Origin of the sequence: uncultured Agrobacterium sp., from assembly GCA_913777615.1 — a bacterium.
Taxonomy (GTDB): domain Bacteria; phylum Pseudomonadota; class Alphaproteobacteria; order Rhizobiales; family Rhizobiaceae; genus Agrobacterium.
This window is the reverse complement of sequence record CAJYTK010000001.1, coordinates 1-220,785: the sequence shown is the minus strand read 5'-3', so window position 1 is coordinate 220,785 and position 220,785 is coordinate 1. Positions and strand designations below refer to the sequence as shown.

Annotated in this window: 214 protein-coding genes, 2 tRNA genes, 1 other RNA gene and 3 pseudogenes; 119 read left to right on the top strand and 101 right to left on the bottom strand. The window is 58.5% G+C overall.

All coding sequences use genetic code 11. The annotated features are described in order from the left end of the window. Positions 1–257 precede the first annotated feature (257 nt). On the bottom strand, positions 258–1,298 hold the full coding sequence (locus QZ862_RS01100) for a bile acid:sodium symporter family protein (protein ID WP_296096904.1): 1,041 nt from the start codon (positions 1,296–1,298) through the stop codon (positions 258–260). Positions 1,299–1,497: 199 nt separating this feature from the next. Between QZ862_RS01100 and QZ862_RS01095 the strand changes: the two genes are divergently transcribed. Continuing rightward, entirely contained in the window at positions 1,498–2,358 is an 861-nt protein-coding gene (locus QZ862_RS01095) for a LysR substrate-binding domain-containing protein (protein ID WP_296096902.1), read from the top strand. Positions 2,359–2,376: 18 nt separating this feature from the next. Here the strand turns inward: QZ862_RS01095 and QZ862_RS01090 are convergent, their stop codons facing one another. Further along, on the bottom strand, positions 2,377–3,432 hold the full coding sequence (locus QZ862_RS01090) for a low specificity L-threonine aldolase (RefSeq protein ID WP_296096900.1): 1,056 nt from the start codon (positions 3,430–3,432) through the stop codon (positions 2,377–2,379). A gap of 374 nt (positions 3,433–3,806) precedes the next feature. On the opposite strand from QZ862_RS01090, the gene gltB reads away from it, so the two are divergent. After that, a complete protein-coding gene (gltB, locus tag QZ862_RS01085) occupies positions 3,807–8,546 on the top strand; it encodes a glutamate synthase large subunit (protein WP_296016588.1) in 4,740 nt (1,579 codons plus the stop codon). A gap of 183 nt (positions 8,547–8,729) precedes the next feature. Next, the gene (locus tag QZ862_RS01080; protein WP_288426212.1) at positions 8,730–10,187 is read left to right on the top strand and encodes a glutamate synthase subunit beta; all 1,458 of its coding nucleotides are present in this window, start codon (positions 8,730–8,732) and stop codon (positions 10,185–10,187) included. A 58-nt stretch (positions 10,188–10,245) separates the two neighbouring features. On the opposite strand, the gene QZ862_RS01075 is transcribed toward QZ862_RS01080, so the two are convergent. Then, on the bottom strand, positions 10,246–11,205 hold the full coding sequence (locus QZ862_RS01075; RefSeq protein WP_296096897.1) for a GlxA family transcriptional regulator: 960 nt from the start codon (positions 11,203–11,205) through the stop codon (positions 10,246–10,248). A gap of 83 nt (positions 11,206–11,288) precedes the next feature. Between QZ862_RS01075 and QZ862_RS01070 the strand changes: the two genes are divergently transcribed. Continuing rightward, entirely contained in the window at positions 11,289–11,954 is a 666-nt protein-coding gene (locus QZ862_RS01070; RefSeq protein ID WP_296096894.1) for a DJ-1/PfpI family protein, read from the top strand. Positions 11,955–12,035: 81 nt separating this feature from the next. Here the strand turns inward: QZ862_RS01070 and QZ862_RS01065 are convergent, their stop codons facing one another. From QZ862_RS01065 to QZ862_RS01055, 3 genes are all read right to left on the bottom strand, one after another. Next, on the bottom strand, positions 12,036–12,227 hold the full coding sequence (locus QZ862_RS01065; protein WP_296016598.1) for a hypothetical protein: 192 nt from the start codon (positions 12,225–12,227) through the stop codon (positions 12,036–12,038). Between the two features lie 154 nt (positions 12,228–12,381). After that, entirely contained in the window at positions 12,382–13,620 is a 1,239-nt protein-coding gene (locus tag QZ862_RS01060) for a DUF459 domain-containing protein (RefSeq protein ID WP_296096890.1), read from the bottom strand. A 66-nt stretch (positions 13,621–13,686) separates the two neighbouring features. Beyond that, complete coding sequence (locus QZ862_RS01055) at positions 13,687–14,910, bottom strand: lytic murein transglycosylase (protein WP_296016601.1); 1,224 nt, start codon at positions 14,908–14,910, stop codon at positions 13,687–13,689. A 200-nt stretch (positions 14,911–15,110) separates the two neighbouring features. Here QZ862_RS01055 and galU point away from each other — a divergent pair, with 200 nt between their 5' ends. Then, on the top strand, positions 15,111–16,001 hold the full coding sequence (gene galU / locus QZ862_RS01050) for a UTP--glucose-1-phosphate uridylyltransferase GalU (RefSeq protein WP_113180803.1): 891 nt from the start codon (positions 15,111–15,113) through the stop codon (positions 15,999–16,001). Between the two features lie 93 nt (positions 16,002–16,094). Here galU and QZ862_RS01045 read toward each other — a convergent pair whose 3' ends face one another. Continuing rightward, on the bottom strand, positions 16,095–17,636 hold the full coding sequence (locus tag QZ862_RS01045; RefSeq protein ID WP_296096889.1) for an outer membrane beta-barrel protein: 1,542 nt from the start codon (positions 17,634–17,636) through the stop codon (positions 16,095–16,097). Between the two features lie 152 nt (positions 17,637–17,788). On the opposite strand from QZ862_RS01045, the gene QZ862_RS01040 reads away from it, so the two are divergent. After that, the gene (locus tag QZ862_RS01040; RefSeq protein WP_296081076.1) at positions 17,789–18,784 is read left to right on the top strand and encodes a KpsF/GutQ family sugar-phosphate isomerase; all 996 of its coding nucleotides are present in this window, start codon (positions 17,789–17,791) and stop codon (positions 18,782–18,784) included. 48 nt (positions 18,785–18,832) lie between these two features. Here QZ862_RS01040 and QZ862_RS01035 read toward each other — a convergent pair whose 3' ends face one another. Beyond that, positions 18,833–19,705 carry a DMT family transporter gene (locus tag QZ862_RS01035; RefSeq protein WP_296077885.1) on the bottom strand — a complete coding sequence of 291 codons (873 nt, stop codon included), beginning with the start codon at positions 19,703–19,705 and terminating at the stop codon, positions 18,833–18,835. Between the two features lie 157 nt (positions 19,706–19,862). On the opposite strand from QZ862_RS01035, the gene QZ862_RS01030 reads away from it, so the two are divergent. After that, positions 19,863–20,459: a TetR/AcrR family transcriptional regulator gene (locus tag QZ862_RS01030; protein ID WP_296096886.1), complete on the top strand. Its 597-nt coding sequence runs from the start codon at positions 19,863–19,865 to the stop codon at positions 20,457–20,459. A gap of 65 nt (positions 20,460–20,524) precedes the next feature. Here QZ862_RS01030 and QZ862_RS01025 read toward each other — a convergent pair whose 3' ends face one another. The 6 genes from QZ862_RS01025 to QZ862_RS01000 form a co-directional block, all read right to left on the bottom strand. After that, the gene (locus QZ862_RS01025; protein WP_296096882.1) at positions 20,525–20,983 is read right to left on the bottom strand and encodes an NfeD family protein; all 459 of its coding nucleotides are present in this window, start codon (positions 20,981–20,983) and stop codon (positions 20,525–20,527) included. Position 20,984: 1 nt separating this feature from the next. Beyond that, complete coding sequence (locus QZ862_RS01020) at positions 20,985–22,040, bottom strand: SPFH domain-containing protein (protein WP_296016618.1); 1,056 nt, start codon at positions 22,038–22,040, stop codon at positions 20,985–20,987. Positions 22,041–22,083: 43 nt separating this feature from the next. Then, the gene (gene hemH, locus QZ862_RS01015) at positions 22,084–23,133 is read right to left on the bottom strand and encodes a ferrochelatase (RefSeq protein WP_296038383.1); all 1,050 of its coding nucleotides are present in this window, start codon (positions 23,131–23,133) and stop codon (positions 22,084–22,086) included. A gap of 199 nt (positions 23,134–23,332) precedes the next feature. Continuing rightward, positions 23,333–25,294: a 5'-nucleotidase C-terminal domain-containing protein gene (locus QZ862_RS01010; RefSeq protein ID WP_296096878.1), complete on the bottom strand. Its 1,962-nt coding sequence runs from the start codon at positions 25,292–25,294 to the stop codon at positions 23,333–23,335. 211 nt (positions 25,295–25,505) lie between these two features. Then, positions 25,506–25,874, bottom strand: a complete 369-nt coding sequence (gene omp10 / locus QZ862_RS01005) for an outer membrane lipoprotein Omp10 (RefSeq protein WP_296016625.1) — start codon at positions 25,872–25,874, stop codon at positions 25,506–25,508. A gap of 194 nt (positions 25,875–26,068) precedes the next feature. Next, positions 26,069–27,514: a homospermidine synthase gene (locus QZ862_RS01000; RefSeq protein ID WP_296016627.1), complete on the bottom strand. Its 1,446-nt coding sequence runs from the start codon at positions 27,512–27,514 to the stop codon at positions 26,069–26,071. Positions 27,515–27,753: 239 nt separating this feature from the next. On the opposite strand from QZ862_RS01000, the gene QZ862_RS00995 reads away from it, so the two are divergent. Then, the gene (locus tag QZ862_RS00995; RefSeq protein ID WP_296096914.1) at positions 27,754–28,662 is read left to right on the top strand and encodes a sensor domain-containing diguanylate cyclase; all 909 of its coding nucleotides are present in this window, start codon (positions 27,754–27,756) and stop codon (positions 28,660–28,662) included. 51 nt (positions 28,663–28,713) lie between these two features. Here QZ862_RS00995 and QZ862_RS00990 read toward each other — a convergent pair whose 3' ends face one another. Together QZ862_RS00990 and QZ862_RS00985 are read right to left on the bottom strand one after the other, a co-directional pair. Then, the gene (locus QZ862_RS00990; protein WP_296038420.1) at positions 28,714–29,349 is read right to left on the bottom strand and encodes an aminotransferase class IV family protein; all 636 of its coding nucleotides are present in this window, start codon (positions 29,347–29,349) and stop codon (positions 28,714–28,716) included. A 198-nt stretch (positions 29,350–29,547) separates the two neighbouring features. Then, complete coding sequence (locus tag QZ862_RS00985) at positions 29,548–31,398, bottom strand: M3 family oligoendopeptidase (protein ID WP_296096876.1); 1,851 nt, start codon at positions 31,396–31,398, stop codon at positions 29,548–29,550. A 170-nt stretch (positions 31,399–31,568) separates the two neighbouring features. On the opposite strand from QZ862_RS00985, the gene QZ862_RS00980 reads away from it, so the two are divergent. From QZ862_RS00980 to QZ862_RS00965, 4 genes are all read left to right on the top strand, one after another. Continuing rightward, positions 31,569–33,131, top strand: coding sequence for a sigma-54 dependent transcriptional regulator (locus tag QZ862_RS00980; RefSeq protein ID WP_296096874.1), 1,563 nt, complete (start codon positions 31,569–31,571; stop codon positions 33,129–33,131). Between the two features lie 258 nt (positions 33,132–33,389). Then, positions 33,390–35,219 carry a DUF882 domain-containing protein gene (locus QZ862_RS00975; protein WP_296096871.1) on the top strand — a complete coding sequence of 610 codons (1,830 nt, stop codon included), beginning with the start codon at positions 33,390–33,392 and terminating at the stop codon, positions 35,217–35,219. A 412-nt stretch (positions 35,220–35,631) separates the two neighbouring features. Next, positions 35,632–35,784 carry a hypothetical protein gene (locus QZ862_RS00970; RefSeq protein ID WP_296096869.1) on the top strand — a complete coding sequence of 51 codons (153 nt, stop codon included), beginning with the start codon at positions 35,632–35,634 and terminating at the stop codon, positions 35,782–35,784. An 18-nt stretch (positions 35,785–35,802) separates the two neighbouring features. After that, on the top strand, positions 35,803–37,599 hold the full coding sequence (locus tag QZ862_RS00965; protein WP_296096866.1) for a hypothetical protein: 1,797 nt from the start codon (positions 35,803–35,805) through the stop codon (positions 37,597–37,599). A gap of 391 nt (positions 37,600–37,990) precedes the next feature. Here QZ862_RS00965 and pyk read toward each other — a convergent pair whose 3' ends face one another. After that, on the bottom strand, positions 37,991–39,430 hold the full coding sequence (gene pyk, locus QZ862_RS00960; protein ID WP_296096865.1) for a pyruvate kinase: 1,440 nt from the start codon (positions 39,428–39,430) through the stop codon (positions 37,991–37,993). Further along, positions 39,430–39,912 (bottom strand): DUF1036 domain-containing protein, encoded by a 483-nt coding sequence (locus QZ862_RS00955; RefSeq protein ID WP_296016490.1) that lies wholly within the window; start codon positions 39,910–39,912, stop codon positions 39,430–39,432. The genes pyk and QZ862_RS00955 overlap by 1 nt, the downstream gene beginning before the upstream one ends. Before the next feature lie 206 nt (positions 39,913–40,118). On the opposite strand from QZ862_RS00955, the gene QZ862_RS00950 reads away from it, so the two are divergent. The 3 genes from QZ862_RS00950 (at position 40,119) to QZ862_RS00940 (ending at position 41,633) form a co-directional block, all read left to right on the top strand. Next, a complete protein-coding gene (locus QZ862_RS00950) occupies positions 40,119–40,907 on the top strand; it encodes an N-formylglutamate amidohydrolase (RefSeq protein WP_296096862.1) in 789 nt (262 codons plus the stop codon). Between the two features lie 14 nt (positions 40,908–40,921). Next, complete coding sequence (locus QZ862_RS00945; protein WP_296077868.1) at positions 40,922–41,227, top strand: DUF1244 domain-containing protein; 306 nt, start codon at positions 40,922–40,924, stop codon at positions 41,225–41,227. Between the two features lie 151 nt (positions 41,228–41,378). Next, positions 41,379–41,633 carry a DUF2312 domain-containing protein gene (locus QZ862_RS00940; RefSeq protein ID WP_296016498.1) on the top strand — a complete coding sequence of 85 codons (255 nt, stop codon included), beginning with the start codon at positions 41,379–41,381 and terminating at the stop codon, positions 41,631–41,633. A 353-nt stretch (positions 41,634–41,986) separates the two neighbouring features. Here the strand turns inward: QZ862_RS00940 and QZ862_RS00935 are convergent, their stop codons facing one another. From QZ862_RS00935 to QZ862_RS00915, 5 genes are all read right to left on the bottom strand, one after another. After that, positions 41,987–42,592, bottom strand: coding sequence for a hypothetical protein (locus QZ862_RS00935; protein WP_296096859.1), 606 nt, complete (start codon positions 42,590–42,592; stop codon positions 41,987–41,989). A gap of 100 nt (positions 42,593–42,692) precedes the next feature. Continuing rightward, positions 42,693–42,818: a type B 50S ribosomal protein L36 gene (ykgO, locus tag QZ862_RS00930; protein WP_003497670.1), complete on the bottom strand. Its 126-nt coding sequence runs from the start codon at positions 42,816–42,818 to the stop codon at positions 42,693–42,695. Positions 42,819–42,952: 134 nt separating this feature from the next. Continuing rightward, complete coding sequence (locus QZ862_RS00925) at positions 42,953–44,032, bottom strand: 5-(carboxyamino)imidazole ribonucleotide synthase (protein ID WP_296096857.1); 1,080 nt, start codon at positions 44,030–44,032, stop codon at positions 42,953–42,955. Continuing rightward, complete coding sequence (gene purE / locus QZ862_RS00920; protein WP_062439755.1) at positions 44,029–44,529, bottom strand: 5-(carboxyamino)imidazole ribonucleotide mutase; 501 nt, start codon at positions 44,527–44,529, stop codon at positions 44,029–44,031. The genes QZ862_RS00925 and purE overlap by 4 nt, the downstream gene beginning before the upstream one ends. Before the next feature lie 41 nt (positions 44,530–44,570). After that, positions 44,571–44,774: a DUF465 domain-containing protein gene (locus tag QZ862_RS00915; protein WP_296016511.1), complete on the bottom strand. Its 204-nt coding sequence runs from the start codon at positions 44,772–44,774 to the stop codon at positions 44,571–44,573. Between the two features lie 236 nt (positions 44,775–45,010). Between QZ862_RS00915 and QZ862_RS00910 the strand changes: the two genes are divergently transcribed. Continuing rightward, positions 45,011–45,187, top strand: coding sequence for a DUF465 domain-containing protein (locus QZ862_RS00910; RefSeq protein ID WP_296016512.1), 177 nt, complete (start codon positions 45,011–45,013; stop codon positions 45,185–45,187). A gap of 143 nt (positions 45,188–45,330) precedes the next feature. Here QZ862_RS00910 and QZ862_RS00905 read toward each other — a convergent pair whose 3' ends face one another. Next, positions 45,331–46,095, bottom strand: a complete 765-nt coding sequence (locus QZ862_RS00905) for a sulfite exporter TauE/SafE family protein (RefSeq protein ID WP_296016515.1) — start codon at positions 46,093–46,095, stop codon at positions 45,331–45,333. Positions 46,096–46,277: 182 nt separating this feature from the next. Here QZ862_RS00905 and QZ862_RS00900 point away from each other — a divergent pair, with 182 nt between their 5' ends. The 5 genes from QZ862_RS00900 to QZ862_RS00880 all read left to right on the top strand — a co-directional run bounded on the left by QZ862_RS00900 (position 46,278) and on the right by QZ862_RS00880 (position 51,670). Beyond that, positions 46,278–46,931 carry a thiamine phosphate synthase gene (locus QZ862_RS00900; RefSeq protein WP_296016517.1) on the top strand — a complete coding sequence of 218 codons (654 nt, stop codon included), beginning with the start codon at positions 46,278–46,280 and terminating at the stop codon, positions 46,929–46,931. A gap of 8 nt (positions 46,932–46,939) precedes the next feature. Next, a complete protein-coding gene (locus QZ862_RS00895; RefSeq protein ID WP_296096854.1) occupies positions 46,940–48,229 on the top strand; it encodes a tetratricopeptide repeat protein in 1,290 nt (429 codons plus the stop codon). 209 nt (positions 48,230–48,438) lie between these two features. Beyond that, positions 48,439–49,239 carry an inositol monophosphatase family protein gene (locus QZ862_RS00890; protein ID WP_296016524.1) on the top strand — a complete coding sequence of 267 codons (801 nt, stop codon included), beginning with the start codon at positions 48,439–48,441 and terminating at the stop codon, positions 49,237–49,239. Between the two features lie 371 nt (positions 49,240–49,610). Next, a complete protein-coding gene (locus QZ862_RS00885) occupies positions 49,611–50,636 on the top strand; it encodes a flagellar motor protein MotA (protein ID WP_296016528.1) in 1,026 nt (341 codons plus the stop codon). Between the two features lie 2 nt (positions 50,637–50,638). After that, positions 50,639–51,670, top strand: a complete 1,032-nt coding sequence (locus QZ862_RS00880) for a peptidoglycan -binding protein (RefSeq protein WP_296038398.1) — start codon at positions 50,639–50,641, stop codon at positions 51,668–51,670. 33 nt (positions 51,671–51,703) lie between these two features. Here QZ862_RS00880 and QZ862_RS00875 read toward each other — a convergent pair whose 3' ends face one another. Next, a complete protein-coding gene (locus QZ862_RS00875; protein ID WP_296096852.1) occupies positions 51,704–53,512 on the bottom strand; it encodes an ABC transporter transmembrane domain-containing protein in 1,809 nt (602 codons plus the stop codon). Between the two features lie 237 nt (positions 53,513–53,749). Between QZ862_RS00875 and rpmE the strand changes: the two genes are divergently transcribed. Further along, positions 53,750–53,971, top strand: coding sequence for a 50S ribosomal protein L31 (gene rpmE, locus QZ862_RS00870; RefSeq protein ID WP_093004267.1), 222 nt, complete (start codon positions 53,750–53,752; stop codon positions 53,969–53,971). Between the two features lie 2,124 nt (positions 53,972–56,095). Here the strand turns inward: rpmE and QZ862_RS00865 are convergent. The 3 genes from QZ862_RS00865 to QZ862_RS00855 form a co-directional block, all read right to left on the bottom strand. Beyond that, on the bottom strand, positions 56,096–56,608 hold the full coding sequence (locus QZ862_RS00865; RefSeq protein WP_296016545.1) for a DUF1465 family protein: 513 nt from the start codon (positions 56,606–56,608) through the stop codon (positions 56,096–56,098). A 352-nt stretch (positions 56,609–56,960) separates the two neighbouring features. Next, positions 56,961–57,158, bottom strand: coding sequence for a DUF1192 domain-containing protein (locus QZ862_RS00860; protein WP_296096850.1), 198 nt, complete (start codon positions 57,156–57,158; stop codon positions 56,961–56,963). Next, on the bottom strand, positions 57,155–58,438 hold the full coding sequence (locus tag QZ862_RS00855; RefSeq protein ID WP_296016549.1) for an MFS transporter: 1,284 nt from the start codon (positions 58,436–58,438) through the stop codon (positions 57,155–57,157). Before QZ862_RS00855 ends, QZ862_RS00860 begins: the two co-directional genes overlap by 4 nt. Before the next feature lie 250 nt (positions 58,439–58,688). Here QZ862_RS00855 and QZ862_RS00850 point away from each other — a divergent pair, with 250 nt between their 5' ends. Next, a complete protein-coding gene (locus QZ862_RS00850; protein WP_165457088.1) occupies positions 58,689–58,844 on the top strand; it encodes a hypothetical protein in 156 nt (51 codons plus the stop codon). Positions 58,845–58,957: 113 nt separating this feature from the next. Here QZ862_RS00850 and QZ862_RS00845 read toward each other — a convergent pair. The 7 genes and pseudogenes from QZ862_RS00845 to tkt form a co-directional block, all read right to left on the bottom strand. Beyond that, positions 58,958–59,248 (bottom strand): annotated as a pseudogene (locus tag QZ862_RS00845) (2TM domain-containing protein). 53 nt (positions 59,249–59,301) lie between these two features. Beyond that, positions 59,302–59,430: a helix-turn-helix transcriptional regulator gene (locus QZ862_RS00840; protein WP_296016552.1), complete on the bottom strand. Its 129-nt coding sequence runs from the start codon at positions 59,428–59,430 to the stop codon at positions 59,302–59,304. 213 nt (positions 59,431–59,643) lie between these two features. Beyond that, positions 59,644–60,669, bottom strand: a complete 1,026-nt coding sequence (locus QZ862_RS00835) for a class I fructose-bisphosphate aldolase (RefSeq protein WP_296096847.1) — start codon at positions 60,667–60,669, stop codon at positions 59,644–59,646. Between the two features lie 418 nt (positions 60,670–61,087). After that, positions 61,088–62,290 (bottom strand): phosphoglycerate kinase, encoded by a 1,203-nt coding sequence (locus QZ862_RS00830; RefSeq protein WP_296016560.1) that lies wholly within the window; start codon positions 62,288–62,290, stop codon positions 61,088–61,090. Between the two features lie 101 nt (positions 62,291–62,391). Further along, positions 62,392–64,209 (bottom strand): potassium/proton antiporter, encoded by a 1,818-nt coding sequence (locus tag QZ862_RS00825; RefSeq protein WP_296096844.1) that lies wholly within the window; start codon positions 64,207–64,209, stop codon positions 62,392–62,394. A 194-nt stretch (positions 64,210–64,403) separates the two neighbouring features. Further along, positions 64,404–65,414, bottom strand: coding sequence for a type I glyceraldehyde-3-phosphate dehydrogenase (gap, locus tag QZ862_RS00820; protein ID WP_296016563.1), 1,011 nt, complete (start codon positions 65,412–65,414; stop codon positions 64,404–64,406). A 139-nt stretch (positions 65,415–65,553) separates the two neighbouring features. Next, positions 65,554–67,536, bottom strand: a complete 1,983-nt coding sequence (gene tkt, locus QZ862_RS00815) for a transketolase (RefSeq protein WP_296016566.1) — start codon at positions 67,534–67,536, stop codon at positions 65,554–65,556. A gap of 365 nt (positions 67,537–67,901) precedes the next feature. Between tkt and QZ862_RS00810 the strand changes: the two genes are divergently transcribed. The 7 genes from QZ862_RS00810 (at position 67,902) to QZ862_RS00780 (ending at position 72,720) form a co-directional block, all read left to right on the top strand. After that, positions 67,902–68,174 carry a DUF4164 domain-containing protein gene (locus tag QZ862_RS00810; RefSeq protein ID WP_296016568.1) on the top strand — a complete coding sequence of 91 codons (273 nt, stop codon included), beginning with the start codon at positions 67,902–67,904 and terminating at the stop codon, positions 68,172–68,174. A gap of 13 nt (positions 68,175–68,187) precedes the next feature. Next, entirely contained in the window at positions 68,188–68,565 is a 378-nt protein-coding gene (locus tag QZ862_RS00805; RefSeq protein ID WP_062427933.1) for a cell division protein ZapA, read from the top strand. Between the two features lie 82 nt (positions 68,566–68,647). Further along, positions 68,648–68,805, top strand: a non-coding RNA gene (gene ssrS / locus QZ862_RS00800) — 6S RNA. 278 nt (positions 68,806–69,083) lie between these two features. Continuing rightward, on the top strand, positions 69,084–70,346 hold the full coding sequence (locus tag QZ862_RS00795; protein ID WP_363315090.1) for a hemolysin family protein: 1,263 nt from the start codon (positions 69,084–69,086) through the stop codon (positions 70,344–70,346). Next, positions 70,346–70,942, top strand: a complete 597-nt coding sequence (locus QZ862_RS00790; RefSeq protein WP_296083000.1) for a 5-formyltetrahydrofolate cyclo-ligase — start codon at positions 70,346–70,348, stop codon at positions 70,940–70,942. Before QZ862_RS00795 ends, QZ862_RS00790 begins: the two co-directional genes overlap by 1 nt. Then, positions 70,939–71,763: a TIGR00282 family metallophosphoesterase gene (locus tag QZ862_RS00785; protein WP_296016576.1), complete on the top strand. Its 825-nt coding sequence runs from the start codon at positions 70,939–70,941 to the stop codon at positions 71,761–71,763. Before QZ862_RS00790 ends, QZ862_RS00785 begins: the two co-directional genes overlap by 4 nt. 117 nt (positions 71,764–71,880) lie before the next feature. Further along, positions 71,881–72,720, top strand: coding sequence for an MBL fold metallo-hydrolase (locus QZ862_RS00780; RefSeq protein ID WP_296096842.1), 840 nt, complete (start codon positions 71,881–71,883; stop codon positions 72,718–72,720). Between the two features lie 102 nt (positions 72,721–72,822). Here QZ862_RS00780 and QZ862_RS00775 read toward each other — a convergent pair whose 3' ends face one another. Next, on the bottom strand, positions 72,823–73,326 hold the full coding sequence (locus QZ862_RS00775) for a pyridoxamine 5'-phosphate oxidase family protein (protein WP_296016580.1): 504 nt from the start codon (positions 73,324–73,326) through the stop codon (positions 72,823–72,825). A 204-nt stretch (positions 73,327–73,530) separates the two neighbouring features. Between QZ862_RS00775 and QZ862_RS00770 the strand changes: the two genes are divergently transcribed. Beyond that, positions 73,531–74,277 carry a YebC/PmpR family DNA-binding transcriptional regulator gene (locus tag QZ862_RS00770; RefSeq protein WP_296096839.1) on the top strand — a complete coding sequence of 249 codons (747 nt, stop codon included), beginning with the start codon at positions 73,531–73,533 and terminating at the stop codon, positions 74,275–74,277. A gap of 132 nt (positions 74,278–74,409) precedes the next feature. Here QZ862_RS00770 and QZ862_RS00765 read toward each other — a convergent pair whose 3' ends face one another. Continuing rightward, positions 74,410–75,411, bottom strand: a complete 1,002-nt coding sequence (locus QZ862_RS00765) for an LLM class flavin-dependent oxidoreductase (RefSeq protein ID WP_296096836.1) — start codon at positions 75,409–75,411, stop codon at positions 74,410–74,412. Between the two features lie 212 nt (positions 75,412–75,623). On the opposite strand from QZ862_RS00765, the gene ruvC reads away from it, so the two are divergent. The 20 genes from ruvC to glmM all read left to right on the top strand — a co-directional run bounded on the left by ruvC (position 75,624) and on the right by glmM (position 93,272). Next, positions 75,624–76,136, top strand: coding sequence for a crossover junction endodeoxyribonuclease RuvC (gene ruvC, locus QZ862_RS00760; RefSeq protein ID WP_296096834.1), 513 nt, complete (start codon positions 75,624–75,626; stop codon positions 76,134–76,136). Between the two features lie 50 nt (positions 76,137–76,186). Continuing rightward, positions 76,187–76,804, top strand: coding sequence for a Holliday junction branch migration protein RuvA (ruvA, locus tag QZ862_RS00755; RefSeq protein ID WP_111849624.1), 618 nt, complete (start codon positions 76,187–76,189; stop codon positions 76,802–76,804). A 75-nt stretch (positions 76,805–76,879) separates the two neighbouring features. Next, positions 76,880–77,161 carry an AbrB/MazE/SpoVT family DNA-binding domain-containing protein gene (locus tag QZ862_RS00750; protein ID WP_296078588.1) on the top strand — a complete coding sequence of 94 codons (282 nt, stop codon included), beginning with the start codon at positions 76,880–76,882 and terminating at the stop codon, positions 77,159–77,161. Continuing rightward, a complete protein-coding gene (locus QZ862_RS00745; protein WP_296096829.1) occupies positions 77,158–77,562 on the top strand; it encodes a type II toxin-antitoxin system VapC family toxin in 405 nt (134 codons plus the stop codon). The genes QZ862_RS00750 and QZ862_RS00745 overlap by 4 nt, the downstream gene beginning before the upstream one ends. After that, on the top strand, positions 77,559–78,599 hold the full coding sequence (gene ruvB, locus QZ862_RS00740; protein ID WP_062598848.1) for a Holliday junction branch migration DNA helicase RuvB: 1,041 nt from the start codon (positions 77,559–77,561) through the stop codon (positions 78,597–78,599). The genes QZ862_RS00745 and ruvB overlap by 4 nt, the downstream gene beginning before the upstream one ends. Positions 78,600–78,601: 2 nt before the next feature. Next, positions 78,602–79,495: a metallophosphoesterase gene (locus QZ862_RS00735; RefSeq protein ID WP_296096826.1), complete on the top strand. Its 894-nt coding sequence runs from the start codon at positions 78,602–78,604 to the stop codon at positions 79,493–79,495. 54 nt (positions 79,496–79,549) lie between these two features. Next, positions 79,550–79,768, top strand: a complete 219-nt coding sequence (locus QZ862_RS00730; RefSeq protein WP_296020594.1) for a DUF2945 domain-containing protein — start codon at positions 79,550–79,552, stop codon at positions 79,766–79,768. A gap of 86 nt (positions 79,769–79,854) precedes the next feature. After that, complete coding sequence (locus QZ862_RS00725) at positions 79,855–80,421, top strand: DinB family protein (RefSeq protein ID WP_296096823.1); 567 nt, start codon at positions 79,855–79,857, stop codon at positions 80,419–80,421. A 15-nt stretch (positions 80,422–80,436) separates the two neighbouring features. Further along, complete coding sequence (locus QZ862_RS00720) at positions 80,437–80,949, top strand: NUDIX hydrolase (protein WP_296096821.1); 513 nt, start codon at positions 80,437–80,439, stop codon at positions 80,947–80,949. After that, positions 80,946–81,470 (top strand): NUDIX domain-containing protein, encoded by a 525-nt coding sequence (locus QZ862_RS00715; protein WP_296096817.1) that lies wholly within the window; start codon positions 80,946–80,948, stop codon positions 81,468–81,470. The genes QZ862_RS00720 and QZ862_RS00715 overlap by 4 nt, the downstream gene beginning before the upstream one ends. Beyond that, positions 81,467–81,907: a tol-pal system-associated acyl-CoA thioesterase gene (gene ybgC / locus QZ862_RS00710; RefSeq protein WP_296096814.1), complete on the top strand. Its 441-nt coding sequence runs from the start codon at positions 81,467–81,469 to the stop codon at positions 81,905–81,907. The genes QZ862_RS00715 and ybgC overlap by 4 nt, the downstream gene beginning before the upstream one ends. A gap of 264 nt (positions 81,908–82,171) precedes the next feature. Beyond that, positions 82,172–82,891 (top strand): protein TolQ, encoded by a 720-nt coding sequence (gene tolQ / locus QZ862_RS00705; protein ID WP_296020583.1) that lies wholly within the window; start codon positions 82,172–82,174, stop codon positions 82,889–82,891. 34 nt (positions 82,892–82,925) lie between these two features. Beyond that, positions 82,926–83,387, top strand: coding sequence for a protein TolR (gene tolR / locus QZ862_RS00700; protein ID WP_062427953.1), 462 nt, complete (start codon positions 82,926–82,928; stop codon positions 83,385–83,387). An 8-nt stretch (positions 83,388–83,395) separates the two neighbouring features. Then, entirely contained in the window at positions 83,396–84,580 is a 1,185-nt protein-coding gene (locus QZ862_RS00695) for a hypothetical protein (protein ID WP_296020611.1), read from the top strand. Between the two features lie 74 nt (positions 84,581–84,654). Continuing rightward, on the top strand, positions 84,655–85,968 hold the full coding sequence (gene tolB, locus QZ862_RS00690) for a Tol-Pal system beta propeller repeat protein TolB (RefSeq protein WP_296020579.1): 1,314 nt from the start codon (positions 84,655–84,657) through the stop codon (positions 85,966–85,968). Positions 85,969–86,275: 307 nt separating this feature from the next. Then, positions 86,276–86,812, top strand: coding sequence for a peptidoglycan-associated lipoprotein Pal (gene pal, locus QZ862_RS00685; protein WP_296020577.1), 537 nt, complete (start codon positions 86,276–86,278; stop codon positions 86,810–86,812). 157 nt (positions 86,813–86,969) lie between these two features. Continuing rightward, on the top strand, positions 86,970–87,989 hold the full coding sequence (ybgF, locus tag QZ862_RS00680; protein ID WP_296096811.1) for a tol-pal system protein YbgF: 1,020 nt from the start codon (positions 86,970–86,972) through the stop codon (positions 87,987–87,989). 20 nt (positions 87,990–88,009) lie between these two features. Next, positions 88,010–89,362 (top strand): tRNA lysidine(34) synthetase TilS, encoded by a 1,353-nt coding sequence (gene tilS, locus QZ862_RS00675; RefSeq protein WP_296096808.1) that lies wholly within the window; start codon positions 88,010–88,012, stop codon positions 89,360–89,362. 160 nt (positions 89,363–89,522) lie between these two features. Continuing rightward, on the top strand, positions 89,523–91,469 hold the full coding sequence (gene ftsH, locus QZ862_RS00670; protein ID WP_296020570.1) for an ATP-dependent zinc metalloprotease FtsH: 1,947 nt from the start codon (positions 89,523–89,525) through the stop codon (positions 91,467–91,469). Positions 91,470–91,919: 450 nt separating this feature from the next. Further along, on the top strand, positions 91,920–93,272 hold the full coding sequence (gene glmM / locus QZ862_RS00665; RefSeq protein ID WP_296020568.1) for a phosphoglucosamine mutase: 1,353 nt from the start codon (positions 91,920–91,922) through the stop codon (positions 93,270–93,272). A 143-nt stretch (positions 93,273–93,415) separates the two neighbouring features. Here the strand turns inward: glmM and QZ862_RS00660 are convergent, their stop codons facing one another. Next, on the bottom strand, positions 93,416–95,362 hold the full coding sequence (locus QZ862_RS00660; protein WP_296096805.1) for an EAL domain-containing protein: 1,947 nt from the start codon (positions 95,360–95,362) through the stop codon (positions 93,416–93,418). Positions 95,363–95,795: 433 nt separating this feature from the next. Here QZ862_RS00660 and QZ862_RS00655 point away from each other — a divergent pair, with 433 nt between their 5' ends. The 7 genes from QZ862_RS00655 (at position 95,796) to QZ862_RS00625 (ending at position 104,081) form a co-directional block, all read left to right on the top strand. Next, complete coding sequence (locus QZ862_RS00655; protein ID WP_296036278.1) at positions 95,796–96,590, top strand: outer membrane protein; 795 nt, start codon at positions 95,796–95,798, stop codon at positions 96,588–96,590. Positions 96,591–96,798: 208 nt separating this feature from the next. Continuing rightward, positions 96,799–97,977, top strand: coding sequence for a phosphoserine transaminase (locus tag QZ862_RS00650; protein WP_296096803.1), 1,179 nt, complete (start codon positions 96,799–96,801; stop codon positions 97,975–97,977). A 78-nt stretch (positions 97,978–98,055) separates the two neighbouring features. After that, entirely contained in the window at positions 98,056–99,651 is a 1,596-nt protein-coding gene (serA, locus tag QZ862_RS00645; protein WP_296078579.1) for a phosphoglycerate dehydrogenase, read from the top strand. Positions 99,652–99,858: 207 nt separating this feature from the next. Next, positions 99,859–100,932, top strand: coding sequence for a Tim44 domain-containing protein (locus QZ862_RS00640; protein WP_296096800.1), 1,074 nt, complete (start codon positions 99,859–99,861; stop codon positions 100,930–100,932). Positions 100,933–101,296: 364 nt separating this feature from the next. Beyond that, entirely contained in the window at positions 101,297–102,484 is a 1,188-nt protein-coding gene (gene opgC, locus QZ862_RS00635) for an OpgC domain-containing protein (RefSeq protein ID WP_296020556.1), read from the top strand. 189 nt (positions 102,485–102,673) lie between these two features. Next, positions 102,674–103,870: a tRNA 2-thiouridine(34) synthase MnmA gene (gene mnmA, locus QZ862_RS00630; protein ID WP_296096797.1), complete on the top strand. Its 1,197-nt coding sequence runs from the start codon at positions 102,674–102,676 to the stop codon at positions 103,868–103,870. Between the two features lie 134 nt (positions 103,871–104,004). Continuing rightward, positions 104,005–104,081, top strand: a tRNA-Met gene (locus QZ862_RS00625). 324 nt (positions 104,082–104,405) lie between these two features. On the opposite strand, the gene QZ862_RS00620 is transcribed toward QZ862_RS00625, so the two are convergent. After that, positions 104,406–104,735, bottom strand: a complete 330-nt coding sequence (locus QZ862_RS00620) for a hypothetical protein (protein ID WP_296078338.1) — start codon at positions 104,733–104,735, stop codon at positions 104,406–104,408. Positions 104,736–104,873: 138 nt separating this feature from the next. Continuing rightward, positions 104,874–105,107, bottom strand: coding sequence for a hypothetical protein (locus QZ862_RS00615; RefSeq protein ID WP_296016670.1), 234 nt, complete (start codon positions 105,105–105,107; stop codon positions 104,874–104,876). A gap of 207 nt (positions 105,108–105,314) precedes the next feature. On the opposite strand from QZ862_RS00615, the gene QZ862_RS00610 reads away from it, so the two are divergent. Both QZ862_RS00610 and QZ862_RS00605 read left to right on the top strand, forming a co-directional pair. After that, positions 105,315–105,704 (top strand): hypothetical protein, encoded by a 390-nt coding sequence (locus QZ862_RS00610; RefSeq protein WP_296096795.1) that lies wholly within the window; start codon positions 105,315–105,317, stop codon positions 105,702–105,704. A 401-nt stretch (positions 105,705–106,105) separates the two neighbouring features. After that, positions 106,106–106,495 (top strand): PAS domain-containing protein, encoded by a 390-nt coding sequence (locus QZ862_RS00605; protein ID WP_296016675.1) that lies wholly within the window; start codon positions 106,106–106,108, stop codon positions 106,493–106,495. A gap of 72 nt (positions 106,496–106,567) precedes the next feature. Here the strand turns inward: QZ862_RS00605 and QZ862_RS00600 are convergent, their stop codons facing one another. The 7 genes from QZ862_RS00600 to QZ862_RS00570 form a co-directional block, all read right to left on the bottom strand. Beyond that, entirely contained in the window at positions 106,568–106,771 is a 204-nt protein-coding gene (locus QZ862_RS00600) for a CsbD family protein (protein WP_296016676.1), read from the bottom strand. Between the two features lie 541 nt (positions 106,772–107,312). Beyond that, positions 107,313–107,807, bottom strand: coding sequence for a DNA starvation/stationary phase protection protein Dps (gene dps / locus QZ862_RS00595; protein WP_296016686.1), 495 nt, complete (start codon positions 107,805–107,807; stop codon positions 107,313–107,315). Between the two features lie 122 nt (positions 107,808–107,929). After that, positions 107,930–108,190: a hypothetical protein gene (locus QZ862_RS00590; protein WP_296078333.1), complete on the bottom strand. Its 261-nt coding sequence runs from the start codon at positions 108,188–108,190 to the stop codon at positions 107,930–107,932. A 172-nt stretch (positions 108,191–108,362) separates the two neighbouring features. Further along, a complete protein-coding gene (locus tag QZ862_RS00585) occupies positions 108,363–109,880 on the bottom strand; it encodes a tripartite tricarboxylate transporter permease (protein WP_296016679.1) in 1,518 nt (505 codons plus the stop codon). A 95-nt stretch (positions 109,881–109,975) separates the two neighbouring features. Then, positions 109,976–110,470 (bottom strand): tripartite tricarboxylate transporter TctB family protein, encoded by a 495-nt coding sequence (locus QZ862_RS00580; RefSeq protein WP_296016680.1) that lies wholly within the window; start codon positions 110,468–110,470, stop codon positions 109,976–109,978. Further along, positions 110,467–111,411, bottom strand: coding sequence for a tripartite tricarboxylate transporter substrate binding protein (locus QZ862_RS00575; RefSeq protein ID WP_296016682.1), 945 nt, complete (start codon positions 111,409–111,411; stop codon positions 110,467–110,469). The genes QZ862_RS00580 and QZ862_RS00575 overlap by 4 nt, the downstream gene beginning before the upstream one ends. 322 nt (positions 111,412–111,733) lie before the next feature. Then, the gene (locus QZ862_RS00570) at positions 111,734–112,801 is read right to left on the bottom strand and encodes an ABC transporter substrate-binding protein (protein WP_296016684.1); all 1,068 of its coding nucleotides are present in this window, start codon (positions 112,799–112,801) and stop codon (positions 111,734–111,736) included. Between the two features lie 128 nt (positions 112,802–112,929). Between QZ862_RS00570 and QZ862_RS00565 the strand changes: the two genes are divergently transcribed. After that, complete coding sequence (locus tag QZ862_RS00565) at positions 112,930–113,610, top strand: response regulator transcription factor (protein ID WP_112358502.1); 681 nt, start codon at positions 112,930–112,932, stop codon at positions 113,608–113,610. Beyond that, entirely contained in the window at positions 113,607–114,980 is a 1,374-nt protein-coding gene (locus QZ862_RS00560) for a sensor histidine kinase (RefSeq protein WP_296085783.1), read from the top strand. Before QZ862_RS00565 ends, QZ862_RS00560 begins: the two co-directional genes overlap by 4 nt. A gap of 57 nt (positions 114,981–115,037) precedes the next feature. Here the strand turns inward: QZ862_RS00560 and QZ862_RS00555 are convergent, their stop codons facing one another. The 4 genes from QZ862_RS00555 to QZ862_RS00540 all read right to left on the bottom strand — a co-directional run bounded on the left by QZ862_RS00555 (position 115,038) and on the right by QZ862_RS00540 (position 117,505). Further along, positions 115,038–115,397, bottom strand: a complete 360-nt coding sequence (locus QZ862_RS00555) for a hypothetical protein (RefSeq protein ID WP_296020224.1) — start codon at positions 115,395–115,397, stop codon at positions 115,038–115,040. A gap of 100 nt (positions 115,398–115,497) precedes the next feature. Next, positions 115,498–116,382, bottom strand: coding sequence for a formyltetrahydrofolate deformylase (purU, locus tag QZ862_RS00550; protein ID WP_296020221.1), 885 nt, complete (start codon positions 116,380–116,382; stop codon positions 115,498–115,500). Between the two features lie 245 nt (positions 116,383–116,627). After that, complete coding sequence (hutX, locus tag QZ862_RS00545; RefSeq protein ID WP_296096792.1) at positions 116,628–117,161, bottom strand: heme utilization cystosolic carrier protein HutX; 534 nt, start codon at positions 117,159–117,161, stop codon at positions 116,628–116,630. Then, positions 117,158–117,505: an antibiotic biosynthesis monooxygenase gene (locus QZ862_RS00540; protein ID WP_296036309.1), complete on the bottom strand. Its 348-nt coding sequence runs from the start codon at positions 117,503–117,505 to the stop codon at positions 117,158–117,160. Before QZ862_RS00540 ends, hutX begins: the two co-directional genes overlap by 4 nt. A 184-nt stretch (positions 117,506–117,689) precedes the next feature. Here QZ862_RS00540 and QZ862_RS00535 point away from each other — a divergent pair, with 184 nt between their 5' ends. The 3 genes from QZ862_RS00535 to QZ862_RS00525 are packed head-to-tail and all read left to right on the top strand — an operon-like array spanning position 117,690 to position 120,441. Next, positions 117,690–118,577, top strand: coding sequence for an ABC transporter substrate-binding protein (locus tag QZ862_RS00535; RefSeq protein WP_296096789.1), 888 nt, complete (start codon positions 117,690–117,692; stop codon positions 118,575–118,577). Further along, positions 118,574–119,662, top strand: a complete 1,089-nt coding sequence (locus tag QZ862_RS00530; protein WP_296078325.1) for an iron ABC transporter permease — start codon at positions 118,574–118,576, stop codon at positions 119,660–119,662. The genes QZ862_RS00535 and QZ862_RS00530 overlap by 4 nt, the downstream gene beginning before the upstream one ends. Continuing rightward, positions 119,659–120,441, top strand: coding sequence for a heme ABC transporter ATP-binding protein (locus tag QZ862_RS00525; protein WP_296096786.1), 783 nt, complete (start codon positions 119,659–119,661; stop codon positions 120,439–120,441). Before QZ862_RS00530 ends, QZ862_RS00525 begins: the two co-directional genes overlap by 4 nt. Before the next feature lie 9 nt (positions 120,442–120,450). Here QZ862_RS00525 and QZ862_RS00520 read toward each other — a convergent pair whose 3' ends face one another. Beyond that, positions 120,451–120,816, bottom strand: coding sequence for a YbaN family protein (locus tag QZ862_RS00520; protein ID WP_296020202.1), 366 nt, complete (start codon positions 120,814–120,816; stop codon positions 120,451–120,453). Between the two features lie 250 nt (positions 120,817–121,066). Here QZ862_RS00520 and QZ862_RS00515 point away from each other — a divergent pair, with 250 nt between their 5' ends. From QZ862_RS00515 to QZ862_RS00500, 4 genes are all read left to right on the top strand, one after another. Continuing rightward, positions 121,067–121,462: a VOC family protein gene (locus QZ862_RS00515; RefSeq protein WP_296036324.1), complete on the top strand. Its 396-nt coding sequence runs from the start codon at positions 121,067–121,069 to the stop codon at positions 121,460–121,462. 24 nt (positions 121,463–121,486) lie between these two features. After that, positions 121,487–122,179, top strand: coding sequence for a uracil-DNA glycosylase (gene ung / locus QZ862_RS00510; RefSeq protein WP_296096783.1), 693 nt, complete (start codon positions 121,487–121,489; stop codon positions 122,177–122,179). Positions 122,180–122,323: 144 nt separating this feature from the next. Further along, positions 122,324–123,268 carry a VOC family protein gene (locus tag QZ862_RS00505; RefSeq protein WP_296020195.1) on the top strand — a complete coding sequence of 315 codons (945 nt, stop codon included), beginning with the start codon at positions 122,324–122,326 and terminating at the stop codon, positions 123,266–123,268. 68 nt (positions 123,269–123,336) lie between these two features. Next, positions 123,337–123,948 (top strand): alpha/beta hydrolase, encoded by a 612-nt coding sequence (locus QZ862_RS00500; protein WP_296096780.1) that lies wholly within the window; start codon positions 123,337–123,339, stop codon positions 123,946–123,948. Positions 123,949–123,989: 41 nt separating this feature from the next. On the opposite strand, the gene QZ862_RS00495 is transcribed toward QZ862_RS00500, so the two are convergent. The 3 genes from QZ862_RS00495 to QZ862_RS00485 all read right to left on the bottom strand — a co-directional run bounded on the left by QZ862_RS00495 (position 123,990) and on the right by QZ862_RS00485 (position 125,905). Next, on the bottom strand, positions 123,990–124,571 hold the full coding sequence (locus QZ862_RS00495) for a transglycosylase SLT domain-containing protein (protein ID WP_296020191.1): 582 nt from the start codon (positions 124,569–124,571) through the stop codon (positions 123,990–123,992). A gap of 103 nt (positions 124,572–124,674) precedes the next feature. After that, positions 124,675–125,529 (bottom strand): RNA methyltransferase, encoded by an 855-nt coding sequence (locus tag QZ862_RS00490; protein WP_296096778.1) that lies wholly within the window; start codon positions 125,527–125,529, stop codon positions 124,675–124,677. Beyond that, the gene (locus tag QZ862_RS00485; protein WP_296036333.1) at positions 125,519–125,905 is read right to left on the bottom strand and encodes a hypothetical protein; all 387 of its coding nucleotides are present in this window, start codon (positions 125,903–125,905) and stop codon (positions 125,519–125,521) included. Before QZ862_RS00485 ends, QZ862_RS00490 begins: the two co-directional genes overlap by 11 nt. Positions 125,906–125,944: 39 nt before the next feature. On the opposite strand from QZ862_RS00485, the gene QZ862_RS00480 reads away from it, so the two are divergent. Beyond that, positions 125,945–126,967 (top strand): RluA family pseudouridine synthase, encoded by a 1,023-nt coding sequence (locus QZ862_RS00480; RefSeq protein ID WP_296096775.1) that lies wholly within the window; start codon positions 125,945–125,947, stop codon positions 126,965–126,967. Positions 126,968–127,220: 253 nt separating this feature from the next. After that, a complete protein-coding gene (gene rpoH, locus QZ862_RS00475) occupies positions 127,221–128,123 on the top strand; it encodes an RNA polymerase sigma factor RpoH (protein WP_296020180.1) in 903 nt (300 codons plus the stop codon). 92 nt (positions 128,124–128,215) lie between these two features. Here rpoH and QZ862_RS00470 read toward each other — a convergent pair whose 3' ends face one another. Next, positions 128,216–130,672, bottom strand: a complete 2,457-nt coding sequence (locus QZ862_RS00470) for a hypothetical protein (protein ID WP_296096773.1) — start codon at positions 130,670–130,672, stop codon at positions 128,216–128,218. A 70-nt stretch (positions 130,673–130,742) separates the two neighbouring features. Next, on the bottom strand, positions 130,743–132,041 hold the full coding sequence (locus QZ862_RS00465) for an adenylosuccinate synthase (protein ID WP_296020174.1): 1,299 nt from the start codon (positions 132,039–132,041) through the stop codon (positions 130,743–130,745). Between the two features lie 219 nt (positions 132,042–132,260). Here QZ862_RS00465 and QZ862_RS00460 point away from each other — a divergent pair, with 219 nt between their 5' ends. Then, positions 132,261–133,148: a DMT family transporter gene (locus tag QZ862_RS00460; RefSeq protein WP_296085826.1), complete on the top strand. Its 888-nt coding sequence runs from the start codon at positions 132,261–132,263 to the stop codon at positions 133,146–133,148. Positions 133,149–133,202: 54 nt separating this feature from the next. Here QZ862_RS00460 and QZ862_RS00455 read toward each other — a convergent pair whose 3' ends face one another. From QZ862_RS00455 to QZ862_RS00445, 3 genes are all read right to left on the bottom strand, one after another. Beyond that, positions 133,203–133,442: a hypothetical protein gene (locus QZ862_RS00455; protein ID WP_296085809.1), complete on the bottom strand. Its 240-nt coding sequence runs from the start codon at positions 133,440–133,442 to the stop codon at positions 133,203–133,205. Between the two features lie 191 nt (positions 133,443–133,633). Then, the gene (locus QZ862_RS00450; RefSeq protein ID WP_296020168.1) at positions 133,634–134,746 is read right to left on the bottom strand and encodes a hypothetical protein; all 1,113 of its coding nucleotides are present in this window, start codon (positions 134,744–134,746) and stop codon (positions 133,634–133,636) included. A 163-nt stretch (positions 134,747–134,909) separates the two neighbouring features. Further along, positions 134,910–135,506 carry an EipA family protein gene (locus QZ862_RS00445; RefSeq protein WP_296096912.1) on the bottom strand — a complete coding sequence of 199 codons (597 nt, stop codon included), beginning with the start codon at positions 135,504–135,506 and terminating at the stop codon, positions 134,910–134,912. 147 nt (positions 135,507–135,653) lie between these two features. On the opposite strand from QZ862_RS00445, the gene chpT reads away from it, so the two are divergent. Beyond that, on the top strand, positions 135,654–136,313 hold the full coding sequence (chpT, locus tag QZ862_RS00440; protein WP_296077122.1) for a histidine phosphotransferase ChpT: 660 nt from the start codon (positions 135,654–135,656) through the stop codon (positions 136,311–136,313). A gap of 116 nt (positions 136,314–136,429) precedes the next feature. Here the strand turns inward: chpT and QZ862_RS00435 are convergent, their stop codons facing one another. Further along, on the bottom strand, positions 136,430–136,936 hold the full coding sequence (locus QZ862_RS00435) for a GNAT family N-acetyltransferase (RefSeq protein ID WP_296096770.1): 507 nt from the start codon (positions 136,934–136,936) through the stop codon (positions 136,430–136,432). Positions 136,937–137,149: 213 nt separating this feature from the next. After that, the gene (ctrA, locus tag QZ862_RS00430; RefSeq protein ID WP_113267004.1) at positions 137,150–137,854 is read right to left on the bottom strand and encodes a response regulator transcription factor CtrA; all 705 of its coding nucleotides are present in this window, start codon (positions 137,852–137,854) and stop codon (positions 137,150–137,152) included. A 447-nt stretch (positions 137,855–138,301) separates the two neighbouring features. On the opposite strand from ctrA, the gene QZ862_RS00425 reads away from it, so the two are divergent. After that, on the top strand, positions 138,302–138,652 hold the full coding sequence (locus QZ862_RS00425; protein WP_296020159.1) for a flagellar export protein FliJ: 351 nt from the start codon (positions 138,302–138,304) through the stop codon (positions 138,650–138,652). 453 nt (positions 138,653–139,105) lie between these two features. Here QZ862_RS00425 and QZ862_RS00420 read toward each other — a convergent pair whose 3' ends face one another. Further along, the gene (locus QZ862_RS00420) at positions 139,106–139,381 is read right to left on the bottom strand and encodes a DUF1153 domain-containing protein (RefSeq protein ID WP_062426213.1); all 276 of its coding nucleotides are present in this window, start codon (positions 139,379–139,381) and stop codon (positions 139,106–139,108) included. A gap of 239 nt (positions 139,382–139,620) precedes the next feature. After that, complete coding sequence (gene cysQ, locus QZ862_RS00415) at positions 139,621–140,397, bottom strand: 3'(2'),5'-bisphosphate nucleotidase CysQ (protein WP_296096768.1); 777 nt, start codon at positions 140,395–140,397, stop codon at positions 139,621–139,623. Between the two features lie 398 nt (positions 140,398–140,795). On the opposite strand from cysQ, the gene QZ862_RS00410 reads away from it, so the two are divergent. The 7 genes from QZ862_RS00410 to QZ862_RS00380 all read left to right on the top strand — a co-directional run bounded on the left by QZ862_RS00410 (position 140,796) and on the right by QZ862_RS00380 (position 147,033). Further along, on the top strand, positions 140,796–141,698 hold the full coding sequence (locus tag QZ862_RS00410; RefSeq protein ID WP_296020151.1) for a branched-chain amino acid ABC transporter permease: 903 nt from the start codon (positions 140,796–140,798) through the stop codon (positions 141,696–141,698). Between the two features lie 4 nt (positions 141,699–141,702). Further along, positions 141,703–143,097, top strand: coding sequence for a high-affinity branched-chain amino acid ABC transporter permease LivM (livM, locus tag QZ862_RS00405; protein WP_296020148.1), 1,395 nt, complete (start codon positions 141,703–141,705; stop codon positions 143,095–143,097). Beyond that, positions 143,097–143,963 (top strand): ABC transporter ATP-binding protein, encoded by an 867-nt coding sequence (locus QZ862_RS00400; protein WP_296020145.1) that lies wholly within the window; start codon positions 143,097–143,099, stop codon positions 143,961–143,963. The genes livM and QZ862_RS00400 overlap by 1 nt, the downstream gene beginning before the upstream one ends. Continuing rightward, a complete protein-coding gene (locus QZ862_RS00395; RefSeq protein ID WP_296020142.1) occupies positions 143,963–144,688 on the top strand; it encodes an ABC transporter ATP-binding protein in 726 nt (241 codons plus the stop codon). The genes QZ862_RS00400 and QZ862_RS00395 overlap by 1 nt, the downstream gene beginning before the upstream one ends. 254 nt (positions 144,689–144,942) lie before the next feature. Next, positions 144,943–145,296, top strand: coding sequence for a DUF6867 family protein (locus QZ862_RS00390; RefSeq protein WP_296096765.1), 354 nt, complete (start codon positions 144,943–144,945; stop codon positions 145,294–145,296). A 116-nt stretch (positions 145,297–145,412) separates the two neighbouring features. Further along, positions 145,413–146,531, top strand: a complete 1,119-nt coding sequence (locus QZ862_RS00385; RefSeq protein ID WP_296020137.1) for a branched-chain amino acid ABC transporter substrate-binding protein — start codon at positions 145,413–145,415, stop codon at positions 146,529–146,531. 265 nt (positions 146,532–146,796) lie between these two features. Next, the gene (locus QZ862_RS00380) at positions 146,797–147,033 is read left to right on the top strand and encodes a hypothetical protein (RefSeq protein WP_296020134.1); all 237 of its coding nucleotides are present in this window, start codon (positions 146,797–146,799) and stop codon (positions 147,031–147,033) included. Between the two features lie 183 nt (positions 147,034–147,216). Here QZ862_RS00380 and QZ862_RS00375 read toward each other — a convergent pair whose 3' ends face one another. The 4 genes from QZ862_RS00375 to QZ862_RS00360 form a co-directional block, all read right to left on the bottom strand. Continuing rightward, positions 147,217–147,741, bottom strand: coding sequence for an AAA family ATPase (locus QZ862_RS00375; RefSeq protein ID WP_296020131.1), 525 nt, complete (start codon positions 147,739–147,741; stop codon positions 147,217–147,219). 151 nt (positions 147,742–147,892) lie between these two features. Then, on the bottom strand, positions 147,893–148,804 hold the full coding sequence (locus tag QZ862_RS00370) for a response regulator (RefSeq protein WP_296096762.1): 912 nt from the start codon (positions 148,802–148,804) through the stop codon (positions 147,893–147,895). Next, complete coding sequence (locus QZ862_RS00365; protein WP_296096759.1) at positions 148,801–152,196, bottom strand: ATP-binding protein; 3,396 nt, start codon at positions 152,194–152,196, stop codon at positions 148,801–148,803. Before QZ862_RS00365 ends, QZ862_RS00370 begins: the two co-directional genes overlap by 4 nt. A gap of 217 nt (positions 152,197–152,413) precedes the next feature. After that, complete coding sequence (locus tag QZ862_RS00360; RefSeq protein ID WP_112359988.1) at positions 152,414–153,448, bottom strand: glutamine synthetase beta-grasp domain-containing protein; 1,035 nt, start codon at positions 153,446–153,448, stop codon at positions 152,414–152,416. A 500-nt stretch (positions 153,449–153,948) separates the two neighbouring features. Between QZ862_RS00360 and QZ862_RS00355 the strand changes: the two genes are divergently transcribed. The 17 genes from QZ862_RS00355 to ureG all read left to right on the top strand — a co-directional run bounded on the left by QZ862_RS00355 (position 153,949) and on the right by ureG (position 169,306). Next, positions 153,949–154,134: a DUF2735 domain-containing protein gene (locus tag QZ862_RS00355; protein ID WP_296020121.1), complete on the top strand. Its 186-nt coding sequence runs from the start codon at positions 153,949–153,951 to the stop codon at positions 154,132–154,134. Between the two features lie 204 nt (positions 154,135–154,338). Next, entirely contained in the window at positions 154,339–155,628 is a 1,290-nt protein-coding gene (gene urtA, locus QZ862_RS00350) for an urea ABC transporter substrate-binding protein (RefSeq protein WP_296020118.1), read from the top strand. Positions 155,629–155,885: 257 nt separating this feature from the next. Next, positions 155,886–157,493 (top strand): urea ABC transporter permease subunit UrtB, encoded by a 1,608-nt coding sequence (urtB, locus tag QZ862_RS00345; RefSeq protein ID WP_296096757.1) that lies wholly within the window; start codon positions 155,886–155,888, stop codon positions 157,491–157,493. After that, complete coding sequence (urtC, locus tag QZ862_RS00340; protein ID WP_296036369.1) at positions 157,490–158,659, top strand: urea ABC transporter permease subunit UrtC; 1,170 nt, start codon at positions 157,490–157,492, stop codon at positions 158,657–158,659. The genes urtB and urtC overlap by 4 nt, the downstream gene beginning before the upstream one ends. A 7-nt stretch (positions 158,660–158,666) precedes the next feature. Continuing rightward, the gene (gene urtD / locus QZ862_RS00335; RefSeq protein WP_296096755.1) at positions 158,667–159,428 is read left to right on the top strand and encodes an urea ABC transporter ATP-binding protein UrtD; all 762 of its coding nucleotides are present in this window, start codon (positions 158,667–158,669) and stop codon (positions 159,426–159,428) included. Between the two features lie 2 nt (positions 159,429–159,430). Next, a complete protein-coding gene (urtE, locus tag QZ862_RS00330) occupies positions 159,431–160,126 on the top strand; it encodes an urea ABC transporter ATP-binding subunit UrtE (RefSeq protein ID WP_296083954.1) in 696 nt (231 codons plus the stop codon). A gap of 243 nt (positions 160,127–160,369) precedes the next feature. Then, positions 160,370–161,587 carry a polyhydroxybutyrate depolymerase gene (locus tag QZ862_RS00325; RefSeq protein ID WP_296020104.1) on the top strand — a complete coding sequence of 406 codons (1,218 nt, stop codon included), beginning with the start codon at positions 160,370–160,372 and terminating at the stop codon, positions 161,585–161,587. Further along, entirely contained in the window at positions 161,515–162,345 is an 831-nt protein-coding gene (locus tag QZ862_RS00320; RefSeq protein WP_363315891.1) for an urease accessory protein UreD, read from the top strand. Before QZ862_RS00325 ends, QZ862_RS00320 begins: the two co-directional genes overlap by 73 nt. 118 nt (positions 162,346–162,463) lie before the next feature. Further along, a complete protein-coding gene (locus tag QZ862_RS00315; protein WP_062426232.1) occupies positions 162,464–162,766 on the top strand; it encodes an urease subunit gamma in 303 nt (100 codons plus the stop codon). 80 nt (positions 162,767–162,846) lie between these two features. Next, a complete protein-coding gene (locus QZ862_RS00310) occupies positions 162,847–163,152 on the top strand; it encodes an urease subunit beta (protein WP_296096752.1) in 306 nt (101 codons plus the stop codon). Next, positions 163,152–163,574, top strand: a complete 423-nt coding sequence (locus tag QZ862_RS00305) for a lysozyme inhibitor LprI family protein (RefSeq protein WP_296096749.1) — start codon at positions 163,152–163,154, stop codon at positions 163,572–163,574. The genes QZ862_RS00310 and QZ862_RS00305 overlap by 1 nt, the downstream gene beginning before the upstream one ends. Positions 163,575–163,596: 22 nt before the next feature. After that, complete coding sequence (locus tag QZ862_RS00300) at positions 163,597–164,223, top strand: Urease operon accessory protein (protein WP_296096747.1); 627 nt, start codon at positions 163,597–163,599, stop codon at positions 164,221–164,223. 4 nt (positions 164,224–164,227) lie between these two features. Beyond that, positions 164,228–165,937 (top strand): urease subunit alpha, encoded by a 1,710-nt coding sequence (gene ureC / locus QZ862_RS00295; RefSeq protein ID WP_296096744.1) that lies wholly within the window; start codon positions 164,228–164,230, stop codon positions 165,935–165,937. 559 nt (positions 165,938–166,496) lie between these two features. Beyond that, positions 166,497–167,333, top strand: coding sequence for a GGDEF domain-containing protein (locus QZ862_RS00290; protein WP_296035114.1), 837 nt, complete (start codon positions 166,497–166,499; stop codon positions 167,331–167,333). A 113-nt stretch (positions 167,334–167,446) separates the two neighbouring features. Beyond that, on the top strand, positions 167,447–167,938 hold the full coding sequence (gene ureE, locus QZ862_RS00285; protein ID WP_296079641.1) for an urease accessory protein UreE: 492 nt from the start codon (positions 167,447–167,449) through the stop codon (positions 167,936–167,938). A gap of 3 nt (positions 167,939–167,941) precedes the next feature. Next, positions 167,942–168,613, top strand: a complete 672-nt coding sequence (locus QZ862_RS00280; protein ID WP_296096741.1) for an urease accessory protein UreF — start codon at positions 167,942–167,944, stop codon at positions 168,611–168,613. An 81-nt stretch (positions 168,614–168,694) separates the two neighbouring features. Then, on the top strand, positions 168,695–169,306 hold the full coding sequence (ureG, locus tag QZ862_RS00275) for an urease accessory protein UreG (protein ID WP_296020079.1): 612 nt from the start codon (positions 168,695–168,697) through the stop codon (positions 169,304–169,306). A gap of 153 nt (positions 169,307–169,459) precedes the next feature. Here ureG and QZ862_RS00270 read toward each other — a convergent pair whose 3' ends face one another. The 3 genes from QZ862_RS00270 to QZ862_RS00260 all read right to left on the bottom strand — a co-directional run bounded on the left by QZ862_RS00270 (position 169,460) and on the right by QZ862_RS00260 (position 174,931). Next, complete coding sequence (locus QZ862_RS00270) at positions 169,460–170,143, bottom strand: cyclic nucleotide-binding domain-containing protein (RefSeq protein WP_296020077.1); 684 nt, start codon at positions 170,141–170,143, stop codon at positions 169,460–169,462. Positions 170,144–170,404: 261 nt separating this feature from the next. Next, positions 170,405–173,728, bottom strand: a complete 3,324-nt coding sequence (locus QZ862_RS00265) for an efflux RND transporter permease subunit (protein ID WP_296096740.1) — start codon at positions 173,726–173,728, stop codon at positions 170,405–170,407. Between the two features lie 15 nt (positions 173,729–173,743). After that, the gene (locus QZ862_RS00260; RefSeq protein WP_296020071.1) at positions 173,744–174,931 is read right to left on the bottom strand and encodes an efflux RND transporter periplasmic adaptor subunit; all 1,188 of its coding nucleotides are present in this window, start codon (positions 174,929–174,931) and stop codon (positions 173,744–173,746) included. Positions 174,932–175,390: 459 nt separating this feature from the next. Between QZ862_RS00260 and QZ862_RS00255 the strand changes: the two genes are divergently transcribed. Then, a complete protein-coding gene (locus QZ862_RS00255; protein WP_296096738.1) occupies positions 175,391–175,795 on the top strand; it encodes a DUF2325 domain-containing protein in 405 nt (134 codons plus the stop codon). Positions 175,796–175,938: 143 nt separating this feature from the next. Here the strand turns inward: QZ862_RS00255 and QZ862_RS00250 are convergent, their stop codons facing one another. The 6 genes from QZ862_RS00250 to QZ862_RS00225 form a co-directional block, all read right to left on the bottom strand. Further along, entirely contained in the window at positions 175,939–177,267 is a 1,329-nt protein-coding gene (locus QZ862_RS00250; RefSeq protein ID WP_296096735.1) for a GH1 family beta-glucosidase, read from the bottom strand. Between the two features lie 87 nt (positions 177,268–177,354). Further along, the gene (locus QZ862_RS00245; protein WP_296096732.1) at positions 177,355–178,878 is read right to left on the bottom strand and encodes an ABC transporter substrate-binding protein; all 1,524 of its coding nucleotides are present in this window, start codon (positions 178,876–178,878) and stop codon (positions 177,355–177,357) included. A 271-nt stretch (positions 178,879–179,149) separates the two neighbouring features. Continuing rightward, the gene (locus QZ862_RS00240) at positions 179,150–180,406 is read right to left on the bottom strand and encodes a DUF2254 domain-containing protein (protein ID WP_296096729.1); all 1,257 of its coding nucleotides are present in this window, start codon (positions 180,404–180,406) and stop codon (positions 179,150–179,152) included. A 144-nt stretch (positions 180,407–180,550) separates the two neighbouring features. After that, on the bottom strand, positions 180,551–180,919 hold the full coding sequence (locus tag QZ862_RS00235; RefSeq protein ID WP_296096727.1) for a DUF423 domain-containing protein: 369 nt from the start codon (positions 180,917–180,919) through the stop codon (positions 180,551–180,553). Then, the gene (locus QZ862_RS00230; RefSeq protein WP_296020057.1) at positions 180,916–181,317 is read right to left on the bottom strand and encodes a group II truncated hemoglobin; all 402 of its coding nucleotides are present in this window, start codon (positions 181,315–181,317) and stop codon (positions 180,916–180,918) included. The genes QZ862_RS00235 and QZ862_RS00230 overlap by 4 nt, the downstream gene beginning before the upstream one ends. 113 nt (positions 181,318–181,430) lie before the next feature. Further along, positions 181,431–182,846, bottom strand: a complete 1,416-nt coding sequence (locus QZ862_RS00225) for a phosphomannomutase (RefSeq protein WP_296096724.1) — start codon at positions 182,844–182,846, stop codon at positions 181,431–181,433. A 233-nt stretch (positions 182,847–183,079) separates the two neighbouring features. On the opposite strand from QZ862_RS00225, the gene QZ862_RS00220 reads away from it, so the two are divergent. Then, the gene (locus QZ862_RS00220) at positions 183,080–183,289 is read left to right on the top strand and encodes a hypothetical protein (RefSeq protein WP_296020052.1); all 210 of its coding nucleotides are present in this window, start codon (positions 183,080–183,082) and stop codon (positions 183,287–183,289) included. On the opposite strand, the gene QZ862_RS00215 is transcribed toward QZ862_RS00220, so the two are convergent. From QZ862_RS00215 to QZ862_RS00205, 3 genes are read right to left on the bottom strand one after another with little or no spacing between them, the layout of a single operon-like run. Further along, positions 183,262–183,816 (bottom strand): hypothetical protein, encoded by a 555-nt coding sequence (locus QZ862_RS00215; protein ID WP_296040724.1) that lies wholly within the window; start codon positions 183,814–183,816, stop codon positions 183,262–183,264. The genes QZ862_RS00220 and QZ862_RS00215 overlap by 28 nt on opposite strands. After that, on the bottom strand, positions 183,816–184,847 hold the full coding sequence (locus QZ862_RS00210) for a cyclopropane-fatty-acyl-phospholipid synthase family protein (protein ID WP_296096722.1): 1,032 nt from the start codon (positions 184,845–184,847) through the stop codon (positions 183,816–183,818). Before QZ862_RS00210 ends, QZ862_RS00215 begins: the two co-directional genes overlap by 1 nt. A gap of 1 nt (position 184,848) precedes the next feature. After that, positions 184,849–185,637 carry a DUF1295 domain-containing protein gene (locus tag QZ862_RS00205; protein ID WP_296040682.1) on the bottom strand — a complete coding sequence of 263 codons (789 nt, stop codon included), beginning with the start codon at positions 185,635–185,637 and terminating at the stop codon, positions 184,849–184,851. Between the two features lie 177 nt (positions 185,638–185,814). On the opposite strand from QZ862_RS00205, the gene QZ862_RS00200 reads away from it, so the two are divergent. From QZ862_RS00200 to arsK, 5 genes and pseudogenes are all read left to right on the top strand, one after another. Further along, a complete protein-coding gene (locus QZ862_RS00200; RefSeq protein WP_296079595.1) occupies positions 185,815–186,186 on the top strand; it encodes a DUF2147 domain-containing protein in 372 nt (123 codons plus the stop codon). A gap of 93 nt (positions 186,187–186,279) precedes the next feature. Continuing rightward, complete coding sequence (locus QZ862_RS00195; protein ID WP_296096718.1) at positions 186,280–186,696, top strand: DUF2177 family protein; 417 nt, start codon at positions 186,280–186,282, stop codon at positions 186,694–186,696. 118 nt (positions 186,697–186,814) lie between these two features. Then, positions 186,815–187,774 (top strand): alpha/beta hydrolase, encoded by a 960-nt coding sequence (locus QZ862_RS00190; protein ID WP_296096907.1) that lies wholly within the window; start codon positions 186,815–186,817, stop codon positions 187,772–187,774. 93 nt (positions 187,775–187,867) lie between these two features. After that, positions 187,868–188,226, top strand: a pseudogene (locus QZ862_RS00185) (metalloregulator ArsR/SmtB family transcription factor). Then, positions 188,213–189,403, top strand: coding sequence for an arsenite efflux MFS transporter ArsK (gene arsK, locus QZ862_RS00180; protein WP_296096717.1), 1,191 nt, complete (start codon positions 188,213–188,215; stop codon positions 189,401–189,403). The pseudogene QZ862_RS00185 and the gene arsK overlap by 14 nt, the downstream one beginning before the upstream one ends. Positions 189,404–189,425: 22 nt before the next feature. On the opposite strand, the gene arsH is transcribed toward arsK, so the two are convergent. The 10 genes from arsH to QZ862_RS00130 all read right to left on the bottom strand — a co-directional run bounded on the left by arsH (position 189,426) and on the right by QZ862_RS00130 (position 196,171). Continuing rightward, entirely contained in the window at positions 189,426–190,172 is a 747-nt protein-coding gene (arsH, locus tag QZ862_RS00175; RefSeq protein ID WP_296096713.1) for an arsenical resistance protein ArsH, read from the bottom strand. Then, positions 190,129–190,551, bottom strand: a complete 423-nt coding sequence (gene arsC / locus QZ862_RS00170; protein WP_296096710.1) for an arsenate reductase (glutaredoxin) — start codon at positions 190,549–190,551, stop codon at positions 190,129–190,131. The genes arsH and arsC overlap by 44 nt, the downstream gene beginning before the upstream one ends. 11 nt (positions 190,552–190,562) lie before the next feature. Then, positions 190,563–191,612, bottom strand: a complete 1,050-nt coding sequence (arsB, locus tag QZ862_RS00165; RefSeq protein WP_296096707.1) for an ACR3 family arsenite efflux transporter — start codon at positions 191,610–191,612, stop codon at positions 190,563–190,565. Continuing rightward, positions 191,612–191,983 (bottom strand): metalloregulator ArsR/SmtB family transcription factor, encoded by a 372-nt coding sequence (locus tag QZ862_RS00160; protein ID WP_296096704.1) that lies wholly within the window; start codon positions 191,981–191,983, stop codon positions 191,612–191,614. The genes arsB and QZ862_RS00160 overlap by 1 nt, the downstream gene beginning before the upstream one ends. An 82-nt stretch (positions 191,984–192,065) precedes the next feature. After that, on the bottom strand, positions 192,066–193,043 hold the full coding sequence (locus tag QZ862_RS00155; RefSeq protein WP_296079581.1) for an HWE histidine kinase domain-containing protein: 978 nt from the start codon (positions 193,041–193,043) through the stop codon (positions 192,066–192,068). Positions 193,044–193,155: 112 nt separating this feature from the next. Next, the gene (locus QZ862_RS00150) at positions 193,156–193,602 is read right to left on the bottom strand and encodes a YeeE/YedE family protein (RefSeq protein WP_296096698.1); all 447 of its coding nucleotides are present in this window, start codon (positions 193,600–193,602) and stop codon (positions 193,156–193,158) included. Further along, on the bottom strand, positions 193,599–194,009 hold the full coding sequence (locus QZ862_RS00145; RefSeq protein WP_296096697.1) for a YeeE/YedE family protein: 411 nt from the start codon (positions 194,007–194,009) through the stop codon (positions 193,599–193,601). Before QZ862_RS00145 ends, QZ862_RS00150 begins: the two co-directional genes overlap by 4 nt. Then, positions 194,006–194,344 carry a sulfite-sensing transcriptional repressor BigR gene (gene bigR, locus QZ862_RS00140; RefSeq protein ID WP_296020015.1) on the bottom strand — a complete coding sequence of 113 codons (339 nt, stop codon included), beginning with the start codon at positions 194,342–194,344 and terminating at the stop codon, positions 194,006–194,008. The genes QZ862_RS00145 and bigR overlap by 4 nt, the downstream gene beginning before the upstream one ends. Further along, positions 194,335–195,633, bottom strand: coding sequence for a bifunctional sulfur transferase/dioxygenase Blh (gene blh, locus QZ862_RS00135; protein WP_296096694.1), 1,299 nt, complete (start codon positions 195,631–195,633; stop codon positions 194,335–194,337). Before blh ends, bigR begins: the two co-directional genes overlap by 10 nt. Before the next feature lie 271 nt (positions 195,634–195,904). After that, a complete protein-coding gene (locus QZ862_RS00130) occupies positions 195,905–196,171 on the bottom strand; it encodes a hypothetical protein (protein ID WP_296020011.1) in 267 nt (88 codons plus the stop codon). Between the two features lie 398 nt (positions 196,172–196,569). On the opposite strand from QZ862_RS00130, the gene QZ862_RS00125 reads away from it, so the two are divergent. Together QZ862_RS00125 and QZ862_RS00120 are read left to right on the top strand one after the other, a co-directional pair. Next, a complete protein-coding gene (locus QZ862_RS00125) occupies positions 196,570–196,749 on the top strand; it encodes a hypothetical protein (RefSeq protein WP_296020008.1) in 180 nt (59 codons plus the stop codon). A 630-nt stretch (positions 196,750–197,379) separates the two neighbouring features. Further along, positions 197,380–198,510, top strand: a complete 1,131-nt coding sequence (locus tag QZ862_RS00120) for a hypothetical protein (RefSeq protein ID WP_296096691.1) — start codon at positions 197,380–197,382, stop codon at positions 198,508–198,510. Between the two features lie 177 nt (positions 198,511–198,687). Here the strand turns inward: QZ862_RS00120 and QZ862_RS00115 are convergent, their stop codons facing one another. From QZ862_RS00115 to QZ862_RS00105, 3 genes are all read right to left on the bottom strand, one after another. Further along, positions 198,688–199,518 carry a hypothetical protein gene (locus QZ862_RS00115; protein ID WP_296096689.1) on the bottom strand — a complete coding sequence of 277 codons (831 nt, stop codon included), beginning with the start codon at positions 199,516–199,518 and terminating at the stop codon, positions 198,688–198,690. A 348-nt stretch (positions 199,519–199,866) separates the two neighbouring features. Beyond that, a complete protein-coding gene (locus QZ862_RS00110; RefSeq protein WP_296096686.1) occupies positions 199,867–200,289 on the bottom strand; it encodes a response regulator in 423 nt (140 codons plus the stop codon). Positions 200,290–200,445: 156 nt separating this feature from the next. After that, positions 200,446–202,035, bottom strand: a complete 1,590-nt coding sequence (locus QZ862_RS00105) for a PAS domain-containing protein (RefSeq protein WP_296096683.1) — start codon at positions 202,033–202,035, stop codon at positions 200,446–200,448. 88 nt (positions 202,036–202,123) lie between these two features. On the opposite strand from QZ862_RS00105, the pseudogene QZ862_RS00100 reads away from it, so the two are divergent. Next, a pseudogene (locus QZ862_RS00100) lies at positions 202,124–202,219 on the top strand (VOC family protein); the annotation flags it as partial. A 364-nt stretch (positions 202,220–202,583) separates the two neighbouring features. Continuing rightward, positions 202,584–202,847, top strand: coding sequence for a PepSY domain-containing protein (locus QZ862_RS00095; protein ID WP_296040640.1), 264 nt, complete (start codon positions 202,584–202,586; stop codon positions 202,845–202,847). A 64-nt stretch (positions 202,848–202,911) separates the two neighbouring features. Here the strand turns inward: QZ862_RS00095 and QZ862_RS00090 are convergent, their stop codons facing one another. Both QZ862_RS00090 and QZ862_RS00085 read right to left on the bottom strand, forming a co-directional pair. After that, positions 202,912–203,553, bottom strand: a complete 642-nt coding sequence (locus QZ862_RS00090) for a hypothetical protein (RefSeq protein ID WP_296096680.1) — start codon at positions 203,551–203,553, stop codon at positions 202,912–202,914. Positions 203,554–203,590: 37 nt separating this feature from the next. Further along, positions 203,591–203,806, bottom strand: a complete 216-nt coding sequence (locus QZ862_RS00085) for a hypothetical protein (protein ID WP_296096678.1) — start codon at positions 203,804–203,806, stop codon at positions 203,591–203,593. Positions 203,807–204,218: 412 nt separating this feature from the next. On the opposite strand from QZ862_RS00085, the gene QZ862_RS00080 reads away from it, so the two are divergent. Further along, positions 204,219–204,908, top strand: coding sequence for a permease (locus QZ862_RS00080; RefSeq protein WP_296096675.1), 690 nt, complete (start codon positions 204,219–204,221; stop codon positions 204,906–204,908). A 144-nt stretch (positions 204,909–205,052) separates the two neighbouring features. Here the strand turns inward: QZ862_RS00080 and QZ862_RS00075 are convergent. Then, positions 205,053–205,129 (bottom strand) — tRNA-Arg (locus QZ862_RS00075). Positions 205,130–205,601: 472 nt separating this feature from the next. Here QZ862_RS00075 and QZ862_RS00070 point away from each other — a divergent pair. Then, complete coding sequence (locus QZ862_RS00070) at positions 205,602–206,123, top strand: MarR family winged helix-turn-helix transcriptional regulator (RefSeq protein ID WP_296096672.1); 522 nt, start codon at positions 205,602–205,604, stop codon at positions 206,121–206,123. 311 nt (positions 206,124–206,434) lie between these two features. Next, positions 206,435–206,662 carry a hypothetical protein gene (locus tag QZ862_RS00065; protein WP_296096669.1) on the top strand — a complete coding sequence of 76 codons (228 nt, stop codon included), beginning with the start codon at positions 206,435–206,437 and terminating at the stop codon, positions 206,660–206,662. A gap of 8 nt (positions 206,663–206,670) precedes the next feature. Here QZ862_RS00065 and QZ862_RS00060 read toward each other — a convergent pair whose 3' ends face one another. Both QZ862_RS00060 and QZ862_RS00055 read right to left on the bottom strand, forming a co-directional pair. Further along, entirely contained in the window at positions 206,671–207,165 is a 495-nt protein-coding gene (locus QZ862_RS00060) for a hypothetical protein (protein ID WP_296096668.1), read from the bottom strand. A 162-nt stretch (positions 207,166–207,327) separates the two neighbouring features. Further along, positions 207,328–208,314 carry a LysR family transcriptional regulator gene (locus QZ862_RS00055; protein WP_296019975.1) on the bottom strand — a complete coding sequence of 329 codons (987 nt, stop codon included), beginning with the start codon at positions 208,312–208,314 and terminating at the stop codon, positions 207,328–207,330. Between the two features lie 266 nt (positions 208,315–208,580). On the opposite strand from QZ862_RS00055, the gene chvE reads away from it, so the two are divergent. The 4 genes from chvE to araD1 all read left to right on the top strand — a co-directional run bounded on the left by chvE (position 208,581) and on the right by araD1 (position 213,563). Next, the gene (chvE, locus tag QZ862_RS00050) at positions 208,581–209,645 is read left to right on the top strand and encodes a multiple monosaccharide ABC transporter substrate-binding protein (protein ID WP_296019973.1); all 1,065 of its coding nucleotides are present in this window, start codon (positions 208,581–208,583) and stop codon (positions 209,643–209,645) included. A 90-nt stretch (positions 209,646–209,735) separates the two neighbouring features. Next, positions 209,736–211,271: a sugar ABC transporter ATP-binding protein GguA gene (gguA, locus tag QZ862_RS00045; protein ID WP_296040624.1), complete on the top strand. Its 1,536-nt coding sequence runs from the start codon at positions 209,736–209,738 to the stop codon at positions 211,269–211,271. Next, the gene (gene mmsB / locus QZ862_RS00040) at positions 211,271–212,467 is read left to right on the top strand and encodes a multiple monosaccharide ABC transporter permease (RefSeq protein ID WP_296096665.1); all 1,197 of its coding nucleotides are present in this window, start codon (positions 211,271–211,273) and stop codon (positions 212,465–212,467) included. The genes gguA and mmsB overlap by 1 nt, the downstream gene beginning before the upstream one ends. Positions 212,468–212,567: 100 nt before the next feature. After that, positions 212,568–213,563 carry an AraD1 family protein gene (gene araD1, locus QZ862_RS00035; RefSeq protein ID WP_296019966.1) on the top strand — a complete coding sequence of 332 codons (996 nt, stop codon included), beginning with the start codon at positions 212,568–212,570 and terminating at the stop codon, positions 213,561–213,563. A 102-nt stretch (positions 213,564–213,665) separates the two neighbouring features. Here the strand turns inward: araD1 and QZ862_RS00030 are convergent, their stop codons facing one another. Together QZ862_RS00030 and QZ862_RS00025 are read right to left on the bottom strand one after the other, a co-directional pair. Further along, positions 213,666–214,073: a VOC family protein gene (locus QZ862_RS00030; protein ID WP_296096663.1), complete on the bottom strand. Its 408-nt coding sequence runs from the start codon at positions 214,071–214,073 to the stop codon at positions 213,666–213,668. A 380-nt stretch (positions 214,074–214,453) separates the two neighbouring features. Then, entirely contained in the window at positions 214,454–215,116 is a 663-nt protein-coding gene (locus tag QZ862_RS00025) for a hypothetical protein (protein ID WP_296096660.1), read from the bottom strand. A gap of 569 nt (positions 215,117–215,685) precedes the next feature. Between QZ862_RS00025 and QZ862_RS00020 the strand changes: the two genes are divergently transcribed. Both QZ862_RS00020 and QZ862_RS00015 read left to right on the top strand, forming a co-directional pair. Next, positions 215,686–217,122: a PAS domain-containing protein gene (locus tag QZ862_RS00020; protein WP_296040613.1), complete on the top strand. Its 1,437-nt coding sequence runs from the start codon at positions 215,686–215,688 to the stop codon at positions 217,120–217,122. A gap of 215 nt (positions 217,123–217,337) precedes the next feature. Continuing rightward, entirely contained in the window at positions 217,338–218,417 is a 1,080-nt protein-coding gene (locus QZ862_RS00015; RefSeq protein ID WP_296096656.1) for a hypothetical protein, read from the top strand. 404 nt (positions 218,418–218,821) lie between these two features. Here QZ862_RS00015 and QZ862_RS00010 read toward each other — a convergent pair whose 3' ends face one another. Continuing rightward, positions 218,822–219,415: a class I SAM-dependent methyltransferase gene (locus QZ862_RS00010; RefSeq protein ID WP_296019951.1), complete on the bottom strand. Its 594-nt coding sequence runs from the start codon at positions 219,413–219,415 to the stop codon at positions 218,822–218,824. Positions 219,416–219,644: 229 nt separating this feature from the next. On the opposite strand from QZ862_RS00010, the gene QZ862_RS00005 reads away from it, so the two are divergent. Further along, complete coding sequence (locus QZ862_RS00005; RefSeq protein ID WP_363315890.1) at positions 219,645–220,559, top strand: MBL fold metallo-hydrolase; 915 nt, start codon at positions 219,645–219,647, stop codon at positions 220,557–220,559. The last annotated feature ends 226 nt before the right edge of the window (positions 220,560–220,785 follow it).

Sequence of the window (220,785 nt, the reverse complement as noted above, 5' to 3'; positions counted from 1 at the left end):
GTTAAATAGAAACGTTCTGCCGGAGCAGGTTTTCGTCAGGGCAAAGGCGATTGGCGAAGGGCATACCCAAAGGTACGGTCGAGCCGATCGCCTTTGAGCCTCGCGGAAAGATGACCGGCCCTTCGGGTTGGTTGAAACGGGCCACCTGCTTGCCCGGACGGCTTGGCCGTATGCGTTGGCTACGGCACACGCCGCCCGGACAATCAGTCGATCCCGTTTGAACCAACAGAACTGTTTCTATTTAACAGGGAAACGCTCTACGATGGCGTCTTGGCGGCGATGGCAGCGGCCTCGGGCGCGTCTGCCGCCGGTGCAGCAATCTTTGCAGCCTCCGCTTCCTTCGCCTTCTTGGCATAGCGCTGCGCAATCACGGCGCAGGCCATCAGCTGGATCTGGTGGAAGAGCATGATGGGCAGGACGATGGCGCCGATGCTTTGGCCGGCAAAGATGGCGCCAGCCATCGGCACGCCGCTTGCGAGGCTCTTCTTCGATCCGCAGAAGGTAATGGTGATCTCGTCTTCCTTCTTGAAGCCGAGCAAACGGCTGCCGAACATGGTGAAGCACAAAACAAGCGTCAGGAGCACGATGTTGATGCCGATGACCACGGCAATATCGCGCAGCGTAAACTGATGCCAGATGCCTTCCACGACGGCATCACTGAAGGCCAGGTAGACGACCATCAGGATCGAGCCGCGATCGACCGGGGCCAGAAGCGTCTTGCGGGCGCGTATCCAGTTGCCGATCCACGGTTGAAGAGCCTGACCGGCAATGAAGGGAAGCAGCAGCTGCAGGAAAATCTGGCCAAAGGCATCGAGCGAAAAGCCGCCGCCGTGGCCGCCGACGGTAAAGAGGAAGCCGACGAGCAAAGGCGTCAGGAACATGCCGAAAATATTGGAAGCCGAGGCTGCGCAGATCGCCGCCGGGACATTGCCGCCCGCCATGGAGGTGAAGGCAATCGAGGACTGCACTGTGGACGGCAGAACGCATAGAAACAGCACGCCCATATAGAGCGGCTGCGGCAGTATGCTGTCTGGAATGTAACCGAGCGCGATGCCGAATAGCGGGAAGATACCAAAGGTGACGAGAAGGATGACGAGGTGAAGCCGCCAGTGCAGCATGCCCGCCAGTACCACATCACGTGACAGACGTGCGCCATGCAGGAAGAAGAGTAGCGCAATGGCGCATTTCGTCGCGATGGAGAAATAATGTGCAGGCTCTCCGCTGATCGGCAGCAGCGACGCGAGGATGACGGTGGCGACCAGCATCAATGTGAAGCGGTCTGGCAGGAAGCGGCTCATGACGCGGCCTTTCTAGAACGTGGTGCGCAAGACGGCTTTTCGCCTTGCAATCGGGAAATCCGCCGAACCGGGCTCAAGCGCGAAAAGAGCGAAAGATCCCTCAGCGCCGCCAGCCAGCTTGCGGATTGTAATCGGCTGCACTATCGCTCATCATGAAATCAGATGCAAAAACTAACAGTTATCATGTTTTGAGATAGCCATGCTGAACCTGCAACATCTCGCCAGTTTCGTAACGCTGGAGCAGACGATGAGTTTCACCCAAGCCGCAGAGCGGTTGGGGATTGGCCAGTCGACAGTCAGCCAGCACATCCAACGCCTGGAAGCTTCACTCGGCCAGCAGCTGATCGCCCGCGATACGCATCGCGTGCGACTGACGCCGGAGGGCGAGGCGCTGTTAGGCTATGCGCGCAAGATGCTGGATCTCAACAACAAGGTCGCCACCCTCTTTGGTGAGAGCAGTCTGCGTGGTCGGCTGCGCCTTGGCGTCTCGGAGGATTTTGTCGCAAGCCGTCTCACCGTCATTCTGGAAGAGTTTACCAGGCTTTATCCGCTGGTCGATCTGGAGCTGACGGTCTCGCTTTCTGGCGTTCTCTATCAAATGCAGGACAATGGCGAGCTCGATGTCGTGCTGGCCAAACGCAGACTTGGCGATCAACTTGGCCATTTCCTTTATCGCGAGCCACTGGTGTGGCTCGCCAAGGATCCGGATGCGATCCTTGCGCGCAAAGAAGCGCTACCGCTCATCGCCTTTCCGCCGCCCAGCATCACGCGCAAAGCCGCGCAAGAAGCGCTCGATCGGGCAGGCGTTGCCTGGCGGATCGTCTGCACTTGCGGAAGTCTCAGTGGGCTGACGGCTGCCGCCCGCGCAGGCATGGGTGTTCTCGTCCAACCCCGCAGTATGGCGCCCTCTGACCTGCGTGAACTGCCTCACGGAAGTTTGCCATCGCTGGAGGACGTGGAGTTCGTGCTGCAGCCGCGCAAGGGCGCGGATGCAGAACTGGTGCGGGCGCTGTCATCGCTGGTCACGGCAAAGGGCATGGTGCCGGGCAGTTTTGCGTGAAAGCCCAGCAGCTTTTTCTTAAGCCCCGCCGCAAATCCGCAAAAAGGCGTCTACGTCGCTTTCCTCTGTTGCAAAGCTCGTCACGAGGCGGATGAGCTGTTCGTTCTCGCGGACCTCCTGCTGCATATCGTGTGGTGTTGGCCACTCGTAGAAGCTCGCTCCTGAGTCGCGGGCAGCCTTGGCGCTCTCCTTGTCCAGCACGACGAAGAGTTCGTTGGATTGGGTGGGCCAGGCAAGGCGGGCACTGTTGGAGGCGGAAAGACCCTCACGCAGGCGGTTGGCCATCGCGTTGGCGTGGGCGGCAAGCTCCAGCCACAGGTCATTGTGGAAATAGGCGTCGAATTGCGCAGCCATGAAGCGTGTCTTGGAGAAAAGCTGGGCGGAGCGCTTGCGAATGAAGGGCAGGTCCTCTGCCATTTTCGGATCCATGTAGACGATGGCTTCCGCGCACCAGCAGCCGTTCTTCGTCGCGCCGAAGGAGAGAATATCGACGCCGCGCTTCCAGGTCATTTCGGCAGGCGTCGTGTCGAGCGCGGTCAGCGCGTTGGCAAAGCGCGCGCCATCCATATGAAGAGGAACGCCGGCGCTCTTGGCAATCTCGGAGATCGCGGAAATCTCGTCGAGATCGTAGATCGTGCCCTGTTCGGTGGCTTGCGTCATCGTCACCAGCATCGGCTGGCCCTGGTGGATGGAGCCTGGCGGAAAGCGGTCGATGGCGGCTTTCAGGTTCTTCGGCACCATCTTGCCGTTTGGCCCTGCCACCGGCATCAGCCGCGAGGCGTTGGAGAAGTAGATCGGCGCGCCGCATTCATCCTCGATCACATGCGCTTCGGAATGGCAAAAGGCGATGCCGCCGGGACGCGCCACACTTGCAAGCGCCAGCGAGTTGGCAGCGGTGCCGGTGCCGACGAAGAAGACGGCGACCTCGCGCTCAAAAATCTCGTTGAACTTCTTCTCTATTGCCTTGTCCAGTTCGCTCGTGCCGTAAGCGGCAGCAAAGCGGGTGGATTCCTTCATCAAACGCTCGTTGATGGCCGGGTGGGCGCCAGCCCAGTTATCGGAGGCAAAAATCATCGTCAGCACTTTCAAGCAGGTTGCGGGCAGGAATGTCGCGCGGTTGATACGATCAGCGAGGATAGGTCCGAGGTTTTACGAGCATATTTCAGCCAAGGCAAATGCGGTAATGAAAGCAATCATTTCTGCGCCCCTGAGGAAGAAAATTACGCGATCCTTCATTTGGTTGAAATTTCACGTCATAAAGCGTGTCTATAAATTAACGGCATCCCCTTGCGGAAGGTGGGTGTTTCTGTCATTGTTCAGACAGAATTAAGACAGCAATGCTGTCCTAAATTGGAATGCGGAGACGGATTTGGCTTCTGAGATGAGGGCCGGATCGGCCTCCGCCTCTCTGCGTGACACCATGCAACGAGTTTGCAGGAGGGATGACAATGACCATACGGCTGGAAGGCGAAAACGCCCAGGCACTTCTAACGAATGACTGTCCGAGCAACGCTGCGGGGGCGTCGTCGCCTCGTGCGACGATCGGCGGTCTTCCGGCCAAGCAGGGTCTTTATGATCCACGCAATGAGCACGACGCCTGCGGCGTCGGCTTCGTTGCCCATATGAAGGGTCAGAAGTCGCACCAGATCGTCAAGGATGGTCTCTTCATTCTCGAAAACCTCACGCATCGCGGCGCCGTTGGCGCGGATCCGCTGATGGGAGATGGCGCGGGCATTCTCGTGCAAATCCCTGACCGCTTCTTCCGTGAGGAAATGGCCAAGCAGGGTGTGACGCTGCCGAAGGCTGGCGAATATGCCGTTGGCCACATCTTCTTTCCGCGCGATCCGGAACGCATTGAGCACTACAAGAAGGTTATCGTCGATGTGATCGGCGAAGAGGGCCAGCAGTTCCTCGGCTTCCGCGATGTGCCGGTCGACAATGCCTCGCTTTCGAAGGCTGCTGACATTGCTGCCACCGAGCCGCATCACGTGCAGGTCTTCATTGGTGCGGGCCGCGATGCCGCCACCAATGCCGAGTTCGAACGCCGTCTGTTCCTTATCCGCAAGGTTCTGTCCAACCGCATCTATGACGCCGGCGGCGGCAAGGAAGCGCAGGATTTCTATCCTGTGTCGCTTTCCTCCTCGACCATCGTCTATAAGGGCATGTTCCTAGCCTATCAGGTCGGCGCCTATTACAAGGACCTCTCCGACCCGCGCTTCGAAAGCGCCGTCGCGCTCGTTCACCAGCGCTTCTCCACCAACACCTTCCCGTCCTGGAAGCTCGCCCACCCGTACCGCATGGTTGCCCATAACGGCGAAATCAACACGCTGCGTGGCAACGTCAACTGGATGGCGGCGCGTCAGGCCTCTGTTTCCTCCGCTCTCTTCGGCGACGACATTTCCAAGCTCTGGCCGATCTCCTACGAAGGTCAGTCGGATACGGCCTGCTTTGACAACGCGCTGGAATTCCTGGTGCGCGGTGGCTACTCCATGGCCCATGCCGTCATGATGCTGATTCCGGAAGCATGGGCTGGCAATCAGTCCATGAGTGCCGAACGCAAGGCGTTCTACGAGTATCACGCGGCCCTGATGGAGCCATGGGATGGCCCGGCTGCTGTTGCCTTTACCGATGGCAAGCAGATCGGCGCGACGCTCGACCGTAACGGTCTGCGTCCAGCCCGTTACCTCGTCACCGATGACGACCGCATCATCATGGCATCCGAAGCTGGCACGCTGCCGGTGCCGGAAGAGCGCATCGTCAAGAAGTGGCGTCTGCAGCCCGGCAAGATGCTGCTGATCGACATGGAAAAGGGCGAAATCATCTCGGATGAAGACGTCAAGCATGAGCTTGCCGCCAAGCACCCGTACCGCAACTGGCTGGACCGCACCCAGCTGATCCTGGAAGACCTGAAGCCGGTTGAGCCGCGCGCGCTGCGTCGCGACGTATCGCTGCTCGATCGCCAGCAAGCCTTCGGTTACACCAGCGAAGACACCAAGCTTCTGATGTCTCCGATGGCGACCACCGGCCAGGAAGCCGTCGGCTCCATGGGCACCGATACGCCGATCTCGGCCATGTCGGAAAAGTCAAAGCTGCTTTACACCTACTTCAAGCAGAACTTCGCGCAGGTCACCAACCCGCCGATCGATCCGATCCGCGAAGAGCTGGTGATGAGCCTCGTCTCCTTTATCGGCCCGCGTCCGAACATTCTGGACCATGAAGGTGCGGCACGTGCCAAGCGTCTGGAAGTGCGCCAGCCGATCCTGACCAATGGCGATCTGGAAAAGATCCGCTCCATCGGCCACACGGAAGACCGCTTCGACACCAAGACGCTCGACTTCACCTATGATGTGGAGCGTGGCGCTGAAGGCATGCCGGACATGCTCGACCGTCTGTGCGAGCGGGCGGAATCTGCCGTGCGCGGCGGTTACAACATTATCGTCCTGTCCGACCGTCAGGTCGGTCCGGATCGCATTGCAATCCCGGCGCTGCTGGCAACCGCTGCCGTTCACCACCACCTGATCCGCAAGGGTCTGCGCACCTCGGTCGGTCTCGTCGTCGAAACCGGCGAGCCGCGCGAAATCCACCATTTCTGCCTGCTGGCCGGTTATGGAGCGGAAGCGATCAATCCCTATCTCGCCTTCGACACGCTGCTCGACATGCACAAGCATGGCGCGTTTCCGAAGGAAGTGTCGGACGACGAAGTGGTCTATCGCTACATCAAGGCGGTGGGTAAGGGTATTCTCAAGGTCATGTCCAAGATGGGCATTTCCACCTACCAGTCCTATTGCGGCGCGCAGATTTTCGACGCCATCGGCCTGTCGTCGGAATTCGTCGAGCAATACTTCTTCGGCACCGCCACCACCATCGAAGGCGTGGGCCTGAAGGAAATTGCCGAAGAAACCGTGGCACGCCACACGGCGGCTTTCGGCAAGGACCCGATCCTTGCGAACACGCTCGATATCGGTGGCGAATATGCCTATCGCATGCGCGGCGAAAGCCACGCCTGGAGCCCGGATTCGGTTGCCACCCTGCAGCATGCCGTGCGCGGCAACAGCCAGGAGCGTTACCGCGAATTCGCCGAGATGGTGAATGACAGCAACCTTCGCATGAACACCATTCGTGGCCTGTTCAAGATCAAGAGCGCCGAGCAGCTCGGTCGCAAGCCGATCTCAGTCGATGAGGTTGAGCCAGCCGTCGATATCGTCAAGCGCTTCTCCACCGGTGCCATGTCCTTCGGCTCGATCAGCCGTGAGGCGCATACCACGCTTGCGATTGCGATGAACCGCATCGGCGGCAAGTCCAACACGGGCGAAGGCGGCGAAGAGTCCGACCGTTACATGCCGCTTCTCAACGGCCAGCCGAACCCGGAACGCTCGGCCATCAAGCAGATCGCCTCTGGCCGCTTCGGTGTGACGACGGAATATCTCGTCAATGCCGACATGCTGCAAATCAAGGTCGCGCAGGGTGCCAAGCCCGGCGAGGGCGGTCAGTTGCCCGGCCACAAGGTGGATGCGACGGTTGCCAAGACCCGCCACTCCACGCCGGGTGTCGGCCTGATTTCGCCGCCGCCGCACCACGACATCTACTCGATCGAAGATCTGGCACAGCTGATCTACGACCTGAAGAACGTCAACCCGGAAGCCGACGTGTCCGTCAAGCTCGTCTCCGAAGTTGGTGTCGGCACGGTTGCTGCTGGTGTCGCAAAGGCGCGCGCCGACCATATCACTGTGTCCGGCTTCGATGGCGGCACGGGAGCGTCGCCGCTCACCTCGCTGAAGCATGCGGGTTCACCATGGGAAATCGGTCTTGCCGAAACCCAGCAGACGCTGGTGCTGAATGGTCTTCGTTCGCGCATCGCACTGCAGGTGGATGGCGGTCTGAAGACCGGCCGTGACGTCATTATCGGTGCGCTTCTGGGCGCCGACGAGTTCGGCTTCGCCACCGCGCCGCTGATTGCCGCTGGCTGCATCATGATGCGCAAGTGCCATCTCAACACCTGCCCCGTGGGCGTTGCCACGCAGGACCCGGTTCTGCGCAAGCGCTTCAAGGGTACGCCCGAACACGTCATCAACTACTTCTTCTTCGTTGCCGAAGAAGTGCGCGAAATCCTCGCTTCGCTTGGTGTTTCCAGGCTGGACGAGATCATCGGCGCTTCGGAGCTTCTCGAAAAGGATGAGATGCTGGCGCACTGGAAGGCACGCGGGCTCGATTTCAGCCGCATCTTCCACAAGGTGGAAGCACCGAAGGAAGCGACCTACTGGACCGAGCGCCAGAAGCACCCGATCGACGACATTCTCGACCGCAAGCTGATCGAGAAGTCCATGCCGTCGCTGGAAAACCGTGAGCCGGTGGTCTTCGAAGTACCGATCAAGAACGTCGACCGCTCCGCCGGTGCGATGCTGTCCGGCGCGCTTGCCAAGCGCTGGGGCCATAAGGGGCTGAAGGACGATACTATCCATGTGACGCTGCGCGGCACGGCTGGTCAGTCCTTCGGCGCATTCCTGGCACGCGGCATCACTTTTGATCTCGTGGGCGACGGCAACGATTATGTCGGCAAGGGTCTGTCTGGTGGTCGCATCATCGTGCGTCCGCCGGAAAATGCCCGCATCGTTGCGGAAAACTCGATCATCGTCGGCAATACCGTGCTTTACGGCGCGATCACCGGCGAATGCTACTTCCGCGGTGTGGCCGGCGAGCGTTTTGCCGTGCGCAACTCCGGTGCCATTGCCGTCGTCGAAGGCGTGGGCGACCATGGCTGCGAATATATGACAGGCGGCATCGTCGTGGTTCTGGGTGAAACCGGCCGCAACTTCGCAGCCGGCATGTCCGGTGGCGTGGCCTATGTTCTGGACGAGACCGGCGATTTCGCCAAGCGCTGCAACATGGCGATGGTCGAGCTGGAGCCGGTGCCGGAAGAAGACGACATGCTGGAAAAGCTGCACCATCACGGCGGCGACCTCATGCACAAGGGACGCGTGGACGTTTCCGAGGACATGACACGTCACGACGAGGAGCGCCTCTACCAGATGATCTCTAACCACTTCCACTACACCAACTCCACCCGCGCCAAGGATATCCTTGACCGCTGGAGCGAGTTCCGTCCGAAGTTCCGCAAGGTCATGCCGGTCGAGTACCGCCGTGCGCTTGAGGAAATGGAACGGCTGAAAATGGGGGTTGCGGCGGAGTAAATCCGCCGCGCGGCAATGGTTCATCGACTGATTTCGCTGCTCATCGCACTCGCCCCACCAGCGGCGACATGGGTAGCCAGCGGCGAAATCAGATTTGAGTTTATCGTGCTGGGAGCGATCATGGGCATCGCTTACTGGTACTGGGGTCCGAGCGGGACCCTGCTTTGATGTGAGGAAAGTAACATGGGCAAGGTTACAGGTTTTCTGGAGATAGATCGTCAGGTTGGCAAGTATCAGCCGGCGTCGGATCGTATTCGCCATTTCCGGGAATTCACCATTCCCATGTCGGATGCCGAAGTGCAGAAGCAGGCGGCGCGCTGCATGGACTGTGGCATTCCCTATTGCCACGGCCCGACCGGCTGCCCGGTGCATAACCAGATCCCAGACTGGAACGATCTGATCTATAACAACAATTGGGAGGAGGCGATCCGCAACCTCCATTCCACCAACAACTTCCCGGAATTCACCGGCCGTGTCTGTCCCGCCCCTTGCGAGGAAGCCTGCACGCTGAACCTGGAAGATGCACCAGTCGCCATCAAGACCGTGGAACAGGCGATTGCCGACAAGGCCTATGAGCTTGGCTTCATCGTGCCGAAGCCTGCCACCGTTCATACCGGCAAGAAGGTCGCGATCATCGGCTCGGGTCCGTCTGGTCTTGCCGCTGCCCAGCAGCTCGGCCGCGCCGGTCACGAGGTGCATGTCTATGAGCGCGAAACCAAGGCCGGTGGCCTGCTGCGCTACGGCATTCCCGATTTCAAGATGGAGAAGAACTTCATCGATCGCCGCGTCGAGCAGATCAAGGGCGAGGGCGTGACCTTCCATTATGGCGTCAATGTCGGTGTCGACATGACGGTTGAGCAGCTGATGGCTGAGCATGATGCCGTGCTTTATTGCGGCGGCTCGGAAACCCCGCGTCCGGCCGGTATCGGCGGCACGGAGTTCCATGGCGTTCACGATGCCATGCCCTATCTGGTGCAGCAGAACCGCCGCGTCGGCCGCGAAAATATCGACAGCGTCGGCTGGCCGGCCGATCCGATCCTGGCAGGCGGCAAGCATGTCGTCGTCGTCGGTGGTGGCGATACGGCGTCCGACTGCGTCGGCACGGCGTTCCGTCAGGGAGCTGTGAAGGTAACCCAGCTCGACATCCGCCCGATGCCGCCGGAAAAGGAAGACAAGCTCGCGGTCTGGCCTTACTGGGCCACCAAGATGCGCACCTCGTCCTCGCAGGCCGAGGGTGCCGCACGTGAGTTTCAGGTGGCGACGCTCGAATTCGTGGGTGACGAGGACGGCGTGCTGACCGGCGTAAAATGCTGCCAGGTGGATGAGCGCCGCAAGCCGATTGCTGGCACGGAATTCATCATCAAGGCCGATCTCGCCTTCATCGCCATCGGCTTCTCCGGTCCCTTCACTGACAGCGTTCTGAAGGAGTTGGACGGCAAGCTGACGCTCAACACCGACCGCCGTGGCTCCACCAACGTCGTTGCCAATGACCGCGACTACAAGACCTCGATCGACAAGCTCTGGGCCGCCGGCGACGTGCGCCGTGGCCAGTCGCTGGTGGTCTGGGCCATCCGCGAAGGCCGCCAGGCTGCGCGCGCCATCGACGAGGCGCTGATGGGAAGCTCGATTCTGCCGCGCTGAGTGGTTGTCGGATAATCCCTTGAAGATACGCCCGGGACGTCGTTCCGGGCGTTTTGCTTTATGCCGCCGCCATGAAGCGTTCGCGATAGGCCTGTGGGCTCACGCCGAAGCGGCGTTGGAACAGGCGGCGCAGGGTTTCTTCGCTGCCAAAACCGGCGCGGCGCGCAGCGCGCAAGACCGGCTGGGCCTGCTCCAGCAGACGCCTTGCGGTCTCCAGACGCATCTCCTCCAGCGCTTTAGCCGGTGTGACGCCGGTCTGTTCGCGATAGTGGCGGGAAAAGCTGCGCAGGCTCATCCCCGCTTTCTCGGCAAGATCGGCAAGCGACAGATCCTGCGTGATGTTTTCCATCATCCAGGCATGCAAGCCGTCGAAGCGACCGCTTTCATCCTGAAGCGTCAGGGCTGCGCTGAACTGCGACTGGCCGCCCGGGCGCTTTAGGAACACGACGAGCTGGCGCGCGACGGCCAGTGCCACCTCGCGCCCAAGGTCATTCTCCACCAATGCGAGAGCGAGGTCTATGCCTGCCGTCACGCCTGCAGAAGTCCAGATCGCTCCGTCCTGTATGAAGATCGGGTCCGGATCGAGACGGACCTTGGGAAAACGCTTTCGAAACTCGCCGCAGCGTTGCCAGTGCGTCACTGCCCGCCTGCCATCGAGGAGACCGGTGCTCGCCAGCAGAAAAGCGCCGCTGCACACAGACGCCGTGCGTCGCGCCGTTTTGGAGCGCTGCGCGATCCAACTGACAAGTTGTTGATCTTCACAGGCGCGATAGACGCCCCAGCCACCCGGAACGATCAACGTGTCCAGCGCTTCGCTGGCATGGGGTAGAGCAGATGTGCCGATCGTGAGCGCGGACGATGTGACGATGGGGGTCTGCGCACCGACGGCGACCGGCTGATAGTGCGCAGGTTTTCCCGCATTGACCAGCAAGTCGTTCGTCGAGGCAAAGACCTGCAAGGGTCCTGCTACGTCCAGCAGCTGGACATCCGGAAAGGCAAGAATTTCGATACGTCGCATGATTTTGGCCTGAAGCGTGGGATGAATGGCAATTACGCCAAGTCATGCGCGCCTATCATTCCCTCGTCAACAGGAGAGTTAACATGACCTACCGCTTCGGCTTTCTCATCTTTCCGAATATCCAGCAGCTCGATCTGACCGGTCCATATGAGGTCTTTGCGTCGGCGAGCAACAGCGAGGTCCATCTGGTGTGGAAGGACAAGAGCCCGGTTCGCTCCGTAACGGGGCTGAGCTTCACGCCGGATGTCGATTTCAGCGACAGCCCACAATTCGACGTGCTCTGTATTCCGGGCGGTAGTGGGGTCAATGCGCTTCTCGAGGACCAGGCAGTGCTCGGCTTCATTCGTAGCCAGGCTGAGAAGGCGCGCTACGTCACCTCCGTCTGCACCGGTTCGCTCGTGCTGGGTGCTGCCGGTCTGCTGAAGGGAAAGCGCGCTGCAACGCACTGGAATGCGATGGATTTTCTGCCGCATTTTGGCGCGACCCCAGTTTATGAACGCGTGGTCAAGGATGGCAATCTCATCACCGCTGGCGGCGTCACCTCCGGCATCGATTTCGGTCTGTCGCTCATCTGCGAATTGATGGGGGAGGAGGAAGCCAAGATCGTGCAATTGTCGCTGGAATACGCACCGGCGCCGCCGTTCAATTCCGGCACCCCTCAGGAAGCGTCATCCGATATCGTTGAAAAAGCCAAGGCCCGCATTGCCCGGTCGCGTCAGGAGCGGGAGAGGTTGCTCATCGCTCGATAAGCGGCTTCATAGGAAGCTTGGCACAATAAAAACGGCCCCCGTGCGTCCTGCGCGGGGGCCGTTTTCCCACATGCGTGGAAATCAGTGCTTGTTCTTGTGGCTCTGCTGGCCGGCCTTCATGTGCTGCTCGGACGAGCCACCCTGCTTGCCGCTGGTCTTGCTGTCCGATGCGGACTTGGACGATGCGCTGCGGGTTGCCTTGTCGTCGCTGTTCTTGTGCGACTGCTTGCCGGCTTTAACGTGTTGTTCGTGCGTGCCACCTTGATTGGCCATGACGGTATACTCCTCATATCCATCTTTTTTCAGCAAAGCCTCATGCCTTGCCGGGCGTGAACACAGCTTGAAGGGAGATCGTTCCGACTTTAATATTTCGTGATGAAAAACCGGCGAAAACGGGTAGCTGACTACCCGTTGCGCCACATAGCGTCTATTTCGCCGCCGTTTCGCCGGTCGCCGGCAGGCGGTAATCGTCCACGCGGCCAAGCGGCGCATCTTCCATCAGTCCGCGCTTCGTCAGCTTTTCGCGCGGCGTTTCGACCACGGAAAATTTGGCCGGAGCCGGTTTTCCACCAAGCAGAGTGTCACCACCGTCGAGATCCGGATCGGTCAGGCTGATCGGCTGGGTGCGAACCTGCTGGGCATCGATGCCGAGTGCCGGGAGCGAAGTCAGTGCGGGCAGGTTGCTGCCGTCCAGCGTTTTCAGATCGGGTTCTGCGCCATCGAGATGGCGGCGAACGAATTTCTCCACATAGAATGCGAGCTTCTGCTTGCCGGCCTGGGTCATGCCGATGCCGTCTGCCTCGCGCAGACGTGCCTGCTGGCCGTTCACATCATATCCCGTGGTCACGTATTTGCCGCCCTCATCCACGAAGCCGTCCCAGACATCGACGAACTCGCCGCCGAGCTTTTCGATATGGCTACGGTAAAGGCGGTTGAAGCCGACGAAATCCGCCGTCAGCGAGGGCGACTGGAAGGCGGGCAGACCCACCCACAGCACCGGCACCTGCTGGCGCTTGGCAAGTGTGATCAGAGCGTCGATGCGCTTCTCGTATTCCTTGAACCAGAGTTCGGTGCCGTATTTTTCCTTCGTGCCGCCGATATCCATCGCCTGACGGTCGTTGGAACCCATCATGATGACGATGGTGGCAGGCTTTGTGTCCTTGATGAATTGCGGAAGATTGGCGAACCAGTCGTAGTAATCCGAACGCACCAGGCCGGACGAGCCGTTGGCACGCACGTCGATGGCGATGCCTGCGGAGCTTTCGAAGGTGGAGACAAGCGCCTCGCCCATGGCGCCGGCTAGAAAATCACCGACGATGAGAACGCGTTTGGCGGTTTCCAGCTTCTCGACCGGCGCGGGCTTGGCGGTGCGCATCTGCACGACCGACGGCGTACTGCGCGGCGCCGATGGCCTTGTGACGGAACGGTTGGAGTTCTGGCGTGGCGGTGCAGCCTGGCGCCGCTGCTCGCGCCGCTCCGGCGAATAAAGACGATCATTATACTGATTGGGGCCGCCAAACAGCATTTCCATCAGCGTGCGGCGTTCGCGGTACTCCTGCGCAACCGCAGTTGCCGTCCAGGACGGCACGCTGAGCGTCACGACAAGAAGCGCGACACTGCCGCGCTTCACGGTCTTTGCAATGGGTCCTGCTTCTCTGGTGGTCATGGCGTGATGTTCCCGAGACGGTCCCATTGACTATATGCTAATATTGTTGGCCCGTCAGGACCATTATCAGTTACGCAGTGCTCTCAGGAGGGTCTGCGATGGCTCGCCATCATTTTGCAGGCCCATGCGCCTCTGAATGGCGCTGATCGCTGCCTTCGAGCCGGAGCCGAAATTGCCATCGATCTCGCCATCGTAATAGCCGAGCTCCTTCATACGTGTCTGAAGCTCGAACTTTTCCTTGATGTCCAGCGTGCCGTTCGGGCGCGGCCACTTCTGCTGCATGCCGCCATAACCGGCAATCTCGTCTGCCAGAAGGCCAACGGCAAGCGCATAGCTGTCCGACGCGTTGTAGCGCTTGATGGTGAAGAAGTTCTTGGTCATCAGGAAACCTGGACCATTCGAACCACCTTCAAGCTTCAGCGTCGCGCGATCCGATCCGCGCGGAAAACCCTTGCCGTTCGGGCGGAGGAAGCCGAGCTTCTGCCATTCGGCGAGCGACTTCGTCTGGTCCGCATAGCGTGCTCCGCCAGCAGGAACGGCTGTCTCATAGCCCCAGGTGCGGCCCGGCTCCCAGCCGTTCTTCGCCAGAAGGTTGGCAGCCGTTGCCAGCGCATCCGGCACGGAATGCCAGATGTCGCGCTTGCCGTTGCCATCCGCATCGACCGCATAGAGCAGATAGCTCGTCGGGATGAACTGGGTGTGGCCCATGGCGCCTGCCCATGAGCCGGTCAACTGCTTTGGCGTCACGTCACCCGACTGCAGGATTTTCAGTGCGGCAATCAGCTGTGTGCGGGCAAACTTGGCGCGCTTGGGATCGGAATAGGCAAGCGTTGCCAGTGCCTGGGGAATGTTGTGAAGGCGTTCGGGCTTTTCCAGCACCGCGCCGTAATTGGATTCCATCGACCAGATGGCGAGGATGACGTGCTTGTCGACACCGAAATTGCGCTCGATCCAGTTGAGCGTCGTGGCGTGCTTCATCTTCATCTCGCGACCGATGCGCACCGTATAGGGGTTCACGCGGCTGTCGAGATAATCCCAGATCTGGGTGGTGAATTCTGGCTGATAGGTCGCCTTACGCAACGCATCGGGATCAGGTTCGGAAACGCCTGCAAAGGCCTTCTGATAGGTCGCGCGCGAAATGCCTTCCTTGGCGGCTGTGGCATAGAACTGGTTGATCCATTGCTTGAAGCCCGCATCTGCATTTGCAGTGACGGGTGTCAGAGCAATGGTCAGGCCTGCGAGTGCTACGCAGCCAAATTTACGGACGCCGGAAAGGATCATCTTTTTCATCGTCAGTCTTTCGTTTCTCTCGAATGTCAGTTCGATTGCGAGACACGCATCGGGCTTCACGACGGGGTACCAGATTAAAGTCAACAAATTCTTTACCATTAACGATAGGTAACGTCACCCTTTGCAAAAACTTGCCACTTTTGTCATAACAAGTTCGTGTGCGTTACTTAAAAACCGTTGAAATCTCTCAGGAGGGATGTGTGGTAGAAAAGAAGAAGATTCGGAAAGCAGTGTTTCCCGTTGCAGGTCTTGGAACACGTTTCCTGCCGGCAACAAAAGCGGTTCCGAAGGAAATGCTCACGGTGGTCGACAAGCCAGTCATCCAATATGTGGTGGATGAGGCGGCTGAGGCCGGTATCGAGCACTTCGTGTTCGTCACCGGACGCGGCAAGGGCGTGATCGAGGACTACTTCGACATCCAGTTCGAGCTGGAGCAGATGCTGCGCGAGCGCAACAAGAATGCCGAATTGACCCTTCTGTCCAATATCCTGCCGAAAGCCGGCACCGCCAGCTTCACGCGGCAGCAGGTTCCGCTCGGTCTCGGCCACGCGGTATGGTGCGCACGCGACATCGTCGGCGATGAACCCTTCGCGGTTCTGCTGCCCGACATGATCATGACGGGTGACAACAAGTCCTGCCTCAAGGGCATGGTCGAGCTCTACGATCAGAGCGGCGGCAACGTTCTTGCGGTTGAAGAATGCGCACCGGAGCTTGCCCATCGTTACGGCATCGTAGCGCCCGGCGAAGAGATCGGTAACGGTTTTCGCATTACCGACATGGTGGAAAAGCCTGCCAAGGGCACGCAGCCGTCGAACTACTTCATCAACGGCCGTTACATTCTCCAGCCGGAAATCTTCACGCTGCTCGAAACGCAGGAACGTGGTGCCGGCAACGAGATCCAGCTGACGGACAGCATGCTGAAGCTTCTGAAGCAGCAGGACTTCACCGCTTATCCATTCCGCGGCGAAACCTACGACACCGGCGCAAAGGATGGCTTCATTCTGGCCAACCTGGCTTTTGCCCTGCAGCGCGAGGACATCCGCCCGCTGATCGAAGGCCCGCTGAAGGACATCATCGCCAAAATGGGCTGATCCGGTTGATCAAGTCACCCCGTCGCTTTCGGGCTCGACCCGGAAGCTCAGGGTGGCAAGCCTCAAGAATCCCGGCCTCGCGCCGGGATTTTTTTATCGCCTGAGCGTCAGGCCGGCGCCAATGCGCCAATCGCTTGTCTTGATGACGGGCGTGGTTTCGTAAGTCAGGTCGGTGGTGAAATCGAGATAGCGGTTGATCTTCCAGGTCAGGCCAGCGCCCACCGAATACTTGATTTGATTGTCGATGCTGTCTGTCTGGAAGTTGCGGTGTTCAAGCCCGGAGCTTAGCCGCGCCACGAGATCGTTTCGCAATTGCTGGATGACCGCAACCGTCAATTGACGCGTGACCCAACCGCCGCGCGCGCCGCCGGCAAAATCTTCTATGTCGGTCTTCAGGCCGAAATTGACATCCGTGCCGCGCATGGGGGACCAGGTGAGGGTGCCATCTGTGGTCAAGGCGTTGACCGATGCCAGACGGTTGTCGTCGTAATCGCGTCGCAGCAGGCCGACTGCCACTTCGCCGCGCCACTTTTCGCCGAGATCGATCTGCGTTCCGACCTTGGCGCCGTAGGAGGTGGAAGATCGCTGGTAACCGGTGCTGTCTGTCTTGTTGTCGTAGGTGCTCAAGGCGCCCGTCGCTTCGAGGAAGGGGACGAGCGCAGGCGACATTTCGTAGCCGACACGGCCGCGCAAGGCTACGCCGGACCGATCTCGGTCGGCAAGGCTGATCGACTGGCCATTGATGCCCTTGGCATCAGTATAGATGGCGCGGGAGAGATCGAGGGCTGCAAGCGCCTTGACCAGACCGATATTGCGCTCGATCGACCCGCCAGCTGTGAAGAGATGTTCGCCACCCTGGATCGATGCACCGGAAATGGCGTTCGGATCGCTGGTGTCCTCGCGGCTGAAGGCATAGCCCGCCTTAAGCCGGGCGGTTGTCTGGTCTGCCAGATCGAGCCGCAACTCCGCCTGCACGTTGGCGCTCGGGTTCTCCCCGGCACTGCCGCCGCTGATATTGCGCTCATAGACGCCTTCGCCTGAAACCGTCAAAGCGTGGCGCGACCAGTCGCTGGTCAGTGTGCCGCGAATCCCGGTTGCCAGATAGGTCCGGTTGGTGGAGGCCGCCGGAAACTTCTTGTTTTCATGGTTGATCGTCTGGCTGATCGATGGGCGCAGCGTCAGCGTCCCGATGCGGATTCCGGGTGCTGTACCATCATCGACGGTGGCTTTCTCGCCGCCATCCACCGTCGGCTCGAAGATGTTGTCGCGCCGGTCGGCTGGCTCTATCGCCTCATCCACCGGTTCGGGTATGGCGCTGCCGGGCTCTGTGCGCGCACCAATCACGCCATTCGGCGTTCGTTCAGGACGGGGCGTGGGAACAACGGTTGCGGCGGGCGTATCGGCATTCGTGCCGACTGGCTGACCGGACGCTGGATCGTTGGCATAAGGATCGGCGCTTTGAAGGCCGATCGGCAAGACCGGTGTGTTGCGGCCCGTGTTCTGACCGCTGTTCTGGCCGCTATTTGGCCCGCTTGTCTGGGCCTGCACAGGAAAGGACAGCCACAGGCAGGCGGGCAGAGCGACGGCTGCTCTGCGCAACGTCTTCAGACGCATCGCTCTGCTGTGACGGTTCATGCGTTTCACCCGGATTCGGTATGTTGGTTACTCAAAGGTAAAACCGCATGGTTAACATCTGGTTGATCACAGTTGATTGGAGGGCGCCAACCCAGACGCCAGCAGGATTTCGCCAATGGACAGGCAAAGGCGAAAAGAGTAACAGTCCGGCCATGACCACGAGATCTGCCGCCCTGACTGAAAACAATGCCATCGAGTCTGCGCTGAGAACCGTTTCGGTGGAGCGGAAAGGGCTTGCTGCCCTGGAAACGGCGCTGTCTGGCGATCTTGGCGAGGCCTTTGCCAGAGCCGTCGATGTGATCGGCAACATCACCGGCCGGCTGATCATTACCGGCGTCGGCAAGAGCGGCCATATCGGCGCCAAGCTTGCCGCGACCTTTGCCTCCACCGGAACGCCTGCCTTCTTCGTGCATGCAGCGGAAGCCAATCATGGCGATCTTGGCATGATTGGCGGCAATGATGCGGTGCTTGCGATTTCCAAGGGCGGCGAAAGTGCAGAGCTTCGCAGCATCATCAACTACACCCGCCGCTTCGCCATTCCGCTGATTGCGCTGACCTGCGCCAAGGCGGGATCGCTCGCCAAGGCGTCCGACATCGTTCTCCTGCTTCCGGATGAGGAAGAAGCCTGTCCGCATGGGCTTGCGCCCACGACATCCACCCTCATCCAGCTTGCGTTGGGCGATGCGCTCGCGATTGCCCTGCTTGAGGCACGCAAGTTCACCGCTGGCGATTTCCGCGTATTTCATCCGGGCGGCAAGCTCGGTGCGAGCCTGACGCTGGTCGGCGATATCATGCATACGGGCGAGCGCGTACCGCTCGTTGTCAAAGGCACGCCGATGGCAGATGCCATCCGTGTTCTGGCGCAGAAGCATTTCGGTTGTGTTGCGGTGCTGGATGAGAATGAACGTCTTTGCGGTATCGTCACGGAAGGCGACATGGCGCGCAATCTGACGCGCAATCTGGCTGAGCTGACGGTGGACGACATCATGACGCGCACGCCCAAGACGGTGAAGAAAGAGGTGCTTGCGACGGCGGCCTTGGCCACGCTCGAAAAGCACCATATCGGCGCGCTGATTGTGATCGATGAGGACAGCAGGCCGATTGGCCTCGTTCACTTCCACGATCTGCTCCGGATCGGTGTTGCCTAATCTCATCGTTGCAAGCGTGCTGCGATCGTTCAGATCCGCTGATACGCTTTAGCGCATCACGGGCTTGCGTGTGTTGCCATAGAGGGTAAGCAGGATGCCCGCCGTGACGATCAGGGTCGCTCCCACGACGGTGTGGATCGTAGGCACATCTCCAAACATCACGAAGCCGAGAATGCTGACCCATATGAGGCTTTGATATTCCAGCGGCGCCAGGACCGATGCCGGTGCAAAACGATATCCCTCGAAGAACAGCATTTGGGCGAGCAATATTTCGATGCCAAGGATCGCACACATGCCGATCTCGAACCAGTTTGCCGGCGTGGTCCAGTCCATCAGCAGGCCGCTGACCAGGCAGAAGACGCAGCCCGTTGTCAGCAACTGCGCCTGCGTGCTTTCCCGTGTCGCGGCCTTGCGGGTGTAAATCACCGCAAGAGCCCAGAAAATCCCGGAAGCAAAGGCAAGCAGGGTTGGAACAGGGTTGAGGGAACCCGTCGGATTGGCGGCGATGACGGTGCCGATCATTCCCAGGACGACCGCCGCCCAACTTGCTCTCCCGACCTCTTCGCCGAGAATCGGTATGGCGAGGAGGACGATGATGACCGGGGCTGCGGCATAAAGCGTTGTGACTTGCCCCAGAGGCATGAGCTTTGCGGCGGCAAAGAAACAAAAGGTGCAGGCGATTTGGAACAGCGCTCTGACCGCCGTCGCGCCCTTATAGGGGCTCCTGATAACTTCTCGGCATACGGAGGGCTTCATCATTATGGTGGCGAATACCATCACGATGCTGCGGATGAAGAGGAGTTGCCAGACGCCGAACAGGTTTCCCATCCACTTCATCGTGGCGTAATGGAGGGAGTACATCATGTAGCAGCCGCAAACCAGAACGATGCCCAGTGCCCTTTTTTCATGGGTTGTGATCACCGCGGGCCTCCCGGTTGATGTTTTCGCACATGCGAATACCGAAGTGCGGGATCACGTTTGCCTGGGGGGGCGGCTGTGAGGCTTTCATTTGACATTGACCGACCACATACCCCTTAATGCCTCAGTGTGAATTATATAGTAGACCGGTCGTCTAGTAATGGCTCGAGAGAATGCGACACGACACAAGCTTATTTGCGAAGGGCTGAAAGGCTTGATTGCGCATGGCTATGAAGGAGTGGGGATCGGGCCGATCCTGGCGAGCGTCGATGTGCCTAAAGGGTCCTTCTACCATTTCTTCAAAAGCAAGGACGATTTCGTCGGCGCCATCATCGAGTATTATGCAGAGATATGGGAAGCGCAGCGCAAGGACATCTTTGGAGATCAAAGGCTTAGCCCACTCCAACGGCTCGATGTCTATTTTGGGCTGCTCGAAAGTCAGCTTCGCGAGGAGCATCCATCAGGCGGGTGTCTGTTTGGTGCCCTCGGGCAGACTGTTTCAGGCCGAAGTTCCATGCTGCGGTCCAAGCTAGCGCAGGCCTTTCGTTCCTGGGAAAGCAGCATCGCGCGCCTTCTTGAAGAAGCAGAGGTCGCCGGTGAGCTGAGGGATGGCATCGATCCGCACATGGCTGCCGGAGAACTTGTCGACGCTTATGAAGGCGCAATCATCCGCGTAAAGCTCAACGACGATCTGAAGGCCTTCGCGCGTTTTCGAACACTGGCGCTTGCGAAACTGAGACAACCACGCGGACAGTGAGGCGATGCCATCGCCTGCGTCTCACCGTTTTGCGACACTTTAAAGCTTGAGGGCTGCGTCGACGCTTAAGCCTTCTCCACCGTTAATGTGCGACCATGGGCAGAGGCGATCCGGACCCGGGTGCCGGCCGGCTGATCCGCGCCCTGCACCGGCCACCATGTATCATCCAGACGAATACGACCGCGACCTTCGGTGATCGGCTCCTGGAGGGTCGCGGTGCGGCCGATGAGGCTTGCCTCGCGCTGGTTGAGGAATGGCTCGTCCGTTGCCGCGTGTTTGCGGTCATAGTAGCGGCGACCGGCAATGGCGAAGGCGACGGAGAGTGCGGCAAACAGTAGGAATTGGAGCTGCCAGTTCCAGAAGCCCATGTCCCACAGCGCCAGAGACAGCGCGCCGACCACCAGTGCAGCCGCGCCGATCCAGATCAGGAACACGCCCGGTGCCGCCAGTTCCGCCACCAGAAGGATGGCGGCCAGCACCCACCAGCTCCAGGGACCGAGATCGGCAACAAGTTTCTCGATCATGTCACTTGTCCGTCGGGGCAGCGAATGGGTTGGGCACGGTCACGTTGATTGTCTGGCCGCCCGGGCGGTTGGAGGGCGGAACGGAGGAACGGCTTGCCGGTCCGCGTGGAGCGGGCGGAGGTGTTGTTCCGTCATTGTCCTTGCCAAAAACCTCACGGGCAATGGCGCCAATGCCGCCGAGCGAGCCGATCAGCGACGAAGCTTCCATCGGCATCAGCACGATCTTGGAATTGGTCGCCTTGCCGATATCGGCAAGAGCCTCGGTATATTTCTGGGCGATGAAGTAGTTGATGGCGTGGATGTCGCCAGCGGCAATCGCCTCAGACACCATGCGCGTTGCGTTGGCTTCGGCTTCCGCCAGACGTTCGCGTGCCTCGGCGTCGCGGAAGGCGGCTTCGCGCTGGCCTTCGGCTTCCAGAATGGCCGATTGCTTGGCGCCCTCGGCGCGCAGGATCTGGGCGTTACGCGACCCTTCGGCTTCCAAAACCTGGGCGCGCTTTTCACGCTCGGCCTTCATCTGGCGGGCCATGGAGGTGACGAGATCCTTTGGCGGAGCAATGTCCTTGATTTCGATGCGCGTGACCTTGATGCCCCACGGACCGACGGCTTCATCGACGACGCGCAGCAGGCGATCATTGATGGCATCGCGGTTGGAGAGAAGCTCGTCGAGATCCATCGAACCCATGACCGAACGAATGTTGGTCATTGTCAGGTTCTGGATGGCGAATTCCAGATTGGCGATCTGGTAGGCAGCCTGGGCGGCGTTCAGCACCTGGTAGAAGGCCACCGCATCGGAAGACACGCTGGCATTGTCCTTGGTGATGACCTCCTGGGTCGGAATATCCAGTACCTGCTCCATCACATTCATGCGCGCGCCGATGCGCTCGATGAAGGGCGTGATGAGGTTAAGGCCGGGCTCCAGCGTGCGGGTGTAGCGCCCGAAGCGCTCTACCGTATAGCGGTATCCCTGCGGCACGGTCTTGATACCGGCAACGAGCGTCAGGATGACAAGAATGACCGCCGCTATGACAAAAATATCGAAACCGCTCAAATCCATTCCTGCTCTCCTGTTTCATCAACGAGGGGTAGCCGAGACTGGATCAGACCCAGCCCTGCAACTCCTTGCGTACAACTTTTTCGAGAACTCGCATACCATCGGCGCTGTCGTTGAGGCAAGGAATGTGGGTGAATTTCTCGCCGCCATGGTGCAGGAAGCTTTCGCCCGCTTCACCGGCAATTTCTTCCAGCGTCTCGAGACAATCGGAGACGAAGCCTGGATTCATCACCGCAATGCGCTTGACGCCTTCGCTTGCCAGCTTCTCCACCGTCTTGTCGGTATAGGGCTGCAACCACTCTTCCGGCCCAAAGCGAGACTGGAAGGTGATCATGAAGCGGTCTTTGTCCAGCCCGAGCTTTTCGCGCAGCAGGCGGCCGGTCTTCATGCACTGGCAGTGGTAGGGATCGCCCTTCTTGAAGTAGGATTGCGGAATACCGTGGAAGGATGCGATCAGCTTTTCCGGCTCCCAGTCCAGCGTTGCCAGATGGCTCTTCACCGAGTTTGCGAGCGCATCGATATAGGTTTCGTCATCGTGGTAAGGCGGCACGGTGCGCAGTGCGGGCTGCCAGCGCATTTTCATCAGGTGCTCGAAAGCCTTGTCGTTGACGGTCGCCGTGGTGGCCGCCGCATATTGCGGGTAAAGCGGGAAGAGCAGGATCTTCTCGCAACCCTGTTCTTTCAGGGCATCGATCTTGGAGGCGATGGACGGCTGGCCGTAGCGCATGCCCCAATCGACAACCACATTCGGAAGATCGGTCAGCGCCTGCGCCATCAGGTCGGACTGGTTGCGGGTATAGGTGCGCAGGTAGCTTTCGTTCTTCTCGTGGTTCCAGATCTCTTCATAGGCCTTGCCGACCTTTTGCGGGCGCTTGTTCAGCACGATGCCGTAAAGGATCGGGTACCAGAAGACACGCGACCATTCGATCACGCGCTTGTCGCTCAGAAACTCCGCAAGATAGCGGCGCATGGACTTGTAATCCGTGCCATCCGGCGTGCCGAGATTGACGAGAAGAACGCCAACCTTGCCGAAGGAAACCTTCGGATGGTCCTTGGGCAGGTGGCTTGCGGGGAAAGTGGTGATGTCTGCGGCCATTAACTTGTCCTGAACTCTCATGAATCGCGGAAGACTACGTCCGCGCGCGCATCGTGGATCAATCTTTAGACCATCAATCCCGTGATCTGAATTGATTTTTGACAAAGCCCACGCGGCATTTGAGCGCGTCGCTGCACCTGGGCATGAAAAAGCCGGTCCGCGACGCGAACCGGCTTCTCCTCATCAATTCCCGCGCAGATCAGTTGGCCGGAATGGTCAGTTCTTCACCGATCTCGATATGGTTCGGGCGACGCAGTTCGTTGGCTTCGGCGATCTTCTTCCAGTCGACGCCCTTGCCGTATTTCTCCTCTGCGATCTTCCACAGCGAGTCGCCCTTGGTGACGACGTATTTTGCCGCTGCGGTGGCGGCTGCCGGTGCGGATGGTGTTGTTGTGGAAGGAGCTGCTGGAGCCGTTGTGGCAGGGGCTGGTGTTGCCGGTGCCGCTGGGGCGGCCGGAGCAGGCGCTGCAGGAGCCTGAGCGGTGGTGGCCGGAGCGGGTGCAGCCGGTGCCGGTGCGGCAGGCTGCTTTGGCGGAGCGACGTAGTCGGCAGGGGTCGCGTCTACGATACGGCCATCGGTATAGGGTTTGTAAGGGCTGTGCGCGCCGATATAGGCGGCGACAGCATCTTCCAGGCTCGGTCCGAAGTCGTAAGGGTTGATTGCCTTGGTGGCGAAGGTTTTGAAGCCGTCGCCGCCGGTGCGGGTGTAGTTGTTGGTGACCACGCCGTAGGTCTTTTCAGGATCGAGCTTGACGAAGTTGTCGCCTTCCTTGACCTCGACGGAGACGATGCGGCTTCCAGCTGGCTTGGAGCGATCGAAGGTGTATTTCAGGCCGGACGCCTGAACGAAGCGCCCCGCGCCTTCCTCGATCTGGCTTGCGCCGTTTTCAAGTGCGGCCTGCAGGTCCGCACCCTTGATCTGGAAGGTAGCGATGGAATTCTGGAACGGCAGAACCGTCAGAACCTCGCCCATGGTTACCGGACCGGCGTCGATGGAGGCGCGAAGACCGCCACCGTTCTGGATGGCGATGGTGATGCCCTGATCCTTGACGCGGTCGAGCAGCGCATCGGCGACGAGGTTGCCCATGGAGCATTCCTTGACGCGGCAAACCTCGCGCGAACCGTCAATTGCAGCTTCGCTGACGCCGATCTCCTTCTTCTTCATTTCTTCCAGCGGCGCGGCCAGTTCCGCCACACGCTTGTTGAAACCTTCATCCTGCGCCACGGCGGCATCCAGCAGCTTCGGCGCGCCGGTTGCGGATTTCACCACGCCATTGTCATCGAAGGTGACGGAGAGATCGCCGAGATATTTGGAATAGGCATAGGCGGTGACGACAGGCACATCGACACCGGACGGGTTCTTGACGAGCGTCGGGTAGGGACCGGCAGCCTTCGGATCGGTGCTGGAAAGCAGCGTGTGGCTGTGGCCGCCGACGATCACGTCGATGCCATCCACTTCTCTGGCGATTTCCTGGTCGCGCACATAGCCGACGTGGGAGAGTAGCACGATCTTGTTGACGCCCTGATCCTGAAGTTCCTTCACCGCGCCCTTGAGGTAGGTGACTTCGTCTTCGAAGGAGACCTTGTCACCCGGCGAGGAGGTTTCGCCGGTGTCGGTGGCGAGAACGGACACCACGCCCACCTTCTGGCCGCCCATTTCCTTGACGACGTAGCCCTTGAACTTGTCCTTCAGTTCGGAGCCATCGGCAATCTTGGTATTGCCGGAAATGATCGGGAACTTGACGGCGTTGATCAGCTTCAGAAGTTCTGCCGGGCCGTCATCGAACTCATGGTTGCCGATCGCCATGGCGTCGAAGCCGATGCCGTTCATGAATTCGGCAACCGGTCCGCTTTTGTACTGCGTGTAGAACAGCGAGCCCTGAAACTGGTCGCCGGCATCGAGAACCAGAATATTGGCGTTCGGCCCAAGCTCGGCGCGGCGCGCATCGATCGCACCCTTCACGCGGGCGATACCACCGAAGCATTCCTTCTTTTCTGCGTCGGCAGCCGAGCAGGTGGAGTCTGATTTGTTGATGGGCTCGATGCGGGAGTGAAGATCGTTGATGTGCAGGATGTTGAGTTGATAATCGGCGAGCGCTGCGCCTGCCGAAAGAGCGACCACGGAGGCGGTCATCAGGCCAAATCTCAAAATCCTGTTCATCAGTCTCTCTCCTGTTGATGTCTTGCTTGCCGTGTCGGGCTGCACATCTCTTGCTAATTCAAGAGTGTGACAGCCATTCGAAGGCATGTTTCCATCTTGAGGCATCTGCTGCAAGTAGAATTGTTGGGGGAGAAGAGACAATAAAAAACGCGCGCTGCACGCGCGCGTTGAAATACCAAATCGGCTTTGCTTTGCGACCGGCGTTTAAGGCTCAGCCTTGGCGGTTCAGTGTAAACTGGCTGTTGCTGTCCGTGGTGCAGTTCAACTGGCCGGGCGAAATCAAGGCGCAATTGACGCGCGACTGGGTGTTGCGTACCAGCGAGGTCATGTTGATCTCATAAAGCGTTGGGGAGATCGCCACGTAGGTTCCCGATGCCAACAGCGTGTTGGTGTCGGACGAACGGGTGGAGAAAGAGCCGTTCTGGAAGGTGGAGACGATACCGTTACGGTCGATCCAGCGGCCATCCACTGCGGGGCGCTGGGAGATTGACGGCATGGGCCGCACAGGGCTGGAAGCCGGCGCACAAGAAGAAACGGCAATTGCAGCCAACAGCAAGGCAACACTTGTCTTGAAATACATCACTCTTTTCTCCTGCGATTCTTCAGCCGATGGTTAATGACGATGGCGCGAGTTCGGGTTTATTGCAAGCCAACGAGAGGCGATACTCACCAGTTCCTCGTTGGACTCACAAAAGCGCAAGCGTGGCAAAACTGCATCAATCGACAGCGTAAAGGGCTCAGGTTTCGCCTGAGCGCCTTCTTTTCGTTTGCGGCTCAGCGCACCAGAATGTTGCGGAACTGCCAGGGATCGTCCTTGTCGATATCGTCCGGGAAAAAGCCGGGGCGGCCGTCCAGCGGCGTCCAGTCCGTATAGTGTCCCTCTACAGGGCCGAGATAGGGTTTCTGGATTTCGAGGCAGCGGCGGTAATCCATTTCATCCGCCTCGACGATGCCCACTTGCGGGTTCTCCAACGCCCAGACCATGCCGGCCAGAACCGCGGAGCTGACCTGAAGGCCGGTGGCGTTCTGATTTGGAGCAAGCTTGCGCGCCTGTTCGAGCGTCAGGCGCGAGCCGTACCAATAGGCATTCTTCTCATGGCCATAGAGCAGCACGCCGAGTTCATCGGCGCCATCCACCAGTTCCTCTTCCGTCAGAACATGCTGCACGCTTTGAGCCTGTCCGCCATTGCCGAACATCTCGTAGAGAGACAGCACCGCGTCGTTGCAGGGGTGGTAGGCATAGTGGCAGGTGGGGCGGAAGGCGACTTTGCCATCCTCGTCGCGCACAGTGAAGTAATCGGCAATCGAGATCGCCTCGTTGTGGGTAACGAGCAGGCCATATTGCGCCCCGTGCGTCGGACACCAGGTGCGCACGCGGGTATCGGCACCGGGCTGTTCCAGAAAGATTGCGGCTTTCGATCCCTTTTTGTGCTTTCTGGCGTTCTTCGGCTTCCACTTTTCGTGGCTACCCCAGCCAAGCTCTGCGGGCTGCAGGCCTTCGGCGATGAAGCCTTCCACCGACCATGTGTTCCAGAAAGTGCCGAATGGTTTAGGCTCGCGGGCGCGCTGCGTGTCGCGCTCGGCCACATGCACGCCCTTGACGCCGAGTGTGTGCATCAGCTTCGCCCAGCCCTCGCGGTCGCCCGTTGCCGGCTCTTCGATTTCGAGCTTGAGATCTTTCGCCAGATTGACGAGCGCCTGCTTGACGAACCAAGACACCATGCCGGGATTGGCGCCGCAGGTGGAAACGGCGGTCTTACCGCCGGGGTGCTTCTTCCGCGCCTTCAACATGGTCTGTCGGAGGTGATAATTGGTGCGGGCGGAATTGTCTGCCTCTCCGTCGAAATAGAAGCCGGGCCAGGGCTCCACGACGGTATCGATATAAAGCATCCCATGTTTGCGGCACAGCTTCATCAGATCCACCGAGGAGGCATCGACCGATAGATTGACGCAGAAGCCCTGACCGTCGACGCCTTCTACCAGCGGGGTCATCACGTCCTTGTAGTTATCCTCGGTCAGATGGGTGCGGATATGACGGATGTTTCTCTCGGCCAGATAATCGGCGATGTCTTCGCGCGGATCGATGACCACCAGTTTCGTCCAGTCGAAGGTGAAATGCCGCTCGATCAAAGGAAGCGTGCCACGGCCGATGGAGCCGAAACCGATCATGATGATGGGGCCGGTGATGTCCCCGTAGATCGGGTATGCTGCTTCCGTCATTTACAATGTCCTTCCAAGACAGGTTTCGAACCAGATTATTCATTCGTATCAATAAAATACAACCACATGACGCGGATATGAAGCTTAACTTCATTCTCTCTTTACTATGGAGAATGACGCATCGTTTTTTGTAATCGTAATTTTGCCATGAGAGATATAATATCATGGCTATAAGCGCCCATGATGGACGCTGGCCGGATTTCAGGTGACGAATGTTCCGTCATGATCAGCAGACTTACATGGATAGTCTTCTGGAGCGCGTGTCAGCGCTGCAAGATTTTACCCCCGTCCTCATTGCACTTTACGACACGGAAGACCGCGTGCGCTACGCCAACCGCGCTTTTCGCGAAGCCTTTCATCTCTCCGAAGACAGCTTTCCCACATGGGTCGACATTATTCGGATGAACCATCGAGACCGTGTAGGGCTTATCATCAACACGAAGGATTTCGAAGCCTGGCTTTTGTCGGCGCAATCCCGGCGCGGCAAGCAGCCTTTTCGCGGTCTCGAACTCGACATGCATGACGGTCGCTGGATCTGGATGACGGAGACGGTGGAAACCGATGGCTGGATGCTGTGCGTGGGCAGCGATATTACCGCCCTTCGCCAGAATCAGCGCAGCCTGAGACAGGATCGCGACCTTGCCATGCGTGCGGCACAGACCGACGAGCTGACGGGAACCTCCAATCGACGTTTCGTTTTCGCCAAACTCGCCTGTCACGCCGAAGCCGTCGACAAGGAGATGGAAACGCCCTTCGGCATCTGCATCATCGACATCGATCTCTTCAAGGGGATCAACGACCGTTTCGGTCATCGCGGCGGTGACGCGGTGTTGCGCGATTTCGTCAAGCTGGCGCATTCCACCATTCGCCGCCCGGATTATTTCGGCAGGATCGGCGGCGAGGAATTCATGCTGGTGATGCCTCGCACGGGGCTCGATGAGTGCGTTTCGATTGTCCGGCGCATTCTGGAAAAGGTGGCAGAGACACGCCCCTTTGCCGATTACCCGGATTTTTCCTATAGCTGTTCTGCCGGCGTTGCGCTTTACAAGGCGGGTGAGGGCGCCAACGAACTCTACCACCGCGCTGACCGCGCGCTCTATCTTGCCAAGCAGAATGGCCGCGCACGTCTGGAATCGGTCGTCGAATAGCGTTTTAACACGCTGTAGCCGAAGATGCTGTGGGGATGACGCGCCGCAGGATCAGACCAGTTCAGCCGGAACCAGCCCATGCAGCGAATTCCCGACGAATATCTTACGACCTTGCAGATCTTCAGGCTTCAACGCCTGCCCGCGTGCCTTCCTCTCACGAATGAGGTCGGCGCGAAGCACGCCTGGCAAAATGCCGCTATCGAGCGGCGGAGTCAGCAATTGGCCATCCGGACCTTCGACGAAGAGGCTGGTGGCGGAGCCTTCGCAGATTTCGCCGCGCTCGTTGAGAAGCAGGACTTCGTCGGCTTCCTTGGGCGAAAATTCCGCGCGGGCGGCATCATAGGGCTCGCGGCGCGACGACTTGTGCCGGTAGAAGGTGTCGCTTGAATCCAGTCTGGTCTTTTGCGCTATCTTCAGCCGCCAGATAGCATCGGGGGCGACCGGAACGAAAGGCTCGGCTGCAATCTCCATCTCGCCCTTATAGTTCATCACCAACGCGACTTTCATCGGAACGTCGCCATTCACGGTCGTCTTCAGAGCGGAAGCCGGATCCTTCGGGGCGCGGAAACCCAGCGCATCGGCTGAACGCAGCAGGCGGCGCAGGTGTTGCTCCAGCCTCTGGAAGCCGCTTTGCGGCTCCCAGCGCAATGTTTCCCTCAAGGTCAAATCTGCGGGCTTGCGCTTCATGCTCATCGTCCGTCTTCAGCGGATGGCGATCATACCGATCGACCGGTCACGCTTGCGTTTATGTTATGCCGACTGTCGAGAGTGAGAGCCGCGTGGGCACCCTTGTGTGGCGCGTGTCTCGAACCTCGATTCCAATCAGGTATAAAAACCGGCGAAGCTTGTCCGAAATGGGAGCGTCGCCGGTTTTCGTCGCATAAATTACTTGGCCGCCTCGTCCAGCGCTTCCAGTTCGTCGATCAGGCCTTCGATCATCGACAGACCCTTGCTCCAGAAGGAGGGGTCTGCGGCGTCCAGCCCGAAGGGCTTCAGAAGCTCCGAATGGTGCTTGGTGCCGCCTGCCTTCAGAAGCTCGAAGTACTTTGCCTGGAAGCCCTCGTCGGCATTCTGGTAGACGGCGTAGAGCGAGTTCACCAGGCAGTCGCCAAAGGCATAGGCATAGACGTAAAAGGGCGAGTGAATGAAGTGGGGGATATAGGTCCACCAGGTCTCGTAGCCTTCAGAAATGCGGATGGCCGGTCCAAGGGTCTCTTCTTGCACCGAGAGCCACAATTGGCCGATCTGTTCGGAGGTAAGTTCACCTTCCTTGCGCGCGGTATGAACCTTTCGCTCGAACTCGTAGAAGGCGATCTGGCGAACCACGGTGTTGATCATGTCTTCCACCTTGCGCGCCAACATGGCCTTGCGCTCACGCGGATCGGTGGTGGCTTCCAAGAGCTTGCGGAAGGTCAGCATCTCGCCGAAGACGGATGCGGTTTCGGCGAGCGTCAGCGGCGTGGCGCACATCAAGGCACCCTGCTCACCGGCCAGAACCTGATGCACGCCATGGCCGAGTTCATGGGCAAGCGTCATCACATCACGCGGCTTGCCGAGGTAATTGACCAGAACGTAGGGGTGAGCGGATGGCACGGTCGGATGGGCGAAGGCACCCGGCGCCTTGCCTGGGCGGGCCGGTGCATCGATCCATTCCTCGTCGAAGAAGCGGCGGGCAATATCGGCCATTTCCGGAGCGAAGGCGCCATAGGCGGACAGCACCATGTCCTTGGCTTCACCCCAGGGGATAATGGCGTTGGAGGTATCCGGGAGCGGCGCGTTGCGATCCCAGTAGTTCATCTGCTCCATGCCAAGCCACTTGGCCTTCATCTTGTAATAGCGGTGCGACAGGCGGGGATAAGCGTCACGCACGGCAGCGGCCAGTGCATCCACGACCTCGCGTTCGACGCGGTTTGCCAAATGGCGGCTATCGGCAATGTCTTCGAACTTGCGCCAGCGATCGGAAATCTCCTTATCCTTGGCGAGCGTATTGGTGATCAGCGTGAAGACGCGCAGGTTGTCCTTGAAGGTGGCGCCGAGTGCTTCTGCCGCCTTGCGACGCGTCTCCGGGTCCGGCTCCTGCAGCATGTTGAGCGTGGGTTCCAGGGGCAAGCTTTCGCCGTCGATCTCGAAACGCAGATCGGTCATCGTCTCGTCGAAGAGGCGGTTGAAGGCCGCCGCACTCGTCATGGATTTTTCCAGGAATAGCTGCTCCAGGCTGTCATCCAACTGGTGCGGCTTGTCCTTGCGCAGGTCCACCAGCCACGGCTTGTAGTGAGCGGCAAGCGCATCCTTTTCGAACGCCGCGTCGATCAGCGCATCGTTGATGCGGTTCAGTTCCAGCGGGAAGAACAAGAGATGCGAGGCGATGTCGGTAAGCTTTGCCTGGGCATCGCCATAGAGCTTGCCATTGGCCGGGTTGGACGTATCGGAGAAGTAGGTGAGGCCGGCAAAGGAGCCGATGCGGCCGAGAATATCGTCCAGCGCCTCATATTCCTTCAGTGCCGCGCCGATGCCCTCATCGCCGGAACGGCTGGCAGCGGTTTCCAGCTTGCCCTTCCACTTCGTCTCGAATGCCCTGGCATCGGTCTGCGCCTTTTGCAGGTCACTCTTGTATTCGGCGGACTCTGCTGAGGGGTAAAGATCGGAAAGCTTCCAGACCGGCAGGTCGCCAAGGGCAGCGCTACCGCTTTCGGCAGGCGAGAGGGCCGGGCTTTGGATCGATGTCTTCAAGGTCATGAAACGCGTCCTTCTTGTCTTCGTAACGAAGCATATGGGTGCCTCTGTTTCCCGCGGCAATGCTTAAAATGCAAGCAATTCTCAAAACCCGATGTTCAAATCTGCCGTGTCAAAGTCGATCCAAAGGGCCTGCATGATGCGGGTCCATAAACCGGAAACCGGAGATCGAAATGACCACGCATGTTCTCATCGTCGATGATGATCCCGTTCAGCGCCGCGTCTTGAAGCAATCCGTTGAGAGCAGCGGCTATCGGTGCCTTGCGGCTGAAAGTGCGAAGGCGGCGTTCGAGCTTTTGAAGACGCGCGGCGGCGAGATCGGCGTCGTCATCATCGATCTGACGATGCGCGGCATGGATGCCCAGTCCTTCATCCGGGGAACGCATGATCTCGGCATGGCCGTTCCGGTGATCGTTGAAACCGGGCAGGGCGGTATCGATGTGGTCGTCGAGGCGATGCGTGTCGGGGCGGTCGATTTCGTCGTCAAGCCAGCCTCGCCGGAGCGCTTGGGCACGGCGATTGCGGGAGCGCTAAAATCCGGCGATCAGCCGACTGTGCGCTCGCTCAGACGCGCCCGCCACAGTGCGCTTGCCCTATCCGATATCGTTTCGGCAAGCCCGGCCATGACGCGGGTGGTGGATCTTTCGAAGCGCGCCAGCCATTCCACAATTCCTGTGGTGCTGGAAGGCGAAGCGGGGGTGGGCAAGGAAACGATCGCCCGCGCCATCCACGCCTCAAGCGACAGGGCGGCCAAACCCTTCGTCATCTTCAATTGCTCTGCGATTTCGCCGGAACTGGTGGACAGCACGCTATTCGGCGGCGAGACGCCTGATTTTCGCGAGAGCGGCGAGCGTCAGACCGGAAAATTCCTTGAGGCCGATGGCGGCACACTGTTCATCGATGAGATCGGCGATCTGCCGCTCGACGTGCAGGTGAAGCTTCTGCGCGCCGTTCAAAGCGCAGAGATCGAGCCTGCAGGTGGGATCAAGACGACAGCCAAGCGTCGCAAGGTTAACGTTCGGCTGATCTCGGCCACCGCAAAGAACCTGATCGAGGAGGTGAAGGAGGGTCGCTTCCGCGAAGATCTCTATTACCGTCTGAATGTCTTTCCCATCACCGTTCCGGCTCTTCGCCGCCGCAGGGAAGACATTCCTTTCCTGGCGCGCGCTTTTGCCGAGCGCTTCTCCATCGAGCAGAAACTGCCGCATGTCCTCGGTTTCAGCGCGTCTGCGCTGGCGTTGCTCACCGCCTATGATTGGCCGGGCAATACACGCCAGCTGGAGAACGCCGTCTTTCGTGCCGCCGTGATGGCGCAGGGTCACGAACTGCTGCCGAGCGATTTCGCTCAGATCGTCAAGCAGGTCACTGGTTTCGGAGAGGGCGAAGAAGACAGGCGTGATCTTCACGCAGAACGGCATGCGATCGTTGACCCGCCGAAGATCGTCGCGGTCGAGCCTCAAGCTGCACCCGCTTCGGTCCCGGCAGCTGAGGTCGAGGCTGAGGTGACGCATGACGGCGTCTTTCCGGGCGGCAGCCTGATTGCCAGCACCGATGAGACGGGCAACGTCCGCACCATTGCGCAAATCGAGGAGGAGCTGATCCGTTTTGCGCTGCGATTCTATCGTGGCCAGATGAGCCAGGTTGCCCGCAAACTCGGCATCGGGCGCTCCACTCTCTACCGAAAGTTGAAGGATTATGGCATTGATCCCGACGATCCGTTGCGTGATGCGGCGTGACTGCGAGTGCCGACGGCTAAATTAGCCGTTGGCATTTTTGTTAACTCCTGAGCAAGGATATTCCCTTACCCTTCATAAACCTCTTGTTAGTTGTCTGTTCACTATATAGAGGAAGGTTGTATGTGTGTGGCAAATTTGCCATCGTGTCACCGTAATTGAGGTTCAAGTGGGACAATGTGACAAATTGTCTGCCAGGCGGGGATCGAATTGCCATATCTGAATCGGAATAACGCGCATGCGACCAAGCCTGCGCGCGGCTTGATCAAAGATATATGCACGAAGCTGTCGGCACGCGCTGTCACTGTCGCGTGCCTTATGCTGGCCGCACTGCCTTTCTTCGCGCTTTCAGCGGCGCAGGCCTCTGCCGAGACACGCAGTCTCAAGCTCTATTATATCCACACCAAAGAAAAAGCCGTCATCACATTCAAGAGAAACGGCAAGTACGATCAAAAGGGCCTGCAGGAGCTTAACCGTTTCTTGCGCGACTGGCGCCGCAACCAGCCCACCAAGATGGATCCGCGCCTTTTCGACCTCGTTTGGGAAGTCTATCGTCGCTCCGGCGCAACCGACTATATCAACGTCGTTTCCGCTTTCCGCTCGCCAGAGACCAACGGCATGCTGCGTTCGCGCACCAAGGGTGTCGCCAAGCATAGCCAGCACACGCTCGGCAAGGCCATGGACTTCTTCATTCCCGGCGTGAAGCTCGCCCGTTTGCGTGAGATCGGCATGCAGATGCAGATCGGCGGCGTCGGCTTTTACCCGACCTCCGGCTCGCCTTTCGTGCATATGGATGTCGGCAACGTTCGCGCCTGGCCTCGCATGAGCCGCCAGGAGCTCGTTCGCATCTTCCCGAACGGCAACACCATTCACTTGCCTGCCGATGGCAAGCCGCTGCCGGGCTACGACCAGGCTCTGGCCGATTACAAGAAGCGCGTCAGCTCCTCTTCCATTCAGGTTGCCAGCACCGCTGGTTCTGGACCCGCCGCATCGTCTTCCGGCGGCAAGCGCAAGACGCTTCTCGCAGCGCTCTTTGGCGGTGGCGACGAGGACGAGGATTCCGAAGAAATCGCAACACCCGCAGCACCGGCTGGCCGCTCGCCTGCCCCTGCTGCTGTAGCGGAAGAGGCGGAAGAAGCTCCGGTTGCTGTTGCCTCGGCTGCGCCGGTTCCGAGTGCCGTCAACGCACCGCTTCCGACAGCACGCCCGGCCTTCCGCGGCGAAGAGGGTTCGAATGGCCTCGCGACGGCGCTTTATTCGCCGGGTCGCAGCGCCGCCCAGGATGCGCTTCAGGCCGCGACCACGCCGACACCGACAGCCGCACCGGCTGAACAGAAATTTGCCGATCTCGCAGAGGTCTCCGTTCCGGTTCCGACGCTTCTTGGACCACGCGGCATGCGCGGCGATGCTCAAGGTCCGGTCATGACCGCCTCGCTCGATCCTGAAAACGCTCCCGCCGATGCTCTGGTCGCTCATGTACCGGTTCCGGCCAACCGTCCGGCTGTCGCCGAAGCGTTGCTTGCCTCGGCAAGCACCGAACCGGAAGGACAGGACGACGAGGCTGACGCCCAAGCGTCGCTCTCTCCGACGGTGATCGCCGCGCTCGAACAGAGCGGACAGGATGCGCGCTCCGCCATTGCGACTGCCGGAATGCCGACAGCGGCACCATTCCCGGCATCGGCTTACGCTGCTCCGACGCCAAAGGAAGCTCCTCGCCAAGTGGCGAAGCTCGAACCGATGGTCGCTCCGAAGCAACAGACATTCGGTGACGAATTCGATCCGAAGCCTGCGGCTAACGCCAATAGCGGCCTGAATGCCGGTCTGCCGACCAAGGGCGGGCGCCCGAGCAAGCAGGATGCCGTCGTGTCGCAGCAGGCCATGGTCAGCGGTGGACGCCTGACACAGGAAGCGATTTCTGACTGGGCGCTTAGCCAGAACAAGGGTGCAACCGTTCGTGCGGTCAAGGCACCGCGTGTCAGCAACCGTATCCTTAGCCATGACATGTCGGCCTCTGCTGCCAATGCAAGCTTCCGCCAGGGCGCCAAGGCAATCGACTCCAGCCGCTTCAGTTCGCCAGTCAGAATGCCCTGAACCTAAGGCGAGCCCAGGCCTTGGAGTAAGGTCCGCGCAGACGCGTACTGCGGCGTAGAACAGCTGTGAAAAGATCATCAAAGCGTGTCGCGCGGATCGAAAAGATCGCGGCACGCTTTTTCCGTTGCGCACCCGATGCAGGATCGTTGCTACTGTTTCAATCTCATGTCTGCACACAGTCCGTATCTGAAGTCCGCGACACAAGGCTTGCGTGGAGCTGCCTGACGCGCTGAGGTCCACCTTGACGCCCATGCTCGGCGCTGTTAACCCTTCGTTAGTTGCTTTGGTCGTCGCGGCAAGAGTTGTGCGTTTATTGCCGCCTGCAACAGTGTTCACAGTTGGCGCAAAGGCAGTGGTCGGTTTGATCACAGCAGGCATGAAGCATTTTTCAATGCGCCGGTTCTGACGAGCCATGTCCCAGATAAATTCGCTGCTCGTGTTCGAGGTCGAGGTCGTGCCTGTAGGCGCCCTTGCGGCTGCCGTGTCCATCCGTTTTTTCCCGTCCATCGGCGGAGAACAGGCGTGTTCAGGCGACCACCGTGACATGAGCATGATCGATAAGTAATCGACGGTATTCGCGCTCATGACCATTATTGCCAATCTCGCCCCTCGGCAGATCGCCACGCTCTCCACCTCCGTCATTGCAGGCCTGTCCTCGGCCGATGTGGATCAGCTGAGTGCGGCCCAGATCAAGGCGCTGACGAGCGTCCAGATCGGTGCGCTCAATACGTCCGTTATTTCGAGCCTGTCTGCGAGCGAGGTCGGGGCGATCGCACCGAAGTCGATCACCGGCCTGACGCTTGGCCAATTGAGCGCGATTGGCACGGTGCAGCTGTCCGGCCTGACCGCCCAGCAGGTCGCCGCGCTCTACACGAGCCAGATGGAGGGCCTCTCCTCGTCCCAGATCGCGGCGCTGGATACCAGGCAAGTTGCGGCTTTGACCGGCGCCCAGCTCGCGACATTATCTTCGTCAGAACTGAACAGCTTCAGCGACGACGAACTGACCGTGATCAAGAAGGCCTCCATGTCCGGTCTTTCGACGGCTGCTCTTGCCGGCCTTTCCACGGCCAAGATTGCCGTATTGACCACGCAGCAGATCTCTTCTCTGACATCCGCACAGATGGGGGCATTGACGAGCGCGCAGTTTTCCGCGCTGACTGCGGAGCAGTTCGGCGCGCTGACACCGAAGCTTATCACCGGTCTATCGACTGCCGTCATCGCCGCACTGCCAACGGAAAAGCTTGCAGCACTGACCACCCGTCAGGTCGCGGCGCTGACGACAACGCAGTTCAATGCATTGAGCTCTGCGAGCATCGCAGCCCTTGGCGCCGCACAGGTGGCGGGATTGACTGCGGGGCAGGCGGCAACGCTGTCTGCCGCCGAACTCAACAGCTTCAGCGCAGACGAGATCGCCTCGATCAAGAAGAACGTGATTGCGTCGCTAAGCACCTCAACCATTGCGGAACTGTCAACCGGTCTCCTTTCGGCCTTCACGACCGGACAAATCGGAGCGTTGTCTTCTGCTCAGTTGCAGGCCCTCACCGTCGCCCAGCTCTCGGCGCTCAGCGGTGAACAGCTCGCATCCCTGAAGGGACCGCAGATCGCCAGCCTTTCGACCGCCACCATTGCCGGACTGGACGACGATACTCTGGCGAGCCTGACCTCACGGCAAATCGGTTCGCTGACCGCGGCACAGTTTCAGGCACTCAGCTCCGGCGACATTGCGTCGCTGAACGAGAGCCAGATTACCGGGCTTTCCGCGTTGCAGATGGCAACCTTCTCTGCGGAAGAGATCAACAGCTTCACCTCAGCGGAAATCGCCGCCTTGCAGAAGAGGGCGCTTCCCGGATTATCGACGGCGACCATCGCCGGGTTGTCCACCGGGCTTTTGACTGCGCTGACGACCAGCCAGATTTCGGCGCTGTCCACGGTGCAGATCAAGGCGTTGACCTCCCAGCAGCTCCAGGCGCTGACGCCTGCTCAATTTGCGGCTTTGTCGCCGCAGCAGGTCGCCGGTCTTTCCACCTCCGTCATTTCCAATCTGACGACACAAGTTCTGTCGGCCATGAGTACGAAGCAGATTGCGTCTCTGACGAGCGAGCAATTCGAAGCTCTCAGTTCCGGCAGCATCGAGGCGCTCACCCAAGCGCAGGTGGCTGCCCTGAATGCAAAACAACTGGCAACCCTTTCGGCAGCGGAACTGAACAGCTTCACCGCCGACGAGATCGCGTCCATCAAGAACGCTGCGCTCAAGGGGCTCAGCACGACATCGCTCAGCGGCATGGACTCCACCCACCTCTCAGCCTTTTCGGCAACGCAGCTTAGGTCGATGAGCACAGCGCAGGCCAATATCGTGATTGCAGCCTATCAGGAACATTGACCCGTTGATGCGTGGTCTTACCATGCGCGATCGTCGCCAGGACGTTTTTCAGTCTTGGGAACGCGTGAAGTGGGCTCTGATTTTTTAAACCGATGCACCGGGTTTGCCGGAAGCGAATTCGGTTCGGGCGGGTGTCGTCCCGCTGGGTAGCGCGTGGATATTCATCAAAAAAGCCAGCGTGTCGTGAGACGCGCTGGCTTTTTTGTTCGTTGCGGGCTCTCGGGCCTTGCCGAGATAGAAGCGGAAGGCTCGATCCTTGAGACGCTTGGCCTTTGGAACGAAAGAAGGGTAGGCCGAGCTTACCTCTCCGATACCTGTTCAAAGACAGAAGCGATCTTCGACGACAGCTTCCATCGCAAAAGCGTAGTCCCGCTTATCGCGGAATACGCTCTTAAACGCCGCTCTGGCCGTCCTGCCCGATATAGGCGATGCGAACCAGGTTGGTAGCGCCGGGCGTGCCGAGCGGAACACCGGCCGAGATGATGATGCGGTCGCCGGGCTTGCCGAAGCCTTCCGCCACGACGATGCGGCATGCGCGGTTGACCATGTCGTCGAGATCGCTCGCGTCGCTCGTGACCACACAGTGCAGGCCCCAGACGACAGAGAGACGGCGGGCCGTCTGGATGATCGGCGAGAGGGCGATGATCGGAACCTGCGGACGCTCGCGCGCAGCGCGAAGGCCGGTGGTGCCGGACGAGGTGTAGGTGACGATTGCGGAAAGACGCAGCGTTTCGGCAATCTGGCGGGCAGCAAGCGAAATGGCGTCCGCGCCGGTTGCTTCCGGCTGGGCGCGCTGCGCGTAGATGATGTTGGAATAGTGCGGATCCTGTTCCACGGTGCTGGCGATGGAGGCCATGGTGGAGACGGCTTCGACCGGGTAATCGCCGGACGCGGATTCGGCAGACAGCATGATCGCATCTGCGCCTTCGAAAACGGCGGTTGCAACGTCGGAGACTTCGGCGCGGGTCGGAACCGGGGCGGAAATCATCGATTCCAGCATCTGCGTGGCAACGACCACTGGCTTGCCGGCGCGGCGGCAGGCGCGGGTCAGCTGCTTCTGGATGCCGGGAACGGCTTCGAGCGGCATTTCGACGCCAAGGTCGCCGCGGGCCACCATCAACGCGTCGGACAGTTCGATGATCTCATCGATGCGTTCGATGGCCTGCGGCTTTTCGATCTTCGACATCAGGCCGACGCGGTTGCCGGCAATCTTGCGCACTTCCGCCAGATCTTCTGGACGCTGAACGAAGGAAAGAGCAACCCAGTCGACTTCCTCGGTCGCCAGAACGGCGGCGAGGTCGGAACGGTCCTTGTCGGTCAGAACGCCTACGCCAAGCAGCGTGTCGGGCAGGCTGATGCCCTTGCGGTCGGAAATCTTGGTGCCGGAGACGACGGTAGTGACGATGCTCTTGCCGTCGCATTTTTCAGCGCGCAGATGCAGCTTGCCGTCATCGATCAGCAGCCGGTCGCCGGGCTTGACGGATTCGAGGATTTCCGGATGCGGCAGGAAGACGCGGTTCTTGTCGCCAGGGGCCTCGTTGTTGTCGAGCGTGAAGGTCTGACCAGCGACGAGATCGACCTTGGTATCGGCAAACTTGCCGACGCGCAGCTTCGGTCCCTGCAAATCCGCCAGAATGCCGATCGGACGGCCGTTGCGGCTTTCGACAGAGCGAATACGCTGGATCAGCGTGCGCATCAGATCGTGGCTCGCATGGCTCATATTGATGCGGAAGAGATCGGCGCCGGCAAGATGAAGCTTCTCGATCATCGCCTCTTCTGCCGAAGCGGGGCCGAGAGTTGCAAGGATTTTGACTTTGCGGTTACGCTTCATCAGTTCTGACTTTCCTGTGTTCCTGGCGTGTCCGAAAGCTGGACCATCCAGCTTCCCTGCCTGCCCGTATCGTATTCCTTGAAGCCCATGCGCTGGAAGCTGCGGGCATAGCAATCATCGACACCGGTGATCTTGAATTCGTTTTCTGCCACGCACATGTTGACGTCGCCGGTCCAGCGACCGCCGCGGGCGGCATCTTCAGCGTAGAGGTAATAATAGCGCGATTGCAGCTCACCCTCGATCAGGGTCGCGCATGTGGAAGCAGGCACCTGCCACCAGCCTTCGCTGACCCAGCCTTCCTTTGCGCGGTAACCAATGGCAACGCCAACGAGATTTTGCGTGCTGTTGCAGACGCGGAAATCCGCCCATGCCGGCTGCGCTGCGAGAAGGGGAGAAGAGAGGACGGCGGCTGCGGTAAGAGTGCGGATCGCGCGCCGGTGCTTCTTGAGGAGAGCGGAGAATGTGTATGTCACGGCGTCCATCCGGATTCCATGGTTATAGTGAAAACACTTCTAGGCGCGGAGGCCCAAGAATGTCAACGCGAGTTTAATCGATTATATTGTCAGGTCGGGTCTCTGGTGCGGTGCTGTCGATGGCCGTTTGTCCGTGCAAACTTGCGCGTGGCGTCAAGCCATGCCATCAAACGTCTCTCCCAATCGCTGTCCCAAATTCAATCCAGAAATCAATTATGCCAGACTTTCAGCCATACGAAATCATAGAAGGCGATTATGACAAAGGCATGGTTTTGCTAGCAGACCACGCCATGAACCTTCTTCCAGAAGCTTACGGCAATCTCGGTCTACCGCAATCCGCCTTCGAGCGCCATATTGCTTATGACATAGGTGTGGAAGGTTTGACGCGAATGCTGGCGGGAAGCCTTGGCGTGCCTGCCGTGATGGGCCGGTTTTCCCGCCTGCTGATCGATCCCAATCGCGGGGAAGACGATCCCACGCTGATCATGAAGATTTCCGATGGCGCGATCGTGCCGGGTAATCATCCGATCACCGACGAGGAGTGGCAGAAGCGGCTCAACTCTTATCATCGTCCCTATCACAATGCCGTGGACCGTGTGCTGACAAAGACAGCGGAAATGTCCGGCAAGGCGCCGCTGGTGTTTTCGCTGCACTCCTACACGCCGTTCTGGAAATCCGTTCCGCGTCCCTGGCACGCGGCTGTTCTGTGGGACACGGACCATCGTGCCGTTCATCCGCTGATTGATCATCTGAGATCGAGTGGCGACATTCTGGTGGGCGACAACGAGCCTTACGATGGCGCTCTGAAGGGCGACACCATGTATCGCCACTGCATGTTGAAGGGCATCCCACACGCGCTTCTAGAAGTGCGCCAGGATCTGATTGGCGAAGGGGCGGGGATTGCTGCCTGGGCTGAGCGCCTTGCTCCCATTTTCGCCGCAATGAATGACGATCCCACCCTGCACGAATATCAGCAGTTCGCCTCGCGGACTGGCCCTTATTGAAAGGCGACATCGATATGAGCGAGCTTGAAGACAAGCAGAGAACCGAGTTCGAGGCAGCCGCCTTTCGCCGGCTGGTGAACCACCTGCGAGAGCGGCCCGAGGTGCAGAATATTGACCTGATGAATCTTGCTGGTTTCTGCCGCAACTGCCTGTCCAACTGGTATGCGGATGCAGCAAAGGATGCAGGCACCGATCTCAGCAAGGACGAGGCCCGTCAGATCATCTACGGCATGCCTTATGAGGACTGGAAGCGTTTGCATCAGCGCGAAGCAAGTGACGGCCAGAAAGCCGCCTTCGAGGAAAACCGCCCGAAGGAATAGCGGGCACGCACCGGAATCAGCTTGACGTGAGGCCTTTCCACGGGCAGTTCACCAGCCGGGAAATTTGGCTGCCTTTCACGGGCAGCAGGCGGACATGCCGCCGCACACCGAACGGGCTCTCGAACGAGCCGAGATATTGAAGGATCATCGAATGGACGATACACCCACAACCGAAACCGTCGCCGCCGCCGAACTGCGTCAATTCATCGAGCGTGTCGAGCGCCTTGAGGAAGAGAAAGCGGCAATCCAGGGCGATATCAAGGATGTCATGGGCGAGGCCAAGGGCCGTGGTTACGACACCAAGGCGATCCGCACCATCATTCGCCTTCGCAAGAAGGACGCCAATGAGCGTATCGAGGAAGAGACCATTCTTCAGACCTATATGGCAGCACTCGGCATGGAGTGAGCCTCGGGCTCAGCCATGGTTGATCTGTTAAATCGCCGCTTCTGCGGCGATTTTGCTTTGTGGCGTTGGTTGAGGCGAGAGAGTCGATCCTTACAGTCGGATCGTAGTGCGCGTGCTAACACCGCCCTCCGTCATGCTCGAGCCTGACCCGAGCATCCATCTATTTTCGATCTGCTGGCAGGCTATGCGTCCTCGGGTCAAGCCCGAGGATGACGTCGCGAATGGGGTCGATGTTGGTATGATGCGGCTAAGGTATGGTCTCTGGGCAGTTGCCGCAAATCGGCGGTGAATGCGCGGATTGCCAAGCGGGCCTTAACGACACCTGACACAGTGCAGCAGAAGCACCAAGCCGGTTAACTCCGCGTACCCGCCAGCTTCTCCGAAAGCTCGCTCATTTCCTTCTGCGCGTCCTTATCCGCAGGATAAAGTGCCAGATAGCGCTCCCAGACTTTCATTGCCGTCTCATTGCGCTCGGAGCTTTCGAGAATATTGGCGAGGCCCGAAAGCGCAGGGAAGAATCGGGGTTCTTTTTCCAGCGTGCTGTTGAGGTCCGCCATGGCCTTGCGGGTGTCGCCGTCTGCCAGATGGACCATGGCGCGGCGGTACCAGGCGCCGGCGAAGTCGGGGTCGAGGAAGATGGCCTGATCCAGGAAGTCGTAAGCCGCAGCGCTGCGCTTTTCGTCGCTGGCTTCCTCTGCCCATTTCATCAACAGGTTGATGGTGGGGCTGCCGGAATCGCTCCACTCGCCGACAATCTCGGTGGCGATGACGCGAGCCTTTTTGGCGTCGCGTTCCTTCTTCAGGCTGTCGAAGAGATCGCCGACGGGATCCTTCGGAGCAGGCTGCTCCGTTTGAGGCGTTGCCGCTACGGGCTCCGCGGCATGGGCGGTAAGGGCCGTGGCCGGGGCAAGCTGGCTGAGCGAGGCGAGGAGAAGGGCACAAAAACGAAATTGGCGCATGCGGATCACGATAATCCGTATGCGCCAATTAGGAAATCGAATTCTGTCTTCTATCAACAAAGTGATCCGCTTTCTCAAACGGAGCACTCCAGCAACGCAATCAGCCCTGACGAGCCTTGAAGCGTGGGTTCTGCTTGTTGATGATGTAGACGCGGCCCTTGCGGCGAACCAGACGGTTGTCGCGGTGACGAGCCTTAAGCGCTTTGAGCGAGTTCTTGATCTTCATTTTTCTGGTCCGCAGTTTGGCGGGCTTTCGCACGCATAATCTAAACAATCAAAAGCGCGCAACGGGGCGCGCCTTTTTCGGTTGGCAGGCAGATACCCTGTCGGCACCGGCCTGTCAACACGCTACGCAAGCTTTTACCGGGAAAACCCCGGCTTTCCAGCGTTGGTGAGTTGCGTCACGTGGCCCATCTTGCGGCCCGGACGGGCTTCCGTCTTGCCGTAAAGATGCACGAGGCAATCTTTTTGGGCGAGCCATTCCGGAACGCTGTCGATGTCGTCGCCAATCAGATTGGTCATCACACAATCGGAATGACGCTGAGTGCTGCCGGGCGCGAGCCCTGAGACTGCGCGGATATGCTGCTCGAACTGCGAAACCACACAAGCCGCTTCCGTCCAGTGGCCGGTATTGTGGACACGCGGCGCCATCTCATTGGCAACCAGCGAACCATCCGCCAGCACGAAGAACTCGATACCGACGACGCCGATATAGTTGAGCGCAGCAAGTAGCTTCTGCGCCGATTCCACCGCGACCGCTCTAGCCGCGTCAGAGAGATCGGCGGGGATCGTCGAGGTGTGGAGAATGCCGTTCAGGTGAACGTTTTCGGCCGGATCGTAACAGGTGACGGTGCCATCCTGAAAACGCGCAGCGATGATTGAAATCTCACGCTCGAAAGCAACGAAGCTTTCCAGAATCAGCGGCACCTTGCCAAGCGCATCGAAGGCACCGGTCAGGTCTTCGCCGCCCTTGAAGACGCGCTGGCCCTTGCCGTCATAGCCCATGCGCCGGGTCTTCAGCACGCCCTTGCCGCCAAACTCCGCAAGTGCCGCTTCCAGGCCCGCCTGATCGTCGACGGCGCGGAAATCTGCTGTCGGAATGCCGCAACCATTGAGGAAGCGCTTTTCCGTCAGGCGATCCTGCGAGGCGCTCAGCGCCTCAGCCGGTGGATAAACCGGCACGGAGGCGGCAAGCGTTTCCGCGGCAACGACGGGCACGTTCTCAAATTCGTAGGTCACGACATCGCAGAGGCTTGCGAGTTCGGCCAAAGCCTTCTCGTCATCGTAAGCCGCGACGATCTGGCGATTACAGACCTGGGCCGCCGGGCAATCGGCCTGTGGCTCCAGGACGACGGTGCGGAAGTTGAGACGGGCGGCTGCCATGGCCAGCATGCGGCCAAGCTGGCCGCCGCCGATGATACCGATGGTGGAGGATTTCATTGCGGCGCGTCCATGGGGTATTCAGCAACGATCGCAGTCTGGCGGGCGCGGTAATTGTCCAGCCGGTCGGCCAAATCTTCATCCGAAAGCGCCAGCACGGCGGCAGCGAGAAGGGCTGCGTTGATGGCGCCTGCCTTGCCGATGGCAAGTGTGCCGACCGGAATACCTGCCGGCATCTGCACGATCGAATAGAGGCTGTCCTGACCGGACATGGTTTTCGACTGAACGGGCACGCCAAAGACCGGAAGAGGCGTGAGCGCCGCCGTCATGCCTGGCAGGTGGGCGGCACCGCCTGCACCGGCGATGATGACCTTGAAGCCTTCGTCTTTCGCATTCGTTGCGAAATCGAACATCCGTTCCGGCGTGCGGTGGGCGGAAACGATGCGCGCCTCATATTCGATGTCGAGCGCGTCCAGCGTATCGGCGGCGTTCTTCATGGTTTCCCAGTCCGACTGGCTTCCCATGATGATGGCGACGGGCGGAGTTTCGGTGGTCAAGCGGCCTCTCCTTGTCCAGAGACTTTGGGCGTCAGGGTTTGTCAGGCGATGATATCCGGGATGATCTGATCTTCGATCTGGGTCATCTTGTCTTTGATCGCCAGCTTCTTCTTTTTCATTCTTTGAATTCTGAGCGCTTCGCAACTGGTCTGGATCATCGCGTTGATGGCCGCGTCGTAATCCTCGTGCTCCTGCCTCAGCCTTGCCAGCGTAAGCCGGACGTCCGCCTGTTCCTGGTCGGGCATCTCGTCGTCCCCATTGTAATGAACCGGACCGCCATCCGGCATGTTTGTTATTCGTCCTCGTGCCTGTACCATCAAATGGCAGTAACGGGAAGTTTTCCTTGCCAGCATTTTTGCCGCACTATTGCCTCGATTTCGCCTTCGACAAACCTCGCTTTCCATGTCACATTGGTGTCGTAAACCTGAAACTCCAGCGATTGGAGAGCTGGAGGTAGGTTCAACTAGGAAGGACGTGCCGCATGACCATTCAGGCTCATATTGCATCGCTCGAAAAGAAACACGGTGCTCTGGAGGAGGAGCTCGAAAGTATTCTTGCTTCCCCATCTTCCGACGACCGGGAGATTGCAGACATTAAACGCAGAAAGCTGCGCCTGAAAGACGAGTTGCAGAGGCTGAAAGCGACCACGAAACATTGATTATCAATGATTATTGAGGCCGCAGGGCGCTGGCGGCGCCTGAGAAGCGGCAAAAGTTCGAGGCCCTGGTTGCATAGCGCGATCAGGGCCTTTTTGCTGGCGGCGTCTTAAAGAAAAAGGTGCTTTTTCCAGTCGCTGCACCATCAGGCAGCCAGGCCATCCCACAAGAGCTTCAGGGCAGCGATGAAGGCCATGCCGTACATCAGCGGGTAGAAGACGGCAGGCTTCATATATTTGACCACTTTGGCACCGGCAAATGTGGCAATCATCGCTACCGGCAGAAGCGTCGCGGAGGTGGTGAGGTTGGTGGAATCCAGCGCGCCAAGTGCAAAATAGGGGATGAGTTTGACCGCGTTCATGATGGCGAAGAAACGCACGCTCATGCCGGTATAGGTCTTGGGGTCCAGTTTCAGCGGCAGCACATAGATCTGGAAGGGTGGGCCGCCCGCATGCGCCACGAAGCTGGCATAGCCGGAAAGGCTGGACCAGAGCGTTGCCGCTGCCGGTCGTTGCGGCTTCGGTGCAATCTCATGTCCGCCGCGCATGCGGTACGATTCATAGAAATAGCGCAACACGAAGATGATGGTGACGGCGGCTACCACGAGCCGCATGGCATTGGGCGAAATCAGCGTCGAGGTGGCCCAGCCGAGCGCGATGCCCGCAAGGGCGCCCGGCAGCATCAAAAGCAACGTTTCGCGGTGGTTATGGTGGCGCCATGCCCAGAGAGCCACCAGATCCATGACGATCAGGATGGGCAGGAAGATGGCTGCCGCCTGCACCGGCGGCACGGCAAGCGCCATCAGCGGTACGCCCATGAGAGCCAAGGCACCGCCAAGCCCTCCTTTCGACAGGCCGACAAGAATGACGGCGGGTATGGCAACAAGGAAGAAATGGAGATCGAGAGACATGGCTGAGACTTGATGAGCGAGGCGATGGGAGGCGAATTTCCAGGCGGGCAGGAGCGGAAAGACCGCAAAGAGTCCGGCGATCGACTGTTGATCCTTCGTGCAGTCCGGTTTATCGGAAAAGGGATGTGAAAACGAGTGCAGATTGGCGATGAAGCGTTCTTTCTGCGGGAAATGGAAAAATCATGGGTTCTCCTGAAGATCGCTGCCGCCTGGTTCTGATCGTACCGCAAGGCGAAGACGCTGGCCTGCAAGCCAAGGCGCTGGAGGATGCCCTCAGGGGCGGCGATGTCGCCTCCGTCATCATTCCCCAATACGCGCTCGATGACGACAGCTTCCAGAAGCGTGCGGAAGTGCTGGTGCCAATCGTGCAGGCGGCAGGGGCGGCAGCATTGGTAGCCGGTGACAGCCGCGTGGCTGGCCGGGTGAAGGCCGACGGTCTGCATGTGGTGGGCGGCCTGGAGCCACTTGCCGAAGCTGTTGAAAAATTCACGCCAAAGCTGATCGTCGGCGGCGGCAATGCCGATGATCGGCACAAGGCGCTGGAGCAGGGCGAAGCGAACCCGGATTACATCTTCTTCGGCAAGCTGGAAGGCGATATCAAGCCCGAGCCGCACCCGAAAAACGTCGCACTTGGCGAATGGTGGGCGTCGATGATTGAAATTCCGGCTATCGTCATGGGCGGTTCGGATGTGGCTTCGGTGGTTGCGGTGGCCGAAAGCGGCGTTGAATTCGTGGCCCTGCGTCAGGCCGTCTTCGGCCATGCGGGTGGTGCGGCGCAGGCCGTTGCAGAAGCCAATGCATTGCTTGACGAAAAAGCGCCACGGTTTGGCGGTTGATACGGGCGATGATCCTTCGCTTGCTTCGCCTTTCCCGATCGGCCTCGCTTCTGGCCCTTGCTTCCGCCCTGGTCGCGGCGCCTGCCTTTGCGCAGGGGCAAAGCGATAGCCAGCAGCCCAAGCCACAGACACGTGCTGTCGGTCAGCAGCCAGCGCCGCAGCAAGGCCAGCCCCAAGGCCAGCCGCAGCCGAATGCCGATCTTCTGCCTGGTCTTCAGCCACAGGCAGGTGGGGGTGAGAGTGCAGGCGGCGAGGGTGCTAGTGACGAAGATACCGATTTCGGACCGGCGGCAAGCCAGGCACCGGACGTATTGTCCCGACCGGCTGACAAGGATGCCGACCCGCTGCGCAAAGGGCGCGTCACCGGTGGAGAGCAGAAGGATTTGCAGCCCTCCCAAGGTGTCACCGTTTATCAGCGCATGGGTGCGGAGCTTCCGCCACTGCCGGCGGAAAAGGAATTCAAGGGCAAGGTCGATGAGGCCTATGGTCATTATCAGCGCGGCGAATATGTACAGGCGCTGGACAAGGCGCTGACCCGCGCGCAAGAGGGCGACGCGGCGGCGCAGACGCTGGTGGCGGAAATGATGAGCCGCGGCCTTGGTATCGCCCGCGATGAAAAGACTGCCGCCTTCTGGTACGAGCAGGCCGCCAAAAACGGCGATCCGGTCGCCATGTTCAAATACGCGCTGATCCTCATGGAAGGCAGGCTCGCCAAGCACGATAAGACGCTGGCGGACGACTACATGCGCCGCGCTGCCGAATCCGGAAATCCGGAGGCCGCCTTCAACTGGGCTCAGATACTCGTTTCGCAGACGCCAGGGCCAGCGGGTCTGATGGCGGCACTGCCTTTCTACGAAACCTCGGCGGAGAAGGGCGTGGCGGATGCGCAATATGCCGTTTCGCAAATCTACCTGAACGTACCCGAAGTGCCGAAGGACAAGAAGGCGAAAGCGCGCGAATGGCTGACGCGGGCGGCAAAGGCAGGCTTCGATACCGCGCAGGTCGATCTTGGCATCTGGCTGGTCAATGGTACGGGTGGTGAGCGGGATCTGGAGGAAGGTTTCCGCTGGCTCAACGGAGCCGCGCAGCGGGGCAATGTGGTGGCGCAGAACAAGGTCGCGCATCTCTACATCCAGGCGCTGGGAACCCGCCCGGACCCCGTCGAGGCAGCCAAGTGGTATGTGCTGTCGCGCCGCGCTGGCCTGAAAGACCCGGCACTGGAAGATTTCTATCTCGGCATCGAGGACGATCAGCAGAAGAAGGCGATCGATGCAGCCAACAAGTTCCGGCCCAACTGACGGCAAAACCGCCGCACAGTGTTTCGCGACATGCTTCGTCTCATCGCATGTGGTTACCGTAAAACCGCCTCACACTTTTACGCGGCATGCTTTAGCCTTGAATTTCGGCGCGTTTTGTGGTCTTGAACCCGCAAACCTAAAATAGAAACCGATATGCCTGCCTGTCCGCTTTTGTCCGGCAGGTTCAGCCACCTTCCAGGAATGTTTTCATGGCCCGTTCAGCCCTTCTCAATGTCATGGTTCAGGCCGCCCTGAAGGCGGGAAAGTCTTTGGCGCGTGACTTCGGTGAAGTGCAGAACCTGCAGGTATCGGTCAAGGGACCGAGCGACTTCGTTTCGCAGGCCGATCTTAAGGCCGAGAAGATCGTTCGTGACGAGCTGATGAAGGCGCGTCCCACCTATGGCTTCCTCGGCGAAGAGGGCGGCGAGGAAATCGGCACCGATGGCGCGCATCGCTGGATCGTCGATCCGCTGGACGGCACCACCAACTTCCTGCATGGCATTCCGCAATTTGCCGTTTCCATCGGTCTGGAGCGTAGCGGCGAAATCGTCGCAGGCGTCATCTTCAACCCGGCAACGGATGAGCTCTACACCGCAGAGCGTGGCGGCGGGGCATTCCTCAATGACCGCCGCATTCGCGTGGCAGCCCGAAAGCAGCTTTCCGACAGCGTCGTCTGCTGCGGCGTTCCGCATCTGGGGCGCGGCAACCACGGCAAGTTCCTCGTCGAGCTTCGCCACGTTATGGGCGAAACCGCGGGCGTGCGCCGCATGGGTGCGGCAGCGCTCGATCTCGCTTATGTCGCAGCCGGCCGCTTCGACGGCTTCTGGGAAGCGGAACTGTCGCCTTGGGATATTGCTGCGGGCATCGTTCTCATCCGTGAGGCTGGCGGTTTCGTCTCCGACATGGGCGGGGCCAACAGCATGTTCGAAAGCCGCAGTGTGGTTGCCGGCAACGAGTATATTCAGAAGGCTCTGCTGGAAGTGGTCAACCGCCCGGTTCCGGGTCGCTGATAGGACTTAGAGTTGCCCCTGTGCCGAATTCCTGTGCTTGTCACAGGAATCCAGTCAGTCCAAGTCTTTGGTCTGGAGCAATGTTTACTCGTCGCGCCGACGCGCGACGGCCAGATTCCTGTGACAAGCACAGGAATGAGGGTGGTTGAGGAGACCTTGCTCTAACACTCGCCGCTTCCACCATGATGCCCATGCGTTCGATCTCGTACCTTATGATCGAACAACACCTGAGCCTCCCTCTCAAAAAGCTTTGTTCTCTCAAGGCTTTTACACTTCAATTCGTCGTATTTTTACTCTAGCTTCCGCTCCGAACCATGCTGACGCCTCAAGTCCTGGGGCAATGGTCGTGGCAGCATCAGAGGAATGGGTTTATGGCGGATACGGAACTGCTCGATGTCGGCGTCGAGAAACCGCTGACGAAAGACTATCACCACAAGCTATCCAGTCCAACGCCGTTCCTGTGGACGATGCTGATCTTTCTCATCATCGTGGCCTTCATCGCTGCCATTTTGTTCCGCCAGGCAGAAGCGGCCTTCATGAGCAATCCGGGCCTCAACGGTTTCATTCTCGGCGTTCTCGCCATCGGCGTCATTCTGGTGTTCACGCAGATCTTCAACCTGCGTCCCGAAGTGCGCTGGTTCAATAATTTCCAGGCTGCCGGAAGCGTCGACAAGGCGGGCCGTCCGCCAAAACTTCTAGCGCCCATGCGCACGTTGATCGGCAAGCGCGGCGAAGTGCGCGTGTCTGCCGTCACTCAGCGCTCGATCCTCGATTCCATCGCCACGCGCCTGGATGAGCAGCGCGATACGTCGCGTTATATGATCGGTCTACTGGTCTTTCTCGGTCTGCTCGGCACCTTCTGGGGTTTGATCGGCACGATTGGTGCCATTAGTGGTGTTATTCAGGGGTTGGACCCGAGTTCCGGCGACAGCTCCGATATCCTCTCGTCGCTGAAATCCGGTCTGACTGCGCCACTCTCGGGTATGGGCACGGCGTTTTCGTCCTCGCTGCTCGGTCTTTCCGGCTCGCTCATCCTCGGTTTTCTCGATCTGCAGGCCGGTCGTGCGCAGAACCGGTTCTATACGCAGCTGGAAAACTGGCTGTCTTCCGTCACCGATACCGGCGCCGATCTTCTCGTCGATGGCAAGCCTGCCGCAGCCAGCAGCGTGATTGGCACCGAGCGTTCGGTTGCCGCCATGCATAATCTTGCCGAAGGCATTCAAGGGCTGGTCAAGAATATGCGCGGCGAGCAGCAGATGCTGCGCGACTGGATCGAAGCGCAGCAGGAGGAATCGAAGGCGCTGCGCCGTACGCTCGACCGTCTGACCGCACGCATTGATGCCGACCAGAAGGCGGCGTCCAAACGTTCCCTCCCGCACGATAACGGGAGCGATTGATCATGGCGCTTGCGCGCAACCGCCGCCGCGACAGAGGCGTGGATTACTGGCCAGGTTTCGTCGATGCGCTGTCGACGCTTTTGATGGCGATCATGTTCCTGCTCACCGTCTTCGTGCTGGCGCAGTTCGTGCTTTCGCGCGAAATTTCCGGCAAGGATGAGGTTCTGACCCGCCTTAACAGTCAGATTGCCGAACTGACCGAGTTGCTGGCGCTGGAAAAGGGCAGCAAGCAAGATATTGAAGACACCCTTGCCAATCTGCAATCGACACTGGCCGCATCCGAAAGCGAGCGCTCGCGCCTGCAGGCGCTGCTCGATGCCGGTGCCGGAAACAGTTCCGCTGCCAATGCCCGCGTCGGTCAGTTGACGAATGAGCTGGAGGATGCGCGCGAGGCCGGTGCGAGAGCATCGTCACAGATCGAATTGCTGAACCAGCAGATTGCAGCGCTCAGAGCCCAGATCGCCTCGGTGGAAGCCGCCTTGCAGGCGTCGGAGGCCAAGGATGCCTCATCTCAGGTCAAGATTGCCGATCTAGGCCGCCGCCTCAATGTGGCGCTGGCGCAGCGCGTGCAGGAATTGAACCGCTACCGCTCGGACTTCTTCGGGCGCCTGCGTGAAATCCTCTCCGACCGCGAGAACATCCGCATCGTCGGCGACCGCTTCGTCTTCCAGTCCGAAGTTCTCTTCCCATCCGGCGGAACGGATCTCAATCCGGAAGGGCAGGTAGAGATGGCGAAGCTTGCCACGGCGCTCATCGATCTTGCCAAGGAAATCCCGCCGGAAATCAACTGGGTGCTGCGGGTAGACGGTCATACCGACAATGTGCCGTTGTCAGGGTCCGGACGCTTCCGCGACAACTGGGAGCTTTCGTCGGCCCGCGCCACATCGGTGGTCAAGTTTCTGATTTCCAAGGGTGTGCCGGCCAACCGTCTGGTCGCAGCAGGCTTTGGCGAATATCAGCCGCTGGCGGAAGGCGACACACCGGACGCGCGTTCGCAGAACCGTCGTATCGAGTTGAAACTGACCGAGCGCTGATCGGGGATCAAGAGGGAGCGCGCCTGCGCGCTCTCAGACGGACTTCGCCAATGGAATGTCGTCGTTGACGCCTGTGTTGAATTGCAGGCGCGCAAGCTTGGCATAAAGACCGCCCTGGCGGATCAGGCTTTGATGGGTGCCTTCCTCGATGATGCGGCCTTCATCCATCACCAGAATGCGGTCGGCCTTCAGCACGGTCGCAAGCCGATGGGCGATGACGATGGTGGTGCGCTTGGCGATGAGCTCATCCAGCGCCTTCTGCACCAGTGTTTCGCTTTCGGCATCGAGTGCCGAGGTTGCTTCATCGAGGAGCAGGATCGGCGCGTCGCGCAGAATGGCGCGGGCAATGGCGATGCGCTGGCGTTGGCCGCCGGAAAGTGTGACGCCACGTTCGCCCACCACGGTATCGTAGCTTTCGGGCAATCTTGCAATGAAGCCATCGGCCTGGGCGGCTTTCGCAGCAGCCTGAACCTGCTCACGCGTCGCATCGGGTCTGCCGAAGGCAATATTGTCGTGGATGGAAGAGGCGAAGATCGCGACGTCCTGCGGGACGATGGCCAGCCTGGAGCGCAAGTCTTTCAGCGTGACAGTGCGGATATCGGTACCGTCGATGGTGATGAGACCCGATTGAGGATCGTAGAAGCGCATCAAAAGCGAAAAGACAGTGCTTTTTCCTGCACCCGAAGGCCCGACGATCGCCACGGTTTCCCCGGAGGCGACCCGGAAGGAGAGATCCGAGATGATGGGCTTGCCGCCGCCTTTCGGATAATGAAACGCCACATGCTCGAAGCTTGCCTCGCCCCTTGGCGGAACGGGAAGCGACACGGGTGCAGCGGGTTCTTCGACCGGAGACCTTTCTTCCAGCAATTCGGACAGGCGCTCGGCGGCACCACCTGCCTGCGACAGCTCACCCCAGACTTCGGAAAGCTGACCGAGCGAGCTTGCGGCGATAACCGAATAGAGCACGAACTGGCTGAGCGTGCCGCCGGAGATCGCGCCGCTCAAAACGCTCTGCGCGCCATACCAGAGGATCGCAACGACGCTGCCGAAGACGAGACTGATGGCGACAGCGGTCAGAATGGCGCGGGCGCTGATTGCCGCACGGGCACCTTGATAGGCCTTTTCCACTGCCGCATCGTAACGGCTGTTTGCCAGTTGCTCGGCGTTGAAGGACTGGATGGTGCGGCTTGCCGCAATTGTTTCGGAGGCGAAGGCGGAGGACGCGGCTAGCGTATCCTGCGTGTTTCTGGAGCGTAAGCGCACCGACCGGCCAAAGGCAATCAGCGGGAAGACGATGAAGGGGATGGCCAGCAGCGCAAGACCAGCAAGCTTCGGACTGGTGTAGACCATCATCGCGACCGCCCCGAGACAGAGCAGCGTGTTGCGCAGCGCCACAGATGCAGACGAGCCAAAAGCGGAGCGGATCTGCACGGTATCGGCGGTCAGGCGCGAGGTCAGCTCGCCGGAATGGTTCGTATCGAAGAAGGCCTGCGACAAGGAGGTGAGGTGCGCAAAGACATCGCGGCGCAGATCGGTGACGACGCGCTCGCCGATAATCATCACATAATAATAGCGCATGGCGCTGGCGAGCGCGAGAACGATGGCGATCGCCAAAAGCATGGCGAAATAGTTGTTGATCATCGCGCCGTCGGTGGCTTCAAAGCCGTGATCGATAATGCGGCGAACGGCAAGCGGCAGGGCAAGCGTTGTGGCGGAAGACAGAACGAGTGCGCAAAGTGCGGCGGCAACCAGTCCGCGGTAGCGCTTGAGATAGGGAAAGAGGCTCGCCAGAGGTTTCAAGGTTCTGCGCCCTGCCGGCTTCTGTGCCTCAATGTCTGCCACGTCCATCACTCCTTCATGCCGCAGAGGCGGTAACGCCCGGCGGCAACGCTTTTTTCGCGTCCTGATATGTGTCTTGCCGTGACCGGCAGGCACTTGTTATCTCGGCGCCCTTCATGTATAGGCTCCGCATCAAATTGGGAAGCCATGGCCGAAAGGCTCATGGTTTCATTTATTGAATCGGCTCAGTTGACGCAATTGCGGCAAATGGTCCGCACCCACTTACGCAGGAAGATTGTCATGAAGGCTGAAATCCATCCCGACTATCACATGATCAAAGTTGTCATGACCGATGGTACCGAATACGAAACCCGTTCGACCTGGGGTTCCGAGGGCGCAGTTATGAACCTCGAAATCGATCCCAAGTCCCATCCGGCCTGGACTGGTGGCAACCAGCAGCTGATGGACCGCGGCGGTCGCGTTTCCAAGTTCAACAAGCGTTTCGGCGGCCTCGGCCTCTAATCCGTTTGACTATGGACTACAAAACAACCTCGGAGCGATCCGGGGTTTTTTGTTGCCTGCAGTATCGGCCTGAAAATTGGAATCGATTTCCATAAAGCACGGTGCGTCGATCAAAGACGATAGAGAACTGTGCGTCTGATGGGAGGACAAGCAGAGCTTCGGAAACCGGACGTTTTGCTTTCGGCGGCACGATCCGTTTGCGCACCCTCATTGGCCTTGCGCGACGACCATTTCGACGCGGGAGCCGTGAGCTATACCGAAGGAGCGGTTTCAGCACTTGGGACTATTGTGGCCCTGCTGATATCGCCGCCGCCCTCGTTGCGGTGGCGGGCGTCGTGATGGTGATGGCGGCTTTCGGCAGCGGAGGGAGTTCGCAAAGTCATCGAAGCACGTGCCGGCCAATCACTGTAGCGAAGGGACAAGTGTTCCAAGCCAATCTTGGTCCGGCGCTTCCGGCAACACGGAGAGATGGCTCACTCCGTCCACTGTCATGCGATGCGTCGAGGGGAGAGGAGACTGGGGCCTTTCAGAACGTGATCCTGAAAGGCAAATCCTCTGAGCGGTGGTGACTTCAAGCTTGCGCGTAATAAACTTCAATCAGACTCTGTTTTGGTTCTTCCTTGCTGTCGTGTGATAGCAAGTTGCTTTGGCCGGTCGACGGGTTCATGGCGTCGATAAGCCCTCGTATAATGCGGTCTCTTTGAACCTCGACTGCTCGGTTATATGCTGCGGTCTCTGCGGCATCCTCCTGAGCGGCAAGTGCGCGCTGTGACGATCTCGATTTGATAATGTCGACGCCGTAAACATCCTCAGCTTTATCGGACAAAGCGGCCGTCGCAGGTCGTCTCGCTGGCACTTGAGAGGATGGTGCCGTTGTAGCGGGAGAGCTTGTGCGTGGCGGCAAGTCTCTACCTGTCTGAGATTGAGAAGAAGGGCTGGCGTCTTTGTTCTCAACCTGCGCCGAAGAACTGGGGCGGCTACCCGCTTCGCCGCTGACTGGCGTTTGAGTTGCAGCTGGCTGGGAATTGTCGCTCTCTGGCTGTTGTTGTGCGCCGGTCGGTGCGGCCTCGCTGTTTTGAACAGGAGCATCTGACGGAGCCGGCTGGGAGCTGGAATTATTGTTCTCTACAGCCGAGGGGGCATCCTCATCACCTGCCTGGCCCTGAGCAGGGGATGGTTCCTCTGCGGCTGGCTGAGACGGCGTAGGAGAATACGTGGCGTCGTCGGTATCGGTGTCATTGTCTTCGGCGGGAGCAGGGGTGCTCGCCATTGGCTGGGAATTGTCGCTCTCTGGCTGTTGTTGTGCGCCGGTCGGTGCGGCCTCGCTGTTTTGAACAGGAGCATTTGACGGGGCCGGCTGGGAGCCGGAATTATTGTTCTCTACAGCCGAGGGTGCATCCTCATCGCCTGCCTGGCCCTGAGCAGGGGATGGTTCCTCTGCTGCTGGCTGAGACGGCGTAGGAGAATACGTGCCATCGTCGGTATCGGTGTCATTGTGTTCGGCGGGAGCAGGGGTGCTCGCCGTTGGCTGGGCCGAGGAGCTCTGGCTGGTGGGGGTGGATGATGACGGAGCTTCGCTCTTCGCCGGCCCGGATGTGCCGGTGGCGGACTGAGAGCCTGACGATCCAGAAGTGGAGCTTTTCGTAGAAGATGCGGGAGACGGAGGGAGTAATGCTTCTAACACTGCGGCACACCAAGTTAATATTGGACCGATAGCTAGGCCGCACCCCCACAAATTTCAGTATATTTTCGAGTTAAGATTTTAATCAATGAAGTCAGCTTGCCGAAAGACGCTCCGCTATCGTTGACAACTCCTTAATGCGGCTTCGGCTCGAAATCTGGCCTATCTCGGAAACTTAAGATGCGCCGGGTGATCGCTTCGTCAGACGTGGCGGCCACCAACCTGTTGGCTATCGCATCGCGCGTGTCCGGAACGTTTTGATTCAACAAAAGACAACAGATCCAGGATGTTACCCGGTACTTTACGAAGCCGCCCAATGAGAGGTTGGCACGCGGCCTCCGGCTCAGAACGGTGGGTAGCTGCGAGCGAGCTTTAAACTGCGGCCAAATAAAAAAGCAGGCCGGAGCCTGCTTCTTCAAAATCATGCGATAGGAATTGCGCGATCAGTTGCTGTTGAAGGCGGTGCGAAGCAGGTTGAGCTGGGCCTGAACGCTGTTCTCGTTGTCGGGAACCTTCGCCTCGGTGGGGCGGTAAATTTCGCGGTCGAGAAGGGCAACGCGGTTCTGGAGGCGCAACGAACGCTCGACCAGATCGCGGAAGGATTCCGGCAGATCGTTCCAGCCCGGCGCGTTGCGATCGACGTTAAAGTTATCGAGGCGCACCTTGTTCTTTTCGTTCAGAACCTGATCGCGGGTCATTTCGCCATTGTTGACAGCGCGCTGCAGCAGCAGCCACGATGCCATCTGCATCAAGCGGGTGGTGAGGCGCATAGATTCTGCGGCGTAAAGAACCGAAGCCATGCGCGGGAGAACCTTGGATGCTGCGCGACCGGAGCCGTCGAGGTAGCTTGCCGTTTCTTCCACCAAGCCCATGCCCTCGGCATAGAGAGTCTTGAACTGGTTCGAGGCTGCGGCGCGGCCGGCGAAGCTGATGGTATTCAAAACCTGTTCCGACATTTCTTTAATCCCTGCTTACGCATGATACGGTGAGGCAACGGAGTTAGCGGGTAAATTGTTCCGGCCTTTGTATTTTCAGGATGATACCAATAGCTGAAATGCGCAAGCTGATTATTAAAGAAAGGTTAATACCCACAGTTTTGCAGGTTTTCCAACAAGATAAAAAAAGAGCCGCAAAAGCGGCTCTCAAGGTAAAACAGGGAGAAAAATCAGACCAATTCGCCGATAGGAGAAACTGCCTGAGGTTCAGCAGAACTGAACATGTATAGTAATCTCTCAGAAAGCTTAATATTTGGTTAATGGTAAATGAAAAACTGTCGCGCGCCGTAACGTTTGTCGGCCGCATTGGTTTTCATCTGGCGCTAAATAGGCTTTCAGCCGCTTTGCGACCAGCGGACTTCTTCTCTCGCTCCTGTTCCAGCCGTTCGATCTCGCCAGTCAGAATGTTGATGCGGGCGGTCAGTTCGTCCACGGAAAGCAGCGTCAGATCACTGCCGACAATGTGGGTCGCGCCTTGCTTTTGCGGAAGATCGTCATCGAAAATACTCATATTCCTGCTCCCTTTTGCAAATCTGCTTCCTCTTCAGGATATTGCGGGGCTCTCGGATCAAGCGAGGCACTTTCGGGTGTCAACAGCGGTGCAGGTGCTGTCGGCATAGTGGAGAAGTTGTCCTTCTCCTCGGTCGTCAGTGCCGCGCGCTTGCGTGAGCGGAAGATAGAATAGGCGGTTATCATCAGATGTGAAGTCGCCGTTACCAAGAACAGCGCATAGGGTCCGAAATAGGTCATGATCGGACCGCCAAGGGTCGGGCCGATAATGGTGCCGATGCCGTAGAGCAGCAGCAGGCCGCCCGAGACCTTGACGAAATCTTCGGAGGACGCAAAGTCATTAGCGTGCGCGACCGCGATTGGGTAGAGCGCATTGGCCGCCGCACCATAGACCGCAATCATGCCGATCAGCACATAGACATGCGACGGCTGGACGGTGGCGATCGCAAGGCCTGCGACAGCGCAAAGCGCCGCCAGCCCCGCCAGCACGAAGCGGCGGTCGATACGGTCGGAAAGCTTGCCAGCCGGAAACTGGGCGAGCGCACCGATGAATATGGTGGAACTGACCATGATGGCGATGGTGGTGGGGTCAAGACCGGCGCGCGCGCCGAAGACCGCCGACAGTGTACCATAGGCGCCGTTGGCGATGCCGATCAGCAGGATGCCGACGAAGGAGACGGGCGAATTGCGATAGAGCGCCGGCAGATCGAGTTTCACCTTCTTCAAAGGCTGCGGGCTCTCCGCCTTGGAGAGCATGGCAGGCAGAATGGCAACGCAATAGATGATGGCGCAGACCATAAAGAGCGAAGTGTTGCCGACATGGCCAAAGGGAATGACCAACTGACCTGCGACCACGCCGAACAGCGTGATAGCGATATAGAGCGAGAAGATCGCGCCGCGGCTTTCATTGGTGGCGCGCTCGTTCAGCCAGCTTTCGATGATCATGGACGTGCCGGCGGTACAAAAGCCGGTGAGTGCGCGCAGGCCCACCCAGGCGACGTCATCGATGAAAAGCCCGGTTAACAGCACGGTAAGGCAAATCAGCGCCACGAAGCTGCCGAAGGCGCGGATGTGCCCCGCGCGGCGAACGATCGCGGGTGCCACGAAGCAGCCGATGACGAAGCCCGTTGCCCAGGACGTGCCGAGAAAACCGAGAACCTCGTTGGAGTAACCCTCCGCAGAACCGCGCACCGGCAAAAGCAGGCCTTGAAGGCCGTTTCCGAGAAAAAGGAAGAGGGTGCTGGTCAGGAGAGCGAATACGGGAAGAATATTTCTGCTCATAAAGTCACTCTCATGCCGATGCTATTGCGGGTATCACGTGCCAGTGGATTCGCTTTGGAGGCCGTTATGGTGAGCATAAAAATGTCCGCTCTGTGACGACGTCGAAATGAGTTTGACATTTGGCTTGCGGATGCTGCAAGCCCTTAAACAGACATTTGCGAGTGAACTGTCAGCGCTTGCCGGCGGTTCCCGCAGAACATGGCAGAAACGGCGGCGCGGTGCTTGCCGGATTGAGCCAAAAGGTTGCGCGATGACGAAGGCGATCGGCCTTTTGCTACTTCTTGCCATGGGCATCCAGCTTATCCGCCCGCTCGGTTTCCCGGGTTTTAGACGACGTGCCGATTTCTGGAAAATCGCCGTTGTCGCCTTTGTGCTGTGGACGCTGGTGCTGCTTTTGCGGCCATAAAATCATGCCGGCTGCGCGCACCCCTTCCAGCTGGGAGGGGCGTGGCAGTCCATCCAGTCAACGCGATTAGCTAAGGCGCCAACGGCAACTTTTTGAACAGGCTGTGAGGCGGATCAGAGCTTGCGGCCGAGATGTTCCTCGACCTTCTTCCTTTCCCATGTGGCATTGAGGAAAGGTACGAGATCGAAGGTGGTCAGCCCGTTCAGAGCCAGGGCAACGCCCCAGCCGAGTGCTGGCCAGATGGCCCGGAACTAATGAGGGCTGGTGACGAGATTGATCACGACCAGCATGGCGATGACCACGACATATTGTGCGACGTGCAGATAGAATTTCTTGATCTTTCGCACGCGTTCGAATGCGATGGCTTCCTCGGCTTCTCTTGCGTTGACAGCAATGCTTTGCATGTCCGTTTCCTTTTCCACGGTCAGTTGCGACACGTCGATCTTGAAGACGGATGTTAGAGCGTTTCGAGGCTCGCCGATTGGCCGCGTTCGATGCGCTGGATGGTACGCACGCTGAGCCCACTGACGGTTGCCAATTGCTCTTGCGACCAGCCGCGCTGCAGCCTGAGTTTCTGTACCAGCATCATTCTCTCCAAGGTTCGACGAGGCCAACATTCACGCAAACCGCCGCCGGACACCACGTCATCCGCCCGACTGTCGGGTTGCTGTCGGGACGGTGACGGGCTTGTTATGGCGCATAGTGCGACGGGCGGTGCGAAATTTGAAGAGAGTGGGAAAAGGGTGCCGCAAAAAAGCCGCCCGGTGGGGCGGCCTGCATTGAGTATTGTGCTCGGACGTCATGCCGCGTTCTCCAGCTCCTGCTTCCAGTCTCCAAGGGCCGCCAGAGAATTCATCTCGGCGCGATGGCGGAAGGCGCGTTGGCCGGCGGCAACGTTTTCAGCCTTGCCGCCCCAAGCGTGAAGTGCGGTTTCCTGTAGCGCGCGGCCATAGGAGAAGGTGACGGACCATGGCAGATCATACCCGGCATTGATCGCCGAGAGGTGGGCGGTGGCTTCCTCCGAGGTTTGGCCGCCGGATAGGAAGGCGATGCCAGGGACTGCGGATGGCACGGTGGCCTTCAGCACCTTCACGGTCTTTTCCGAGACCTCTTCGACGCTTGCCTTGCGGGCGTTCTTGCCATCGATCACCATATTGGGTTTCAGGATCATGCCTTCCAGATTAACGCGGGCATCATAGAGATCGGTGAAGACGGTGCGCAGCACCCATTCCGTTACCTCGGCGCAGCGATCGATACTGTGCGTGCCCGGTTTGCCATCCATCAGCACTTCCGGCTCGACGATCGGCACGATACCGGCCTGCTGGCAAAGTGCTGCATAGCGGGCCAGCGCCTGCGAATCCGCTTTGATCGATCCCCAGGTCGGAAGCCCATCGCCGATATTGATGACGCCGCGCCATTTGGCAAAGCGCGCACCGGCGTCGTAATAGGTCTTCAGGCGGTCCGCCAGGCCATCCAGGCCTTCGGTCACAGTCTCGCCGGGGAAAAAGGCCTGCGGTTTTGCGCCCTTATCCACCTTGATGCCGGGAATGGCGCCTGCCGCCTTTATGATATCGACTAAGGGTGTCCCATCGGCTGCCTTCTGGAACAGCGTCTCTTCGTAGAGGATGACGCCGGAGATGCATTTGGTCATCGCAGCATCTGTGCGAAACAGCATCTCGCGATAGTCACGACGGCTCGTTTCGGTGGATTCCAGGCCGATGGTATCGAAACGCTTCTTGATGGTGCCGGTGGACTCATCGGCCGCCAGCAGTCCCTTGCCGCTCGACATCATCTTCAAGGCAATGTCTTCCAGACGTTCAGTCATTTCCATTCTCCCTGTGTATGACCATACCCGAGTACCAGACGGAGGCAGAAAGATGGCGGTCTTCGCCTACGGAAGCGACCGAAGAATATTCAATCGTTTGAATGTTTTACGGGCGTGGTTGAGCTGTGAAATTGCAGACTGAGAAGACGTTTTTTTTTGGCTTTTGGTTCCACCGTCATCTGCGGGAGAGGAAGAAGTGCAGCGGTCCAAGGAAGGCGCTCTGCATGTTCTACAGGCTCTTGGCGTCTTGCTGGGCGTCATGCCGATGTATCGGCGTCCGTAGAAGGAGATGCGCCGTGGCTGCACTCTCGGATCATGCCAGTCGAAGGCGTGGTAAGGGAGGTACCGTCCTGCCCTAAGCCAAGAGCCAACGCCGGTTGCGGCGTTGGCAAGGAGTGTCTAGGGGGCGAAGCGCCGTTTACTTCTGCTCTTGCAGAATGGCGACGCCTGGAAGCACCTTGCCTTCCATCCATTCGAGGAAGGCGCCGCCAGCCGTCGAGATATAGGTGAAGTCTTCCGCCACACCGGCGTGGTTGAGTGCTGCGACCGTATCACCGCCGCCTGCGACGGAGACGAGCTTGCCGGACTTGGTGCATTCGGCGGCGTGCCGTGCTGCGGCAACCGTTGCCGTGTCGAACGGTTCGATTTCGAAGGCGCCGAGCGGGCCGTTCCAGACAAGCGTTTCAGCGCGCGAAATCCAGCCGTTGATGGCTTCGACCGACTTCGGGCCGACATCCAGCATCATGGCGTCTTCGGGGATGGCGTTGATATCGACGACTTCGTTGGCGGCATTGGCCTTGAACTCGCGGGCAACCACGCCGTCATCCGGCAGCACGATGGCGCAGCCAGCGGTCGCTGCTTCGATCATGATCTGCTTTGCGGTTTCGGCGAGATCATGCTCGCAAAGCGACTTGCCGACCTGGGTACCGCGGGCAGCGAGGAACGTGTTGGCCATGCCGCCGCCGATCACCAGCGCGTCGACCTTCTTGACGAGGTTCATAAGCAGATCGATCTTGGTGGAGACCTTCGCGCCGCCGACGATGGCAACGACCGGGCGGGCAGGGGCGCCGAGGCCCTTTTCCAGCGCTTCGAGTTCGGCCTGCATGGTGCGGCCAGCATAGGCCGGCAGATGGCGGGCAAGACCCTCAGTGGAGGCATGGGCGCGGTGGGCGGCGGAGAAGGCGTCGTTGACGTAGATATCGCCGTTCTTGGCGAGTTCTGCGGTAAAGGCCGGATCGTTCTTTTCCTCGCCCTTGTGGAAACGGGTGTTTTCCAGAAGCAGGATATCGCCATCATTCATCTTGGCAATCGCATCTGCTGAGGCTTCACCGATGGAATCGCTGGCAAAGAGCACGCTATGGTCGAGAACCTCTTCCAATGCCGGTGCGATCAGGGACAGGGACATGTCCGCGACAGGCTCACCTTTCGGACGGCCGAAATGAGCAAGCAGAATGACCTTGGCACCCTTTTCGGACAGTTCGAGAATGGTCGGAGCAACGCGCTCGAGGCGGGTCGTGTCCGTTACCTTGCCGTCCGCGACCGGCACGTTGAGATCGACGCGGACGAGAACACGCTTTCCGGAGATGTCGGTGAGGTCGTCAAGGGTCTTGAAGGCGGGCATAGATCGATCCTGTCCTGGTGTTCAAACAATATTTCGGGCGCGACCATACTATGCCTGACCGGCTGTGCAAGGCGTTTTCGTCACGATGCAATGACGCGCTTTCACTTCGTGTTCAGGCGGGCTTTGCGCTTTTCCCGACGGTGTTCGCGGGCGCGGTGGATGATGTCTTTGAGGCTGATGAAGATCGGCAGTGTGGTGGCGGGCGCGACTGGCTCGAGCGAGATGCCGATACTGGAAATGGCGTGTGTTTCATCAAGATCCCGAACGATCAGGATCAGCGAGCCAAGGCGGATACGGTCGGCATATTCGGCCTTTCCGCCAAGGCGGGCTTCGATGAGCTCGCCCACGGTGAGGGACTGTTCCTGCGCGGTAATCAGGCCGGGTCCATAGGAGGCGTCCAGCTCTTTGGCCGGACGTTGCGGCGCAATGGAGAAGGTGCCGAAAAGATCCTCGTCGTCTTTGGTCACGGGCTTCGCGCTGGCAAAGAGCCGGTCCAGAAGCCGTGCATAGCTTGGCATGACGAAAATATAGACCAGATCGTTTTCCCGGAGCCTTCCTGCATATTGATAACGGATGGACTTGCCATCGCGCACCACCAGAGACGGCATCGCCCAGCGGGGAATGCGCTCGCCCTGCAGAATGGCGCTGCCCTTGGCCACGCGGTAAGAGATAAGCTCGTGGGTGGCCGTGCCCGGTAGATCCACTTCCAGCTTGTCCACCTCGCCCATACGGGGCGGCACGACGAGGCCAAGGCGGGTTGCGACGGGCTTGATGGTCCAACCCTGCAGCAGAAGTGAGACGAGCACGATGATGAAGGCGGCGTTGAAGTAGATCTCGGCATTGTTCAGCCCGCCGAGCGTCGGCAGCAGCGCCAGCAGAATGGAAACCGCACCACGAAGACCGACCCAGGCGACGAAGCTTGTTTCCTGCTGGGTGTAGTTGAACGGCATCAGGCTCAGCCACACTGCAAGGGGCCTGGCGATGAAGATGAGGAAGAGGGCGAGCAGGACGGCGGGCAGGATGATGGCCGGAAACTGCGAGGGTGTGGCCAGCAGACCGAGCATCAGGAACATGATGATCTGCGCCAGCCAGGTCATCCCCTCATGGAAGCGACGGATCGCGCCCTTGGCGAAAATCTTGCGGTTGCCCGCAACGATGCCCGCGACATAAACGGCGAGAAAGCCACTTCCATGCAGCGCGCCGGTAAAGGAGAAGACGAGAAGCGCCAGCGCCAGGACAAGGATGGGTGCGAGCCCGCGATCCATGGTGAAGCGGTTGACGACGTTGACGATCATCAGGCCGCCAAGAATGCCAAAGATCAGGCCAAGGCCCATTTCCTTGAAGAACATCAGGATGAAACCGCTGTCGAAGCCGGCGAGCCCCTTGCCACGGCTCACCACCTCTACCAAAGCGATGGTGAGAAAGATCGCCATGGGGTCGTTGGTGCCGGATTCAACCTCAAGCGTCGAGCGTACCTGATCGCGGATATGAATGCCGCCGATGCGCAGCAGGAAGAAAACGGCTGCGGCATCTGTGGATGCCACGATGGAGCCAAGCAGCAGGCCTTCGAGCCAGGAAAGGCCGAGGAGCAGGGCGGCTGCACCGGCAAAGAACACGGCGGTCAGCACCACGCCAAGCGTCGCGAGTGTCACGGCCGGTCGTGATGAGAGCCGGAATGTCTGTAAAGGCGTACTGAACCCGGAATCGAAGAGAATGACTGCCAGCACCAGAGAGCCCAGCATATAGGCCACCGCGCTGTTGGTGAACTCTATGCCGATGCCATCCTTTCCTGCGACAAGACCGATCATCAGGAATAGCAACAGCAGTGGCGCGCCGAAGCGATAAGCAATCAGGCTGGAGAAAGCGGCCGCAAGAACGAGGACGGTGGCAACCAGCAGCAAGAGATAAAATGATTCCAATGCCCTAACCTCTTACACCCGCACGCGTGGATCCGGCGCGCAGTGCCACATCTGCTGATGCCGAATCTTGTCAGCGATTGTTCAGTGCCAAAATGGACCAGAGCAAGGCGAAGCACGAGCGCTGGCTTCGTGCCCATGAAAAAACCGGCAGGATTGCTCCCGCCGGTTCTGTGATCCGTTGGCTTGATGCCAGCTTAGATGGTCTTGGCGAAAGCCACTGCCGTGTCGGACATGCGGTTGGAGAAGCCCCACTCGTTGTCGTACCAGGACAGAACGCGCACGAAGTTGCCTTCCATGACCTTGGTCTGGTCGGTAGCGAAGATCGAGGAGTGGCTGTCGTGGTTGAAGTCACGGCTGACCAGTGGCTCGTCGGTGTAGCCGAGAACGCCCTTCAGTGCGCCGTTCGACGCAGCCTTGATGGCGTCGTTGATTTCAGCGACGGAGGTTTCTCTCTTGGCGACGAACTTGAAGTCGACGACCGAAACGTTCGGGGTCGGAACGCGGATGGACGTGCCGTCCAGCTTGCCCTTGAGATGCGGCATGACGAGGCCGACGGCCTTGGCAGCACCGGTCGAGGTCGGGATCATGGAAAGGGCTGCGGCGCGGGCGCGGTACAGATCCTTGTGCATGGTGTCCAGTGTCGGCTGGTCGCCCGTGTAGGAGTGGATCGTGGTCATGAAGCCATGGTCGATGCCAACGAGGTCATCGAGAACCTTGACGACCGGCACCAGGCAGTTGGTGGTGCAGGATGCGTTGGAGATGACGAGGTGATCCTTCGTCAGCTGGTCGTGGTTGACGCCGAAAACGACCGTCAGGTCGGCACCGTCAGCAGGCGCCGAAACGATGACGCGCTTTGCGCCAGCGGTCAGGTGCGCGGCAGCCTTGTCGCGGGCGGTGAAGATGCCGGTGCATTCCAGCGCGATATCGACGCCGAGTTCGCCATGCGGCAGGGTTGCTGGATCGCGAACGGCGGTCACTTTGATCGGCTTGCCGCCACCAACGATGATCGAGTCGCCTTCGACCTTCACATCCGCCGGGAACTTGCCGTGGATGGAGTCGTAACGCAAGAGATGCGCGTTGGTCTCGACTGGGCCGAGGTCGTTGATGGCAACGACTTCGATATCGGTGCGGCCGGACTCAACGATGGCGCGAAGGACGTTACGGCCGATACGGCCGAAGCCGTTAATGGCTACTTTTACAGTCATTTACAGTCTCCCGATCAATAATTTACGTCTGGATGGAATGGCATGTGGAGGCGATGGCAAAACTTGGGACTTCCCACCGCTGGCGGCAGTCGGGCCGAAGGTCAGGCGTGCAGCACGCCTTGTCCTCCGGCCAGAGGGATCAGCCGAGCTTCTCTTCGGCTGCGGCGACAACCGCTTCTGCAGTGATGCCGAAATGCTGGAACAGGTCCTTGGCCGGCGCGGAGGCACCGAAGGACTGCATGCCGACGAAAGCGCCGTCATTGCCGATGAAGTAATCCCAGCCCTGGCGAACTGCTGCTTCGACGGCGATCTTGACTGGCGCGTTGCCGATGATGGCCTGGCGGTAGGTCTCCGGCTGCTCCTTGAAGAGTTCAAAGCAGGGAACGGAAACGACGCGGGTAGAGACGCCCTTGTCCTTCAGAGTGGCAGCGGCCTTCAGAGCCAGCTCGACTTCCGAACCGGAGGCAAAGATCGCAACCTTGGCATCGCTTGCCGAAACCAGTTCGTAGGCGCCGTAGGCCACGAGATTCTTTTCCTCATAGTCCTTGCGGGCTGGCGTCAGGTTCTGACGGGTCAGCGCCAGTGCGGAGGGGCGATGCTTCTCATGCAAGGCAAGCTGCCAGGCTTCTGCGGTTTCTGTCTCGTCCGCAGGGCGGAAGACCAGAAGGTTCGGAATGGCGCGCAGCGCTGCAACCTGTTCCACCGGCTGGTGGGTCGGGCCATCTTCGCCAACGCCGATCGAGTCATGGGTCAGAACGTGAACCACGCGGATGCCCATCAGAGCGGCAAGACGGATCGACGGACGGCAATAGTCCGAGAAGATCATGAAGCCGCCGGAGTAAGGGATCAGACCGCCATGCAGCGCGATACCATTCATGGCAGCGGCCATTCCGTGTTCGCGGATGCCGTAATGCATGTAACGTCCGGAGAAGTCCGTCGGCGTGATCGACACCATCTGGCTGGTCTTGGTGTTGTTGGACGGCGTCAGGTCGGCGGAGCCGCCCAGCGTTTCCGGCACAACGCCGTTGATGACTTCGAGCGTGTCTTCGGATGCCTTGCGGGTGGCGACCGTCGGGTTGTTTGCGGCAACCTTTTTCTTGAAGGCATCGATGGCGCTATCGAAGTTGCCGGGCAGGTCGCCAGCAAAACGGCGCTTGAACTCGGCCTTCTTCTCAGCGTCAGCCGCTTCCAGGCGCGCTTCCCACTCCTGACGCGTCTTGGTCGAGCGCAGACCGGACAGACGCCATGCGTCCAGCACGTCTTGCGGAATGACGAAGGCTTCCGATTCCCAGTTCAGGTGCTTGCGGGTTGCGGCAATCTCTTCCGCGCCGAGCGGCGAACCGTGAACCTTGTGGGTACCAGCCTTGTTCGGCGCGCCAAAGCCGATGGTGGTCTTGGCAGCGATGAAGGTCGGACGGTCGGACTTATGGGCTTCTTCGATGGCCGCGGCAATCGCTTCCGGATCGTGGCCGTCGATTTCGATCGTATGCCAGTGAACTGCCTTGAAGCGTTCGATCTGGTTGGTGGAGTCGGACAGGCCGACTTCACCGTCAATGGTGATGTTGTTGTTGTCCCAGAAGAGCACAAGCTTGTTCAGACGCAGATGGCCGGCAAGCGCGATCGCCTCATGGCTGATGCCTTCCATCAGGCAGCCGTCGCCGCACAGCACATAGGTATAATGGCTCTGCAGATCGGAGCCGAATTCTTCTTCGAGCTTACGCTCGGCAATCGCCATGCCCACAGCATTGGCAATGCCCTGGCCGAGTGGGCCGGTGGTGGTTTCGATGCCGGTGGCGTGACCATATTCCGGGTGGCCGGCGGTCTTGGAGCCGAGCTGGCGGAAGCGCTTGATCTCGTCGATCGTCATGTCCTCGTAGCCCGTCAGATACAGGCACGAGTAGAGCAGCATGGAGCCGTGGCCGGCAGACAGCACGAAGCGGTCGCGGTCTGGCCAATGTGGCGCCTTGGGATCGAATTTCAGGTAGCGGGTAAAGAGAACGGTGGCGACATCCGCTGCTCCCATCGGCAGGCCGGGGTGGCCGGAATTGGCCTTCTCCACAGCATCCATGGCAAGAAATCGGATTGCATTGGCCATCCGGTCGTGTTTGTCGCGAGAAATCATGGCTTTTCCGTCTGTTCCGGGTGAAAGGAGATAGTCGGTCTGACTATCCAAAAAGCGGGTTGATCCATATCAGGTGGGGCGGCTCTGTCAACAAATCCAGCCTTTGTTGCGGTTCGATCGGCAACAAAAATCGTTTCGCATCCGCCTCATGTGCGTTCGGTCGATCTTCCTCTCAAGCTGTGGCCATAATCAGGCAGGGTGGCGTCACGAGATCGTTGCCAAGCCGCATTCATCCACAGCGCAAAGTGCTTGAATGTATTGGTTTGATTGACGCGGGCTCAAAACGGGTAATATCGTGTGCTGGCCTTGAGTGACATCGGGCGGCAACGATTCGGGCTTGCCGCTTATGCGGTTTGGAAGAAACGATGACGGCGGAAAAGACCATACATGTTGCGCTGTCGGAGCTCAGCTCCGCAATCACCAGCCTTGAAAACGCCCTGGATGTGCGTCTCGAGCGCCAGCGCGAAAGCGCAGAGGTGGAGAGTGAAGTCAAGCGCGTCCATGTTGATCGCGCCCGCCTTGCGCAAGAGCTTGACCAGTCGCAGTTTCGCGCCAACCGGCTGGAAGAGGTGAACCGCGAGGTTTCGCGCCGTCTGGTCACTGCCATGGAAACCATCCGCGCCGTGCTGGACAGATAAGAGGAGACGGCCCATGGCTCAAGTCACCGTGATGATCGACGGAAAAGCCTACCGCATGGCATGCGAAGCCGGGCAGGAAGACCATCTGACCGATCTCGCCGCGCGTTTCGACCGCTATGTCGGCCATCTCAAAAGCCAGTTCGGCGAAATCGGCGATCTGAGACTGACCGTCATGGCAGGCATCATGATCACCGACGAAATGTCAGAACTGTCGCGCAAGATCGAAGCCCTGGAAAACCAGGTGGCCTCCCTGCAGCAGAACCGCGACGGCATGGCCGAGAGCAAGGCGAAGGCGGATGAGCAGATCGTGCTTGCCATTTCCGATCTTGCCATGCGGCTGAACGGAATCACCGAAAAGCTGGTGGAGAGGCCGAAGCCTTCGGTGAATTAAACCTGTTGCTGCGTATCGGCTGCGATCAAGATTGTCTTCGGTAGCCTCTTTCGAAACGTAACGATCCATCATATATAGAGCGTGCGTTCTGCGCTTCTCGACAGGAACCACAATCCCTGGGGCCATACTCGATCCAAAGGGAGCTGTCCCTGGCCAGCCTCGTGGGGCTGGACACACGGTGCCCACCTACGTTTGTAGGCACCCAGGATCGTAAACATCCATCGGTCGTCGCGGACGCACTTTATCATTTTAGCCTATGCGGCTTCGCCCGTTTGACGGCGTTGCAACAAACCATCGGTTTTAAATCGCGCCCTTTTGCGTGAAGGGCGACGCCCATGATTATTTTATTGGTTTCATGATGAAAGCTTTGCAGTGGCACGATGTTGTCATTGCATTGATGGAACAATTCTTTATTATTCGGATTGGTATGTCCGTTCAGCCTGTCCTAAAGGCGAATGCGGTTGCAACCGCGACGTGCCGTTCAACAGCCCAAAGAGCTAAACTTGTTTACTGAAATTATGATCGTGGTCCTGCTCACCGTACTGAACGGGGTGCTCGCCATGTCCGAACTTGCTGTCGTCTCTTCCAGACCGGCGAGGCTTAAAGTGCTGGCCGCTCAAGGCAGCAAGGGCGCCACAATGGCGCTCAATCTTTCTGAAAATCCCGGACGGTTTTTGTCCACCGTGCAGATCGGCATTACGCTGGTCGGCATTCTTTCCGGTGCCTTCTCTGGCGCTACACTCGGTACTCGCTTCACAGCCTGGCTCATCGAGCAAGGCGTGCCGGACCGTGCCGCCGATGCGCTTGGCGTCGGCGTCGTGGTCGTTGCCATTACCTATCTGTCGCTAATCGTCGGCGAGCTGGTGCCAAAGCAGATCGCGCTACGCGACGCTGAAAAGGTCGCCGCCCGCGTCGCTCCCGCCATGGTGTTCCTGTCCAAGATTGGCGCGCCGGTCGTCTGGCTTCTCGATAAGTCGGGCAAGATCGTGCTGGCTATTCTCGGGCACAGCGGTGAATCAAACGCTTCTGTTACCGATGACGAAATCCGCACGGTTCTGGCGGAAGCGCACAGCGCCGGCGTGATCGAGACCGAGGAGTCGGCGATGATCACCGGCGTTATGCGTCTTGCCGACCGTAACGCCAGAGGCCTCATGACCCCGCGCCGCGATGTGGAAGTCGTCGATATCGAGGACACGGCGGAGGAAATACGCGAGCAGCTTCGCGGCACGCAGCGGTCGCGCCTTCCGGTGCGCAATGGCGCCTCCGACGAAATTCTCGGCGTGCTTTTCGCCAAGGATGCTTTCGATGCGCTGGCTTCCGGCAAGGAGCTCAACATTCGCGAGTTGCTGCGCGAAGTGCCGGTCGTGTCCGACCTCACAAGCGCTGTCGATGTGATCCAGTCGCTGCGCCGTTCCACGGTGCATATGGTTCTTGTTTACGACGAGTATGGTCATTTCGAAGGCATCATCAGCTCCGGCGATATTCTGGAGGCCATCACCGGCGCCTTCCAGGAGGAGGACGATGAAGAGCCTGCGATGGTGCAGCGTGAAGACGGCAGCTTCCTCGTGGCCGGCTGGATGGCGGCGGACGAATTTGCCGATCGCATGGGCTTCCAGATCGATGAGGATGCCGAGTTCGAAACGGTTGCCGGTTTGGTGCTGGACGAATTCCGCCGCTTACCGGAACTTGGCGAGCACATCACGCGCAACGGCTGGCGCTTCGAGGTCATCGATCTTGATGGTCACCGTATCGACAAGGTCCTTGTCAGCCGGGCCGCTTAATGAGCAACGCTGCTTCGCTTACAAAAGCGCAATTGCGTCTTGAGCGTCTCGCCCTGCGGGACGCTCTTTCTGTTGAAGAGCGGAGTGAAAAAAGCGCCGCCATGGCTGAAAAAGCTGTGGCGGCATTGTCTTTTTCTGCCGGGACTGTGATCTCAGGCTTCATGCCCATCCGTTCCGAAGCAGACACCCGGCCGCTGATGGAAGCTTTGCGCGACAAGGGCGCCACACTTTGCCTGCCGGTGATGCTTGACCGCGAGACCATCGTCTTTCGTGAATTCGTTCGAGATGCAGAACTGGTAAAGACCGGCTTTGGCACCAAGGGGCCGGATGAGAATGCGTCGGTCTTGGACCCGGATATCCTGCTTGTGCCTCTCTCGGTCTTCGATGGTCGCGGCCAGCGTATCGGCTATGGGGCAGGGCATTACGACCGCGCCATTGCGCGCCTACATGCAAAAGGCCTGGAACCCTTGCTGATAGGCATTGCATTCGACTGCCAGGAAGTGCCATCAGTGCCGGCAGAAGCGCATGACGTCGCGCTGGACGCGATTTTGACCGAAAGCGGCATGCGGCATTTCACTGGCAGGGCAGGGGCATGAGACTACTTTTTCTCGGGGATATGGTGGGCAAGACTGGACGCACGACCGTCTGGGAGAAACTGCCGGGACTGATCTCCGACCTGAAACTGGATTTCGTCATCGTCAATGGCGAGAATGCCGCTGGCGGTTTCGGCATTACCGAAGACATCTATCTGGAAACCATCAATGCCGGGGCTGATGTGGTGACCACCGGCAACCATGTCTGGGACCAGAAAGAGGCCGTTTCCTTCTGTGAGCGGCACGACCAGTTCCTGAGGCCAGCCAACTATCCGAAGGGTACCCCCGGCAAGGGATCGGGCCTCTTTTATGCCCGCAATGGCGCGCGTGTGCTGGTCGCCAACATCATGGGCCGCGTCTTCATGCATCCTGAGTTGGACGATCCCTTTAGCTCCGCCGAGAGCATTCTCGCAGCCTGCCCGCTGAAAGAGCAGGCGGATGCGATCATCTTCGATTTTCACGCCGAGGCCACGAGCGAAAAACAATGTTTCGGCCATTTCGTCGATGGCCGCGCCAGCTTCGTGGTTGGCACGCACACCCATGTGCCGACGGCGGATGCTCAGATCCTGAACGGCGGAACCGCCTATATGTCGGACGCCGGCATGTGCGGCGATTACGATTCCTCGCTCGGCATGGAGAAGGAAGAGCCGATCAACCGGTTTATCTCGAAAATGCCGAAGGGCCGTTTCGAGGCGGCAAGCGGTCCTGCGACGCTGTGCGGCGTTGGGGTGGAGATTTCCGATAGCACCGGCTTGGCGGAGAAGATCGCGCCCTTGCGAATTGGGCCAAGGCTGGCGGAGACTGTTCCGGCGTTTTGGGCTTGAGTGTTTGCGTCCACCCCGCAATGACAACAATGTGAGCGCAACCTACCGCTAACAGCTAGACGAACCCTCATCCTTGCCGCATCCTTCCCTGCATTCGCCTTTCAGGGGAGTGGTGCCATGCGTCGCATATCCATGCCTGCATTGATCGCCATATTGTTCAGCGCCGCCTCGGTTGCCGCGCAGGAACCTCCCGATCGCCCTCCCGTCAGCCAGTGCCAGGCGATTGCGCAGGCGCTTCCCAAGGTCACTTTCGCCAGCTTCAAGCCATCCGATATCACGAAGGCTGAGCTCAGCGACCGGGAAGAGGTGAAGATCCAGTATATCGGCCATTCCACCTATACGATCGAGTCACCCGAAGGTGTGGTGATTGCCACCGACTATAACGGCGTCTACCGCCCGCCGGTCATGCCGACAGTAGCGACCATGAACAATGCGCACACCACCCATTACACGCTCTTGCCGGAGCCTGAGATCAAACATGTGCTGCATGGCTGGAGCGATGTGCCGGGTGAAAAGGCCGTTCACAAGCTGGAAGTGGGCGATGTCTATATTCGCAATGTGACCTCGGATATTCGCAACCGCTGGGGTGGCGGTGGTCTGCTGACCAAGGACGGCAATTCGATCTTCATCTTTGAAGTGGCCGGGCTCTGCATCGGCCACCTCGGGCATCTGCATTACGAGTTGACGGAAACGCAATATGCGGAAATCGGCCGGCTGGATGTGCTGATGGTGCCGGTCGACGGCGGGCTGACGATGGGGGCGGACAGCATGAGCCGCATCGTCAAGCGGTTGCGCTCCGCGCTCATTTTGCCGATGCACCAGCCGAGCGCTCTGGAGCGGTTTCTCGTGGCCTTCGGACCTCAGTTCAAGATCGCCTATGCCAGTGACCCGATAATCCGGGTATCGATGCGAAACCTTCCCCGCCAGCCGCAAATACTCGTGCCGCAAGGCATGTAGCAAACGTCAGCCACGACCGATCGGTGCAACGGCCACGCCTATGCAAAAGCGCCGCGCATCCCAGAGATGCACGGCGCTTGCGGTCGTCAGTCGACGATCGGATCAGGCGAAGGTCAGGTGCTGTCGAACGCCGACATCCGGCATTTTTTCGTCCGACATATTGGCTTTCGCGATTTCCCAGCCGAATTTCAGCGTGCTGTCGGTGGAGGCCCAGATGTCGGCGTCATCGACATGCAGTGCCAGCATCACCAGTTGCGGGTCGCTCTTGCCGTGTTCGTACCAGGCGGCGGTAACGGAGTTCCAGTATTCCTCGAGCTTGGTCTTATCGTCACGGACTTCCAGCTTGCCCGACAGGCAGGCGTGGTAGTCGTGATCCTTGCCGATAACGCAGAAATGGGCACGCGAACCGGACTTCAGCGACTGGACGAGATCGGTATCCCGCTTGGAGAAGAACCAGATGGTGTTGGTCTTCGGGTCCGCATGCGGCGCCATGGGCTGCATGTGGCTGTGGAGACCTTCCAGGCCCAGCATGCCCGCATGGACGGAATTGATCTCGTCCCAAAGCTGACGGGCGGGTTGTTCGCGTGCTTCAGTCAGGCTTACCATTCACTGATCTCCTTCCGGTTCCTGTTCGTGTCGGCTACGATCCTGTCGTGACCGCGCCACCTGTCATCAGAACGGCGGGCGACGATTTCTGTTCCTTGTCGTGCTGCTATTGAGAGGCGAGAAGAAGGGCTTACGGGCTTGAACAGCCGCCATATCGCCCTTATAAGGCCCCCAATCCAAACAAACGATCCGATCAGGGGTGCCATGGCTGGCCATTCACAGTTCAAGAACATCATGCATCGCAAGGGGAAACAGGATTCGATCCGTTCGAAGATGTTCTCCAAGCTTGCCCGTGAAATCACCGTTGCAGCCAAGTCCGGTCTTCCGGACCCGACCATGAACGCTGCTCTTCGCCTGGCTGTGCAGAACGCCAAGGCGCAGTCAATGCCGAAGGACAATATCGACCGCGCCATCAAGAAGGCTTCGGGCGCGGATGCGGAAAACTACGATTCTGTGCGCTATGAAGGCTACGGTCCTGGTGGCACGGCAGTCATCGTCGAGGCGCTGACGGACAACCGCAACCGCACGGCTTCCAACATCCGCTCGATCTTCACCAAAGCTGGTGGCGCACTTGGCGAAACCGGTTCGGTGTCCTTCTCCTTCGACCGCGTCGGCGAAATTACCTACAAGGCATCCGTTGGCAATGCTGACAAGGTGATGGAAGCGGCAATCGAAGCCGGTGCCGAAGATGTCGAAAGCGGCGAAGAAGGCCACACGATCATCTGCGGCTTCGAAGACATCAATGAAGTTTCCAAGGCGCTCGAAGCGACGCTTGGCGAAGCTGACAGCGTCAAGGCAGTCTGGCGTCCGCAGAACACCGTTCCGGTGGATGAGGAAAAGGCCCAGTCGTTGATGAAGCTTATCGACAACCTTGAAGACGATGACGACGTGCAGAACGTCTATTCGAACTTCGAAGTGTCCGAAGAAGTCATGGCGAAGCTGTCCGCTTGACACTCTCTGGCTCCGTCCAATGTCAGGACGGCAATCGAAAGCGACAGATCAAAAGCACAAAGGCCGGATTTGCTCCGGCCTTTTTCATTTTCAATGGTGACAGTGGTAGAGGCGTGTCAGCGCACAGTCGGCTCAAGCCGCCTTCTTCACGCCTTCGCGCACCTCGGCGAAAACTTCAACCGACCCCAGCCGCTTGTTGATGTCGTGGATCGGCATGGAGACGATCAATTCGTCTGCGCCGGTCTCGCCCAGGAACTGCTGAAGCTTGCGATCGATGGTCGCGTGCGAACCGACGGCGGCGTAGCGTAGCGTGTGTTCCACCGTGATCCGCTCCATGTCGTTCCAGTAACCGTCCATGCTGTCCACCGCCCGCGGGAAGGGCGTGCGGACATTCTTGCGCAAATTGACGAATTGCTGCTGCGCCGAGGTGAACAGGTGGCGCGCCTCCTCGTCCGTATCCGCGCCGACCCCCATGATGCCGACCATCATGTAAGGCTCCGATAACGTCGCGGATGGCTGGAAGCGCTCGCGGTAGATGGCAATCGCATCCATCAGCATGTCCGGAGCGAAATGCGAGGCGAAGGAATAGGGCAGGCCCAGCGCTGCGGCGAGATGGGCGCTGTAGATGCTTGAGCCCAGAAGCCAGATCGGCACGTTGGAATTGACGCCCGGCACGGCAAGGATTGCCTGGTCCGTCTCGGGGGAGCCGAGATAGCGTTGAAGCTCAACGATGTCATGCGGGAAGTTTTCCGCTCCAGCGTCGAGATTGCGGCGAAGCGCACGCGCCGTGCGCATATCCGTTCCCGGTGCGCGACCGAGGCCGAGATCGACACGCCCCGGCAGCAATGCTGCAAGCGTGCCGAACTGTTCGGCAATCACGAGCGGCGAATGGTTCGGCAGCATGACGCCACCCGAGCCGACGCGGATCCGAGAGGTCGCGGCACCCACATGGGCAATGACAATGGACGTGGCGGCGCTGGCGATGCCTGGCATGCCGTGATGCTCGGCAAGCCAGAAACGCTCGTAACCGTTCTCTTCCGCCTTGATGGCCATGCGGCGGGAATTATCGAGCGCCTTGCTTGCGTTCTCTCCGTCGCCAATCGGCGAGAGATCGAGAATGGAAAAGGGAATCATGGCATGCTCCTTGCGGCATTTCTTTGTAAGGAAATGTAATGCGAAGTGTCGCATTTGCCATAGTCGTCGCAGCGAATTGATCCATGGTTCAAAAAAACTGACGGGCTGATGACGCGTACGGCGTGGCTCCAGTCGAGCTTTTATCATTGAATGTTTTTGTTTTGTTCACTTATGGCTGGCAGGTTTCAAGCCCACAGGATAGGGTTTGACACATGCAAAACGCGATTCGAATTATCGGCATTGATCCGGGCCTAAGGCGTACCGGCTGGGGCGTCATCGAAACGATTGGCAACAGCCTGCGTTTCGTTGCCTCCGGCACTGTGATGTCCGATGCCGAGATGGACCTCGCGTCGCGCCTTTGCCAGTTGCATGACGGGCTGGCGGAGGTCGTGCATTCCTATCAGCCGGATGAAGCAGCTGTTGAACAGACCTTTGTCAACAAGGATGCTGTGGCGACGCTGAAGCTCGGACAGGCGCGTGGCATCGCCATGCTCGTTCCTGCGCGCGCAGGTCTTCATGTTTCCGAATATGCACCGAATGCGGTCAAGAAGGCGGTGATCGGGGTCGGCCACGGGGAAAAGCAGCAGATCCACATGATGCTGAAAATCCTGATGCCGAAGGCCGAGTTCAAGGGCAACGATGCCGCCGATGCGCTGGCGATCGCCATCTGTCATGCACATAACCGCGGTGGCGACCGGATGCGCCGCATTCTCGCCGCCGGCTAGGCAGACTCTTTTCGGCTTTAAGCTCTCTCTCAAACATCACGGACGCGACGATGATCGGCAAACTCAAAGGCACCATAGAAGAAATCGGCGACGACTACGTTCTCGTTGACGTTCATGGCGTTTGCTATGTGGCGCATTGCTCGGCACGCACGCTGTCGCGGCTTGGCTCTGCCGGCGAGGCGGTCGTGCTGTTCATCGAGACCTATGTGCGCGAGGACCAGTTGAAGCTGTTCGGCTTCATGAGTGCTCTGGAACGCGAGTGGTTCAACCTGCTGCAAAGCGTGCAGGGTGTGGGCTCCAAGGTGGCGCTTGCCGTGCTGTCGACGCTCTCGCCATCCGAACTCGCAAACGCCATCGCGTTGCAGGACAAAGCGGTCGTGTCCCGTGCTCCAGGCGTCGGGCCTAAGGTCGCGATCCGCATCGTCACCGAGCTGCGCAACAAAGCGCCTGCTTTTGCCGGAGAGGCGGCAGGTGCCATCGGGCTCAAGCAGGAGATCGGCGAAGGGGCGGCGCCTGCGCCGGTCGCCGATGCCGTCTCGGCTTTGACCAATCTCGGCTATTCGCGCGATCAGGCTGCCAACGCCGTGGCGGCCGCCTTGAAGAATGGCGGGGAGGGTGGAGACAGCGCCAAGCTGATCCGACTGGGCTTGAAGGAGCTTTCACGGTAGATCTGATATTTGTATTTTTGGCGGATGAATGATAATATTTCCGCCATATGATGTTTTTTCTTACGGGTGCGTATCATGGGATGGGAAGTCGTTGTTTCGTCAAAGGGGCAGGTAACGTTGCCTAAAGACATGCGTGAAGCGCTCAACCTTCGCCCCGGTGATCAGGTCGTCTACTCCATCATTGATGGCGAAGTGGTGCTGACGCCAAAGAATATTGATTTCAATGATCTCGCTGGCCTTTTAGGTAAGCCTCCCAAGGGCCGTGCCACCTTGGAAGAAATAGACGAGACCGTCAGCAAGGCTGCAGGCCATAGCGTCGTCGATACCGATGATGATCAGGCGGATGCCGCTGCATGATAGTGTATGGCGTGGATACGAACGTCGTTCTTCGTCTTTTCGTTGATGATGAACCAGACCAACGGGAAGCAGCACTGCGTTTCGGAGCAGGGATTGGCCGCGACTACACTGTCTTCGTAACGCTTCTCACTCTGATCGAGCTCAGTTGGGCTTTGAAGTCACAATACGGTTTCGATCGACGACAGATCAGCTTGGCCATTCGCAAGTTGCTGCACACAAGGGGTTTGGTCGTTGAAGGACACGATAAGGTCGTCAAAGCCGTCCGTCTGGTTGAGCGCCATAATGCCGACTTCACGGACGCGCTTATCGCGTGTCAGTCGCTCGGCGAAGGCTGCAAAACCATTTACACCTTCGACATCAAGACAGCGCGGAAAATACCTGGAATGGAACTTTTGACATGAGTGAGGCTGCACGGCTGATTTCTTCTGAGAAACGCGGCGAGGATATCGACACCACGCTGCGCCCGCAGACGCTGGATGATTTTACCGGCCAGGCGGAGGCGCGCGCCAATCTGAAGATCTTCATCGAAGCGGCGAAGAACCGTGGCGAGGCGCTGGACCATGTGCTCTTCGTCGGCCCGCCCGGTCTTGGCAAGACGACGCTGGCGCAGATCATGGCGAAGGAGCTTGGCGTCAACTTCAAGTCCACCTCCGGTCCTGTCATCGCGAAAGCTGGCGATCTCGCCGCGCTGCTGACGAACCTTGAAGAGCGTGACGTTCTGTTCATCGACGAAATCCATCGGCTGAGCCCGGCGGTGGAGGAAATCCTCTATCCCGCCATGGAAGACTTTCAGCTGGACCTGATCATCGGAGAGGGTCCGGCGGCGCGCTCGGTGAAGATCGATCTGTCCAAGTTTACCCTCGTTGCCGCCACCACACGCCTTGGTCTTTTGACCACCCCGCTTCGCGACCGTTTCGGCATTCCGGTGCGCCTGTCTTTTTACACGGTGGATGAGCTTGAACTGATCGTGCGACGCGGTGCGCGGTTGATGGGGCTGCCGATGACGGATGAGGGTGCGCGCGAAGTTGCGCGGCGCGCGCGTGGAACGCCGCGTATTGCCGGGCGCTTGTTGCGCCGCGTGCGCGACTTTGCCGAAGTGGCCCGCGCCGAAGCTGTGACACGGGAGATTGCCGATCAGGCTCTGACGCGGCTTCTGGTGGATAATATGGGTCTCGATCAGCTGGACATGCGCTATCTGACGATGATCGCAGTGAATTTCGGCGGCGGGCCGGTGGGCATCGAGACGATTGCTGCTGGGCTTTCGGAGCCGCGCGATGCGATCGAGGATATCATCGAGCCCTATATGATTCAGCAGGGATTTATTCAGAGAACACCGCGTGGCCGTATTTTGACCGCGACGGCGTGGAAGCATCTCGGTATGCAGCCGCCTAAGGATCTCGAAGCGGCGCAGTTTCGCCTTTCTCTCGAGGACGAGTAAATTTGATCACGCGCCGTGCGCTTCTTAAAATGGCCGCGACTGCCAGCGCTGGCTTCTTTTCGCTTGGAGCTTACGCAGGTGGGGTAGAGCCACTGTTGCGGCTTGCGACCACACGCTACCGCATCACGCCGCCGAATTGGCCGACGGGGCAAAGCCTGCGTATTGTCGTGATCGCCGATCTGCATGCCTGCGAACCATGGATGTCGCCAGAGCGGATCTCTCGCATTTGCAACCATGCCAATACGCTTGGCGGCGATATCATCCTGCTGCTTGGGGACTATGTCACCGGCATGCAGCGCTTCATCACAGATATCGTCCCGCCAGCGCAATGGGCCAACGCGTTGTCTGCCTTGCGGGCACCCTATGGCGTACACGCCGTGTGCGGCAATCACGACTGGGCGCAGGACCCTGAGGCGCAGAGGCTTCGGCTGAAGGAAACGGTTTCGCACCGGGCGTTGCGGGCCGTCGGCATAACCGTCCATTCCAACACCGCTATCCGCACCGGATCCGAGGAGCATCCCTTCTGGATTGCCGGACTTGAGGATCAGTGGGCCTATCGCGAACGCGGCGAGGTCGCGGGCCTTGACGATCTTCCCGGGACGCTGGAGCAGGTTACCGATGATGCGCCGATCATTATGATGGCGCATGAGCCGGATATTTTCCCGACAGTGCCGGAGCGTGTGTCTCTGACATTGTCCGGCCATACCCATGGCGGGCAGGTCAATCTGTTCGGTTGGCGGCCCGTCGTTCCCTCCATTTACGGCGAACGTTATGCCTATGGTCACAAGGTGGAAAACAGTCGTCATCTGATCGTGTCTGGCGGTCTTGGTTGTTCGGGCGCGCCGATCCGCTTCCTGTCACCACCGGAAATCGTGGTGATCGATCTCGTCGGCTGACGGAACCAGACCGCCACCACCGCCCTTTCCCGTTCTTTCAATGGGAGAAGCTGCATGACGACGTATCGCAAAGGCACCAAGGTCAGCTGGAAGTGGGGCAATGGCAAGGGCGAGGGCAAGGTGGCCGAGAGCTTCACCGAGGATGTCGAGCGCAAGATCGACGGCTCGACGATCAAGCGCAAGGCAAGCAAGGACGAGCCGGCCTATCTGATCGAGCAGGACGATGGCGGCAAAGTACTGAAGAGCCATTCGGAGCTTGATAAGGCGAGTTGAGTCGCAGATCGCCGTCGCTCGTCAAATGGAGGCCGATGCGCTGATCGCGTCGGGCTTCATGACTTATATGCGAGAGGAGTGACGAGATGACGTATGATCCGACACGGGTTTTCAAAAAGCTGGCGCGCAACAACAGGCTTGCCAATCTTCGCCTGCACCAAGCGTGCCTGCAACTGACGGCAGAGGAACTGGTCGCTCCACGCACCAGCTTCTTTCCGACGATCCGTGAGACCCTCAATCACATCTATCTGGTGGACATGTTCTATCTCGATGCGATGAAGGGCGGCTCGTTGGGTCCCAAGGTCTTCGACGTCAGCGAGCCCTACACCGATATGGAGACATTGGCGCAGGTGCAAGCTGCCCTCGATATGGATTTGATATCCTTCGTCGATGGTCTGGACGGAGAGATGCTCTTCGCAACGGTTCACGTTTATCGCGGTGCGCGGGTGCAGCAGGATCGTTGCGACGATATTCTCTCCCATCTCTTCCAGCACCAGACGCATCATCGCGGCCAGGTTCATGCAATGCTGTCCGGCACTCGGCTTAAGCCCCCACAGCTCGATGAATTTCTCGTTGGAGACGATGCTCCTGTTCGCAAAACCGAATTGCAGGCATTAGGATGGACGGAAACTGATTTGATGTTTCCTGTTTAATTTATTGGATGCCTGATGGTTGAAGACACCCGTATTCGTATAAAATTCAAGCCGAAGCGCCTCTTTCAGATGCGCGTTGCCGGTATCGCCTTTCGCAACAGCCATGTGCTGGTCCACCGCGCCACCCACGAAAAATTCTGGACCTTTCCGGGCGGAAGGGCGGAAATGGGCGAGCGATCGGAAGAGACGCTGGCGCGCGAGATGGTGGAAGAACTGGGTGCCGAGGTTTCGGTCGGGCGGCTTCTCTGGGTGGTGGAGAACTTCTTTCATTACGAGGGTCGGGACTGGCACGAGCTTGGCTTCTATTATTTGATGGATCTGCCTGCGAGCTTTCCCTTCGATGAGGAGAAGATCATCCACCGCGTCCAGGACGGCAAGAATGCGCTGGAGTTTCGCTGGGCGAAGGCTACGACAGAGGCGTTGACGGCACTCGACATCCCGCCCTATTTCATTGCCGGAGAGATCGAAAACTTGCCCCCATCCACCCGCCATGTGGTGTGGGACGACGGCAATCTGGACGACAAATGAGCACTTCCCAATCGCGCCATATGATCCGGCTGGACCACAAGCCGCAGCTCTTCAGTTTTCGCGTGGCTGCGCTGATCTTTCACCAAGGCTATCTTCTGGTGAACCGCAGTGTGACCGACCGTTACTGGTCGCTACCGGGTGGGCGGGCCGAAATCGGCGAAAGCACGGAAGAGACAATCCTGCGCGAGATTGAAGAAGAGCTTCACGTGAAGGCGAGTATCGAACGCCTCGTCTGGTCGGCGGAGAACTTCTTCGCCTACGGCGATTATCAGGCGCATGAAATGGCCTTTTATTATCAGATCCGTCTCGATGAATCCTTCCCATTTCGTGAGAGCGATATCATTCACCGCGTCGCCGATGGCGAGGCCGAGGTGGAATTCTGCTGGTTGCCGGCAACGGCCAAGGCCCTGAGACAGAACGATCTGCGACCCGTCTTCATTGCCGACAGCATCGAGACTCTGCCCACGCGACATCAGCATGTGATCGTGCGTGAAGGCAATCAACCCAGGACTCAAGAATGACTGACATTACCGTTTCCCTATCAGGAGAATTGATCGAACACGGCCATCGGCTGGTGCAGCGGGTCTATTACGAGGACACGGATTTCTCCGGTCTCGTCTATCACGCCCGCTATCTGCATTTCCTCGAGCGCGGACGCACCGATTATCTGCGCTGCCTCGGTTGCGAGCAGAGTGCGCTTTTGACGGCGGATGAGGAAGGACTGGTCTTCGTGGTTCATCGTATGGAGATCGACTTCAAAAGCCCGGCACGGATGGATGATGTGCTGACCATCACTACCATCACCGAAAAGGCGGGTGGGGCGAAAATGATACTGAACCAGGAAATCCGCCGTGGCGAGACCATGCTGATCGCGGCAAAAGTGATCATCGCCGTCATCAATGGCAAAGGAAGACCAAGACGCCTTCCGGACACCATTGCGGAGAAGTTTTTGAAGTAAACCGGAGCGCGGGACAGAAAACCCGCTCTTGGCCCCATGTTTCGTAACACTCCCTTAACCATAATGTAGTCTTACTGAAACGCCCGGTATTTGTGGGTTATACGCCTTCCTTTTACCAAATTTAGCGGCGAGTAAGGCGTACTGGCAGTTATCGGGGCAAAGGCGACGGGCTGGCGGATCTTAACCGCGACGCTTAACGCATTGATGCGTGTTTGAATCGCCCGGTCATGCACCGGGCGTTTGGATTCGGGGATTGGAATATTTATGGAACAGGCAGGTTTGGCAGCGGCAACGCATGATGTGAGTCTTTGGGCGCTGTTCATGCAGGCTGGACTCATCGTCAAGCTGGTGATGATCGGCCTCCTGGCCGCCTCGGTTTGGACGTGGGCCATCGTCATCGACAAATATATGAGCTTCACCAAGGCACGACGTCAGTTCGATCAGTTCGAACAGGTGTTCTGGTCCGGCCAGTCGCTTGAAGAGCTGTATCGCACGCTGGCCGAGCGCCAGAATGGCGGTCTCGCGGCAATCTTCGTGGCCGCCATGCGCGAATGGAAGAAGTCCTTCGAGCGCGGCGCGCGTTCGCCGATCGGTCTGCAGATGCGTATCGATAGGGCCATGGATGTGACGATGGCACGCGAAGCTGAGCAGTTCGAGGCGCGTCTCGGCTCGCTGGCAACGATCGGTTCTGCGGGTCCGTTCATCGGTCTTTTCGGTACGGTCGTCGGTATCATGACCTCGTTCCAGGCAATTGCCGGTTCGAAATCTACCAACCTTGCGGTCGTCGCGCCCGGTATTGCCGAAGCGCTTCTGGCAACGGCGATCGGCCTCGTGGCCGCTATTCCGGCCGTCATGGCCTATAACAAGTTTATGGGCGATGCGCACAAGCTTTCCGCACGGATGGAAGGTTTTGCCGACGAGTTTTCCGCGATCCTGTCTCGCCAGATCGACGAGAAGCTGCAGACGCGTCAGGCCGCGCAGTAAGACGCAACGCCGAAAGCCAGTGGAGTAAAACGCGATGGGTATGTCAGCAGGCGGAAGCGGTGGTGGTTCGGGTGGTCGTCGCGGCCGTGGACGCGGTCGCCGTGGCGGCGGTGCGATCAGCGAAATCAACGTGACACCGCTCGTGGACGTCATGCTCGTGCTGCTGATCATCTTCATGGTGGCAGCACCGATGATGACGGTCGGCGTTCCGGTCGATCTGCCGCAGACCTCTGCGTCTGCTCTCAATTCGGAAACGCAGCCGATCACCATTTCGGTCAATGCCAATGGCCAGATCCATTTGCAGGAAACGCCGATCGAAGCGGCGGAAGTGGCCGACAAGCTGAAGGCGATTGCCACCACCGGATACAATGAGCGCGTCTTCGTGCGTGCCGATTCTGTCGCCGCCTACGGCGTTGTCGCGGATGTGATGGCACGTATCCAGGGTGCCGGCTTCAAGAATATCGGCCTCGTAACGCAACAGAAACAGGATAATTGACGACCGCGATGAAGGGCAGCATCACCACATCTGCGATTGTGCACGCCTCGCTGCTGGCCTTTGCCCTTGTGTCCCTGGGCTCGCCGGCACCGCTCGAGGTGTCTCAGGCCGAGTCGATGCCTGTAGAACTCGTGTCCGTCGAGGAAATGACGCAGATTCAACAGGGTGACAAGAAGGCGCCGAAGGCGGAGAAATCCGCGCCGGTGCCGACCACGCGTCCTGACACCGTACCTAACGCGCAAAATATCGGCAACAACAGCGCCGATCTCGATGCGCCGCCCACGCCGACTGAAAAGCCGAACAACAATGTCGCTGCCGCCGCTCCGCCCAAGCAGGAGCAACCGGCGCCGGTCGTCGATACCAACCCGAACGACGTCAAGGACATCGTAAAGGAAGAGACCGCGCCGAAGCCGCAGGAGATGGCGGCACTTCCCATGCCAAAACCGGAAATCACGCCACCGCCGAAGCCTGCCGAGCCAAAGCCAGCCGAACAAAAGGCTGAAGAGCCGCCACCGCAGAGCCAGGAACCGGCGGAAATTGCCGTGCCGCAGAATGTGCCGCGCCCGAATGCGCGCCCGCAGCCGCCGGAACAGAAGCCCGAGCCGCCAAAGCCCGAGGCCCAGAAACCGGCTGAGCAGAAGCCTGCGGAAAAACCCACCGAGAAGAAGAGCGATCAGGCCAAGGCCAATGAAAAGCCTTCTGACAAGAAGGTGGCTGATCGCAAGCAGGAAACCGCCAAAGCTGCCGCAACTCAGCAGAGCGAATTCAACGCCGACGAGATTTCAGCGCTTCTCAACAAGCAGGCGCCATCCGGCGGCGGCGCGAAGCGCTCAACCCAGACGGCGGCGCTTGGCGGCAAGAAGACGATCGGCACGGGTTTGAGTGCCAGCGAGATGGATGCCCTTCGCGGGCAGATTTCCAAGAACTGGTCGATGGTCGCCGGTCTGACGGATGTCGCGCAGGTGGTCGTCGAAGTGCGTGTCCAGCTCGATCGGTCGGGCGCGATTGTCGGGCGGCCTGAGGTTTCCGCAACCGGCGGGCCGGAAGGCACGCGCCGTGCGGTGGAGGGCAGTGCGGTCCGCGCTGTCATGAGATCCGCGCCATTTACCAATCTCCCAGCGGATAAATACGATGGTGAAAAAGGATGGAACACGTTGTTGCTGACATTCACGCCGGACGATTTCGGTGTGTGAGGCAGGACGTTGAAACTGTCACATCCCTATTCCGATCAAAGTGCAATTCATAAAAAGCTGAAAGGCTTGTTTCGATGATCAAGTTCTCTTTCCTTCGCGCGATGATGGTGGCCTCCGGCCTCATCCTGTCGTTCGTTGCGGTCACGCCGGCCAACGCGGAAGTTCGGCTCAACATCACGAAAGGCAATGTCCAACCGCTGCCGATCGCGATCACCGATTTCATGTCGGGTGACGGTATCGGCGCGCAGGTCTCCGCCGTGGTCGCAGCCGATCTGCAACGCTCGGGGCTGTTTGCGCCGATCAACAAGAGTGCCTTCATCGAGAAGATCAGCAATCCCGACCAGTCGCCACGCTTCGAAGACTGGAAGGTCATCAACGCGCAGGCACTGGTTACCGGCCGCGTGACGAAGGAGGCCGATGGCCGTCTTCGCGCCGAGTTCCGTCTGTGGGATACCTTCGCCGGCCAGCAGATGATGGGTCAGCAGTTCTTTACCCAGCCGGAAAACTGGCGTCGCGTCGCCCATATCATCGCCGATGCGATTTATGAGCGCGTCACTGGTGAAAAGGGCTACTTCGATACCCGCGTCGTTTTCGTTTCCGAAAGCGGTCCGAAGCAGCAGCGCAAGCGCCAGCTTTCCATCATGGACCAGGATGGTTTCAATGTTCGCAACCTGACCAATGGCAACGACCTTGTTCTGACGCCGCGCTTCTCGCCGAACCGCCAGGAAGTCACTTACATGTCGTTTGAGGGCAACCAGCCGCGCGTTTACCTGCTGCAACTGGAAACCGGACAGCGCGAAGTCGTCGGCAACTTCCCCGGCATGACCTTCTCCCCGCGCTTCTCGCCCGATGGTCAGAAGGTGATCATGAGCCTTCAGCAGGAAGGCAACGCCAATATCTACACGATGGATCTGCGCTCGCGTACAACGACGCGTCTGACCAATACCGGCGCGATCGATACGGCTCCGTCCTACTCGCCGGATGGCCAGCGCATCGCGTTCGAAAGCGACCGTGGCGGACGCCAGCAGATCTATGTGATGAATGCCGACGGCTCCGGCCAGACGCGTATTTCCTTCGGCGATGGCGCTTATTCCACGCCGGTCTGGTCTCCGCGTGGCGATCTGATTGCCTTTACCAAGCAGTCGGGCGGCAAGTTCTCCATCGGTGTGATGAAGCCAGATGGCTCCGGCGAGCGCATTCTGACGTCGGGCTTCCACAATGAGGGCCCGACATGGGCGCCGAATGGTCGCGTCCTGATGTTCTTCCGCCAGAACGCAGGCGCCGGTGGCCCGCAGCTCTTTTCCATCGATCTGACTGGCTATAACGAGCAGCAGGTGAAGACACCGACCTATGCTTCCGACCCGGCGTGGTCGCCGCTGCTGGACTGAAGCGTGTCGCGATCTGTGCGATTCGCTGTAGGGCAGTAGCCGTGTGTGACGGTGCATGTCGCACCAGACCGTCGCACAGGCTTGCATGACATATTCGATCAATACCCGTCACATTAGTCCGTAGTCGCGGCTCTTGTGGCGGTTTTGTGGAGAATGCCGGAAATGCGCCTCTTTCTTGCCGCAAATAGCTGTGAGGGAGCAAAAAACTGGGATATTTCCGTTTTGTTAACCATACGCGTTCGGGGGCCGTTAACCTCAATCGGTTAGCGTCTGGCAACGTTATCGAAATCCTAAGGAGAGACCGGCGATGAGCCGTACACACACTTCGGCGCTTAGCCCAATGCAGAAAATCGCCCGCAATCCGGCTGTCATCGCTCTGACGCTCGCTCTGGCACTTGCCGGCTGCGCGAACAAGAAGAACATGCCCAACAGCGCAGGCGATCTCGGCCTCAATGGTGGTGCAGGTTCTGCGACACCCGGTTCGCAGCAGGACTTCACCGTCAATGTCGGCGACCGCATCTTCTTCGATACCGACTCGACCTCGATCCGTGCCGATGCGCAGCAGACCCTGCAGCGCCAGGCTCAGTGGCTTGCTCGTTACCCGAACTACGCCATCACGGTTGAAGGCCATGCCGACGAACGCGGCACGCGCGAATACAACCTGGCACTCGGCGCACGCCGTGCAGCCGCCACCAAGGAATTCCTCGCTTCTCAGGGCGTCCCTGCCAACCGCATGAAGACGATCTCCTACGGCAAGGAACGTCCGGTCGCCGTTTGCGACGACATCTCCTGCTGGTCGCAGAACCGCCGTGCGGTTACCGTTCTTGGCGGCGCTGGCATGTAATTGCCTCGCGCAATCGTGATGAATTTTGCAAAGGCGGCCCCCGGGCCGCCTTTCGTTTTTTTCATAGTTTGGCCGAAGTTAAGTTGCTTTTTCATCGCAGATGGAAAAAATCTGGAGTTGCGCCGCTGGGGCGCAAATCAATGAGACAGGAAGCACTATGAAGAAACTTGTCGTGGCGGGAATGCTGGGGCTTGCAGCCTGCACCGGCTTGAGCGGCACAGCGATGTCGCAGCCGTTGTTCGGTTGGAGTGGGAGCGCTAGCACGACCAACTCGAAGGCTCCGGTGGTCAATGTCCAGGCCAACGAGACCTATCGCGTACAGCAGCTTGAAGAGCAGATCCGCCAGTTGAACGGTCGCATCGAAGAGATGAGCTTCCAGCTTCTCCAGATGCAGGAAACCATTCGCAAGGCGCAGGAAGATAATGAATTCCGCTTCCAGCAGCTGGAAGGTGGCGGTGGCAAGTCTTCCGCACCGGCAGCGACGCCGAAGAAGAAGGCGGAGGCGGATCTTCCGCCCGCCGGCACATCCGGTGGGCCATCTGACGATGTCGCCACCATCATCGGGGAGCCGTCTTCCGACGGCGCTTCGGTGGCAGGCGGTGCCGCTTCGACCGGGCCACGCTCCAATGCCGCACCTGGGGAAACGACGCTCGGCTCCATCGAACTCGATTCTCGCGGCCTGCCGGTTGGCGGTACGTTGAATTCCAATGCCAATAATTCTGCGGGCGCTCTTCCCGGTGTCGCCACCGGCAGCCGTCCGAGTGGTACCGATCCGGTCAATACCGCTGCGCTGACCAGCGAGAACGATATCTATCAGGCAGCCTACAGCCATGTTCTGGCTGGAGACTACAAGCAAGCGGAGCAGGGCTTCGAAAAGTATATTCAGGGCTATCCCAATGGCTCCAAGGCGGCTGATGCCAGCTTCTGGCTTGGCGAAGCGCAATATTCGCAGGGCAAGTTTACCGCTGCCGCAAAGACCTTTCTCGACGGCCACAAGAATTACGGAAAGTCTCCCAAGGCGCCTGAAATGCTTTTGAAGCTCGGCATGTCGCTTGCCGCTCTCGACAATAAAGACACCGCCTGCGCGACCCTGCGCGAGGTGCCCAAGCGCTATCCGAGCGCCTCCAAGACCGTTCTGGGCAAGGTCACCAGCGAACAGAAGCGTATCGGCTGCTGAGCCTGCTCGCAGCCCCTGCCATGGCAACGCCGTCTTCTCCGCTTGCGCCACTTCAGGCAGCGCGGATCTTTCTCGACAGACTTCAAAAGCCCGCCACTCTCCTTGTTGCTGTCTCCGGCGGCAGTGATTCCACCGGCCTGCTTCTTGCGCTCAACGACAGTCTTCGCCTCTTTGCTCAGGTCGATGTCACACTTGAGGTTGTCACCATAGACCACGCTTTGCGGCCCGAGGCTGCCGATGAAGCGGTCGCGGTCGCGCAGTTCTGCCATGCGCTTGCCATCCCCCATCACAGCCTTCGCTGGACTGACGAGAAGCCCAAAACCGGCGTTTCCGCTGCGGCGCGACTGGCGCGCTACCGGCTGATCGGCCAGGTCGCCGACAAGATCGGCGCGACTGCTATCGTCGTTGGCCATACGCGCGACGACCAGCGTGAAACGATTACCATGCGCAGCCATCGCAATGCGGCGCAGGACAGGCCCGGCCTTTCCGGCATGGCCGATGCGGTTCTTTACAATTCCCGGCACTGGGTGCTGCGCCCGTTTCTGAATGTAAGGCGCCAGGATATACGCGATTATCTCGTGACCAAGAACCAGGGCTGGTTCGACGATCCGTCTAACGAGGATGTGAAATATGAACGGGTGCGGGTCCGCAAAACGCCGGAGCCTGTTGATCTGTCCATGGCCGCTCCATCGCTCAAGAGGGCAGAGCTTGCGTCGCGTGCTGCCGCATTCGTTTCCCGCGCCGTCGATGTCTTTCCTGCTGGCCTGATCCGGCTGCACGCAGAGCATCTTGGAGAGAATGCCGGCATTCTTCGCTATGCGATCTCCGCGCTGGCCTGCGTTGCCGGTGGCAGGCCTTATCCGCTCGCCGCCGACAGCCTGGACAGGGTGATGGAATTTCTGGCCGGAGGAATGCCCGGCAGGCTTACGGCGGGGCGCGTCGTCTTCGACCGACGCAAGGACGGACTCTATCTGATGCGGGAAAACCGCGATGTGCCGAGAACAACGATTTCTTCCGGTGCAACGATCGTCTGGGATGGACGGTTCGAGATCACCAATCGCTCGGACGTCGCCATGATCGTGAGCGGCGAAGGTTGCGCCGATACGGCGCGAGAAGGACAGGGCGACTGTCCCGACACAGTTCCTTCAGGCGTCCTCAAGCGTGCGCGGTTGGCGCAGCCTCATCTCAGGCCAGACACGGCTGAAGAGGCGGGAGAGGCGAGGGTTTTGATGGAAGCTATTTCCATCCGTCCATTGCTTGCGCCCTATGACCTGTTCCTGACGCGTTTCGATCTCGACCTGGCCAATGCGATTGCCGTTCGTCTGGGGCGCGAGGCTTATCCGCAGCCCCCGATCACCGGACTTGGCCTGTAACAGGTGGGCGCTTTGGAAAATTGCGTCGAAATTTCGCAGAGTTTTTACCGCAAAACACATCTCCTTCTCCGCTTCGCCTTGGCAACCGCAACTGTCCTCCTTATGTTAGGGGCAACATAATGGCGGGCGGTCATACGTCCGTTGGAGTTCGGGGAGTTCAATGAACCCAAATTTTAGAAATTTCGCCTTGTGGGCGGTGATTGCTCTTCTGCTGATCGCACTTTTCAGCATGTTTCAGACGTCCCCGTCTCAATCCAGCTCACGCGAAATTCCATATTCGCAATTTATTCGTGACGTCGACACTGGCCGTGTCCGTGAAGTGACGGTAACCGGCAACCGCGTACTGGGCACCTATGCCGAGAACGGCACGACATTCCAGACCTATTCTCCAGTGATCGACGACTCGCTGATGGATCGTCTTCAACAGAAGAACGTCACCATCGTCGCACGGCCTGAAAGCGATGGCTCGTCCGGTTTCCTGAGCTATCTGGGCACGCTGTTGCCGATGTTCCTGATCCTTGGCGTCTGGCTGTTTTTCATGCGGCAGATGCAGGGTGGATCGCGTGGCGCGATGGGCTTTGGCAAATCCAAGGCGAAGCTTCTGACCGAAGCGCATGGCCGCGTCACTTTTGACGACGTCGCCGGCGTGGATGAAGCCAAGCAGGATCTGGAAGAAATCGTTGAATTCCTGCGCGATCCGCAGAAGTTCCAGCGTCTGGGCGGTAAGATCCCGCGGGGCGTGCTGCTCGTCGGTCCTCCCGGTACGGGTAAGACGCTTCTGGCGCGCTCGGTTGCCGGTGAGGCCAATGTTCCGTTCTTCACCATTTCCGGTTCCGACTTCGTCGAAATGTTCGTTGGTGTGGGTGCATCTCGCGTCCGCGACATGTTCGAACAGGCGAAGAAAAACGCGCCCTGCATCATCTTCATCGACGAAATCGACGCCGTCGGGCGCCATCGCGGTGCCGGTCTTGGCGGCGGTAACGATGAGCGCGAACAGACGCTGAACCAGCTTCTGGTCGAGATGGATGGCTTCGAAGCCAATGAAGGCATCATCCTGATCGCCGCGACCAACCGTCCGGACGTTCTCGACCCGGCACTTCTGCGCCCAGGCCGTTTCGACCGCCAGGTCGTGGTGCCAAACCCGGATATCGTCGGCCGCGAGCGCATTCTGAAGGTTCACGCCCGTAACGTGCCGCTGGCGCCGAATGTCGACCTCAAAGTTCTGGCACGCGGCACGCCGGGCTTCTCCGGTGCAGACCTGATGAACCTCGTCAACGAAGCAGCCCTGATGGCCGCACGTCGCAACAAGCGTGTCGTCACCATGCAGGAATTCGAAGACGCCAAGGATAAGATCATGATGGGTGCGGAACGCCGCACGACAGCCATGACCGAGGCCGAAAAGAAGCTGACCGCTTACCACGAAGCAGGTCACGCCATTACTGCGCTCAATGTTCCCGTGGCCGATCCGCTGCACAAGGCGACGATCATTCCACGCGGCCGGGCACTCGGCATGGTGATGCAGCTGCCGGAAGGCGACCGCTACTCCATGAGCTACAAGTGGATGGTATCGCGCCTCGTTATCATGATGGGCGGCCGCGTTGCCGAAGAGCTGACCTTCGGCAAGGAAAACATCACCTCTGGCGCGTCTTCGGATATCGAGCAGGCAACCAAGCTTGCGCGTGCCATGGTGACGCAGTGGGGCTTCTCCGACGAGCTCGGTCAAGTCGCCTATGGTGAGAACCAACAGGAGGTCTTCCTTGGTCATTCCGTCTCGCAGTCGAAGAACGTTTCCGAGGCGACGGCGCGCACGATCGATAGCGAAGTTCGCCGTCTGATCGACGAAGCCTACACCGAAGCGCGCCGCATCCTGACCGAGAAGCACGACGAGTTCGTAGCTCTTGCCGAAGGCCTGCTGGAATATGAGACGCTGTCCGGCGAAGAAATCAAGGCACTGTTGCGCGGCGAAAAGCCTTCGCGCGACATGGGCGATGATTCGTCGAGCAGCCGCGGTTCCGCGGTCCCCAAAGCTGGCGTCAAGAAGGACGGCTCGAATGAGGCCAAGGGTGACGGCGAGGCGGAAGGCGGCATGGAACCTCAGCCGCGCTAAATCTCGCACAAAAGTCGATGACAAAAGGCCGCTCCAAAAGGGCGGCCTTTTTGTCTGGCGATTAGCGCGTCCACGTGTTCCGTCATCGTCAGCCTCGATCCGTGGATCCGAAGGCTTCAGCCGCAAGCGATTGAGAACTATCTATCATCGCATCGAGCTTGAGGATGAGTGGGGCAGTGGAGCTTTGCGTCATGGAAAAAGGGCTTGCTGGGAACGCCTCACATCTTAGAGGATGACATACGCGGTTGTCAGATTGCTGCGTCGTGTCACGTGTCTTCCCAGGCAGAACCTTGGCTACCAACCCACGCTTTCCTGGGGAGAAAGGCCGCCACTCACGACATATATTTTGTTTTTGCGGTAATTTACGTGCCGCCAGACGCGCTTTGTGGCATCTAGCGGAAAAGGTTGCCGCCTATCGATGTGTGGCGCCGTCATATATTTGGAGCTCACATGACACGTCGCTATTTCGGAACTGATGGCATTCGCGGGCAGTCGAACGTTTTCCCGATGACCCCGGATCTGGCGATGCGGGTCGGCATTGCCGTTGGCACGATCTTCCGGCGTGGTCATCACCGTCATCGCGTGGTCATCGGCAAGGATACCCGCCTTTCCGGCTATATGCTGGAAAATGCGCTGGTTGCCGGGTTTACCGCTGCCGGTCTCGATGTTTTCCTGCTTGGTCCGATCCCGACGCCTGCCGTCGCCATGCTGACACGCTCGCTTCGTGCCGATATCGGCGTGATGATCTCGGCCTCGCACAATCCTTTTGCCGATAACGGCATCAAGCTTTTCGGCCCGGATGGCTACAAGCTTTCCGACGAGCTTGAGCTCGAAATTGAGGATCTGCTCGACAAGGATATCTATGCGCAGCTTGCCAAGCCGCATGAAATCGGTCGCGCCAAGCGCGTCGATGGCGACATCTATCGCTATATCGAATTCGTCAAGCGGACGCTCCCGCGCGACGTGACGCTGAGCGGTTTGAGGATCGCCATCGATTGCGCCAATGGCGCAGCCTACAAGGTGGCTCCAACGGCGCTGTGGGAACTCGGCGCGGAAGTTGTCACCATAGGCAACGAACCGAACGGTACGAACATCAATTTCGAGTGCGGCTCGACCCATCCCGACGCGCTACAGAAGAAGGTGCATGAGGTGCGCGCCGATATCGGCATTGCGCTCGATGGCGATGCCGACCGCGTGATCATCGTTGATGAGCGTGGGCAGATCGTTGACGGCGACCAGCTGATGGCGACGATTGCCCACAGCTGGGCGGAGGACAATATCTTACGCGGCGGTGGTATTGTCGCAACCGTCATGTCCAATCTCGGGCTCGAGCGCTTCCTTGGCGACAAGGGTCTGACACTTGCGCGCACCAAGGTCGGTGACCGCTACGTTGTCGAACATATGCGCAATCACGATTTCAACGTCGGCGGCGAACAGTCGGGCCATATCGTCCTGTCCGATTACGGCACCACCGGTGACGGTCTTGTCGCAGCACTTCAGGTGCTGGCGCGAGTGAAACGTTCGGGCCGGACGGTCAGCGAGGTGTGCCGCAAGTTCGAGCCCGTCCCGCAACTCCTCAAGAATGTCCGCATCTCCGGCGGCAAACCCTTGGAAAACCCCGTCGTCAAGCAGGCGATTGCCGATGCGGAAAGCGCGCTTGCCAACAAGGGACGTCTTGTCATTCGCCCATCCGGTACCGAACCCTTGATCCGGGTGATGGCGGAAGGCGACGACAGTGCGCAGGTCGAACGCATCGTCAACGATCTCGTCGGCATCATTGCCAACGCGAAGTCGGCTGCCTGACCGGCATTCCCATCGGGCATGTGCCGCTTTAGCGGGAGGCTTCCTTTCCCCGAAAGCAGCCTTACATCCAGAAGACGCGGGAGGTTTCTGCTGCATCGCATAACCGCAGTGCGGTTTCGCGCAAGACCTGCTTTGGAGATTGCTTACACCGACAGCTGGTCAACGCTGGTAGATGCTGGCTTGAGAAACGCATGAAGGCTTTCGTCGGACATTGGTTTTGAGAACAAGTAGCCCTGAATCAGCGTACAGCCCAGCGTTTTGATGACGGCCAACTCGGCTTCGGTTTCCACGCCTTCCACGATTGTGTCCAGGCCCATTTCCCGGCTTAGCGTCAGCAGAGAGCGTACGATATTGTAGCTGGCGGTATCGTCCTGGATGTTTCTGACGAAGCTGCGGTCGATCTTGAGCTTGGTCAGCGGCAGCGAGTGCAGGGATGTCAGGCTCGAATAGCCGGTGCCGAAATCGTCCAATGAGATACCGCAGCCGATCTTGCGCAGCGCTTCGACAGATTTGCGCGCCTGTCGCGTGTCGTGGATGATGGCCGTTTCCGTGATTTCGAGATCAAGCCGTCGTGGATCGAAGCCGCTATTGACGATGATGGCGATAACGGCGAGCGTGGCTTCGGCACTGTTGATGTCCTGGGCGGAGAGATTGAAAGACAGCCTGATAGTGCCGGGCCAGGTTTTCGCCGCGCCTAGAGCCTTTTTTAGCAGAGGTTTCGTCAGCGTGCCGACGATGCCTGCGCGTTCGGCAATCGGAATAAACTGGCTGGGCGTCACCGCTCCCAAGAGCTTGCTGTCCCAGCGCGCCAGAGCCTCAAAGCCCACTGTTTCCCCTGACGTCACGTCTTGGATTGGCTGGTAGACAACGGATAGCTCTGTATCGAGGTCGGCTTTGCGCAAAGCTTGTTCGATGCGTGCATCCCGGTGAATCTCGACGATGTGCCTTGCTGTAAAGAGCGTGCTGTTGCCGCGGTGTTCGCGCTTGCTTTGGTAGAGAGCGTAATCGGCTCGGTCGAAAAGTTCATCCGGGGTCGATGCGACGTTGGGATAGACGGCGATGCCGATCGAGGCCGAGATCATGATCGTTGCGTCCGGCGTTTCGAATGGAATACGCAAAAGACAGCCCATCTTGTTGCCGTCGTTGAGAATCTCATTATCGTTGATCTGACCGGATGTGATGAAGGCGAACTCGTCGCCGCCCAGGCGAGCGAGAAACATGTTGCGTTGATCGCACAACTCGCCCAGCCTTTCGGCCACCTCCCGCAAGAGCCGATCGCCGGCGGAGTGTCCATAAAGGTCGTTCACCGGTTTGAAGCCGTCCAGATCGATGACGCCGACGGCGAGTCTGTCGTCATTCTGCTGCGCCAGCTTGAAGGATGTTTCGAGGTGATGGAAGAATGCGCGCCTGTTCGGCAGGCCGGTCAGGCTGTCGATATTGGCAAGTCTCAGGTTCTCGTTGCTCAGCGCTTCCGTTTTCTGCTGAGCCAGCACCATCTGTTCGAAGTTGTCGTAATTGATTTTCAGAACCACCAGCATGCCGAAACAGACGAGCAGAATGTTGATCGCCGTTGCGACCAACGTCAGATGGCCGCTCGTTGCGAAAAAGACCACGAATGTGCCGTTGACGATCGCCGTCACCATGAGCGCGGCAGAGCGCACATGCATCATGCAGAATATGCAGGAGATGACCGTGATGGCCATGTAGAAGGCGACGTGTGACTTCTGGAAGGCGTCGCCATAGGGATAGAGCGTGCAGGACCAGGCGGTGAACGCGACAGCAATGACCGTGCCGAGGATGTTGACCCGTCTCAGGTTAGCCGAAATCTCCGCAATTTCAGGGACTATGTGCCGTTTGCGCAGCCAGAAGGTGATACGTGCTCCACACATCAGCGTGAAGAGCAGGGGTGTGCCGAGCGACAGCCACACAGGTGCTGTCGATACGTATGTCAACGCCAGCGCCCAAGTGCTCGACAGAAGGATAAAATACATCATCGGCATTTGCCGACTAAAGGCGAGATACTGTGCCCGCAGCAGTTCGGGATTGTCATCAGGTGGGGATGTGATGGCGAAGATGCTTCTCAGGTTCATTTTCAAGCAGGGCCCACTCTGGAACATGTGTTGACCGTCTGGTTCGACGGCTTCTTATCATTGCGTCCTAACCTGCGCGGCGGATAATAGTTTCCATCCTGAAGGCAGTTGTTCCATTCTATACTGGATACCGGTTAATATCGTTCTTTAGAAATACAAATAAGTCGAGGGAATATTGCGGACGTCGTGCAGTTGCGGGCGTCTTTGGGCCTGCAATCCGTGGATGCTCGAAAATGACTGGTTTGGCCAAGAGCATCGTCTGCCATGGGAAATATTACTGTCGTTAAGACAATATTCACCGCATTTATTAGCGAATTAATATTGATTGGGCTGCACGTTAATCGTCACTTAACCAATTTCATTCAGATTCCATAAATGAAGAAATCACTGGTGTATGCCCGCCTGGCGTATACCGCTTATGGAGCCGCCCGTTATGAAGAAGAGCCTGATCGGTATCGTTGCCGTTCTGATGGCAGGTCAACACGCACTTGCTGCGGATGTCTATCAGACAGCCCCTCCTGCCTATATCGAAAGCGCACCGGAAATTCAGGTGAAAGAGGCCAGCGGCTGGTACCTGCGCGGCGATGTCGGCTATTCGTTTAACAAGTTCCGTGGCGGCAGCTTTAACCGCGCTGTGTCTGCATCTGCGATGGAGGATGTGAGCTTCACCAGCGCGTCCCAGAAGGACAGCGTCCTCTTCGGCGCAGGCGTGGGCTATCAGATCAACAATTATCTGCGCACCGACCTGACGGTTGACTATCTCTCGAAGTCTAAATTCCGGGGCACTGCTCCCAGCCTAGAGTCGCACACCTCGCTCCAGGCCTTCGGCCTGATGGCGAACGCCTATGTCGATCTCGGCACCTATGGCCGTGTCACCCCTTATGTCGGCGCAGGTATCGGCGGGGCGCATGTGAAGTGGGACACGTTCAAGACGGATTCCGGTTGCTGCGAATTCGACGGCAAGGGCAGCTGGCGCTTCGCTTACGCTCTTATGGCTGGTGCCACGGTTGATGTCACCTGCGACTTCAAGGCCGATATCGGTTACCGCTTCCGCCAGATCGGCCAAGGGGAGATGTTCGGTCTCAACGGCGCTGCTGGTCCTGGTCGCGACAAGGGCCTGACATCGCATGAGATTCGTCTCGGTGGCCGTTACGTCTTCAATGGTTGCGATACCGCACAGTATATGCCGCCTGCCGATATTCCGGTTCAGCCTGCCGTTTACAAGTAAACGTCACAGATCGAACGTAGAATTAAGCCGCTCGTATCTTCGCGATACGGGCGGCTTTCGTTTGCGCAATGACCGGCAGCTGACGCAGATCGGACAAAATTCTTGAAGCTTGCGACATATTCCGCTTGACGGAAATGGGCGAGAGGAATAGCAACGGTGTCAGGACACTCCACCCTAACGTGGAGCGCCTATCTGGAAGGATAGTCAAATGACAGATATAGTGAAGCCGGACGTCCGTCCGGGCAATACGCATTTTTCTTCAGGTCCCTGCTCGAAGCGCCCCGGTTGGTCGCTAGATGCTCTCTCCGATGCACCGCTCGGTCGCTCGCATCGCGCCAAGGTTGGCAAAGTCAAGCTGAAGCAGGCCATTGATCTCACCCGCGAAATTCTGAATGTTCCTGCCGATTACCGCATCGGTATCGTTCCCGCATCCGACACAGGTGCCGTTGAAATGGCCCTGTGGTCGCTGCTTGGCGAACGTGGCGTCGACATGCTGGCCTGGGAAAGCTTCGGCGCTGGCTGGGTCACCGATGTCGTCAAGCAGTTGAAGCTCAAGGATGTTCGCAAGTTCGAAGCCGATTACGGCCTGCTGCCGAACCTTGCAGAGGTCGATTTCGACCGCGATGTTGTCTTCACCTGGAACGGCACCACATCTGGTGTCCGCGTCCCCAATGCCGATTTCATTCCTGCCGATCGCAAGGGTCTGACCATTTGCGACGCAACCTCTGCGGCTTTTGCGCAGGATCTTGATTTCACAAAGCTCGATGTCACGACCTTCTCCTGGCAGAAGGTTCTGGGCGGCGAGGGTGGCCATGGCGTCATCATTCTGTCGCCACGCGCCGTCGAGCGCCTGACGACCTATGTTCCGGCCTGGCCGCTGCCGAAGATCTTCCGCATGACGTCTGGCGGCAAGCTCATCGAAGGCATCTTCACCGGTGAGACGATCAACACGCCCTCGATGCTCTGCGTCGAAGACTATATTGATGCGCTTCTATGGGCGAAGAACTTGGGTGGCCTCAAGGCGCTGATCGCGCGTGCCGATGCCAATGCCAAGGTCATCTTCGACTTCGTGGCCGAGAACAACTGGATCGCCAATCTGGCGGTTGCGGATGAAACGCGCTCCAACACCTCCGTCTGCCTCAAGATCGTCTGCAAGGATGTTGCAGCGCTTGATGCTGGCGCCCAGGCCGATTTCGCCAAGGGCATGGTTGCCCTTCTCGAAAAGGAAAATGTGGCGCTCGATATTGGTGCTTACCGCGACGCGCCATCAGGTCTGCGTATCTGGGCCGGTGCGACCATCGAAACAGCCGACATGCAGGCCGTGATGCCCTGGCTGAAATGGGCGTTCGAGACCCAGAAGGCAACGCTTGCCAAGGCTGCGGCCTGATCCATTCCGGCCCTGCGAAGTGCAGGGCCGCGCATTCCCGCTGTTAAAGACTGAACCTCTTTTCAAGGAGCCCATACAATGGCACCTCGCGTACTTGTATCTGACGAACTGTCGGAAACCGCCGTTCAAATCTTCCGCGACCGTGGCGTCGAAGTGGATTTCCAGCCGAAGCTCGGCAAGGACAAGGACAAGCTCGCCGAAATCATCGGCAATTATGATGGTCTTGCCATCCGCTCCGCCACCAAGGCGACGGAAAAGCTGATCGAAGCCGCGACCAATCTGAAGGTCATCGGCCGCGCCGGTATCGGCGTCGACAATGTCGATATTCCGGCAGCATCGCGTCGCGGTATCATCGTCATGAACACGCCTTTCGGCAATTCGATCACCACCGCCGAACACGCCATCGCCCTGATGTTTGCTGTTGCCCGCCAGCTTCCGGCGGCTGATGCCTCCACCCAGGCCGGCAAGTGGGAAAAGTCGAAGTTCATGGGTGTCGAAATCACCGGCAAGACGCTCGGCGTCATCGGTGCCGGCAATATCGGCTCCATCGTCTGCTCGCGTGCTCTTGGCCTGAAGATGAACGTCTTGGCCTACGACCCCTTCCTGTCGCCGGAGCGCGCCCAGGAAATGGGTGTGACCAAGGTCGAGCTTGATGAGCTGCTGGCACAGGCCGACTTCATCACGCTTCACGTTCCGATGACTGATAAGACGCGCGGCATCCTGGGCGCGGAAAACCTTGCCAAGACCAAGCCTGGCGTGCGCATCGTCAACTGTGCCCGTGGCGGTCTGGTGGACGAGGCAGCGCTCGCCGATGCCATCAAGTCTGGCCATGTCGCCGGTGCCGGTTTCGACGTCTTCGAGGTCGAGCCCGCCACAGAAAGCCCGCTCTTCGGCCTGCCGAACGTGGTCTGCACGCCCCACCTTGGTGCGTCGACGACGGAAGCACAGGAAAACGTCGCTTTGCAGGTTGCCGAACAGATGTCGGATTACCTCGTCAAGGGTGCGGTTTCCAACGCCATCAACATGCCGTCCATCACCGCTGACGAAGCGCCACGCCTGAAGCCCTTCATCAAGCTTGCCGATGTCCTCGGCTCGTTTGTCGGTCAAGTGCAGGAAAGCGCGACCAAGGAAATCGAAATTCTTTATGATGGCGCAACCGCCAACATGAACACCAAGGCGCTGACGAGCGCGCTTCTGGCCGGTCTCATTCGTCCACAGGTGGCAGACGTCAACATGGTTTCGGCACCGATCATGATCAAGGAAAAGGGCATCATCCTCTCCGAGGTCAAGCGCGACAAGACCGGTGTCTATGACGGCTTCATCAAGCTGACCGTCAAGACGGAAAACCAGGTTCGCTCGGTGGCTGGTACGGTGTTCTCGGATGGCAAGGCACGCTTCATCCAGATCAAGAACATCAACATGGACGCCGATGTCGGTCAGCACATGATCTACATCACCAATACCGACACCCCCGGCATGATCGGCTTCATGGGCACGACGCTCGGTGAAGCGGGCGTCAACATCGCCAACTTCCAGTTGGGCCGTGAAGCCAATGGCGGCGATGCGATTGCGCTTCTCTATGTCGATGGTCCGGTCTCGGAAGAGGTGTTGAACAAGCTGCGCGCCAACCCGGCAATTCGCCAGGTCAAGCCGCTGACCTTCAACATCGACTGATCGGCCCAGGACTTTTTCTCTGATCCTTGAGCCCGGTGCGGATAGTCCGCACCGGGCTTTTTTTCTTGGCTCGTAAGGCGGGTAACTACCACGGGTTGTGTATCACGAAATATTTATGGTTTGAGCTCTCAAAATGAAGACCGATAGTTGCTATATGCCTTCCGTTCTTTGTCGCTCAATGGGAGGGCGACCCAACAGGAGATAACGATGTTTGCTGCCATACGGCGCTTTAAGGGTTTGTTCGCAGTTGCCGCCTTGGGGATCGCGGTGTCATTCGTGGCTGTCGATATGGCAGAAGCACGCCGTGCCAGCGGCGGCTTCGGCAGCCGTGGAACGCGGACCTTTTCGGCACCGCCCGCGACCAATACAGCGCCGGGCCAGGCCGCGCCGATCAACCGTAGTATGACGCCCAACACCAACCCGACGTCTCAGCCGAATTCGGCCCAGCCGGCGCGCCCAACGGCGCAGGCACCGCAGCAGAACCGAGGCATGTTCGGTGGCATGATGGGCGGTCTCATGGGTGGCCTGTTGATGGGCGGCCTGTTCGGCATGCTGATGGGTGGCGGTTTCGGTGGTATGGCAGGCTTCTTCGGCATGCTGCTACAGGTGCTGCTGATCGGCGGTCTTGTGATGCTTGCCATGCGCCTCTTCGCATCGCGTCGCCAGGGCCAGCCGGCCTATGGCGGAGCTTCCAGCTCAAACAATGCGCGTAACGACTATTCCGGCAATGACGGAAAAGGGCAGGGTGGCTTCAAGATCCCGCAGATGGGTTCCAGAGCCGGCGCCTTTGGTGGCGCTGCTGCGGCAACGGCGGCTGCCGCGCCAGCTGCGCCGAAGCCCGCGCCGCATGAAAACGCCATGTCCGAAGGCGATGAAATCGGCGTGACGCATGGTGACCTCGAAACCTTTCAGCACATGTTGCAGCAGGTACAGTCTGCCTATGCTGCCGAGGACTACGGTACGCTTCGCAAGCTGACCACACCGGAAGCCATGTCCTATCTGGCCGAAGAGCTCAGCGATCACGCAACGAGCGGCGTGAAGAACGACGTGCGCGATGTGACGCTACTCCAGGGCGACGTTGCGGAAGCATGGCATGAAAACGGTCAGGATTACGCCACTGTCGCTATGCGCTACTCGGCAATCGACATCATGCGTGATCGCACCACCGGAAAGGTGATTGAAGGCAACGAGCACGAGCCGGAAGAATCGACCGAGATGTGGACCTTCGTTCGCAAGGATGGTTCCGAGTGGCAGGTCGCAGCCATCCAGGCTGCGGCGTAAGCTCTCACTTTCTTAAATAATAAAGGCGCCGGGATTTGTATTCCGGCGCCTTTTTGTTTTTATCGCTTTGCACTGGTCAGCAGTCGCTTTCGGCAGATGCCTTGAATGCCGGAAAAAGGAGCGCCGCATCCTTGTCCATTTATTGCCTTTTTTTGTTCATCCCGCATTCAGTCGCAGCCTTTTAACCCAGAAAGGCACACGTCAACGTGAACCGCTCGCGTTTTAGCAAATGCGCGCATAGGCGGAACCGCCGCCTTCTATTCGCGTTGACAATCCGAACTTCGGGCCGACCCACGGACAAACCCGAGTAGAGGAACACGGCGACCGATCATAAGCGCGGTCCGCGAAATGGAGAGCTTTAACGATGAAACGCTTCGACCTGATCGACGGGATGCGCGGCTATTTCCTCGTCTTTATGCTGATCAACCATCTGGTCTTCGCAGGCGGTTTCTGGCTGGTGGAAATCAACCACCGTCAGTTTGCCTTCGTTGAGGACGCGCAGGGCTTCGTGTTCCTGTCCGGCCTGCTGATCGGCATGGTGTATGCCCGCAAGATGGTGAAATACGGCTACGAGGCCGGGCGCGACATGATTTGGAACCGCGCCCTTGAACTGTACAAATACGCAATGGGGCTGGTGATCGCAGTCCTCTTCGCGCGCATGGTCATCCCGCATGCGCCTTACATTTGGTACAACTGGCTCGGCATGACATCGTTTGACGATCCGCTGCGGTTGGCAGCGATTGCCACCTTCCTGTTCCAGCCGACCTTCATGGACATTCTGCCGCAATATATCGTCTACATGGTGTTCGCGCCGTTCCTGGTGAAGCTCTGCCTCGACGGCAAATGGGCCTACGTCATGGCCGGTTCGCTCCTGGTGTGGATGGCGGGTCAGCTCGGTCTGCAGCAGCTTTTCACCACGCCGATGAACGAGGTGGTGAAGGGGGTAGACGAGCAGGGCATTCGCGTCAGCTTCAACCTGTTCGGCTGGCAGCTTGTGTTCTATACCGCCTTGGTACTGGGTGCGATGACGGCGCAGAACCGCATTCCGTGGACGAAGATTTTCTCGCCGGAGCGCAGCTGGATTGCAAAGGCCGCGCTGATCGTCTGCGTCTTTTTCGTTCCGCTGCGTATTGCGACGGCCTGGAATCTGATGCCGGAATTCATGCTCGGCAAGTTCTCGACCATGGAAATCCGCGCCGATTTCGGCCCGGTCTACCTGATCAACTTCCTGGCGGTTGGCGTTGGCCTGACATGGCTTATCATTGCCGGTCCGAAGCATCACAACCCGATCGTACAAAAGATCGCCGCTGGCGTGATCTGGGTGCTGTCTCTGAAGTTTCTGCAGCTTCTCGGCCGCCACTCGCTTCAGGTCTATGTCTGGCATGTCGCCATCGTCTACGGCATCTACTACCTGGATGGCCGCACTGCGGAACTGACGCAAATCCAGAAGACCGCGATTGCCGTCGTCGGCATTGCGATGCTGGCAATCCCAGCCCTCTGGCGCGAACGCGACAAGTGGATCGGCGACAGCCAGAAGACTGCTGGCGCCTGATACGGCAACACAGCGACAATCCTCTACGGGGTGGCACGTGCCGCCCCGTACTTGCGTTTCAGGGCTTTTCTTTCTATATGCAGCGCTTGAAAATCCAAGCTTCCATGTCTCGCTTGAGGCTGAGCTTCATGGATTTGACGACAGGCGGCGGGGCCTTTACCCCCGTTATGACTGACGATTGGAAAAACCTTGAATACGCTCGACTTTGACAAGAAGCCGGAAGACACCCGGATTGTCGTTGCCATGTCCGGTGGCGTCGATTCCTCCGTAGTGGCCGGCATTCTCAAGCGTGAGGGCTATGACGTCCTCGGCATTACCCTCCAGCTTTACGACCACGGCGCCGCCGTTCATCGCGCCGGCTCCTGTTGTGCGGGCCAAGATATCGACGATGCGCGTCGCGTCTGCGAAACGCTCGGCATTCCCCATTATGTGCTGGATTATGAAGCGCGCTTTCGCGAAACCGTGATCAACCCGTTTGCAGAAGCTTATGCCATGGGCGAAACGCCTGTGCCCTGCGTTGCCTGCAACCAGACGGTCAAGTTTGCCGATCTGCTCGCCACCGCCCAGGAACTGGGTGCAGATGCACTGGCGACAGGTCACTACATCCGCTCGCGTCGTAACCCCGTGCCGGGCAATCCCAACCGCCGCGCGCTCTATCGCCCGATCGATAGCGACCGTGACCAGAGCTGGTTCCTGTTTGCCACCACGCAGGAGCAGATCGACTATTTACGCTTTCCGCTTGGCGGGCTGTCCAAGGCGGAAACACGTGCGCTGGCGGAAGAGATGGGGCTTGTCGTTGCGAAGAAGGCGGACAGCCAGGACATCTGTTTCGTGCCGCAGGGCAAGTATACCGATATCATCAACAAGCTGAAGCCAAATGCAGCGCTTGTGGGTGATATCGTGCATCTGGACGGCCGCGTGCTTGGCCGCCATGACGGTATCGTGCATTACACCATCGGCCAGCGCCGCGGCATCGGTGTCGCAACAGGCGAGCCGCTCTATGTGGTGCATCTCGACGCCCGTGGCCGCCGCGTGATCGTGGGCCCGCGCGAGGCGCTGGAAACCCACCGCGTCTATCTGCGTGACATGAACTGGCTGGGCGACGGCGCGCTTGAAGACGACGCCGCTGGTGGCTTCGCCTGTTTCGCCAAGGTCCGCTCCACCCGCCCACCGGCAGAGGCCGTTCTCCATACAGACGAGAAGGGCATCTATGTGGATCTCGCCATCGGCGAGGCCGGCATCGCACCTGGCCAGGCTTGCGTTCTCTACTCCGCACCCGGACCAGACGCCCGCGTCTATGGCGGCGGTTTTATCGAGCGTTCGGAGCGCTCCGCGGAAGCGGAAGCATCGCTCAAAGCGCTGCTCGCCAACCCGGTCGCAGCCTGAAATCGGGCCGTGGGCTGGGGCTGTAGAAAGACTGACTTTTTGCGCAGGTTGCGCTTGACACCTTGGGGAGCGGCACCTTATAAGCCGCTCATCCTGATGAAACGGGCCGCAGATCGCAGCTTTGTTTCCCTCGTGGCGGGGTAGCTCAGGTGGTTAGAGCAGCGGAATCATAATCCGCGTGTCGGGGGTTCAAGTCCCTCTCCCGCTACCATTCTCTCACTAGTTGTTTTAGCTTCAGCAGATCAAGATCTTGGATAGTGCTGAACGCGTGCGCCTTGCCCGTTGTTTATCAGGTTAAACCGCCGTCCTATCAAATGCGCTGCATCACAACGCACTCACGACAACCAGCCCGACCAAGAAGATTATGACCAATGGCACCATGACGCGACGCACTTTGCGTTCCGCTTTGGTTTTTGGTGTGTTGGCGCCGCCGAACAGGCTGCCCAAGAGCGATTCAATGAAGCATGAGATCATTCCAGTTTAACCGTTCACGCAGTTGGGAATGGAGCCCGCCTGAATGGCGGGCTCCATGATTTTACCAGCGGTAGTCATATCCGCCTCTACGCCACTCACGCTCGCGCTCCCACGCTCGGCGCTCGTGCCATTCTCGTCTCGCCTGACGCTCGCGCCACTCTCTCCGGGCTTCCCACGGATCTCTGCGATCCCAGGCACGCTCGTAACGCGGGGGTCCGTTTGGACGGCAGAAGCCACGCGGCGAGAGGTGGTATCCACGCCCGCAGGCATAATCGACCGTCTGGATATCGCTCATCGTGGGTGCTGCAGGCTGGGCGAGAGGCATTGCACTCGCGCCTGTTCCCATCAAACCGCTGACCAGTAACGCAACGCTTAGAACGATCTTGCGCATTTTCATCACTCCTCTGTGAGTGACCTCATTTAGCTCTCGGTCGCGTGAACGGCTTCTGAATGGATTTTGATCATTTCATGGCAAAAAGGTGCCTGGATGCCTGGAAGCAATCCGGCCACTTCGTGCCATGTATTTCTTTTAACGTCGCCGGTAGATGGAGTTGTTCGCCCCGCTATCGGCCCAGTCCCTGCCGTTTTCGCGGCGCCAGTCACATCGCCCCGCATAGGGATGGGAGACGTCGTTCTGTCCGTAACCACAGGATTGACCGCGTGCGCCCATGCTGCCGTATCCGGCGCCGTTGTAACGGTCATCGACGCAACTGCTCAAAAAGCCGATCGATAAAAGGCAAATTGCTGCGCTTAGAAATTTCATATCTTTTCTCCAGGTGAGTGAGAACAACTGTCTCTTACGTTCTCGGTTCCTCGCGACCGGGAAGCATCCGTGCTTGTTCTGACGTTTGTGGGGCGTTCTTGAGTCGCCACCGGTTTGTTCCGCCACAGCGGAAATATATAAATAGGAACAGAGTGGCCTCCGACTTGTTGGATTAGCGTAACGACAACAACGCTTGGAGGAAAGCAGATGAAGAAGATTCTCGTTGGAACGGTTTTTGCGTTGAGTTTTGCGTCTTTGGCGATGGCTCAGGGTGCGGGTAGTGGTTCTGGAGGCGCTGGTGGCTATGGCGCTGCCGGTGCGGGTTCCAGCTCAAGTTCTGATGGTACCGGTACTGGCGCAGGCGCTGGCGGTGCGTCTGGTACTGGCGCATCCGGAACCGGTTCATCCGGCGCTGGCACGACCGGCTCAGGCACGACGACCGCACCTGGCACAACGGCGCCTGGCACGAATGGCTCCGGTGCCGCATCTCCCACGCCAAATTCTGATACCAACAACACCGACTGCGCGCCCGGTGCAAATGGAAATCAGGGCACAACAGCCGGCAACTCATCTCAGACAAATTGCCCGGCCAATTAACGTGCAGGCATAAACATGACAGAAGGGAGCGCTGGCTTGCCAGGCTCCCTTTCCTGTATCGCAACTTAACACAAGCTCCCTAAGGCATCCACATGGAATCTCAGCGCCGAAGAGGGCGAAAGCTTCGACATCATAGAGGCTGAGGTAAAAACTGCTCGCAGCCGAAAGGGTGTGGCGATTTCTCGCGTGTGGACATCGGAAAACCGTCGCAGAGCTTAACCTTGGTGTAGGCCAGTTCACGAATGTCGTTGATAAAATACCACACGGCTGGAACTCTGCTTCACCCTACGGTCTTATAAATGTTAGTGTTGTCTTATGTTTGTCACATAGCGTGATCGCGGCTTCGCACTACGGAGCAAAATGTGGGCGCACGGTAGGGTTGCGCCCGTTTGGAGAGGGATATGGATTGCCTTTTAGGCAAGGACATCAACGAGGTAGGGTATTATTCCTGGGACGTCACCGAGAACTGGCTTTCGCTAGACCGGGTGAGTGCCGCGATCTGCGGGTTTTCGGAGGCGGAAGGGGCGGAGGGAATGACGATCGAGGCGTTTCTGATGAGGGTCGCACCATCCAGCCGGGAAAGAGTAGCGAAGGCCATCCACGACAATCTCCTCAATGGCAACCTGTACCAGGAGGATTATGAGATCGAAATCGATCCTGAGCGTTATCGGTGGATCAGAGTTGGGGGCCGGATCATTTACGATCGAGACAGGATGCCGATCAAAGGTGTTGGCTGGATGATAGACATAACTGTAGAAAAACTGCTTGGCGGTGTGGGGCTGCGCCAGTAAAATCACACGCCATATGCCACACGAGCCGCAGGTGGCGCGGCTCGTGGAGTTTTGGCGCTTTCGCTGCGCCTCTTACCAGCTCTGGCGTCCATACCAGCTGTCGACGTCGTCTTTGACGCGGTCTTTTTCGACGCCGTAGCGCTCCTGGATCTTGCCTTCCAGCTGGTCGCGCTTGCCTGCAATCTGATCAAGGTCGTCATCTGTGAGCTTGCCCCACTGTTCCTTGATCTTGCCCTTGACCTGCTTCCAGTTACCTTCTACGCGGTTCCAATCCATGATGTGTCTCCTCTGTTGTAGTCTGTCAAAGTAACGGCTGAAAGAAGAGCCGGTTCCAATTATTGAGTGATTGATAATTGGTTAAAATCTGATTCGACTTCTGATTCGATCGGGTGTAGAACTTAATCGTTCACGGAAATTTACATCGTTTGTCAGCATGTTACGGGAGGATGAGCCTTGTCCTACGCGGCATTTCAACGAGTTGGCGCACAATTGTCGCCCCAGCAAATTACGGACCTGCAGACGATCTTTGACGGTGTTTGTTTCGAGTGCCTTGAAGATCGCAGCAGCCCGGTTGCCAATGAGTGCGCTGCCATACTGATCCGCAGCGCTCAGCGCGGCATACTCGATCACGATCTGCTTCGAGATATCGGAAAAGCGGTTCTGAGGCGCCACTGACGTAAATCGGGCGCTACGGATGTGACGCCGATCTGTTATGGATGGCCCAAAACGCCGGAGCAGGTCTGAATAGCTTCAATCCGCTTCGGTTTTAGTTTCAGTTAGAGAGAAGCGCCCGGTCAATTCCGGGCGCTTTTTCGTGTCAGGCTTTTTCCTGTACGTGGGCTTCCAGGAACCAGAGCGATTTATCGAGATCGCGAGAGGCCGCGGTGAAGATATCGGCCGTATTGGCGTCGCCCGCCTCATCCGCCTCATCGATCGACTTGCGCACCAGATTGGCGACGTCGCCATAGCGCTCGATCAGCTCTGCCAGGTGGTCATGGATCTTGTAGATGTCCGTGGGGTAGGCCTTCAGCTTGGTCGTGGAGGACACGCTTTGGAGGCTTCCAAGTGCGGTGCCGCCCAGCTGAACGGCGCGTTCGGCGACAATGTCTGTGTGGTTGTCGATCAGCTTGCGGAAGCTGTCGAGCAACTCGTGGACTGCGATGAACTGAGGGCCCTTGAGGTTCCAGTGGGCCTGCTTGGTCAGAAGCGCCAGGTCGATCATCGAGGCGAGCGCTTCGTTCAAAAGCCCGATTACCGTTGCCTTGGCGTTGGAGGGCAGGTCGTTTTTGGTCTTGTGAGTCTTCATTGTCATCTCCTGAACGGGTGCGGAAACGCTCCGCATCTTCATTTTCACGAGAGCAACGGACAGGGCCGTATGATGTTCCGCCGCGTTTCAGAGGCGCGTCGAAAATTCCGCCCCGCTATGGCGAAGGTTCAGTTTTCCGGATAGTCGCTGATGATTTCGCGACGCAGCAGCGTCAGTGAGCGGTCCGGCTCTATACGGTAGGTTTCCAGAGCGAGACGACCGTCACCGGTTCTGAAACTGTGGCTCATTGTGGAACCGGCAGGGGCTTTGGTCAGCCTGCCATGCGGTTGACCGCCATAGGTGATGCTGCCGGGGATTGGCTCGACACTTGAGGCCGTCGAAGTACAGGAGGCAAGCGCCAGAACGAGAAGAAGGCTGAGCTTTCGCATGATGGTCCCATGGCTGTCACAGAGTGAATACTAATGAGTTTAACTCAGGTTCGGTGGCGTGTGTTCCGGATTGCAGTGCATGGCGATCTCATCGGAGCATCGAGCCATGAAAAAACCCCGCATCGGAAAACGATGCGGGGCTGCCGGTCTTGGGAGGTTTCGTCGTTCGGTATCAGTCTTCGTTGGCCGCAAGCTGCGTCAGAACCTGTCCACGTCCACGGATACGCATAATCAGCGGAATGATGAAGGCGGCGGCAGCGACGAGGAAGAGGCCGACGGCAATCGGTGAGGTAAAGAGCACCGAAGGATCACCCTGACCGATGGCCAGCGCACGGCGCAGCTGCTGTTCGGCCAGCGGGCCGAGGATAAGGCCAACGACGGCTGGCGCAATCGGATAGCCGAAGATGCGCATGATGTAGCCGAGGATACCGAATGCCAGCAGCATGCCGAGTTCGAAGACCGAGGGGTTTGCTCCGATGGTGCCGAGCGTCGCAAACAGCAGAATGCCAGCATAGAGCCATGGCTTTGGAATGGTCAGCAGCTTCACCCACAGGCCGATCAGCGGCAGGTTCAACACCAGGAGCATGAGGTTGGCGATGAAGAGGCTGGCAATCAGGCCCCAGACGAGCTGCGGGTTGGTGGCAAACAGCAGCGGGCCGGGTTGCAGGCCGTATTGCTGGAAACCGGCCAGCATGATGGCAGCCGTTGCCGTGGTGGGCAGGCCGAGCGTCAGAAGCGGAACGAGCGTACCGGCAGCCGAGGCATTGTTGGCCGCTTCCGGACCGGCCACACCTTCGATGGCGCCTTCGCCGAATTCTTCCGGATATTTGGTCAGCTTCTTTTCGGTCGCGTAAGACAGGAAGGTGCCGATTTCCGCGCCGCCTGCAGGCATGGCGCCAATGGGGAAGCCGATCAACGTGCCGCGCAGCCATGGCTTCCAGGAGCGTGCCCAATCCTGCGCGCTCATCCAGACCGAACCCTTGACGGCTTCGACCTTGTCTTCGCCTGTCTGGCCTTGAGCCACGATGAAGAGTGTCTCGCCGATGGCGAACATGGCGACCGCCAATGTGGTGACCTCGATGCCATCGAGAAGATCCGGCACCCCGAAGCTCATGCGCGTCTGACCCGTCAGCTGGTCGATGCCGACAATCGCAAGGGCAAAGCCGATGAAGAGCGAGGTAAGGCCGCGCAGCGCGGAATCGCCGAAAGCGGACGAAACGGTGACGAAGGCCAGAACCATCAGCGCAAAATATTCGCGCGGGCCGAAGACCAGCGCTAGCTTGACGATATAGGGCGCGACGAAGGCGAGCGCGATCGTTGCGATCAGACCAGCGACGAAGGAGCCGATGGCGGCGGTGGCAAGCGCTGGACCGCCACGACCCTTGCGGGCCATCTTGTTGCCTTCCAGCGCGGTCACGATCGAGGCGCTTTCGCCTGGCGTATTCAGCAGGATCGAGGTGGTCGAGCCACCATACATGCCGCCATAATAGATACCGGCGAACATGATCAGCGAACCCGCGGGATCAAGCCGGTAGGTGACGGGCAGGAGAAGGGCGACGGTCAGCGCCGGGCCGATACCGGGCAGAACGCCCACGGCGGTGCCGAGCGTCACGCCGATCAGCGCGTAGAGCAGGTTCATGGGTTGGGCTGCAACCTCAAGACCGTGCAATAGAAATTCGAATGTGCTCATAGACAGATGTCCCCCTGTCGGGCGAGGCTGCCGCGGAGTTCGCATCCCGCTGCGGTCAAGCCTCTGATCTTTGTTGTTCTAAAACTTGGTCGCACTCAGATGAAAAGCTGTTCGAACGGGCCAGCCGGAAGCGACAGTTGCAGCAGACGCGCGAAGATGAACCAGACGACGAAGCTGATCACGATGCCGAGCGGGATCGAGTAGTGCAGCTTCTTCTTGCCGAAGGCGCGTGCAGTAAAGGCAAACAGCAGGCCGGTGGCGATCGAAAAGCCTGCAATGTTCAACAGGAGCATCTGTGCAGCAAGACCGGCAACAACCCAGACAACGGGTGCAACCTCCTGTTTGTCACGCTCAGGAAACTCTCCGCGCCAGGCTTCGATGGCGGTCCAGATCGCCAGACCCACAAGACAGAAGGCGATGGCATAAGGCACGGTGGCGGGACCGACCGGCGAATAGCCGGTAACGCTGGCCAGACGGCCGGAATCCCAGAAGATGACGGCAGCGATGGCGACGAGCGCCACCGCGATGAGGAGCGCCGCCCAATCAGGGCGGCGTTTTTGTGTCTGTGAGGGGTTGATACCCTGGCTCATTTTACAAGTCCGATGTCTTTGAGAATGGTCTCGGTTGCAGCCGTATCCTTGGCAAGTTCGGCCTTGAAGGCTTCACCGGCGAGATAGGTATCCGTCCAACCCTTCGTCTTCAGCGTTTCCTGCCACTTGGCGGATTTGACCAGCTTCTCGATATCGGCATTGACGGCCTTTTCCTGATCGGGCGTTAGGCCGGGAGGAGCGGCAACCATGCGCCAGTTCTGCACGACCACGTCGAGGCCGCTGTCCTTCAGGGTCGGTGCGTCAACGCCCGGAAGCTTCTCTGCGCTGGTGACAGCGAGAAGGCGAAGCGTTCCAGCCTTCACCTGGCTTTCAAATTCGCCATAGCCGGAAATACCGGCAGTGACCTGCGCGCCGAGGATGGAAGCAAGCGCTTCGCCGCCGCCGGAATAGGCGATGTAGTTGATCTTGGTCGGATCGACGCCTGCTGCCTTGGCAATCAGGCCCGCCGTGATGTGGTCGGTGCCGCCAGCCGAACCGCCGCCCCAGGACACGCTGCCCGGATCCTTCTTCAGCTGCTCGATAAGTTCAGCCATCGTCTGGATCGGCGAGGAGGCCGGAACAACGACCGCCTCATATTCACCGGTCAGACGCGCGATCGGGGTGACGTCCTTGAGGGTCACAGGTGCCTTGTTGGTGAGGATAGCGCCAACCATGACATAGCCACCAACGATCAGCGCGTTGGCGTTGCCCTTCTGCTGGCTTGCGAACTGGGCCAGACCGATGGTGCCGCCGGCGCCTGGAACGTTTTGAACCTGCACGCTCTTGGAAATGCCTTCTTCCTGCAGAACCGTCTGCAGCGAGCGGGCCGTCTGGTCCCAGCCGCCGCCCGGATTGGCAGGCGCGATGATGGTGTAATCAGCAGCTGCTGCGGGAAGAGCGATGGCGCCAGCCAGAAGCGAGGCGAGGAAAAAATGCTTCAAAGTGAATCCTCCTTGAATGCCGTTTGGGCATCGTTGCGATCATTGACAACGGAAGGAGCACGCAGATTTGCCGACATGGCGCGAAGACGCTGCCTGTTGAACGGTACACTGCGATGAGACTTGCCTCCCGCTTCCTCACCCGCCTCCACGGCATGAAGAAGAATTGCAGAGCACCACACAAAGCTGTCATTTAACTGACGCTGATGGAATGTTGCAGCGTTTACCGGCTGTTAATTTTTGCGGCGAGGGCTGTGACGTGCGGTTTGCGTGAAGTTTTCTCATTCCTGTGCGTGTCGCAGGAATAATGGGAAAGGTTGGCCGTCTACTGCGACCGCAACGCCTCGTTCCAGCGCTCGATGATGCGCGCACGCTTCACCTGATCGAGATAGACCATCAGGCCGGGGCTGACCGGGACAGGGCGCAATTGTGCGCCATGGATGGCCTGCATTGTGTTGGCGGTGTTTTCGCCGGCCACTTCCGGGCTGACTGCGGGAATCTGCAGCTGCCGTGCCATGATGGTCTGGCCTTCCTTCGACATGAAAAACTGCAGGTAGCGGCGTCCGAGTTCCGGATTGGCGGCGGCTTGCGGCACGAGGCCGATGCGCGACATGACCACGGTATAGTCGCTGGGCAGCATGATGCCGACATCCGGGTGGCGGGCGGCCCAGTCTGCGGCGTAGGAGCCGAGGATGTTGTAGCCCAGCACGAAGCGGCCGTCGGAGATGCGTTCCAGAATGGCGGAACTGGTGGAATAGACTTTTACACCCGCGGCCCCCATGGCTTTGATGACATTCCAGATATCTCCGAACTGCTCCTGGTCGCGCGACATGAAAAGGAAGCCGACGCCGGAGCGCTCGATGTCATAGGTGGCAATGCGGCCATGCACATCTTTGGCGTGGCGTTGCAGATACTCGACGAATTCAGCCCGGCTCGCGGGTGGCTTCTCGTTGACGAAGCTTGGCTTGTGATAGACGAAAACGGCGGGCTCGAAAGTCAGCGCGTAGGCGGTATTGCGCCAATTGGCCCAGGCGGGCCAAAGCGCGCTGCCGGGCAGGTCGGAGCGCTGCGCGTAGCCGTCATTGCTGAGCTTGACCTGCAGGTCCATGGCGGAGGAGAAGGCGAAGTCCGCCGTCCTTCTGCCGCTATCGGTCTCCTCCACGATGCGGTCGTAAATCTCGCCGGTCAGCATGTCCTCATAGGATACGGCGACGTCCGGGTTGGCGCGCTGGAATCCTTCGATCATCGGGGTCGCCAGCGGCTCATCCAGCGAGGAGTAGACCACCAGCGTCTGGACGTCCGCCTTGCCGGACAATGCCGGAAAAAGCACTGGCTGCGCCTGAGACGCGGCACTGCCTAGAAGAAGGACACAAAGAGCAAGGGCGATACGCATGGGCGCGATCATGCCGCAGGGCGGTGCTCTTCACAAGTCGGGCCTGCATAAGCGTCTGCTTTCTCGCGCAGACCATTCACAAGCGATATCGACTTCGCTAACGTCTGGATGAGAGAGGGGTTTCACGCTTGCGCATACTGCTGGTGGAGGACAATCAGGTTCTGTCGGAGGGACTGTCTGCGCTGTTGCGCGGCAGCGGCTATGCCGTTGATGTGGTGTCTGATGGCAATTCGGCGGATGCGGCAATTGCGGCGGAGAATTTCGATCTCGTCATTCTCGATCTCAACCTGCCGGAAAAGGATGGCATCGACGTGCTGCGCTCCATGCGCGCGCGCCAGGACAAGGCGGCCGTTCTGATCTTGACGGCCCGCGGCACGCCGGAAGAGAAGGTCAAGGGACTCGATCTCGGCGCTGACGACTACATGATCAAGCCCTTCGATATTGCGGAGTTTGAGGCGCGGGTGCGCGTGCTTTTGCGGCGCAATGCTGGCTTACGCTCCTCTCTCGTCAGCTTCGGCAATGTCTCTTTCGATCTCACCTCACGCACCTTTTCCGCTGGCGGTCATCCGCTCGATCTGCCGGCGCGCGAAGTGGCATTGCTTGAGGTTCTGTTCATGCGGGCGGGCAAGGTCGTGGCGAAGGAAGCCATCGTTCAGTCGCTGACCGGTTTCGATGACGAGCTTTCCGGCAATGCCATCGAGCAATATGTCAGCCGTCTGCGCAAGCGGCTTGCACCCCACGGGCTGACGGTGAAGACCGCGCGCGGGATCGGTTACTATCTCGAAAGGCTGGCCGAGGCTGCCGAATGAGGAAAGTGGCCTATTCGCTGCGGCGCAGGCTTCTCGGCTGGCTGCTGGTGTCCACCGCGATCATCGGCTGCGTGGCGCTTGCCGATACCTATCGCGAGGCAATAAACACCGCCAACATCGTGTCCGACCGGGTGCTGTCCGGCTCAGCGCTAGCAATAGCGGAACGGGTGGTGGTGGCGGAAAATGGCACGCTTGAGGTCGACATCCCCTATGTCGCGCTGGAAATGCTTACGTCGGCGGCGCAGGATCGCGTCTTCTATCGGGTGGATGGCCCGAACGGCCAGTTTTTGACCGGCTATCAGAACCTCCCTTCGGTGAACGGTCTGCAAGGCGACAGCCCACGCTTTCAGGATGCGGTGTTTCGCGGCGAGCCGATCCGCGTTGCGGCGCTCCGCCGCTTTGCCTCCACCGGCATCAATTCCGTGCCCTTTACCGTCACCGTTGCGGAAACCACCATTGCCCGCAGCCGGCTTGCCCGCGCCATCATCCTGCGCTCGGCGCTACGCCTGCTCTTGATGATTCTCGGTGCTGCGGCCATCGTCTGGGTGGCGGTGACGATTTCGCTTCGCCCGCTCTATCGCTTGAGCGAGGCGATTGGCGAGCGCAGCCCGGACGATCTGCATCCTATCCGGCAATCCGTGCCGGTTGAGGTTGAAAATCTGGTGGAGACGGTCAACTCCTTCATGGTGCGGCTGCAATCGGCCCTTGATGCGCTGCGTCACTTTACCGGCAATGCCAGCCATCAGTTGCGCACGCCGCTTGCCATTATCCGCACGCAGCTCGCGCTCGCTGCGCGCGCCCAGACGCTGGAAGAAGCCAAGGCGGCGGCGAAGAAGGGCGATGCTTCCGTTGCCCATGCAGAGCATATTCTGGCGCAGCTTTTGCGCATGGCCAATATCGATGCCGCAGGCTCGGGCGAAAAGCAGAGCCTCGTCGCGGTCGATCTCGTTTCACTTGCCCAATCGGTGACGGCGGATTTCGTGCCGAGTGCGGCAGAGGCCGATATCGATCTCGGCTTCGAGGAGGTCGAGCCCGCAATGGTCGAGGCCGAACCGCTGCTGCTTCGAGAGCTTCTCGGCAACCTTATCAGCAACGCGATTGCTTACGCTGGGCGCGGCTCGGAAATCACCGTGCGGGTGCGCAAGATCGAAGGCAGAGCCTGTCTGGAAGTGGAGGATAACGGTATCGGCATCCCGCCTGAAAAACGCGCTGTCGTGCGTCAGCGTTTTGCGCGCGGCGAGGGGAATGTGGCGCCGGGAGCTGGTCTGGGATTGGCGATCGTCGAGGAGATTGCGACGCTCTTCAAGGCGCAGCTTGTTCTCGAGGATGGGACCGATGGGCGGGGCTTGAAAGCGTCGATCCGCTTCTGATCGGTCAAGATGGAAGGGGCAGGGCAGCTGATCGCCATCCTGCCCGTTCCAGAAGGTTTATTCGTTCACCTTGTCGATGATCTGCATCATGATGTCGGCGCAGGCCTTCATGGGCTCGTCGTCCGCACACTTTACGTCGATCTTGCTGTCGCCGTTTTCGATGCGGAAATGCGCGCCCTTGGCAGGGGGCGGCGGAGGAGGCATGTGACCGCGTGGACCGTCAGGGCCTGGGCCATCTGGGCCGGGGCCGCGTTCCATGGGGCCGCGAGGACCTGGCGGTGGCGGGGGCGGAGGTGCATCAGGCTTGGCCATGCCATCGGCCGGCGGTGCTGGCGGGGGCGGCGGAGGTGGCTGCTGCGCGAAAGCGGTTCCGGCCGCGAGGAAGAGTGCGGCGCCTGCGATAATCAGCTTTTTCATGAGGAAGCCTCTTGGTTGGACTGCGCAAGAGAAACGGCGCGGCGCGCCGTCAGTTGCTTATTGCCCAAAATTAATTTCGGCTTCCCCGAGGCTTAAGCTATCAGCCCATCCGCTCTGACGCATAGGATCCCGGGCTTGGCGGGAAGACCACGGTGCGGTTGCCATTGATGAAGGTGCGGTGGTGGATGTGGGCGTGGATGGCGCGGGCCAGTACCTGGCTTTCAACATCGCGGCCAAGCGAAACATAATCCTCTGCCGACTGTGCGTGGGTGATGCGCACCGTGTCCTGCTCGATGATCGGGCCTTCGTCTAGATCGGCGGTGACGTAATGGGCGGTGGCGCCAATCAGCTTCACGCCGCGCTCATAGGCCTGCTTGTAGGGGTTGGCACCCTTGAAGCTTGGCAGGAAGGAGTGGTGAATGTTGATGATCTTGCCGGACATCTTGCGGCACATGTCATCAGACAGAACCTGCATGTAGCGCGCCAGCACGACGAGTTCGGTGCCGGTGCTTTCGATCAGGTCGTTCAGCTGCGCTTCTGCCTTCGGCTTGTTTTCCTTCGTCACCTTGATGTGGTGGAAGGGGATATCATGGTTGACGACGACCTTCTGGTAATCGAAGTGGTTGGACACGACGCCGACGATATCGATTGGCAGCGCGCCGATCTTCCAGCGGTAGAGCAGATCGTTGAGACAATGGCCAAAACGCGACACCATCAGCAGCGTCTTGGTACGCTCGCCATCATGAAATATTTCGGCTTCCATCTTGAAACGCTCGGCAACCGGCGCGAAGCCTTGCTTGATCTCTGCAAGCGAGACGCCTTCTTCTGAAATGAAGGAGACGCGCATGAAGAACTTGCCGGTTTCGAGATCGTCGAACTGCGAGCTATCGACGATATTGCAACCCTTTTCCGCGAGATAGCCTGAGATGGCGGCGACAATTCCGCGTGTCGATTGGCAGGCTACGGTCAATACATAGGTCGTCATCTGGTCTGTCCCCTCGCGGTCTTCCTGGTGCCTAATAGCGCAAGCAGGCGTCAGCGCAAGTCTTCCGCTGCATCCCTTTCACGCTTCAGATCAATGTGTTGAATTCATAAGGCACGCAAGGCGCGCTGAACATGCCGGGAGCGACATCCGATGTTCAAAGCAGGAGTGCATTGACGCGGCGTGGGCAAGCGCATTCGGCTCGCGGAAAGCCGCCGCGCTGTGGCGCGCGGCAGGCTTGAAGCGCTTCAATCAGGCGCAAAACTGTCGCGCAGGGTCTCGAAGCGGACCACCTGGTGAGCAAGCAGTTGCTTCTCGGCATCGCGGCGCACGAAGATCTTGAACATGGCATTGCCCGCCGCATTCATGAACCAGACCGAAAGCGAACGGCGTCCGTGGAAGGTGCGGTCGACGAAGGCAATGGAGACGCACGCCTCCTTCTTGATATGGCCCCCAATCGGGCTGTCACCATGGATGTTGAACCAGCCATGGCCTTCGCTGCCTTCCGGCAGCGTGCCCGCCACTTCGAAGACGATATCCGGCGTCTGGACGATCATCAGGATTTCGCCCCAGCTACGCAGCTCATCCCAGATGGCGTTGAAGCTTTCAGAAGGCGCCTGGATTGCGGCACCGTGCGGCAGAATAGCCAGAATCTCGGCGGGCGTCACGTTTGCCCTGCCGGCAATGGCTTCCACCACGCCATCCGGCTTTTCGGCCAGTGCTGCTTCAGCGCGGCGGCGTCGCTCATCGGCTTCGTCTGTCATCATCGCACTCATCGTCATGCGGCGACCGAGAGTGTTTCGCCGTTCTTGTCCTCATGGATGATGACGTCGAAGCCTTCGAAATGCGGGCCGGAGAGATACTCGACCTTGCCGCGATTGTTGCCGGCATTGGCGTGTGCTGCACGGAACTGCTCGGAGCGCGTCCAAGCGGTGAAGTCTTCCTTGGTGGCCCAGACGGTGTGGGAGGCATAAAGCGTATGGTCTTCTGCCGTCGCGCCCTTCAGCATGTGGAATTCGAGGTAGCCCGGCATTTCGCTCAGGTGGCGCTTGCGCTCGCGCCAGATGGTCTCGAAGGCTTCCTCATAGCCCGGGACGACGCGGAAGCGGTTCATTGCAATAAACATTTTTGTCTCCATTAAGTGGTGTTTGACAGTCAGGATATTGAGCGCTTCGCCAAATGAAAAGAGCAAAATCTAAAAGGTAGGTGAAATACTCCACTTTAATGGATTGTGTGTGTTTTAAAGATGTGTAAATAACTCAACTTATGTGCGGCGGTCTTGCCGCGCTGTTCGATAGCAGGGTTCTCACATGCCGATTTCCGTTCGTTCCGCTTTCCTTGGTGTTCTTTTGCCAGCGCTGGTCACTGCCGTGCCGCTCCCGGCGGGGGCATCTGAGAAGGGCAATCCGGATGCCAAGCGGATCGTCTCGGTCGGCGGCACAATCACGGAAATCCTCTACGCGCTTGGTGCGGGCGACCGGGTGATTGCCCGCGATTCGACCAGCACCTATCCCGCAGAGGTCACCGCCAAGCCGGATGTCGGCTATATGCGGGCGCTCTCCTCCGAAGGGGTTCTGGCGCAGAAGCCGGACCTGATCCTGTCTGAAGATGGTGCCGGCCCGCCGGACGTGATCGGCATTCTGAAAGCCAGCGAAGTACCGATGGTGACGGTGGATACGCCGCCAGATGCCAAGGCAATCGGCAAGAAGATCGAGGATGTCGGTGCGGCTGTCGGCCTTGCAGACAAGGCCAAGGTTCTGGCCGACAAGGTCGATGCCGACTTGGCTATTCTCTCCAAGGATGTTTCTGCCGTCGGGACCAAGAAAAAGCGTGTGCTCTTCGTGTTGTCCATGGCGGGTGGGCGCATCATGGCCGCGGGCAAGGATACCGAGGCGGCAGCGATCATCGAGCTTGCAGGCGGCGTCAATGCAGCACCTGAGATCACCGGCTACAAGCCGCTGACGGATGAGGCGGTGATCGCCGCAGCCCCCGATGTCATTCTTACCATGCAGCGTGGCGATCACGCGGCAAAGCCAGACGAGGTCTTTGCGCTGCCCGCCTTCCAGTCCACACCTGCCGCTGCTGCAAAAGCCCTGATCAGCATGGACGGACTTTACCTGATCGGCTTCGGACCACGCACGCCCGCCGCCGGACGGGAGCTGGCATCGAAGCTCTATCCGGAGATCGTCAAGCCGTGAGAGCTGTTGCGATGAATGCGACGGTGGGGCGAGTGCCGGGGGATAGATCCCGCAAGGGTCTACTTACCCTTGTCGCGCTTTGCCTCATCCTGCTTCTCGCCTGCCTCGTGTCGCTGGCAAGCGGCCCAACCGGTGTGGGCTTACATGAACTCTGGCTCTATTTTACCGGCGGTGCAGCGGACATGGATGCGCGCGACCGCGTTATTCTTGAGGCTGTGCGTTTACCCCGCACCGGGCTCGGTCTGATGATCGGCGCGGCCCTTGCCGTTTCCGGTGCGATGATGCAGGGGCTGTTTCGCAATCCACTGGCCGATCCGGGGCTCGTCGGCGTCACCTCCGGCGCTGCTCTTTTCGCGGTGGCTGCTCTGGCGCTGGGCGGCGGGGTTCTGGCACCCCTTTCGCTGTTTCTCGGCGTTCACTTTCTGCCGGTGATGGCCTTTGCCGGTGGGCTGATCAACACCTTCCTGCTTTATCTGATCGCCACCCGCAATGGGGCGACGTCGACCACGGTGCTGATCCTTGCCGGTATTGCGGTGGCTGCTTTGAGCGGCGCGCTGACCGGCCTGATGATTTTCATGGCCGATGACCGGGCGCTGCGCGACATCACTTTCTGGAGCCTCGGGTCTCTGGGTGGTGCAACGTCGACCAAGGTGCTGGCCACGCTGCCCTTCGTGCTGGCGATCCTTGCCAGCATTCCCTTCGTTTCCAAGGGGCTCGATGCGCTGATCCTTGGCGACGCGGCAGCCTTCCACATGGGCATTCCTGTGCAGAGGCTGAAGCGCATCGTTATCGTAGTGGTGGCGGCCGCTTGTGGCGCGAGTGTCGCAGCCGCCGGCTCCATCGGCTTCGTTGGCATCGTCGTGCCGCATCTGTTGCGCCTCGTCATAGGCTCGTCGCATCGCTTCCTGTTGCCGTCATCGGCAATCGGGGGAGCAGCACTGCTGCTGCTGGCCGACAGTTTTGCGCGCACCGTTGCTGCGCCTGCCGAACTTCCGATCGGCGTGGTGATGGCGCTGATCGGCGCGCCGGTCTTCCTCTTCCTGCTGCTTGGCAAGAACGGCCTCGGGTTGAGGAGCACGACATGATTTCGGCGCGCAATGTCACTGTCACGCGTGGACAACGGCACCTCATCGATAATGTCTCGATCAGCCTTTCGCCCGGCACATTCAGCGTCATTATCGGCCCGAATGGCGCGGGCAAGTCAACGCTGATGAAGGTGCTGTGCGGCGAGATGCGCCCGGATGCGGGCAACGTTTCCTATGGCAGTGTCGACCTATCGCTCTATTCGCCCGTCCAAATGGCGCGTCTTCGCGCCGTTTTGCCGCAGAGCACGGTGCTCGCCTTTCCCTTCACCGCACTGGAAATCGTGCGGATGGGAGCCGTCGCCCAAGGTTCTCGCATTCCCGATGAACAGGCACGACGGGCGCTTGCGAAAGCGGGTTTAAGCGGTTTTGAGGGGCGAGCCTATAATATGCTGTCGGGCGGAGAGCAGCAGCGGGTGCAGTTTGCCCGCGCACTTGCGCAGGTCCCGTATCCGCTGGAGAATGGCGAAAGCCGCGTGCTGCTGCTGGATGAACCGACTTCAAGCCTCGACCTTGGCCATCAGATTTCGGTGCTGGAAACAGCCAAAGACTTTGTTGCCGCTGGCGGCACGGTGCTGGCGATCCTGCATGATCTCAATCTCGCAGCGGAGTTTGCCGATCAACTTATCGTCATGCACCGAGGGGCTGTGACGGCTTGCGGATCAGCGCTCGAAACCATCAATGACGAAACGATTGCGCGTGTGTATGGCGTGGGTGGCGCAGTGGGGCGTTTGCCAGCCGATCACATTGCCTATGTGCTGCCGCAGGCGCGTCATCGTTAGGCCGCCACGTCAGCCTTTGGGCGGCGAGGGGCGCGTGACGACGAAGGTTGCGGCGCCGATCATCACGACCGCGACGATCACTGCGTAAAGCGCCGGTGGCGCGATGATGAAGACGTAAATCAGGTAACTCATTGTCATCAAAGAGACTGCGGCGATTTTGGCCCGACGCGGGATAGCGCCGTGCTCGCGCCAGTTGCTTAAGGATTTGCCGAAGCGCGGGTGGTTCAGCAGCCAAGCTTCAAGCCGGGGCGACGATTTGGAGAAACACCAGAGCGCAAGCAGAAGGAAAGGTGTCGTGGGAAGTAGAGGCAGAAAGGCTCCGACCACGCCCGTGGCGACCATCAGACAGCCGAGACAGAGATAAAATATGCGCATATCTGCCGGTAACACGCGCGTGCCAGACTGACAAAGGAAAAGCGTGCCAGCGCCAAGCCTCGCCAAGGGGTTGAAATATCTGCGTTCCGGCTTTATTTGGCTGCCAAAATGCCGGGATATAACCGGACGGAGCATGGCGTGCCAAACCTATAGCGGTTTTGGAATGACGGTATGCGACAACGAAAACGTAAAGCGTGAGAAGCGAATCAGACAGATTGCGAGGCGCTTTGACAGGAAGAAGGAAAACACCATGGCGAAGTTGGTCCACTCGATGGTTCGGGTGCTGGACGAAAAACGTTCGGTGGATTTTTACAAGCAAGCTTTCGACCTCGACATCGCTGACCGCTTTGAGTTCGATACCTTCACGCTGATCTACCTCAGCAACGCCGCAGGCGATTTCGAGTTGGAATTGACGGTGAACAAGGGCCGTGAAGTGCCTTACGCGCTGGGCGACGGTTACGGTCATCTGGCCGTCAGCGTCGAAGACGTGGATGCCGAGCATCAGCGCTTGTGCGAGCTAGGTCTGTCTGTTGGCAAGATCATCGAGGCAGATTACAAAGGGGCACCCTTCGCCAAGTATTTCTTCATCTGCGATCCGGATGGCTACAAGATCGAAGTGCTGCAGCGAGGCAACCGCTTCAAATAAGCCCCTTATGAAAGATGGCTCACCATGGCAGAGGCTGGCGTAAAGCTGGAAGAGAGCTGGAAACAGGCGCTATCGGCAGAATTTGACAGCCCCTATATGCAGAAGCTCAAGGGCTTTCTGCTGGCCGAGAAAGAGGCCGGAAAGCAGATCTTTCCCAAGGGACCCGAATATTTTCGTGCATTGGACCTGACACCGCTCGATGAGGTCAAGGTGGTGATTCTGGGTCAGGACCCGTATCATGGTCCGGGTCAGGCGCATGGCCTGTGCTTTTCGGTGCAGCCCGGCGTGCGCATCCCGCCCTCGCTCGTGAATATTTACAAGGAACTGCAGAGCGATCTCGGGGTCCATCCCGTCAAGCACGGTTTTCTGGAGAGCTGGGCGAAGCAAGGCGTTCTGCTTCTCAACAGCGTACTCACCGTCGAGCAGGCACGCGCCGCTTCGCATCAGGGCCAGGGCTGGGAAAAGTTCACCGATGCCGTCATCCGCACGGTGAACGAAGAATGCGACCACGTCGTCTTTCTGCTCTGGGGCGCTTACGCCCAGAAGAAGGCGTCTTTCGTTGATCAGCGCAAACATCTGGTGCTGAAATCGGTCCATCCATCGCCGCTTTCCGCCCATAACGGCTTCTTCGGCAACCACCATTTCTCAAAGGCCAATGCCTTCCTCGTCTCGCATGGACGAGACCCGATCGACTGGCAGTTGCCGGACCACGTGTGAGACAGTTGGATCGTTCCCAGAAAAAGAACGATCCGTTCTGATTGTTCACACTATGCGACGAGACCGATCTGCACCATCTTCAGCCCATCGAACAAGGCACATGCTTCCAGAATGGAGCAACCGCCGAAGGATAAGGGTTTTATCATGTTGAACCAGATCAAGGGCCTGCACCACGTCACCTCCATGGCCGGGAGTGCATCCGGCAATAACCGCTTTTTCACCGATACACTCGGCCTGCGCCGCGTGAAGCAGACGGTCAATTTCGATGCTCCGGATGTCTATCACCTCTATTACGGCGATGAGGTCGGCTCTCCAGGTTCGGTCATGACCTACTTCCCGTTTCCGCATATCGCTCGCGGACGTCCGGGTACTGGCGAGGTCGGCACCACGTTGTTCTCGGTGCCGGAGGGTTCGCTCGGTTACTGGCAGGACCGTCTTGTCAAAGCAAATGTCGAAGGTCTGAAAACCGATGAAGCCTTCGGCAACAAGCGCCTGCATTTTGCAGGTCCTGATGGTGATGGCTTCGCACTCGTGGAAGTCAAGGATGACGGCCGTGCCCAGTTCACGGGCAACGGTGTCGGTCAGGACCAGGCGATCCATGGCTTCCAGGGTGCGTCGCTTCGGCTGCGCGATGAAGGTGCGACCGCCGAACTGCTGAAGTTCATGGGCTATCAGGAAATCGACCGGCAGGATGGCGTTATCCGTCTTGGCATTCCCGGTGGCAATGGTGCCGATGTGATCGATATCGAGACCATGCCAAATATTTCCGGCGCGCGTCTGGGTGCCGGCTCGGTCCATCACATTGCCTTTGCCGTGGAAAACCGCGCCAAGCAGTTGGAAGTCAGAAAAGCGCTGATGGATACGGGCTATCAGGTCACGCCGGTCATCGACCGCGATTACTTCTGGGCGATCTATTTCCGCACGCCGGGCGGTGTGCTGTTCGAAATCGCCACTAATGAGCCGGGCTTCGACCGTGATGAAGACACCGCGCATCTGGGTGAAACGCTGCAATTGCCTGAGCAGCACAAGCATCTGCGGCCCTTCCTCGAGCAGCATCTAGAGCCCCTGGATGGCCCTGCCAAGGCTTGAACCGATGCGAAGAGCGGCTGGCAGTGATGGCTGCCAGCCTTGAGCAAAGCAGGCTTCAGGAGCATGTCATGAGCAAGGAAAGTTATATTCACAAAGTGCGCGAAGGCGCGGCTGGTCAGCCTATCTTCTTCGTTTTTCACGGCACCGGCGGCGATGAGAACCAGTTCTTCGATTTCGCCTCGCGGCTTTTGCCCAATGCGACGGTGGTTTCGCCGCGCGGCGATGTTTCGGAACACGGCGCGGCTCGTTTCTTCCGCCGCAAGGCTGAAGGCGTTTACGATCTCGACGATCTGGACCGGGGGACACGCCGTATGGCCGACTTTGTTGCGGCGCATCGCGATGGGTATCAGGCAGGCAAGGTCATCGGGCTCGGATTTTCCAACGGTGCCAACATTCTTGCCAATGTGTTGATCGAGTTTCCCGATCTCTTCGATGCGGCGGCGCTGATGCATCCGCTCATTCCGTTCGAGCCCAAAGCGGCGCCCGCGCCGCAAACGCGTCGGGTTCTGGTCACAGCCGGTGAACGTGACCCGATTTGCCCGGTGCCAGTGACCAAGGCGTTTGCCGCCTATCTGAGGGCCCAAGGTGGAGAGGTGACAGAGGAGTGGCATCCGGGTGGGCATGAGATCCGCTCGAACGAGATCGAAGCCGTGCGGACTTTTTTGACCCCCTTTATGTGACGTATGGACGACGCGGCGGCTTCCGGCTCAGCCGCGCCTCCTCAATATCCACACTGGCGAAGCTGCGCCTCATAGCGGATCGCCATATTGGCGGAGCGGCGTGCCGCCTTCTGGATGGCCGTGTTATTGCGCCAAACGCCATTGGCGTAGCCGCCATGGCCGGAATAATAGGCGAGATAGAGATTGTAAGGATCGTTGAGTGCGATGCCGTTTTGGCGGTTGCTGGTGGAGTGATACCAGCCAACGAAATGGATGGCGTCGGTGAAATCGGTGCGGCTGGCATTCCAGCGGCCTGTTTCACGACGATAGCGGTCCCATGTGCCGTCCAGCGCCTGAGCGTAGCCATAGGCCGTGGACTGGCGTTTCCAGGGAATAAAGCCGAGCAGCTTGGTGCGTGGCGGGCGGGCATAGGGCTGGAAGCTCGATTCCGTATAGATCGTCGCCATCATGACCGGAACAGGCACGCCGAACTCGCGTTGCGCCGCTTCGGCATCCTTGCGCCAGTTGTTGAACATGCCGTTGCGCTGTTCGAAAATGGCGCAGGCATTGGTAATCTGCGACGGGGCTGTCGCACAGCCTGCCAGAACGATCAAAAGAAAAAGGGCGACAAAAACGCTACGCATCGCGGAAACCTTTCGTTCCGCTCATTAGTAAATCGTAAATCTTAATGCTCGGTTTTGAGACAGGGTTAATTCAAATGCGATCTGTTAAGGTCTTGTTAACTCGTTAAATGCGGCCCATCACCGAGGCCATCTGATAGAGCGCAAGACCGGACGCCGTGCCCGCGTTCAGGCTGTCGAGCTGCGGCGACTGAGCGATCCGGGCGGAATGGAACCGCGACAGAAGCTCGGGAGGCAGGCCATCGCCCTCGGTGCCGATAACGAGAGCCATGCGCGGGGAGGGCGGGATCTGTCGGATCTCGGTCTCGCCTGCGGGTGACAGGCCCCAGATTTCGAAACCTTGGCTTGCCAGTGCTTCCAGCATGGACAGCGCATCACCGCCGCGATGGTACGGCACCGAGAGGACCGAGCCGACAGAGACGCGTAGCGCCTTGCGATAAAGCGGGTCGCAGGAGGTCGTGTCCAGAAACACCGCATCGGCCATGAAAGCCGCGGCATTGCGAAACATCGCGCCCATATTGTCGTGATTGGAAAGGCCGCAGCCTGCGACGACCAGCGAGGTTTCCGGCAGGCTTGCAATGGTCTGCGCCATGTCGCGGCTTTCCACCCGCGCGCCAAGAGCCAATATGCCGCGATGCAGGTGAAAGCCGACGATGGTGTCCAGCACCTCGGCCTCTGCAACATAGACCGGCACGTCTGTCGGAAAATCGGAAAGGATATCAAGGACACCGGCGAGGCGGTTCTTGAGGATCAGGATGCATTCGGCGCGGAAATCGCCGCCTGCCTTGTGTGCTGCCGCCAGCATGCGCAGCACCACCGTGCCTTCGACGATGAATTTACCGTGTCTGCCGGTCAGGTCGCGTTCCTTGATGTCGCGAAACGCAGCGATCCGAGGATCGTCTGCTCGCTCTATCGCAATCGTAGCCAAGCCGTTCGGCAGGGCAGGCAGATCATTGCGCATCGATGGTGATGTCCGCGATGAAGCGGCGCGTCTGGACATTAAAGACCAGCGCCTTGCGCGTGCCGTTGGCCAGGCGCCCATAAAACAGCATATCGCCATTGGCGAAGGATACGTTCTCGATGGTAAAGCCTTGCGGTAGGCTAGCCGTTGCCGAAACCGGCTGGTCGGACGGGACCTGCGTGGACTGACCTGCTGCGGTTGTCGCGGTTTTCGATGGTCCCATCGCCTTGTAGACAACCGCGCCGAAGACGGCCATAAGGCTGATAAACATCACCAGGCCCGACACGATCTGCAAACGGATCATCTTGCGGCGAACTTTTTCCATGGCCGGGTCTAGCGGCTTGTCGTCCTGTTCGTCTTGCTCGATCTGCGTCATCTGGGTCCTTGGAAGTATCGGATTGATCGGAAATTAAGAATGAACGACCCCTTTAAACAAGGCGAAGACGCAAGGAAAGTCCTGATTGCTGGTGAGGACGCCGAAGGGCGGCTCGATTCCTGGCTTGCAGCCGAAGTGGGGGGCGATCTTTCCCGCAGCCGTCTCAAGGCGCTGATTGAGCAGGGAGCCGTTTTCGTCAACGGTGCCGCCGTCACCGAGCCGAAGAAGAAGATCCGCGGCGGCGACCGGGTCGAGATCACCATGCCGGAGCCGGAAGATCCCGAACCCAAGGGTGAGGATATCCCGCTCGAGGTAGAATATGAGGATGACGATCTGATCGTGCTGATCAAGCCCGCCGGTCTGGTGGTGCATCCAGGCGCCGGCAACTGGACGGGAACGCTTGTCAACGCGCTTATCCATCACTGCGGCGATAGTCTTTCCGGCATTGGTGGCGTCAAGCGCCCAGGCATCGTTCACCGGCTGGACAAGGAAACCAGCGGCGTGATGGTGGTGGCCAAGAACGATAATGCCCACCGGCATCTGGCCGCACAATTTGCCGATCACGGTCGCACAGGCCCGCTGGAACGCGCCTATAAGGCAATCGTCTGGGGACGACCCAAGAGCCTGCGCGGTACCATAGACGCCGCGCTCGGTCGCAGCACCGACCGTACGAAACGCGCCGTCAAGCGCGAGGATGCCGATGATGCGCGCGAAGCCATCACCCATTACGAGGTGGTCGAGCGATATCATGAAAAACCGGATGCAACGTCGCTTGCCTCCATGGTGGAATGCCAGCTCGAGACCGGCCGCACGCACCAGATCCGCGTCCATATGGCCCATATCGGTCATCCACTGATCGGAGATCCCGAATATGGTGCGGCTTTCCGTACGAAGGCCAACCTTCTGCCGGAACCGGCCAAGACGGTAGTCAACCGGTTCCCGCGCCAGGCACTCCACGCCTATTTGCTGGTGTTTGAGCATCCGCGTACAGGCGAGGTCATGGAGTTCGAAACGGATATGCCCGACGACATGGCCGAACTGGCGGATGCGCTGCGAGCTTAAGACAGCAAGTACCTGCGACAAATTTGCGCTGGAGCGCTTGCGATTTTTTCGGAACGATTTCAGCTGAAAGCGGTTTTTTCGGTGTCCCGTGATAAGGTAAACATTAGCTGGTATGAGCGTGGCGCGTTTCCTTGAAACGTGACTTGCGCATACATATTTATGACATGGCTTGAAGCGGGGTCGGAAATGAACCGCGAGAGGTTCGCCTGCGTTATAGGGAACCGTGCCTGATAAAATATAAAGGGGGTGCTCTATGGCCCGCAACAGTTTGCCATCAATTACGGCCGGTGAAGCCGGTCTGAACCGATATCTCGACGAAATTCGCAAGTTCCCAATGCTGGAACCGCAGGAAGAATATATGCTCGGCAAGCGTTACGCCGAGCATGGCGACAGAGATGCCGCCCACAAGCTTGTTACCAGCCATCTTCGTCTCGTTGCCAAGATCGCCATGGGTTACCGTGGTTACGGTCTGCCGATCGGCGAAGTCGTGTCTGAGGGCAATGTCGGCCTCATGCAGGCGGTGAAGAAGTTCGACCCCGATCGCGGCTTTCGCCTCGCGACCTATGCCATGTGGTGGATCAAGGCGTCTATCCAGGAGTATATCCTGCGCTCTTGGTCGCTCGTCAAAATGGGTACGACCGCCAATCAGAAGCGTCTGTTCTTCAACCTGCGCCGCCTCAAGGGACGGCTGCAGGCAATCGACGATGGCGATCTGAAGGCTGAGCACGTCAAGGAAATCGCGACGAAGCTACAGGTCTCTGAGGAAGAGGTCATTTCGATGAACCGTCGCCTGTCTGGTGACGCGTCGCTGAATGCGCCGATCAAGGCGTCGGAAGGCGAATCCGGCCAGTGGCAGGATTGGCTGGTGGACGACCATGAAAGCCAGGAAGCGGTGCTGATCGAGCAGGATGAACTCGAAACCCGCCGCCGTATGCTCTCCAAGGCGCTTGGCGTGTTGAATGACCGCGAGCGTCGCATCTTCGAAGCACGCCGTCTGGCGGAAGATCCGGTGACGCTGGAGGAGCTTTCGACGGAGTTCGACATCAGCCGCGAGCGTGTTCGCCAGATCGAAGTCCGTGCCTTTGAAAAGGTGCAGGATGCGGTGCAGAAGGAAGCCGAAGAGGCTGCCAAGGCACTGCGCGTCGTTGACGCGTAAGCGGCGACTTCTCCATAACGAATTCTATCAAGCAAAAGCCCCGGTGAAGATCTTCACCGGGGCTTTTCGTTTAGTCTCGATATCAGACCGGCTTATTGGCCGGTGGCTGGCGATGCCGCCATCCACTCGCGCAATGCCGTGTCGAAAGCGGACTTGCCGTCTGCGCCCTTTTGCAGGGTCAAAAGCGCACGTCTGCCATTGCGATAGGACACGGGGATATCGATCCAGTCGCGGGTTCTCAGCAGCTCCAGATTGGTCTTGCGTGCTTCGGGGAAGTCGTTCAGCGCGATCATATGGAAATCGTCGGTGATCTTTGCCGGAACTGCGATCAGCGCATTGCCGCGATCCTGCTCGGTAGACTTCATCGCAATACGCTGGACACTGTCGATCGCGCCGCCTTCGAAGCCGGGAGAAACCGAGAAGACGATCTCGACCAGATGGCTTGCAGGAAGCGAGGGATCGGTGTTGCGCTTGAAGGTGATGAGCGCGCTCAGGCCACGGCCGGGAATGGTGATCTGGCCCTGAACTTCCGGCGAAGGTTTGCCGGCATCATCCTTCTCGTTCTGCAGCGACCAGGACACGGTGCCTTCGATTGCAGTCGGAACAGTCTGGCCGAGCACTTCCTCATAGAGGAACATGCGGTCGCCGGTTGCGGCTGCCGGTGCTGCGGTCTGCTGCGCCGCTGCCGGGGTGGCGGGCGTTGCTGCCGTCGCTGTATTTTGAGGCGCGGGCGCTTCGTTCTGCTGGTAGACCGACTGGCCTTCCGCTGTCACAGGCTGACCATTCGGGTTCGGTCCCGGACCTTCGTCCTTCTCGGTGCCATTGGCCAGAAGGCGCTGGGTGAATTTGGTGCCAGTGACAGAGCCGTCATCGGGACGCGCCGCGCCGGGCGTCGCAGCCTGGTTTTGAGCCTGTCCATTGACCGCCGGCTGGTTCGTTGGCGGTGTCGCTGCGCCATTGGCGGGCGCCGATGCGGTCTGCGAGGTTTCGCTGGAGGACGACCCGGTCGAGGTACTTGTCTTGGCAGAGTTGACAAGACCGCCGACCATATCGTTCAGCGTTTCGCGGTTGGCCCAGACAGCGTAACCGCCGCCTGCCAGGACGGCCAGAATACCGATCCCGAGAACCACGCCCGCGTAATTGCGCTTGGGCTTCTTCTTTGTGGCATAGGCAGCGGCAGGAATGCCTGCATTGGTAAAGCCACTATCGAAATTGCTGTTGGCCGTCTTGTCGGAACGGTTATTCGCCGCGCCGCCATCGTAACCGATCAGCTCTTCCAGATCGTCCCAGGGCGTGCGATCCTTGTCGTCCTTCTTGGCGTCATTCGTCGCAAACGGGTCTTCGTCTGCGCGCGGCAGCGCTGGTGAGGCCTTTGCTGGCAGATCGAGTGCTGCATCCTGGAAATAGGAGGAGAAATCGTCGGTGGCGGCGGTGGATTTGCCCTGCTGACCCGTTTCGACTGCAGCCGCACGATCCAGATGCGAATCCTGCTCCTCGGCAATCTCATGCTGCGCGTCGTCCGACAAATGCCTGTGTTCTGGCTCTACGTTGACCTGACCGTAGTAATTGGCCTGCCCGTCGAAACCTGCCGTGTAGGGCAGTGGCGTGTTTTCATGCAGCACGGTTTCCGTGTGCCGATGTGCGGTTGTAAACGGCTCTGCGTCTTGCTTTTCGTCACGGGTATAGGCTTCATCGTAGTGGAGCGTGTCATCGTGATGCCCATTCGCGAAGATGGCGTCAGCCGGGCGTTGCTCCGCGTGAAAATGGTCGTCCTGCGACGCGCTAATGGGCGCGTAATGTTCTCCGTTTTCGTCTGCGCGCTCCCAGGGAGCGGGTTCCACGTGGCTGTCCTGGCCGATCCAGTCGCGATGGGCGTGGTCCTGCTCCTGATCGACGTCGGGCTCATGGCGAGCCTCATGATGGTGGAGGTCGTCTGCCGGCTCAGGCGCGTAGGCCGGTGCCTCTGGCTCGCCCTCATGCTGATAGGCTTCCAGCCTGCGCTCGGCCTCAGCGTCGTGATGGCTTTCCGGTGCCTCGTAGGAAGAAGGCTGAGCGTAGACATCAGCATCGTGAGCGCGTTCCGTTGCCTGGTACGCCGGTTCTTCAGCGACTTGTGGCTCGTCACGCTCGTAATGGTGTGTTTCTTCATGCGTGGCACGGGCGTCGGGATGAACATCGTCATCATAGTCTTGCCGATGCGCGGGCTCCGCAATCTGGTCTTGTGCAGCATAGCGCTGCTCGTGCGCCACGCTTTCTTCATAATAGGGAGACGACACATCTTCCTGGGCAGGGGCGGCATAGTCCGCACCTGCCTGGTCTTCTTCGATAGCGGGAAGTGCTTCGGAATATTCTCCCTCGACCTCGGCAATTGCCGTATCGAGCTTCATGATCTGCCGCTGGAGCATTTCTTCCGGCGGGCGCGGCTTCATGTTCTCAAGCTGGCGCACGACAGCGCTTCGTGCCTTGTCGTACACCTTGGCCCGGTTTTCGGGAGTATTGTTCGCCAAGCCATCCACGGCCTTGCGAATGACTGCTACAAAATCCGCCATAAGCACTTTCTCGTCGGGACCGGCCGTATACCGACCCGAAATGGGTTATGAAGTCTGATTGCTGAGGACATTAGTCCTCAAATGGGTCAGTCACAAGTATGGTGTCGTCGCGCTCCGGGCTGGTGGACAGGAGTGCCACGGGCGCACCGATCAACTCCTCGACCTGACGCACATATTTAATTGCCTGCGCAGGCAAATCCGCCCACTTGCGCGCGCCGACAGTCGATTCCTTCCATCCCTCAAGCGTGATGTAGATCGGCTCGACCCGAGCCTGTGCGCCCTGGCTTGCCGGAAGGTGATCGATTTCCTGTCCGTCGAGCTTGTAGCCGACGCAGATCTTCAATTCTTCCAGGCCGTCCAGAACGTCAAGCTTGGTAAGTGCGATACCGGTAATGCCGTTGGTTGCCACCGACTGGCGCACCAGTGCCGCATCGAACCAGCCGCAGCGGCGCTTGCGGCCCGTCACCGTGCCGAATTCATGGCCCTTTTCGCCCAGGAACTGGCCGATTTCATCATGCAGTTCGGTCGGGAAGGGGCCTTCGCCAACGCGTGTCGTATAGGCCTTGGTGATGCCGAGAATGTAACCGAGCGAGCCTGGGCCCATGCCTGAACCGGCGGCAGCCTGACCGGCAACCGTGTTGGAAGACGTTACATAAGGGTAGGTGCCGTGGTCGATATCGAGAAGCGAACCTTGCGCGCCTTCGAACAGAATGCGGGCACCTGCGCGGCGCTTCTTGTCGAGCAGCAGCCAAATGGTTTCGCTGAAGGGAAGAATGCGATCGGCAATCGACGTCAGCTCTTCCATGATGGTTTCATGCGCAACTTCGGCAGCGCCGAAGCCGCGACGCAGCGCGTTGTGGTGCGTCAGAATGCGATCGACCTTGGCCGAAAGCGCTTCGCGATCTTCCAGATCCATGACGCGGATGGCACGACGGCCGACCTTGTCTTCGTAAGCAGGGCCGATACCACGGCGCGTGGTGCCGATCTTGGTGCCGCTGTTGGAGGCCGCGTCTTCGCGCATGCCGTCCAGTTCGCGGTGCAAGGAGAGGATGAGGGTGGCATTGTCTGCAATGCGCAGGTTTTCAGGCGTGACCTTGACGCCCTGCGCTTCCAGACGACCGATTTCAGCAATCAGCGCATGCGGATCGACCACCACGCCATTGCCGATGACAGCAAGCTTGCCGGGGCGAACGACGCCGGAAGGGAGCAGGGACAGCTTGTAGCTGACGCCATCAATGACAAGCGTATGACCGGCATTATGCCCACCCTGATAGCGCACGACCACGTCGGCGCGCTCGGAGAGCCAGTCAACAATCTTACCCTTGCCTTCGTCGCCCCACTGCGAGCCGACCACGACTACATTCGTCATTTCTTGCTTTCCTGCTCATGGCGCCGGGGCGCCCCTACCTCAAACCCGCAAATCTATACTGCGTTGTTTTACGGAAAGCGACCCTGTTTATGCAGCGGAATTTTGCTTTTGTAGGATAATTGTGCCCATCCTATGGCTGAAAATCGTGCAATTGCCCTTGCGAAGCCATAAGGGCGCGTGCAGAAAATCGGCCCACTCTCCGAAAGAAAGTCTCTCGCCTTGCCCTCCAGAGCCTATCTCGTTCTCACCATCGCCGCTTTGTGCTGGGGCGGAAACGCTGTCGCCGGCAAGCTTGCCGTCGGCCATATCAGCCCTATGGTGCTGACCTTTTTGCGTTGGGTGGTGGCGGTTACCATCATCGTTGCCATTTCCCTGCCGCAGCTTGCAAAGGACTGGCCGGTGGTCAGGAAGCGTCTGCCTTACTTCTTCATCCTCGGCACGGTGGGCTATACCTGTTTCAACGCGGCGCTCTACTCGGCGCTGAAATATACCTCCGCCATCAATGCCGCGGTTATCCAGGCCGTCATTCCGGCGGTGATCTTTCTCTTCAACTTCGCCTTGTTTCGGACAAGGGTTCTTGCCGTCCAGATCATCGGCTTCGTTTTGACGATCTTTGGTGTTGCGCTTCTGGCATCGCGCGGCGATCTGATGTCGCTCATCCGGCTGCAATTTAATCCGGGTGATGCCATCATGCTGCTCGCGGTGCTCGCTTACGCGATCTATACCGTCATTTTGCGGTGGAAACCGGCCGTGGACTGGCGCACCCTGATGGTCATTCCGGCCACCGCTGCGCTCATTACTTCCGTGCCGCTGATGGGATGGGAAGTGATGGGCGATCAGGCAATCTGGCCGGAAGCGAAAGGCTGGGCGATCGTCCTTTACACGGCAATCTTTCCCTCGCTGGTGGCGCAGATCTTTTTCATCAAGGGTGTGGAAGCGATCGGGCCAAACCGGGCAGGGCTGTTCATCAACCTCATTCCCGTTTTTGGAACATTTCTCTCGGTGCTGATCATCGGTGAAACGCTCCACCTCTATCAGATCATCGCGCTGCTCCTGGCGCTTGGCGGCATTGCCGTTGCCGAACGAAAAAAGCCGCCTGTCGTTTGAGGCGCAAGGCCTGACGACGGGCGGCAGTCGGTCATGATGCTTTGGAAACGATGATCAGTGCTTTGTCGCGGTCTGGTCGAAGCGCCGGAAATAATCGTCGAGTGCCGACAAAGCCTTCCGCCGCTCGATATCCACGCGCTCGCCCCGCTGGATTGCTGGTGGGGCCGAGACCACGTTCTGTTCGAGGGATGCAAAACCTCTGGCAAAGCCGCCGGGACCTGCCGCGTGGGCATGATCTGCGATGGATGCGATGACGATGCCACACAGTGCTGCGGCGAAAAGCTTCTTCAACATGTGATACCCCGGTTCGTGTCCGGCTTTGCACCGGCTTTCTTGCGCTTCGGTTATCGCGCCGGGATTTTCAACTTGGCCCGGCGCCTGTTGGAGACGACATTAGGGCTCAAATTTTGCACTGCGTTTAAATCGATCGGTACAATTTTATCGGTCTTTATTTTTAATGCGGTCGATCGATATTCTTCGCCGCCTCACGCATTTTTCTGCCGGTTCATCAGGTCGCTGGCGCGACTTGCTAAGCTCTGGCGATCGCTGACACTCTGCGCATCGGCAATGAGTGCTGGAAGGGGAGAGGCGTCGCCTTCCTGTGCTGCCGTCAATGCGATCATGCGAGCGGCGATCTGCCCTATCTCCTTGCGGATCGCCTCATCATTCTTCCTGTCTTTCACGGTCAGAAGCCGTTCGGTCAGCGCCGTGCCCTGATTGCGGATGTCCTCGATTTCGCGGGCCAGTCGCTCGGGGCTTTCGGATGCACCGCCAAGTTCGATGATCGGAACGTTGGTCGGGGCGGGCAACTGCGCGTCGCTTATTTTGCTAAGTCCGGAGGATTTTTCCTTCAGTCTGGCTATTTCCTGGACGCGACGCTCCAGCAGCATTTCGTTGTCGGCATTGCGCGCCATTTCCTTGGCAAGCTGATCTTCGAGTCGCGCGATCTTGCGGCTTTCCCGGTTCATATGCTGGGCGGTTTCACGGGCTTTGACGTCCGCTTCCTCCAACCGACGTGTCATCTCTTCGCGTTCCTTGCGCCAAGAGGTCGCCTTTTGCTTTGCCTGCTCGATTTCCAGATCTCGGGCCGAGAGCGCAATCTTGAGATCATCCAGTTCCCGCGACACGGCGCCGACGCGCTTTGTCAGGTTGGAGATTTCCTGGGTTCGAGCAATGGCCGTTTCTTCGGCATCGTTCAGCTTCGTAGTCAATCGCGCCACGGCATCTTCATGGCGGCGAGCCTTTGCGCGCAGGTCGCCCGCTTCCAGCGCCATGTTTTCCAGTTGCTGTTTCAAGTCGCGGGTTTCGGCCAGAAGGCGGCCGGTTTCGGCTTGAGCCGCCTCGTTCTTGAACTTCAGGGCAAGCGCTTTTTCGCGCTCGGCATCCAGTTCCTGGCGCGTGCGTGCGTTTTCCGCAGCATAGAGCGCCCGGGCCATATCCTTCTGCGCACGCACTTCCTGCGGGCTCATCGGCATGGTCGCCCGCAATCGCTTTTCCGTATAGGAAACGATGCGCCGGTTGATCGCAGGTGCGATCAATGAAACCAGAAGAATTGCGCAGAGAAAACCAAGGCCGAAAATCAGGGCGTACTCAATCACGCGTGGTCGTCTCCACAAGAAGCGCCACGGTTCGAAAACCCTCTATGGCAGCTCATTTCATCGTCGCGGCGCAGACTGTCACGTCAATCTTGCGCCAGGCGGTCATCGCCTTACACGCTGGTCGTGTTCAAGCAGTTTATCGCAAAAGGGCGCGTCTGACGAATCAGAACGGATTCCAGGTGGGCTGGGGCGTAAGCTTCAGATAGCCGACATTGATGCCGAGTCGCGCACCGATGCCGGTGCGGATGGGGGCAATGGTGACGTCGCTGTTTTTTAGAACCGTCATGCCCACGCCTGCGACGATGAAGGCAGAGCCACTGACACCACCATAGCGGCGATAGAGCGAATTGACGGAGGGAAGATTATAGACGAGCATCATGGCGCGGGTGCCCTGGCCGCCGTAATCAAGCCCGAGCGAGGGGCCCTGCCAGAAGACCGGATGTTGCCCGGCATTCTTCGTATAGAGCGTGCCTTCGCCATAGGTCAGGCCCGCGACGAAGGCGCCGGAGCCTTCCTGACCGAGAATATAACCATTCGGCAGACCGTATTGCTGGAATGCGCGTTCCACCACCTTCGCAAGTCCGCCCGTCGTCTCGCCGAAGAAGCCGTGACCGGCATCGACGATTTCCTGAATGGTGTATTGATCGCTGCTTTGCGCAGATGCCTGCGCCGCCGACATAGAAAGGCCCGCAAGGATCACGAGAATCTTGACCAGTCCGAGGCGTGCGATGGTGCGGAGTTGGTTAATTCGCATCGTCAGTTCCGTCCGTCTGTTTGTTACCACTGTCCTGTTAAGACATTTGGCATTTTGAGACCATCATATTAACAATCGGTTTACCAAATATGGTGTCATTATGGCTTAACAATTTCGATAGGGTCCGCGCCGCATTCGCGCAGGAGAAAATTTATGACGACCAAACTCAATCTTTCGCTCTCCGGCCCCGATCTGGCGGCGCTTCTGTGCAGCCGCGTTTGCCATGACGTTATTTCGCCGGTTGGCGCGATCAATAACGGACTGGAGCTTCTCGATGAGGGTGGCACCGATGCCGATGCGCTGGATCTGATCCGTACCTCGGCTCTGAATGCGTCCGTGCGCCTGAAGTTCGCCCGTCTTGCTTTCGGCGCATCCGGCTCTGCCGGCGCGTCTATCGATACCGGAGAGGCCGAAAAGGCCGCAAAAGACTTTGCTGCTGCGGAAAAGAAGGTGGAAGTGACTTGGTCGGGTCCACGCGCCATCGTCGCCAAGAACCGCGTCAAGCTGCTACTCAACCTCTTTCTCGTTGCCTATGGCGCGATCCCGCGTGGCGGCAATGCGGATATCGTTCTCGAAAACCCGGAAGGCGATGCCCGCTTCGAAATCACCGTCAAAGGCCGGATGATGCGCGTGCCTGCCAAATTCGCTTCCATTGCCGCAGGCACGGAAGAAGAACCGATCGACGCGCATTCCGTTCAGCCCTACTACACGCTTCTGCTTGCCGAAGAGGCCGGAATGGTAATCGAATATAAAGTGCATGAGGACCGCGTGGTCTTTACGGCCTCCATGGCTGAGGCTGCCGAAGCGGCCTGACTGGATAGATGGGTGGGCCACCGTTAAGTTGGCCCATTTTTTCTGCCCAGTAGAAGCGGCGTTGGTTTCAAAGCGATTGCCCCTTCACTGGCATCGCGACGCACTTGCTGGGCTCGTCAAAACCACTTCACCATCACCTCGTTTGCATAGGACTGTTCGCCAATCCGAAACGCGGTCTGACCGTCCCGCGTGAATCCGAGGCGCTCATAGAAGACGATGGCGTCCCTATTCTCGCTATTCACGGCGAGCCACACGCCCTTGCATCCTTGCTCACCGCAGAGCTTGAAAGCTTCAGCAAGAAGCCGTTTGCCGATGCCTTTTCCCTTATGCCTCGGCTGAACATAGAGCGTTGCGATCTCCGTTCCTAGACCGTTTTCGGCAGGGGCGGGGCTGCGAAGCCTGACGCGCACGAAGCCGTCCATGCCCTCGCTGTTTTCGGATATCAGGATGATCTCGTTCTTATCATCGATGAGCGTTTCGAATTTTTCCGTGGTGAAGGCCGACAGCGCGTAATCGGCGAAGAATTTCGATACGCCGTTTTTAAGATAGGTGCCGATCCAGACCTCGATGGACAGTGCGGCAAGGCTCGAGGCGTCGTCTTTGGACGCTGTGCGAATCATCATCACATCCTCTTCTCCTGCGGCATCGGCCTGAAAAATCGACGTCGAATTTGGCAAAGCGCTATACGTCTATCGAAAAAGCTCTGGCATCCATGGCGCGTCCACCGCAATGCACGGCACTCTATGGTCGCGCTATGCGCGGACAAAACAAAACCCGCCGTTTGCACGGCGGGTTTGTCATGACAATCATGCTTGGGAGGCATGTTGAGGGGATAATCAGGCAGTCTCAAGAAATTCGGCGTTGCCATCCGGCTCGCGAAGCACGTAGCCGCGGCCCCAGACGGTTTCGATGTAGTTCGCGCCGCCTGCTGCGTTTGCAAGCTTCTTGCGCAGTTTGCAGATGAACACGTCGATGATCTTCAGTTCAGGCTCATCCATGCCGCCGTAGAGGTGGTTGAGGAACATTTCCTTGGTGAGCGTAGTGCCCTTGCGGAGCGACAGCAGCTCCAGCATCTGGTATTCCTTGCCCGTCAGGTGAACGCGCTGGCCGCCGACTTCAACTGTCTTGGCATCCAGGTTGACGATCAGCTCGCCGGTGGCGATGACCGACTGGGCGTGACCCTTGGAGCGGCGCACGATGGCGTGGATGCGGGCAACAAGCTCGTCCTTGTGGAAGGGCTTGGTCATGTAGTCGTCTGCGCCGAAGCCGAGGCCGCGCACCTTGTCTTCGATACCGGCCATGCCCGACAGGATGAGGATCGGTGTCTTGACCTTGGACAGACGCAGCGTTCTCAAGACCTCATAACCGGACATGTCCGGCAGGTTAAGATCGAGAAGGATAATATCGTAATCGTAGAGCTTTCCAAGATCCACGCCTTCCTCACCGAGGTCGGTGGTGTAGACGTTGAAACTTTCCGACTTCAACATCAGCTCGATGCTCTGAGCCGTTGCGCTGTCGTCTTCAATAAGTAGAACCCGCATAATTATCCCCTTTGCCGCCCGCGGTCAGTAAATGAATCCCTTTTGCGCGATGCGGATCCAGACGTTGCCTGATTTGCAGGCTGCCACCAAATGGTTAACAAATTCTTCTCTCCTTTGGCAAGGTGTGGAGAATTCATTAAATAGTTCGGGCACTCTGCTGTTTTTCAACGTGAATCCCTCATCGCCAAACATGAACCAACGAATGAGGAAAACCCCGTAAGTGATTCAATCGACTCTACCATTGTCGTGCCCAGTGTTTTTTTGGGCTTGGCATTTACCGACCCTTAAATGATCCGCCTTATCATTAACGATGCCCGTAAATGAAAAGTTAACAGCGCAGTTTTTTTATTAATGTCGGGTAACTTTTGAGAATCATTCCGGCACATGCCGGAGTGGCGGGTTGGTTCCTGTTTGAACCGGGGTCTCGCTATCCATGGAGTATTGAGTATGAAGTCGCGTGACAGCCTAGTTCGCCTGAAGGAATTTCAGGTCAACGAAAAACGTCGTCAGTTGCAACAGCTGCAGTCGATGATGTCCGAATTCGAACGGATGGCCAAGGAATTGGTCCATCAGATCTCTCTCGAAGAAAGCAAGTCCGGGATCACGGACCCCAGTCATTTTGCCTATCCGACTTTTGCCAAGGCCGCACGCCAGCGTGCCGATAACCTGCAGGTTTCGATCCGCGAGTTGAAGATGCAGCAGGAAGCCGCCGAAGCCTCTCTGGAAGAGGTGCAGGCCGAATATGAAAAGGCTGCTGCTCTCGAAAACCGCGATACGGCTGTTCGCGCCCGCGCCTGACGCTCTTTGCGTTAACAAAGGCGCGTTAACCTGACGTCATTGACGGCGGCCAGCTGATCAGGAGGCTGCTTTCAATGACGCTTGTGCTCTTAATCTTAACGATTGCGATCCGCCCGGCGATGCCTGGCGGATTTTTTTATGGCCTGAACTATGCCGTCGTTATTGCTGCGCCGGTGCGCATGATTTGATTGCGCCTCCTTGGCCCGAAGAGGTGCTCATGAGCGCATATGTGCGACGTTGGACGGTTACGACTGCAGAGGAAGCGCGGGAGGGGGAGGTGTTACCTGACGCCGGCGTGGCAAAGCGTCTGTGAAGCTCGCAGACCTTTTCGCATGGCGGGTAAACGGCGCTCCCAAAAACGAAAACGGCGTCACACCGTCCCGTGTTGACGGGATGGGATGACGCCTGATCCGGATTGGCAGGACGCAACCAAGTGCGCCCGTGCCGAAACGTCTAGTGGCGGTACTGCTGAATCCGCGTGGTGCGCAGGCCAGCAAGGCCATGATCGGCAATCGAAGACTGCCAGGACAGGAATTCCTCCACTGTCAGCGTGTAACGTTCACAGGCCTCCTCAAGGCTCAGAAGACCCCCGCGCACGGCGGCGACGACTTCGGCCTTTCGGCGGATGACCCATCGACGTGTGTCGGCGGGCGGTAGATCGGCAATCGTCAGGGGGCTGCCATCGGGGCCGATGACATATTTAACTCGTGGGCGTATCATTTCGGTCATTGGACACTCTACACAAACTCAAGACCATATGCTGCGCACTTTAGGGAGGTACCTTTAAAAATTACCTAAGCAGTTGGAGAGAATTTTTTAACAATTTGAATGATTTCGCCGGGTTTGTTCGTGTTTCGCGAAACATCAGCCCAAAAATGGGCGCTTTGGCGCTGTCCGGACGCCCAAAATTATTTTGCGCGGGGCGCGTTTTTATTGCTCTTGCCGATCGTAGTGAGACGTCCATCCCCTTATCGCGGAGGGGCGCCCCAGGCGATGAAGTCGGGATTGGCGAGCATATCGTCATTGCTGCGGTCGATCTCGTAACGCAGCGGAAGGCCCGCCATATCGAGAGTGATGCCGCCTGCCGCGCGCAGCACCGCATCACCGGCCGCCGTGTCCCACATCATGGTGCGGCTGAAGCGTGGATAAACATCGGCAGCGCCTTCCGCCAACATGCAGAACTTCAGCGAAGAACCGATCGAGATGCTGTCGATCAGACCATTGTCCGCGACGAAAGCCTCCGTTTTCGGGGTGCAGTGCGAACGGCTGATCACCGCAACGGGTAGGGCAGGTTTGGCGCGGCAGCGAATGGAGTGGTTCGATACCGGTTCGAAGTCGCCCGAGATGAACAGCTTGCGCGCTCTTTCGCCTTCACCCGTCCAGGCGACACCGAGCGCTGGCGCATAGACCACGCCGATTACCGGTTTGCCGCTTCGAATAAGTGCGATGTTGACAGTGAAATCCTGTTTGCCGGTAATGAATTCCTTGGTGCCGTCCAGCGGATCGACGAGAAAGAAATCGCTATCGACTTCAGGCACATGGCCGGTCGTTGCGGCTTCTTCCGCGACCACGGGGATATCGCGATAGTCGCGCGCAAGAGCCGAGAGAATGATGTCTTCGGCGCGCTGATCCGCCTCGGTCACGGGCGAGCAATCATTCTTATAGGTAACGTGCGGACCTGCGGCATGAACCGCCATGATTTCCCTGCCGGCGCATAAAGCCGCCGCGATCAGACTTTCCAGCATCTTCAATCCTTCGAGCCCGATCCCGTCAGACTATATTGGCCGCAATTGGTTTGCGCTTAGATATTCGAGAGCGTCGTTCACTCTACGCATTATCTGCAAAGCGTTGGTTACGCCGGAAGACGATTATGGTCAAATATATCTATTTGGGGGCAAGCAGGACGTCCTGCGCGCTTAAAATTTCGGGCCTGTCTGCCGCTTTCATGAACTTTTTGATGCCGATTGTGGCAATCCACGAGCGAACATCATTTTTTGTGCATATTTCCACCTTTTTGGCTTCACATTTTTAACGAACGCGATAAGGGTTTGCGTCAAGAGGGACAAAAAACGGCAATGAGAGCCCTCATGAAGCAACATAAACGAGACGCGTTCCAATTCGAGAACGTGTCCAGGGGAAAAATATGGAGTATTTTATCCAGCAGCTCATCAACGGGCTGACTCTTGGATCGATCTACGGCCTCATCGCTATTGGCTACACAATGGTCTACGGCATCATCGGCATGATCAACTTCGCCCACGGCGATATCTTCATGCTTGGCGGCTTTGCCGCGCTGATCGTCTTTCTCATTCTCACCTCCTTCATTGCAGGCCTTCCAGTCGCCCTCCTTCTGTTGGTGATGATGGTCGTTGCGATGCTGGTGACGGGCCTGTGGAACTGGGCGATCGAGCGCGTGGCCTATCGTCCGCTGCGTGGCTCTTTCCGCCTCGCGCCGCTGATCACGGCCATCGGCATGTCGATCGTGCTGTCCAACTTCATCCAGGTCACGCAGGGTCCGCGCAACAAGCCGATCCCGCCTATGGTGACCGATACCTATCATTTTGGCGCGATCACCATTTCGCTGAAGCAGCTGTTGATCGTGGCGATCACATCGGTTCTGCTGTTCGCCTTCTGGTACATCGTCAACAAGACACCGCTTGGCCGTGCACAGCGCGCCACGGAGCAGGACCGCAAGATGGCGGCATTGCTCGGCGTCGACGTCGACCGGACGATCTCCGTCACCTTCGTTATGGGCGCCGCGCTCGCTGCCGTCGCCGGTACGATGTACCTGATGTATTACGGCGTCGCCTCGTTCAATGACGGTTTCATCCCCGGCGTCAAGGCCTTCACGGCCGCGGTTCTGGGCGGCATCGGTTCGCTTCCGGGTGCCGTTCTCGGCGGTCTGCTGATCGGTCTGATCGAGTCGCTCTGGTCGGCGTATTTCTCCATCGCCTACAAGGACGTGGCCGCCTTCGGCATCCTGGCCTTCGTGCTGATATTCAAGCCGACTGGCATTCTGGGCCGTCCGGAAGTCGAGAAGGTTTAAGCATATGGCAAATATTCCTTCCGACAACGCCGCCGAGCAGAACGTCATGGCCAGAGCGGTGAAGGAGGCCATCATTGCCGGCTTCGTCTCGCTTGGCATGTTCCTTCTTTATGTCGGCATCGTCACCTATCAGGATATCAACAATCAGTTGGTCTGGGGCACGCGCTGGGGGCTTCTGGCGATCTTCGTCGCAATTGCCGCCGTCGGTCGCTTCATCGTGGTCGGTGTCATCGAGCCGCATCTCGACCGCCGCAAGCTCGCCAAGTCCAAGGCTGGCATTCTGGAAATCTCCGAGGAAAAGAATTTTTTCCACAAGCATTTCCTGAAGATCGCGCTGGTTTTTCTGCTGGCCTATCCCCTCGTTGCCGTCTACTTCAAAGGCGCTCAGGGCTCGCTGATCTTCGTCGACAATTTCGGCATCCAGATTCTCATCTATGTGATGCTGGCCTGGGGTCTGAACATCGTCGTCGGTCTGGCCGGTCTGCTCGATCTCGGCTATGTCGCCTTCTATGCAGTCGGTGCCTATTCCTACGCGCTGCTCTCCAGCTATTTTGGTCTGTCCTTCTGGGTGCTTCTGCCGCTTGCGGGTATCCTTGCCGCCTTCTGGGGCGTCATTCTCGGCTTTCCGGTGCTGCGCCTGCGCGGTGACTATCTCGCCATCGTCACACTTGCTTTCGGCGAAATCATCCGTCTTGTGCTTCTGAACTGGACGGATGTGACGCGAGGCACCTTCGGGATCTCCGGCATTGCCAAGGCATCGGTGTTCGGCATCTGGTCTTTCGATGTCGGCGCGCCGAACAACTTCACCAAGGCTTTCGGCCTGCCGATGTCGTCGGGTTACTACAAGATCTTCCTCTTCTACGTGATCCTGCTTCTGTGCATGCTGACGGCCTACGTCACCATCAAGCTGCGTCGCATGCCGATCGGTCGTGCCTGGGAAGCGCTGCGCGAGGACGAAATCGCCTGCCGCTCGCTCGGTATCGATACGGTCAAGACCAAGCTTACCGCATTCGCAACGGGTGCGATGTTCGGCGGCTTTGCAGGCTCCTTCTTTGCTGCACGCCAAGGCTTCGTGTCTCCGGAAAGCTTCGTCTTCCTGGAATCGGCGGTTATTCTGGCGATCGTCGTTCTCGGCGGCATGGGCTCGCTGACCGGTATTGCTATTGCTGCAGTCGTCATGGTCGGCGGTACCGAGCTTCTGCGTGAAATGGAATTCCTGAAGCATGTCTTCGGCCCCGATTTCACGCCTGAACTCTACCGCATGCTGCTCTTCGGCCTAGCGATGGTCATCGTCATGCTGTTCAAACCGCGCGGCTTCGTTGGCTCGCGCGAACCCACGGCCTTCCTGAAAAAACGCAAGTCTGTCTCCGGCAGCTTCACCAAGGAAGGTCACGGCTGATGGCGTCCGGAAACACTGCGATGAACAAGAATACCATCCTGAAGGTCGAACATCTGTCGATGCGCTTCGGCGGTCTGATGGCGATCAACGACCTCTCCTTCGACGTGAAGCGCGGCGATATCACCGCGCTGATCGGCCCGAACGGCGCTGGCAAGACCACCGTGTTCAACTGCATCACCGGTTTCTACAAGCCGACGATGGGGATGATCACCATGGTGCGCAGCAATGGCGAGGAGCACCTGCTCGAGCGGTTGCCGGACTTCGAAGTGACCAAGAAAGCCAAGGTTGCTCGTACCTTCCAGAACATCCGCCTGTTTTCAGGCCTGACGGTTTTGGAAAACCTGCTGGTGGCCCAGCACAACAAGCTCATGAAGGCGTCGGGCTACACCATCCTCGGCCTGCTCGGTCTTCCCGCCTATACGCATGCGGCGGAAGCATCGATCGAAAAGGCAAAGTACTGGCTGGAGAAGGCCGATCTCATCGATCGTGCCGACGATCCGGCGGGCGATCTTTCCTATGGCGCGCAGCGGCGTCTGGAAATTGCCCGTGCCATGTGTACCGAGCCTGAACTTCTTTGCCTCGACGAACCCGCCGCCGGTCTCAACCCGAAGGAATCGTTGGCGCTCAACACCCTGTTGCGCAGCATTCGTGACGAGGGAACTTCGTTGCTCCTGATCGAACATGACATGTCGGTCGTCATGGAAATCTCCGACCACGTCGTGGTGCTCGAATATGGGCAGAAGATTTCCGACGGTACGCCGGATCATGTGAAGAACGATCCAAAGGTCATCGCCGCCTATCTGGGTGTCGAGGATGATGAAGTGGAAGACGTGATTGCAGAAGAACTCAACGGGGGAGCCGTCTGATGTCTGACACTCTCCTGAAAATTCAAGGCGTTGAAACTTACTACGGCAATATCCGCGCTCTTGCTGGCGTGGATGTCGAGGTGAAGAAGGGCGAGATCGTCTCTCTCATCGGCGCCAATGGTGCTGGCAAGTCGACGCTGATGATGACGATCTGCGGCGCGCCACAGGCCCGCCATGGCGAAATCATCTTCGACGGCGAGGACATTACCCGTGTGCCGACGCATATGATTGCGCGCAAGCGCATCGCCCAGTCTCCCGAAGGACGCCGGATTTTCCCGCGCATGTCGGTGCTGGAAAATCTGCAGATGGGCGCCAATCTCGACAACCTGAAATACTTCAAGGAAGACGTCGAGAAGGTCTTCACGATGTTCCCTCGTCTCAAGGAGCGTCAAAGCCAGCGCGGCGGAACGCTTTCGGGCGGCGAGCAGCAGATGCTGTCTATCGGCCGCGCGCTGATGTCGCGTCCAAAGCTTCTGCTACTGGACGAGCCATCGCTCGGTCTGGCTCCTCTGATCGTCAAGGGTATCTTCGAGGCGATCAAGAAGCTCAACCAGGAAGAGGGGCTGACCGTCTTCCTCGTCGAGCAGAATGCTTTTGCCGCCCTCAAGCTTTCGGACCGCGCTTACGTCATGGTCAATGGCAAGGTGACGATGAGCGGTTCCGGCAAGGAGCTTCTTGCCAACCCTGAAGTGCGCGCAGCCTATCTCGAAGGCGGTCGTCACTGACGGTGAAAACTGTGCGGGGATCTCCGATACCCGTGCTTTGACAAAGCGCAAAAATTTTTATGATTTTGTGCCGTTGCCCATGAAAAAGTGCTTGCTTTCGAAGGCGTTGGGCGCAAATCTGCTAAAAGCCTGTCAGACTGCCTAGCTGGTTTGGCGGAGCAAAAACAAACAATAAAGCTTGCCGGAAAACGGTCGAGCGAAAACGGAAAACAGGGCCGTTCGCGATTTCGTCGGCGGCGCTGATTGGGGAAAATATGCAGGGCCTTTTTTTCGAAACCGATAATGGCGTTCGCTATGTCTTGCGCGCGCTTGTCGTTCTTCTCGGCTTCTGGACAGCCTGGCGCACCGGTAAGTCCGTGGCGGAAGGCTGGGGCAACTACTGGCAGGTGGTGATTTACGCACTGCTTCTGGGCTGCGTCATGCGCTTTCTGCACTACGCGCTCTTTGCCGGTCCCCTGCTGAACGGCTTCTACTATCTAATCGATGTCGTGGTTCTCCTCGCCTTCGCAACGGCTGGTTTCCGCATCCGTCGCACGCGCCAGATGGTCGATAACTACTACTGGCTTTATGACCGGACCTCGGCATTTTCCTATAAGAAGAAACATTGACAGACGGGTTTTTCTGAAATCAGAATTCCCTCCTGAGTGGAACAGCTTGGACAGTTAATTTGGGTGCTGGACAGGTCAAGAAAATCAACCCAATCAAAGGAACTGGGAGTAACATAATGAAGAAGTCTCTTCTTTCCGCAGTTGCGCTGACCGCAATGGTCGCGTTCAGCGGTTCGGCATGGGCCGATGTCCTCATCGGCGTCGGTGGTCCATTGACTGGCCCGAACGCTGCTTTCGGCGCTCAGCTCCAGAAGGGTGCGGAACAGGCCGCAGCGGACATCAACGCGGCTGGCGGTATCAATGGCGAGAAGATCAAGATCGTTCTCGGTGACGATGTGTCCGACCCCAAGCAGGGCATCTCTGTTGCCAACAAGTTCGCAGCCGATGGCGTGAAGTTCGTCGTCGGTCACTTCAACTCCGGCGTTTCCATTCCGGCATCTGAAGTCTATGCCGAAAACGGCATTCTCGAAGTGACGCCTGCTGCCACCAACCCGGTTTTCACCGAGCGCGGCCTGTGGAACACCTTCCGCACCTGCGGCCGTGACGACCAGCAGGGCGGCATTGCCGGCAAGTACCTCGCAGACCACTTCAAGGATGCCAAGGTCGCCATCATCCACGACAAGACCCCCTACGGTCAGGGCCTTGCCGATGAAACCAAGAAGGCTGCCAACGCCGCTGGCGTGAAGGAAGTCATCTATGAAGGCGTCAATGTTGGCGACAAGGATTTCTCGGCCCTCATCGCGAAGATGAAGGAAGCCGGCGTTTCCGTCATCTATTGGGGTGGCCTCCACACCGAAGCTGGCCTGATCATCCGTCAGGCGAAGGACCAGGGCCTCAAGGCCAAGCTCGTTTCCGGTGACGGTATCGTCTCCAACGAACTGGCTTCAATTGCTGGTGACGCTGTTGAAGGTACGCTGAACACCTTCGGTCCTGACCCGACCCTGCGCCCTGAAAACAAGGAACTGGTCGAGAAGTTCAAGGCTGCTGGCTTCAATCCTGAAGCTTACACGCTTTACTCCTACGCCGCCGTTCAGACGATTGCAGAAGGTGCAAAGGCTGCCGGTTCTCTCGACGCTGAAGCCGTTGCTGCAGCGCTGAAGAAGGGTACGTTCAAGACTGTTCTCGGCGACATTTCCTTCGACGAAAAGGGTGACCCGAAGCTTCCTGGCTACGTCATGTACGAATGGAAGAAGGGCCCAGACGGCAAGTACAGCTACTTCCAGCAGGGCATGTAATCTGCTCTGTCAGTCTGAGATTGATGAAGCCCGGCAGCGATGCCGGGTTTTCATGTTTCTAGGGGCATGCAATGGATTTCATCGTCGCTCAGACCCCCCATGGTCCATTGAGGGACAAGCGCCCGGCTCTTGGCGGGGAGGAGATTGCGCGTCAGAAAGTCTAACTCCAATCCTTTCAATCACAATAATTTAGAAAAATGTGATGATGAGCGGAACTGCCTGCGTTGCGCCACGTTTTCTGCGGCCTCAATTCAGGAGTTCATCAATGAAAAAGCTTGTTGTTTCCGCAGTCCTCGCCGCCGCGACTTTCTTCTCGGTGACGGCACCATCCTTTGCTGAAACCGTGACGGTAACGACGACGCAGCGCGTCATGCGCGAGCCAGTGCGCGAAGAGTACCGCCCTCGTCACTACCGCCACGCACCGCGCGACTGTTTCGTCAAGAAGGAACGCATTCGCCGCCACGGCGAGATCATTGTTCGCAAGACCCGCGTCTGCCGCTAATAGCATCGCCTGTTCTCCCTTCCGACGCGTGTCGGAGGGGAAACAGGCGTGGCGTTTTAAGAAAAAGACTAGGGTAGGCGGCGATCGTTCCGCCTTCTTTAATTTCATGCTTCGGCTCAACGCTGCTGCAGGTGAGCGCCTTCCTTCCCCAGGGAAGAATTTCTTTCAGCTTGTCGCAGTATCTCAAAGCGCACTCAGCATGAAATCTACCCGTTCCTCAATATTCGTCTTGGGTAAGATGACGACGTCGTATCCCAGATCCTTGTAGTCGCGACACAGCCGCTGATACTCTTCCAGTGCCTCCTCGAACCTGTGGCGACGTTCGTTATCGGTCACGTATATTTCGGGCCAGGGAGGCGTCAGGAACACCTGTGTGTGATAGCGAAACTCGGTCCGTAGCCTCTCGTACCAGTGCCAGTCTGAGAGAGTTCGTAGCGCGGAAGCGGCGTCGATGAGGCTGCGGTCGAAGATCGAGACGCCCGAACGTTCACACGCTGCCTTGTAGTCCTGTTTAGCCAACGCGATCGCCTGCTCAAGGAACGCTTTGAGATCTAGCCAGGGAAGGGCGGTGCCTCCCGCGTTCAACTGTTGTTCGACAACCCGTCGGCCTGGCTCTTCCACCGTGGCGAAACCAAGGTGTGAAAGTTGTGAGAGCAGTGTGGATTTTCCGCCTCCAGAGCAGCCGGACAGAATGATGAGCTTGTCCATGTTGGTCCTCCTTAAGAATCGGTGTCGTCCCACGCAAGCACGCCCACATAGACGGCGCTGGACAGCGATGCATGACACTGTGATGACGCGGTCAGGCTTGCAGATGAGTTGCTGTCACTCCGAGAAAGTCGAGATGCCGACCGAGGCAGTCTCAACTATCGTGCAGCACATGGGCCGCCTTTACTGCGGCGGAGGCACGGTTTTCGACGCCGAGTTTAACGTAGATCTGTTCCAGATGCTTGTTGACCGTGCGGGCCGACAGGCCAAGAATCTCGCCGATATCGCGGTTGGATTTGCCTTTGGCGATCCAGACCAGCACCTCCGACTCTCTTGTGGTCAGCGAGAAGCGGTCGCGCAGAAGAGCGTCGCCGGATTTCTCGTTGGTTGTGGTCAGGCGGAAGAGATACTCGTCGGCGCCGACTGCGCCCAAAAAGGTGAATTGCAGTGAGGGGCGCTCGGCGTGGGTGATGACGAGTGGCGTGTCGCGCGCGCTCGTCTGGGTCATCCAGTCGCCGATAGTGCGCGACACGATGTCGAGACCATCATTGCTGCCGGTTGCTGCATTGATGAGGCGGGTGGCCTGCGGTGTCGACCAGAGGATCGTCCCATCGGCGCGCACCGCCAGCAGGTGGCGACCGGCGGCGTCCAGCGCCACGCGAGCGCTTTGGGCAGATCTCGCGTTGGAGAGGTGGACGCGCAGTCTCGCGCGCAGCTCGTCGATATTGATCGGCTTGCTGAGGTAATCCACACCGCCGCATTCCAGCGCGCGCACCACATGTTCGGTCTCGGTAAGGCCCGTCATGAAGATGACTGGCACCTGCGCCACGGCGGCATTGGCCTTCAGGCGCAGGCAGGTCTCAAAACCATCGGGCCCCGGCATGACGGCATCGAGAAGGATGAGATCGGGCGTGACGCGCTCGACAATGTTCAGAGCCGCCTGACCGGAGGTCGCGATAAGCACCGAGAAGCCGGACTGTTCCAGAGCCTCGGTGAGAAAGCCCAGCGCTTCCGGGCTGTCGTCCACCAGAAGGACGATATCGCGGGGCTGCAATGGTCTATTCATCCGTGCCCCTTGCTTGCGTCAAAACTGTTCAGATAATCGGCATAGCCGGCGAGATCGAAGGCGCGGACGAAGCGGCGTGCCTCTTCGGTGAAGGCCAGATTTTCCGGTTGAGCGGCAAGAGTGTCGAGCTTCGCCTCTATGCCACGAATATAGCCTATTTCGCCAAGCGCTAGCAAATCCTGCAAATGGACTGGCTCCGGTGGGCGGATCGCGCTCGGTTTCTCCTCCTTCGCGGAGCGGTTCACCGGCGGCAGATCGGTGTCATAGACCCATTGCAGGCCAAGATGCACGGCAAGCCGGTCGCAGAGCTTGCGGATATCCACGGGCTTTGCCAGCGCATCATTGTGGCCATCCGTACCCGCACCGATGATTGCCGTATCGCCGATATTGGCCGAAAGCATGATGATGGGAGCGGTCTGGCCTGCGTCACGCAGCCTGTCGACCAGCTGCCAGCCGCTCATGCCCGGCATGGAGATGTCGATGAGGAAAGCGTCCGGCTGCATCGCCTCGATCAGCGCCAGGCAGTCCGGCCCGCTTTGCGCCGTCAGCACGACGAAATCGAGCGGCGACAGCACCTCCATCATCAGGTCGCGGTGATCCTCATTGTCATCGACAACGACAATGGTGCGGCGTGGACCGGCATAGGAAACAATCTTCTTTTCCGGTGCGAGTGCAGTGCTGGGACGATCGACGGAGGAGAGCATCAGCCGTACCCGGAAGGTCGAGCCGACATCCTTCTCGCTCTCCACCGAAATTTCGCCGCCGAGCGTGTTGGTGAGAAGCTGCGTGATGGTGAGGCCAAGGCCGAGCCCAGGCATCGGCTTGATGCTTTCGGCTTCGCCACGCTGGAACGGCTCGTAGATGCGGGCGAGATCCTTTTGCGCAATACCGCGCCCGGTATCGGTGACGGTGAAGGTGGCGACCTGGCTGCGATAGGTCACATCGAAGGTGACGGTGCCTTCGTCGGTGAACTTGATGGCGTTGGAGAGCAGGTTGACGAGGATTTGCCGAAGTCGCTTTTCGTCGCTTCGCACATATTGCGGCAGGCTCTTTGCCCGCTCATGGCGGAAGCTCAGACCCTTGGCCTGCGCCTGCGGGCGGAACATATCGACGATCTGGTCGAGAAAATCCTGAATGTTGATTTCGTTGGATTGCACCTGCAAACGCCCGGCCTCGATCTTGGAAATGTCCAGCAGGCCATCGATCAGGCCAGAGAGGTGATCGGCAGAGCGGCGTATCACCTTGATGGCGGATTGGCGGGGTGGCGGGATGGTTTCATCCCGCTCAAGGATCTGAGCGTAGCCGAGTACGGCATTGAGCGGTGTGCGCAATTCGTGGCTGAGGCCTACCACATAGCGGCTCTTGGCGCGGTTGGCTGCTTCGGCCGTTTCCTTGGCATATTGGAGGGCTGCATCCGTCTTCTGGTGCGCGGCGATTTCTTTCAACAGCAATGTGTTCTGGCGCGAGGATTCTTCCTCCGCCACCACCCGGCTGTCATGGGCCAGCACCAGGAACCAGCAGACGATGCCGGCAATGACGGCAAAGACGAAGAAGACGATGAGAATGGTGCGATTGACGACGTCCGCGGTCGCTGGCGTTCCGGTGCCGACCTGATGGGCAATCAGCGCCAGGATGCCGCCAAGAGCTGCGACAGCGAGTGCAGAGAATATGGTGTAGCGACCGAGCCGCGTCGAAAGTTTGACGACGAACTCTTCGGGAAGGAAACTCTTTGCGACCTGTGCCGTCTGATAATTCAGCCGTGCCTTCGGCTTGCACATATCGTGGCAACGGCTGTCCAGCGAGCAGCACAGCGAACAGATCGGACCGGCATAGGCGGGGCACCAGGCCATGTCTTCCGGCTCGAAAGGATGCTCGCAGATGGAGCAGGTGATGCTGGAAAGCTCCTTCCACTTCTGGCGCGGCTTGCGGGCCAGGTAGAATTTTCCCTTCGTGCCCCAGGCGATCAGCGGTGAGGCGATGAAGGCAACGATGAGGGTGATATAGGGCGCCAGCGATGCGGAGAGCGTGCCGAACAGACCGAAATGGGCGGCGAGCGCGATCGTTGCCGAGAGCGCCATGGCGCCGACGCCGACGGGATTGATATCGAAAAGATGCGCGCGCTTGAACTCGATGCCGGGTGGGGCAAGGCCGAGCGGCTTGTTGATGAAAAGATCGGCGGAAATGGTGCAGAGCCACGCCATGGCGATAATGGAGAAGATGCCGAGCGTTTCCTCCAGCAGCCGATAGATGCCAAGCTCCATCAGCAGAAGCGCAATGGCGACATTGAAGACCAGCCAAACGACGCGGCCGGGATGGCTGTGGGTCAGGCGGGAGAAGAAGTTCGACCATGCGAGAGAGCCCGCATAGGCGTTCATCACATTGATCTTCAACTGCGACACGACGACGAATGCCACCATCAGGATCAGTGCTGCATTGTGGTTCGGGATCATGTAGCCGAAGGCGGTCAGATACATTTGAGAGGGGTCGGCGGCACGATCCACCGGCACGCCGGAGGACAGCGTCAGCACCACCAGGAAGGAGCCCGCCAGAAGCTTCGGAACGCCCACCAGAACCCAACCGGCACCGGCGAGGAAAACGCCAAACTTGTGGCGCCACTTGCTCTGGCCTTCCGCCGGCAGGAAGCGCAGGAAATCAACCTGTTCTCCGATCTGCGACATCAGCGCCAGAATGACGGCGGAGGCTGCACCGAACTCGATGAGGTTGAAGGACGCGATTTCACCGGGCGCGGCGGAGACATGGTGGATGCCGGAGAAGGCCAGCCAGAGATCGAATTTCTGCCAATCCATCAGGGCGATGAAGAGGAAGGGCAGGACGTTGAGGACGATCCAGAAGGGCTGCGTCAGGATCTGAAACTTGCTGATGAGACGCACGCCGTGGGTGACGAGCGGAATGACCATGACCGCCGAGATGATGTAGCCGATCCATAGCGGTATGCCGAGTGCCAGCTCCAGCGCGCCGGACATGATCGATGCCTCGATGGCAAAGAGCATGAAGGTGAAGGCGGCGTAGATCAGTGAGGTAATGGTGGAGCCGATATAGCCGAAGCTTGCGCCGCGCGTCAGAAGGTCGATATCGACGCCGTGGCGGATGGCGTAGCGGCTGATCGGCAGGCCGACGAGCAGCATGGCCACCGCAGCAGCAACGATGGCGAAAAAGGCGTTTGTCGTGCCATAGGAGAGGGTGATGGCGCCGCCGATGGCTTCCAGTGCCAGAAAGGAGATCGCGCCGATGGCGGTGTGGGAAATGCGGCTCGAGGAGAATTGCCGGGCGCTCTTGGCGGTAAATCGCAGCGCGTAATCTTCCAGCGTCTGGTTCGCGACCCAGCGGTTATATTCGCGCCTGACGGGGATGATGCGTTGCCGTGCGGCCATGCCAGTGTTTCACAGCCTCCACTAGAGCTTGGTGTCCGTATCTCTCTCCGGCGTCATGGTCGGGCTTGACCCGACCATCCACCAGCGGATGGAAACCTGGATCCTCGGGTCAAGCCCGAGGATGACGAGCGAGCCGCGGTCGTTGAGTCCACGTTGCCCGCAAACGGCAGACGGAAAAATGGCGTCGCCCGGATCGAGCGACGCCACTTGTTTTAGATTAGGCAGCAGCCGACTTTGCCGTCGGGACTTCTGCGATCGTCTTCAGAACGACGGAAGCGATCTGGTATGGGCAGCCCTGGGAGTTCGGACGACGGTCTTCGAGGTAACCACGATAGCCGTTGTTGACGAAGGAGTGCGGAACGCGGATCGACGCGCCACGGTCTGCAACGCCGTAGGAGAACTTGTTCCAAGGAGCGGTTTCGTGCTTGCCGGTCAGGCGCAGGTGGTTGTCCGGACCGTAAACGTCGATGTGCTCTTTCCAGTTCTTTTCGAAGGCAGCCATGAGGGCTTCGAAATAGTCCTTGCCGCCAACTTCACGCATGAACTTGGTGGAGAAGTTGCAGTGCATGCCAGAGCCGTTCCAGTCGGTGTCGCCGAGCGGCTTGCAGTGGAATTCGACGTCGATGCCGTACTTTTCGCACAGGCGAAGAAGCAGGTAGCGAGCGATCCAGATCTGGTCGGCGGCACTCTTGGAGCCCTTGCCGAAAACCTGGAATTCCCACTGGCCCTTTGCCACTTCGGCGTTGATGCCTTCGTGGTTGATGCCTGCTTCGAGGCAGAGGTCGAGATGCTCTTCGACGATTTCGCGAGCGATCGAACCAACGTTCTTGTAGCCGACGCCTGTGTAGTATGGGCCCTGCGGAGCGGGGTAGCCCTGCTCAGGGAAGCCGAGCGGGCGGCCGTCTTCGTAGAAGAAGTATTCCTGCTCGAAGCCGAACCATGCGCCTTCGTCGTCGAGGATGGTTGCGCGGCTGTTGGACGGATGCGGGGTTACGCCATCCGGCATCATGACTTCGCACATGACGAGCGCGCCGTTGGTGCGGGCTGGGTCAGGGTAGATTGCGACTGGCTTCAGAACGCAGTCAGAGCTGTGGCCTTCGGCCTGCATGGTGGAGGAGCCGTCAAAGCCCCAAAGCGGAAGCTGCTCGAGTGTCGGGAATTCGTCGAATTCCTTGATCTGCGTCTTGCCGCGCAGGTTTGCTACCGGCTTGTAACCATCCAGCCAGATGTACTCGAGTTTGAACTTAGTCATTACGAACCTCTCATGGGTTAAGATGCGAAGCCTTGATTGTTTTCGTCCGGTTACCGGTGGAAAACGCTCTCGCTTTCAAGGGCTGCCGATAGATATGCATGCGCCGTGCCAGTTTGTGCGAGCAGCCGAATCGACGCTTCATTTTTTTGAAGTGAGATGGTTGCCGAACCCATTCGTACGGCAAAATCCGGGTTGATGGCGCAAAAGCGTTTTTCGCGATTTTTGAGAATTATGAAGGCTTTATGAAATAAAATCAGCTGATTTTCTGCCGAAACTGTAGGCGGGAGGGTCGTTCTGAATGTTTTTTCAGCCGAAAGCGCTAATTTTGAGTGATTAGCTGCATAAAGACTATTCGATTAACCGATGCGCAATCGTTTTGCCTAAAAAATAGACTTTGTGATATTTTTTTAAGCGAATAGGGTGAAATTCGGCTAGAAATCGGCTATTCTTCGGAACGAAGCATAGTGCTGCGGTGTTTTGATCAAAAGAAAGAGGCCGTCATGAGAACCGAACCCAATCTGGAAAGTGCCAAGATTTATCAGTTCCCGGTCGGCGGGCGCGCAGGCTACAGCCGTTTCCGCAAGGACGCTGATATTGCGTCCGCTGAAGCCCAGGCACCGCGTGTCGATTTCGACAGCTGGTATCATCAGGACGCCATCGCCCAAGATGACAAGCCCCACAACTAAGGGCTTGTCTCTGCCACGTAACGCCGGTTGCGGTCGTAGCGACCACCGGTGCGCTTCCCATTTGTGCTGATTTCGCCACCCCACCTACGTCAAACGACGTATACGGTTTCGTCCCGACGAGCCCGATAGTCCCCTCCAGCAGCGGTTAAAAAATGCCGCTGAGGCCTTGCTCCCAAGGCTTAAACACGAAGAGGGGTTCTTCCGATGACTTTCAGAAAGACGCTCACGGGCGCGCTGCTTGGCGCCATTTTGTCCACCACCGCCTTCCACGGCGCTTTTGCCGCTGACGACACGATCAAGATCGGCGTGCTGCACTCGCTTTCTGGCACCATGGCCATTTCGGAAACGACGCTCAAAGACGCCATGCTGATGCTCATCGAAGAGCAGAACAAGAAGGGCGGCGTCCTCGGCAAGAAGCTCGAAGCCGTTGTCGTCGATCCGGCCTCCGACTGGCCGCTCTTTGCCGAAAAGGCCCGCCAACTGATCAGCCAGGACAAGGTCGCAGCCGTCTTCGGTTGCTGGACCTCGTCTTCGCGCAAATCCGTTCTGCCGGTTTTCGAAGAGCTGAACTCCATCCTCTTCTATCCCGTTCAATATGAGGGCGAAGAGTCCTCGCGCAACATCTTCTACACTGGCGCCGCACCGAACCAGCAGGCCATCCCGGCTGTCGATTACCTTGCCAGCACCGAAGGTGTGGAGCGCTGGGTTCTGGCCGGTACCGACTATGTCTATCCGCAGACAACCAACAAGATCCTGAAGGCCTACCTGATGTCGAAGGGCGTCAAGGAAGAGGACATCATGATCAACTACACGCCGTTCGGTCACTCCGACTGGCAGACGATCGTCTCCGACATCAAGAAGTTCGGCTCTGCCGGCAAGAAGACTGCCGTCGTTTCCACCATCAATGGTGACGCCAACGTTCCCTTCTACAAGGAACTGGCCAACCAGGGCGTAAAGGCTGAAGACATTCCGGTCGTTGCCTTCTCCGTCGGTGAAGAAGAGCTCGCGGGTCTCGACACTTCGCCGCTCGTCGGCCACCTTGCCGCCTGGAACTATTTCCAGTCCGTCGATACGCCGGTCAATGCCGAGTTCATCAAGGAATGGCATGCCTTCACCAAGAACGACAAACGCGTGACCAACGACCCGATGGAAGCCGCTTATATCGGTTTCAATGCCTGGGTGAAGGCCGTCGAAGCTGCCGGCACCACCGATACCGACAAGGTTCTGGACAGCATCATCGGTGTTTCGGTGCCGAACCTTTCCGGCGGCTACGCCACCGTCATGCCGAACCACCACATCACCAAGCCGGTGCTGATCGGTGAAATCCAGTCCGACGGCCAGTTCCAGATCGTGCAGCAGACCGCCCAGGTCGTGGGTGACGAATGGTCGGATTATCTGCCGGACTCCAAGGACCTGATCTCGGATTGGCGCAAGCCCATGTCCTGCGGCAACTTCAACGTTGCCAGCGGCAAGTGCGGCGGCAAGGGCATGTGATTGGGTGATCCCTCTCGAGGCGCTGATGCGCCTCGACTGGACTCCGGCTCAACTCCGGGGTGAGGGAGACCGGGCAATCGCCCCACACACCGCCGTCATCCTCGGCCCTCGGATCAAAGTCCGAGGGTGACCCGAGGATCCACTGTTTACACTCACTCTCTCTAGCGTCGCTGGTTTCTGGCAGACGTGATGGATCCTCGGGTCAAGCCCGAGGATGACGTCGAGAGGGAGGGAGGCTCCAAGGGGGACTTGGGACCATGTTTTTCCGACTGTTGGCTGTGATCGGCCTTTTGTTCAGCCTGACGGCTTCGGCCCTTGCCCAGCAGGGCGATGCAAAGCCGTTGATCGATGCGCTGGGCAAGGCCGATTTCAAGCAGGCTGAAGCGCTGATCGGGCAGATTGCTGCGACGGGCGATGCACGCGTCGTGCCAGCACTGGAAGCGCTTGCTGCCGGTGAGCTCTATGTTCGCAAGGCCGACAGCCTGGTATTTCTCACCAAGCCCGCCGGCGATACTCTCACCCTGATCGATCCGGTGACGGGTGAGGCGGTCGGTGATGCGCCGAAGGCTGCGGTCACGAAGATCAAGGTCAACAATACGCTGCGCCGTGTCACGCGCGCAGCACTCGGCGGTCTGACGCTGCTGAGCCCGGATCGCTCCATCCGGCTTTCGGCAGCCGATGCGGTTTTGAAAGCGCCGAGTGCGGAAAATCTCGGGCTTCTGGAAGCGGCACTTGCGAAAGAAACCGATGCCGAGGTTCGCGCTCGTATGGAAGAGGCGCGCGCGGTATCCGTTCTGACCTCCGACCGCTCCGTCGAAGACAAGCGCAGTGCCATCGACACCATCAAGACCATTGGCGGGCGCGATGCGATCAGCATCCTGATGGCCGCGTCTTCGTCTGTCGATGCCAGCCTGAAGCCGGACATCGAAGCGGCGATCTCCCATATCGAATCTTCGCTCGCGCTTTGGGATACGGCACAGAACATCTGGTACGGCCTGTCGCTCGGCTCCGTACTGCTACTTGCTGCCATCGGCCTTGCCATCACCTTCGGCGTGATGGGCATCATCAACATGGCGCATGGCGAGATGGTGATGATCGGTGCCTATGCCACCTTCATCGTGCAGGAGATCATTCGCAGCCACTTCCCAAGCCTGTTTGACTGGTCGCTGGCCATTGCGCTTCCGGTCGCTTTTCTGGCTACCGGGTTCGTCGGTCTCGTCATCGAGCGCGGCGTGATCCGCTTTCTCTATGGCCGTCCGCTGGAAACGCTGCTTGCCACCTGGGGCATTTCGCTGATCCTGCAACAGGGTGTGCGCTCCATCTTCGGGCCGACCAACCGCGAGGTCGGCAGCCCCAGCTGGATGTCCGGCTCCTTCAGCGTCGGCTATCTGAACTTCACCTGGAACCGTGTCTGGATCGTCTGCTTCTCGCTTTCCGTCTTCTTTGCTCTGCTTCTGCTTCTGAAGCGGTCCTCCTTCGGCCTGCAGATGCGCGCCGTGACCCAGAACCGGCGCATGGCCTCTTCCATGGGCATCAGGACGCCCTGGGTCGATGCCTTTACCTTTGCGCTGGGTTCGGGCGTTGCCGGTCTTGCCGGTGTGGCGCTCAGCCAGATAGACAATGTCTCGCCCAATCTCGGCCAGAGCTACATCATCGACAGCTTCATGGTCGTCGTCTTCGGCGGTGTCGGCAATCTCTGGGGAACGCTGGTCGGCGCGCTGTCGCTCGGTGTTCTCAACAAATTCCTGGAGCCCACCGTCGGCGCCGTTCTCGGCAAGATCCTCGTGCTCGTCCTCATCATCCTGTTCATCCAGAAGCGGCCGCGTGGTCTCTTCGCACTCAAGGGAAGGGCGATCGAAGCATGATTACCGGCTTTCTCCTTCGCGCTCTCGACCGCCGCATCTCGATTGCCATCGGCATCATTCTGGCCGTGGCGCTCATCATTCCGGCACTGAACCTGCTCTTGCCGCCCAGCAACCCGCTGCATGTGCCGACCTATATGATGTCGATGCTCGGCAAGTATCTCGCCTACGCGCTGCTGGCCTTGGCACTCGATCTGGTCTGGGGTTACTGTGGTATTCTCTCGCTTGGCCATGGCGCCTTCTTCGCGCTCGGCGGCTATGCGATGGGGATGTATCTGATGCGCCAGATCGGCTCGCGCGGCGTCTATGGCGATCCGGTGCTTCCCGATTTCATGGTGTTCCTTAACTGGAAGGAACTGCCATGGTTCTGGCACGGCTTTGACATGTTCTGGTTCGCCATGCTGATGGTGCTGGTCGTGCCCGGTCTGCTTGCCTTCATCTTCGGCTGGTTCGCCTTCCGCTCTCGCGTCAACGGCGTCTATCTGTCGATCATCACCCAGGCCATGACCTATGCGCTGCTGCTTGCCTTCTTCCGCAACGACATGGGCTTTGGCGGCAATAACGGCCTGACAGACTTCAAGGACATCCTCGGTTTCTCCGTGCAGTCGAGCGGCACACGTGCGGTGCTCTTTGCCATGACGGCACTGATGCTGGCGCTGTCGCTGATAATTGCATCAGGCATCGTCAATTCCAAATTCGGCAAGGTGCTGGTGGGTGTGCGCGATGCCGAAAGCCGCGTTCGCTTCCTTGGCTTTCGCGTCGAAAACATCAAGCTCTTCACCTTCGTGGTTTCGGCGATGATGGCAGGTATTGCCGGCGCGCTCTTCGTGCCGCAGGTGGGCATCATCAATCCGGGAGAGTTCGCGCCGGCCAACTCGATCGAAGTGGTTGTGTGGACGGCCGTTGGCGGTCGCGGCACGCTGATCGGGCCAATCATCGGCGCGCTGCTGGTCAATGGCGGCAAGAGCTATTTTACCGGCGCCTTTCCCGAGTTCTGGCTCTTTGCGCTGGGCGGCCTCTTCATCGCCGTGACGCTGTTCTTCCCCAAGGGCATTGTCGGCACCATCCAGCACACTATGGCGGGCCGTCGCGGCAAGAGTGCAAAGCCCAAAGACAACCCGGCAAAGCCTGGCAATGACGATGCGGTGGCGCATCAGGCAGCGGAGTGAGGCGGATATGAACACAGTTTCTGATACGAGAGCAAAAAGCCTGCTCTATCTCGACGGCGTTTCCGTTTCCTTCGATGGCTTCCGGGCGCTGAACTCTCTCTCCTTTGTGGTGGAGCCCGGCGAGTTGCGCGCCATTATCGGCCCGAATGGAGCCGGCAAGACGACGATGATGGACATCATCACCGGCAAGACGCGGCCTGACAGCGGCACGGTGCTGTTCGAAGACCAGATCGACCTGACGAAGAAGGACGAGGCGGACATCGCCCAGCTCGGCATCGGCCGGAAATTTCAGAAGCCGACCGTTTTCGAAAGCCACACGGTCTGGGACAATCTGGAACTGGCGCTGAACCGCAAACGCGGCGTCTTCGCCACGCTGTTCTACCGGCTGACGGAGGAAGACAAGGCGCGCATCGAGGAAATCCTCGCAACTGTGCGCCTCGGCTACCGCCGAGATGATCTTGCGGCCAATCTCTCCCACGGCCAGAAACAGTGGCTGGAAATTGGCATGCTGCTCGCTCAGGAGCCGAAGCTTCTGCTGGTGGATGAACCGGTGGCGGGTATGACGGACGCCGAGACGGCGGAAACGGCGGTGCTGTTGAAGGAAATCGCCAAGACCCGTTCCGTGGTGGTGGTGGAACACGACATGGGCTTCATCCGCGAGCTTGGCGTCAAGGTGACATGCCTTGCCGAAGGCTCCGTGCTGGCCGAGGGATCGATCGATTTCGTTTCGAACGATCCGAAGGTCATCGAGAATTATCTGGGGCGGTGAACATGCTAAGCGTCGAAAACATCAATCTTCACTATGGCGCAGCACAGGCTTTGCGTGGCATTTCGCTGAATGCTGAGATGGGGAAGATCACCTGCGTTCTGGGCCGTAATGGTGTGGGCAAGAGTTCGCTGTTGCGCGCCGTCACCGGGCAGCATGCCATCAGCGGCGGCTCGATTACCTTTGGTGGAGAGAGCCTAAATGGACTTGCACCCTACCAGCGGGCAAAGCGCGGTGTGGGATACGTGCCGCAGGGGCGCGAAATCTTTCCGTTGCTGACGGTGCAGGAAAATCTGGAGAGCGGATATGCGCCTCTGCCCCGAAAGGAGCGGTTTATTCCTGACGATATTTTTAGCCTGTTTCCGGTGCTGCAAACCATGTTGTCACGCCGCGGCGGCGACCTTTCCGGCGGGCAGCAACAGCAGCTCGCAATTGGCCGGGCGTTGGTGACGAGACCTAAGATCCTGGTGCTGGACGAGCCGACCGAAGGCATTCAGCCCTCGATCATCAAGGATATTGGCCGGGCCATAAAGTATCTAAGGGACTCGACCGGCATGGCGATCCTGCTTGTCGAGCAGTATCTGGACTTCTGCCGTGAGCTTGCCGATTACGTCTACATCATGGATCGGGGTGAGGTGGTGCATCAAGGTGCGGCGGAAACGCTCGACACGCCGGAAGCGCGGCGGCATTTGACAGTATAGTTGCTGCGGATTTGCTCACGCTGTAATAAAAACCTCGTGATAAAGTGAACAGCCATGCGCTCAAGCATGGCTTTCATGCGGGCTTTTACATTTCATTCACCAAAATCCTGTGTTATTGGCACCATGAATGCTGCTTGCAAGACACCCCCACGAGGTCTTTTGCACGCCGCCACCGTCGATCCCTTACATTCCGCGAATTTTCCGGCATCTTGTCGGGGAACTGTGCCAATCAAAGGCGTGCCGATGAATTTGACTGTTGCTGGCCGGACGTTCCGGTTCACATTTCCTGCCAAAACGCTGTTTGCAGGTTTTGCAATCCTAACAAGCATGAGCGCCGCTGCATCGGCATCGATGTGCGGTCAGGCTGTGAAGCCGGGGCGGCATGAGTTTTCGCTCATGTCACAGGGTTCAGAACGCGAGGGCGTCTATTTCGTTCCATCCTCTTATGATGGATCGAAGCCGGTACCGGTCGTTTTCGATTTTCATGGCAGCAACAGCAACCCGAATGGCCAACTGGACCGTAGCGGCTGGGACAAGGTCGCCGAGCGCACGGGCGTGATGGTCGTGGCACTGCAGGGTAGTCTCGATGGAGAATTGCCGAATACACATGCCTGGAACGTGCCGGGTGTGACCACCAGGCCGGGCGGGCTGGATGAGGTGTCCTTCATTCGCGATGCAGTCTCCATGGTAAAATCCAAGTTCTGTGTCGATGAAGAGCGCTTCTATGGCTCCGGCTATTCCGGCGGCGGGCGCATGCTGTCGCAGTATCTGTGCAGCGGCAGCAATGATTTTGCCGCGGCGGGCTTCGTGGCCTCGTTGCGTGCTGGCGTCCCGGTCGAAGCCGAAGGCCGCTGGCGTCCGGATATGGCAAGCTGCACGCCTGCCAAGCCCATGTCGATCATCGCGTTCGCCGGCACGAAGGATCCTGCCAATCCCTATCAGGGTGGCGGAAAGCCTTACTGGCAGTATGGCGGCGAGACGGCGCTGAAGCGTTGGGCCGAGCTCGATGGCTGCAAGGGCGCGGTGAAAAGCAAGTCGCTCGGCAATTTCACCGTCAATTCCTACGATGTCTGCAAGAGCGGTTCGCGCATCCATTCCTATGTGATCGACGCCTGGGATCACGCCTGGCCACGCGCCACGATGAAATCGGAAGTGATTGCAACGTCTGCTGTTTTGACCCGCAAGCCCGGCAGCGACGTAACGCCGAAGGCGCAGCCTGCGGTCGACCGCAAAACTGCGGGAGATGAGAGCGCAAGACAGGTTGATGCCGCCGAAAGAATGTGGGATTTCTTCCAGAATACGGAAGGGCAGATGGTTGTCGACGCAACGTCGAAGACGGATTGCTCTGTGAAAGCGGTTTCCGCATCCGCGAAGCCCTCGGAGACGACGTGCAGCAGCCAGTCCTTGAAAGCCTCAGCCAACCCCGTCCGCAGCGCGCCCGTGGCCGAGGACGCATTGTAACCAAAGCCCTGAATGGCCGCAGCCGTCTGGACGAACTGTTTCAGGAAGGCTGCGCCAAGATCAGGCTTCCCGATACGTTTTCCAATGAAATGGAAGCCATTCTCATCAACTCCTCCGGCGGCTTGACCGGGGGAGACGAATTGGAATGGCAGGCCCATGCCAAGGCCGGTACCAGTCTGGTCGTGACGACGCAGGCCTGCGAAAAGGTCTACAAGGCTGCTGCCGGCACGGCTGCTGTCTCCGTCCACGTCACGGCCGAGGAAAACACCCGGCTCCATTGGCTTCCCCAGGAAACAATTCTGTTCGACCGCGCCTCGCTGACCCGCAGGCTGGATGCCAACCTACATGCCTCATCCGAATTCCTCGCCGTCGAGGCGGTCTTGCTCGGTCGCCAAGCCATGGGCGAAGCGATGGAGGAGGGGCTGTTTCGGGACCGCTGGCGCATTCGTCACGGCGGCAAACTTATCCATGCGGAGGAGCTTTTCCTCGACGGCCGCATTGCCGACCTGACGCAGCATGCATCAGTGCTATCAGGCCGCGTCGCCTTTGCCACCATTCTCTATATCGGCCCGCTGGCTGAGGCCTTGCTGCCTAAAATTAGGGCGTTTGCCGGAGAAAGCGGCGGCGCCAGCGAATGGCAGGGAAAGCTCGTCGTTCGGCTATCTGCTGCGGACGGATTCTCCTTAAGAAAAATGCTTTTTCCCATCATTTCGCTCTTGCGAAATGGCGCGCCAGTGCCGAAAGTCTGGAATCTGTGACGCTGGCGCAGCGACTGTAGAACCGTCTGGAATTTCAGTTAAGTGCCTGTGCAGCTACGATGAATTGAAGCGTGCCCTTTTTCGTTGAGGGACCACGCCGCGCTGGAATGGGACGACGATGAACCTTACTCCCCGGGAAAAAGACAAGCTCCTGATCTCCATGGCCGCCATGGTGGCACGCCGGCGGCTCGAACGCGGCGTGAAACTCAACTATCCCGAGGCGATCGCGCTGATCACCGACTATGTGGTGGAAGGCGCGCGCGATGGCCGCGCCGTGGCCGAACTGATGGAAGCGGGCGCGCATGTGATTTCACGCGACCAGGTCATGGAAGGCATCGCCGAGATGATCCATGACGTGCAGGTGGAAGCCACTTTCCCGGACGGCACCAAGCTCGTCACCGTGCATGAGCCGATCCGTTAAGGCCGACCAATTTTGTTTTATGCATTTGCCAAGGCAAAACCGCTCAGGCTTTTGCTGGACACGCTGAAGGGAGAACCGCGATGATACCAGGCGAGATCATTGCTGCCGAGGGCACGATAGAGCTCAATGCCGGCCAGCCGACGATCACCATCGAGGTTGCCAATTCCGGTGACCGTCCGGTTCAGGTTGGCAGCCACTACCATTTCTTCGAGACCAATGCCGGGCTGATCTTTGAACGTGACAAGGCACGCGGCATGCGGCTCGATATTCCAGCCGGTACGGCGGTACGTTTCGAGCCGGGGCAGAAGCGCGAGGTAACGCTGGTGCCGTTTTCCGGCAAGCGCGAGGTTTACGGCTTTCGCCAGCAGGTCATGGGAAAGCTCTGATGTCGAAGCGCTCGTTCCTCAGTCTGTCGGCGTCCGTTTTTCTGGTGGGCGTGGGTGGCGCGACAGGCGCATTCTCCCAGGAAGACAAGGTGAATTGCGCCAATCCGCAAACGCAGATGGAAATGACCCAGTGCGCCGGTGAAGACTATGACAAGGCCGACAAGGACTTGAATGTCCAGTACCAGAAGCTTCGCAAGCTTCTGGCCGAGCGCGACAAAAGTGCTGATGAGAGCACCAAGGGTGCCGTCGATGCGCTTGTTGCCGCCCAGCGCGCATGGGTTGCCTTTCGCGATGCCAATTGTGACTTCGAAGGATTTCAGGCGCGTGGCGGTTCCATGGAGCCGCAACTGGTCGCGTCCTGCCTTGCCGATATGAGCCGCAAGCGCACGGATGAACTGCGCGCACTTTCGGAAGGTTTTTGATCGAGAAATGGGCCGCAGGATCATGATTGTTGGAAATGGAGAGGTGCCGGACGGGGTGGCGGATGTCATCGACCGTGCGGACATCGTCATTCGCTTCAATCATTGCCGCTCGCTCGGCGCAGGCGGTAGGCGCACCGATGTCGTTGCCGTGTGCAATACCGGCCGTCCGGGACGCGAGATGACCCAGGAGAGGCATTGGCGCGAAAGCCCGGGCGTCGTGTCTGCCACGGCGATCTGGTGCGTCCGCGACCCGGCGAAGTTCAGCGAAATGGAACCTGACATTCGCCGCGACCGCCCTGAACTTGAGGATTTCTGCGTCGATTACAGCGTGGGCTTTGCGGCTATCGCTGCCGAGACCGGAAAGACGCATCTTATCATAGACAGGCAGGTGCATGATCGTCTGGACGGTGAGTTGAGATCCCTCTCATCGCAGAATTATGTGTGCCCGAGCAGCGGGCTCGTGACCATTCGCCATATGCTCGACAGGATGGTGGAGGGAGACGAGGTGTCTATTGCCGGTTTTGGTCATCAAGGTTGGGACGGGCATCCCTTTATTGCCGAAAAACAGTTGGTCGATCTGCTGGTCGGTCAGGGAAGGCTGAGAAGACTGCCTTCCGTATCGAAATTCTCTGTCTCCGAAGGAGCCTGAACCCATGTCCTACAAGATTTCCCGCGCCGCCTATGCCAGCATGTTCGGTCCGACCACCGGCGACAAGGTGCGCCTGGCCGATACGGAACTGTTCATCGAGATCGAGAAGGATTTCACCACCTATGGCGAAGAGGTGAAATTCGGCGGCGGCAAGGTTATTCGTGATGGCATGGGCCAGAGCCAGGCTACCCGTGCTGAAGGCGCGGTGGACACGGTGATCACCAATGTGGTGATCGTCGATCACTCCGGCGTCTACAAGGCCGATGTGGGCTTGAAGGACGGTCGCATTCACGGCATCGGCAAGGCGGGCAACCCGGATACGCAGCCGGGCGTCACCATCATCGTCGGGCCTTCGACGGAGGCGATTGCGGGCGAGGGCAAGATCCTGACCGCCGGCGGCATGGACGCTCACATTCATTATATCTGCCCGCAGCAGATCGAAGAAGCGCTGATGAGCGGCGTCACCTGCATGCTGGGCGGCGGTTCGGGTCCGGCGCACGGAACGCTTGCCACTACCTGTACTGGCGCATGGCATATCGAACGGATGATCGAAAGCTTCGACGGCTTCCCGATGAACCTGGCGCTTGCCGGCAAGGGCAATGCCTCGCTGCCGAAGCCGCTGGAAGAAATGATCCTCGCCGGTGCTTCCTCGCTGAAGCTGCATGAGGACTGGGGCACGACGCCTGCCGCCATCGACAATTGCCTGACGGTAGCCGACGCCTTCGATGTGCAGGTGATGATCCACACCGACACGCTGAACGAAAGCGGCTTCGTGGAAGACACGGTGGCCGCCATCAAGGGCCGCACGATCCACGCTTTCCACACGGAAGGTGCGGGTGGCGGTCACGCGCCGGATATCATCAAGATCTGCGGCAACCCCAACGTCATTCCGTCTTCCACCAATCCGACGCGCCCCTATACGGTGAACACGCTGGCCGAGCATCTGGACATGCTGATGGTCTGCCACCATCTGTCGCCGTCAATCCCGGAAGACATCGCCTTTGCCGAAAGCCGCATCCGTAAGGAGACGATTGCGGCGGAAGATATTCTGCACGATCTCGGCGCCTTCTCGATCATTTCCTCCGATAGCCAGGCGATGGGTCGTGTCGGCGAAGTCGCCATCCGTACCTGGCAGACGGCTGACAAGATGAAGCGCCAGCGTGGTCGCCTGAAGGAAGAGACGGGCGAGAACGATAATTTCCGTGTTCGCCGTTACATTGCCAAATACACGATCAACCCGGCCATTGCCCATGGTGTGAGCCACGAGATCGGCTCGGTCGAAGTCGGCAAGCGCGCCGATCTCGTTTTATGGTCGCCTGCCTTCTTCGGCGTGAAGCCGGAGATGGTGCTGCTCGGCGGCTCGATTGCGGCAGCTCCTATGGGTGATCCGAACGCGTCGATCCCCACGCCGCAGCCTATGCATTATCGCCCGATGTTTGCCGCTTACGGCAAGCTGCGCACCAATTCCTCCGTCACCTTCGTCTCGCAGGCCTCGCTCGATGGCGGCTTGGCCCAGCGTCTCGGCGTGGCCAAGAATCTGGTGGCAGTGAGGAATGTCCGCGGCGGTATCTCGAAGGCTTCGATGATCCACAATAAGCTGACCCCGCATATCGAAGTGGACCCTGAAACCTACGAGGTGCGCGCTGATGGCGAGCTACTGACCTGTGAACCGGCAACAGTGCTGCCCATGGCGCAGCGCTACTTCCTGTTCTGATTGGGTTTTGGCCACAAGCGCGGTCGTCACAAAAGGGTGTAGCGGCTTTGCGCCGACGACTGCGATGGCACAAGGACCTGAAGGCTGTAAGCGAATCTGACAGATCGCTGTACGTCTGCGTACATCCCCGGTAAAAACGGCTTCGCCTGTCACACCCCCAGCCCTTGTCTCCACGTATTCTCCATGGACGGAGCGGGATCTTGCTCGACGCTGTCTGAGGGCTTTCGTGAAATCAGGCCGGTTTCATGGTGCGTAAACCTGAGCCCCTTTGCTGATCGTTTTACCCGTTCAATATGCGCGGATGACAGAAAGAGGTGGGCCGAGAGCTTTGCATTCAGGCCTACGTCATTCGCATTCAACAATTTTTTTGCGGATCGTTCCCGCGCTTGTCTCGTTCATGACAGGGCGTGCGGGAATATCGTATTTCCGCTTTTTTAAGATAAAGCGGATGTACTCTCACGCCATTAAGTGAATAAAAGATGATTAAACTTTTACTATATGCATTATCGATGCTGCAACTTTTTCTCCCTATCGGTTGCCCATTGGAGGTTGGAGATTGATGGCGGACGGATTCGCAAAATTTATCTCGCTCGACATGAGCGTCAGCGACCCTGCCGGCGGGCAGTCGCTGCGCGGCTTCGCGCTTAAAATGGTGTTTATTTCGATATCCTTGTCCATCGTGGTCAGTCTCGCCGTGATCTGCGTCGGCAATGCCTTGAGGATACTGCCTCTTCCGGTGATCGATGCGGTCTTCTATAGCGTGGCCATGGGTTGGATCGTCGGAGGTCTGGTTGCAGGAATCCTCTGTACGGTGCTCGGGCGCGCCATTCGCGATCTGCGCGAGTCCCAGGCGGAATTCGAGCGCCTCAGTAAAACGGACACGTTGTCGGGACTTGCAAACCGGCGCGCCTTCAATCAGGTCTTCGAAGATATTACCGGCGATGCCTCGCTTGCCATCTTCGACCTCGACCGCTTCAAGTCGATCAACGACAATTTCGGCCATGGCGCCGGCGACATGGTGATCAAGCGCGTCGCTTCGGCGATCGAGGACGTCTTTGGCGATTTTCATTGCGTCGCAAGGCTTGGCGGCGAAGAATTCGGCGTCATCGTCTGCGGAGGGGACCGGAAGGATCGTGTTGCGCTGATCGAGCTGGCGCGCGTGCGGGTTGCCTGTCTCTCGGTCAACTTCGAAGGACATCTTTTGCAGACCACGGTATCTGTCGGCGTGGCGGAAATAGAGGCTAATCGTTCCAAGCACGATACTTTCGCGATAGCGGACAAGGCGCTCTACAGCGCCAAGGCCGCCGGGCGCAACCGCCTTTGCCATGGCGATGCATCCCATGTGCGCAGGGAGATCGACAGTGGTCTGGCGAGGCCATTGCAGGCTGCATCCTGAAACATTGCGCTCTGTAGCGCGATTGCCAGATGGCCGGCAGTCAGCGGCTTGCAATCCACCGCTCTATCCGGCAAGACTTGATGCTTCAGGATCACATTCAGACCGGAAGCTTCATGTTACGCGTTCAATCCTATCTTCCTGCCGGCACGCCCGGCGATGAGCCGAGCGGCTACGTCACTCTGGCTCATGATCAACGGCATCTGCGGCGCAAGCTCCTGCATCTCCAGAATGACGAGATGGTCATGCTGGACCTGAAGGAAGCCGTTCTCTTTGCCCATGGCGATTTGCTCGTCGTTGAAAATGGCGATCTGGTCGAGGTGCGGGCAGCAGATGAGAAGCTGTTCGAAGTCACGGCAAAGAACCCGCTGCACTTGATCGAACTCGCATGGCATCTGGGCAACCGGCATTTGTCTGCGCAGATCGAAGAGGACCGGATCCTCATCTTACGCGACCACGTCATCCGCGCCATGCTGGAAGGCCTGGGCGCGACGGTTCGCGATGTGGAGGAACCTTTCCAGCCTGCGCGCGGGGCCTATCATGCTCATGGCGGCCATTCGCATGGGGGACACTCCCACGGTGATCACGCCCATCATCATCACGACTGACGCATGACAGCGAAACGCAATGTCGACAGCCTGCTGAGGTTGATGGCCTGGATGTCGCCGGCTTTTCCCGTGGGGGCGTTCTCCTATTCCGGTGGGCTGGAAAGCGCTGTGGAGGACCGGCGCGTTTTCAATGCTGCCGGGCTCGATGAATGGATCGCTCTGTCGCTTCGACGCGGCACGCTCTGGAACGATGCAGTCATGCTGTGTCAGGCCTGGAATGGCTTTGAAGACCGCGCCTTGCTTTACGAGATCGCGGCCTTGTCTCGTGCTCTTGCAGGCTCCGCGGAGCGTTATCGTGAAACGGTTCTGCTAGGTGATGCCTTTGTCGGCGCAGCGCGCGCCTGGCCGTCGTCGGTCTTCGAGCGGTTACCCGAAACTCCCACCTATCCCGTTGCCATAGGCGCAGTCGCCGCTGCCCACGATATCGGACTGGAAGACGTTCTCGCTGCCTATCTTCACGCGGGACTATCGCAATTGATTTCGGCTGGCATCCGTCTTGGCGTCGCAGGGCAGACGGACGGCGTGGCGATCATGGCAAGGCTGGAGGAGATGGTGGCGGATGTCGCAAACCGTGCCGGTTCAACCACCTTGGATGATCTCGGATCGGCCACGATCATTGCTGATACCGCACCCATGCGGCACGAAGTACAGGCCACGCGGCTTTTCCGCTCCTGACCATTTTGCTTCTATTTTGCTGTTGATGGGGTGGGCTTGAGGCCGCTATTGTCAGCAAAACACATCCGGAAGGGGAAGCAGATGAAATCGGGAAATGGCCCGCTCAGAGTCGGTATCGGGGGGCCTGTCGGCTCCGGCAAGACGGCACTGACGGAGAAGCTTTGCAAGGCGATGAGCGCGGAATTTTCGGTCGCGGTCGTGACAAACGATATCTACACTAAGGAAGATGCCGAAGCGCTGGTCCGAATGCAGGCGCTGCCATCGGAGCGAATCGTCGGTGTCGAGACAGGCGGATGCCCGCACACAGCAATCCGTGAGGATGCGACGATCAATCTACAGGCGATTGCCGGTCTGAATGAGCGCTTTCCCGATCTCGATGTCGTCTTCATCGAATCGGGCGGTGACAATCTCGCTGCGACCTTCTCGCCGGATCTGGCGGATATTACGATTTACGTCATCTCGGTTTGCCAAGGCGAGGAAATCCCGCGCAAAGGCGGCCCAGGCATTACCCGATCCGATCTTCTGGTGATCAACAAGAAGGATCTGGCGCCCTATGTTGGCGCCGATCTCGATGTGATGGACAGTGACGCTACGCGCATGCGCAAGGAAATGCCGTTCTTTTTTACCGATATGAAGCGCGGAGAGGGCATCGACCGCATCGTCGGTTTTCTGAAGCAGCAGGGCGGATTGTAAAAAAGTCGCTAGGGGAGGGGCGGTTCGCCAGGACAGTCCCGCCTCAAAAGCGTGTCGTGATCTTGCTCTTTAAGCCCTTGTTGTCTCGCATGCCGGCGCCGCAAAGCTAGCTGCACACCGTGGCGCGACATGCTCCAAGGCTGGTCTTGAAAATCAAAGCCTGTTCAGGGCAGCGGGGTCGTCGATGTGAATGACGCGGCCGCGCACGCTGACGCCGCAGCTTTTGAGCGTGGAGAAGGCGCGCGACAGTGCTTCCGGCGCCAGGCCGAGTTTGCCTGCCAGGACGCTTTTCTGGAAAGGCAGGCGAAGGGAGTAGGATCCGTTATCCGAAGGCGCCTGCGTCATCAGGTAATGTGCCACCCGCTGAGGTGCGGTTTGCAGCCGGTCATTGGCAACGCAGTCCATGACCTTGAGATTGTTCTTCGAGAGAGTTTGAATAACGGCCCGTGCGACAGTCGGATCGGCCTCCAGCATAGCCCTTATTCTGGCAAGCTCCAGCCGCGCCAGCATGCAGCATTCGGTTGTCTGGGCGCTGTAGCGATTGCCGCCGGTTTCGAAGATCATGCAATCATTGAAAGTCTCACCCGGACCGCAGATGCGGATATCGGCTTCGCGACCATCCCTGCTGGCGCGGAAAAGCCGCACATGGCCGGTCAGAACGTAATAGAGAAAGTCCGTCGTTCCGGCCTCGGTGAACAGCATATGGCGCGCTGGTAGCGTCAGCAGCGACGCGGCATCGATCACCGACCTTGCAGACGCCTCGCTCATGGACGACAGAAGATCGCTGCGAATGAGAAGGGATTTGTCCCTGTTGGTGAGTTTCTCGGTTCTATTCACGCTCGGCCCTCCAAACCATACCCTCCTTCATGTCCTCTCGGTCCGTTAACAGGCAGAGGCGCGAAGTTCGGCTATGGATGTTGTCATGGAAAGAGAATAGCGCGCTCCGCGAAGCTCAAATTGATTTCGATCAAACTTTGACAAAAATCATGATGGGGCCGTCTTAACCAGGACGTCGCGATGGTACCCCAGCGTTGCAGGTAGAAAATCATGTCGCGCGAACGCTTTATGTTGCGCGACATGATCGAAGTCTGGAAAACGTCACTCTGCCGCGAGAGGCGGAAGTCGAAGCACATTGTCGGATTTGCCAGTGCGGGCATCCTTTGGTGTGTTTTTCTCCACTGCTGAAATCCGCTCGTCCATGGCAGCGATTGCCTGGCTGTTTTCTCGCGCGACGTTCGACAGTTCTTCCGATGACAGGATCGGATGCTCTTCCTCTTTCTTGCCGACGAAGCGGCCAAACAGGTGGGCGAGCAGACCAGAGAGATCGTCCATGATCAGGAAGAAGGCCGGGACGACGATGAGCGACAGAACCGTCGAGACGATGATGCCGCCGATCACGGCGATTGCCATCGGGGCGCGGAAGGAGCCGCCTTCGCCGACGCCGAGCGCGGATGGCAGCATGCCAGCCGACATGGCGATCGAGGTCATGATGATCGGGCGGGCACGCTTGCGGCCCGCCTCCACCATGGCGTGAACGCGCTCCATGCCGTGACGGCGCATCTCGATGGCGAAATCGACGAGGAGGATGGCGTTCTTGGTGACGATGCCCATCAGCATCAGAATGCCGATGAGAACGGGCATGGAGAGCGCATTCTGCGTGACGATCAGCGCCACAGCCACACCGCCGATCGCAAGCGGCAGCGAGAAGAGAATGGTGAAGGGCTGGATCACGTCCTTGAAAAGCAGGATGAGAACCACGAGCACCAGAAGCAGGCCAAGCAGCATGGCGTTGACGAAGCCCTGCTGCATTTCGCCCTGCACCTTGGCATCACCGCTTTCCGCCAGACGGACGGTGGGCGGAAGCTGCGTTTCTTCGACGATCCGCTTGAACTCAGCCGTCGACGTATCGAGGGCTGTGCCGAAAGGCACGTCGGAGCCGATGGCGACGACGCGGCTTCGGTCATTGCGCTTGATCGAGCTTGGGCCTTCCGCGTAGTCGATATCGGCAACGCTATAGAGGGGAACCGTGGCCCCGGAAGCAGTCTTGATCTTCAGTGCGCGGATGGCAGCCAGATCGCGCCTGACATCAAGCGATGTCTGGACACGGATCGGGATTTGCCGGTCATCGAGTGAGATCTTCGTCAACTGCGCATCGATATCGCCGATAGTGGCAACGCGTACGGTCTGCGAGATCTGCTGCGGCGTAATGCCGAGGCGGGCGATCTGGTCCTTGCGAGGGCGTATCTGCAATTCGGGGCGCGGCAGTGCGCCCTCGGAGCTGACATTGGCAAGGATCGGCGAAGCGCGCAGGCGCGTTTCCAGGATGCCAACTGCCTTGTTCAAATCCTCCTCGCTGGAGGAGAGGAAGTTGAAGGTCAGTTCGCGCTCGCCACGGTCGTTGAGCTTTATGATGCGCACATCCGGAATGCCGTGGATGCTGGCAAAAATATCGCGTTCCACATCCCATTGCGGTCGGGTTCTGCCATTATCTTTGACCTTTGGCAGATAAGACCCAATGAGCGGGAGAGAGCCGAGGCCATCATTGACGACGGTTTTCAGCAGAGAGTGGTCGATCTTCTTCAGGATGACGCGCACCGTTGCGCGGCGCAGTTCCAGATCGCCTTTTGGCGAAGCGCCGCCGAGGATGAAGACGCTTTCGACGCCATCGATGCCCTTGATCGCGTTGTTGATCTTGGCGGTCGTGGCGTCCGTCTCATCCAGCGTTGCATTCGGCGGAAGCTCGATTGACAGAACGACGCGTGAGGAGTCGTCCGGCGGCAGGAAGCTGCCGGGAACTTGGGCAAGAAGCATAAGCGATGCAACAAGGAAGCCGATCGCACCTAGCAGCGTCAGATAACGTGCCCACCATTTGCGCGTCGTTCCCGTTACCATGCTCGTGTAGGCCTTCATCAGGCGACCGTCATTGTCGTGATGATCGTCGACGGCATCGTCGGCGCGCATGAGGTACGCAGCCATCAGCGGCGTGATCAGGCGCGCGACCATCAGCGAGAAGAAGACGGAGAAGGCGACGGTGAGGCCGAACTGAATGAAGTACTGACCGGGAATGCCCGGCATGAACGAGACCGGCACGAAGACGGCGATGATGGTGAAACTGGTGGCGATCACCGCAAGGCCGATTTCATCTGCAGCTTCGAGCGCTGCGCGATAGGGCGTCTTGCCCATCTTGATGTGTCGCGAGATGTTTTCCACCTCCACGATCGCATCGTCGACGAGAATACCGGTGGCGAGCGTCAGCGCCAGGAAGCTGACGAGATTCAGCGAGAAGCCGAGCAGATCCATCACCCAGAAGGTGGGGATGGCTGACAGTGGCAGGGCCACGGCGGCAATGAGGGTGGCGCGCCAGTTGCGCAGGAAGAGCAAAACCACGATGACGGCGAGGATCGAGCCTTCCATCAGCGTATGGAGAGCGGCTTCGTAGTTGCCGTAGGTGAAGTAAACGGAATCATCCACCATCTGGATGGCGACATCCGGATGGTCGGTGCGAACCTTGTCGAGGTTCTGCGCTACGGTCTCGGCCACTGTCACTTCGCTGGCGCCCTTGGCGCGGAAGACGGCGAAGGTAACGGCCGGGTTGCCGTTGAAGCGCGAGAAGGATTTGGGCTCTTCGTAGGTGTCGGTTACCCGTCCGAGTTCCGATAGTTTGACGAAGTTTCCGTTGGGCAGCGCGATCGTGGTATTGGAAAGCTCCGCCACGTTGCGCGCGTCGCCCAGTGTGCGGATCGTCTGTTCGTTGCCGCCCACTTGTCCTCGACCGGAGCCGAGATCGATATTGGTGCCGCGCAGTTGGTTGTTCACCTCGGCTGCGGTAATGCCATAGGCATCGAGTTTCGACGGGTTGAGCGACACGCGCACTTCGCGATCGGCGCCGCCGTAGCGGTCGATCTTGCCGACGCCTGGCTGCCCCTGGAGTGCGCGCTTGATCGTGTCATCGACAAACCAGGAGAGCTCTTCCAGCGTCATGTTCGGCGAGGAGACCGCAAAGGTCTGAATCGCCTGGCCTTCGACGTCGATCTTGCTGACGACGGGTTCTTCGATGCCGGCGGGCAGATTGGAGCGAATCTTGTCGATCGCGTCCTTGGTGTCCTGCACGGCCTCCTCTGTCGGCTTTTCGATGCGGAAGAGAACAGTCGTCAGCGACTGGCCGTCGGTGACGGTGGATTGGATTTCATCGATGCCGCTGATCGAGGCGACTGCATCTTCCACTTCCTTCGTCACCTGCGCCTCTAGCTCGGAGGGCGAGGCGCCGCTCTGCGTCACCGTTATGGCAACGACAGGAACGTCGATATTGGGGAAGCGTGTAATCGGCAGGTCGTAGAATGCCTTGATGCCGAGGAAAATCAGCAGCGCGAAGGCAAGCAGCGGCGCAATCGGATTGCGGATGGACCATGCAGAGAAGTTCATGGTTTTGCCTTCGCTTTAGTTCGAGGCCGCGGCAGCAGCCGGGACCGGGTTGATCTTGTCACCGTCGCGGACGAACGCGCCTGCCTTCTCCACGACCTTATCGCCGAGCGACAGGCCCTGCTTGATTTCCACGAAGCCTGAATCCTGAATGCCGGTCTCAATCTTCACCTGCTTGACGACGCCATTTTCCACCCTGCGCGTGGTGGAGCCTTCGCGACCGGAGATGACCGCCGACAAGGGGAGGGCAAGCGCATTGGCAGAGGCAACGATGATATCGGCGTTCGCATACATGCCCGCTCGCGCAGGGCTATTGGCCGGCAGTACGATGTGAACCGAGCCAAGGCGCGTCGTTGGATCGACGGTCGGTGAGACGATGCGTACTGTGCCCTCGATCTTGCGATTGCCACCGGCGACCGTCAGGCTTGCCTTCTGGCCGACTTCGATCTTCTGAATGTCGGTTTCCGACAGTTCGGCGACGAGTTCGATCGCGCCATCCTTGATGACCGTGAAAAGCGGATTGCCCGACCCGGTGGCGATGGCGCCGATGCGGGCATTCTTGGCGGAGATGATGCCTGCAACGGGCGTCTTCACGCCGGTGCGCGCAAGCTTCAGATCAATATCCTCGATCTGCGCATCCACCACCTTGATATCGGCCTCGCCGACCGTCACGGTCTGCCTGGCGGCTTCCAGCCGGGCTTTGGCCACATCTGCCGCCGCTGCGGTCTGCTCGACTTGAGACACGGAGCCCGAGCCGGATTGGCCGAGGCGGGCGGCGCGGTCCTTCTGGCGGACGGCGTCATCCAGATTGGCCTGGGCTTCGATGACCTGCGCCTTGCTCTGCGCTACAGCCGCTTGCGCCTTTGCCTTGTTGGCTTCCAGCTGGCTCTTCTGCAAAACCAGGCTGTCGCGGGAAAGCTCGGCCAGAACCGCACCCGCTTCCACCTTGTCACCAACATCGACATTGAGCCTATCGACGGCAAGGCCTTCGACCTGTGGCTGCACGTAAATTTCGTCCACCGGGCGAATGGTGCCGGTGGCAATCACGCGGTCCACAAGATCGCGCTTCGCGACTTCCGTTACCACGATGGAGGGCAGGTTATTGCGGCTTGCCTGCACGGGCTCGCCTTCTGCCCATGCCACCGTCTGGAGAGCCGAGCCGAGAAGAAGAAGAGCAGTAAAACCTGCAATCGGTGCGATGCGCATAATGTGTCCGTCCAAAGTGGGTCGCGTGATGCTCGTGCGCCATCATCGGCGCCGTTTATCCCAGGCGAGAAGTGCATGCGATATTCGTTAGACCGTTATACGATATCGGCGTCCATCCGGTTTTCCGAACCGTGATGTCGACGATACTGCACCAGCGTGTCCCATCCCCCTGGCGCAAGCTTGGTAAGAGCTCTTGTACAGGGAATTTAAATGCGCAATCGCTACTTTTCAATCCGTGTAGCCAGAGGTTCGGCTATACATTTATGAATAATGGCTCGCGATCGGGATCGACAGTTACGGGCTGAGATCGCTGGTCGTTACGTGTTTTTCCCAAGGCGGACCATCTTGACGAGAAAACATGACGATTATCATCAACTTTATTCTTTACTCCAAAACTCATCTTTAATATCGTGGCGGCAAGAACCGGCGGAGGGTCGGGTTTCAACAGCAAGGTGAGGCATGGCGCGGAAAGAGAAAAAGAAGGCAGTGCGGGGCAAGCAGGATGAACGCTCTCAATCGCCAGTGACATCCGTCCAGCAGCAGACACCGTCCGGTCCGAAAAGCTTTCTCTATGTCGGCGGGCGCGATTGCCAGGTGGCGCATCTGCGTCAGATCGCCAGCGCTTTCGATGCCGAACTGATCCATCATGACGGGGGGTTGCGCGAAGCGGTGTCCCGCATTGACACGCTGTTGCCTTCGGTCGACTGCGTCTTCTGCCCCATCGACTGTATCAGCCACGACGCGTGTCTGCGCGTCAAATCCGGCTGCAAGAAGTTCGGCAAGACGTTTATCCCGCTGCGCAACGGTAGCAAGTCGAGCCTTGAGCGGGCGCTGCAGACGATGAATGAGCGCGGTGCGAATTAAGGGCTGATGCGGCCCCGGATGAGGTCTGCAGGTACTCCTACTATCGAGTCGTAAAAATAGTGGATCCTCGCCTCAAGGGCGAGGATGACGGAGGATAGGTCTGAGGCTGATCGCGCCCACCTCTACGTGGCGAAACATGGTTTCTACAAAGCGTTCCTGCGGATGACTTCGCTCAACCAGTGATATGACGCCTTCGGAATACGCTGCAGTGTCGGGTAGTCGACATAGACCAGACCGAAGCGTTTGGAATAGCCGCGTCCCCATTCGAAATTGTCCATCAGCGACCAGGCGAAATAGCCCTTGATATCGTGGCCTTCTTCGAGCGCGTCGAGAAGAACGTTCAGGTAGCCTTCGAAATAGGCGATGCGATCCTTGTCGATGACCTTGCGATCCGGGCCGAGCGCGTCCGGATAGGAGGCGCCGTTTTCGGTGATGTAGATGGTCGGCTTGTTATAGCGCTCGCTGGTATCGCGGATCTGTTCGAGGAACGCCTGGGGATCGACGACCCAGTTGACATCGGTCAGCGGACCCATGCCGGTGGGTGGGGCGGTCTCGGCAACGCCGAAGGTTGTGTTCTTGTTGGGTCCGACGAAGACGGGATTGTAGTGGTTGAGGCCGAAGAAATCCATTGTCTGGCTGATATCGGCCATGTCGTCGCCAAGAATGAACGGCTCCATTTCCCTGGCGATCGGCTCTGGATAGGTGCCGAGCCACAGCGGATCGACGGTCACGCGGCGCCAGAGGCAATCCCCCAGAATGCGGGCTTCCTCGTGGGCCGCGTCGTCGTAATGCGGACGCACCGGCCCGAGCGAGACGATGTTGCCGACTTCCGCCTTGGGTGCTTCGGCGCGAACGGCCTTGACCGAGTAACCATGGGCGAGGTTCAGCGTGTGGATGGCCTGCAGGCTGTCCTCATAGGACTGCTTGCCCGGCGCGTGACGACCGACATTATAGGCGACCCAGGGAATGACGTTCGGTTCGTTGATGGGCGCAAAGCGTTTGACGCGGTCGCCAAAGTGGCGGGCAATCGTCGCGGCGTAATCGGCGAAGATCTTTGGGGTTTCGCGCGAGCGCCAGCCGCCCTTTTCTTCCACCGCCACCGGCATGTCCCAATGATGAAGGCAGATCCACGGCTCGATGCCTTCATACAGGAGAAGGTCGATAACGCGGTCGTAAAAATCAAGCCCGCGCTGGTTCACCTGACCCGACCCCTCCGGGAAAATGCGCGGCCATGCGGTCGACAGTCTATAGGCGCCGACGCCAAGACCGCTCATCAGGCCGATGTCTTCCGGATAGCGGTGGTAGTGGTCGCAGGCGATATCCGCCGTCTCGCCATTGGTGGTGCGGCCCGGCGTGTGGGCATAGACATCCCAGACACTCTGGCCGCGGCCATCCTTGTTGACGGCGCCTTCGGTCTGGAAGGCGGAGGCGGCGACGCCCCAGAGAAAGTCCTTGGGAAAAGAACGCGTCATGACAGATGCTCATTATCGATGAAGGAGGCTTGCGGCGTGCCCCGCATGGGCTGCGGGACACGTGTTTGCTTGGGAGGAGAGTTGACCTCAGTTGCCGGTGCTGACATTCCAGAAATACGGCCAGGGGGATGGCTTGAAATCCTTGAGCGTCTTCTTCTTCGAACTTAGCGCGTTGAAGTCACCGACCTTGTAGACCGGGGCTTCCTCATAGAAGACCTTCTGGATTTCGGCGAACAGCGCCTTGCGCTTTTCAGGATCGGATTCAGCAATGAAGGGCTCGACTGATGCGGCCTTGGCAGGCGTCGACCACCAGCCGGGATAGCTGTCGGACATCCAGCCATTAAGAATCGGCTCTGGCGGGAACGGGCCGTGGGTGATGAAGATATCCCACAGTTTCGGGTCGGCGCGGCGGGTTGTGAGCGTTGCCCAGTCGAACACGCCAAGCTCGACCTTGAAGCCGGCGGCCTTCAGATATTCGGCTGCGACCTGCGCCATCTTGTAATGGAATTCATACTGGCGGCTGGTCAGGATGCGGATTGGCTTTTCGCCGTCATAGCCGGCTTTTTTGGCCATGGCTGCCGCAGCTTCGGGGTCGCCCGCGCCATAGCGCTCGATGCCCTCTTCCGTGTGCCATGTGTAGCCTTGTGGATAGAGCGCGCCATCGACGGCGAAGAATTCCGGATTGCCGAAGGCGGCCAGCAGCATGTCTTCCGGGTTGAGCGCGGCCTGGATGGCGTGGCGCATCTCCTTGTTGGCAAGCACGCCTTCCTTGGTGTTCATCACCATGACCGGCGCACCATAGGGCTTCAAGACCACGGGCTCGGAGGCCTGCGACGCCTTCAGACGGTCGAAGGTTTCAGGCGGTAGAGAATCGGCATAGTCGAACTGCCCGGAGACGGCACCTTCGAGGCGGGTGTTGGCATCTGGAACCGGCACGAAGCGGACTTCATCGAGGATCGCCTTGCGCGCACCACCAAAACCGTTGGCCGCTTCCGAACGCGACTGGTAGCCATCGAAGCGGACCAACTGGATATATTGGTCGGCCTTGCGTTCTTTCAGCATGTAAGGGCCGGTGCCGATGATCTTCGTCAATGGGTCTTCGGCAAGATTTGCCTTCGGCATGATGACGGCGGCGGAGTTGTTGAAGGCCAGAAGCGACAGCAGGGGTGCATAGGGCTTGTTCAGCACGATCTGGATGGCGTCATCGCCCTTGGCGGTAACCGAAGTCAGATAGGGTGCGACCTGCTTGCCGCGCGATGCGATCTTTGCCCAACGCTCGATCGAGGCGACGACATCGGCCGACGTCATGGTGGCGCCGTCATGGAACTTGATGCCCTTGCGCAGGACGATGTCATAGGTCTTGCCGTCGGCGGAGACCGTCGGCATGCCCTCGGCCAGCAGCGGAACGACATTCCATTCGGCATCGAATGTGAAGAGCGTCTCGAAGATATGCTGCGTGATCATGCCCACCACATCTGCCGTCGACGCCATTGGGTCGAGTGTGGGCGGTTCGCCGATGGTGGCGACATTGACGACGCCGCTGGCGAGGGTGGGTGTGGAAATGGCCGGCAAGAACAGCAAGGAGGCTGCGAGCAGAGTGCGTTTAAGCATGACGTTCCCTCGTATTAATCCACAGTAGTGGAATATGCATTCTTATTGCGTCATACTGTAGCGGGATGATTTGCGTTGTCAAATGCGTTTGCGCGCAAAGCTGCGTGCAAGAAACAACCGTCAGGCCTCACAATGACCGAAGCGACGCGACAGGCGTTCAATGGCGAAAACGCGCCAAAACGTCGACGTCGTCCGCGAGTTTCGTGCCTTGAGCGAAGTAACTGCCGGTGAGGGTAGGAGAGGTGCCGTTGCCTGGCTGCGTCGCTCGGGCTTAGGGTGCTTCCAGAAGGCCTGCTACGCGCCGGAGCTTATCCAGATCTTCTTCGATCATCGATGTTGCCTCGGCACGCTTGATTGCGCTTCTCGAATGGTGAAGGGCAATGCGTCTGAACTCGGGGTGGCGAAACCCGGAAAGCGTGATGAACGCTTTCTGCAATCGAATGCCCACTTCGAGGATCGCGGCGCCATCCCGGGCAAGCGGAATGAAGAGATCATCAAAGACATCTTCGAGCCTGATGGGCGCGACATGCAGACCTGGATATTGCACATCGATATCGTCGGCGTGTTCATCCCAGACGGCCAAGACACGCATGTATCTCGAAATCAAATCGATCGCAGTTCCGGAATCGTTGATCGCTTGCGACAATGACCGGGACGCAATTTCAGCCAGAACCGCAGCACCGAAACGGGGATCCTGGTCAAAGGACCGCACGTCGCCGATCGTGAACGCTGAGGCTATGCGCTTTTGGACCTCTTCATCAACATCGCCGACGATCCAGCCCAGGGGATTATTCGGCGCAACAAGCTTGCCGGCTATGGCCACCACTGCAATGTCGACGTCGAATTCTTCCGAGATTTGCCCCAGCACGCCACCATCCACATGCTGGACGTAGCCGACCTTTGGCTGGTGGACGGGTATGTTTGGTCCGCTGAGCCTCGGATCATTCTCCTCCAGTTCTTTCCCGCCGAGACATGGACTTTTTATCCAGGCTCGAAGGGCTTCTATGGTCGCTTTTTCGACGCGCTCGGTCGTTTCAGTAACGCGGCCGAGGCGGGAGAGATGATCGATCCATCGGAGCAGAGTGACGATGATGAGAATGATGACGCCGATCGTCACGACGAAAAGAATGACGCGCCCCTGGTCGCCATAGACACCGGTCGCCAGCGCGATGATGCCGACGAGACTGAAGAGGAACGAGCCGACGAAGGTGGCCAGCACGTTTTGTGTCGTGCTGTCTTCCATCACGAGCTTGGTGGCCCGCGGCGTGACATTGTTGGTTGCTGCCGAATAGGCGGCGACCATCGTGCTCAAGGAGAAGGTGGTGACCGTCAGCATGCTCGACGCGATGATGCCGAGGATCTTGTCGACAGCGTCAGCGCCGATCTTCGCCGGAAGATCTGCAGGAATGTAAGAGGAAAAGGCAACGGCGAGAAGCGCGGATGCGACGCCTCCGAGTGAAAACAGAGTGGCCCTGAACCATATCCGCCGGACAATCTGGTTGATCCACCACTGCCATTTCGATGTCATTTAGCCCCCGCTCCATTGCAGCCCGATCGTCCGTCGCCGCCGGCTTGAATACTCTGTTGGAGCGATAACGAGGTTACGCAAACGGCGTTCCGTCTCTAGCGCAGCCGGCGCTGATGGCCTGCCGCGGCGGCTCTCGTCGTCAGGTCAGTCGCGCGCGGTCTTGAAGAAGGCCGAAAGTGAAAGCACCAGCCAGCCGAAAATCATGCCAAGCCCGCCAGCAGGTGCTGCCATGGGAAAAAGGCTTGCGCCGGTGAAATGCTTCGACACCAGATCACCGGCGAAAAGTGCGGTGCCCAGACCCAGAAGAATGGCAGAGGGCAGGGCGGTTTTAAGACGGTCCCAGCCGAGATGGAGGCCAAGCAGCACCGGCGCATGGGCTAGACACATGGCAGACGCATTGCCGAGCATATAGGTGGCGCCGGTGTGGGTGGCCGCGGCGGCAAGTGCAACGCCGGATGCGCCGATCAGGCCGCCCAGAAACAGCGTCGCGGCTCTCAAAATACCATCTTTCATTGCTGGCCTTCCTCCCGGTTCTGCATGTGGAAGGCCAGTTTCTCGACCGGTCCCCAGATGATTTCGCGCAACTTCGGGTTCTCGATTGTTTCATCCATCGCGCGTCGGAAGCACAGCAGCCACTCGTCGCGCTCCGTTGCGCCAATGGGTGCAACGAAATGGCGGCGGCGCAGCATTGGATGACCGTGTTTTTCCACATAAACGGGCGGTCCACCGAGATAGCCGGTGAGGTAATCGTAGAACTTGCTTTCGCTGCCGGTCAAATCCGGCGGGTGGATAGCGCGGCAATGCGCAGCTTCCGGAAGGGTATCCATCAGCTCATAGAAGCGCCTCGTCAGGGCGCGAACCGTCGCGTCGCCACCAATGGCTTCATAGAGAGTGATCGTTTCGTCTGCCAAGCCGTGCCGCCTCCGTCTGATCCGCTTTCTGGCGCGTAACCACGCAAAGCGCAATCGCAAAGGCGGTGGATGCGGCAATTTGCGCGCCGCATCCGGGTGATGGGTTGAACGGATCAGCCGAAATTGCGGATCAGATCCAGTCCTTGATTGAGCAACGCATTGGCCTCGTCTTCATTGGCCGCTTCCACATAGCACCGCATTTCCGGCGCATTGCCGGACGGGCGGAAGTGGATGGTGTTGCCATTAGTCAATGTGACCCGCAACCCGTCGATATCGCTCGTGGACTGGACTTGGCCGACCGGGCGCAGGAACTGCTCGAGATTGCTGCGCGAGGCACGCAGATGCTCCATCAGCGCCGAGCTTTTCTCCTGAGCGAAATTCTGCAGGCGGTCGGCTGCGGCGACAGGCAGGCTGTAGGCTGCGGCAATCTGCGAGAGTTTTTTCTTCTCCAAAGCTTTCAATTGCAGCGTTGCGAGGATCGGCAGGAAGCAGTCTCGGGTTGGCAACGGCGCGATGATCTTGCCATGCAGGGTAAAGGGGGTTCCGGTCAGGAAGCCGCCATTGGCTTCGAAGCCGACGATGCGATCGCTTCCGTCGCCAAGCGCGTCCGCCATTCCGGCAATGACGAAGGGCGAACCCACCTTGGTGCGCACAACTTTGAACTCGCCTGCAGCTTCGATACCGGAATTGGAGGTAACCGGTGTAACGACGACCTGTGCCTTCAGGAAGTTGGCAGTGATAAGCCCGATCAGATCGCCACGCAACGGTGTGCCGGTTTCATCCGCCAGAAGGGGTCGATCACCATCGCCATCGGCAGATACGATCGCGTCCAACCCATGCTCGGGCGCCCAGGCTTTCAACTTCTCCAGCTTTTCAGGAGAGACGGCTTCGGTGTCCACCGGAATGAAACTTTCGGAGCGACCGAGCGCAATGACCTCTACGCCATAATGCGCCAGTACATCGACAAATAGATCCCGCGCCACCGTGCTGTGCTGATAAACGCCAATCTTCAAGCCTTGCAGCGCTTTTTCCGGCAGGAGGCCGATGTTGCGCTCGTAAAAGAGCCGGGTCGCTTCGGTGGCACGGGTTTGGGCAGCGCCGTTTTCTCCCGTCAGCTCGTCCTGCTTCAGGTTTGCAGCCAGATCGGCAATTGCTGTTTCGTCCTGCTTGTCGATTTCGCCATCGGGACGGTAGAATTTGATGCCGTTCCGGTCTGCGGGGATATGCGAGCCGGTGATCATCAGCGCAGCCGCCTTGAGAGACAGGCCATAAAGCGCAAGGGCAGGTGTGGGCAGCGCGCCACAATCGATCGGCTTCAAACCAGCGCCCTCTAGCGCTGCGATACAGCTTGACGCGATGGCGGGGCTGGAGTCGCGAAAATCCTGGCCGATCAGGATCGGATCGCCAGGTTGCGCCAACCCAGCGTTCAGCAGGTGCCGGGCAAAGGCCGTGGCGTAGAGGGAAGAGGCCTTACCCTTCAAATCTTCCGAAAGACCGCGCAAACCGCTCGTTCCAAACTTCAGACTCATCTGACAAAGCTCCTTATGCTGTAACTGTCGGCGGGCTGTTTATGAGAGGCCCTCGCCATCCCTAACGCCAAACGTCCGGCATTGATCCCGCTCCATCGCCTAAAGGGTGGTATTCTATTGCCGCTGACGTTGGAAGAGTCTGTTTTCTTGTCGCCATAGCAGTCATGCGCCAAGCTTGGTGTCTTTCGATCCATGTTCTATACCGGCGAGTGACGTTCACGGGATAGGATAGAATGGACACTGTATCGATCGACAATCGTGGCGATTTCGGCCTCTGGGCTATTGAGCGCGCCAAGGCGATTATCGCGGTGGAGGCTTCCGAGCTTGCCATCGCATCGCGTGATGGCAAGGAGGAGGACATTCGCGAGGCGGCAAATGCGCTGGGTGCGGCAATCTCCGCAGCCCTGCTCGAAGTTTATGACGGGTTGGTGCCCGAGGAGTGATCGGCGCCTCGAATGCCTGAATAGCGCAGCGCGATAAAAGCGGTGAGGCAGGCGACGGCGAAAGCATTGAGGTTGAAGAGTTTGCCCAGATCCTGCGCGCTCCAGAGGTGAAGCGCATCGCCGATCAGATACCGAGTGGCCAGGAAGCCGGCAAAGACGAAGCCCGTCAGGCCGATCTGCCAGAGTTTTTCGCTCGCCCTGAAGGACAGTGCTACCAGCATGATGCAGGCGGCGAAGAATAGCTCGGTCCCCGATCCGGTGCCGAAAAGTTTCGTTTCGAACACGGTATCGATCGTCCCGATGACCGGCAGTGCGATCCTTGCTGCGAGTGCCGAACGCTTGGCGATGAACGGGATGGCGAGGAAGAAGGGCATGGAAAGGACGCTGATCCACGCCGCCTCGACGCCGTTGCCCACCACCCACCAGATCGTTGGCGGGTAGAATGGCTTGTTGGCGACGATAACCCAGGCAACCGTTACCGTGGCCGCCGTGAGGGCGTCTTGTCTGCCATTTTGACCGGACGGCATCATTTGCCGACCGGTTTCAGCAAGTAGTGTCCGACGCCCCAGACCTGACCCTTGTCGTGGCCGAAGAGCCCGGCGGTCGCGAGGAAAAACAATCTCCAGCGCCGATGCCAGAGCGCGGCGTCCTTTCCATAGACCCGTTGCAGGATCGGCCTGATACGCTCAGATTCGCGGTCGAAATTGGCAAGCCAGTCCATGGCCGTGCGGCGATAATGGGTGCCGGACCAACGCCACTCCGCCTCCACCGCGTACATATCGCCAAACCGATGCGGCAGGTCGTGCGCCGGCATGATACCGCCGGTGAAGAAGTGATGCGCGATCCAGTCGGCTGGATCGTCCGGATTGAAACGGTAGGAGCGGTTCTTGTGGGTGAAGACATGGATGAACAAACGGCCATCCGTCTTCAGCCAGCCGTTGCTGCGTTCAAACAGCGCCCGCCAGTTGGACATGTGTTCGAACATTTCCACCGAAACGATACGGTCGTAGATGCCCGATGGCGCGAAGTCATTCATGTCGGCAGTGATGACGGTCAGGTTGGTCAGACCCTGCCGCTCGGCTTCGCCAACGATATAGGCACGCTGGGAGGAGGAATTTGAAACGGAGGTGATGCGGGAATTGGGAAATTGCCGCGCCAGATAGAGTGAAAGCGAACCCCATCCGCAGCCAAGTTCGAGGATGTCCATTCCGTCGTAGATATCGGCGTGCTTGACGGTTTCTGCCAGGGCGGCGGTTTCGGCATCTGCCAGCGTTGTGGTGTCGCTCGGATAGTAGCAGCAGGAATATTTGCGCTGCGGACCAAGGACCAGCGAGAAGAATTCGGCCGGAACCTCGTAATGCTGTCGATTGGCCTCATCCGTATGGGTTGCGACCGGGAAGTCCGCCATGTCTCGGGCAAAGGCGAGTTCGTCGCCGTCCGGTACCTTTTCAAGTCGGCGCTTGGTGCGGTTGCAGAGGAAGTCGATGCCGGTCAGTGTCAGACTATCGGAAAGAGGTGCCTTTTCCGCAGCGTTGATGGCGAATGCCAACATATTCATGTCATGCCTCCTCTTTGCGTGGTCCGGGGAAAAACGCGTTGACGCGACGCTGAAGCGCGCGAAACTTTTCGCCGCGCGAGCGCAGCATGTGATCTTCGAGCGGCGGTATGCCCGATGCATGGACGAGCAACCAATACATCAGCGCGGGCGCCAAAAGTGCCGCCCAGGCGAAGGGCGAGGGGCCAGTCAGAGCCAGAAGTGGCCATGAACACCAGTAGAGCCATTCAAAGAAATAATTGGGGTGGCGGGAGTATCGCCAGAAACCCTCTTCGCACACTTCCGTCTTCGCTTCAGGCTTCTTGCGAAAACGCGTGAGCTGCCGGTCGGAAAGCGCTTCGCCCGCGACAGCGAGAAGTCCGATCACAACTGCCACGAGATCGAGCGAATGCGGGAAGGACGCCGTATTGAATGCCGCCAGATAAATGGCGAGCACCAGAATAAACCCAGCTAAAGCCTGAATTTGCAGGAAAAGAAAGAGACGTTTAGAAGCGCTGCCTCCCCATTCCTCTATGAGCTTGGCATAGCGCGGATCTTCGCCGCCACCCTTCGTTCGAAAACCGATATGGCTTCCCAAACGAATGGACCAGACAACGATCAGAAGAAACGCTGCGAGCCTGCGCTGCGTCGTGCCGGAGGCAATCAGAATCGCGATTATGCCGCCGATGCCGATCGCAAAAGACCAAATCGTGTCGATCCAGCCGCTGGCGCCGGTGCGGCGCTGCACGGCCCAGGCCGCTACCATGGCAAGCGAGAGGCCAATGGCGATGAGAAACAGGAAGAGGACATCCATCGAAAGGTGCTTTCCGTGATCGAGCCTATATCATCCAAATCTACGGATGAGCGGTGTCTGCGGTTTCCTCGCGGAAGAAAAAAATTCTTGTCCGGTTTCTTGTGATCCGAAACCGTGGTCGGCGCGTTGTTCTCGTCATCACCCGGCGCAGACTGCGTATAGAAAGAGGATTTCAGCATGAAAACAGCTCTGAAACTGTCCATACTTGCCCTCGTTATCAGCACCAGCAGTGCATTTGCCGACACTATCGAAGGTCAATGGGCAAGAGGCGACGGCAACGCCAAGGTCAAGATTGCACCCTGCGGCTCCGATATCTGCGCGGTCAACACCTGGATCAAACCCGGCACGCCCAAGGAAAAAACCGGCGACAAGCTGGTCATGAGCATCAAGCCGACATCCGGCGGCGGGTATTCCGGTACCGCTTTCGATCCGCAACGCGACCTCACCTATAAGCTGACCGTATCGGTGAAAGGCAACAACATGACGACCAAAGGGTGCGTCCTTGCGGGCATCTTGTGCAAGGGCGTCAACTGGACGCGCATCAACTGATCCGGAACGCTTCCGGCGAGATTGCCTGAAACCTGTGCGGTCTCGCCTGTCCTTCCATCCATATCTATCCCGTCTCGGGCTTCAGGAGTTCCCATGAAACGCTTCGTCATCGCCTACATAGCAACCATGGTCTTTTTTCTGGCCATTGATGCGGTATGGCTAAGTACGATGGCCGATATCCTGTACCGTCCGCTGCTCGGCGACCTGCTTGCGCCGCAATTCCGGCTCGCCCCCGCCGTCCTGTTCTATCTGATCTATTGCGCAGCACTCACCTTCTTTGCAGTTCTGCCGGGCCTGGAACGGGCAAGCCTGAGTGTCGCTCTGCGAAACGGCGCCTTTTTCGGCTTTGCCGCCTACGGCACCTACGATCTCACCAATCAGGCGACCCTCGTCACGTGGCCAACGACACTGACGATCGCGGACCTGATCTGGGGATCGGTCCTGTCTGCGGCTACTGCCTTTGGCTCCTGCTGGCTCACGGGAAAAATGAACCGACGCTCCACCCATTGACGAGACCTGCCATTTCCATCTCGCCTTTCGAGAGGGCTTGATTTAAACCCTCATAAGACCTTTTTTCAGGACCATCATGCCCAACACTTTGCTGCCGATGCTTGGAACGGTTCTTGCCATGAGCGCTATGACGCCTGCCATTGCAGCAGCGGATTGTCCAGCAAAGGGTGAGGCTAGGGTCGATGTTGGCGGCTTCGAGCTGAACAGCATCATCGTGCCTGCGGGGAAGCAAGCCGATCTGCCGCCAATCGTCTTCATCCATGGCGCCAGCACGAGCCTTTACGATCCGCTTTATGCGTTCGGTGAGCCGCTGAAAGGTCGTGCGACGCTGCTGTTTGTCGACAGGCCGGGGCATGGCCTTTCCGATATCGGCCCGAAGGAGAACATTCTTCCGGATGCGCAGGCCGATGCCATTGCCCAGGCGATGAAGAAGCGCGGCATTCGCAAGGCGATCATCGTCGGTCATTCCTTCGGAGGGGCGATCACCGCGGCCTTCGCGCTTCGCCACAAGGATATGGTGGAGGGTCTGGTGTTCCTGTCGCCTGCGCTCTACCCTTGGCCGGGTGGGATCAGCTGGTATTACGATGCGGCGCGCGCGCCTGTGGCCGGGGTGTTCTTCAGCACGCTGATTGCGCCACCTGCCGGGCTTCTAGCGCTTAACAGTGCGGTGAAGGGGGTCTTTGCACCAAACCCGATGCCTTCCGATTACGTCTCCAAGACCAAGGCGTATCGTGCGCTTCGCCCTGCGGCCTTCCGCCACAATGCCCAAGAAGTAGGCGCGTTGAATGGCTGGGCAAAAGACGCCTCCGCGCATTACAAGGACATCAGAGCAAAAACGATCATCATCGCCGGAGACAAGGACGGAGTCGTCTCGACCGAGATCCACTCCAAGCATCTGGCGCGCGATGTGCCGGGCGCAGAGCTCGTCGTCGTTCACAATCTCGGGCATAAATCGGATTATGTCGCACGCGACCTCGTCATAGCCGCGCTGGAAAAGATCGCCGGCAAACCGCGCAATCTCAAGGCTATCGCCAGGACGCTCGAAAGCAAGATCGCCAGCGACAAAGGCACGCTGTAGCGGCTCCCATCTGTTTCAGGGGCAACATCCCGCGTTGCCGATCGCCATGTCACGTGCTACGCCTCTATTCAATAATTCAAGGATTATTGAAATATGGATAAGCATCAGGCTCTGTCATCGTTTGCGGCACTGTCGCAGGAAACCCGGCTCGGTATCGTGCGTGACTTGTGGTGGCCGGGGAAGAAGGACTTGCGGCTGGCAGAATTGCCGAACTCATGGGTGTGTCTGCCACCAATGTCTCGTTCCATTTAAAGGAACTGGAGCGGTCCGGCTTGATTGTCCGGCAGCGCGTGTCGCGCTCTATCGTCTATCGTGCCAATTACGCGACGTTGGCCGACCTAGTCACATTTCTCATGGAAGACTGCTGCGCCGGCCATTCTGCAATCCGGCAGAGTGTTCAGCCGGGTGAAAACCGTTGCCGGTCTGCTGCGGGGGTGAATGTCGGTGGTTGAGTCAAGAGTCTCGGCATCGATTGTTTCGGCGCTCGGCCTGACGCAAATCCTCGGTTATGGCACGCTCTATTACAGCTTCAGTATACTGGCCCCGGGAATGGCAAAGGATCTGGAGCTGTCGCTGGCGCAAGTCTTCGGGGTTTTCTCTGTTTCCCTTTTCATCGGCGGACTATCGGCGATTTACATTGGCCGGCAAATGGATCGCCTGGGAGCGGCAACCATTATGGCGGCGGGGTCTGCACTGGCATCACTCATGCTCGTACTCTGCGCCGCAGCGCCTTCGGTCGCCACCTTTGCGATTGCGATCATCCTGCTGGAGGTTTCGTCCGGTATGGTGCAGTATCAGGCGGCCTTCGCGACGTTGGTCGAGAGCGATGCTCATAGCGCCTCACGCAGCATCACCTATCTGACGCTTATCGGGGGCTTTGCCTCGACGATCTTCTGGCCGATTACCACGGTCCTTGCCAACCATCTTTCCTGGCGTGAGGTCTATCTCGTTTTTGCCGCGCTCAATCTTCTTGTCTGCATGCCGCTGCATGTCTGGATCAGGAGCCGAAGCAAAACTGCGCGTGGCGCGCCTTGTCGTGCGCGACCAACCGTTGTGGGGGCGGTGCCTGCTCATCGGCGCGAGCGGACCCTGCTGATCGTTTCCATTGCTTTCGCGCTTTTAGGATTTACGCTCTCGGCAATGCTGGTGCATCTGGTGCCCATGCTGGGGGCGCTTGGACTGGGTGCTGCAGCGGTAGTGATCGGCTCCCTCTTTGGGCCGGCACAGGTTCTTAGCCGTCTGATCAATATGGTTTTCGGGAAGCGCCTGTCGCCACCCGGGCTTGCTGTCCTATCGGCAGGCTTGATCGTTTCCGGCGTCGTGATCCTGCTTGCGAGTGCGGACTGGTTGCCGGGTGCGGTAGCCTTTGCCATCTGTCTGGGCCTCGGTTCCGGCATCAACAGTATCGCCCAAGGCAGCCTGCCTCTCTATCTCGCCGGGTCGCAGGGATATGGCGCGCTCACCGGCAAGCTGACCGCCGCCCGTCTGGCGGTCGGCGCTGTCGCGCCGTTCGCCTTTGCCGCTGCCATGGAAAATGTCGGCTTGAGCTTTGCGCTGGCCGTCAATGCGGGCCTCGGGGCCATCAGCATTGCCGCCTTCATCGTGGTTGCGCGCTCATGCCGGGCTTAGCCGGCACAAGCGCCACGGCCGGTCAAATGGAGTTCAGCGACACCCGCTTCTCTAGCGCGGCAGCCTCTTCCTTTCGCTCGCTGTAACGGCTGGTCAGATAGGAGGAAGCATCGCGTGTAAGAAGGGTGAACTTCACCAGTTCCTCGCAGACATCGACGACGCGGTCGTAATAGGAGGAAGGTTTCATCCGCCCCTCAGCATCGAACTCCTGAAAGGCCTTGGCGACGGAGGACTGGTTGGGGATCGTGATCATCCGCATCCAGCGGCCAAGAATACGCATTTGGTTGACGGCGTTGAAGGACTGGCTCCCGCCGGATACTTCCATCACCGCCAGGGTCTTGCCCTGGGTTGGACGAACGGAACCGAGCGACAAGGGAATCCAGTCGATCTGCGATTTCATGATGCCGGTCATGGCGCCGTGACGTTCCGGGCTGATCCACACCTGCCCCTCCGACCATTGGGAAAGGTCACGAAGCTCCTGCACTTTCGGGTGGCTGGCTGGTGCTTCATCCGGAAGCGGTAGTCCAGCCGGATCGAATAGCCGGACCTCGCATCCCAGCTGCTCCAGCAGGCGACGGACTTCGAAGGCGAGAAGCCTGCTATAGGACACCTCCCTCAGCGAGCCGTAAAGGATCAATATCCTTGGCCTATGCGTGGACATGGCAGGCCGCAGGGCTTCTGCATCGATCGGATTAAGATGTTCGCGGCTCAACGCGGGCAGGGGTTCAGACAACGCGCTTTCCCTCCTGGTCGAGAACCTTTTCTCCATCCTCCTTGGTGAACGGGCCCCTGTGGCTATCGGGCAGGATATCGAGCACCACTTCAGATGGGCGGCACAGTCTTGTGCCGAGCGGCGTGATCACGAAAGGCCGGTTGATGAGGATCGGCTCTTTCACCATCGCATCCAGTAACTCTTCGTCGCTCAAGGTAGAGTCATCCAGCCCGAGCTCAGCATAGGGCGTTCCCTTTTCCCGGATCGCTTCCCTGACCGTTAGCCCCGCATCGGCAATCATGGTCTTCAGTTCTGCGCGTGACGGCGGAGTTTTGAGATACTCGACGACTGTGGGTTCGATACCGGCATTCCGGATCATGGCCAACGTATTGCGCGACGTGCCACAGGATGGGTTGTGGTAGATAGTGACATGCATGATTATGTGCCTTATGCTCGGGTGTTGTTTGAAACGGATGAGGCGCTTTCGTACCAGCCCTTCGAGCGGTTCACGATCCAGACGACGGAGAGCATGACGGGTACCTCGATGAGGACACCGACGACGGTGGCAAGTGCCGCACCTGATTGGAAACCGAACAGGCTGATGGCTGCTGCTACCGCCAGCTCGAAGAAATTGCTGGCGCCGATCAGGGCCGATGGCCCCGCCACGCAGTGCTGCTCGCCCGATACCCGATTGAGAAGATAGGCTAAGCCGGAATTGAAGTAGACCTGTATCAGGATCGGGATCGCAAGAAGTCCGATGATCGCAGGCTGCTTGACGATCTGTTCGCCCTGAAAGCCGAAGAGAAGGACGAGCGTTGCCAGCAGCGCGACCAGGGAAAGCGGCTGCAGCCGGGCAAGCCAGGCATCCAGCGCCCTCGTCGTTCCGTCAGCGGTCAGCACCTTGCGAAGCACTTGCGCAATGGCAACCGGGATAAGGATATAAAGAATGACCGAAATGGTCAGCGTATCCCAGGGCACGGTAATGGAGGAGAGGCCGAGAAGTAGGCCGACGATCGGCGCGAAGGCGATGATCATGATGGCGTCATTCAGCGCCACCTGCGACAGGGTGAAATGCGGCTCGCCCTTCGTCAGATTCGACCAGACGAAAACCATTGCCGTGCAGGGCGCCGCAGCAAGGATGATCAAACCCGCAATATAGGATTGGATCTGATCTGCCGGCAGCATCGGGCGAAACAGCCAGTCGATGAACAGCCAGCCGAGAAGCGCCATGGAGAACGGCTTGATCGCCCAGTTGATGAACAGCGTCACGCCGATGCCGCGCCAGTAGCGCCCGACCTTGGACATAGAGCCGAAATCGATTTTCAGCAGCATCGGGATGATCATCAACCAGATCAGCAAGGCGATGGGTATATTGACCTTGGCGATTTCTGCCATGCCCACCGCGTGAAAGACACCGGGTACCAAGTGGCCCAGCGCAACGCCGACCAGAATGCAGAGAAAGACCCAGACCGTCAGGTAGCGTTCGAATGCGGACATCAACTTGTCTTTCTGGTGTTTGAACCTGCCGTTTCAGCCGTACAGCAGGGCATCAAATCGGCGATCAGCGGCGCGCAGAGGTCAGCGTTCCCGTTGCAGCAATCCCTGAGCAGAAAAAGCGTGAGCGCACGCAAACCGTCAAGGTCGGCGCGGTAGATGATGGACCGGCTCTGCCGATCGCTTCTCACAACGCCTGCACGCTGCAAGATGCCGAGATGTGCCGACATGGTATTTTGCGGCACGTCCATCAGTTTCGCCAACTCACCAGCCGGCACGCCATCTGGCTCCGCCTTGACGAGCAGGCGGAAGGTTTCAAGACGAGTAGACTGCGCAAGGGCCGACAGCGCTGCGATGGCCTGGTTTGTATCCATATATCCAGATTAATGGATATTTTGATGCCGTCAACTGTTTGCAAGGTGCCGATGTTAAAAACACCAGCGCCAGCGACTTTTTTCAATTCTCAGTCAGATTCACGACCGGCGCGGAGATGGAGAACACAAGCCCGTCTTTTCGATAATCGATGCAGCTCGTCCCGCCGAGATAGGAGGAGAGCGCCTTTTCGATCATCCGCGATCCAAACCCCTTGTGCGAAGGTGTAGACACTTCCGGGCCACCGGTTTCCCGCCAGGTGAGGTGCAGCATGGGTTCGCCGGTTTCGTAGCTGATGGTCCAGGTCAGTGAGACACGGCCGGTTTCTCTGGAAAGCGCGCCATATTTCAGCGCATTGGTGGCCAGCTCATGGAAAGCGAGCGTCAGTGCCAGCGCGCATTTGGCCGAGAGGTTGATCTCCGGCCCATCGACCGCAACGCGGTCTGTCCCATGATCCTGTACCACAGCGTCTGCCAGCATACTCATCTGGGTGGAGCTGTGTTGCGCGTTGATGAGGATTTCATGACCACGGCTTAGCGCGCCCAGACGCGAAAGAAACGTTGGCTTTGCCGTCGCCATATCGGCATCGTCTTTCAGCGTCTGCGAGGCGACGGCCTGGACGAGCGCTAGGATGTTCTTGATGCGGTGGGCCAGTTCGTTGCGCAAGAGGATCTGTTCGTCCTCGAACGCCTTGAGCGCGGTGATGTCTCTTGAAATGGAGAGGATGCTTTCGACAGCGCCTTGTTCGTTGAAGATCGGCGAAACCTTCACGTCCCAGTAGCGCTCATTTCCCTTGGCGGTATTGGCATAGCCGGTGAAGCGGGCAGCGCGTCCGGCGCGGGCTTCATCGATGGCCGCGATTGCATCCTTGTTGCCTATTCCCTGCCAAAAGTCCGGCCAGTAGCACCCTTTTATCGCCGAAAAGTCGTCCACCTCCATTATCCGCTGGCCACCTTCGGTCATGAACTGTAACGAACCGTCGATCGCGATGACCTTGATGCAATCATCAGACGCGGCGAATGCAGCGGCGACGAAACGAAAACTGTCTGGACCCTCGAACAATGAAGAAGACCTTGAATAAAAAAGGGTATTAAGAAAACGCAGTATAATTCGATATCATAACTATTTAAGGCGTGAAAGACAGAGAATTTCGAAGCGGCGCTCGGGTTTGACCTTAACGCTGTCTGCTCCAGATCCGGTCGTGAAACGCCATGCCGGTCAGCATCGAGATAATAAAGAGGAACAGCTGCGGTATGTCGCCTTTAAGCGATGCGACCGAGAGAGACGCAACCGCTGGACCTGGACAGAAACCGCCAATGCCCCAGCCGAGACCAAAGAGCGCCGAACCCATGATCAGTGGCGTATCGATGCGGCGGCTCTCTGGCAGATGAAAGGTTAGATCAAGGAGAGGTCCGTCCATCCGCTTCATGACCTGGACACCGATGGCGGCAATGACGACGGCCCCGCCCAGAACAAAGGCAAGGCTTGGGTCCCAAGCGCCGAAAACATCCAGAAAGGCTTTGACGCGAGAGGGGTTGAGCATGCCTGAAAGCGACAGGCCGAAGCCAAAGACAAGACCGGATGCGAGTGCTGCGGGAAGCTGCAATTTTGTGTGCTTCATAATCCAAACCCTCTCAAGACCGTAACTGCGATGACACCTGTGGTCAAAAAGGTCGCGACTGCCGCAATCGAGCGCGGCGATAGCCGCGCGAGGCCGAGCACGCCGTGGCCGCTGGTGCAGCCCGACCCCATGCGCGAACCGTAGCCTACGAGCAGCCCGGCTACAATGATCAGCGGCCAGCCTGTGGCGATGTGAATGTCCGGCCAGTCATCGAAAAGATGAAAATAGACAAGCGGTCCCAGTATCAGCCCAAGAATGAAGGCAAGATTGGTGGAAAGCCCGATGCCCCGGGCCAGACGCCCGACGATGCCGCTTATTCCTGCAATTTTGCCATTCAGCAGCAGAAGCATGACTGCCCCGGCTCCGATCAACATGCCGCCTGCGAGAGAGGAGAAATAAAGGCTCATGGCTCATCCCTCACGCAGAAAATATCGTAGAGGGCGGCGATCAGTTGAACGGCCTTCTGCTCCGTGAGGCGATAGAAGATCTGCTTGCCATCACGCCGTGTCTCCACGATATCGGAATTTCGTAACACGGTCAGGTGCTGGGAAAGATGGGGTTGATGAAGGTCGATCCTCTCCTCCAGATCGCCAACGGAAAATTCACCCTCGATCAGGGTGCAGACAATCATCAGCCGCGCCGGGTGCGACAATGTCTTGAGGAGGCTGGCGACCTCTGTGGCGCGGCCCGCCATTTCGGCGGGAGAGAGCGTGGCTGCCTTGGGTTCAATAGTCATTCCCACGCCGCTCCCTGCAAGGCATCCAGCGGAAATTTCAGGTAGCGCTTGCCGTTTTCTTCGGGTTCCGGCAGGCGACCGCCGCAAATATTCACCTGAAGCGCATGCAGGATGAGCTTGGGCATCGGCAATGTCCTGTCGCGTTTAACCCGGAGTGCGACGAATTCATCCTCGCTCACGCCGGCAATATGCGGGTTGGACGCTTTCTGTTCGGCAACCGTGCTCTCCCAGCGTGGACTACGCCCATTGGGCTGGTAGTCATGCCCGGTAAAGAGCCGCATTTCGTCTGGCAGAGCCAGAATAGCCTGGATCGAGCGCCAAAGGGCACCGGCATCGCCGCCTGGAAAATCAGCGCGCGCGGTGCCGCTATCGGGCATGAACAGGGTATCGTGAACGAATGCGGCGTCCGCGATAACATAGGTGACAGAGGCAAGCGTATGCCCTGGCGAAAACAGGACTCGCGCGTCGATGGAGCCGATCTTGAAGCTGTCCCCATCGGTGAAAAGCCGGTCCCATTGAGAACCGTCGGCAGGAAGTTCCGGCCAGTGATAAATGTCTTTCCATAAGGACTGCACGTCAACGACACGTGTGCCGATTGCGGTTTGCGAGCCGGTCTTCTGCTTCAGATAGTGGGCGGCGGAGAAATGGTCGGCATGAGGGTGTGTGTCGAGAATCCATTCGACCGTCAGGCCTCGATCGCGAACGTAATCGAGAATGGCATCGGCATGACGCGTAGTCGTCGCACCTGACTTCTCATCGAAATCCAGGACCGGATCGATGATGGCGCACTTATCCGTCTGCGGGTCGGAAACGACATATTGAACGCTTGAGGTGCGTGCGTCGAAAAAGGCTTTTACCTGCGCTCGACGTGCTGCATGGCGGGTCAGCCATTTTTGCGCTGCACTTGTATCGAAGCCGTGCTGCTGGCCGAAGGCAGGGAGATCTTCAGCTGCCATGCGCCCGTCCAGGACCTCACCGATGATGTGGAGGCTGAGGGAACGGGTGCCGCTTTTGCAATGGGCTAGAACGGGCCCATTGGAGCGAAGGAGTGCTGCTTGAAATGCCCGAACATCGGCTTCGGTAATCGTTGTAAGCGTGACGGGGATATAGGCATAGGCGAGATCCCCTTGATCCGCCGCCTGCGCCTCCGATGTCGTGCCAGGCTGCGCGTCGTCTTCGCCATCGGGGCGGTTGTTGATGATTGTGGTAAAGCCTTGCGAGCGCAGCGTCTTGATTTCCTCGAGGCTTGGCTGTGTCGAGACAGACCACGTCTCGGAGATTTTGCTGACTGGCATGACTCCCTCCATTCAAATTCATTATATAATATTCTATAATGTATAATGATGTGAATGGCAAGACCGTTGTCAAAGATGCCGTGCAACGCATTCAACTGACCGCAGCGGCTGACCGCCTGATCAGGAAGCCAAGTATGAGATGCGGCGAAGGCCCGCATCATGGCTGTTTCCAAGCCTTAAGCCCCGAAACTCGAAACCGATTTTCGGGGCTTAAGGCTGAGATGTGAGACGATGAAACATCCTTCACGCCCTCGATGGAGGGCGCAGAACTCTAGTATTTTGAAATGGAAGATGGTTTGCGATCAAACGTCTCGGTCGTGCCGTCCGGCTTGGTCAGCTTCCACGAGCCGCTCAAATTCTGCGAGAGGACACCGTAACTGGAGCCGTCTTCAGTGACGGAGTATCCGCCTCCGAGCTTTTGCTCAAGCTCATACGTCTTTCCGTCTTTCTTGAAGCATTTGGAACTGTTCATTCCACATTCGGCAAAGGCGCTGTTGGCTGCAAGTATCATGATGGAGGAAAGAATAAGTCGCTTCATTGTAAGCTCCTGCTCTCTATTTCGAGTTGGTTTCTATTCTGGCAAAACTTACGGCAGTCATCAGTGGTGCCTGACTTGCCGCGATGACTGGTTCTTTGGGGGGCGGATGAGCGAGCGACGGCAAGGCACCCGTCTTCAGCCGGGATTCCGTCCGTTCATATCGGTTGTCTTGATCATTTCAGTGCGCTCAGCGAAGACGATCCGGATGGAGCATCAAGGCTTGCAACGGTCATCGAACAGCGGACTGGGCGTTGCTGCCTTCGCATCTGGCATATTCTTCCGCCGCATTTGCAAACTGCTTGGCCGCATCGGCTGCATATTCAGCGTCCCTGGCATATCTGTTCAGCCTTTCGATATAGTACCCCACATCGTTCTTGTAGGAGCGGATATCGTATTCTGTGCAGTTCGACGAATATAAGCAGGAGGGTTGTGAAATCCTCGACGGTGCGCGGGGCGTACGAATGTCGCTGGAAGGCTCCGAACACGCCAACGCCAAGGTTGGCGCGACCGAAAGAACTGCACACAGAACCGCAACACGCCGTATCATCGAAAGCCTCCAAGCCTCTGTAGATGTTTGAATGTTCTTATTATGTTCTTGTTTGAAGCAGAGTCAAGCGCTGTTGTGCGATGTTGGCGTTTAGCGGTAAAATTGTAGCGTCCCTCATCCGCGACGCTGTTTTTGGTCCCTGGGCGGGAACAAATGCCCACTGGTTTCAGCGGTTAGCTTCAAGCAAGGATTCTTCGATACGCATCGGTCATTCTTCCATTGCTTTCCCACCACTTGAGCGGCTCGTGCATTCGGTAAAGTCTCAAGGCCGAGAAAACGGAGGCAAGCGACGAAGGCACACTTTTGATCGGCGGAAACGATTTTGCTCCAGACAAACAACTTCTTTACCGTTGACGCGAACGATGTGTCGAAGCTCAACGATGACGATGTCTTTCTCGTTTCCACGCATCACAACTCGTTCCTCAGTCTGGACGCAGCCTCGGGTCTGCTGACGCACACCAAAATCGGCTCATCCAATACTTCCTTCTTATGTGTCTGTGCCAAGACCGACCCGGACGCAGCGATTTTCCGCCGCCTGAGTGGAGGTGCTGCCCGGATTGAAAATTCCGCATACCGGATTGCCGATCTGGGCGCCCTCGAATTGCCGGATCGAAAGGGCCAAATGGTGTTCTTGGCGGATGGGCAGTATCTCTCATCCAATATGCGCAACGGCTCCAATGAGATGCGCTCTTCTGTTAATGACTGGGAAATCTATCAGCTCGTGCCGCTGTCGAGCATAGCCAAGGTTGCGGCGTGGAACGGTCGGTGGCTTCACCACGCAACGCGCACCCTTCTTGACTTTCAGCGACCTGAGCGCCTTTTGGATTTTCGGTCACTCAACCGGACCGACAAGATGGGCGGGCTTGTTGACTTCAGTGACTGGCCGCCAACATCTGAACATGCTGCAATAAAGCAGGGACCCGACGCGGCTGTCTCAAACTTCAACCCGCTTGTGTATTACTGCGTATATGGCAGCTATGAGTATCTGGAGACGTTGGCGCTCTCTCTGGAAAGCCTTGATCGCTACGGTCGATTTGATGGCACGGTCGGGATCATCACCAGCTTTACCGAGGCGGCGGTGCGCAAGCATGTGCCTGAGCGGTTTCAAAAGTCCTTGCGGATCTTTCCCATGCCGCATGGTTCACCTTGGCTTGGGCGCTATTGCCTGGACGATGCTGCCCTCGAACAATTCCAGCCAATCCTGTACCTCGATTGCGACGTGGTCTGCGCGGGCCCGATCGACGATCTCCTGATCGACATCCTGATGTCGGACAAGGTCTGTATTGCGACCGAGTGGGCAGAATATGCTGGCATGCCGAGCATTCCGTCCGAATGGGGCGGCTACGGCAACTGGTTCGGGAAGTTTCTCTTCGATACGAACATCGTTCCCTATTCGGGCGAGGTGGCTTTCGGCAATTCGGGCATCATCGGTATGCGCAATGCCCGGATCTGCAAAAATGCCTTCTCGTGCGTCGTCGAGCTGGTACGTCAACCGGGCGCCATCCTCACGCTGGGCGATCAGCCCTTTCTGAATTTCTTTTTGCATGCGCTGGGCGCCGGCGACTTTACGCTGATGGACAAGCACGTGCAGATCGTCCGCTCATCGTCCGGCGTGTCGGTACAAAACCCGCATACCCTAGTCCATGTTCTCAATGCGCTGACAAAGACCGACAAGACCTCCGAGCTGCGACTGACGATAGCGCAGGTGCTCCTGCAGAAAAATTTCGTACAAGCCGGTTTGCCAAGGTCGGGAGAACGGGATTGTTCGTCCGAGAGGGAAAATCACCCTTGAGGAGGGCGGCCATACAGCCGCTAGTGTGATGCCCGTCCGGTCCGGTACGGATTAGACAATCTCAGGAACCTGCTGGATATTCAACGCCGCTCTGCCGCATCCTCGCCGGAGGTGTCATCTACGATATCCGTTTGCCCGGCGCTTACCTTTGCCCGAAGAGCAACGAATGAGCCTAACTCACGCGTCAGGAGTGTCGTCCATCTCGATGGGATCGAATCTGAGCCACACCATCACACGCGCGCGGTTTTCCGAGCATAGCAACCAGCGTTGGGTGTCGGGCATGCTTTGAAGCTCTGGGATGCCGGAGAGATCGCGGGCACCCATCTTGATTTCTGTGACGCGATGCGTGCGTGCGGCATCGACCTGCAGCTTAGCCATTTTTTCAGGCCCGTTCTCAACCATCCAATCGTGAATCTCGATGACGATCATAGCCTTGGAAAAGGCGGCGAACGTACCGGCATCGATGAGATCGAATTCGGCGCCCTCGATATCGACAAGGACCAGCGACTGGTCACGCACTTCCGCGGGAAGGTCGTTATAAAACTCACGGGTCGCTTCGCCACGGATGATGACCCTGTCTGCCACACCGTTCAGAACGGCGTTAGCGGCGATCACCTCGCGGCCACGTTCGGTTATTTCATAGCAGTAGGACGTATCGAACCGGTTGTTCATTAGCATGCCCAAGCCGTAATATCCGTCGGCAGCGCCCAGATCGATGAATGTCCGATACCTGGCCGGAATCTCGTCCACTATATTGAGAATTTCCTGCTCGTAGAGCCCAAGGATCATGCCCCCTCTATCAGCACCTTCTCCCCAATGCGTATCCGCGCCGAGCAGCAAACCCTTGAACGGCCCATGCGCAACCCTGTTGCCGTGAAAACTGGCCAGGGAGTTCGATAGATGGAGCCGCAATTTCTGCGCCATGATCAGCAGAATTTCGGGGTGTTGCTCAGCCATGAAATTTGCCATCGCGTGGATGGTCTGCATACCGTTATTCGGGGTGCTCATTGGAGGCCTTTATTCTGCAGCCAGACTGGGATTGTCGCCGGTAAATACCGGCTATGCCTTGCGTATGCCTTACGCCGCAATCGAACCGTGAGGCCTGGATGCGCGTCGCATTTCAGGTGATGGAGAAGCCGCTGGCAGGTTTGAGGTTTGGTGCTCGCATCCTTATCGATCTCGCCACGTTGTTAAATGACAACATTGCGACTTCGGCTCGAAGTGAAGTCTGTTTGCTCGTCCACATCCTCGCCGCGATCTGGAGGCACGTCGTATTGTAAAATGCGCCAATGCGGTTGAACGCGTGTGATAAGGCGTGGGTCTGCCTCGCGAGGTTGGTTCTCGTGGCCTCAAATATCAGCCTAATGAAGACGCACGCCGTTTGAGCGGTTCGGGCTTTTTTCCGTCCGGCAACAGTTGCAGAAGATGATCGTGAAAGACGTCTGCGCTCAATGGCTTCCTCACGAAAACTACACCTTCCGGGAGGTCGTCGGCTTTCGGTTCAATCTGTCCCGACGAGATTATGATACCAATTTCCGGCCAGGACTCTGCGCACTTTTGGGCAAGATAAAAACCGTCGAGTTCGCTTGGTGGCATCTGGACGTCTGTAAAAAGAAGTTGCACGCTGTCGCCACGCTTCTCAAGGACACTCAATGCTTTCTCTGGTGTCGCCGCATCCAGCACTCGAAATCCTGCGTCTTGAAGTATATCCGAGGCGTCCATCCGTATGAGCGCGTCGTCGTCGACCACAAGGGCAAATGGGGTATGTTCTTCCGACATGCGTGGTTCCTCTGGCGCTGGGCACCGAAACAACGCATCGAGCACGAGTTCGATCCCTCCGAGGCGAGCAATTGCTTAAGCCGCCGCATAGGGGCGCCCGCCTCGCTTGAGAACCTCTTATGTATTTGGAATCGTAATCGCCGGAACGTTTGGCGATTATGATCTCAAAGGAACCTTGGCCACAAACGACAGTCCAGATGGATCGTAGGAAATATGAGCCACGCCGCCCGCCTCGCTCACCAGCAGTCGCTTGATCAACTGCGTGCCGAAGCTGGTGCTGACCGGCGCCGTGACGGTCGGACCATTTCGCTCGCGCCATGTGAGTGTCAATTCTCGATCGGGCCCGGTCATGTCGGCAGTCCATTCGATTTCGATCACGCCGGTATCGTTCGATAAGGCACCGTATTTGGTCGCGTTCGTGGCGAGTTCATGCAACGCAAGCGCATAGGCAGGAACAACATTGGGAGGAAGATCGATCTCATCTCCCTTCACCGAGAATCTCTGTGGGTCTTCGACGCCGAATGGCGCAAGGGTCCGCATTACCAGAGTCCTGAGCGACGCGTTTCCAAAATTCTCGCTCACGAGAAGTTCGTTGGCGGATACCATCGCGTGTATCCGCGCCGTGAGCGTCAGCCCGACTTCCTCAAGCGAAGCAGCGCGTCTGATCGTCTGCGAGACGATCGCCTGAAGCGATGCCAAAGTATTCTTCAGGCGGTGGCTCAACTCACGCGCTAGAAGAGCGCGGTGCCCTTGTTCCTGCCGGCGTAGAGTGATGTCTTGGGTCACACCGGTTATCGACAGAGGTGTTCCATCCTGCGCGTAACTCGCCTGACCCCTGATTTGCACCCATCGGAGCTCGTCGGTCGGCAATACCAACCTATACTCTGCCTCCAAAAGGGATTTGTTTTCGATGGCGTCATTGATCGCTTCCATCTGCAGGAGGCGATCTTCGGGGTGGATCGTATTTCTAAGATCTTCCAGCGTAAGGGTTTCGTTGACGCTTCGTCCGCAGATCGACCTGCATTCTGCTGAGGCGGTCAGTTCACCTGTCACCAGGTCGATTGTCCAAATTCCGAGCCTTCCGGCCTCTAAGGCCAGACGAAGACTTTGTTCGCTCGCCTGGAGAGCAGCGCTACTGTCTGCCACTTCGGCTTCGAGATCCGTTTTACGGCGCTCCATCGCGGCAAACTCTTCGAGTTCAAGTGTGACGTCCTGTTGAGAAGCAACGAAAAACGTGGTTGTCCGGCCTTCGACTACCGGCGACACCATAAGTCTGTTCCAGAAGGAGGTCCCGTCCTTACGAAAGTTGAGCAGGTCGACTTCAATCTCCCGGCCTGCGGCAATCGCCGTTCTCAGACGATCCACTGCCACGGGGTCCGTTTCGGCCCCTTGCAGAAAGCGGCAATTCTTTCCAATTATCTCGGCTTCGGAATATCCACTCATCGAGATGAATGCCGCATTGGCGAATATGATGGGGTTATCCGGGAGCCTCGGATTCGTGATGACCATCGGCGTCCGCGTCGCCTTGACCATTGAGAAAAATGGGCCTTCAAAAGCCAGCGAATCGGTTGAGACGTCTGTGGAAACTTTTTCGTCAAAGATATCCATTTGGACGCCTTTCATCCCGATTTTTTCAATGTTTAGAGCGGCGTACCAAGCGTGTCTATACAGCAGAGATTGACCCGACCGTAGTGGTTGCGTGTACGCTTTTGATGGCATGATGTTGAGACCATCTCGTTCCCGCAAAACCTATATGTGGTTCGCTTCGAAGACGCGCAAGTAATATTCGGTGTGGTACTGGCGCTGTAACAGCCAATCTTTCAAGAGATGTACAATGTTCACCCACGTAATGATCGGCAGCGACAACCTCGACCGTTCAAAAGTATTCTACGACGCCACCTTTACTGCTCTGGGATTCGCCCCCGGCAAGGGCGTGAGGTGAGCGCCGGCTGACCCCGCCACGCCCGTCATCGACTAGATCGCGCACGGGAGCATCCCTCTGCATCTATTTGAAACTGTTGGCCACGGTGTCGCATCGACTTGCTTGTCCGCCCACAGACGCGGCTAAAGTCACCGAGCGCATCGTAGTCGCCGCTGCGGATCGCCACCTCGGAATTCGTTTATCAACATCGCCAGCGACCGTGAACCGAGCGCTCGGCGTCGATGCAGTCAGCTTGGTTGCAATGAAGACGAGAGAGCCTGGTGGTTTGATGAAACAGCGTACAGCAAACAGACAGGAAACTGCCGCTACTCATCGGTCGTCGCCCAGTCGGGTGTAATCAAAGGATCGAAACATGTTGAAACTCATCGCCACAGTCGCAGTCATTGCAGCAACACCGGCACTCGCTTTCGCCAGCCCAAGCTGCACTGCTGAACCTAAGTCCAAGTGGATGTCGGAAGACGCAATGAAGGCCAAGATTGATACGCTCGGCTACAAGGTCAAGACCTTTCAAGTGACGGGCAACTGCTACGAAATCTACGGCAAGGACAAGGATGGTCAGCGCGCCGAGGTGTACTTCAACCCGGTCTCCGGCGACATCGTCCAGAAGGGTGACTGATCTATGAGCGTTATCCGTTCAAGACCGGGGGGCGGCTCGCCCTCCGACACTGGCCAGCGGGATATCAAGGTCTGGGACCCAGTCTAATCCGAGCAGACCCGATACCGATCAGTGACTGCGCCCAATGCCAGTTATAGGTCGGGAGGTGCGCTGCCCCGAAGGAGAGGCCTGAGACAATGAGGGCGATCAGAATGCCCAATCTCCGTGACATGCCCAGGTGCCTTACGCAGAGCCAGAGTGCTGCGAGGAAAGGTAAAATTCCGAGAAATTCCTCGCCGACCAATTGAACGCTGGTAACGAAAAATGCCTCGCCGATCTCTGTCGTGGACACGAGTGCGATTTCGTTGGCGACGGGATTAGCGTGCACCTCGGAAAACTGTTGCAAAACCCACCCGACCGAGATTGACCCCACAAGTGTGGCGAGGCCGAACAACAGCATGATCCCGAGAGAACGGCCATTGAGTGCATGGAACAGGCAGATCCAGTATTGTCCTGCCGAGACCCTCAGAGCCAGAAGCGGAATGCCAACAAACAGAGCTGTCGGCAACAGATTATAGGGAAAGCTGCGCAGCGGAATGAGAGTAAGGGCCAGGAATGCGATCAAGACTGATGTGACGATCAAGAGCAATCCGGTCCCTTTGATATCAACCGGCACGCCATCGTAGAAGGGGAGATCCCTCTCGGAGGACGTTCTCGACTTTTCCATGCCGTATCCTCCATCTGTGCTCTACTATATGTATCGCTTATTCAACGTAGAGCGTTAGATCGTAGCTGGCGGCCTCGTTCCTCCTAGCCGCATTGCGCATGAGATACACGTCGATGAGATAGTTACCGCTCGAAGGGATCGTGATGGTCGTCCCGTTGCCGTCTATAGAACTGTTGTACATCGCCGCCTCAGCGCCCGGCGCCGTCACATTGAAATACAGGCTGGAATTCTTGGAATCGAGCTGGACGCTCATCTTCTGCCCGGCCGTTACGGAAAGCGAGTACTAAACGGTCTGATAGCCTTTCACGGAAGACTTGATGGTAGAACTGGACGATCCTGCCGCGAAATGCACGACCTCGAGTCTCGTGGCATCCGCAAACGATGGCGCCGCAGCCAGGAGGGCTGAACACACCATCAGGCTTTTAAATATCCGCATCTATCGTCTCCTCCGGTCGTATGTTAGCAAAGACTGATTTCTAAATCACCTATCCCGAATCCGCTACGGCGGCTAGTCGTCGCTCCCATCCCGACAGCAACGGTGACGAGCATCATCATAGAGCCACACACACGGTAACGACTGCAAGCAGTGGCGCCATGACGCAGGCGCTCGTCGCTGGTATGAGAGCGCACTTTCCAGGTATCCGTCTAATGGGAGGATTGAGCCTATGGACTTCATGAAATTGCTGAAGTCGCTCGAAGAACTGCTCTACGAGTTGGTGTCGTGGCTGGTCTTCTATCCTATCACCATGTGGCGCTCCATCGTGCGGCCGCTTGAGATGATGCGCTATGCAGACACCGAACTGGCCGACAAGCCCGAAGACCAATACGAGGACACCCTCAGTCCGCCTCTTTTTCTGTTGATTACTCTGATGATTTCGCAAGGCGTCGCAGGTGCTTTGCCCTCGATCTACGACGCCGCCACTGCCGTCAGGGCTTTAGGATCCGGCTCCAATCTTCTGATCGCACGAGGCGTTATTTTCGGAATCTTTCCCTTGTGCATGGCCGTCGCGCTGCTTCGATCAAGGAAAGTCCTAATCACCCGCGATTCCCTACGCCCACCATTCTTTAGCCAGTGCTACGTGGCAGCGCCCTTTGCTTTCGTGCTTGGGCTTGGATTTGATTTTCTCAGTATGCCGGGACACGAAGGTGTTCTAGCAGGTCTCATAACAATAGCGGTCGCAACTATATGGTATGCGCAGGCGCAGATCCGCTGGTTTATGCGCGATGTCCATATGGGAGGGATGAGAGCTGCTGCAACTTTCGTCATTGTATTTCTGTTGGCGACGATTGCTGCGTTGGTCGCCGCCGTGCTGATCACGTTCGAAGCTAAAAGCATCGCTCCCGGCGCGGTCTGATGAAGCCATGGTCGAGGCGACACAAAGGGTCTACTTTCGCGCAAGCCATATCGCCAGCCAAAGCAAGATCAAAACCATGCCGACGGCCCACATCACGAGGTATGGTACATCATCGGATATTTGCCGCGCGAGGGTTGAAATAAATGGCGCACCCGACAGGATTCGAACCTGTGACCTTTGGAATCGGAATCCAACACTCTATCCAGCTGAGCTACGGGTGCCCTTAAGACGCGGCTTCGAGTCGCGTTTTAATATGGTCGGTTTCTTAAACCAGCTTTCACGTCTCTTCAATCTTTAAAATGCCGCTGGCTCCGACCAAAGGCTGAAAGGTGAAGAAACATGATAAATCATCTGTTATATGTCACATCTTAGGATTGCACCCAATTTCTTGCGGGCGTAAATTAACAGTCGTCGTTTTTTCGAAGACTGAACCGCAATTACCCGGGCGCAGCGACGCTTTCTGGGAGTGTTCTAAAGGGTGTCGGAGACTGAATTAATGATGCATTTACAATATATTGGTTATCGACGCCAATATTCAGTCCTGCAGTATAGAAGCGGCGCATGGCGATCAGCGCTCTATAAGTTTTCGCTCCTTCAAAGACTAGACCGCTGGATTAATTACTATTAAACATTGTTCTAATAAACATATTTCAACAGCTTCCACTATATGACGATTGTCGACAGGAGACCGGGATGACTTTGGATATCGCTTTCGAGCAAGGTCGGGCGAAGGGGAAATATTCGGAGACGAAAGAGTCGTCTCCTGATCAGTCCAAACGTGCGAAGCTGGATATCGACTACTCTATCCTGTCCGATGCAGTGCTTTACCGGCTTCGCAAGGCACAACTTGCAGTGGTCAGTGAGTTTAACGAAAATCTTCTCGGCTACGGTCTTCGGCCGGCAGATTTTTCCGTTCTTGTCGTCGTGTCCAACAATTCCGATCTAAAGCAGAGCGATGTGGCTGAAGCGCTCGGCATTCAGCGGGCGAATTTCGTCGCGATCATCGACGGGCTTGAGGAGAAGGGGCTTCTGAGCCGACGCAAATCCCTGACCGACAGGCGTGTTCATTATCTGGAAATGACAGAAGATGGGAACGCCCTGCTCGACGATATCCAGCGGGTATGGAAGGCGCATGAGGACAAGGTCGTTCGCAGGCTGGGCGGCGAGAAAGCCCGCGATCAGCTGGTCGGCCTGTTGCGCAAGATCGAAGAGTGATCATCACTCATCGCCCCCCGCATTTATGAACGATGACGAAGCGGTGCCGATGCGCACCGTTTTTGTTTTATGACACCTTACTGCCCTTGAACTGCGATCAACAGGTTGCCCCGCTATTCCGTCACGAGATGAGGCGGAGGAAGACGTTCCTTCGATCACAATCAGGTTTGGGCGTTCGATTATCCCCTCGCTCTTGATCTTGCGGTCTTGCATTCTGCCGCCTCTTGGGGGGATATGCTGCCCGGACGTGCCGATTTCGAGCTTGCGCCGGTTTCTTTAAGGAGAGGCGCGCGTGGCACGATGGAGAAACCATGCTTTTTATCGACACCAACCACCCCATGTATCGTCCGCTCTGGGTGCGGCTCTTGATCGTCGGCGCCTGCGCTGGCTGGGCAGTCGTTGAATTCGTCAATCATGAACCCTTCTGGTCGACGCTTGTCGGTGGACTGGCGCTCTATGCTGCCTATGCGTTGCTGCTGACCTTCAAGCCCTCCGTGGATAAGCCTGAAGACACCATTTCGACATCAGAGCAGGATTGAAGGGTAAGTTAGCGACGGTTTACGCCCTGTAATGCCAGAAGCCGGATGGCCTGATCGATAAGGAGATTGGCTGCGGTCATGCGCAGATGGGCGTTCTGGCGAAATGCGGCGGGCACCGCATCTGGATGATTGAGCCGCGCGAAGCGGCGGCGCTTCTCGGTCAGGCTGTCCAGCGTATCGTGTTCGCCAATGCCAAGCTCATCGCTCACCTCGGCGAGCGATGTCTTCTGCAGGTAGGCGGGCATGACGGCTGGAGGCGGGTCTTCTGTGTCTTGTGCCGGCACGGGCCCTTCCAAGAGTGGCGCATCTTCCAGAAGGTCGAGATAGGCCGAGAGCGGTCGATTGTCCGCCTCCATCTCCGGCATGTCGGATGTCTTGAGTGGGCCAGGATCGAAGATGATGCGGCGGCTGAAGATTGCCGGATCTTCCTCCTCGGGCAGTTCTTCCGCTTCGCGCTCAAGGCGGGCGACAACAGACTGAAAAACCGACTGGCCGAAAAGCATGACGTTCCCACTCTTTTAAGGTCGTATCATCGTCTTTCGAAACTTAATTCCGAGTGTCGTGACGATGATGTAAGCGCCGAACCTTTGTCGGGCTGATTGAGGGCATGCGCGGTGGTGGCGCCTCGGTAGACAATCATCGCAATGTTGCCCGAGGCTTAAGTATCATGCGCTTTTGCGGCTCTCATCGAGTATCAGGTCATAGAGAAGCTGCGCACTTGGCGGCAATACCCGGTCTTTGACCGTCAGCAGGCTGAAGGGTTTGACGCTCAGTTCGAAATCGGTCGGCAGAATGCGAATCTCGCCTATGGGGGCGTGCTGGCCGGACACGAATTCAGCCATTTCCAGCGCCAGTGGCGCGATCGCATTGGTGGCGGAAACGATGGCGAGTGTCAGCACGGTGGACGGCGTGTTGATGATATTGCGCGGCAGCGAAACGCCATGCGACAGGAAGACATCCTCGATCGTGCGCCGAAGCAGCGTGCCCGGAGGCTGGAACACCCAGTCGTAATCGCAAAGGTCCTCCAACCTCGCCGGAGGGTTCTGGAGCAACGGATGATTCTTGCCGACCAGAAGACAGGCGCGTTCGATGCCGATTTCATGGGCGTTGAACAGAGCCGGGTCGAGATCGTCGGGAATGCGGCCGATGACGAAGTCATGCCGTGCGGCCAAGAGCTCGCGTGCGAGAATATTGCTGGTTTCCACCTGAACGCTGATCTCGATGCCGGGATAGATGTCCATCGCCTTGCGCAAGGCCGGCACCACCATGCTGATGGCCGGAGCCGTAACGGACCCGATATAGACCGATCCGCCGCTTCCCGATTTCATCTGCGCCAGTTCGCGACTCGCCTCTCGGAGCTCCAGCAGAATCTTCTTGGCGCGTGTTGCCAGGGCTTTTCCAAACTTGGTTAACACCACGCCACGCGATGCCCGCTGGCAAAGCGGGCTTTTCACAATGGCTTCCATTTCCGACAGGATTCGCGATGCGGCTGGCTGCGTCATGTTGAGCGCGGTCGCGGCCGCGCTGACCTGACCGTGTTCTTCTACCATCACAAGCATACGTAGATGGGTCATTTTCAACCCTGCGCGCAACAGGGGGTTGTCTTCTGTAACGGAGGGAAGCTCACTCAGATTTGTTTCATCCCGTTCCATTTTTCGTGCCTTCTGAGCTGTTAACGCGCCCGACAAAAATTTATATCGATTTAATATACCAAAAAAGATATAGGAAAAGAGAGATATTCTATTTGACAGTTATATGGATTCAGAACAGTTTGCACCTCATGCCGGGGAGGAGCGGTGAAAGACGGAATAGCTCAGGGAGCCCGTTCGAGTAAGCTCGATTCTTCACTACCGCGCATGGATTTGACGGCAGTCTGTAAGGATACAGGTGCCTAAAAGGGTTCCAAGGGAGAGAGTTCATGAAATCCATCATTTCGTTGTTTGCTGCCTGCGCCATCGGCGCTGCAGCATTTGCGTCGCCCGTCTGGGCGCAGGACAAGGGCACGGTTGGTATCGCCATGCCAACCAAGTCCTCGGCTCGCTGGATCGACGACGGCAACAACATCGTCAAGCAGCTGAAAGACGCCGGCTACACGACCGATCTTCAGTATGCTGACGACGACATTCCGAACCAGCTTTCCCAGATCGAAAACATGGTCACGAAGGGCGTCAAGGTCCTCGTTATCGCTTCGATCGACGGCACGACTCTGTCGGACGTTCTCAAGCAGGCTGGCGAACAGGGCATCAAGGTTATCGCCTATGACCGCCTGATCCGTAACAGCGGCGACGTCAGCTACTACGCAACCTTCGATAACTTCCAGGTTGGCGTTCTGCAGGCAACCTCTATTGCCGACAAGCTTGGCCTGAAGGACGGCAAGGGTCCGTTCAACATCGAGCTCTTCGGTGGTTCGCCGGACGACAACAACGCGTTCTTCTTCTATGATGGCGCGATGTCTGTCCTGAAGCCTTACATCGACAGCGGCAAGCTCGTCGTGAAGTCCGGCCAGATGGGCATGGACAAGGTCGGTACGCTGCGTTGGGATCCGGCAACAGCCCAGGCTCGTATGGACAACCTGCTCTCCGCTTACTACACCGACGCCAAGCTTGATGCGGTTCTGTCGCCTTACGACGGCATCTCCATCGGTATCATCTCCTCGCTCAAGGGCGTAGGTTACGGTTCCAAGGACCAGCCGCTGCCGGTCGTTTCCGGTCAGGACGCTGAAGTTCCGTCCGTCAAGTCCATCATGGCTGGCGAACAGTACTCGACCGTCTTCAAGGACACCCGCGAACTCGCCAAGGTTACCGTCAACATGGTCAACGCGCTGATGGAAGGCAAAGAGCCTGAAGTCAACGACACCAAGACCTACGAAAACGGCGTCAAGGTTGTTCCGTCCTACCTGCTGAAGCCGGTTCTCGTGACCAAGGACAATGCTGAAAAGGTTCTGGTTGGAAGCGGTTACTACAAGGCCGACCAGCTGAAGTAATTTCTTCATGATCGTGACGGGGAGCGACGTGATCGTCGCTCCCCGTTTACCCACATAAGAACGCCGGATTGTACGGCGCAGGATTGTGATATGGACAACACCATTCTCGAAATGCGCAACATCACCAAAACGTTTCCGGGCGTGAAAGCGCTGCAAAACGTGAACCTCAAGGTTCGTCAGGGTGAGATACATGCGCTCGTCGGCGAGAATGGCGCGGGAAAGTCGACCCTTATGAAGGTCCTTTCCGGCGTTTATCCCGCTGGCACCTATGACGGCGAAATCCACTACGAGGGTGAGCTGCGCAATTTCCGCGCCATCAACGACAGTGAAGATATCGGCATCATCATCATTCACCAGGAGCTGGCGCTCGTGCCGCTTCTGTCGATTGCAGAAAACATTTTTCTCGGCAACGAGGTCGCGCAGAACGGCGTCATCAGCTGGCAGCAGACATTCACGCGCACACGCGAGTTGCTGAAGAAGGTCGGCCTGAAGGAATCGCCCGAAACGCTCATCACCGATATCGGTGTCGGCAAGCAGCAGCTGGTGGAAATCGCCAAGGCGCTGTCGAAGAGCGTGAAGCTTCTGATCCTCGACGAGCCGACCGCATCGCTGAACGAAAGCGATTCCGAAGCGCTGCTCAACCTCCTGATGGAGTTCCGCACGCAAGGGCTGACCTCGATCATCATCACTCACAAGCTGAACGAAGTGCGCAAGGTGGCCGACCAGATCACCGTGCTGCGCGACGGCATGACGGTGAAGACGCTCGACTGCCATAAGGAAGAGATCAGCGAAGACGTGATCATCCGCAACATGGTGGGCCGCGATCTGGAAGACCGCTATCCGCCGCGCGATGTGCCGATCGGCGAGACCATTCTCGAAGTCAAGAACTGGAACGCCTATCACCAGCAGCACCGCGATCGTCAGGTCCTGCACGATATCAACATCAATGTCCGTAAGGGCGAGGTTGTCGGTATTGCGGGTCTCATGGGTGCAGGTCGCACCGAATTCGCCATGAGCGTGTTCGGCAAGTCCTATGGTCACAAGATCTCCGGCGATGTTCTGATCCACGGCAAGCCGGTGGATGTGAGCACCGTTCGCAAGGCGATCGACGCCGGCCTGGCCTACGTGACCGAAGACCGCAAGCATCTGGGTCTCGTGCTGAACGACAATATTTTGCACAACACGACGCTTGCCAATCTTGCCGGTGTCTCGTCTGCTACCGTCATTGACGACATCAAGGAAATGCAGGTCGCGTCCGATTTCCGCAAGCGCTTGCGTATTCGCTCTTCCGGCATCTTCCAGGAAACGGTCAATCTGTCGGGCGGCAACCAGCAAAAGGTCGTGCTGTCCAAATGGCTGTTCTCCAATCCGGACGTGCTTATTCTGGACGAACCGACGCGCGGTATCGACGTCGGTGCGAAATATGAAATTTACACCATTATCAACCAGCTTGCCGCCGACGGTAAGGGCGTTTTGATGATCTCATCGGAAATGCCCGAGCTGCTTGGCAACTGCGACCGCATCTACGTGATGAACGAAGGACGGATTGTCGCCGAATTGCCGAAGGGAGAGGCGAGCCAGGAAAGCATCATGCGCGCTATCATGCGCTCAGGGGAGAAGAACTGATGAGTTCGACCAACACATCCACCGAAGAGAACAACGTCGTCTCGGTCGGCTCGTATATCCGGTCCAATATCCGCGAATACGGCATGCTGATCGCGCTCGTCGCCATTATGCTCTTCTTCCAGTTCTACACAGGCGGCATTCTCTTCCGTCCGGTCAACCTGACCAACCTGGTGTTGCAGAACTCGTTCATTGTCATCATGGCGCTCGGCATGCTGCTCGTCATCGTGGCGGGGCATATCGATCTTTCGGTCGGGTCCATCGTCGCCTTTGTTGGCGCGATAGCCGCGATCTTGACCGTGCAATGGGGCATGAACCCGTTCCTGGCCGCGTTGATCTGCCTTGTCATCGGCGGCATCATCGGTGCGGCGCAAGGATACTGGATTGCCTATCACCGCATTCCGTCCTTCATCGTGACGCTGGCGGGCATGCTGGTATTCCGCGGCCTGACACTGTTCGTTCTGGGCGGCAAGAACATCGGTCCGTTCCCGTCCGATTTCCAGGTCATCAGCACGGGCTTCCTGCCAGACATTGGCGGCATCGAAGGCATCAACACCACCTCGCTGATCCTGACGATTGCGATTTCGGCTGTTCTTCTCGTGCTGGCCTGGCGTCGTCGTCAGGTCAATGAGAAGCACGGCATCCAGGTTGAGCCTTTCGGTTTCTTCCTTGTGCAGAACCTGCTGATCGCCGCTGCGATTATGTTCCTCGGCTACAGCCTGTCGACCTATCGCGGTCTGCCGAACGTTCTGATCGTCATGCTGGTGCTGATTGCGATCTACAGCTTCGTGACCCGTCGCACCACGATCGGCCGTCGCATCTATGCGATGGGCGGCAACGAGAAGGCGACGAAGCTTTCCGGTATCAACACCGAACGCCTGAGCTTCCTGACCTTCGTCAATATGGGCGTTCTCGCTGGTCTCGCCGGCATGATCGTGGCAACGCGCCTGAATTCGGCAACGCCGAAAGCTGGCGTGGGCTTCGAACTGGACGTGATCGCGGCCTGCTTCATCGGCGGCGCGTCCGCTTCCGGCGGCGTCGGCAAGATCACCGGTGCGGTCATCGGCGCCTTTATCATGGGCGTGATGAACAACGGCATGTCGATCGTCGGTCTCGGCATCGACTTCCAGCAGATGGTCAAGGGCCTTGTGCTGCTGGCTGCCGTGTTCTTCGATGTCTACAACAAGAACAAGGGCTGACCGTCAGGTCCACCCCCACCTATAGAACGACAGCAAGTGGCCGGTTTCCGGCCACTTCCATGAGGCGGCGGCGTTTCATGACGCCCAGGAAGGAACAATCATGCTGATTTCTCAAATCAAGGATGCCAGCGGCAAGATCATCGTCGCGGCACGCGAGGACGGCGAGCAGGCTCGTGCGGTCAACAACACAGATTCGGTCTATACGCTGGCGATGGAAGCTGCCAATGGCGGCAAGTCGCTCGCTGAGGTAATTGCGGCCCACGGGTTTGGCGATGCGGTCGATCTCGAAAAGGCCTATTCCGAAGGCCGCTTCCTGCCGCCGATCACCCATCCAGATCCGGCGCATCTGCATCTGACCGGCACAGGCCTGACGCATCTCGGTTCTGCCGCCACGCGCGACAGCATGCACAAGAAGACTTCGGAAGCGTCTGACGAGACGCTGACGGACTCGATGAAGATGTTCAAGATGGGCCTCGAGAACGGCAAGCCGAAGGCTGGCGAAAAAGGCGTACAGCCCGAATGGTTCTACAAGGGCAACGGCCACGTCTCGGCGGCTCCGGGTGCAGCGCTCGTCTCTCCGTCTTTTGCGCTTGATGGTGGCGAAGAGCCGGAGATGGCCGGTATCTACGTGATCTCCGACAAGGGCGAGCCTGTGCGCATCGGCTTTGCCGTGTCGAACGAGTTCTCCGACCACGTGACCGAGCGGATCAACTATCTCTACCTCGCTCACTCCAAGCTGCGCCCCGCAAGCTTCGGTCCGGAAATTCGCGTTGGCGCACCGCCATCCGATATCCGCGGCACGTCCCGTATCCTGCGCGACGGCAAGGTGATTTTCGAAAAGCCGTTCGTTTCCGGTGAGGACAACATGTCCCACACCTTCGCGAACCTCGAATATCATCACTTCAAATACGGCTTGTTCCGCGTTCCGGGCGAAGTGCATGTTCACATGTTCGGCACGGCCACGCTGTCTTTCGCGGATGGCATCAAGACCGAAGCTGGCGATGTGTTCGAGATCGAAGCCGGTGGCTTTGGCCTGCCGCTGCGTAACCCGCTGAAGGTTGCCGAGGAAGAGACGATCACGGTTCGCCAGATTTAGCGGGCAGGGCGGTTTTCTTATCGGATGCCGTCCGCCAGACTTGACGAAGAGGGCTCGACGCTTAGCGTTTGGGCCCTTTTCTTTGTCAGAGCGCACGTCCTCTTAGATTGCCCACAGGCCTACTTCTCCCACTTCGACAGAATTGCCGGCGGGGTCGCGGACGTAAACGGAATAGGTGCCGTTGTCCCAACGGAAGTAGAGGTCGATCGCTACACCCTTGGCGACGAAGTGATCGCGCCACGCATCGACCTCCGCCTTGTTTTCAGCCCTGAAACACAAATGCCCCGCTCCTGTGGTGCCATGACGGGGAAGCGGATTGCCGCCTTCCGCGATGCGCGATGTCTCCGGATTGAAGATCAGCAGCATCTGCTCGCCGCAGCGCAGGAAAACGAACTGGTTCTTAAAAGTTTTGACAACCTCGAGCCCGACAACGTCACGATAGAAGCGCTCCGCGGCATCAAGATCGGTCGCATAGATCACGGTTTCTAAAATGGCTTTCGGTGGTCTCATCGAATGGTCCTCCTTGGCGGGTCAATTCCATGATAGTCAAATCGTGATGGACAACTGGCTGCGCCCTCGGCTTTGTTGGTGGGGTGTGCAAGAGCCACTATGACCCGCAAGAAGCGCACGTCTTCGGTGCTCTTCACAAAAGAGAAGTTCTCCGAATTTGCCAACGGATATGTTGGCGCCAGCGCAAGCTTTTGGAGTGCGAAGTAGTCCTTCGCCTAATAGTGTCTGAAAGCGTCTTCGTGAGCGCAGTCCTTTCCGCATGATATTCAGTGCGCCGCGGTAGACCTAACAAGTGCAGTTTTGCGGCGAACTGCATTTGGACATGGCTGAGACGGTTCTCTCTGCGCTGGCGGTGTTTTACGTTCATCCAAGGCGAAGGATTAACGCGGCAGCAGGCTCTCGGTTGTTATCACCCTCAGGTCGATCGCCTGCATCAGGGCGTCCTCTGCCGTTACCTCGTGACCAAGACCCAGCCTAGCCGCGATCTCTCGCCAGCTTCGGTTCTCCAGCGATTTATCTTTACCGTAAACTTGCCCTGATTCAGGTAGGCTGGTTGCGTAGCCATAGGCATAATCTGCCTCCAGGATTCCGCCCACGGTTAGCTCAATATCTGCGCCTATGAAGATCGGCGTCTTGAAATTCCCACCAACAATGAGCGACGAGTCTTCTCTTGCGGCATACACCCACTCGTCGGCTATCAGGCTGCCAGTCACGATAACGATACTCCCCCAATGATTGATCAAGCTCCTGCATCGTAAATCACCAAAGACAATCAGGGTTGCGTTTCCATCTTCGCCTTGCGTGGAGACAAGCCCGTCCACCGCAAGGTCACCATCCACGGCTGTTACAAGGCTCTTCGGCCGGAAATCGTTGCCTAATGAAAGGCCCCCTTTTTGGTACCCAGCCTCGATCTCCTCAAGCGGCATGCCGGCAGGTGTAAGTTCAAACCTGCGCACACAATCTCCTAGATCATTTGGCAGCTTGCTTGCCCGCTGCTTCACTCGATCAAGCCATTCCTGCGCCGTGACTGTTTCCAAGCCCATGAAGATCCTCCTGCTTCGCTTTTCGTAATAACGGCTTTAACATAAGCAACCTTTTGGCGATTGGTTCAAATCATACAAATTTTTTTCCGAGCCGTCCTCAACGCAGACCGTGATTGCGATTAAAGCCTGCCGTAACGTGTTCGTTTTTAGGGAGAGCAATATCCTGATCCATTTCCGTCCGGGGAGGGCGTTACTCGCTGACTAAGGAGCGCCAAGCATGATCTGCGACACGATCGCCGCAATCGACATTGGCCCGAACTCCGCATCGATGAGCGATACGCTCACTCGTTCGCGGACTGATCGAAAGATTGACGCATCAGCCGCGGCAACCGGCACTATGCCGAATTTGAGGTCGCATGCGTGCAGGAAATCTGCACCCTGTAGCCCTGCATTTCGCTCCCGCGGGACGGGGATGGACCCTGGCGGGGAACCGGCCAAGGTCGTTTGCAAGCGCGTTCGGGGACCGTGTGATGGCGCCGCGGACGCATCGCGCCGACAGCCAATGCTCCTCTTTGTCCGACATCCATTTTCCACAATACAAAAGAACAAAGGGAGTATATGGATTTCTCATGGACAATCCCGAGCACCTGTACACCGAACATGAAATCAGCGAGCTGGTATCTGGTGCCGGCCCGTTTGCGGCGGCGATGCGCGCGTCGCGGATGCCGATGGTGATAACCGATCCGCGAAAGGCGGATAACCCGATCATTTTCGTCAATGATGCTTTTGCCAGGCTGACAGGCTATAGCCGCGAGGAAACGCTTGGCAAGAATTGCCGCTTTCTGCAGGGGCCGGGAACGAATGCTGATGACGTGAGCCGTCTCAAGCGTGCCATCGCGGAGCGCACCTCCATCGAACTGGATCTCCTCAACTACAAGCGGGATGGGTCGATCTTCTGGAACAGGCTGCTGGTCTCGCCGGTCTTCGATGGCGAGGAGCTGATGTATTTCTTCGCGTCTCAGCATGATGTGACACGAGAGCGTGCAATCAACGCGATCAAGAACCAGGAAGACTATCAGCTCGAATTGGAACGTCGGATCGCTGATCTGATTGCCAGCGAAGAGCGCTTGAACTTTACGCTGAAGGCAGGCGGTTTGGGAACCTGGACGCTCGACCTTCCAGCGCAGAAGCTGTCTTGTTCCGCCCTGTGCAAGGACAATTTCGGCCGCAGCCCTACCGATAAATTCGATTATGAGGAGCTCAAATCGTCCATCCATCCGGGTGATTTCGACCGCTGGCAGGATGCGGTGATGTCGGCTCTTTCGTCCGATGGCAATCTCCAGGTCGAGTATCGTATCAATCGACCGGACGGCACTTTAAGCTGGGTGGAGGTTCGAGCGGAAACGAAGTTCAGCGCCGATGGGCAGCCGATCCTGATGAACGGCATTTCGATGGACATCACGGCGCGTAAGGCAGTCGAGGCGGAGAAGGCGGTCATTGCCCAGGAGATGGGCCATCGCATCAAGAACATGATGGCGACCGTGCAGTCTATCGTCAACCAGTCGATGCGCGGTGATTTCGATGTCACGACGATGCGCAACAACATCACGAGCCGCCTGGATGCGCTTGGACGGTCTCATGATGTGCTGCGGGGTAGGGACTTTCTCTCGGCCAATATCAGGGCTGTCATCGAACGCGCGATTGAACCCTTCGATGCGGGAAAGCGTTTTGTTATCTCAGGTCCAGATTTCCTTCTGTCCCACCAGGGGAGCAACACGCTTGCGCTTTCGCTGCATGAACTTGCAACAAATGCGGCCAAATACGGTGCGTTGTCGACGAGTGAGGGAAGGGTCATCATCGATTGGAGGATCGATGGCGATGAATTTCACTTCGCATGGGTTGAAAGCGGAGGCCCTGCCGTGAGCCCGCCGAAAAAATCAGGTTTCGGCACCCGCTTGATCAGAATGCTTGGGCTGGGGCTGACTGGCAAAGCCTCTATCGATTATAACGTAACGGGCGTCGTCTTCACGGCATCAACAAACCTGGCTTCGCTCTCCGAGATCTGAGAGGTAAATTTGCGCCGGGGCCGTCTGTCTCTCGGCACGGAAAATCGTTCTTTCAGTGCCTTTGCGCTGCCGGTATCGGGAATAGTATTTCGCCGTAGCGGGTCGAAGACGTCCCCGCAGAAGCGATGAAACAAGCCCGCATTTAATCTCTGGTCGTTTCTCGGATATCATCATCCTTCTTCATTCAGGTTCATTATCTGCGCAGGGAGCACCGTGTGCGAAAAAGAGAGTTCCTCACCGGAGCAGTCACATTGGGTATCGTTGCGGGAATGGGAGGCGAGCCTTTGATAGCGCAAGACGATAGCGTGGATGTGTCAGCACTTGCAGCATTGCGACCGGGCATGCCGGGCGCGGCAGTTGAGAAGGCCATGGGTACCGCCTGGCGCGCCCCTGCGCCGCATAAGGGTGGGGTGATCGACATTCTGGAAAACACCTATGGGGTGATCGTGCGACTGGATCGTACCGGTCGGATTGGAACGATCACGTTCAACTCTCGCTTCGATCAGACAATAGCGGGTGTACCCATGGGCATCAGCCTCAAAGAATTGCCATCTGCTGTCCCCGACATGAAGGTCGGTGAGGAAAGTAAGGTCCTGCGCGGGACGCGCTACGGCACAATGCGTCTTCCGGAGGGCATTTTGTCTGCGCGGATCAGCAATGGAAATCTGTACGAGATTGAGATTTCCAACCCCAAGGCCGAATATACAGAACCGACTGCCCCACCATACCCGGTTGCCAAGGGCGCCCCCGGCGCTCCGTTTTCCGATCCCAATTTGAAGCTCGTTGTCATGTCATCGCTGTTGCGATCCAAGCTGCTTGACCTTGGCACTCCAGAGCAACTTGCCAGCCATGTTCTTGGCCGACAGGTCGATCTTGAGCAGGACGGGTATGACCTTATACCGCAGGCGCTTGATTATCTTGTTCGCTACCCCCTGACGCCTGAGCTCCTCGATGCCGTCGACAGGGTACAATTCGATGGCGGGGAAGAGATTTATCCCTATGCATGGTATTTCTGGGGAGGTGAAGAGACTGTTTTCGACGTTAGAGACACATCGGATATTGGCCTCTGCGTCAATCTGAAAGCCATTTTTGTCACGTCGATGATTGACAGTTTCGATCTCCAAACACTTGTGCCTTTGCGCAAACTTGAACGGATCGACATCAACGTTCCAGCCGAAAATATAAAAGCTCTGCTCGATATCCGGTCGCTCAAGAAGGTCGAAGGTCTTTCCCGTGATGCTGACAACAGGGACGTTCTTGAAAAACTGAAGAGCAACGGGGTGCAAATATACTGATCGCTCAGCGACGCTCAGGTGAAGGCTCGCACTCGTGATGCAGGCGCGGGCCCACTCTCAGTTAGAGGTCTTGGAGCTCTTCCTTAACAAGGAAGCATCTTGGAACTCTGAACGCCTCTCTTCTCGGCATCTGCGCAAGACTGGTCATCCGGCATTTCTGCTTCGTCCAGGCGCTGTAGCAGATGCGAGAAAAGTTCGTCGGTCTGCACAGATTTTCGCGATGCAGGGCGAGAGGTTTGCTTTATGGCGTCATGGCTCAGAAATCTTGCCAATCGGTATTCTTGTCCGGTCACGAATTCTGTCCCTGTGTTCCCCACGCTGAGAACAGTTCTGAGTGGAATAGGTTCCGCGGATATGCGGTGTGCAACGTGAAAAGCAGGATCGCGCCCAAAAAAAGGGCGCCGTTATGGTTTCACGGCGGTTACATGCAGCCAGTCGGTTGGCTTGTTGTCGTAGCCGCCGCCTTCGGCTTCGTCGATAGTGACTGAGGTCCAGGAACATCGCTGGTAGACCTCCAAAAGCCACTCGGGAGAAGGATAATTGTAGAAGCGGTCGAGATCGTCGCGGCCTTCAGCAGTGCCTGCCTTGTAGCTGGCATAGAACACGCCCTTATCTTTCAAGGCAGCATGGATGCGGGCGATGATGGACGGAAGCGTGGCACGGGGCACGTGTAGCAGGCAGGCATTGGCCCAGATTCCATCATAGGCGTTTTGCTCGTTAATATCCTCAAAGAGCAGCGTGCTGGTCGCAACGCCGAGACGGTCTTGGGCAGCGCGGGCCATTTCAGGCGTACCGTCCGTGGGGTGAACGTCGAAGCCGAGACCAAGCATGGCCTCACTATCCTGACCTGCGCCGCAGCCCAGTTCAAGAATACGACCGCCCGCTGGCAGGATGGCGAGAAAGGCCTTGAGGCGAGGGGAGGCCTCTTCGCCTCGGGTCGTATAGGCAGCAACTTCTCGGGCGTAAAAATCGATCGTATTGTCGTCGCGGGCTGTCATGGACCGTGTCTTCCTAGTGGTACCTTCTTAAAGGAGAAGCGGTTTAGCACGTCTGTCCAACAATCTCCAAGTCCGCCATCCGTCTGAAAGCTGTTCAGGGCTTGGGGGCTTTTGCGAGGCTGGCACACGAAGACCGTCTAAGCGCTTGACGACATCAAAGCCTTCCAACCATGATCTGGCCAAGTCGTAAAACGGTCTGTTGCGTTTTGGCAATCAAGCGGTGGGAACAATGACGAATGATGTGACGCTGACGTCCTACGCGGGCCTGGATGACCGTATCGCCATTATCCGGGCTGGCGATGAGGTCGACGCTGTGTTCGTCGGGACCGAGCGTTTCAACGTGCTGATCGATACGCTGGGGACACCCAGCCAGTGTCGTCACGCGCTGGATCTGCTTGCCGATCGGATGCAGGGTCGGCCTCTGATCGTTGTCAACTCGCACATGGATTGGGACCATTTCTGGGGCAATCGTGCAGTCAGTGGTGCGCCGATCATTGCGCATCAATCTGCAATCGAGCGATTGCGTGACCCCTCGGCGCTCCGAACTCTGGCAGAGAAAAGGAAGACGGAGTCTCGCTTCGACGAGGTGGAGCTTGTTTCACCAAACTTGACCTTCAGTGGCGACAGTATGACCCTGCATGGCGGCGATCTCACTTTGCATCTTTTTCACACTCCAGGACACACGCCGGACCATCTTGCCGTGTGGATACCGGAGATTGAGACTTGTCTGGCCGTCGATGCGGTGGAGCATCCCATTCCGGAAGTCTGGAGCAGTTCGCCGGAAGACTTGCGCAGCCTTCGCTCCTCGTCGAACCTTATTCGCGGCCTGAAGGCGAAACACCTCGTTCTTGCGCATGGTCAAACGAGTGACCCCGCCGTCTTGGATCGCAACATCGCCTATTTTGAAAACATTCAAAACGCCGTGGCTCTCGTCCCTGCTTCTGCTCTGGAACAGGAGGTGCTGGATGATCGCGAGGGAATGATGCTTGAGAATTTTATCGATCTTCCAGCGGGTATGTCTGTTGAAACGCTTGAATTTATAGACGCTGCCACCGCTCCAATCTCGCGGCCACCTTTGCGACGCGGCGGGCCTCTCGTCCAGCCGGTCCTGAAAAGACAAACGCCAGCGTTGCGTGATCTGTAACTACCGAAGAATGCGCCGGGACCGTTCCGAAGGCTGTTGATACGTCTTTTGCGCGATTTAACGCAAAAGCCGTGCAACAACTTTTATCTGAAGCTAGGTCTAGAGCGTTTCCTTGTTAAATAGAAACGTTCTGCCGGAGCAGGTTTTCGTCAGGGCAAAGGCGATTGGCGAAGGGCATACCCAAAGGTACGGTCGAGCCGATCGCCTTTGAGCCTGGCGGAAAGAT

Excerpts from the sequence above, each read along its gene's own strand:
- QZ862_RS01100 (WP_296096904.1), bottom strand. The coding sequence starts at position 1,298 with ATGAGCCGCTTCCTGCCAGACCGCTTCACATTGATGCTGGTCGCCACC.
- QZ862_RS01095 (WP_296096902.1), top strand. The coding sequence starts at position 1,498 with ATGCTGAACCTGCAACATCTCGCCAGTTTCGTAACGCTGGAGCAGACG.
- QZ862_RS01090 (WP_296096900.1), bottom strand. The coding sequence starts at position 3,432 with ATGATTTTTGCCTCCGATAACTGGGCTGGCGCCCACCCGGCCATCAAC.
- gltB (WP_296016588.1), top strand. The coding sequence starts at position 3,807 with ATGACCATACGGCTGGAAGGCGAAAACGCCCAGGCACTTCTAACGAAT.
- QZ862_RS01080 (WP_288426212.1), top strand. The coding sequence starts at position 8,730 with ATGGGCAAGGTTACAGGTTTTCTGGAGATAGATCGTCAGGTTGGCAAG.
- QZ862_RS01075 (WP_296096897.1), bottom strand. The coding sequence starts at position 11,205 with ATGCGACGTATCGAAATTCTTGCCTTTCCGGATGTCCAGCTGCTGGAC.
- QZ862_RS01070 (WP_296096894.1), top strand. The coding sequence starts at position 11,289 with ATGACCTACCGCTTCGGCTTTCTCATCTTTCCGAATATCCAGCAGCTC.
- QZ862_RS01065 (WP_296016598.1), bottom strand. The coding sequence starts at position 12,227 with ATGGCCAATCAAGGTGGCACGCACGAACAACACGTTAAAGCCGGCAAG.
- QZ862_RS01060 (WP_296096890.1), bottom strand. The coding sequence starts at position 13,620 with ATGACCACCAGAGAAGCAGGACCCATTGCAAAGACCGTGAAGCGCGGC.
- QZ862_RS01055 (WP_296016601.1), bottom strand. The coding sequence starts at position 14,910 with ATGAAAAAGATGATCCTTTCCGGCGTCCGTAAATTTGGCTGCGTAGCA.
- QZ862_RS01045 (WP_296096889.1), bottom strand. The coding sequence starts at position 17,636 with ATGAACCGTCACAGCAGAGCGATGCGTCTGAAGACGTTGCGCAGAGCA.
- QZ862_RS01040 (WP_296081076.1), top strand. The coding sequence starts at position 17,789 with ATGACCACGAGATCTGCCGCCCTGACTGAAAACAATGCCATCGAGTCT.
- QZ862_RS01030 (WP_296096886.1), top strand. The coding sequence starts at position 19,863 with ATGGCTCGAGAGAATGCGACACGACACAAGCTTATTTGCGAAGGGCTG.
- QZ862_RS01025 (WP_296096882.1), bottom strand. The coding sequence starts at position 20,983 with ATGATCGAGAAACTTGTTGCCGATCTCGGTCCCTGGAGCTGGTGGGTG.
- QZ862_RS01020 (WP_296016618.1), bottom strand. The coding sequence starts at position 22,040 with ATGGATTTGAGCGGTTTCGATATTTTTGTCATAGCGGCGGTCATTCTT.
- hemH (WP_296038383.1), bottom strand. The coding sequence starts at position 23,133 with ATGGCCGCAGACATCACCACTTTCCCCGCAAGCCACCTGCCCAAGGAC.
- QZ862_RS01010 (WP_296096878.1), bottom strand. The coding sequence starts at position 25,294 with ATGAACAGGATTTTGAGATTTGGCCTGATGACCGCCTCCGTGGTCGCT.
- omp10 (WP_296016625.1), bottom strand. The coding sequence starts at position 25,874 with ATGTATTTCAAGACAAGTGTTGCCTTGCTGTTGGCTGCAATTGCCGTT.
- QZ862_RS01000 (WP_296016627.1), bottom strand. The coding sequence starts at position 27,514 with ATGACGGAAGCAGCATACCCGATCTACGGGGACATCACCGGCCCCATC.
- QZ862_RS00995 (WP_296096914.1), top strand. The coding sequence starts at position 27,754 with ATGGATAGTCTTCTGGAGCGCGTGTCAGCGCTGCAAGATTTTACCCCC.
- QZ862_RS00990 (WP_296038420.1), bottom strand. The coding sequence starts at position 29,349 with ATGAAGCGCAAGCCCGCAGATTTGACCTTGAGGGAAACATTGCGCTGG.
- QZ862_RS00985 (WP_296096876.1), bottom strand. The coding sequence starts at position 31,398 with ATGACCTTGAAGACATCGATCCAAAGCCCGGCCCTCTCGCCTGCCGAA.
- QZ862_RS00980 (WP_296096874.1), top strand. The coding sequence starts at position 31,569 with ATGACCACGCATGTTCTCATCGTCGATGATGATCCCGTTCAGCGCCGC.
- QZ862_RS00970 (WP_296096869.1), top strand. The coding sequence starts at position 35,632 with ATGTCCCAGATAAATTCGCTGCTCGTGTTCGAGGTCGAGGTCGTGCCT.
- QZ862_RS00965 (WP_296096866.1), top strand. The coding sequence starts at position 35,803 with ATGACCATTATTGCCAATCTCGCCCCTCGGCAGATCGCCACGCTCTCC.
- pyk (WP_296096865.1), bottom strand. The coding sequence starts at position 39,430 with ATGAAGCGTAACCGCAAAGTCAAAATCCTTGCAACTCTCGGCCCCGCT.
- QZ862_RS00955 (WP_296016490.1), bottom strand. The coding sequence starts at position 39,912 with ATGGACGCCGTGACATACACATTCTCCGCTCTCCTCAAGAAGCACCGG.
- QZ862_RS00950 (WP_296096862.1), top strand. The coding sequence starts at position 40,119 with ATGCCAGACTTTCAGCCATACGAAATCATAGAAGGCGATTATGACAAA.
- QZ862_RS00945 (WP_296077868.1), top strand. The coding sequence starts at position 40,922 with ATGAGCGAGCTTGAAGACAAGCAGAGAACCGAGTTCGAGGCAGCCGCC.
- QZ862_RS00940 (WP_296016498.1), top strand. The coding sequence starts at position 41,379 with ATGGACGATACACCCACAACCGAAACCGTCGCCGCCGCCGAACTGCGT.
- QZ862_RS00935 (WP_296096859.1), bottom strand. The coding sequence starts at position 42,592 with ATGCGCCAATTTCGTTTTTGTGCCCTTCTCCTCGCCTCGCTCAGCCAG.
- ykgO (WP_003497670.1), bottom strand. The coding sequence starts at position 42,818 with ATGAAGATCAAGAACTCGCTCAAAGCGCTTAAGGCTCGTCACCGCGAC.
- QZ862_RS00925 (WP_296096857.1), bottom strand. The coding sequence starts at position 44,032 with ATGAAATCCTCCACCATCGGTATCATCGGCGGCGGCCAGCTTGGCCGC.
- QZ862_RS00915 (WP_296016511.1), bottom strand. The coding sequence starts at position 44,774 with ATGCCCGACCAGGAACAGGCGGACGTCCGGCTTACGCTGGCAAGGCTG.
- QZ862_RS00910 (WP_296016512.1), top strand. The coding sequence starts at position 45,011 with ATGACCATTCAGGCTCATATTGCATCGCTCGAAAAGAAACACGGTGCT.
- QZ862_RS00905 (WP_296016515.1), bottom strand. The coding sequence starts at position 46,095 with ATGTCTCTCGATCTCCATTTCTTCCTTGTTGCCATACCCGCCGTCATT.
- QZ862_RS00900 (WP_296016517.1), top strand. The coding sequence starts at position 46,278 with ATGGGTTCTCCTGAAGATCGCTGCCGCCTGGTTCTGATCGTACCGCAA.
- QZ862_RS00895 (WP_296096854.1), top strand. The coding sequence starts at position 46,940 with ATGATCCTTCGCTTGCTTCGCCTTTCCCGATCGGCCTCGCTTCTGGCC.
- QZ862_RS00890 (WP_296016524.1), top strand. The coding sequence starts at position 48,439 with ATGGCCCGTTCAGCCCTTCTCAATGTCATGGTTCAGGCCGCCCTGAAG.
- QZ862_RS00885 (WP_296016528.1), top strand. The coding sequence starts at position 49,611 with ATGGCGGATACGGAACTGCTCGATGTCGGCGTCGAGAAACCGCTGACG.
- QZ862_RS00880 (WP_296038398.1), top strand. The coding sequence starts at position 50,639 with ATGGCGCTTGCGCGCAACCGCCGCCGCGACAGAGGCGTGGATTACTGG.
- rpmE (WP_093004267.1), top strand. The coding sequence starts at position 53,750 with ATGAAGGCTGAAATCCATCCCGACTATCACATGATCAAAGTTGTCATG.
- QZ862_RS00865 (WP_296016545.1), bottom strand. The coding sequence starts at position 56,608 with ATGTCGGAACAGGTTTTGAATACCATCAGCTTCGCCGGCCGCGCCGCA.
- QZ862_RS00860 (WP_296096850.1), bottom strand. The coding sequence starts at position 57,158 with ATGAGTATTTTCGATGACGATCTTCCGCAAAAGCAAGGCGCGACCCAC.
- QZ862_RS00855 (WP_296016549.1), bottom strand. The coding sequence starts at position 58,438 with ATGAGCAGAAATATTCTTCCCGTATTCGCTCTCCTGACCAGCACCCTC.
- QZ862_RS00850 (WP_165457088.1), top strand. The coding sequence starts at position 58,689 with ATGACGAAGGCGATCGGCCTTTTGCTACTTCTTGCCATGGGCATCCAG.
- QZ862_RS00840 (WP_296016552.1), bottom strand. The coding sequence starts at position 59,430 with ATGCTGGTACAGAAACTCAGGCTGCAGCGCGGCTGGTCGCAAGAGCAA.
- QZ862_RS00835 (WP_296096847.1), bottom strand. The coding sequence starts at position 60,669 with ATGACTGAACGTCTGGAAGACATTGCCTTGAAGATGATGTCGAGCGGC.
- QZ862_RS00830 (WP_296016560.1), bottom strand. The coding sequence starts at position 62,290 with ATGCCCGCCTTCAAGACCCTTGACGACCTCACCGACATCTCCGGAAAG.
- gap (WP_296016563.1), bottom strand. The coding sequence starts at position 65,414 with ATGACTGTAAAAGTAGCCATTAACGGCTTCGGCCGTATCGGCCGTAAC.
- tkt (WP_296016566.1), bottom strand. The coding sequence starts at position 67,536 with ATGATTTCTCGCGACAAACACGACCGGATGGCCAATGCAATCCGATTT.
- QZ862_RS00810 (WP_296016568.1), top strand. The coding sequence starts at position 67,902 with ATGACGGCGGAAAAGACCATACATGTTGCGCTGTCGGAGCTCAGCTCC.
- QZ862_RS00805 (WP_062427933.1), top strand. The coding sequence starts at position 68,188 with ATGGCTCAAGTCACCGTGATGATCGACGGAAAAGCCTACCGCATGGCA.
- QZ862_RS00795 (WP_363315090.1), top strand. The coding sequence starts at position 69,084 with ATGATCGTGGTCCTGCTCACCGTACTGAACGGGGTGCTCGCCATGTCC.
- QZ862_RS00790 (WP_296083000.1), top strand. The coding sequence starts at position 70,346 with ATGAGCAACGCTGCTTCGCTTACAAAAGCGCAATTGCGTCTTGAGCGT.
- QZ862_RS00785 (WP_296016576.1), top strand. The coding sequence starts at position 70,939 with ATGAGACTACTTTTTCTCGGGGATATGGTGGGCAAGACTGGACGCACG.
- QZ862_RS00780 (WP_296096842.1), top strand. The coding sequence starts at position 71,881 with ATGCGTCGCATATCCATGCCTGCATTGATCGCCATATTGTTCAGCGCC.
- QZ862_RS00775 (WP_296016580.1), bottom strand. The coding sequence starts at position 73,326 with ATGGTAAGCCTGACTGAAGCACGCGAACAACCCGCCCGTCAGCTTTGG.
- QZ862_RS00770 (WP_296096839.1), top strand. The coding sequence starts at position 73,531 with ATGGCTGGCCATTCACAGTTCAAGAACATCATGCATCGCAAGGGGAAA.
- QZ862_RS00765 (WP_296096836.1), bottom strand. The coding sequence starts at position 75,411 with ATGATTCCCTTTTCCATTCTCGATCTCTCGCCGATTGGCGACGGAGAG.
- ruvC (WP_296096834.1), top strand. The coding sequence starts at position 75,624 with ATGCAAAACGCGATTCGAATTATCGGCATTGATCCGGGCCTAAGGCGT.
- ruvA (WP_111849624.1), top strand. The coding sequence starts at position 76,187 with ATGATCGGCAAACTCAAAGGCACCATAGAAGAAATCGGCGACGACTAC.
- QZ862_RS00750 (WP_296078588.1), top strand. The coding sequence starts at position 76,880 with ATGGGATGGGAAGTCGTTGTTTCGTCAAAGGGGCAGGTAACGTTGCCT.
- QZ862_RS00745 (WP_296096829.1), top strand. The coding sequence starts at position 77,158 with ATGATAGTGTATGGCGTGGATACGAACGTCGTTCTTCGTCTTTTCGTT.
- ruvB (WP_062598848.1), top strand. The coding sequence starts at position 77,559 with ATGAGTGAGGCTGCACGGCTGATTTCTTCTGAGAAACGCGGCGAGGAT.
- QZ862_RS00730 (WP_296020594.1), top strand. The coding sequence starts at position 79,550 with ATGACGACGTATCGCAAAGGCACCAAGGTCAGCTGGAAGTGGGGCAAT.
- QZ862_RS00725 (WP_296096823.1), top strand. The coding sequence starts at position 79,855 with ATGACGTATGATCCGACACGGGTTTTCAAAAAGCTGGCGCGCAACAAC.
- QZ862_RS00720 (WP_296096821.1), top strand. The coding sequence starts at position 80,437 with ATGGTTGAAGACACCCGTATTCGTATAAAATTCAAGCCGAAGCGCCTC.
- QZ862_RS00715 (WP_296096817.1), top strand. The coding sequence starts at position 80,946 with ATGAGCACTTCCCAATCGCGCCATATGATCCGGCTGGACCACAAGCCG.
- ybgC (WP_296096814.1), top strand. The coding sequence starts at position 81,467 with ATGACTGACATTACCGTTTCCCTATCAGGAGAATTGATCGAACACGGC.
- tolQ (WP_296020583.1), top strand. The coding sequence starts at position 82,172 with ATGGAACAGGCAGGTTTGGCAGCGGCAACGCATGATGTGAGTCTTTGG.
- tolR (WP_062427953.1), top strand. The coding sequence starts at position 82,926 with ATGGGTATGTCAGCAGGCGGAAGCGGTGGTGGTTCGGGTGGTCGTCGC.
- QZ862_RS00695 (WP_296020611.1), top strand. The coding sequence starts at position 83,396 with ATGAAGGGCAGCATCACCACATCTGCGATTGTGCACGCCTCGCTGCTG.
- tolB (WP_296020579.1), top strand. The coding sequence starts at position 84,655 with ATGATCAAGTTCTCTTTCCTTCGCGCGATGATGGTGGCCTCCGGCCTC.
- pal (WP_296020577.1), top strand. The coding sequence starts at position 86,276 with ATGAGCCGTACACACACTTCGGCGCTTAGCCCAATGCAGAAAATCGCC.
- ybgF (WP_296096811.1), top strand. The coding sequence starts at position 86,970 with ATGAAGAAACTTGTCGTGGCGGGAATGCTGGGGCTTGCAGCCTGCACC.
- tilS (WP_296096808.1), top strand. The coding sequence starts at position 88,010 with ATGGCAACGCCGTCTTCTCCGCTTGCGCCACTTCAGGCAGCGCGGATC.
- ftsH (WP_296020570.1), top strand. The coding sequence starts at position 89,523 with ATGAACCCAAATTTTAGAAATTTCGCCTTGTGGGCGGTGATTGCTCTT.
- glmM (WP_296020568.1), top strand. The coding sequence starts at position 91,920 with ATGACACGTCGCTATTTCGGAACTGATGGCATTCGCGGGCAGTCGAAC.
- QZ862_RS00660 (WP_296096805.1), bottom strand. The coding sequence starts at position 95,362 with ATGAACCTGAGAAGCATCTTCGCCATCACATCCCCACCTGATGACAAT.
- QZ862_RS00655 (WP_296036278.1), top strand. The coding sequence starts at position 95,796 with ATGAAGAAGAGCCTGATCGGTATCGTTGCCGTTCTGATGGCAGGTCAA.
- QZ862_RS00650 (WP_296096803.1), top strand. The coding sequence starts at position 96,799 with ATGACAGATATAGTGAAGCCGGACGTCCGTCCGGGCAATACGCATTTT.
- serA (WP_296078579.1), top strand. The coding sequence starts at position 98,056 with ATGGCACCTCGCGTACTTGTATCTGACGAACTGTCGGAAACCGCCGTT.
- QZ862_RS00640 (WP_296096800.1), top strand. The coding sequence starts at position 99,859 with ATGTTTGCTGCCATACGGCGCTTTAAGGGTTTGTTCGCAGTTGCCGCC.
- opgC (WP_296020556.1), top strand. The coding sequence starts at position 101,297 with ATGAAACGCTTCGACCTGATCGACGGGATGCGCGGCTATTTCCTCGTC.
- QZ862_RS00620 (WP_296078338.1), bottom strand. The coding sequence starts at position 104,735 with ATGCGCAAGATCGTTCTAAGCGTTGCGTTACTGGTCAGCGGTTTGATG.
- QZ862_RS00615 (WP_296016670.1), bottom strand. The coding sequence starts at position 105,107 with ATGAAATTTCTAAGCGCAGCAATTTGCCTTTTATCGATCGGCTTTTTG.
- QZ862_RS00610 (WP_296096795.1), top strand. The coding sequence starts at position 105,315 with ATGAAGAAGATTCTCGTTGGAACGGTTTTTGCGTTGAGTTTTGCGTCT.
- QZ862_RS00605 (WP_296016675.1), top strand. The coding sequence starts at position 106,106 with ATGGATTGCCTTTTAGGCAAGGACATCAACGAGGTAGGGTATTATTCC.
- QZ862_RS00600 (WP_296016676.1), bottom strand. The coding sequence starts at position 106,771 with ATGGATTGGAACCGCGTAGAAGGTAACTGGAAGCAGGTCAAGGGCAAG.
- dps (WP_296016686.1), bottom strand. The coding sequence starts at position 107,807 with ATGACAATGAAGACTCACAAGACCAAAAACGACCTGCCCTCCAACGCC.
- QZ862_RS00590 (WP_296078333.1), bottom strand. The coding sequence starts at position 108,190 with ATGCGAAAGCTCAGCCTTCTTCTCGTTCTGGCGCTTGCCTCCTGTACT.
- QZ862_RS00585 (WP_296016679.1), bottom strand. The coding sequence starts at position 109,880 with ATGAGCACATTCGAATTTCTATTGCACGGTCTTGAGGTTGCAGCCCAA.
- QZ862_RS00580 (WP_296016680.1), bottom strand. The coding sequence starts at position 110,470 with ATGAGCCAGGGTATCAACCCCTCACAGACACAAAAACGCCGCCCTGAT.
- QZ862_RS00570 (WP_296016684.1), bottom strand. The coding sequence starts at position 112,801 with ATGCGTATCGCCCTTGCTCTTTGTGTCCTTCTTCTAGGCAGTGCCGCG.
- QZ862_RS00560 (WP_296085783.1), top strand. The coding sequence starts at position 113,607 with ATGAGGAAAGTGGCCTATTCGCTGCGGCGCAGGCTTCTCGGCTGGCTG.
- QZ862_RS00555 (WP_296020224.1), bottom strand. The coding sequence starts at position 115,397 with ATGAAAAAGCTGATTATCGCAGGCGCCGCACTCTTCCTCGCGGCCGGA.
- purU (WP_296020221.1), bottom strand. The coding sequence starts at position 116,382 with ATGACGACCTATGTATTGACCGTAGCCTGCCAATCGACACGCGGAATT.
- hutX (WP_296096792.1), bottom strand. The coding sequence starts at position 117,161 with ATGACGATGAGTGCGATGATGACAGACGAAGCCGATGAGCGACGCCGC.
- QZ862_RS00540 (WP_296036309.1), bottom strand. The coding sequence starts at position 117,505 with ATGTTTATTGCAATGAACCGCTTCCGCGTCGTCCCGGGCTATGAGGAA.
- QZ862_RS00535 (WP_296096789.1), top strand. The coding sequence starts at position 117,690 with ATGCCGATTTCCGTTCGTTCCGCTTTCCTTGGTGTTCTTTTGCCAGCG.
- QZ862_RS00525 (WP_296096786.1), top strand. The coding sequence starts at position 119,659 with ATGATTTCGGCGCGCAATGTCACTGTCACGCGTGGACAACGGCACCTC.
- QZ862_RS00520 (WP_296020202.1), bottom strand. The coding sequence starts at position 120,816 with ATGCGCATATTTTATCTCTGTCTCGGCTGTCTGATGGTCGCCACGGGC.
- QZ862_RS00515 (WP_296036324.1), top strand. The coding sequence starts at position 121,067 with ATGGCGAAGTTGGTCCACTCGATGGTTCGGGTGCTGGACGAAAAACGT.
- ung (WP_296096783.1), top strand. The coding sequence starts at position 121,487 with ATGGCAGAGGCTGGCGTAAAGCTGGAAGAGAGCTGGAAACAGGCGCTA.
- QZ862_RS00505 (WP_296020195.1), top strand. The coding sequence starts at position 122,324 with ATGTTGAACCAGATCAAGGGCCTGCACCACGTCACCTCCATGGCCGGG.
- QZ862_RS00500 (WP_296096780.1), top strand. The coding sequence starts at position 123,337 with ATGAGCAAGGAAAGTTATATTCACAAAGTGCGCGAAGGCGCGGCTGGT.
- QZ862_RS00495 (WP_296020191.1), bottom strand. The coding sequence starts at position 124,571 with ATGCGTAGCGTTTTTGTCGCCCTTTTTCTTTTGATCGTTCTGGCAGGC.
- QZ862_RS00490 (WP_296096778.1), bottom strand. The coding sequence starts at position 125,529 with ATGCGCAATGATCTGCCTGCCCTGCCGAACGGCTTGGCTACGATTGCG.
- QZ862_RS00485 (WP_296036333.1), bottom strand. The coding sequence starts at position 125,905 with ATGACGCAGATCGAGCAAGACGAACAGGACGACAAGCCGCTAGACCCG.
- QZ862_RS00480 (WP_296096775.1), top strand. The coding sequence starts at position 125,945 with ATGAACGACCCCTTTAAACAAGGCGAAGACGCAAGGAAAGTCCTGATT.
- rpoH (WP_296020180.1), top strand. The coding sequence starts at position 127,221 with ATGGCCCGCAACAGTTTGCCATCAATTACGGCCGGTGAAGCCGGTCTG.
- QZ862_RS00470 (WP_296096773.1), bottom strand. The coding sequence starts at position 130,672 with ATGGCGGATTTTGTAGCAGTCATTCGCAAGGCCGTGGATGGCTTGGCG.
- QZ862_RS00465 (WP_296020174.1), bottom strand. The coding sequence starts at position 132,041 with ATGACGAATGTAGTCGTGGTCGGCTCGCAGTGGGGCGACGAAGGCAAG.
- QZ862_RS00455 (WP_296085809.1), bottom strand. The coding sequence starts at position 133,442 with ATGTTGAAGAAGCTTTTCGCCGCAGCACTGTGTGGCATCGTCATCGCA.
- chpT (WP_296077122.1), top strand. The coding sequence starts at position 135,654 with ATGACGACCAAACTCAATCTTTCGCTCTCCGGCCCCGATCTGGCGGCG.
- QZ862_RS00435 (WP_296096770.1), bottom strand. The coding sequence starts at position 136,936 with ATGATGATTCGCACAGCGTCCAAAGACGACGCCTCGAGCCTTGCCGCA.
- ctrA (WP_113267004.1), bottom strand. The coding sequence starts at position 137,854 with ATGCGGGTTCTACTTATTGAAGACGACAGCGCAACGGCTCAGAGCATC.
- QZ862_RS00425 (WP_296020159.1), top strand. The coding sequence starts at position 138,302 with ATGAAGTCGCGTGACAGCCTAGTTCGCCTGAAGGAATTTCAGGTCAAC.
- QZ862_RS00420 (WP_062426213.1), bottom strand. The coding sequence starts at position 139,381 with ATGACCGAAATGATACGCCCACGAGTTAAATATGTCATCGGCCCCGAT.
- cysQ (WP_296096768.1), bottom strand. The coding sequence starts at position 140,397 with ATGCTGGAAAGTCTGATCGCGGCGGCTTTATGCGCCGGCAGGGAAATC.
- QZ862_RS00410 (WP_296020151.1), top strand. The coding sequence starts at position 140,796 with ATGGAGTATTTTATCCAGCAGCTCATCAACGGGCTGACTCTTGGATCG.
- livM (WP_296020148.1), top strand. The coding sequence starts at position 141,703 with ATGGCAAATATTCCTTCCGACAACGCCGCCGAGCAGAACGTCATGGCC.
- QZ862_RS00400 (WP_296020145.1), top strand. The coding sequence starts at position 143,097 with ATGGCGTCCGGAAACACTGCGATGAACAAGAATACCATCCTGAAGGTC.
- QZ862_RS00395 (WP_296020142.1), top strand. The coding sequence starts at position 143,963 with ATGTCTGACACTCTCCTGAAAATTCAAGGCGTTGAAACTTACTACGGC.
- QZ862_RS00390 (WP_296096765.1), top strand. The coding sequence starts at position 144,943 with ATGCAGGGCCTTTTTTTCGAAACCGATAATGGCGTTCGCTATGTCTTG.
- QZ862_RS00385 (WP_296020137.1), top strand. The coding sequence starts at position 145,413 with ATGAAGAAGTCTCTTCTTTCCGCAGTTGCGCTGACCGCAATGGTCGCG.
- QZ862_RS00380 (WP_296020134.1), top strand. The coding sequence starts at position 146,797 with ATGAAAAAGCTTGTTGTTTCCGCAGTCCTCGCCGCCGCGACTTTCTTC.
- QZ862_RS00375 (WP_296020131.1), bottom strand. The coding sequence starts at position 147,741 with ATGGACAAGCTCATCATTCTGTCCGGCTGCTCTGGAGGCGGAAAATCC.
- QZ862_RS00370 (WP_296096762.1), bottom strand. The coding sequence starts at position 148,804 with ATGAATAGACCATTGCAGCCCCGCGATATCGTCCTTCTGGTGGACGAC.
- QZ862_RS00365 (WP_296096759.1), bottom strand. The coding sequence starts at position 152,196 with ATGGCCGCACGGCAACGCATCATCCCCGTCAGGCGCGAATATAACCGC.
- QZ862_RS00360 (WP_112359988.1), bottom strand. The coding sequence starts at position 153,448 with ATGACTAAGTTCAAACTCGAGTACATCTGGCTGGATGGTTACAAGCCG.
- QZ862_RS00355 (WP_296020121.1), top strand. The coding sequence starts at position 153,949 with ATGAGAACCGAACCCAATCTGGAAAGTGCCAAGATTTATCAGTTCCCG.
- urtA (WP_296020118.1), top strand. The coding sequence starts at position 154,339 with ATGACTTTCAGAAAGACGCTCACGGGCGCGCTGCTTGGCGCCATTTTG.
- urtB (WP_296096757.1), top strand. The coding sequence starts at position 155,886 with ATGTTTTTCCGACTGTTGGCTGTGATCGGCCTTTTGTTCAGCCTGACG.
- urtC (WP_296036369.1), top strand. The coding sequence starts at position 157,490 with ATGATTACCGGCTTTCTCCTTCGCGCTCTCGACCGCCGCATCTCGATT.
- urtD (WP_296096755.1), top strand. The coding sequence starts at position 158,667 with ATGAACACAGTTTCTGATACGAGAGCAAAAAGCCTGCTCTATCTCGAC.
- urtE (WP_296083954.1), top strand. The coding sequence starts at position 159,431 with ATGCTAAGCGTCGAAAACATCAATCTTCACTATGGCGCAGCACAGGCT.
- QZ862_RS00325 (WP_296020104.1), top strand. The coding sequence starts at position 160,370 with ATGAATTTGACTGTTGCTGGCCGGACGTTCCGGTTCACATTTCCTGCC.
- QZ862_RS00315 (WP_062426232.1), top strand. The coding sequence starts at position 162,464 with ATGAACCTTACTCCCCGGGAAAAAGACAAGCTCCTGATCTCCATGGCC.
- QZ862_RS00310 (WP_296096752.1), top strand. The coding sequence starts at position 162,847 with ATGATACCAGGCGAGATCATTGCTGCCGAGGGCACGATAGAGCTCAAT.
- QZ862_RS00305 (WP_296096749.1), top strand. The coding sequence starts at position 163,152 with ATGTCGAAGCGCTCGTTCCTCAGTCTGTCGGCGTCCGTTTTTCTGGTG.
- QZ862_RS00300 (WP_296096747.1), top strand. The coding sequence starts at position 163,597 with ATGATTGTTGGAAATGGAGAGGTGCCGGACGGGGTGGCGGATGTCATC.
- ureC (WP_296096744.1), top strand. The coding sequence starts at position 164,228 with ATGTCCTACAAGATTTCCCGCGCCGCCTATGCCAGCATGTTCGGTCCG.
- QZ862_RS00290 (WP_296035114.1), top strand. The coding sequence starts at position 166,497 with ATGGCGGACGGATTCGCAAAATTTATCTCGCTCGACATGAGCGTCAGC.
- ureE (WP_296079641.1), top strand. The coding sequence starts at position 167,447 with ATGTTACGCGTTCAATCCTATCTTCCTGCCGGCACGCCCGGCGATGAG.
- QZ862_RS00280 (WP_296096741.1), top strand. The coding sequence starts at position 167,942 with ATGACAGCGAAACGCAATGTCGACAGCCTGCTGAGGTTGATGGCCTGG.
- ureG (WP_296020079.1), top strand. The coding sequence starts at position 168,695 with ATGAAATCGGGAAATGGCCCGCTCAGAGTCGGTATCGGGGGGCCTGTC.
- QZ862_RS00265 (WP_296096740.1), bottom strand. The coding sequence starts at position 173,728 with ATGAACTTCTCTGCATGGTCCATCCGCAATCCGATTGCGCCGCTGCTT.
- QZ862_RS00260 (WP_296020071.1), bottom strand. The coding sequence starts at position 174,931 with ATGCGCATCGCACCGATTGCAGGTTTTACTGCTCTTCTTCTTCTCGGC.
- QZ862_RS00255 (WP_296096738.1), top strand. The coding sequence starts at position 175,391 with ATGGCGCGGAAAGAGAAAAAGAAGGCAGTGCGGGGCAAGCAGGATGAA.
- QZ862_RS00250 (WP_296096735.1), bottom strand. The coding sequence starts at position 177,267 with ATGACGCGTTCTTTTCCCAAGGACTTTCTCTGGGGCGTCGCCGCCTCC.
- QZ862_RS00245 (WP_296096732.1), bottom strand. The coding sequence starts at position 178,878 with ATGCTTAAACGCACTCTGCTCGCAGCCTCCTTGCTGTTCTTGCCGGCC.
- QZ862_RS00240 (WP_296096729.1), bottom strand. The coding sequence starts at position 180,406 with ATGACATCGAAATGGCAGTGGTGGATCAACCAGATTGTCCGGCGGATA.
- QZ862_RS00235 (WP_296096727.1), bottom strand. The coding sequence starts at position 180,919 with ATGAAAGATGGTATTTTGAGAGCCGCGACGCTGTTTCTGGGCGGCCTG.
- QZ862_RS00225 (WP_296096724.1), bottom strand. The coding sequence starts at position 182,846 with ATGAGTCTGAAGTTTGGAACGAGCGGTTTGCGCGGTCTTTCGGAAGAT.
- QZ862_RS00220 (WP_296020052.1), top strand. The coding sequence starts at position 183,080 with ATGGACACTGTATCGATCGACAATCGTGGCGATTTCGGCCTCTGGGCT.
- QZ862_RS00215 (WP_296040724.1), bottom strand. The coding sequence starts at position 183,816 with ATGCCGTCCGGTCAAAATGGCAGACAAGACGCCCTCACGGCGGCCACG.
- QZ862_RS00210 (WP_296096722.1), bottom strand. The coding sequence starts at position 184,847 with ATGAATATGTTGGCATTCGCCATCAACGCTGCGGAAAAGGCACCTCTT.
- QZ862_RS00205 (WP_296040682.1), bottom strand. The coding sequence starts at position 185,637 with ATGGATGTCCTCTTCCTGTTTCTCATCGCCATTGGCCTCTCGCTTGCC.
- QZ862_RS00200 (WP_296079595.1), top strand. The coding sequence starts at position 185,815 with ATGAAAACAGCTCTGAAACTGTCCATACTTGCCCTCGTTATCAGCACC.
- QZ862_RS00195 (WP_296096718.1), top strand. The coding sequence starts at position 186,280 with ATGAAACGCTTCGTCATCGCCTACATAGCAACCATGGTCTTTTTTCTG.
- QZ862_RS00190 (WP_296096907.1), top strand. The coding sequence starts at position 186,815 with ATGAGCGCTATGACGCCTGCCATTGCAGCAGCGGATTGTCCAGCAAAG.
- arsK (WP_296096717.1), top strand. The coding sequence starts at position 188,213 with ATGTCGGTGGTTGAGTCAAGAGTCTCGGCATCGATTGTTTCGGCGCTC.
- arsH (WP_296096713.1), bottom strand. The coding sequence starts at position 190,172 with ATGGAGAAAAGGTTCTCGACCAGGAGGGAAAGCGCGTTGTCTGAACCC.
- arsC (WP_296096710.1), bottom strand. The coding sequence starts at position 190,551 with ATGCATGTCACTATCTACCACAACCCATCCTGTGGCACGTCGCGCAAT.
- arsB (WP_296096707.1), bottom strand. The coding sequence starts at position 191,612 with ATGTCCGCATTCGAACGCTACCTGACGGTCTGGGTCTTTCTCTGCATT.
- QZ862_RS00160 (WP_296096704.1), bottom strand. The coding sequence starts at position 191,983 with ATGGATACAAACCAGGCCATCGCAGCGCTGTCGGCCCTTGCGCAGTCT.
- QZ862_RS00150 (WP_296096698.1), bottom strand. The coding sequence starts at position 193,602 with ATGAAGCACACAAAATTGCAGCTTCCCGCAGCACTCGCATCCGGTCTT.
- QZ862_RS00145 (WP_296096697.1), bottom strand. The coding sequence starts at position 194,009 with ATGAGCCTTTATTTCTCCTCTCTCGCAGGCGGCATGTTGATCGGAGCC.
- blh (WP_296096694.1), bottom strand. The coding sequence starts at position 195,633 with ATGCCAGTCAGCAAAATCTCCGAGACGTGGTCTGTCTCGACACAGCCA.
- QZ862_RS00130 (WP_296020011.1), bottom strand. The coding sequence starts at position 196,171 with ATGAAGCGACTTATTCTTTCCTCCATCATGATACTTGCAGCCAACAGC.
- QZ862_RS00120 (WP_296096691.1), top strand. The coding sequence starts at position 197,380 with ATGCGCAACGGCTCCAATGAGATGCGCTCTTCTGTTAATGACTGGGAA.
- QZ862_RS00115 (WP_296096689.1), bottom strand. The coding sequence starts at position 199,518 with ATGAGCACCCCGAATAACGGTATGCAGACCATCCACGCGATGGCAAAT.
- QZ862_RS00110 (WP_296096686.1), bottom strand. The coding sequence starts at position 200,289 with ATGTCGGAAGAACATACCCCATTTGCCCTTGTGGTCGACGACGACGCG.
- QZ862_RS00095 (WP_296040640.1), top strand. The coding sequence starts at position 202,584 with ATGTTGAAACTCATCGCCACAGTCGCAGTCATTGCAGCAACACCGGCA.
- QZ862_RS00090 (WP_296096680.1), bottom strand. The coding sequence starts at position 203,553 with ATGGAAAAGTCGAGAACGTCCTCCGAGAGGGATCTCCCCTTCTACGAT.
- QZ862_RS00085 (WP_296096678.1), bottom strand. The coding sequence starts at position 203,806 with ATGAGCGTCCAGCTCGATTCCAAGAATTCCAGCCTGTATTTCAATGTG.
- QZ862_RS00080 (WP_296096675.1), top strand. The coding sequence starts at position 204,219 with ATGGACTTCATGAAATTGCTGAAGTCGCTCGAAGAACTGCTCTACGAG.
- QZ862_RS00070 (WP_296096672.1), top strand. The coding sequence starts at position 205,602 with ATGACTTTGGATATCGCTTTCGAGCAAGGTCGGGCGAAGGGGAAATAT.
- QZ862_RS00065 (WP_296096669.1), top strand. The coding sequence starts at position 206,435 with ATGCTTTTTATCGACACCAACCACCCCATGTATCGTCCGCTCTGGGTG.
- QZ862_RS00060 (WP_296096668.1), bottom strand. The coding sequence starts at position 207,165 with ATGCTTTTCGGCCAGTCGGTTTTTCAGTCTGTTGTCGCCCGCCTTGAG.
- QZ862_RS00055 (WP_296019975.1), bottom strand. The coding sequence starts at position 208,314 with ATGGAACGGGATGAAACAAATCTGAGTGAGCTTCCCTCCGTTACAGAA.
- chvE (WP_296019973.1), top strand. The coding sequence starts at position 208,581 with ATGAAATCCATCATTTCGTTGTTTGCTGCCTGCGCCATCGGCGCTGCA.
- gguA (WP_296040624.1), top strand. The coding sequence starts at position 209,736 with ATGGACAACACCATTCTCGAAATGCGCAACATCACCAAAACGTTTCCG.
- mmsB (WP_296096665.1), top strand. The coding sequence starts at position 211,271 with ATGAGTTCGACCAACACATCCACCGAAGAGAACAACGTCGTCTCGGTC.
- araD1 (WP_296019966.1), top strand. The coding sequence starts at position 212,568 with ATGCTGATTTCTCAAATCAAGGATGCCAGCGGCAAGATCATCGTCGCG.
- QZ862_RS00030 (WP_296096663.1), bottom strand. The coding sequence starts at position 214,073 with ATGAGACCACCGAAAGCCATTTTAGAAACCGTGATCTATGCGACCGAT.
- QZ862_RS00025 (WP_296096660.1), bottom strand. The coding sequence starts at position 215,116 with ATGGGCTTGGAAACAGTCACGGCGCAGGAATGGCTTGATCGAGTGAAG.
- QZ862_RS00020 (WP_296040613.1), top strand. The coding sequence starts at position 215,686 with ATGGACAATCCCGAGCACCTGTACACCGAACATGAAATCAGCGAGCTG.
- QZ862_RS00010 (WP_296019951.1), bottom strand. The coding sequence starts at position 219,415 with ATGACAGCCCGCGACGACAATACGATCGATTTTTACGCCCGAGAAGTT.
- QZ862_RS00005 (WP_363315890.1), top strand. The coding sequence starts at position 219,645 with ATGACGAATGATGTGACGCTGACGTCCTACGCGGGCCTGGATGACCGT.